Source organism: Emticicia sp. TH156, from assembly GCF_002855535.1.
GTDB classification, from domain to species: Bacteria; Bacteroidota; Bacteroidia; order Cytophagales; family Spirosomataceae; genus Emticicia; species Emticicia fluvialis.
The window spans coordinates 461,372-692,057 of the sequence record NZ_PKRS01000001.1; the positions used below are offsets into that span (position 1 = coordinate 461,372).

General features: G+C 41.9%; 194 protein-coding genes, 1 tRNA gene and 1 riboswitch (2 of these 196 cut by a window edge). Of the genes, 108 read left to right on the top strand and 87 right to left on the bottom strand.

Annotated features, from left to right (window positions below):
* From C0V77_RS02005 to C0V77_RS02025, 5 genes are all read right to left on the bottom strand, one after another.
* Window positions 1-623 carry the 5' portion of an AraC family transcriptional regulator gene (locus tag C0V77_RS02005; RefSeq protein WP_101724631.1) on the bottom strand. The gene continues 301 nt to the left of window position 1, outside the view, so the window shows 623 of its 924 coding nt (coding positions 1-623); its start codon is at window positions 621-623; its stop codon lies off the left edge, out of view.
* A gap of 313 nt (window positions 624-936) precedes the next feature.
* Window positions 937-2,100 (bottom strand): acyl-CoA dehydrogenase, encoded by a 1,164-nt coding sequence (locus C0V77_RS02010; protein ID WP_101724632.1) that lies wholly within the window; start codon window positions 2,098-2,100, stop codon window positions 937-939.
* Window positions 2,101-2,234: 134 nt separating this feature from the next.
* On the bottom strand, window positions 2,235-3,179 hold the full coding sequence (locus tag C0V77_RS02015) for an N-acetylornithine carbamoyltransferase (protein ID WP_101724633.1): 945 nt from the start codon (window positions 3,177-3,179) through the stop codon (window positions 2,235-2,237).
* Between the two features lie 141 nt (window positions 3,180-3,320).
* A complete protein-coding gene (locus C0V77_RS02020; RefSeq protein ID WP_101724634.1) occupies window positions 3,321-4,652 on the bottom strand; it encodes an APC family permease in 1,332 nt (443 codons plus the stop codon).
* A gap of 238 nt (window positions 4,653-4,890) precedes the next feature.
* Window positions 4,891-7,086: a TonB-dependent receptor gene (locus tag C0V77_RS02025; RefSeq protein ID WP_101724635.1), complete on the bottom strand. Its 2,196-nt coding sequence runs from the start codon at window positions 7,084-7,086 to the stop codon at window positions 4,891-4,893.
* Window positions 7,087-7,197: 111 nt separating this feature from the next.
* Window positions 7,198-7,295: riboswitch (TPP riboswitch) on the bottom strand.
* Window positions 7,296-7,444: 149 nt separating this feature from the next.
* Between C0V77_RS02025 and C0V77_RS02030 the strand changes: the two genes are divergently transcribed.
* Genes C0V77_RS02030 through C0V77_RS02040 form a run of 3 tightly spaced genes read left to right on the top strand, consistent with a single transcriptional unit; the run spans window position 7,445 to window position 8,707 of the window.
* Window positions 7,445-7,741 (top strand): muconolactone Delta-isomerase family protein, encoded by a 297-nt coding sequence (locus C0V77_RS02030; protein WP_101724636.1) that lies wholly within the window; start codon window positions 7,445-7,447, stop codon window positions 7,739-7,741.
* Between the two features lie 52 nt (window positions 7,742-7,793).
* Window positions 7,794-8,216, top strand: a complete 423-nt coding sequence (locus C0V77_RS02035; protein WP_101724637.1) for a barstar family protein — start codon at window positions 7,794-7,796, stop codon at window positions 8,214-8,216.
* On the top strand, window positions 8,213-8,707 hold the full coding sequence (locus tag C0V77_RS02040) for a GNAT family N-acetyltransferase (RefSeq protein WP_101724638.1): 495 nt from the start codon (window positions 8,213-8,215) through the stop codon (window positions 8,705-8,707). The genes C0V77_RS02035 and C0V77_RS02040 overlap by 4 nt, the downstream gene beginning before the upstream one ends.
* 2 nt (window positions 8,708-8,709) lie before the next feature.
* Here the strand turns inward: C0V77_RS02040 and C0V77_RS02045 are convergent, their stop codons facing one another.
* On the bottom strand, window positions 8,710-10,185 hold the full coding sequence (locus tag C0V77_RS02045; protein ID WP_101724639.1) for an aldehyde dehydrogenase: 1,476 nt from the start codon (window positions 10,183-10,185) through the stop codon (window positions 8,710-8,712).
* Between the two features lie 9 nt (window positions 10,186-10,194).
* On the bottom strand, window positions 10,195-11,247 hold the full coding sequence (locus C0V77_RS02050; protein ID WP_143705990.1) for an alcohol dehydrogenase catalytic domain-containing protein: 1,053 nt from the start codon (window positions 11,245-11,247) through the stop codon (window positions 10,195-10,197).
* 278 nt (window positions 11,248-11,525) lie between these two features.
* Here C0V77_RS02050 and C0V77_RS02055 point away from each other — a divergent pair, with 278 nt between their 5' ends.
* Genes C0V77_RS02055 through C0V77_RS02065 form a run of 3 tightly spaced genes read left to right on the top strand, consistent with a single transcriptional unit; the run spans window position 11,526 to window position 15,064 of the window.
* Complete coding sequence (locus tag C0V77_RS02055; protein WP_101724641.1) at window positions 11,526-13,184, top strand: amino acid permease; 1,659 nt, start codon at window positions 11,526-11,528, stop codon at window positions 13,182-13,184.
* Between the two features lie 3 nt (window positions 13,185-13,187).
* Entirely contained in the window at window positions 13,188-13,586 is a 399-nt protein-coding gene (locus C0V77_RS02060; RefSeq protein WP_101724642.1) for an NUDIX domain-containing protein, read from the top strand.
* A 35-nt stretch (window positions 13,587-13,621) separates the two neighbouring features.
* Window positions 13,622-15,064: an APC family permease gene (locus C0V77_RS02065; RefSeq protein WP_101724643.1), complete on the top strand. Its 1,443-nt coding sequence runs from the start codon at window positions 13,622-13,624 to the stop codon at window positions 15,062-15,064.
* Between the two features lie 83 nt (window positions 15,065-15,147).
* On the opposite strand, the gene C0V77_RS02070 is transcribed toward C0V77_RS02065, so the two are convergent.
* Window positions 15,148-16,614 carry a tagaturonate reductase gene (locus C0V77_RS02070; protein WP_101724644.1) on the bottom strand — a complete coding sequence of 489 codons (1,467 nt, stop codon included), beginning with the start codon at window positions 16,612-16,614 and terminating at the stop codon, window positions 15,148-15,150.
* Between the two features lie 222 nt (window positions 16,615-16,836).
* Between C0V77_RS02070 and C0V77_RS02075 the strand changes: the two genes are divergently transcribed.
* The 3 genes from C0V77_RS02075 to gatC all read left to right on the top strand — a co-directional run bounded on the left by C0V77_RS02075 (window position 16,837) and on the right by gatC (window position 18,787).
* The gene (locus tag C0V77_RS02075; RefSeq protein ID WP_101724645.1) at window positions 16,837-17,592 is read left to right on the top strand and encodes a TerC family protein; all 756 of its coding nucleotides are present in this window, start codon (window positions 16,837-16,839) and stop codon (window positions 17,590-17,592) included.
* A 66-nt stretch (window positions 17,593-17,658) separates the two neighbouring features.
* Window positions 17,659-18,396, top strand: coding sequence for a 1-acyl-sn-glycerol-3-phosphate acyltransferase (locus tag C0V77_RS02080; protein ID WP_101724646.1), 738 nt, complete (start codon window positions 17,659-17,661; stop codon window positions 18,394-18,396).
* 100 nt (window positions 18,397-18,496) lie between these two features.
* A complete protein-coding gene (gene gatC / locus C0V77_RS02085) occupies window positions 18,497-18,787 on the top strand; it encodes an Asp-tRNA(Asn)/Glu-tRNA(Gln) amidotransferase subunit GatC (RefSeq protein ID WP_101724647.1) in 291 nt (96 codons plus the stop codon).
* Here the strand turns inward: gatC and C0V77_RS02090 are convergent, their stop codons facing one another.
* The 3 genes from C0V77_RS02090 to lipB all read right to left on the bottom strand — a co-directional run bounded on the left by C0V77_RS02090 (window position 18,788) and on the right by lipB (window position 21,256).
* Window positions 18,788-19,384, bottom strand: coding sequence for a 7TM diverse intracellular signaling domain-containing protein (locus tag C0V77_RS02090; RefSeq protein ID WP_101724648.1), 597 nt, complete (start codon window positions 19,382-19,384; stop codon window positions 18,788-18,790).
* 80 nt (window positions 19,385-19,464) lie between these two features.
* Complete coding sequence (locus C0V77_RS02095; protein ID WP_101724649.1) at window positions 19,465-20,373, bottom strand: ROK family protein; 909 nt, start codon at window positions 20,371-20,373, stop codon at window positions 19,465-19,467.
* Window positions 20,374-20,503: 130 nt separating this feature from the next.
* Window positions 20,504-21,256 carry a lipoyl(octanoyl) transferase LipB gene (lipB, locus tag C0V77_RS02100; RefSeq protein WP_101724650.1) on the bottom strand — a complete coding sequence of 251 codons (753 nt, stop codon included), beginning with the start codon at window positions 21,254-21,256 and terminating at the stop codon, window positions 20,504-20,506.
* A gap of 20 nt (window positions 21,257-21,276) precedes the next feature.
* On the opposite strand from lipB, the gene C0V77_RS02105 reads away from it, so the two are divergent.
* Genes C0V77_RS02105 through C0V77_RS02115 form a run of 3 tightly spaced genes read left to right on the top strand, consistent with a single transcriptional unit; the run spans window position 21,277 to window position 23,133 of the window.
* A complete protein-coding gene (locus C0V77_RS02105) occupies window positions 21,277-21,735 on the top strand; it encodes a GNAT family N-acetyltransferase (RefSeq protein ID WP_101724651.1) in 459 nt (152 codons plus the stop codon).
* A 16-nt stretch (window positions 21,736-21,751) separates the two neighbouring features.
* Window positions 21,752-22,327: a peptide deformylase gene (gene def / locus C0V77_RS02110; protein WP_101724652.1), complete on the top strand. Its 576-nt coding sequence runs from the start codon at window positions 21,752-21,754 to the stop codon at window positions 22,325-22,327.
* An 8-nt stretch (window positions 22,328-22,335) separates the two neighbouring features.
* Complete coding sequence (locus C0V77_RS02115) at window positions 22,336-23,133, top strand: amidohydrolase (protein ID WP_101724653.1); 798 nt, start codon at window positions 22,336-22,338, stop codon at window positions 23,131-23,133.
* On the opposite strand, the gene C0V77_RS02120 is transcribed toward C0V77_RS02115, so the two are convergent.
* From C0V77_RS02120 to C0V77_RS02150, 7 genes are all read right to left on the bottom strand, one after another.
* The gene (locus C0V77_RS02120) at window positions 23,134-23,856 is read right to left on the bottom strand and encodes a hypothetical protein (protein ID WP_101724654.1); all 723 of its coding nucleotides are present in this window, start codon (window positions 23,854-23,856) and stop codon (window positions 23,134-23,136) included.
* 45 nt (window positions 23,857-23,901) lie between these two features.
* Window positions 23,902-24,333: a DUF2141 domain-containing protein gene (locus tag C0V77_RS02125; protein WP_101724655.1), complete on the bottom strand. Its 432-nt coding sequence runs from the start codon at window positions 24,331-24,333 to the stop codon at window positions 23,902-23,904.
* A 173-nt stretch (window positions 24,334-24,506) separates the two neighbouring features.
* The gene (locus C0V77_RS02130; RefSeq protein WP_101724656.1) at window positions 24,507-25,358 is read right to left on the bottom strand and encodes a LytTR family DNA-binding domain-containing protein; all 852 of its coding nucleotides are present in this window, start codon (window positions 25,356-25,358) and stop codon (window positions 24,507-24,509) included.
* 2 nt (window positions 25,359-25,360) lie between these two features.
* Window positions 25,361-25,978, bottom strand: coding sequence for a rhomboid family intramembrane serine protease (locus C0V77_RS02135; RefSeq protein ID WP_229236179.1), 618 nt, complete (start codon window positions 25,976-25,978; stop codon window positions 25,361-25,363).
* Window positions 25,979-25,984: 6 nt separating this feature from the next.
* Window positions 25,985-26,959 carry a polyprenyl synthetase family protein gene (locus C0V77_RS02140; RefSeq protein WP_101724657.1) on the bottom strand — a complete coding sequence of 325 codons (975 nt, stop codon included), beginning with the start codon at window positions 26,957-26,959 and terminating at the stop codon, window positions 25,985-25,987.
* 111 nt (window positions 26,960-27,070) lie between these two features.
* Window positions 27,071-29,878, bottom strand: a complete 2,808-nt coding sequence (locus tag C0V77_RS02145) for a response regulator (RefSeq protein WP_101724658.1) — start codon at window positions 29,876-29,878, stop codon at window positions 27,071-27,073.
* Window positions 29,879-30,287: 409 nt separating this feature from the next.
* On the bottom strand, window positions 30,288-30,992 hold the full coding sequence (locus C0V77_RS02150) for a hypothetical protein (protein WP_101724659.1): 705 nt from the start codon (window positions 30,990-30,992) through the stop codon (window positions 30,288-30,290).
* 376 nt (window positions 30,993-31,368) lie between these two features.
* On the opposite strand from C0V77_RS02150, the gene ubiE reads away from it, so the two are divergent.
* The 5 genes from ubiE (at window position 31,369) to serA (ending at window position 35,761) form a co-directional block, all read left to right on the top strand.
* Window positions 31,369-32,097, top strand: coding sequence for a bifunctional demethylmenaquinone methyltransferase/2-methoxy-6-polyprenyl-1,4-benzoquinol methylase UbiE (ubiE, locus tag C0V77_RS02155; RefSeq protein WP_101724660.1), 729 nt, complete (start codon window positions 31,369-31,371; stop codon window positions 32,095-32,097).
* Window positions 32,098-32,260: 163 nt separating this feature from the next.
* Entirely contained in the window at window positions 32,261-32,908 is a 648-nt protein-coding gene (locus C0V77_RS02160; RefSeq protein ID WP_158237868.1) for a porin family protein, read from the top strand.
* 3 nt (window positions 32,909-32,911) lie between these two features.
* Window positions 32,912-33,121 (top strand): membrane protein insertion efficiency factor YidD, encoded by a 210-nt coding sequence (yidD, locus tag C0V77_RS02165; RefSeq protein ID WP_101724662.1) that lies wholly within the window; start codon window positions 32,912-32,914, stop codon window positions 33,119-33,121.
* 163 nt (window positions 33,122-33,284) lie between these two features.
* Window positions 33,285-33,815 carry a DinB family protein gene (locus C0V77_RS02170; RefSeq protein WP_101724663.1) on the top strand — a complete coding sequence of 177 codons (531 nt, stop codon included), beginning with the start codon at window positions 33,285-33,287 and terminating at the stop codon, window positions 33,813-33,815.
* A 56-nt stretch (window positions 33,816-33,871) separates the two neighbouring features.
* The gene (gene serA / locus C0V77_RS02175) at window positions 33,872-35,761 is read left to right on the top strand and encodes a phosphoglycerate dehydrogenase (RefSeq protein WP_101724664.1); all 1,890 of its coding nucleotides are present in this window, start codon (window positions 33,872-33,874) and stop codon (window positions 35,759-35,761) included.
* 110 nt (window positions 35,762-35,871) lie between these two features.
* Here serA and C0V77_RS02180 read toward each other — a convergent pair whose 3' ends face one another.
* The 6 genes from C0V77_RS02180 to gldG form a co-directional block, all read right to left on the bottom strand.
* Window positions 35,872-36,912, bottom strand: coding sequence for a hypothetical protein (locus tag C0V77_RS02180; RefSeq protein ID WP_101724665.1), 1,041 nt, complete (start codon window positions 36,910-36,912; stop codon window positions 35,872-35,874).
* Complete coding sequence (locus C0V77_RS23000; protein ID WP_101724666.1) at window positions 36,893-37,813, bottom strand: hypothetical protein; 921 nt, start codon at window positions 37,811-37,813, stop codon at window positions 36,893-36,895. Before C0V77_RS23000 ends, C0V77_RS02180 begins: the two co-directional genes overlap by 20 nt.
* Window positions 37,814-38,091: 278 nt before the next feature.
* The gene (locus C0V77_RS02190; protein WP_101724667.1) at window positions 38,092-38,727 is read right to left on the bottom strand and encodes a gluconate 2-dehydrogenase subunit 3 family protein; all 636 of its coding nucleotides are present in this window, start codon (window positions 38,725-38,727) and stop codon (window positions 38,092-38,094) included.
* Between the two features lie 15 nt (window positions 38,728-38,742).
* Window positions 38,743-40,491, bottom strand: a complete 1,749-nt coding sequence (locus C0V77_RS02195; protein ID WP_101724668.1) for a GMC oxidoreductase — start codon at window positions 40,489-40,491, stop codon at window positions 38,743-38,745.
* Between the two features lie 164 nt (window positions 40,492-40,655).
* Window positions 40,656-43,166 carry a cation-translocating P-type ATPase gene (locus C0V77_RS02200; protein WP_101724669.1) on the bottom strand — a complete coding sequence of 837 codons (2,511 nt, stop codon included), beginning with the start codon at window positions 43,164-43,166 and terminating at the stop codon, window positions 40,656-40,658.
* 295 nt (window positions 43,167-43,461) lie between these two features.
* Window positions 43,462-45,123 carry a gliding motility-associated ABC transporter substrate-binding protein GldG gene (gldG, locus tag C0V77_RS02205; protein ID WP_101724670.1) on the bottom strand — a complete coding sequence of 554 codons (1,662 nt, stop codon included), beginning with the start codon at window positions 45,121-45,123 and terminating at the stop codon, window positions 43,462-43,464.
* A 79-nt stretch (window positions 45,124-45,202) separates the two neighbouring features.
* On the opposite strand from gldG, the gene C0V77_RS02210 reads away from it, so the two are divergent.
* Both C0V77_RS02210 and C0V77_RS02215 read left to right on the top strand, forming a co-directional pair.
* A complete protein-coding gene (locus tag C0V77_RS02210; RefSeq protein WP_101724671.1) occupies window positions 45,203-45,706 on the top strand; it encodes a cupin domain-containing protein in 504 nt (167 codons plus the stop codon).
* Between the two features lie 86 nt (window positions 45,707-45,792).
* Window positions 45,793-46,263, top strand: coding sequence for a DUF4293 domain-containing protein (locus C0V77_RS02215; RefSeq protein WP_101724672.1), 471 nt, complete (start codon window positions 45,793-45,795; stop codon window positions 46,261-46,263).
* A 72-nt stretch (window positions 46,264-46,335) separates the two neighbouring features.
* On the opposite strand, the gene C0V77_RS02220 is transcribed toward C0V77_RS02215, so the two are convergent.
* A complete protein-coding gene (locus C0V77_RS02220) occupies window positions 46,336-47,397 on the bottom strand; it encodes an NAD-dependent epimerase/dehydratase family protein (protein ID WP_101725025.1) in 1,062 nt (353 codons plus the stop codon).
* 109 nt (window positions 47,398-47,506) lie between these two features.
* Window positions 47,507-47,743: a hypothetical protein gene (locus C0V77_RS02225; RefSeq protein WP_101724673.1), complete on the bottom strand. Its 237-nt coding sequence runs from the start codon at window positions 47,741-47,743 to the stop codon at window positions 47,507-47,509.
* Window positions 47,744-47,864: 121 nt separating this feature from the next.
* Between C0V77_RS02225 and eat the strand changes: the two genes are divergently transcribed.
* The gene (gene eat, locus C0V77_RS02230; RefSeq protein ID WP_101724674.1) at window positions 47,865-49,175 is read left to right on the top strand and encodes an ethanolamine permease; all 1,311 of its coding nucleotides are present in this window, start codon (window positions 47,865-47,867) and stop codon (window positions 49,173-49,175) included.
* 136 nt (window positions 49,176-49,311) lie between these two features.
* Here eat and C0V77_RS02235 read toward each other — a convergent pair whose 3' ends face one another.
* The gene (locus C0V77_RS02235; protein WP_101724675.1) at window positions 49,312-50,421 is read right to left on the bottom strand and encodes an acyltransferase family protein; all 1,110 of its coding nucleotides are present in this window, start codon (window positions 50,419-50,421) and stop codon (window positions 49,312-49,314) included.
* 214 nt (window positions 50,422-50,635) lie between these two features.
* Between C0V77_RS02235 and C0V77_RS02240 the strand changes: the two genes are divergently transcribed.
* A complete protein-coding gene (locus C0V77_RS02240; RefSeq protein WP_158237869.1) occupies window positions 50,636-51,145 on the top strand; it encodes a GNAT family N-acetyltransferase in 510 nt (169 codons plus the stop codon).
* A gap of 43 nt (window positions 51,146-51,188) precedes the next feature.
* On the opposite strand, the gene C0V77_RS02245 is transcribed toward C0V77_RS02240, so the two are convergent.
* Complete coding sequence (locus C0V77_RS02245) at window positions 51,189-52,541, bottom strand: methyltransferase RsmF C-terminal domain-like protein (protein ID WP_101724677.1); 1,353 nt, start codon at window positions 52,539-52,541, stop codon at window positions 51,189-51,191.
* A 235-nt stretch (window positions 52,542-52,776) separates the two neighbouring features.
* Window positions 52,777-53,607 (bottom strand): translation elongation factor Ts, encoded by an 831-nt coding sequence (gene tsf, locus C0V77_RS02250; protein WP_101724678.1) that lies wholly within the window; start codon window positions 53,605-53,607, stop codon window positions 52,777-52,779.
* Between the two features lie 359 nt (window positions 53,608-53,966).
* On the opposite strand from tsf, the gene C0V77_RS02255 reads away from it, so the two are divergent.
* From C0V77_RS02255 to C0V77_RS02275, 5 genes are all read left to right on the top strand, one after another.
* Entirely contained in the window at window positions 53,967-54,611 is a 645-nt protein-coding gene (locus C0V77_RS02255) for a hypothetical protein (RefSeq protein ID WP_101724679.1), read from the top strand.
* Between the two features lie 79 nt (window positions 54,612-54,690).
* Window positions 54,691-55,419, top strand: a complete 729-nt coding sequence (locus C0V77_RS02260; protein WP_101724680.1) for a hypothetical protein — start codon at window positions 54,691-54,693, stop codon at window positions 55,417-55,419.
* Window positions 55,420-55,447: 28 nt separating this feature from the next.
* Complete coding sequence (yidD, locus tag C0V77_RS02265; protein ID WP_229236180.1) at window positions 55,448-55,738, top strand: membrane protein insertion efficiency factor YidD; 291 nt, start codon at window positions 55,448-55,450, stop codon at window positions 55,736-55,738.
* 4 nt (window positions 55,739-55,742) lie between these two features.
* The gene (locus C0V77_RS02270) at window positions 55,743-56,570 is read left to right on the top strand and encodes a lipopolysaccharide assembly protein LapB (protein WP_143705992.1); all 828 of its coding nucleotides are present in this window, start codon (window positions 55,743-55,745) and stop codon (window positions 56,568-56,570) included.
* A 21-nt stretch (window positions 56,571-56,591) separates the two neighbouring features.
* Window positions 56,592-57,458, top strand: a complete 867-nt coding sequence (locus C0V77_RS02275) for a tol-pal system YbgF family protein (protein WP_101724683.1) — start codon at window positions 56,592-56,594, stop codon at window positions 57,456-57,458.
* A gap of 108 nt (window positions 57,459-57,566) precedes the next feature.
* Here C0V77_RS02275 and C0V77_RS02280 read toward each other — a convergent pair whose 3' ends face one another.
* On the bottom strand, window positions 57,567-58,010 hold the full coding sequence (locus C0V77_RS02280) for a PEGA domain-containing protein (protein WP_101724684.1): 444 nt from the start codon (window positions 58,008-58,010) through the stop codon (window positions 57,567-57,569).
* A 521-nt stretch (window positions 58,011-58,531) separates the two neighbouring features.
* Between C0V77_RS02280 and C0V77_RS02285 the strand changes: the two genes are divergently transcribed.
* A complete protein-coding gene (locus C0V77_RS02285; protein WP_101724685.1) occupies window positions 58,532-59,014 on the top strand; it encodes a hypothetical protein in 483 nt (160 codons plus the stop codon).
* Between the two features lie 60 nt (window positions 59,015-59,074).
* On the opposite strand, the gene C0V77_RS02290 is transcribed toward C0V77_RS02285, so the two are convergent.
* Together C0V77_RS02290 and C0V77_RS02295 are read right to left on the bottom strand one after the other, a co-directional pair.
* Window positions 59,075-59,734, bottom strand: a complete 660-nt coding sequence (locus C0V77_RS02290; protein ID WP_101724686.1) for a DUF1080 domain-containing protein — start codon at window positions 59,732-59,734, stop codon at window positions 59,075-59,077.
* A 51-nt stretch (window positions 59,735-59,785) separates the two neighbouring features.
* The gene (locus C0V77_RS02295) at window positions 59,786-61,057 is read right to left on the bottom strand and encodes an acyltransferase family protein (RefSeq protein ID WP_101724687.1); all 1,272 of its coding nucleotides are present in this window, start codon (window positions 61,055-61,057) and stop codon (window positions 59,786-59,788) included.
* A 294-nt stretch (window positions 61,058-61,351) separates the two neighbouring features.
* Here C0V77_RS02295 and gnd point away from each other — a divergent pair, with 294 nt between their 5' ends.
* Together gnd and C0V77_RS02305 are read left to right on the top strand one after the other, a co-directional pair.
* Complete coding sequence (gene gnd, locus C0V77_RS02300; protein ID WP_101725026.1) at window positions 61,352-62,257, top strand: phosphogluconate dehydrogenase (NAD(+)-dependent, decarboxylating); 906 nt, start codon at window positions 61,352-61,354, stop codon at window positions 62,255-62,257.
* Window positions 62,258-62,266: 9 nt separating this feature from the next.
* Entirely contained in the window at window positions 62,267-63,712 is a 1,446-nt protein-coding gene (locus C0V77_RS02305) for a gluconokinase (RefSeq protein ID WP_101724688.1), read from the top strand.
* 109 nt (window positions 63,713-63,821) lie between these two features.
* Here the strand turns inward: C0V77_RS02305 and C0V77_RS02310 are convergent, their stop codons facing one another.
* The 5 genes from C0V77_RS02310 to rlmN all read right to left on the bottom strand — a co-directional run bounded on the left by C0V77_RS02310 (window position 63,822) and on the right by rlmN (window position 68,823).
* Complete coding sequence (locus C0V77_RS02310) at window positions 63,822-64,319, bottom strand: GtrA family protein (protein ID WP_101724689.1); 498 nt, start codon at window positions 64,317-64,319, stop codon at window positions 63,822-63,824.
* Window positions 64,320-64,437: 118 nt separating this feature from the next.
* A complete protein-coding gene (locus tag C0V77_RS02315; protein ID WP_101724690.1) occupies window positions 64,438-66,144 on the bottom strand; it encodes a hypothetical protein in 1,707 nt (568 codons plus the stop codon).
* Window positions 66,145-66,174: 30 nt separating this feature from the next.
* Window positions 66,175-66,936 (bottom strand): hypothetical protein, encoded by a 762-nt coding sequence (locus C0V77_RS02320; RefSeq protein WP_229236181.1) that lies wholly within the window; start codon window positions 66,934-66,936, stop codon window positions 66,175-66,177.
* Between the two features lie 4 nt (window positions 66,937-66,940).
* The gene (locus C0V77_RS02325; protein WP_101724692.1) at window positions 66,941-67,537 is read right to left on the bottom strand and encodes a YdeI family protein; all 597 of its coding nucleotides are present in this window, start codon (window positions 67,535-67,537) and stop codon (window positions 66,941-66,943) included.
* Window positions 67,538-67,773: 236 nt separating this feature from the next.
* The gene (rlmN, locus tag C0V77_RS02330) at window positions 67,774-68,823 is read right to left on the bottom strand and encodes a 23S rRNA (adenine(2503)-C(2))-methyltransferase RlmN (protein ID WP_101725027.1); all 1,050 of its coding nucleotides are present in this window, start codon (window positions 68,821-68,823) and stop codon (window positions 67,774-67,776) included.
* A gap of 140 nt (window positions 68,824-68,963) precedes the next feature.
* Here rlmN and C0V77_RS02335 point away from each other — a divergent pair, with 140 nt between their 5' ends.
* From C0V77_RS02335 to C0V77_RS02370, 8 genes are all read left to right on the top strand, one after another.
* Window positions 68,964-69,761 carry an SDR family oxidoreductase gene (locus C0V77_RS02335; protein ID WP_101724693.1) on the top strand — a complete coding sequence of 266 codons (798 nt, stop codon included), beginning with the start codon at window positions 68,964-68,966 and terminating at the stop codon, window positions 69,759-69,761.
* Between the two features lie 249 nt (window positions 69,762-70,010).
* Window positions 70,011-73,193, top strand: coding sequence for a SusC/RagA family TonB-linked outer membrane protein (locus tag C0V77_RS02340; RefSeq protein ID WP_101724694.1), 3,183 nt, complete (start codon window positions 70,011-70,013; stop codon window positions 73,191-73,193).
* A gap of 22 nt (window positions 73,194-73,215) precedes the next feature.
* Window positions 73,216-74,745 carry a SusD/RagB family nutrient-binding outer membrane lipoprotein gene (locus tag C0V77_RS02345; RefSeq protein WP_101724695.1) on the top strand — a complete coding sequence of 510 codons (1,530 nt, stop codon included), beginning with the start codon at window positions 73,216-73,218 and terminating at the stop codon, window positions 74,743-74,745.
* A 300-nt stretch (window positions 74,746-75,045) separates the two neighbouring features.
* Entirely contained in the window at window positions 75,046-78,234 is a 3,189-nt protein-coding gene (locus C0V77_RS02350) for a SusC/RagA family TonB-linked outer membrane protein (protein ID WP_101724696.1), read from the top strand.
* 54 nt (window positions 78,235-78,288) lie between these two features.
* Window positions 78,289-79,734, top strand: coding sequence for a SusD/RagB family nutrient-binding outer membrane lipoprotein (locus C0V77_RS02355; protein WP_101724697.1), 1,446 nt, complete (start codon window positions 78,289-78,291; stop codon window positions 79,732-79,734).
* A 329-nt stretch (window positions 79,735-80,063) separates the two neighbouring features.
* Window positions 80,064-83,081: a TonB-dependent receptor gene (locus C0V77_RS02360; RefSeq protein ID WP_101724698.1), complete on the top strand. Its 3,018-nt coding sequence runs from the start codon at window positions 80,064-80,066 to the stop codon at window positions 83,079-83,081.
* Window positions 83,082-83,104: 23 nt separating this feature from the next.
* Window positions 83,105-84,502, top strand: a complete 1,398-nt coding sequence (locus tag C0V77_RS02365) for a RagB/SusD family nutrient uptake outer membrane protein (protein WP_101724699.1) — start codon at window positions 83,105-83,107, stop codon at window positions 84,500-84,502.
* A 112-nt stretch (window positions 84,503-84,614) separates the two neighbouring features.
* On the top strand, window positions 84,615-85,268 hold the full coding sequence (locus C0V77_RS02370; RefSeq protein ID WP_101724700.1) for a hypothetical protein: 654 nt from the start codon (window positions 84,615-84,617) through the stop codon (window positions 85,266-85,268).
* A gap of 31 nt (window positions 85,269-85,299) precedes the next feature.
* Here C0V77_RS02370 and C0V77_RS02375 read toward each other — a convergent pair whose 3' ends face one another.
* Window positions 85,300-86,448: a cysteine desulfurase family protein gene (locus C0V77_RS02375; RefSeq protein WP_101724701.1), complete on the bottom strand. Its 1,149-nt coding sequence runs from the start codon at window positions 86,446-86,448 to the stop codon at window positions 85,300-85,302.
* 104 nt (window positions 86,449-86,552) lie between these two features.
* Window positions 86,553-87,011, bottom strand: a complete 459-nt coding sequence (locus tag C0V77_RS02380) for an Lrp/AsnC family transcriptional regulator (RefSeq protein WP_101724702.1) — start codon at window positions 87,009-87,011, stop codon at window positions 86,553-86,555.
* A 160-nt stretch (window positions 87,012-87,171) separates the two neighbouring features.
* Between C0V77_RS02380 and rocD the strand changes: the two genes are divergently transcribed.
* Window positions 87,172-88,407, top strand: coding sequence for an ornithine--oxo-acid transaminase (gene rocD / locus C0V77_RS02385; RefSeq protein WP_101724703.1), 1,236 nt, complete (start codon window positions 87,172-87,174; stop codon window positions 88,405-88,407).
* A gap of 29 nt (window positions 88,408-88,436) precedes the next feature.
* Here the strand turns inward: rocD and C0V77_RS02390 are convergent, their stop codons facing one another.
* The 4 genes from C0V77_RS02390 to C0V77_RS02405 form a co-directional block, all read right to left on the bottom strand.
* Window positions 88,437-88,991 (bottom strand): hypothetical protein, encoded by a 555-nt coding sequence (locus tag C0V77_RS02390; RefSeq protein ID WP_101725028.1) that lies wholly within the window; start codon window positions 88,989-88,991, stop codon window positions 88,437-88,439.
* 89 nt (window positions 88,992-89,080) lie between these two features.
* Window positions 89,081-89,971, bottom strand: a complete 891-nt coding sequence (locus C0V77_RS02395) for an FKBP-type peptidyl-prolyl cis-trans isomerase (protein WP_101724704.1) — start codon at window positions 89,969-89,971, stop codon at window positions 89,081-89,083.
* 14 nt (window positions 89,972-89,985) lie between these two features.
* Window positions 89,986-90,828 carry an FKBP-type peptidyl-prolyl cis-trans isomerase gene (locus C0V77_RS02400; RefSeq protein ID WP_101724705.1) on the bottom strand — a complete coding sequence of 281 codons (843 nt, stop codon included), beginning with the start codon at window positions 90,826-90,828 and terminating at the stop codon, window positions 89,986-89,988.
* A 39-nt stretch (window positions 90,829-90,867) separates the two neighbouring features.
* Window positions 90,868-91,908, bottom strand: a complete 1,041-nt coding sequence (locus C0V77_RS02405; protein ID WP_101724706.1) for a bifunctional oligoribonuclease/PAP phosphatase NrnA — start codon at window positions 91,906-91,908, stop codon at window positions 90,868-90,870.
* 221 nt (window positions 91,909-92,129) lie between these two features.
* On the opposite strand from C0V77_RS02405, the gene C0V77_RS02410 reads away from it, so the two are divergent.
* From C0V77_RS02410 to C0V77_RS02480, 15 genes are all read left to right on the top strand, one after another.
* A complete protein-coding gene (locus C0V77_RS02410) occupies window positions 92,130-93,629 on the top strand; it encodes a glycoside hydrolase family 32 protein (protein ID WP_101724707.1) in 1,500 nt (499 codons plus the stop codon).
* Window positions 93,630-93,713: 84 nt separating this feature from the next.
* Window positions 93,714-95,111, top strand: coding sequence for a Gfo/Idh/MocA family protein (locus C0V77_RS02415; protein WP_101725029.1), 1,398 nt, complete (start codon window positions 93,714-93,716; stop codon window positions 95,109-95,111).
* A 3-nt stretch (window positions 95,112-95,114) separates the two neighbouring features.
* Complete coding sequence (locus C0V77_RS02420; protein WP_229236182.1) at window positions 95,115-95,510, top strand: hypothetical protein; 396 nt, start codon at window positions 95,115-95,117, stop codon at window positions 95,508-95,510.
* A gap of 345 nt (window positions 95,511-95,855) precedes the next feature.
* A complete protein-coding gene (locus tag C0V77_RS02425; protein WP_158237870.1) occupies window positions 95,856-96,209 on the top strand; it encodes a PH domain-containing protein in 354 nt (117 codons plus the stop codon).
* Window positions 96,210-96,214: 5 nt separating this feature from the next.
* Window positions 96,215-97,639 (top strand): anthranilate synthase component I family protein, encoded by a 1,425-nt coding sequence (locus C0V77_RS02430; RefSeq protein WP_101724709.1) that lies wholly within the window; start codon window positions 96,215-96,217, stop codon window positions 97,637-97,639.
* Window positions 97,640-97,740: 101 nt separating this feature from the next.
* The gene (locus C0V77_RS02435; protein ID WP_101724710.1) at window positions 97,741-98,307 is read left to right on the top strand and encodes an aminodeoxychorismate/anthranilate synthase component II; all 567 of its coding nucleotides are present in this window, start codon (window positions 97,741-97,743) and stop codon (window positions 98,305-98,307) included.
* 11 nt (window positions 98,308-98,318) lie between these two features.
* Window positions 98,319-99,305 carry an anthranilate phosphoribosyltransferase gene (trpD, locus tag C0V77_RS02440; RefSeq protein ID WP_101724711.1) on the top strand — a complete coding sequence of 329 codons (987 nt, stop codon included), beginning with the start codon at window positions 98,319-98,321 and terminating at the stop codon, window positions 99,303-99,305.
* Window positions 99,306-99,321: 16 nt separating this feature from the next.
* Window positions 99,322-100,110: an indole-3-glycerol phosphate synthase TrpC gene (gene trpC / locus C0V77_RS02445; protein WP_101724712.1), complete on the top strand. Its 789-nt coding sequence runs from the start codon at window positions 99,322-99,324 to the stop codon at window positions 100,108-100,110.
* 104 nt (window positions 100,111-100,214) lie between these two features.
* Complete coding sequence (locus C0V77_RS02450) at window positions 100,215-100,853, top strand: phosphoribosylanthranilate isomerase (RefSeq protein ID WP_101725031.1); 639 nt, start codon at window positions 100,215-100,217, stop codon at window positions 100,851-100,853.
* Between the two features lie 29 nt (window positions 100,854-100,882).
* Window positions 100,883-102,091 carry a tryptophan synthase subunit beta gene (trpB, locus tag C0V77_RS02455; RefSeq protein WP_409012770.1) on the top strand — a complete coding sequence of 403 codons (1,209 nt, stop codon included), beginning with the start codon at window positions 100,883-100,885 and terminating at the stop codon, window positions 102,089-102,091.
* Between the two features lie 92 nt (window positions 102,092-102,183).
* A complete protein-coding gene (locus C0V77_RS02460) occupies window positions 102,184-102,519 on the top strand; it encodes a Dabb family protein (RefSeq protein WP_390890877.1) in 336 nt (111 codons plus the stop codon).
* A gap of 82 nt (window positions 102,520-102,601) precedes the next feature.
* Window positions 102,602-103,378, top strand: coding sequence for a tryptophan synthase subunit alpha (gene trpA, locus C0V77_RS02465; RefSeq protein WP_101724714.1), 777 nt, complete (start codon window positions 102,602-102,604; stop codon window positions 103,376-103,378).
* Between the two features lie 151 nt (window positions 103,379-103,529).
* Window positions 103,530-104,798: an aspartyl protease family protein gene (locus C0V77_RS02470; RefSeq protein ID WP_101724715.1), complete on the top strand. Its 1,269-nt coding sequence runs from the start codon at window positions 103,530-103,532 to the stop codon at window positions 104,796-104,798.
* Window positions 104,799-104,944: 146 nt separating this feature from the next.
* Entirely contained in the window at window positions 104,945-106,273 is a 1,329-nt protein-coding gene (locus C0V77_RS02475) for a dihydroorotase (protein WP_101724716.1), read from the top strand.
* A 114-nt stretch (window positions 106,274-106,387) separates the two neighbouring features.
* Complete coding sequence (locus C0V77_RS02480) at window positions 106,388-107,101, top strand: SIMPL domain-containing protein (protein WP_101724717.1); 714 nt, start codon at window positions 106,388-106,390, stop codon at window positions 107,099-107,101.
* 77 nt (window positions 107,102-107,178) lie between these two features.
* On the opposite strand, the gene C0V77_RS02485 is transcribed toward C0V77_RS02480, so the two are convergent.
* Entirely contained in the window at window positions 107,179-110,130 is a 2,952-nt protein-coding gene (locus C0V77_RS02485) for a prolyl oligopeptidase family serine peptidase (protein WP_101724718.1), read from the bottom strand.
* A 280-nt stretch (window positions 110,131-110,410) separates the two neighbouring features.
* Between C0V77_RS02485 and C0V77_RS02490 the strand changes: the two genes are divergently transcribed.
* The 11 genes from C0V77_RS02490 to C0V77_RS02540 all read left to right on the top strand — a co-directional run bounded on the left by C0V77_RS02490 (window position 110,411) and on the right by C0V77_RS02540 (window position 123,637).
* Window positions 110,411-112,174: a phospho-sugar mutase gene (locus tag C0V77_RS02490; protein ID WP_101724719.1), complete on the top strand. Its 1,764-nt coding sequence runs from the start codon at window positions 110,411-110,413 to the stop codon at window positions 112,172-112,174.
* 208 nt (window positions 112,175-112,382) lie between these two features.
* A complete protein-coding gene (locus C0V77_RS02495) occupies window positions 112,383-113,561 on the top strand; it encodes a sensor histidine kinase (protein ID WP_101724720.1) in 1,179 nt (392 codons plus the stop codon).
* Between the two features lie 152 nt (window positions 113,562-113,713).
* Window positions 113,714-114,466, top strand: coding sequence for a LytTR family DNA-binding domain-containing protein (locus C0V77_RS02500; protein ID WP_101724721.1), 753 nt, complete (start codon window positions 113,714-113,716; stop codon window positions 114,464-114,466).
* Between the two features lie 341 nt (window positions 114,467-114,807).
* Window positions 114,808-115,278, top strand: coding sequence for a LytTR family DNA-binding domain-containing protein (locus tag C0V77_RS02505; protein ID WP_101724722.1), 471 nt, complete (start codon window positions 114,808-114,810; stop codon window positions 115,276-115,278).
* A 216-nt stretch (window positions 115,279-115,494) separates the two neighbouring features.
* On the top strand, window positions 115,495-117,576 hold the full coding sequence (locus C0V77_RS02510; RefSeq protein WP_101724723.1) for a bifunctional aldolase/short-chain dehydrogenase: 2,082 nt from the start codon (window positions 115,495-115,497) through the stop codon (window positions 117,574-117,576).
* A 48-nt stretch (window positions 117,577-117,624) separates the two neighbouring features.
* Window positions 117,625-118,635, top strand: a complete 1,011-nt coding sequence (locus C0V77_RS02515; RefSeq protein WP_101724724.1) for a GntR family transcriptional regulator — start codon at window positions 117,625-117,627, stop codon at window positions 118,633-118,635.
* A gap of 27 nt (window positions 118,636-118,662) precedes the next feature.
* Window positions 118,663-119,943 carry a TIM barrel protein gene (locus C0V77_RS02520; RefSeq protein ID WP_101724725.1) on the top strand — a complete coding sequence of 427 codons (1,281 nt, stop codon included), beginning with the start codon at window positions 118,663-118,665 and terminating at the stop codon, window positions 119,941-119,943.
* A gap of 115 nt (window positions 119,944-120,058) precedes the next feature.
* The gene (locus C0V77_RS02525) at window positions 120,059-120,925 is read left to right on the top strand and encodes a DUF1080 domain-containing protein (RefSeq protein WP_101724726.1); all 867 of its coding nucleotides are present in this window, start codon (window positions 120,059-120,061) and stop codon (window positions 120,923-120,925) included.
* 20 nt (window positions 120,926-120,945) lie between these two features.
* Window positions 120,946-121,686 carry a (Fe-S)-binding protein gene (locus tag C0V77_RS02530; RefSeq protein ID WP_101724727.1) on the top strand — a complete coding sequence of 247 codons (741 nt, stop codon included), beginning with the start codon at window positions 120,946-120,948 and terminating at the stop codon, window positions 121,684-121,686.
* Window positions 121,683-123,068 (top strand): lactate utilization protein B, encoded by a 1,386-nt coding sequence (locus C0V77_RS02535; protein ID WP_101724728.1) that lies wholly within the window; start codon window positions 121,683-121,685, stop codon window positions 123,066-123,068. The genes C0V77_RS02530 and C0V77_RS02535 overlap by 4 nt, the downstream gene beginning before the upstream one ends.
* A gap of 5 nt (window positions 123,069-123,073) precedes the next feature.
* A complete protein-coding gene (locus C0V77_RS02540) occupies window positions 123,074-123,637 on the top strand; it encodes an LUD domain-containing protein (protein WP_101724729.1) in 564 nt (187 codons plus the stop codon).
* 142 nt (window positions 123,638-123,779) lie between these two features.
* On the opposite strand, the gene C0V77_RS02545 is transcribed toward C0V77_RS02540, so the two are convergent.
* Window positions 123,780-124,682 (bottom strand): DUF4249 domain-containing protein, encoded by a 903-nt coding sequence (locus tag C0V77_RS02545; RefSeq protein WP_101725033.1) that lies wholly within the window; start codon window positions 124,680-124,682, stop codon window positions 123,780-123,782.
* A gap of 29 nt (window positions 124,683-124,711) precedes the next feature.
* Window positions 124,712-127,072 (bottom strand): TonB-dependent receptor, encoded by a 2,361-nt coding sequence (locus C0V77_RS02550; protein ID WP_101724730.1) that lies wholly within the window; start codon window positions 127,070-127,072, stop codon window positions 124,712-124,714.
* 284 nt (window positions 127,073-127,356) lie between these two features.
* Between C0V77_RS02550 and C0V77_RS02555 the strand changes: the two genes are divergently transcribed.
* Both C0V77_RS02555 and C0V77_RS02560 read left to right on the top strand, forming a co-directional pair.
* Window positions 127,357-127,731: a BlaI/MecI/CopY family transcriptional regulator gene (locus tag C0V77_RS02555; RefSeq protein ID WP_101724731.1), complete on the top strand. Its 375-nt coding sequence runs from the start codon at window positions 127,357-127,359 to the stop codon at window positions 127,729-127,731.
* Window positions 127,728-129,095 (top strand): M56 family metallopeptidase, encoded by a 1,368-nt coding sequence (locus C0V77_RS02560; RefSeq protein WP_101724732.1) that lies wholly within the window; start codon window positions 127,728-127,730, stop codon window positions 129,093-129,095. The genes C0V77_RS02555 and C0V77_RS02560 overlap by 4 nt, the downstream gene beginning before the upstream one ends.
* Here the strand turns inward: C0V77_RS02560 and C0V77_RS02565 are convergent.
* Entirely contained in the window at window positions 129,092-129,673 is a 582-nt protein-coding gene (locus C0V77_RS02565; RefSeq protein ID WP_101724733.1) for a TIGR00730 family Rossman fold protein, read from the bottom strand. The genes C0V77_RS02560 and C0V77_RS02565 overlap by 4 nt on opposite strands.
* Before the next feature lie 222 nt (window positions 129,674-129,895).
* Window positions 129,896-130,804 (bottom strand): DUF72 domain-containing protein, encoded by a 909-nt coding sequence (locus C0V77_RS02575; RefSeq protein WP_101724735.1) that lies wholly within the window; start codon window positions 130,802-130,804, stop codon window positions 129,896-129,898.
* A 277-nt stretch (window positions 130,805-131,081) separates the two neighbouring features.
* Here C0V77_RS02575 and C0V77_RS02580 point away from each other — a divergent pair, with 277 nt between their 5' ends.
* Window positions 131,082-131,648 carry an RNA polymerase sigma factor gene (locus C0V77_RS02580; protein WP_101724736.1) on the top strand — a complete coding sequence of 189 codons (567 nt, stop codon included), beginning with the start codon at window positions 131,082-131,084 and terminating at the stop codon, window positions 131,646-131,648.
* A 47-nt stretch (window positions 131,649-131,695) separates the two neighbouring features.
* Window positions 131,696-133,198 carry a hypothetical protein gene (locus C0V77_RS02585; protein WP_101724737.1) on the top strand — a complete coding sequence of 501 codons (1,503 nt, stop codon included), beginning with the start codon at window positions 131,696-131,698 and terminating at the stop codon, window positions 133,196-133,198.
* A gap of 31 nt (window positions 133,199-133,229) precedes the next feature.
* On the opposite strand, the gene C0V77_RS02590 is transcribed toward C0V77_RS02585, so the two are convergent.
* From C0V77_RS02590 to C0V77_RS02615, 6 genes are all read right to left on the bottom strand, one after another.
* Window positions 133,230-134,075 carry a cytochrome c family protein gene (locus C0V77_RS02590; protein ID WP_158237871.1) on the bottom strand — a complete coding sequence of 282 codons (846 nt, stop codon included), beginning with the start codon at window positions 134,073-134,075 and terminating at the stop codon, window positions 133,230-133,232.
* Window positions 134,076-134,241: 166 nt separating this feature from the next.
* Window positions 134,242-135,732, bottom strand: a complete 1,491-nt coding sequence (locus C0V77_RS02595; protein ID WP_101724739.1) for an ATP-binding cassette domain-containing protein — start codon at window positions 135,730-135,732, stop codon at window positions 134,242-134,244.
* A complete protein-coding gene (locus C0V77_RS02600; RefSeq protein ID WP_101724740.1) occupies window positions 135,729-136,574 on the bottom strand; it encodes an AraC family transcriptional regulator in 846 nt (281 codons plus the stop codon). Before C0V77_RS02600 ends, C0V77_RS02595 begins: the two co-directional genes overlap by 4 nt.
* A 251-nt stretch (window positions 136,575-136,825) precedes the next feature.
* Window positions 136,826-137,410 (bottom strand): RdgB/HAM1 family non-canonical purine NTP pyrophosphatase, encoded by a 585-nt coding sequence (gene rdgB, locus C0V77_RS02605; protein WP_101724741.1) that lies wholly within the window; start codon window positions 137,408-137,410, stop codon window positions 136,826-136,828.
* Between the two features lie 110 nt (window positions 137,411-137,520).
* A complete protein-coding gene (prfA, locus tag C0V77_RS02610) occupies window positions 137,521-138,594 on the bottom strand; it encodes a peptide chain release factor 1 (RefSeq protein WP_101724742.1) in 1,074 nt (357 codons plus the stop codon).
* A gap of 56 nt (window positions 138,595-138,650) precedes the next feature.
* Window positions 138,651-139,496: a DUF2911 domain-containing protein gene (locus tag C0V77_RS02615; protein WP_101724743.1), complete on the bottom strand. Its 846-nt coding sequence runs from the start codon at window positions 139,494-139,496 to the stop codon at window positions 138,651-138,653.
* A 218-nt stretch (window positions 139,497-139,714) separates the two neighbouring features.
* On the opposite strand from C0V77_RS02615, the gene C0V77_RS02620 reads away from it, so the two are divergent.
* Window positions 139,715-141,265, top strand: a complete 1,551-nt coding sequence (locus C0V77_RS02620) for a long-chain fatty acid--CoA ligase (protein WP_101724744.1) — start codon at window positions 139,715-139,717, stop codon at window positions 141,263-141,265.
* A 59-nt stretch (window positions 141,266-141,324) separates the two neighbouring features.
* Here C0V77_RS02620 and C0V77_RS02625 read toward each other — a convergent pair whose 3' ends face one another.
* The 8 genes from C0V77_RS02625 to C0V77_RS02660 form a co-directional block, all read right to left on the bottom strand.
* Window positions 141,325-142,659 carry a Gfo/Idh/MocA family protein gene (locus tag C0V77_RS02625; protein ID WP_101724745.1) on the bottom strand — a complete coding sequence of 445 codons (1,335 nt, stop codon included), beginning with the start codon at window positions 142,657-142,659 and terminating at the stop codon, window positions 141,325-141,327.
* Between the two features lie 49 nt (window positions 142,660-142,708).
* The gene (locus C0V77_RS02630; RefSeq protein WP_101724746.1) at window positions 142,709-144,058 is read right to left on the bottom strand and encodes a DUF1080 domain-containing protein; all 1,350 of its coding nucleotides are present in this window, start codon (window positions 144,056-144,058) and stop codon (window positions 142,709-142,711) included.
* 114 nt (window positions 144,059-144,172) lie between these two features.
* A complete protein-coding gene (locus C0V77_RS02635; RefSeq protein ID WP_101724747.1) occupies window positions 144,173-145,057 on the bottom strand; it encodes a sugar phosphate isomerase/epimerase in 885 nt (294 codons plus the stop codon).
* Window positions 145,058-145,377: 320 nt separating this feature from the next.
* The gene (locus C0V77_RS02640; RefSeq protein WP_143705993.1) at window positions 145,378-145,659 is read right to left on the bottom strand and encodes a hypothetical protein; all 282 of its coding nucleotides are present in this window, start codon (window positions 145,657-145,659) and stop codon (window positions 145,378-145,380) included.
* Window positions 145,660-145,761: 102 nt separating this feature from the next.
* A complete protein-coding gene (locus C0V77_RS02645; protein WP_101724749.1) occupies window positions 145,762-147,054 on the bottom strand; it encodes a nucleotide disphospho-sugar-binding domain-containing protein in 1,293 nt (430 codons plus the stop codon).
* Window positions 147,055-147,109: 55 nt separating this feature from the next.
* Entirely contained in the window at window positions 147,110-148,708 is a 1,599-nt protein-coding gene (locus tag C0V77_RS02650; protein WP_101724750.1) for a vitamin K epoxide reductase family protein, read from the bottom strand.
* Window positions 148,709-148,922: 214 nt separating this feature from the next.
* Window positions 148,923-150,620, bottom strand: coding sequence for a RagB/SusD family nutrient uptake outer membrane protein (locus tag C0V77_RS02655; protein WP_101724751.1), 1,698 nt, complete (start codon window positions 150,618-150,620; stop codon window positions 148,923-148,925).
* A 40-nt stretch (window positions 150,621-150,660) separates the two neighbouring features.
* Window positions 150,661-153,720, bottom strand: coding sequence for a TonB-dependent receptor (locus C0V77_RS02660; protein WP_101724752.1), 3,060 nt, complete (start codon window positions 153,718-153,720; stop codon window positions 150,661-150,663).
* 266 nt (window positions 153,721-153,986) lie between these two features.
* On the opposite strand from C0V77_RS02660, the gene C0V77_RS02665 reads away from it, so the two are divergent.
* Entirely contained in the window at window positions 153,987-154,847 is an 861-nt protein-coding gene (locus C0V77_RS02665) for an AraC family transcriptional regulator (RefSeq protein ID WP_101724753.1), read from the top strand.
* 4 nt (window positions 154,848-154,851) lie between these two features.
* On the opposite strand, the gene C0V77_RS02670 is transcribed toward C0V77_RS02665, so the two are convergent.
* Both C0V77_RS02670 and C0V77_RS02675 read right to left on the bottom strand, forming a co-directional pair.
* Window positions 154,852-155,064, bottom strand: coding sequence for a hypothetical protein (locus tag C0V77_RS02670; protein WP_101724754.1), 213 nt, complete (start codon window positions 155,062-155,064; stop codon window positions 154,852-154,854).
* Window positions 155,065-155,107: 43 nt separating this feature from the next.
* On the bottom strand, window positions 155,108-155,401 hold the full coding sequence (locus C0V77_RS02675) for a putative quinol monooxygenase (RefSeq protein WP_101725034.1): 294 nt from the start codon (window positions 155,399-155,401) through the stop codon (window positions 155,108-155,110).
* Window positions 155,402-155,715: 314 nt separating this feature from the next.
* Between C0V77_RS02675 and C0V77_RS02680 the strand changes: the two genes are divergently transcribed.
* Together C0V77_RS02680 and nagB are read left to right on the top strand one after the other, a co-directional pair.
* Complete coding sequence (locus C0V77_RS02680) at window positions 155,716-156,609, top strand: PIG-L family deacetylase (protein WP_101724755.1); 894 nt, start codon at window positions 155,716-155,718, stop codon at window positions 156,607-156,609.
* A gap of 176 nt (window positions 156,610-156,785) precedes the next feature.
* Entirely contained in the window at window positions 156,786-158,708 is a 1,923-nt protein-coding gene (nagB, locus tag C0V77_RS02685; RefSeq protein ID WP_101724756.1) for a glucosamine-6-phosphate deaminase, read from the top strand.
* A gap of 80 nt (window positions 158,709-158,788) precedes the next feature.
* On the opposite strand, the gene C0V77_RS02690 is transcribed toward nagB, so the two are convergent.
* From C0V77_RS02690 to C0V77_RS02700, 3 genes are read right to left on the bottom strand one after another with little or no spacing between them, the layout of a single operon-like run.
* Window positions 158,789-159,250 (bottom strand): protein-disulfide reductase DsbD domain-containing protein, encoded by a 462-nt coding sequence (locus tag C0V77_RS02690; RefSeq protein ID WP_101724757.1) that lies wholly within the window; start codon window positions 159,248-159,250, stop codon window positions 158,789-158,791.
* Window positions 159,251-159,264: 14 nt separating this feature from the next.
* A complete protein-coding gene (locus C0V77_RS02695; RefSeq protein ID WP_101724758.1) occupies window positions 159,265-160,008 on the bottom strand; it encodes a 3'-5' exonuclease in 744 nt (247 codons plus the stop codon).
* A gap of 38 nt (window positions 160,009-160,046) precedes the next feature.
* Window positions 160,047-160,880, bottom strand: coding sequence for a 1-acyl-sn-glycerol-3-phosphate acyltransferase (locus tag C0V77_RS02700; protein WP_101724759.1), 834 nt, complete (start codon window positions 160,878-160,880; stop codon window positions 160,047-160,049).
* Between the two features lie 366 nt (window positions 160,881-161,246).
* On the opposite strand from C0V77_RS02700, the gene C0V77_RS02705 reads away from it, so the two are divergent.
* The 3 genes from C0V77_RS02705 to fabD all read left to right on the top strand — a co-directional run bounded on the left by C0V77_RS02705 (window position 161,247) and on the right by fabD (window position 164,554).
* Window positions 161,247-162,875 (top strand): NADP-dependent glyceraldehyde-3-phosphate dehydrogenase, encoded by a 1,629-nt coding sequence (locus tag C0V77_RS02705; protein WP_101724760.1) that lies wholly within the window; start codon window positions 161,247-161,249, stop codon window positions 162,873-162,875.
* Window positions 162,876-163,071: 196 nt separating this feature from the next.
* Entirely contained in the window at window positions 163,072-163,620 is a 549-nt protein-coding gene (locus C0V77_RS02710) for an SPOR domain-containing protein (RefSeq protein ID WP_143705994.1), read from the top strand.
* Between the two features lie 40 nt (window positions 163,621-163,660).
* A complete protein-coding gene (fabD, locus tag C0V77_RS02715) occupies window positions 163,661-164,554 on the top strand; it encodes an ACP S-malonyltransferase (protein WP_101724762.1) in 894 nt (297 codons plus the stop codon).
* Between the two features lie 76 nt (window positions 164,555-164,630).
* Here fabD and C0V77_RS02720 read toward each other — a convergent pair whose 3' ends face one another.
* Window positions 164,631-165,374: a 1-acyl-sn-glycerol-3-phosphate acyltransferase gene (locus tag C0V77_RS02720; protein WP_101724763.1), complete on the bottom strand. Its 744-nt coding sequence runs from the start codon at window positions 165,372-165,374 to the stop codon at window positions 164,631-164,633.
* A 134-nt stretch (window positions 165,375-165,508) separates the two neighbouring features.
* On the opposite strand from C0V77_RS02720, the gene C0V77_RS02725 reads away from it, so the two are divergent.
* Window positions 165,509-166,489, top strand: a complete 981-nt coding sequence (locus C0V77_RS02725; RefSeq protein WP_173830512.1) for an acyl-ACP desaturase — start codon at window positions 165,509-165,511, stop codon at window positions 166,487-166,489.
* A 59-nt stretch (window positions 166,490-166,548) separates the two neighbouring features.
* Here C0V77_RS02725 and C0V77_RS02730 read toward each other — a convergent pair whose 3' ends face one another.
* The 6 genes from C0V77_RS02730 to C0V77_RS02755 form a co-directional block, all read right to left on the bottom strand.
* A complete protein-coding gene (locus C0V77_RS02730) occupies window positions 166,549-167,586 on the bottom strand; it encodes an energy transducer TonB (RefSeq protein ID WP_101724764.1) in 1,038 nt (345 codons plus the stop codon).
* A gap of 87 nt (window positions 167,587-167,673) precedes the next feature.
* A complete protein-coding gene (locus C0V77_RS02735; protein WP_101724765.1) occupies window positions 167,674-168,417 on the bottom strand; it encodes a DUF1835 domain-containing protein in 744 nt (247 codons plus the stop codon).
* A gap of 7 nt (window positions 168,418-168,424) precedes the next feature.
* Window positions 168,425-169,174, bottom strand: a complete 750-nt coding sequence (locus tag C0V77_RS02740; protein ID WP_101724766.1) for a GNAT family N-acetyltransferase — start codon at window positions 169,172-169,174, stop codon at window positions 168,425-168,427.
* 88 nt (window positions 169,175-169,262) lie between these two features.
* Window positions 169,263-171,752 (bottom strand): tetratricopeptide repeat protein, encoded by a 2,490-nt coding sequence (locus tag C0V77_RS02745; RefSeq protein ID WP_101724767.1) that lies wholly within the window; start codon window positions 171,750-171,752, stop codon window positions 169,263-169,265.
* Window positions 171,752-172,165 (bottom strand): hypothetical protein, encoded by a 414-nt coding sequence (locus C0V77_RS02750; RefSeq protein WP_143705995.1) that lies wholly within the window; start codon window positions 172,163-172,165, stop codon window positions 171,752-171,754. The genes C0V77_RS02745 and C0V77_RS02750 overlap by 1 nt, the downstream gene beginning before the upstream one ends.
* 135 nt (window positions 172,166-172,300) lie before the next feature.
* Window positions 172,301-172,376, bottom strand: a tRNA-His gene (locus C0V77_RS02755).
* 91 nt (window positions 172,377-172,467) lie between these two features.
* Here C0V77_RS02755 and recG point away from each other — a divergent pair.
* The 9 genes from recG (at window position 172,468) to C0V77_RS02800 (ending at window position 189,013) form a co-directional block, all read left to right on the top strand.
* Complete coding sequence (gene recG / locus C0V77_RS02760; RefSeq protein ID WP_101725036.1) at window positions 172,468-174,573, top strand: ATP-dependent DNA helicase RecG; 2,106 nt, start codon at window positions 172,468-172,470, stop codon at window positions 174,571-174,573.
* A 71-nt stretch (window positions 174,574-174,644) separates the two neighbouring features.
* A complete protein-coding gene (locus tag C0V77_RS02765) occupies window positions 174,645-175,346 on the top strand; it encodes a SprT-like domain-containing protein (RefSeq protein WP_101724769.1) in 702 nt (233 codons plus the stop codon).
* A 4-nt stretch (window positions 175,347-175,350) separates the two neighbouring features.
* The gene (porU, locus tag C0V77_RS02770) at window positions 175,351-178,788 is read left to right on the top strand and encodes a type IX secretion system sortase PorU (RefSeq protein WP_101724770.1); all 3,438 of its coding nucleotides are present in this window, start codon (window positions 175,351-175,353) and stop codon (window positions 178,786-178,788) included.
* 103 nt (window positions 178,789-178,891) lie between these two features.
* The gene (porV, locus tag C0V77_RS02775) at window positions 178,892-180,082 is read left to right on the top strand and encodes a type IX secretion system outer membrane channel protein PorV (protein WP_101724771.1); all 1,191 of its coding nucleotides are present in this window, start codon (window positions 178,892-178,894) and stop codon (window positions 180,080-180,082) included.
* 111 nt (window positions 180,083-180,193) lie between these two features.
* Entirely contained in the window at window positions 180,194-182,422 is a 2,229-nt protein-coding gene (locus C0V77_RS02780; RefSeq protein WP_229236184.1) for a DUF5916 domain-containing protein, read from the top strand.
* Between the two features lie 78 nt (window positions 182,423-182,500).
* On the top strand, window positions 182,501-183,382 hold the full coding sequence (locus tag C0V77_RS02785; RefSeq protein ID WP_101724772.1) for a glycerophosphodiester phosphodiesterase family protein: 882 nt from the start codon (window positions 182,501-182,503) through the stop codon (window positions 183,380-183,382).
* Window positions 183,383-183,502: 120 nt separating this feature from the next.
* Window positions 183,503-185,023: a GH3 auxin-responsive promoter family protein gene (locus C0V77_RS02790; RefSeq protein WP_101725038.1), complete on the top strand. Its 1,521-nt coding sequence runs from the start codon at window positions 183,503-183,505 to the stop codon at window positions 185,021-185,023.
* A gap of 109 nt (window positions 185,024-185,132) precedes the next feature.
* Window positions 185,133-186,356: an exonuclease SbcCD subunit D gene (locus C0V77_RS02795; protein WP_101724773.1), complete on the top strand. Its 1,224-nt coding sequence runs from the start codon at window positions 185,133-185,135 to the stop codon at window positions 186,354-186,356.
* Between the two features lie 14 nt (window positions 186,357-186,370).
* Window positions 186,371-189,013 (top strand): AAA family ATPase, encoded by a 2,643-nt coding sequence (locus C0V77_RS02800; RefSeq protein ID WP_101724774.1) that lies wholly within the window; start codon window positions 186,371-186,373, stop codon window positions 189,011-189,013.
* 74 nt (window positions 189,014-189,087) lie between these two features.
* Here the strand turns inward: C0V77_RS02800 and hemC are convergent, their stop codons facing one another.
* The 3 genes from hemC to C0V77_RS02815 are packed head-to-tail and all read right to left on the bottom strand — an operon-like array spanning window position 189,088 to window position 192,357.
* Entirely contained in the window at window positions 189,088-190,032 is a 945-nt protein-coding gene (hemC, locus tag C0V77_RS02805) for a hydroxymethylbilane synthase (protein WP_101724775.1), read from the bottom strand.
* A gap of 13 nt (window positions 190,033-190,045) precedes the next feature.
* Window positions 190,046-191,152 (bottom strand): DNA polymerase III subunit delta, encoded by a 1,107-nt coding sequence (locus tag C0V77_RS02810; RefSeq protein ID WP_101724776.1) that lies wholly within the window; start codon window positions 191,150-191,152, stop codon window positions 190,046-190,048.
* A 23-nt stretch (window positions 191,153-191,175) separates the two neighbouring features.
* Window positions 191,176-192,357, bottom strand: coding sequence for a putative sugar nucleotidyl transferase (locus tag C0V77_RS02815; protein WP_101724777.1), 1,182 nt, complete (start codon window positions 192,355-192,357; stop codon window positions 191,176-191,178).
* 113 nt (window positions 192,358-192,470) lie between these two features.
* Here C0V77_RS02815 and C0V77_RS02820 point away from each other — a divergent pair, with 113 nt between their 5' ends.
* Window positions 192,471-193,346 (top strand): SDR family oxidoreductase, encoded by an 876-nt coding sequence (locus C0V77_RS02820; protein WP_101724778.1) that lies wholly within the window; start codon window positions 192,471-192,473, stop codon window positions 193,344-193,346.
* A gap of 66 nt (window positions 193,347-193,412) precedes the next feature.
* Here the strand turns inward: C0V77_RS02820 and C0V77_RS02825 are convergent, their stop codons facing one another.
* Window positions 193,413-194,609 carry a PQQ-dependent sugar dehydrogenase gene (locus C0V77_RS02825; RefSeq protein WP_101725039.1) on the bottom strand — a complete coding sequence of 399 codons (1,197 nt, stop codon included), beginning with the start codon at window positions 194,607-194,609 and terminating at the stop codon, window positions 193,413-193,415.
* A 453-nt stretch (window positions 194,610-195,062) separates the two neighbouring features.
* Between C0V77_RS02825 and C0V77_RS02830 the strand changes: the two genes are divergently transcribed.
* A complete protein-coding gene (locus tag C0V77_RS02830) occupies window positions 195,063-196,340 on the top strand; it encodes an Hsp70 family protein (RefSeq protein ID WP_101724779.1) in 1,278 nt (425 codons plus the stop codon).
* Window positions 196,341-196,381: 41 nt separating this feature from the next.
* On the opposite strand, the gene C0V77_RS02835 is transcribed toward C0V77_RS02830, so the two are convergent.
* Together C0V77_RS02835 and C0V77_RS02840 are read right to left on the bottom strand one after the other, a co-directional pair.
* Window positions 196,382-197,686, bottom strand: coding sequence for a hypothetical protein (locus tag C0V77_RS02835; protein ID WP_101724780.1), 1,305 nt, complete (start codon window positions 197,684-197,686; stop codon window positions 196,382-196,384).
* A gap of 6 nt (window positions 197,687-197,692) precedes the next feature.
* Window positions 197,693-200,014, bottom strand: a complete 2,322-nt coding sequence (locus tag C0V77_RS02840) for a TonB-dependent receptor (RefSeq protein WP_101724781.1) — start codon at window positions 200,012-200,014, stop codon at window positions 197,693-197,695.
* Window positions 200,015-200,106: 92 nt separating this feature from the next.
* Here C0V77_RS02840 and C0V77_RS02845 point away from each other — a divergent pair, with 92 nt between their 5' ends.
* The 7 genes from C0V77_RS02845 (at window position 200,107) to C0V77_RS02875 (ending at window position 207,813) form a co-directional block, all read left to right on the top strand.
* Window positions 200,107-200,361 carry a hypothetical protein gene (locus C0V77_RS02845; protein ID WP_101724782.1) on the top strand — a complete coding sequence of 85 codons (255 nt, stop codon included), beginning with the start codon at window positions 200,107-200,109 and terminating at the stop codon, window positions 200,359-200,361.
* Window positions 200,362-200,378: 17 nt separating this feature from the next.
* Entirely contained in the window at window positions 200,379-200,666 is a 288-nt protein-coding gene (locus tag C0V77_RS02850; RefSeq protein WP_101724783.1) for a hypothetical protein, read from the top strand.
* Between the two features lie 5 nt (window positions 200,667-200,671).
* Window positions 200,672-202,282, top strand: a complete 1,611-nt coding sequence (locus C0V77_RS02855; RefSeq protein WP_101724784.1) for a PepSY domain-containing protein — start codon at window positions 200,672-200,674, stop codon at window positions 202,280-202,282.
* A 183-nt stretch (window positions 202,283-202,465) separates the two neighbouring features.
* The gene (locus C0V77_RS02860) at window positions 202,466-202,723 is read left to right on the top strand and encodes a SemiSWEET transporter (RefSeq protein ID WP_101724785.1); all 258 of its coding nucleotides are present in this window, start codon (window positions 202,466-202,468) and stop codon (window positions 202,721-202,723) included.
* A 218-nt stretch (window positions 202,724-202,941) separates the two neighbouring features.
* Complete coding sequence (xylA, locus tag C0V77_RS02865) at window positions 202,942-204,282, top strand: xylose isomerase (protein ID WP_101724786.1); 1,341 nt, start codon at window positions 202,942-202,944, stop codon at window positions 204,280-204,282.
* 147 nt (window positions 204,283-204,429) lie between these two features.
* Window positions 204,430-205,896, top strand: a complete 1,467-nt coding sequence (guaB, locus tag C0V77_RS02870; RefSeq protein ID WP_101724787.1) for an IMP dehydrogenase — start codon at window positions 204,430-204,432, stop codon at window positions 205,894-205,896.
* A 126-nt stretch (window positions 205,897-206,022) separates the two neighbouring features.
* Window positions 206,023-207,813 carry a family 43 glycosylhydrolase gene (locus tag C0V77_RS02875; protein ID WP_101724788.1) on the top strand — a complete coding sequence of 597 codons (1,791 nt, stop codon included), beginning with the start codon at window positions 206,023-206,025 and terminating at the stop codon, window positions 207,811-207,813.
* Here the strand turns inward: C0V77_RS02875 and C0V77_RS02880 are convergent, their stop codons facing one another.
* Window positions 207,814-208,902 carry a Gfo/Idh/MocA family protein gene (locus C0V77_RS02880; protein WP_101724789.1) on the bottom strand — a complete coding sequence of 363 codons (1,089 nt, stop codon included), beginning with the start codon at window positions 208,900-208,902 and terminating at the stop codon, window positions 207,814-207,816.
* A gap of 175 nt (window positions 208,903-209,077) precedes the next feature.
* Between C0V77_RS02880 and gldA the strand changes: the two genes are divergently transcribed.
* Together gldA and C0V77_RS02890 are read left to right on the top strand one after the other, a co-directional pair.
* Window positions 209,078-209,785: a gliding motility-associated ABC transporter ATP-binding subunit GldA gene (gldA, locus tag C0V77_RS02885; RefSeq protein ID WP_101724790.1), complete on the top strand. Its 708-nt coding sequence runs from the start codon at window positions 209,078-209,080 to the stop codon at window positions 209,783-209,785.
* Window positions 209,786-209,835: 50 nt separating this feature from the next.
* Complete coding sequence (locus C0V77_RS02890) at window positions 209,836-210,570, top strand: copper homeostasis protein CutC (RefSeq protein ID WP_101724791.1); 735 nt, start codon at window positions 209,836-209,838, stop codon at window positions 210,568-210,570.
* A 164-nt stretch (window positions 210,571-210,734) separates the two neighbouring features.
* Here C0V77_RS02890 and C0V77_RS02895 read toward each other — a convergent pair whose 3' ends face one another.
* Both C0V77_RS02895 and C0V77_RS02900 read right to left on the bottom strand, forming a co-directional pair.
* Window positions 210,735-212,606 carry an asparagine synthase-related protein gene (locus C0V77_RS02895; RefSeq protein ID WP_101724792.1) on the bottom strand — a complete coding sequence of 624 codons (1,872 nt, stop codon included), beginning with the start codon at window positions 212,604-212,606 and terminating at the stop codon, window positions 210,735-210,737.
* Window positions 212,607-212,659: 53 nt separating this feature from the next.
* A complete protein-coding gene (locus C0V77_RS02900; protein WP_101724793.1) occupies window positions 212,660-213,565 on the bottom strand; it encodes a serine kinase in 906 nt (301 codons plus the stop codon).
* A gap of 75 nt (window positions 213,566-213,640) precedes the next feature.
* Between C0V77_RS02900 and C0V77_RS02905 the strand changes: the two genes are divergently transcribed.
* The gene (locus tag C0V77_RS02905; protein WP_158237872.1) at window positions 213,641-213,928 is read left to right on the top strand and encodes a PqqD family peptide modification chaperone; all 288 of its coding nucleotides are present in this window, start codon (window positions 213,641-213,643) and stop codon (window positions 213,926-213,928) included.
* Between the two features lie 83 nt (window positions 213,929-214,011).
* Here the strand turns inward: C0V77_RS02905 and C0V77_RS23005 are convergent, their stop codons facing one another.
* Window positions 214,012-214,155, bottom strand: a complete 144-nt coding sequence (locus C0V77_RS23005) for a hypothetical protein (RefSeq protein ID WP_158237873.1) — start codon at window positions 214,153-214,155, stop codon at window positions 214,012-214,014.
* Window positions 214,156-214,425: 270 nt separating this feature from the next.
* Window positions 214,426-215,622: an argininosuccinate synthase gene (locus C0V77_RS02910; RefSeq protein WP_173830513.1), complete on the bottom strand. Its 1,197-nt coding sequence runs from the start codon at window positions 215,620-215,622 to the stop codon at window positions 214,426-214,428.
* Window positions 215,623-215,761: 139 nt separating this feature from the next.
* Here C0V77_RS02910 and C0V77_RS02915 point away from each other — a divergent pair, with 139 nt between their 5' ends.
* Complete coding sequence (locus C0V77_RS02915) at window positions 215,762-216,463, top strand: SGNH/GDSL hydrolase family protein (protein WP_101724796.1); 702 nt, start codon at window positions 215,762-215,764, stop codon at window positions 216,461-216,463.
* On the opposite strand, the gene C0V77_RS02920 is transcribed toward C0V77_RS02915, so the two are convergent.
* Both C0V77_RS02920 and C0V77_RS02925 read right to left on the bottom strand, forming a co-directional pair.
* Complete coding sequence (locus C0V77_RS02920) at window positions 216,464-217,543, bottom strand: LptF/LptG family permease (protein ID WP_101724797.1); 1,080 nt, start codon at window positions 217,541-217,543, stop codon at window positions 216,464-216,466.
* A gap of 134 nt (window positions 217,544-217,677) precedes the next feature.
* A complete protein-coding gene (locus C0V77_RS02925) occupies window positions 217,678-218,334 on the bottom strand; it encodes a metal-dependent transcriptional regulator (RefSeq protein WP_101724798.1) in 657 nt (218 codons plus the stop codon).
* A 149-nt stretch (window positions 218,335-218,483) separates the two neighbouring features.
* Here C0V77_RS02925 and C0V77_RS02930 point away from each other — a divergent pair, with 149 nt between their 5' ends.
* From C0V77_RS02930 to C0V77_RS02975, 10 genes are all read left to right on the top strand, one after another.
* Window positions 218,484-219,824 carry an Nramp family divalent metal transporter gene (locus C0V77_RS02930; RefSeq protein ID WP_101724799.1) on the top strand — a complete coding sequence of 447 codons (1,341 nt, stop codon included), beginning with the start codon at window positions 218,484-218,486 and terminating at the stop codon, window positions 219,822-219,824.
* A gap of 232 nt (window positions 219,825-220,056) precedes the next feature.
* Window positions 220,057-222,549, top strand: coding sequence for a primosomal protein N' (gene priA / locus C0V77_RS02935; RefSeq protein WP_101724800.1), 2,493 nt, complete (start codon window positions 220,057-220,059; stop codon window positions 222,547-222,549).
* 59 nt (window positions 222,550-222,608) lie between these two features.
* Entirely contained in the window at window positions 222,609-224,375 is a 1,767-nt protein-coding gene (locus C0V77_RS02940) for a long-chain fatty acid--CoA ligase (protein ID WP_101724801.1), read from the top strand.
* Window positions 224,376-224,571: 196 nt separating this feature from the next.
* On the top strand, window positions 224,572-226,116 hold the full coding sequence (bshC, locus tag C0V77_RS02945) for a bacillithiol biosynthesis cysteine-adding enzyme BshC (RefSeq protein WP_101724802.1): 1,545 nt from the start codon (window positions 224,572-224,574) through the stop codon (window positions 226,114-226,116).
* 164 nt (window positions 226,117-226,280) lie between these two features.
* Complete coding sequence (locus C0V77_RS02950) at window positions 226,281-226,898, top strand: TetR/AcrR family transcriptional regulator (protein ID WP_101724803.1); 618 nt, start codon at window positions 226,281-226,283, stop codon at window positions 226,896-226,898.
* Between the two features lie 35 nt (window positions 226,899-226,933).
* Entirely contained in the window at window positions 226,934-227,368 is a 435-nt protein-coding gene (locus C0V77_RS02955; protein ID WP_101724804.1) for a PaaI family thioesterase, read from the top strand.
* Between the two features lie 82 nt (window positions 227,369-227,450).
* Window positions 227,451-228,797, top strand: a complete 1,347-nt coding sequence (locus C0V77_RS02960) for a TolC family protein (protein ID WP_101724805.1) — start codon at window positions 227,451-227,453, stop codon at window positions 228,795-228,797.
* 13 nt (window positions 228,798-228,810) lie between these two features.
* Window positions 228,811-229,389, top strand: a complete 579-nt coding sequence (locus C0V77_RS02965; protein WP_101724806.1) for an NAD(P)H-dependent oxidoreductase — start codon at window positions 228,811-228,813, stop codon at window positions 229,387-229,389.
* A gap of 11 nt (window positions 229,390-229,400) precedes the next feature.
* On the top strand, window positions 229,401-230,450 hold the full coding sequence (locus tag C0V77_RS02970; RefSeq protein ID WP_101724807.1) for an efflux RND transporter periplasmic adaptor subunit: 1,050 nt from the start codon (window positions 229,401-229,403) through the stop codon (window positions 230,448-230,450).
* A 113-nt stretch (window positions 230,451-230,563) separates the two neighbouring features.
* Window positions 230,564-230,686: the 5' portion of an efflux RND transporter permease subunit gene (locus tag C0V77_RS02975; RefSeq protein WP_101724808.1), read on the top strand. It continues 2,916 nt past the right edge of the window; the window shows 123 of its 3,039 coding nt (coding positions 1-123); its start codon is at window positions 230,564-230,566; the stop codon falls past the right edge of the window.

Sequence of the window (230,686 nt, forward strand, 5' to 3'; positions counted from 1 at the left end):
TAAGTAAAGATGTCTATCAGACGAGGGTCTTTGAAATACGTACTGTTGGTTGCCAACTGCTCAACAAACATTCTGTTTTTCAGAATATGGCGCACAATTTCAATAACTATTTCTTCTGTTTTGTTTCTGATAACACGTCCGCGGCCTACTTCATCAGAGAAATCCTCCAGCAGAATATCATGTATCAATGAGCCAAGTTTGCTGTGTTGTTTTATAAAAAACGGCGGAATATCGAGAGATGTAAAGAAGTTTACCGAATCAAACACTTTGGCTTCAAAATTAATCAATCCAAAAGAGTTAGGTACTTTACCAATACTCGAAGAGTCTGTCATGGTCTCGAAATAACTTTCCCGACGTGTCATAAACTCTTCAAAAGAAATATTCTTAGGTTCGCCCACACCATAGCTAATCGTTGCTGCTTTCCCTCCGGGAATAAACAACAAATCACCCGGCTGTACGCGTTCGTCATTCCCGGCCAGTTTCACATCACCATCGTACAGAACCAGAATTGAGTTTTCAACATCATAAACATTCTTAATCTTGATGGTTTGCAAGATTCTGATATGACGCGCTTTGGCGAATTTTACACCAAGAGATTCGATAATCTTATTGTAATCTTCCATGTTGAAGGAGCATTTTCGTGATAGCTTAGAATACTAAACGCAATGTATTAACTAATATTGGACAAAACTAATATATTTTCTCTTTTTTTGTAACAAATAGAAAACAAAAGATGTTCCTTTAATTATATTTTTTTACTTCATTAAGACCTTTTTTCTAAAAAAAGTCTAATTTAACCCCTTTTCAGGACTGCTTTTTTATTATAATTACAAGGTAATATTCCAATATTTTTGATGTTTTATACATAAAAAAAGGCTCTTTTCGAGCCTTTTTTTATCCAACATAATATGTGTTTTGTACTAAAGAAGCCGCTGTTTACTTTAAAATTTCGCGTGCAATTACCAGCTTTTGAATCTCTGAAGTGCCTTCATAAATCTGGGTAATTTTAGCGTCACGCATCAATCGTTCTACATGATACTCCTTTACGTATCCATACCCGCCGTGTATCTGCACGGCCTCGGTAGTGGCCCACATGGCTACTTCTGAGGCAAACAATTTGGCCATGGCTGCCGCCTGAATATAGTCTTTGTCTTCATCTTTTAAACGTGCGGCCTTATATACCAGCATTCGTGCGGCTTCAATTTTGGTGGCCATTTCGGCAAGTTTAAACTGAATAGCCTGATGCTCAGATATGGCTTTGCCGAATGCTTTTCTTTCTTTTGAATACTTCACGGCCAGTTCATAAGCCCCGGCTGCTATTCCCAATGCCTGCGCGGCAATACCTATTCGGCCACCATTAAGGGTTGACATGGCAAATTTAAAACCGAATCCATCTTCACCTATCCTGTTTTCTTTAGGTACCTTTACATCAGTAAACATCAGCGAATGGGTATCAGACGAACGTATCCCCATTTTATCTTCTTTTTTGCCAACAGAAAAGCCTTCCCAGCCCTTTTCAACAATCAGGCAGTTAATACCCTTGTGTTTCAATTCTACGTTGGTCTGGGCAATGACAAGCGATATAGCAGAAGAGTTACCGTTGGTTATCCAGTTTTTAGTGCCGTTCAGCAGGTAGTGGTCGCCTTTGTCAATAGCGGTAGTTTTTTGCGAAGTGGCATCAGATCCGGCCTCCGGTTCTGATAAACAAAACGACCCAATTACTTCGCCAGTGGCCAGTTTGGTAAGATATTTCTGTTTTTGTTCTTCTGACCCGTATTTCTCAAGCCCCCAGCATACCAGTGAGTTGTTCACAGACATAATTACCGAAGCTGAAGCATCTACCTTTGATATTTCTTCCATGGCCAGCACATAAGAAATAGTATCCATACCTCCACCGCCGTATTCAGGCGATACCATCATACCCAAAAAGCCCAGCTCGCCCATCTTCTTCACTTGCTCGGTCGGAAATTTTGAATGTGTATCGCGTTCAATGGCTGTTGGGAGTAATTCAGTCTGGGCAAATTCACGAGCGGCCTGCTGCACAGCCAGGTGCTCTTCTGTTAGATTAAAATTAATACCTTCTATAGTTGTAGCTGCCATGAGATTTTAGTATTGACTTTATAGTTGATGATTGGATTTAACAAAATTACATGGAAATAAAATAGTATGCAAGCATACCATAGTACTTGTAAAGTAAAAAGTCAGCTGGTATGCCGGCTGACTTTCATGATGGTTTATAAGCCTTTGAGGATTGTCTTTAAAACTGCCTGTGCCGACCACTCACGGTTGGCAGCCTGCTGAATAACGACAGACTGATGGTCCAGCACCTCGTCGGTTACTTTCAGATTGCGGCGCACGGGCAGGCAGTGCATAAACAAGCCGTTATTGGTGAGGTCCATTTTTTCTTTGGTAATCATCCACGATGAATCCTGGGTAAGCACTTTACCGTATTCGTTATAGGACGACCAGTTCTTACCATACACAAAATCGGCGCCTTTCAGAGCTTCATTCTGGTCATAAATCACTTGGGCATTCCCTGCAAATTCAGGAGCCAGTTCATACCCATGCGGATGCGTAATCACAAACTCATAGTCTGTCTGGTTTACCCATTCGCAAAAAGAATTGGCCACAGCCTGCGGCAATGGTTTAAAATGCGGCAACCAGGTAAGCACTACCTTCGGCTTTTCTACTTTTTTATGCTCTTCAATGGTAATCAAATCGGCCAGCGACTGGCATGGGTGGCGTGTAGCCGACTCCAGATTCACAATCGGAACCCCTGCATACTGTCTGAATTTTTCCATCACCAGCTCGCGGTAATCTGCCTCTCGGTCTTGCAGGCCTGCAAAAGCTCTTACGGCAATAATATCGCAATAGCTGCCTATAACAGCAGCGGCTTCTTTTACGTGTTCGGCTTTATCGCCATTCATTACTACACCATCTTCCATTTCAAGCTGCCAGCTATCCTGCCCTACATTCATCATCAGCACTTTCATGCCCAGGTTTTCTGCAGCTTTTTGGGTACTCAGGCGGGTTCTTAAACTCTGATTAAAAAAGATTAAACCAATGGTTTTGTTTTTTCCCAGTTCCTGTTCTGCAAAAGGCGCTTTTTTCTGACGCATCCCTTCATTCACTAAATCCCGGATATTCTCTACATCTTTCAGCGAAATAAAATTTCTCATTTTCAACTTGGCAAAAATCGAATAGTATAATTAATAGATAACGATTGTATAGTGGTTTGAATCCGGCTAACCCCGGGCCATCAGGTCTGGGGCAGGCAAATTCGCCACAAATATGGCTATTTGAAAAACAATAACAACAGGCTATTGGTTTAATTTTTTTGTCAGCAAAAACAAAGGATAACTGATAATGAGAAAGATCAGTGCATAACCGCTGCTGCTGATGTCCTGATACACTGCGCCAATCAGAAACAAAATTGATATTACTATCAGTAACCAGGGTATAAAAGGATACCCCGGCACTTTGTAGGGTCTTGGTAAATCAGGCTCTTTTTTGCGTAGCATCATAATGCTGGCAAACCCTGCAATGTAGCACATCACAAAAAAGAAAACCGCAATATCTGATAGCTTCTCGCAGGTATCTTTCCCGCTTAGAATGAGCAATATTGAACAGAGTCCGGTAAGTGGCATGGCAATGGCGGGCGTGCCCCCGCTGTTTACTCTTTGAGCAGCCTTGAAGAAAAGTCCGTCGCGACTCATGGAATAAATCACCCTTGGCGAGAACATAATCTGCGCATTAAGAATACCAAAAATTGAAATAGTAAGAAAGAATGTTACAATACTGGCAGACTTGTTGCCGAAAATCAGCTTTATGGCATCTGAAGCCGCCAATTTAGAACCGGCCAGGGTTTCTATTGGCATAATGTAAAGTATAGCCAGATTTACCAGCAGGTAAATGGCTATGATTACCAGCACGCCGCTGATCATAGACTTGGGCAAATTACGGGCCGGGTCTGTACTTTCTTCTGAAAAATACGCGGCCGTATGCCAGCCATCAAAAGTATAAAACACTGATTGGAGCGAAACTATGAGGCCTGTTAACAGACCCGGGCCTGCCACTTTCTGAGTGGTTTCTACCAATTGCTGGCTTTTTATTTCACCGCCATATACAAAACAAACTATTACAAAAGCAAAAAGGCCAATGGCTTTAAGAAAAGAGATAATTTCCTGAGACCTGCCGGCCGACTTGGTACCCAGCCAGTGGAAACTCATCAATAACAACAGAATGCCAATAGCCACATAGCGGATGATGGGTTCAACATCAGGCAGCATTAAAGCTATAAATTCGCTCATGGTATAGGCGCCAAAACCCAGGGCAGCCACTGTGCCCAACCAGCTGGTGATACCGGTTACAAAACCCACGTAATCGCCAAAGGCACGGCGGGCATAAACATACCAGGCGCCTGCTTTGGGTACCGACACGCCCAGTTCAATAGCGCACAACACACCTAAAAAAGCATAGATGCTTACCAGTATCCAAACAAGCATAATTAATGATGGGTCGCCCAGATTAGCCGCTATAGGGCCTGGTTTACGCAAAATGCCTGTTCCTATCGTTCCGCCAATGGTAACGGCAATACCAAAACCTACGCCTAGAAGTTTGAGAAGTTCACCCTTGTTTTTTTCAGAAGCCATGCTTTTGCGTCATTAATTGGAACGAATATAGCAAATAATGAAACAAATAGAAGAAAAGCAAGAATGGAAAGCGCAGAAGAATAAGAAAAACTGATTAACAGAAACAGATAAACGTCTAATTATAAAACGCTTACATACGCAAACATTAACAGAATGCCTGCTACAAAAATTTATCTATTTTGATATTAACCCCACCCTGGCTTCTCCATTATTGATGCAGGCCAGGGTGGGGCAATAACTACAGCCTTACTCTTACCGCCAGCAGAAAATTGGTTCCTGCCTGCGGATAATAGAAGTTTTCTGTAACTACCTGTTGTTCATAAATATAGCTATAGGTATAGCCATTTGATTCGTACAGATGATTGAGAATGTTATTAACCAAAAGGCTAAAGGTCATTTCTTTCACAATTTTCGGATGCACCGTAAAATTGGCACGCAAATCATTCACAAAAAAGGCGTTCAGTTTACGTTTTTGGTCTGCTGTATTATCCATGTACTGCTTACCTACATACTTAGGCAGCCAGGTGAATTCAAGATTTTTTACCGGGGCAAAAGACAACTGCCCACCAGCTATCACATTAGGCGAAAACGAAATATCTGTTTTTGTGTACTGATTAACTTTATCGGCGCCACCATCGTAATTCACCACGGTTTCGGTAAAATTTTTAATTTTATTCTGGCTGAATGTAGCATTGGCGTTTAGTCTCCATTTTGGGGCAAAATTCCAGTTGGCTACCAGCTCAATACCTGCTCTGTAGCTTTTCGGAACATTCACCCGGATGGCCTCACCGACTCCGTTTACCTGTCCGGTCAGCACCAGTTGGTTGCGGTAGTTCATGTAATAGAAGTTCGCGTCGAAGCTCAGTTTCTGATTTGCCCAGCGATACCCGGCCTCTAAATCTTCCAGATGCTCGGGTTTCGGTGCTTTTATGTTATCCACAAAGTCGGTGCGGTTAGGCTCTTTATTACCTATGGCATAAGAAGCATATACAGATGCCCCGGTGCTTAACTGATAATTCATCCCGACTTTTGGGTTAAAGAAAGAAAAAGAAGTGTTTCGGGTAATATCCTGCAGTTTGTCGGCAATTCCTTTCATATCATACCCAACGGTGCGGTACTGCACGTCGCCGAACAGATTGAACCGGTCTGATAACTGATAATAAACCTTACCGAAAATGTTAAAATCGGTTTTAAGAGACCTGCTGGTGTACCATCGGTAATCGTTAGCAGGTGTCTCGGCCAGCTTTGTCCAGATTACTTCGCCGAAATGATGCCCATCATATTTGTTCCATGCCCCACCTATATTGGCTGAAAGCTTCTTATTACTCTGGTAATCAAAAGAGTACGTAATTCCATAAAAATGATTATCGAGCCACTTACGACGCACCAGGTCGGTAGAGGTAATGGTATCTCCGCCTATTATCACATTGGGTAGTTTATAGCCGGCGAGTGCGTCATCTGACCTGAACTGCTCATAGTAACCTTTACCACGCGTATAATGCAAAGTCGGATTGAACGTCCAGCGCTCGCTTAATTTAAAAGACGAAATCAATTGGTAATTATCCTGCTGATAATTATCAACCTGGTTCGGATACGTGTAAGGGTTGTATGTACGATTGGTTTTCAGAAGTTTCTCGGGTACCCCCTCCCAAGCCTGATAAGTAACTTCTTTCCCTGAGAAGATATTCAATCTGATAAAATTACTTTTGTTGTAGTAGCCCGTTGAAAAATAGAAAGATTTCAGGTCTGAACTGGCTCTGTCGATGTATCCGTCTGAAGATAATTTCGATAACCGGGCATCTACCACAAAATGGTTGTTTAGCAGCCCTGTACTTGCCATTACATTGGCTTTCATAGTGTTAAAAGACCCATAAGACAGGTTAGTCTCGCCAAAGGCCTCACGCTCATATCCTAAAGTGCTGATGTTCAGGCTGGCTCCGAAAGCCCCTGCGCCATTGGTAGAAGTACCTACCCCTCGCTGCACCTGAATACTTTGAACACTGGACGCAAAGTCTGGCATATTTACCCAGAAAGTACCCTGAGACTCTGAGTCATTGTAAGGAACACCGTTAAGGGTAACATTGATACGCGTAGGGTCTGAACCGCGGATACGTATCCCTGTATACCCGACACCCGCCCCGGCATCTGAACTCACTACTACCGACGGCAGTTGGTTGAGTAAAAAGGGCAAATCCTGCCCCAGATTCTGCTTTCTGATATCCCGCTGATATACGTTTGTGAACGCCATACCGGTTTTTTCGTTGGCACGTGTAGACCTCACCACTACTTCGTTCAGCTCTTTGATTTTGGTAGAGTCCTGAGCATTGGCTGAAAAAACTACCATGTTCATCAGCAAGACAACCGAAACGGTTCCCTGAAAAGATTTAGATAGGTTTAAAAGAAAACTGGCAACACTTTTTGTTAATTTTTTCATTGTATCACGAAAATTTTAACAAGGCAAAGGAGTAAAATCTTGTGAACCCATGAGGCTCGTTTGGTTAAACAAAATTTTAAATGGAAAACAATAGTTTTGCAGGTGCGCATCCTACAGTACTATTCTCTGTCCCTTCGGCAGAATTACCTGCATCAGGTTCAATGGGTATAATCTCAGCCCGTTATATTAAGGCACCCCTTTTGAGATAAGTTGTGCAAAGAAAACGTTTTTTTTAGAAATCTTGTTTATATTAGTGATAGAAATTTATGGCACAAATGGAATTGTTGACGTAATCCGAAAGTAAATAACCCTGCGTGATGTAGATTTTGTGCTGTTTTTATTTTAAAGAGAAGATACTATGACTCAGTTTATGGTGGAATTTGATTTGCCAGTGCCTTTCCCAGAAAGTTTCATTGCAAAAATTCCTTATCAAAGAATTGCTGTTAATCAATTGCTGGAAGACGGCAAATTGCACTCTTATGCGTTGTCTTCAGACAGAAGCAGACTATGGTGTATTGTAAACGCCCAGGATGAACTGGAAGTAATGGATATTATTTCTGAATTTCCGTTAATAGATTATATGTCTCATACCATTACCGAATTAATGTTTAATAATTCAGTAGTAATGAAAGTACCTACTTTTTCACTGAACTAACATCTTTTGGTGGCCTGCTTAACAGGCCACTTATATTCTTGTCTAAAACCTCATGCCCAATTTTCTTATCACTAATAATTTAGCTCTTCCAGAGAATTACTCGATTGTTGAACTGGATGGCAATAAAACACAGACACTCAGAGGCTTTTATGAAGAAATTGCCGATGCTTTGGCGTTCCCGGAAGAGTTTGGTTTCACGCTTGATGAACTAGACGAAATGCTAAGCGATTTGTCGTGGCTGGAAGACGAAAAAATTGTACTGTATATTTCTCCTTCCGACGTTTTCATTGAAAAAGAGAGGAACCCTGAGAAAACCGGAACCCTGCTAAATTTGCTGGATGCCATTTGTGAAGACTGGCGTTGGGCAGATGACGAAGAAGACTTGCCCAAAAAAGAACTGATTTTTGCTTTTTCAGAAAGTGCCAGAATAAAAGAGCTATTGACTAAACAGGAAATTACTTTTAGAAGCGAATGAATTTTTTCTTGAGAAAATGGCAGGCAGGAGACGAGCCATCTTTGGCAGAAAACGCAAATAATTACCGTATCTGGAGGAATCTGAAAGATATATTTCCGCACCCTTATACCATTACTGATGCTTTTGAGTGGGTTAAACTTGCCCGAAAAACAGCAGAAAACCTGGCTATAGTAGTAGAAAACAAGGCTGTTGGCGGCATAGGTATTCTGCTAAAAGACGATATTTATTGCCGAAATGCCGAAATTGGTTACTGGCTCGGAGAACCTTACTGGAACAAAGGCATCATGTCTGCAGCCATTGAAGAAGTAACTGGCTTTACCTTTGCCAACTACCCCATTCATCGCATTTACGCCGGTGTTTTCGAATATAATACCGGTTCTATGCGCGCCTTGCAAAAGGCGGGTTACCAAAAAGAGGCAGTTCTCAGGCACGCTCTGTTTAAAGAAGGGCAATTATATGACGAACATATTTTTGCCCGTTACCGACCCTGACATCAAATTGCTTCAACTTTTATGTGCTTGGTTTCAAGGTATTCAAAAACAGCATTTCGCGATAACTCTACCCCATAACCGGAGTCTTTCCAACCTGCATAAGGTGCATAATTAGTATTTACTGCGCCACTGTTAACACAAACGGTTCCGGCTTCAAGCGTGTCGCCCAGGTGCATACTCGTTTTAAAATCCTTTGTAAACGCATAGGCCACCAACCCATAGTTGGTATCATTAGCTTTGTTAACAGCCTCTTCCAGCGTTTCAAAGGTCTCAACCGCCACCACACAGCCAAAGGTTTCTTCCTGCATTACCTTCATGCCCGCATGGCAGTTGTCAAGTATGGTTGGCATAAAATAAAACCCCTTTTCATATTGCCCGCCTTCGGGGGCTCTGCCACCTGTAACTAATGATGCGCCTTTGCCAATGGCGTCTTCAATGTGCTGCTTTGTAGTTGTAATACCGTCAGCAGTAGCCATAGGCCCTAGGTCTGCTGCGCCGTCGGTAACTCCGTCGCCAATGGTCAGTTTCTCTGCATTTTTCTTTAATTCAGCCACCAGACTCTGATGCTTTGATACATGCACATACACCCTGTTAATACTACTGCACGACTGCCCCATGTTCCGGAATCCCTTATAGGCAATAACAGTAGCCGCATTTATAATGTCGGCATCTGCACACACAATGGCGGGACATTGGCCGCCGAGTTCAAGCGATATTTTTTTCAGATAGGGCGCTACCGTCTGCATCAGTTTTTTTCCGGTAGCTGTAGAGCCGGTCATGGCTACTTTCTTTACCAGCGGATGTTTCACAAGTACATCACCTACTACTGACCCCTGCCCCGTTAATACACTGATTACCCTGGCCGGAATGCCCCCCTCTACTAATGCCATGCAAAAAGCCATTGGCGACAAAGGCGTAACTGTTGTGGGCTTAACCACAACCGAACAGCCAACCGCCAATGCCGGCCCGAGTTTCCAGGACAACAAAGAAACCGGGTAGTTCCAGGGAGTAATTAATGCACAAACCCCAACCGGGTAGTATTTTACTATTGAAAAAACACCTGCCTTCTCTGTCTGATTTACATATCCCTCTACGCGTACAGCTTCTGAAGCAAAGTACTCGATGGTATCGCAGGAACCGATAATTTCTGCTTTGGCCTGGTTGAAAGGCTTCCCCTGCTCTAATGCCATCAGCATACCTATGCGGTCGGCCTGTGTGCGTACATAGGCAGCAGCTTTTTTAATGATGCTTTCACGTTGATAAGCCGTCAGTTTTGCCCATTCTTTATAGCCAGCCTGCGCGGTTTCAACCGCTTTGCTGATGTCATTGGCGGTAGCCCGGGCAATGGTGGCAATAGGCTCTCTGTTGGCAGGAGAAAATATAGTGATGGTCGATTCATCTTCGGCCGGAACAGACTGGCCGTCAATAAAAAGACCCCATGCCTGCCCTTTCAGGCTATTTGATAATTCTGTATTCATGGGTTGTTTTTACAAATTCGGATTCATACTCACTTTCAGGGCCTCGCCAGATTCCATCAGGGTAAATGCTTCCGTAATACTGCCCAGTGGCAGCGTATGGGTTACTATCTTATCTGCCGGGAAATCCTTTTTCTGAACCAAGGCCGTTGCGGCCTGAAAATCACTCATTTTCTCTGAATAAGACCCGCTGATGCGTAGTTCTTTGTAATGCAGATGATTGGTATTAAGCGTAGCAAAAGGATTGGTTTTTGGTAAACCGCCAAAAAATTCTACCCTGCCTGCTTTGCCGGCTATCTCAAGGGCATCGGCCTGTGCCTGTGCTACACTCACGGCTACAATTACCACATCATAACCCAATCCGTCGGTTAGTTCTTGTGCCCTTTCCAGATGGCTGCCTTCTTTTTCGGCTTTTACCGTGTGGTCAATATCAAAAGTAGTTGCCTTATCCAGCCTTGCTTGCATTACATCAAACATATCTACCTGCTGCGCTCCCTGATACCGTGACACCAGCGCATGCATCACGCCTATTGGCCCGGCACCAATAATGGCAACTTTGTCTTTCAAGCCTACTTCCAGCCTGCCTCGGCCGTGGGCGTTTATTACACAGCCCAAAGGTTCGGCAAGACTCAGATGCCCTGCGGGTAATTCTTCGCTTACTTTAAACAACTGCCTGCGGCGCACAGCTTTGGCTGGTACTTTCATAAAAGGAGCAAACGCGCCGTCGAGATGATACGACATCGTAGTACGGCTTTGGCAAAGGTTCTCTCTTCCTGCTTTGCAGTAACGGCATTCGCCACAAGACAAAACAATGTACATCAGCACTCTGTCGCCCACCTTTATATCAGTATCCTTACTTCTTGACTCCACCACTCTTCCACAAAATTCATGGCCTAATATACGTGGCGGTATAATTTTCTTATCTCCGTGCCGGTAAGTGCGCAAATCTGTTCCGCACACGTTACATGCTTCAATTTCAAGCAACACTTCGCCATCCTCCAAAGTAGGCATGGCTACCTCTTCTATTATTATGGCTTCTTTCCCTTTGTAAACTGCGGCTTTCACTTTAAAATCTTTAAAAATTGACAATCATTTTTAAACCAACTTGTCTATACAAGTTAACAATTACAAATGTAAGTTTCGATTGAGCCACAAACAAGGTTTTTAGAATAAAAATTCTGAAATACAGGCTTTACAATCATTAATTATTTGAAAAAACGTATATAAAAATAACCTTACTCCGATAAAAATTTTGCTTTTGATAGATTAGTATTATCTTTTTTTCGATAGTTTTGAAAAATATACCATAACAAACTCATAAAAACCTAAATATCTAAACACCCATGAGTAATTCGCTTTTTCGCAGGAAAGATGTCAGTAAAGCAATTCAGGAATCAGAATCGGGCGACAAAAGCCAATCACTGGCACGCATTCTTGGCGTAAGAGACCTTACAGTGCTGGGCATAGCGGCCATAATCGGTGCTGGTATATTCAGTACCATAGGGCTGGCCAGTTTCAACGGTGGCCCTGCCGTATCACTTCTTTTTGTATTTGTGGCCATAGCCTGTGTATTTACAGCGCTTAGCTATGCACAATTTGCCTCAATGGTACCCGTTAGCGGCAGTGCCTATACTTATGCTTATGTTTCGTTTGGAGAAGTACTGGCCTGGATAATCGGCTGGGCGCTAATTCTTGAATACGCCGTATCTAACATGGTAGTGGCCATCTCGTGGTCTAGCTATTTTGTATCTATGCTGGCTGGTTTCGGCATAAAATTTCCTATGTGGCTGGCTATTGACTATACATCTGCCAAAGAAGCCTATGAGGCCGTTAAGGCGGGAAGCGCCGGCATAACCAGTGGTGACCAACTTCTGGCAACGGCCTTTAGCGAAGCGCCAGACCTGGGGTTCATCAAGGTTATATTTAATCTGCCGGCCGGCCTTATCACTGTACTGATTACCTCCCTTTGCTATATTGGTATTAAGGAATCTCGCAATGCCAGTAATATTCTCGTTGCTCTTAAAATGGGAGTTATTCTGCTGGTTATACTGGCAGGCGCCTTTTATATAAAACCGGCAAACTGGTCGCCTTTTGCGCCCAATGGCATAGAGGGCGTTTTAAGTGGAGTGGCATCGGTTTTCTTTGCTTTTATCGGGTTCGATTCTATCTCTACTACTGCCGAAGAAGCCAAGAATCCACAGAAGGACTTACCAAGAGCCATGTTGCTCTGCCTGCTTATCTGTACTGTATTGTATGTGCTGATAACCACCGTACTTACGGGTATGGTTAACTATAAGGAACTGAACGTGGCCGACCCCCTTGCCTATGTTTTCTCAAAAGTAGGCTTCGATTTTGTAGCCGGGGTTATTTCAGTAAGCGCCGTGGTGGCTATTACCAGTGCCTTGCTGGCCTATCAGATTGGCCAACCACGCATCTGGATGGCTATGAGCCGCGATGGATTGATAGGTAAAAAATTCGGCGAAATTCACCCTAAGTTCAAAACACCTGGTTTTGCTACCATTGTTACCGGCTTTTTGGTAGCTGTGCCTTCACTCTTCTTCAAAATGAGTTTCTTTGTCGACCTCACCAGTGTAGGTACTTTCTTTGCTTTTATCCTGGTCTGTGCCGGCGTATTGTATCTCGACACCAAAGGCCTTAGCAAAGATGCCAAATTCAAGATTCCTTACATTAATGCCAAATACCTTACTGCCTTGCTGATGCTGGTTGCATTATACATGACCTATAGAAATGGAAACCTGGTACAACATCTGGAAGCGAGACCCCTGCTGGTTGTATTCTGGCTGGTATGGCTAACCCTCTCTGTGTTTAGCTTTAAGCACAATTTCTCTTTATTACCTGTATTGGGTATCTTAACTAACCTGTATCTGATGACAGAACTGGGCTGGTCTAACTGGCGCATGTTTATTATCTGGATGTTACTGGGTTTGGTTATTTATTTTACTTACGGCTATCAGAACAGTAAGCTGGCCAAGCAACAATAGGCCATGAAAAAGATTGATAAATTGGCCTGGATACGGATTGAAAACGGTAAAATACTGAGCACCAGAAGCAAAGGCAAGGATACCTTGTATTTTCCCGGTGGGAAAAGAGAAGCCAATGAGAGCGATGAAGCGGCATTGCTGCGGGAGATAAAAGAAGAGTTAACTGTTGATTTGTTGCCGGAATCGTTGCAGTTCTTCGGAAAATTTGAGGCACAGGCACATGGTCATGCAGAAGGTATACAAGTGACCATGACCTGCTATAAAGCCGACTACAGAGGCACATTGAAACCCGATGCTGAAATTGAAGAGATAGTCTGGCTCACCTATGCCGATAAAGAAAAAAGTTCTGCTGTTGACCAGCTCATTTTCAGATACCTGAAAGAGCGTAACTTAATAGATTAACCGACATTCTATCAATAAACCTTAACAAGAAAAAATTGGCAAATTTTAAGAAAGAAATCCGCCTTTACGATGCTGTGATGCTCGTGTCGGGGTCTATGATTGGCTCCGGAATATTCATTGTCAGTGCTGACATTGCACGGCAGGTTGGTTCTTCGGGTTGGCTTTTGGCGTCCTGGTTACTGGCAGGTGTACTAACCATGACAGGCGCCTTATGCTATGGCGAACTAACGGCTATGTTTCCGCATGCCGGCGGGCAATATGTATTTCTTCAGAAAGCCTATGGCAAACTAACGGGTTTTCTTTACGGCTGGTCTTTCTTTGCCGTTATCCAGACCGGTACCATTGCAGCAGTTGCGGTGGCTTTTGCCAAGTATTCGGGTGTGCTATTCCCTGATTTTATCAGCGATAAACACGAGATTTTTGTTTTAGGTGATACTTCTTTTAAACTTACAACGCAGCGTCTACTGGCTATTGTAAGTATCATTATTCTTACTTATGCCAATACCAGAGGGGTAAAGGAGGGCAAGATTATTCAGAATATATTCAGCACTACCAAACTCGGAGCCATTGCCCTGCTCATTATTCTGGGCTTTATTCTCGGAGCCAATGCCGACATCATTTCTCAGAATTTCTCTCATATATTTGACGCAACCAGCACCGCAAAAATAGATGACGAGTGGGTAACTACCGCCATAGGCGGATTTACTATTATTCTGGCTCTGGGCGTAACACAGGTAGGAACCTTGTTTTCAAGTGATGCCTGGAACGGACTAACATTTGCCGGAGATGAGGTGGTAGAACCCAGAAAAACTATTCCGAGAGGATTGGCCATTGGCACCATGCTGGTAACTGTTCTGTATCTGTTAATGAACGTGGCATATCTTTGTATTTTGCCCCTGAAAGGAGACCCTAACGGCACCGATGTGCTCAGCAGAGGTATTCAGTTTGCCAGCGAAGACCGTGTGGCTGCGGCCGCGGCCAATCTGATAGGCGGCCAGGGTTTTTCTATTGTAGTGGCCTTGTTAATTATGATTTCTACTTTTGGGTGTAACAATGGCCTTATATTATCGGGGTCAAGGGTTTATTATACAATGGCCAGAGATGGACTATTTTTTAAGAATTTCAGTAGGTTGTCTGATAGAGGCGTACCCAAAAATGCCCTTTGGTGGCAATGTTTCTGGGCTAGCTTCTTGTGCCTGACAGGTAAATATGGCGACTTACTTGATTACCTGATGGGCGTAGTTATTTTGTTTTATGCCTTTACTATTTACGGCATATTTATTTTACGCCGCAAAATGCCCGATGCCGAACGCCCTATCAAAGCGCCGGGGTATCCTGTTATTCCAATGTTATATGTAATTGTGGCTTCGGCCATTGTTCTGATACTAATCAAAGAAAAACCACAGTTTACTTATCCGGGGCTGGGTATAGTTGCGCTAGGCATACCGGTATATTTGTGGTTTAACCGGAAATCGTAAAATGCTTATGTTTATATATTCAAAAAGGCGGGAGAATGAATCTTCCGCCTTTTTGAATATCTGTAATTAAGCTCTTTTTTCTTTTAAGCATATACGTTCAATGCCGATACCACCTCTTTCACACCAATCATTTGCATATTAGAAAGGTGCGTGGTTACATTTTCTGCAAATCCACGTAGTTTGGTCAAATCACTTCCCCACAAAGCCTTGTTCGATAACACCTTATTCACCAACTGTTCTGTTGCGTTCTTCTGCCACAGTTTATAAAAATAGGCAGCCGAATCACACTGAATCAGATATAACTCTCCGTCTTTTTGTCCGTAATATTTGCCGTTTTCTTCTTTTATTGCTTTCATAAACAATAAATAAGCAGCAAAACCACGTGCAAAGTATTGAGGAATAGTATTAAACTCTTTATAATAGTTAAGCAATAGCGGAATATTACGCATACGCATCTTCATGGTATATTGAAGCGTAATGCTAATCCATTGGTGTTCCAGATATGGGTTACGGAAGCGGTCGAGCACCTCTCTGCCGTAGCGTTGGCAAACCTTTGGTTCTATTTTGTAAGGAATCGCCGGCACAATCTCGGTTGTCATCAGAATGGTGATAAACTTCTCCATCAATTCGTCAGCCAGTGCTTCCTTAACTGTTTCAAAGCCAGACAAATACGCCATGCCGCACATCAGGGTATGTGTACCATTCAGCATCCTTAGCTTTAATTCGCGATATTGCTCTATGTTTTTTTCTATCTTCACACCAGGGTCTGCTTCATAGAAAGACAAAACGTCTTTCACTTTGTCATCTCCTTCAATAGCCCACAGGCGGTAAACCTCTGCAATAGTCAGCAGGTCATCTTCATACCCCAGCTTATCAAACAACTCTTTCAGTTTTTCACCTTTGGGTTTACCTGGCACAATTCTGTCAACCAACGAATTACAGAACCTGTTTTCGGTATTGAGCCATTCGATGAAAACTTCAGGTAACTGATTAAATGCACAAAGTTGCAGAACAATCTCTTTTAGCTTGTCTCCATTACCAACTATCAGTTCTGTTGGCACAATAACGGCACCTGGCAAACCGGCCTGAAAGCGTTCATACAGCCAGGCGGTCAGTTTTGCCGGAAAAGAAGCCGGAGGTGTTTGCAAAATGCTTTCTTCTACATATTGCAGGCCAACTTCAGTAGTGTTTGAAATAACAATTTCAATGGCTGGGTCTTTGGCAGTGGCCAGAATATCAGACCACTGGCTTTGCGCCGATAACACACGGCTGATAGCCGAAGAGATGATATTCTCTTCTTTTGGTGCGCCCTTGTCAATACCTCTTACACAAATTGTATACAGGTTATCCTGCTCAGCAAAAGTGTCAGCTCCACCTGAATCCGTTGATTTTACAACAACAATCCGGCCATTAAATATTCCTTCTTTGTTAGCTTTATCAATAAAATAATCGCACAAGCCACGAAGCAAAACACCTGTACCAAATTGTAATACTTTTTCAGGAAGTTGAGTTAAAGCGGGCTCGGTAAGTAAAGATTTATCAATTTTCATTAAGGTCTACGTAAAATAGATTATTAAACAAAAATAGACATTACAGGTTCTTATATCAACTAATATTCAATTTAATTCTAATACTTTTTTGCGGCGACCTTTGTACTCATCAGGTTTTTAGACATTTAATTAGTATTATATTATCCATTTATCAAGTTCAGGCTTGTCATAAAGTATAAAAACCAATAATTTCGCCCACAATTAAACCAATTTAAACCGTTAATGGAACAGATTCTAACGACCGCAGCGTTGACAAGCATTGTTACCCTTACCCTATTAGAAATAGTATTAGGGGTAGATAATATCATTTTTGTATCTATTATTTCATCCAAATTACCCAAGGGCGAACAAAAGAAAGCCAGGCGTATCGGGCTTATTATGGCAATGGCCATTCGTATTGCCCTGCTTTTTGTTTTAGGCTGGATTCTCAGACTCGAAAAAGAGTTATTTAACCTGCAGGATATCGGCCTGCCGTGGAATATCGGCTTTAGTGGCAAAGACCTTATTTTGTTGCTTGGTGGTTTATTTTTGTTGTATAAGTCAACATCAGAGATACACCATAAACTTGAAGGTCAGGAAGAAAACATTTCGGGTAGTAAAACTGCCTCGAAACTATCGAGAGCCGTTATTGACATTGCCGTAATCAATATGGTATTTTCTATTGACTCTATCATTACTGCCATTGGTATGACCAACAACATAATAGTTATGGCCGTTTCGGTGGTGTTATCAACCGTTGCCATGCTTCTGTTTGCCGGAAGCGTAGGAGAATTTGTTGAAAAACACCCGACAGTGAAGATGCTGGCACTGGCGTTTCTGGTAATGATTGGTACACTATTGGTGGCCGAGGCCTTTAAAGTACACGTACCAAAAGGCTATATTTACTTTTCAATGGCTTTCTCATTTTTTGTAGAGATTCTGAACATCAAAATGCGCAAAAACTCAAAGCCTGTTGGCCTGCGGAAGGACATAAAATAAACCGATTTTTTTTCAGGGGAATAGATTAAGCATATATTTGTAGAATCATTCCCCTGAATTTTGCCCATGCACCGTCTTAAAAAACTATTATCTCAACTATATACAGGCTGGTGCCTTTTTTGGTTTGTATTAATCTTTCTGCTGTTATATCCGGTTGTTTACATTAGCCTTCAAAAAGAAAACTGGAAAGTTGTGGCCCATCATTGTAACCGTATCTGGGGGCAATTATTTTTCTTTATGGCGGGCATGCCTGTAAAGATTATTTATGAAGCCGAAATAGATCCTAAAAAGACCTACGTTTTTTGTGCCAACCACTTCAGTTATCTTGACATTGCCCTGATGGGTACCGTACTCAAAAATTACTTTGCATTTGTAGGTAAAAGCTCGGTAAAAAACATACCGTTGTTTGGTTATATGTTTACGCAGCTACATATTCAGGTAGACAGAAGTAGTAAAGGTAGCCGTACTAAAGCCTTAACCCGTTCTATAAAAGCCCTGAAATCTGGTAGAAGTATTATGATTTTTCCGGAGGGCGGCATTCATTCTACCAATTTTCCGCAGATGGTTCAGCCATTTAAAGACGGGGCCTTCTCTATGGCCATTGAAAACCAGGTTCCTCTGGTTCCTGTTTCGCTGGTTGATAACTATAAGGTAATGCCTGAAATACTGATGTGGCCTCACCAGATAAGGGTGGTTTTCCATGCCCCGATAGACACAACAGGTTTAACAAAAAAAGACCTGAACGACCTGAAAACACAAGTTTACGGCGTTATTCAGGGCACATTAGATAAATATAAAGCTTAACTTCTCATCATTTTTAAGTATTAGTCTTACATTTGCACCGCCCGTAAATAAGAGTTTTTCAGCTACTTTATTACGGTTTAAATATTGCAGAAAAAACAGTATGAAAATAGAACAACAAACTGTAAAGAAAATAGCCCATCTGGCACGTTTGGAACTAACCGAACAGGAAGAAGGAAAAATGGTAGAGGATTTATCTAAAATTCTTGACTGGATGGATCAGTTGAAAGAGCTGGATACAACCGAAGTTGCACCATTAACCCACATGAGCGAAGAAGTGAATGTATTCAGAGAAGATGTGGCTAACAACCAGCTTTCGCGCGAAAAAGGTCTTAAAAATGCACCCAAGCAAGATGGCGAATACTTTCTGGTACCTAAAGTAATTGACCAATAATCAGTAAGCCTGATGCTGTGCCGCCCTGCCAAAACAAAACAGGCTTATAGCCAGCAGGTAATGGTAAAGATTGGTACTGTCTACAAAACTGTTTGCCATAAAGTTCTTATTGAAAGTACCGGCAATAAGCACTACTACAGCTAAAAGCAGCCATACAGATGCCTGCTTTGCCGCTCTAAACAACCCCCATAGCCCGGCTAAAAATACAACAGGTATTGAAACTGTCAGAATTGTATTGAGCAGCGCATAATTTTCGGTTAGTCTTACTACGCTAAAAGTTACCAAACCTAAAGCCAGAACCTCGTAAACCTGTAAAGCAGGCATTGGTTTTCTGAGCGCCAGAAACACACTGGCAAACACCAAACCAAATGCCCCAATGGTACCTGCCGAATGCTGAAAAAGTTCGGATATTTTAACCGCAGCAGGCATCACTCCCAAAAAACGAAGTGTACCAAACAAAGCAGCTAAAGTAACAGACAAAACAAAGGAGCCCCAGCTTAAGCAAACTGGCAATGGAAGCCTGAGCAGATAGCGAAAAAACACAAAAATGCCCATTAATGTCAGCACAGCGTCTGATATGGCATGAGATAGTTCCATTGGCTGAGTAAGATAGTTAAAAAATCATAAAAAAAGGAAGTACCCCTTAGAATACTTCCTGCAAAATCTCTATTCAAAAATCAGAAACACAAGCTTGCTGCACCCAGCAGGCCGGCATCATTGCCCAATGTTGCTTTTCTGATACTTAAAGTCTTCAGGTAATAAGGTGTGAGCCAGTATTCCAGCTGTTTATTGATTGACGGCATGATATAGTCAAATGAAGCAGATAAGCCACCACCAATCAGAATGGTAGTAATGTCAAGGATTCTAATCATAGACACCAGACCACTGCCCAGCATTTCTCCTACTTCGTCGAATATCTTTTGTGCCAGCTCATCGCCCTCAGCTGCTGCCGCTACCAATCCGGTTGTTGAGATAGTACCGTCTGCAGGCAATTGGGTTTTACCGTTATAGTTTTTTCTCATGGCATTGGCCAGGTCGAGCAACTCATTTTTACCTATATTACGCTCTAATACTTTGCCGTGTTTTGATGGAATATGACCAGGCTCCATTGCATTTCCGCCACCGCCTTTAAATACCTGCTTGTCTATAATAGCGGCACCGCCAATACCTGTACCCAGCGTAACCATGATATAATCTTCAGGAATATCGCCTTCGCCAAAGTAGTATTCGCCCAAAGCCGCAGCGTTTGCATCATTCTCAAGGAAAAAATCATGATTCGGGAAACGCTCTTTCAAATCCGGAATTATGGTTATACCGTTTATTTCAGGAATGGCAGTAATTTCAATTAATGTAGAACGGTCTCTTGTGATCAGACCCGGAACACCGATTCCAACTTTCTGCACGGTTTTATTTTCTGTTAACTGAATAGCAATAGCATCGCCCAGGCGTTCAATAAAATGTCCTGATTTACGCCAGCTTGCAGTATCATGACTATAAAAATTAGAAAGTTTACCTGTTTCTGCTTCAACAATGCCCATTTTGACATTTGTGCCGCCTATATCAATTCCCAAATATTCAGTTGCCATTTATTATAGTTTTGTTATTTTATTCGGTTTAAGTATCCTAGTTTATAATTTTCAACAGGTGTTTTCATATTTCCCTCAAAATTAAAAATAAATCTTAATCAAGATAATTTGTAGCAAGGAAATATTACAATTATACGTTAATCAGGGCAGTTTTATCCCCGTCAGATACCTCCCATTCCATTTCAAACAAATCAGCCAGATGGCATTTTAGTTTTTCGGCCACTTCGTCTATTTCTACCAGGCGGCCCAGTTCCAGAGCCAATGAGGTTACGGCCTTGTCGTCAATACCACAGGGTACTATATTACTGAAATAATCCAGATCGGTGTTTACATTCAATGCAAAGCCGTGCATGGTTACCCATCGGCTCGACTTCACGCCCATTGCACATATCTTACGTGGATTCTTCTGTTCTTTATAATCAATCCATACGCCTGTCAGGCCGTCAATTCTTCCGGCATCTATACCAAAATCAGCAAGTGTACGTATAATTCCTTCCTCCAGTAACCGCATATATTTGTGTATATCAGTAAAGAAGTTTTCAAGGTCAAGTATCGGATACCCCACCAGCTGGCCCGGCCCATGATACGTAATGTCGCCGCCACGATTGATTTTATAGAATCGGGCTTCTTTCGCTGAAAGTCCCTGCTCGTCCAGCAGCAGGTTTTCCATTTTTCCGCTCTTGCCCAGCGTGTACACGTGCGGATGCTGGCAAAAAAGCAGATAATTGTGTGTAAGTAATTGTTGCTCAGGGCTAAGACTTCTGTTTTTTACTTTCAGGTCTATGATTTCGGCAAAGAGTTTTTCCTGAAAATCCCAGCCATTCTGGTAGTCAATAAGTCCTAAATTAACAAACCTTACTTTTTTATTAATAATATTATTCATCAGTTTTGTAACTTTGTGATATGAATACAGGTGCAAATGTAACGATTCGGGTAGGAACCATTGCCGAATGCATAGCAATTTCTAAGCAAATCCCTGAATTTATGCAGGGAAACTATGAAGAAAAAACCTACGAAGAACGCTTATTTAACACCAGATTCCTGATTTTAGTTGCCATTGCCCACCAAACCCCTGTAGGGTTTAAAATAGGGTATCAGCGAGATAACGACGGCAGTTTTTACACATGGCTGGGAGGTGTTTTACCGGCTTACAGAAAGCTACAAATTGCACAGAAACTGGCCGACCAACAGGAAACATGGGCCAAAGAGCAGGGATTTAATGCTATTGTGCTGAAAACCCGCAACCGGTTCAGACCCATGCTGATATTTGCGCTGAAAAACGGATACTGCATTGAATTGGTTGAACCAAAAGCAGAAATTGAAGATTATAGAATTATTCTTCGAAAGAAATTAGTCACTTAGCATTTTTAAGAATACAATGATTTATCCAATAGTAGCCTATGGCGACCCGGTTCTGAGAAAAGAAGCACGTGATATTGTGCCGGGTGAAATTGATGTAAAAAAACTGGCCGAAGACATGTTTGAGACCATGTATAAGGCATCGGGCGTTGGGTTGGCTGCCCCGCAAATCGGGCTTGACCTGCGCATTTTTGTAGTAGATGGCACCCCTATTAACGAAGGTGCCGAAACTGATGAAGATATTGACGAGTCGCTCATAAATTTTAAAAAAGTGTTTATCAATGCCGAAATCATTGAAGAAGACGGAGATGAATGGGCCTATGAAGAAGGATGCCTGAGCATACCGGGTATCCGTGCTGATGTTTACCGCCCTGAGTTTGTAACCATCAGGTATTTTGATACCGACTGGGTAGAACATACCGAAACCTTTGAAAGCATGGCTGCCAGGATTATCCAGCATGAATATGACCACATTGAAGGTATTTTGTTTACAGACCTGATTACGCCTCTGAAAAAACAAATGCTGAAGAAAAAACTGGCCAATATTACTAAAGGTGATGTGGATGTAGATTATCGCATGAAATTCCCTAAGTAATCAATCAGATGGCTGAAACTACCACTGCCCAACAGGATTTAAGCGTTACGCTTGTGCAAACCCAATTATACTGGGAAGACGCCACAGCCAACCGAGCCATGCTGGAAGAGAAGATTTTTGGTATTACAGCCCCTACCGATTTAATTATATTACCTGAAATGTTTACCACCGGATTCTCGATGAATCCGGCTAAGGTGGCAGAACCCATGAATTTGTACACTACCCGCTGGATGCAGCAGATGGCTGCCCAGACGGGGGCCGTCATAACGGGTAGTGTGGTAATAAAAGAACACCATAAATTTTACAACCGCCTGCTTTGGGTAAGCCCTGATGGCCAGGTTGACACCTACGATAAACGCCACCTTTTCAGGATGGGCAACGAGCATGAGGTGTATAGTGGTGGCTCTCAAAGGCTTATCAAAGAACTGAAAGGCTGGAAAATCTGCCCGCTTATTTGCTACGACCTCCGTTTCCCGGTCTGGAGCCGCAACACCAACCTTGCGTATGATGTTCTCATTTATGTAGCCAACTGGCCTCAGGTCCGCATGTATCCGTGGGACTCCCTGCTGGTAGCACGTGCCATAGAGAACCAGAGCTATGTGGTAGCAGTAAACCGTGTTGGCCTTGATGGAAACGATGCTCCACATGCAGGGCATTCGGCTGTTATTGATTTCGCAGGTAAAGTGTTATTCCGGGAAGTTGACCACGAAATACTACATAAACATACGCTCAATAAAGCAGCTTTAGACCAATTCCGCCGAAACTTCCCTGCGCATCTGGATGCCGACAGTTTCAACATTTACTAATCAGGCTTCCTGTAAAACTGGTTTCGCGGCTTTTACATTAAACTTCAATCTGTACTTTTTCAGTATTCTGGCAGCAACTACCCCTATCGCCACTCCGGGTAAAACCCAAGTCAGTATAAATACAAAGGCGGGTGTGCCGGCAGGCAAATATCTGGGTACAATGTTTACGCAAAAGGCCGTTAGCGCAGCCGAGTAAGCCCCCATCATTTTGCCTCCATGCCCTAAAAACCAGTGCATTTTCTCGGGTTTCTGATACCCGAGGTAAATTTTCAAATCTCCATAGGCATTAAAAAGGCAAACTATACCGAAGATGGCAAAAAGAATGGCCAGTCCATTGAATCCTTCCGGATGCAGAAATCCATAAACAGAATAGCCCAACATTACCACACCGCACAAACCCACGGCCCAGGCAGCAACCCAGTCAATTAATTGCGGAACAATGGCCTTTTTCATACTCAATAACCTTTTGCCAGAGAAATTAGGGTAAAAGCTAATGATGCCTATTGTAAGAAAGAACTGATACTTCAGTTGTGCGGGGTAAATAACAAAGAAAACAATAGTAGTTACAAACACCCCCAACATAGCCCAATAGAATGTCTTACCGCTTAAGTTATGTGTCTTTTTGCCCTTTTCGGCTATCATAGCTACCAAACCGGTAGATAAAGAAAGGAATCCGCAGATAACGTGTATTACCAGAAAGAAATTGAAAATTAGCTTTTCCATAGTTTTGTATTTTTCTGAATTGAAAGAATAATAAAAAAAGGCTTATCAGAATGCCATCAGGCCAATAGCAATTATTTTGTTTTCGTTTACATCAAAGGCGCATTGTTCAAAGTTCGGAGGCCCCATCAGCATAGATACGTTCGAGAACCCAAAAGGCTCTGCCGGCATTTCTCCGTTCATGTCCAGCTGTTTATTATCGTTCAGGTCCTGATACAACACAATGGCATATTTACCTTCCAGTATATTCTCAAACTTTAATGATACCTCACCGGCAGGGGTTACTTCTGCAATGGCCGATTTGATTCCTCCCCTCGGGAAACTACCAGCATCATTGGTGATAGAAGCGTAAACTTTGCCCTGGCGCAATTGAAGGCCCTTTACTACCACAGTAATACTATATTTGTTTTGAGCAAAAGAAATAGTAGAAACAAGACCAAGAATGGTTGAAAAAGCAATGGTTCTGATTAGGTTCTTCATCGGATTGATTGATTTAAATTCGTGTTTTTGATGACACAAATGTATATCAGGCCAATGAATGACACCAAATGAAAGGGCTGGTTATCAATCCTTTGGGATGTTTGACAAAGCAGAGGGGAGATTGACAGGCTTGAGGGAAGAATGACAAAGCCGGTTGTTTTAACCGGCAATGATTATTTAAGCTTATCGACAATTTCAGAATACTTGCGGGCTACAGGAATAGTCAATTCAAACAGTTGCAAATGTAATTTATACCCCTGCGCATTACCGGTTACCTTTTCAACCTTGCTAAGATTAACAATGTAAGATCTGTGGCAACGAACAATAGCGGGCTGGTTTATCTGGTTCTCTAAACGAGTCAGACTACTTCTCAGTAAAACTTTTTGCAGGGTTTGTGCCTGATTATAGACTACAGTAGAATAATTGTCTGATGACTCAATAAAAAGCAAATCGTCAGCTTGCAGCTCTAAAACATCTTTCTCATTTTCGGCTATCAGTTTTAAAGTAATTCCTTTTTCTTCTTCTTTTGTGGTAACATTAACTGCTTGCACTATGATTGTCTGATTGTATTTTTTAAGCTGAATAATGTAGTTAGACATTACCCCGAAAGAAATGGGTATCAGGCCAATTAGCGCTACAATAAAGAACATTACCAGAAAGCCACTAACTGAAAACGGAACATACCTGAAAAAAAAGCTGGAATACAGCATATTGGCGATTGAAATAAGCGCAAGCAGCAGCAGTATATCTGCAATTTCTTTCCAGACAACCCATACTTTTTCATTGTAGACACGCGGAAAAACCGAAGGCAGCACAAACCGATGTATAGCTGTGCAGATACTGACAATAGCCCCAAAGCCTGTCAGTACCCAAATTTTATAGGGATGCTCCCATTCGCTGAGGCCAAAAGGCTGAAAAATGATAAAAAACAGGGCTACGCCGCTTCCCTCTGCCAAACTTTTCCAGAAACGTTTTTTTCCGGACTTATGGTGAAAAGGATACGGCTGCTGTAAGATTTTAAACATTACTAAAAACTATTGGCAATTTTGCTGATGAATAGCGTAATGATAGACGGATATGAAAGCATAACAAATACAATACCCCATAAAGCACCGTAGATGTGCGCCGTATGGCCAATGTTGTCATACTGTTTTTGAGCCATGTATCTTGAATACAATAAATACAAAATACCAAATATCCAGGCCGGAATAATAGGAGGCAAAGGAATAAAGCCCATTTTGGCAGTGGGCTCAAACATAATAAAGGCAAAAACTACCGAGGCTACCCCGCCCGATGCACCAAGCGCATTGTAACCCGAGTTATTTTTCTTACTGAAAGTATCTGGTAAATTGGCGACTATAATGCCCGTCAAATAAAGTAACAAATAAAAGAATCCGGCTTTGGCACCAAATATAGCGCCAAAATATGCCTCTACGCCGTCGCCGAATATGTACAAACTGAACATATTAAAGAACAAATGCCCGAAGTCGCCGTGCAAAAAGCCCGAGGTGAGCAATCGCCACCACTCGTTGCGGCGGTGTACTGTATAAGGATTAAGAATATACTGGTACGTCAATCTACTATTGCTGAATGCAGCAATACTTACTACCGACGTAACAATAATAATAACAATGGTTATAGACATTATGGTTTAGTTTTCGCGTTCAATCAGCATTTGTATCAATTCAAGCAGGGGCTGTTTCTTTTCAGCCGGAGCCTCCAGTTTCTCAAGGTCTTTCAACCCTCTATTAAAGTAATCGTTCATTCTGGCCTCAGCCAGTTGCCTGATACCAAGCGAATCATAAATGGTAGTTATTGCCTTTACTTTTTCATTTTTATCAAAAACCGGGGCTGCAAGCCATTGGTGCAATTCTTTCTCTTCTGCCCTACCCTTGGCCTGTGCAAGTGCTTCTATCAATAAAAACGTTTTTTTGTTTTCAATAATATCTCCGCCTACCTGTTTGCCAAATTTCTCCGGGTCGCCGTACACATCCAGTATGTCATCCTTCAGCTGAAACCCTATACCCAGATTGGTACCTATTTCAAACAATAATTTTGTGGTGGTTTTGTCAGCTTTGGCTATCATTCCACCTAATTCAAGCGCAAACCCCAATAAAACAGAGGTTTTCTGCCTGATCATTTCAATATACTCCTCTTCCGTTACATCGTTACGGGTAGCAAAGTTCATATCCTGCTGCTGGCCTTCGCATACTTCGGCTGCTGTGCGGTTAAATCTTTTAATTACCTGCTTAAATATAAGGTCGTTAACGTCAGTCAGTAATTCATAGGCGCATATCAGCATTACGTCACCAGAAAGAATTGCCACATTCGGGTTCCATTTTTCATGAACAGTTGGTTTTCCACGCCTTAAAGGGGCTGCATCCATGATGTCGTCATGCATCAGGGTGAAATTATGGAATACCTCTACCCCAATGGCCGGGCGAATGGCTTGTTGCCAGTTATCTGAGAATATATGGGTAGCCATAACCGTAAGTAAAGGGCGTATCCGCTTACCGCCGATAGACATCAGATAATCAATGGGTTGATACAACTCCGCCGGGCTCTCGCCATAGTTCAGATGACTGATTTCGCTTTCAATGGCGCTAAAAAAAATATTTGTGGGCATCTTTTTTGTAGAAGTGAGCAACAAAATAAATTAAACTTGGCAACACTACCAAGTTGCAGGCATATATAAAGTGTGAGTGCCTGTAAATTGCAATGGTTTAGCAGATAAACGCTATTCGCCACCCAGGTATTTCTGAATAACCCTAACTACTGTGTCTTTTACAAATGGCTTGGTTATGTAATCATCCATTCCGGCGTCCAGACATTTTTCTTTTTCACCTTTTACTGTTCCGGCGGTTAAGGCTATAATCGGTACCCGTTTTTCAGGGGTTTCCATTTCACGAATCACCTGGGTTGCTTCCAGCCCGTTCATTTCAGGCATTTGCATATCCATAAATACTATATCCGGATTTTCAGCCTTAAAGATGTCTACGGCTAATTTTCCGTTTTCGGCCTCTAAAATTCTGCCATAAGGAAAAACCGACTTAAAGATGGTTCTGGCAAAAAGCATATTTACTTTGTTGTCTTCCACCACTAATATGGTCAGGCTTCGTGAGTCGGTATATTGCAGCGGGTTGGGTGTATCAGACTTTTGAACCTCCTCAATTGATTTCGTTGCTATTTTCGACATTGCCTCAAATACCCTCTGCATAATTACAGGTTTCACCAGCCTTTGCCTGATATGCAATTTCTCAGATTCGGAGTTGATGTATTCATGATTATTTGAGCTGTAAATCAGCATCACAGGTAGCTTTCTGGCATGATACTTTGGCTCGTGCCGCAAAATGCGCACGGTATCGAGGCCATCCAGAAACGGCATGTGGTAATCAATAATGAGCAGGTCAAACTTTTTACCTCTTTCTAGCATCTCTAATACTTCCTGACCGTTCTCTGCTTCTTCATAGCTGATTTCACGTAAATCGAGCATACTTTTCAACAAGGTACGGTTCGTTTTATTGTCGTCCGCAATTAAAACCCTTTTAAACAAATCCAGGTTTTCCCATTCGTCAGCCCCACCTGCTTCTGATTTAAGCTTCAGGTCAAAATAAAAAGTTGTCCCACGGTTCAGCTCGCTTTCTACTTTCAGGCCACTGTGCATCAGAGCAAGTAATTTATTGGAGATAGTGAGCCCCAGACCTGTCCCTCCAAACTTGCGGGTGGTAGAGGAATCTTCCTGCGAGAACGCCTGGAAAATCCGTTCCCGATTCTGTGGTGCAATGCCAATGCCAGTATCTTTTACGGTGAACCTGAATTTTTTCTGGTTAATGAGTAAATCACTTAATAGTTCAACTTTAAGTTCAATTTCGCCAACTTCCGTAAATTTAACCGCATTACTTAGCAAATTTACCAGAATCTGTTTTAAACGAACCACATCTACCCAGATGTATCTGGGTACATTGGCCGGAATATTGAGCAATACTTCCAGGCTTTTCTGGCTGGCCTGAAAAGTAATAATATCTGTAACCTGGGTTAACAGTTCATGAATATCAGCCTTTACTTCCACTATCTCCAGCTTGCCTGCTTCAATTTTAGAGAAGTCCAGAATATCATTAATGATATCAAGCAATGTATTGGCTGACTGAAAAACGGTAGACATATACTGTTGCTGGGTTTTATCCAGCTTGGTTTTCATCAGCAAATCAGTAAAACCGATAACGCCATTGAGAGGTGTCCTGATTTCATGGCTCATATTAGCCAGAAACTCCGACTTGGCCTTGGCGGCTTGTTCAGCCTGCTCTCTAGCTTTTTTGAATGAACTAACAAATCTAAATGCAAGAATGAGTGTCTGGAAAAATATAAACCCGAAATAACCAAAAAACAAATAATACGAAGATGGCTGAATGTATCCGAAATATGCAAAAATATTTAAGGTAATTGCTAAACCCAGGCAAGACATGCTCAAAAGAGAAAAGGTTGACCCTCTTTTCTTTTTTATAAATGCTGCCAGAGCCTTTAATGAAATGTAAAGAACCAAAAAAAGAACTATAACAAAGAAAAACTGAGAAATGTAAGATATAAAATAAATGGGCGATACCACAAGCGAAATAATATAAACACCGCAAATAAATTTCACGGCATCAATAACCAAATCTTTTCCCGGGTACAAGGCTTTTAGGAATGTTGAAAACAGGTAAATACAAATAAAAATTGTAAAATATTCGAGGAAGAAAGTAATTCTGAAATCAATGCCAGGAATAGCCTGATTTATATAATAAATTTTGTCGATACCAATAAGCCTGTATATGTAAAATAAGCAAAAAAGAGCAAAGTAAATAATGATTGGATCTTTCTGCCCAAGAAAATACAAGCCAAAGAAAATCAAAGTAACCATCAGCAGAATGCCTGTCAAAATAAGCACTATCGAAAGCTCGCTTATCCAGAAGTCTTCCAAGTACTGATTACTGCCCAGTATGATTGGCTGCGAAAAACCACCGCGGTAATGGTCAAAATTTGCCACCTGCATTACCAGATTCAGGGTGTCCGACTGCACCATATACATCTTCTTAACCGGCAGCCAGTAAGGTCTGTAGGTTTCTTTAGAAGTACCCACCACCCCGTTTTCAGAAAATTCCTGACAGTTAATCCATATTTTATAGCTTGAATAAGCTGCCGGTATAAAAAAAGATATCTGCGGGTTTTTCTTGTGGTCTATATAAATTTTAAGTGTATAGGTGGCGTAGCCAAATGCCTTGAATGGTTCACCCAGTTGTTTCAGGTTGTTCCAGATAGTAGTTTGCGGTACGTAATAATCAGGCCTGGTATTGGTTGCCTGCCCGGGGGGTAACAGCTTGTTCCAGTAGAAGCCCCATTCGCCTGAAAGGTCTATATGATTATTATTGTGAGAAAAATCTGCTTTACGTAAATCTAATTCACCAGATTTAAAAGGCTGTGCAAATGCAAAAGAAGACAGCGCTAATAAGATAACGCCTGTCAGGGCTAATGCTAAGCATTGGTTGATGTACCGAAAACAACTAATCATCTACCTTATAAATAGTTTCAGGCCTTTTGTCATAACCGGTTTCACAAGTTTTAAGTACTTAATAATTCAAACAACAATCCTGCTGAATTAAATGCTTCCAAGCCGGTATCTGAATACAAGTAAAAAAATCTTATTGAAAAATACGAGTAAAAAAACAAATCATTTTCTACCATATTTCATATTTTTTTATTTACAGCAACAAATGTGCCTAAATAAATATTTATCAAAAAAAACATTATTATACGTACATAAACCAGGCAGCATAAAAAAGCCCGGCAAACGTTTGCCGGGCCTGTGTTTTTTTAATTACCGAAAGACATTTATCGTAAAGTTTTCTAAAAAACAATATCCATAAATGCAAATTACTGAAATCATTAACCAGAGCAGATGCCCTGCCGTGCCAGAATTACTACTTAGATGTTACTTCTTTTAAATCTACTTTAATTTGTGTGTAGTAAAGTGTTGTGGTAGCTTCAAAACCTGAGTCAGTTCCTACAATTACCCAAATGTTACCGTTGGCATCAGACTTACCGGTAAACTCTCCGGTTCTTTTTACCAGCTTGTACTTGCTTTCGGTGGTTCCGTTGGCTACATTGCCAATTACTTTCATGTCGTCTCCGCTGGTAGCCTGTTGCATTTTCTTGATGTTCATCTCATAATTCTTGGTAGTATTATTGGCAACTTTTTTCGGTTCTGTTGAAGTAAGGCCAATACCTACATACACACTTTCAGCCGGCGACCCGCCAACACCTACCGAACCATCTGGTGCATTAGATGCAAATTCAACCTCGAATGTACCTTTGTAAAACTGGTTGGCTTTAGGTACGGTCATTTTCTTGGTTAGAAACATGAAGAGGTCGTCGCTGTGGTTGTTTCCTGAAATCCTGAATCCTTTTTTGAGGGTATCAAGAGGCGCAGGTAATTTAGCATCTTTTTTGGTTGTCAATTCGTAGAACGTTTCCTGGCCAATCGGATAATCTGCAAAGTCGGCGCTCCAGCCTTCAGCAGAAACATTAAACTGGTCGTTTAGCGATAGTTGTGGGGTGGTGGTTTCTTCTTTTGAACAAGCAAATAAAATAGCTACCGAAACAACACTTAAAATGATTTTTTTCATGATTTTTTATTGGATTTGTTTGTTACAGGGATACAGTTTGAAAAACATTAGTTGGAACTGGCAGCTAACAAAAGCGCATAAAAAATTGTATCTTATTGAATGTCAGGCCAATAAAAAACAAAAAAAAATGGCAAAAACTTTTCAGAGTTGCCCATACACCCGGGTACGTATATAGTAAAATTTTAAGCGTTTATATGTAGTTTTTGACGGCTGAAAAGGTATGGCGGACATACCTTTTTGTGGGATATTCCGTTATTTTTTTGTTTGAAATAATTTAGGCCCGCAACGCATTTATCAGCCTAAAATCTATCTAATATGGAATTGTGATTGTACCTTTGTTGTTTGTTATTGTATAAAGATTTCCGGAGATTAGAACATGGTAGTACCTTATAAAGAAAAAGAACAAGGAAAACGCGAGCAAATTGCTGAGATGTTTGACAACATTTCGCCAAAATATGATTTGCTGAATCGTTTATTGAGTGTGGGCATTGATGTTTGGTGGCGAAAAAAAGCCATTTCAATGCTTCGTTCGGCCAAACCACAATTAATTCTGGATATTGCTACCGGCACCGGTGACCTGGCCATTGAAGCCGTAAAACAACTGAAGCCGGAAAAAGTGATAGGTGTAGACATCTCTGAAGGGATGCTGGCTATGGGTCGCGAAAAAATGAAGAAGCTGGGCCTTGACAAGGTAATTGAACTCAGAAGCGGCGACTCAGAGAAATTACTGTTTGAAAACAATACTTTTGATGCCGTTATCGTTTCTTTTGGAGTAAGGAACTTTGAAAACCTTGAAAAAGGGCTTGCCGATATGTATCGTGTTACTAAAGACGGCGGCACCTGTTTAATCATTGAGTTTTCAAAACCAAAAGCACCCATAATCAAGCAGCTATATTGGTTCTATAATTCTACTATTATACCCTTAATCGGGAAAATAATTTCTAAAGACAACGCGGCTTACAGTTATCTGCCTGAGTCGGTCAAAGCATTTCCTGAAGGAGACGATTTCCTTCGTGTTTTTCAGCGGGCCGGCTATTCAGAAACCAGACGTGTGCCTCTTACTTTTGGCATTTGTACGGTCTATATCGGCAAGAAAAAGGCCTGACGGGTGCTTCAGAATTATGGATGATTCCTTTTCTTTTGTTTGAATGAAAAATTACCAAGTATCCTTTTCACTAACCCTGATTACCTCACAAAAAAAAGCCTTTCTGTTTAGAATGGCGTGCCTTCTTATAGCGGTTTGTTTATTTTTGCCTGCCCGGGCGCAAATGAATAAACGCATCTATCAGGCTGACTATGATGCCAAAACCGTTAAATTTGGCTATTTTGTTGGCATTCCTTTTACACACCTGAACATGAAGTTCAACAATTACTTCATGAATTCAGCCAATAACAATTATGCAGTTTCTTCTCCGACTACCATTGGCTTGAAACTGGGAGGAGTGGCCAACATTCAGCTCAACGATTACTTTGATTTCAGGATTTTACCCACAGTAGCCCTGTATAACAGAAAAATTGATATCAGATACATAGACCCGGCTTCTACCCCCCCGTTTGAAGAGAGAAAGGAATCACGCGAGAGCGCCTGGTTCGAACTCCCCCTTATGGTAAAGTATAAGTCTTTAAGACGTGGTAACGTGCGTATGTATGTTTTTGGCGGGGTAAGATATGCCATAGAAACCAACCCCATTAAGAGAAGAAATGCCACGCAGTTTAACTCAAAAGCCAGCGATTTCAGCCTGGAATACGGCACCGGGCTTGAGATTTTCAGAGAGTATTTTAAGTTTGCACCAGAGCTGCATTTTTCTCATGGCCTGGCCAATCTGGTAAATCGATCTTCCGCTGCCGGCACAACCATGGAAGGCATCGACAGGCTCACTACGCATACAGTTACTTTATACTTTTTATTCGAATAGCTCATGAAGCACATCGCCATTTTTCTGGTTCGTCTTTATCAGGCAGGCATTTCTCCCTGGTTTCCGGCCTCATGCCGCTATACACCTACCTGCTCTCAGTATTCGGTAGAAGCATTTCAGAAACATGGTTTTTTTAAAGGCCTTTTACTGACAGTCAAAAGAATAGGCCGTTGTCATCCCTGGGGAGGCCATGGTTATGACCCAGTTCCCTGAAAAATTACTATATTTGCATTCTTCTTCATCAACTATTGATATTTTGCATTATATCAAGAATAATCTTGACATTTCGTTTAATTATTGAAAATCAATAGCTTAGCTCGTTTTTAGGTCTGAAATAGTCTGTAAATTTGAGCTGCAACAAAACCTCCCTAAAGCAATGACTCTCGAAGAGCGCCAGTTCCCGATTGGCAAATGGAAACCCGAAGAGCTATATTCTGAAGAAGAAATGGCCCAGAACGTAAGCATTATAGAGCAATATCCGGCTAAATATACCGAGCTGACTAAAAATCTGTCGGCAGAGCAACTGGCGCAGTCTTATCGCGAAGGCGCCTGGAGTATTCATAAAATAGTGGTGCATATTTCAGATATGCATATCCTTCATTTTGCCCGTTTTAAACAAACGCTTTGTGAAGATAATACACAGGGATACGGCTCAAATATAAATGGCTGGGCGAATAATCCGGAGGTAGAAACCGTACCGCTTGCAGATGCCCTGCTACTACTGGAAGCTACACATAAACGCTGGGTTCACCTGCTGAAATCAATGTCGCCCGCCGACTTCAACAAGAGCTTTTTTCATGTAGGCCGGCAAATGAATGTAACATTAGCGCAGGCCTTACACATGGGAGCCTGGCACAGTAAACACCATCTGGAGCATATCAAGATTGCGTTGCAAAATCCGCAATAAACCTAAATTAATCAGGCTTTAACATCAATACCTATTTTTAAGAGACTTTGTTATCCATGAGCAATCCGTATTTTATAATTGATTTCGACAGTACTTTTACTAAAGTAGAAGGGCTTGACGAATTAGCCAATATAGCCCTGATGGGTAATGCCAATCAGGAAAAAATTGTAGGCGAAATAAGAAAACTAACCGAAATGGGCATGAACGGCGAAATTTCGTTCGGCGAAGCCCTGCACAAAAGAATAGAGTTACTAAGCGCTAACCGCAGCCATATTGATAAACTTGTTGACTTACTGCATACCAAGGTATCTGACTCTTTTCAGAGAAATGAGAAATTCCTGCGTGAGTATGCCGATAATATTCTGATAATTTCAGGCGGATTTAAAGAGTTTATTGTACCTGTGGTAACTGCCATGGGCCTACGAGAAGACAAAGTATATGCCAATAACTTTGTTTTTGATGCAGAAGGCAACATTATTGGCGTTGACAACGACAACGTGCTGGCACATGCCAATGGTAAAGTAAACCTGCTGCGTTCGCTGAATCTGGAGGGCGACGTATATGCCATTGGTGACGGTTACACCGACTATGAGCTGAGAGCTTCTGGCCTTGCCAACCGCTTTTATGCCTTTACCGAAAATGTAGAGCGTGAAAAAGTAGTGGCCATAGCCGACCACGTGGTGCCGTCGCTCGATGAGTTTTTGTATCTGAACAAACTGCCTCGCAGCCAGTCATATCCCAAGAGCCGCATTAAGGTACTTTTGTTAGAAAATGTACACCCGGTAGCCATTGAATCTTTCAAATTTGAAGGGTTTGATGTTGAGTTTCACAAAGGTGCGATGGATGAAGCCGAACTCGCAGAGAAAATAAAAGGGGTGTCTATACTGGGTATCCGCTCAAAAACCAACGTTACTAAAAAAGTACTTGAAAATGCCGATAAACTAATGATTATCGGGGCATTTTGCATTGGCACCAATCAGGTCGACTTAAAGGAATGTACCGACAGAGGTATAGCTGTTTTCAATGCGCCTTACAGCAACACCCGTTCGGTAGTTGAACTGGCTGTGGGTGAAATGATAATGCTTATCCGGAATATTTTTGAGAAAAGCATTGGTATGCATGCCGGTAAATGGGATAAATCGGCCAATAACAGCTTTGAGGTACGTGGTAAAAAACTGGGTCTGATTGGTTATGGCCATATAGGTACTCAATTATCAGTAATTGGTGAGGCACTGGGTATGGAAGTGTATTTCTATGATATAGTAGATAAAATGCCTATTGGAAACGCCAAAAAATGCCGCTCACTGGAAGAGGTACTACGCGTAGCCGATGTGGTTAGTATGCACATAGACGGCCGTAAAGACAACACCAATATTTTTGGCAAGCGCGAGTTTGAACTAATGAAAAAGGGTGTGATATTTCTGAACCTAGCCCGTGGGCATGTGGTAGATGTACCTGCGTTGGTAGAAGCCATTAAAGAAGGCAAAGTAGCCGGTGCTGGCGTAGACGTGTTCCCATACGAGCCAAAAACCAATAATGAAGAGTTTATTAATGAATTAAGAGGCTTGCCGAACGTGATTTTAACCCCACATATCGGCGGCAGTACAGAAGAGGCACAGGAGAGCATAGGGCATTATGTACCTGAGCGTTTGCTGGAATTTATGAACAACGGCAGCACCACGGGCAGTGTCAACTTCCCTGAGCTGCAATTGCCGCTGCTGAAAGACTCGCATCGCTTGTTGCATATTCATAAAAACGTACCGGGTATTCTGGCTAAAATCAATAATATTTTTGCCAAACATGCCATCAATATCAATGGCCAGTACCTGAAAACCAACGAGAAAATTGGTTACGTAATTATGGATATAGACAAAGGCTATACCGATGCCTTTTTACAGGAGATTAAAGATATTGAGGAGACAATACGGTTCAGGATGTTGTATTGATAATCCTTATTATTGATAATAGATAGCATCTGCTTAATTAATAGGCGGATGCTATTTTCGTTCACACAATAATATGTCTCAAGAAATAATAGATAAATCGTCCAAATAATTTAATACCTCCCAGTTATTAATCGATTTAAAATAATCTCAAAAATAGTAGAGTCTTCATTTATTTTAAATATTGGGCTTCTCCCTGTTAATTTATCAATTTCAATTCCATCTTTGTATTTGTTGGTATTAAGTATTTTTTCAAGGTGTATACTTGATGTTTTTTCAATCCCAATAAAAACAATTCTTTTGTTAGTCAGAAGAATTGCGCCCCTATCTATAAATTTAAGATTTTGACTTGAAATTTCATTTTGCATATTAATCTTAGAGTATTTGTAAATCTTTTTTAATGATTCACGTTCCTCGAACCATGAAGAATTCTCAATCAAATAATAGCAGTATTCATTTTTCTGAATTTTGTGAGAAGTAGTAACAATTTGCAATCCAAGATTTTCATAACTCCAATACTCCTTTAGCCTTTTTATAGTCGATTTAACATTGTTTGAAATAGTAATATTTAAACTTTGGGCGACTTGAAGAATTTCATTCTCTTCTTCAGGACTAACTCTATGATCTTTAATGATTTTAGTATAAAGTTTTTCAAAGAAACTCTCAGTTACATTTTTATATATATCATTTACCATTTCCTTAGGCAAATTAAGGGTAACCTCTAGTTCCAATAAAAATTGCTTATCCCTTTCTGATAGTCTACCGTCTTCTATTGCTTCTTCAAAACTCTTCTTATAAATACTTTTACCAAGTAGATGAGAAATGGTTTCAATATTCTTTTCGTCCAATTCCAAAATAAACTTTATATGCTCTAAATCCGCTATTTCATTTTTAGTTAATTTTCTATCTTGTAAATTATAATTAAGTATTACAGCATAAAACTCTTCCATATTTAAGCTAAAATCTCTTAGTATATTTATTTTATACTTGACTGATATTAGTTCAATTTCATTTTTCGTAATTTCACCGACATCTTTATTAGCGAATAAGTTATTTACTTCAATTAAAGCATTTTCTAATGGCTTCTGTTTCAAAAATCTTTGTGCAAAACTTGCCTTTTTCAATGGTTTTTCACTAAAAATTGGATATTTCATATTTTCTTCTTGTTTCGTAAACTGGTGAATTCCAATTACATACACCTCCATGATGTGAACAAGCACCTCTACCCTTTGCATTTGATGGACTAAATGTCCCATCACAACAAAGTGTTCTATAATCAACAACATACTTAATCATAGGATTTAATTTGTTGTATTCCTTATCAGCATTTTCACTCCCTAATTCAGAAGCTCGTTTAAAATTTGCCAGTGCAATTCTAATATTACCAATCTTATTGTTACAAATACCTTTTTTGTAATAAATTTCAGAATTAGTATTAGATAGCTTATCATAATTTTCATTAGCTTTTTTAAAGTTTTTATCTTCAAAATAAGCTTCTGCTAACCCAATATAAATGAGATCAATTTCACTATTTCTAGCAAATTTTTGCGCATTTACTAATTGGTTAATCGCTTTTTTATATTTCTTTTGTTTTTGATATAAATGTGCATAACTAATATAAAATCCAAGGCTATCCTTCCTTAATCTCTCAGTTTTATTAATTGCCTGCTGTTCGGCAATACTTTTCAATTCTACTTTACGATTTCGCTCATTTATTTCAGCTATAGTATCAAAAAATTGGTCTCCAGTAAATATTGTAAATATTGAAATAAATCCTATTACCTTCAGTTTAAGAGAAGTGGTAAAATCAAATCTTACTTTTTTTTCCAAGAAGCTACTACCCCAAGGTAAAATGATGAAACCAATAAGAAAAAGTAATAGACTAAATATAAAATGAATAGCAATAGTTACAAAAGAGAAAAAAAAGAAGATGATGGCTAAAGCGCTTTTAAAAACATCTAATGGATTAGACTTCTTTTCAAGGCTAGATTCCTTAAAATAATCTGGAAGTATCTTGTACTCTTTTGAAATTAGATTTGGAATATACTTTTTCAAGACCCAAATAATTTTAATAATACAACGAGTTTAGGTATTTCAATAATAATAATTTACTGGGCAGAAAACAAATTTTCTTATTTTCCGGTATAGCTTACTAGATTACACATTTATGTTTTGCTTTATAATACAGCACCTTACTTAATGATTCATGGCAGGAAAATACTTAAATTCTTATTAAAGACTATTTACAATACTAGCAAAATCTTACATATAACAGAAAAGCCCTGAAAAGAAATTCTCTCAGGGCTTTTCTGTTAATATATGGCTTATGATTATCAGTCTTGTTTATCATAGAGCGGGTCGTATTTCAGGCCGTATTTGTCTAATACATCCTGTGGTACGCCTTTCCATTCGTTAGGGGTGTTACCCATGTAACCCAAGTCATCAAAGCCCATACGGGTGGTATAGAAGCCGGTTACAGTGAGGTTTCTGATTTGTGAGAAAAACATCGCACCCTGGCTGAACTCCGGTTTTACATCGTCCGGATACGCTATATCTTCTATAATCTCAATGCGTTGTGCAGGCGTAATCAGGGCAAAAGTTTTGCCAAAGCGCTTGCCGCTCTGGTTGTCCAGCCATTTTAAACCACCTCTGATAGGTGTCTGGTATTGCGGCATATCTTTTACGATAAATTCGATAAAAGCAGGTACGCCGGCTTGCGTGGCACTACCTGATTTGCTATCGGCCGGAATAATGATGTCAACCAATATGGCAATAGTGGCTAATTCTGACGCCGTCAGGAATTTATCAGCCATTATTTTCTTATCTCTCTCTATTTCTTCCGGAATACGCGCCGGAGTAGTCTTAAACGGTTTTGGTTCCGGTGGAGCCGCTACGAGGTCGGTGGTTGGTAAAACGGCCATTCCCAACGAGCTCAATGAAAGTGCTTTTAGTGTATCTCTACGTTTCATGTCTTGAAAATGGTTTTAGATGTTCTTTGCTTTTCTCTGTTCAATGATATAATCAGAAGTGCGCCATGAGCTCGCCAGGATGGTCCAGGTAACGTTCTTATCACCTTGCGATACAAACGGAGCAGCATCTACCACAAACAGATTTTTTACATCGTGGGCTTGTTGCCAGCCATTCAGAGCTGATTTCTTAGGGTCGTTACCCATACGAACCGTACCTACTTCGTGGATAATCTCACCCGGCTGAGCCAAACCATAATTATTGCTGGCATCAGGTTTTTTACCCAACGGAATACCACCCATGGCATGGATAATCTGCTCGAAAGTATCCTGCATGTGTTTGGCTTGTTTGATTTCGTTTTCGCTCCATTTGTAGTGGTAACGTAACGTTGGGATACCGTATTTATCAACACCGTTCGGGTCAATTTCACAATAGTTTGATTCTAACGGAATAGGCTCTCCACGGCCTGCCATACCAATATAAGCCCCATAAGTAAGGCGGATATCTTCTTTCAGACGTGAGCCATAGCCGCCCGCTTTTCTTTTGTTACCGTTTTTATCAGGGAAAAGCCCGTTTACACGCTCAATGCCACCACCAAAGCCAAAGCCCGGCATACCCATACCGCCACCGTATTCAATATGGTAACCACGCGGGAAATCCAGTTTGCTGTTATCTTCCCACCAAGGCGTAAATACGTGCATACCACCTACACCGTCTTCGTTGTAGCGTTTACGATCCATCAAAGCAGGAATAAATGCCGAGCGGCTGGCACCTGTTGAGTCGTTCAGGTATTTACCGATGATGCCGCTGTCGTTGGCTATACCTCTCTGGAATCTCGACGATTTAGAGTTAAGCATAATACGTGCGGTTTCGCAGGTACTGGCAGCCAGAATAACTATTTTACCTTTTACTGAATACTCTTTTAAATCAAGTTTATTTACATAAGAAACACCTGTAGAAAGACCAGTGTTAGGGTCTGTCAACACTTCTCTTACCATCGCGTTGTTAATCAGTGTCAGGTTACCTGTTTTAGCGGCAGGAATACATAACACTGACGACGACGAGAAGTCGGCATACGCCTGGCAGGCTCTGCCACATTGTGCACAATAGAAACAGGCACCCCGTGAATCGTTGATAGGCTTGGTAAGCATGGCCATACGCGATGGAATAACCGGAATACCAATACCTGTAGCCGCTTTCTTCAACATCAGCTCGTGCAAACGTGGTTTGGGCGGTGGTAAAAATATACCATCGGGTTCGTTACGGATACCTTCTTTAGTACCAAACAAACCGATTAATCTATCTACTTTATCATAATAGGGTGCATAATCTTCATAGCTGGTAGGCCAGTCGTCACCAATACCTGTCATAGAGCCTCTACGGAAATCGTCCGGACCGAAACGCATAGAGATACGTCCCCAGTGGTTGGTTCTACCACCTAACATTCTTGAGCGGAACCAACGGAATTGAGTGCCGGGCATAGCAGTGTAAGGCTCGCCTTCAATATCCCAACCTCCCCAGGCTGCATCAAAATCACCGAAAGGACGGGTACGTGTGCTGGCACCGCGACGAGGAGACTCCCAAGGATTTTTTAATTGCGTAATGTATTTAGGGTCAGCGGGATCAAAGTATCCACCCGCTTCAAGCAAGCAAACCTTTGCTCCGGCCTTAGTAAGCTGGTATGCCGCCATACCACCACCTGCACCTGAGCCCACAATAACAACATCGTAGACTTTCGGTTGCTCTTTAATTTCAAACAGGTTCATGTTTAATTGGTCGTAAATAGATATTAAGAGATATAATTTCGAGCTTTAAATGTAGTAATTTTTTTGATAAAAAATTCATTAAATAGCAAAGTATCAAACGCTACAGGTTACAAGATATAACCGGGCAGTTTTTACTTATTTTATGATTCCGGGGAATAAATTTTTTACCCTGCGCGGTTCTTGCTCATTCTTTTGAACCACTTAACGATTTCAAACCAGATAACAGAAAGAAAGCCCGTTAGCATGGCGAGCATTAGCTGATAAGCGTTAAGACTCTGAAACCCGAAAAACACTGTAACTGGTTTTAAATATAGCATAAGCATTACCAGAAAAGTTGTAATTGAGACTATAAATAAAACCAGATTATTTTTGTACCTCAGCGTTGTAAGTATAGAGTAATAAAACGAACGGTTGATTAACGTCAGAAAAATATTTGCGGTTATTAAAACCGTAAAAACCATGGTTCGGGTCAGGGCTTCGCTGTATCCGTTCTGAACGGCATATACATAGGTACACAGCGTACCCAGAGTGATAACTAATCCCTGCCCAATACTGGTGGATAACTCTTTCCAGTTAAAAAACGTAACAGACATTGGTTTTGGCCTTTGCATCATTGTGTTTTTTTCCATTGGCTCGTTCTCATATATAATTGAGCAGGTGGGCCCCATGATGATTTCAAGGAAAATAATATGAACCGGCGAAAAAATATTGGGATACACCCACCCCAACGCCAATGGTATAAACACGGTAAGAATTATTGGAATATGAATGGATATGATATACTGGATAGCCTTTTTAAGATTGGCGTAAATCTTTCTGCCCATGGCCACGGCATCTACCATTTTTGACAAATCATCTTCCAGCAAAATCAAAGACGCCGCCTGTTTAGCTATTTCGGTTCCTTTTTTTCCCATTGATATACCGATATGTGCCGCTTTCAGAGCCGGGCCGTCATTTACGCCGTCGCCTGTCATGGCCACTATCTGGTTATTGGCTTTCAAGGCATTGATAATTTTAAGTTTAGCTTCCGGAAACATACGCGTAAATATGGCGTTCTCCATTACACTCTTTTTGAGTTCATCTTCTGTCAAAGCCATTAGTTCGTCGCCGGTAATACTGGTTTCAAATCCTTTCAAGCCAATTTGCCTGGCAATTGATGCCGTAGTTGCCGAGTTGTCTCCGGTAATTACTTTTACATCAATGCCGGCCTTATAAAAACCTTCCAAAACCTCTTTTATGTTAGGTTTTGGTGGGTCATAAAATGCCACAATGCCCTTGAAACTGAATTTAAAGTCTTGCTGCGCAGCAGGGAAAACATCACCGGGGTGTTCGGTTACGGCTACGCCCAGCAAACGGTAACCATCGGCGGCCAAAAGATTTATGGCTTCATTAATCTGTTTCGTTTCAACGTCAGTTAAGCCTGAAATGCTCATCAGGGCTTCGGGGGCACCTTTGGCCGCTATCTTTCTTATACCGGCCTTGTTTTCAAAAATGTGTGTCATCATGGGTGGCTTACCACTCAGAGGGTATTCATGAACCAGCCGATAATCCGGGCGTTCGTCAATGGCCGCCACCTCACCATAGGCATTGTGCAGCGCTATTTCCATAGGGTCGAAAGGAACAGGCTCACTTGCCCACATGGCCGCAGCCATGAGTTCTTTTTCCTGTTCGTTCAAAACATCGCCTGCTTCAAATATTCTGTTTGCCGACAAAAGGTATAATTTTGCCAGGCTCATTCTGTTTTCGGTAAGCGTACCCGTCTTGTCGGTACAGATAACCGTGGCACTACCCAGGGTTTCAACGGTTTTCATTTGTTTTACCACAATACCCTCTTTCATTAATCGCCAGGCGCCCAAAGCCATAAAAGTGGTAAAGGCAACGGGTATTTCTTCAGGCAGAATGCTCATGGCCAGCGTGAGCGACTGCAACAGGCTATGAAGCACCTGTTGCGTATTTATAAAATTAATGGCCCACACAATTACAAAAACTACTGCCCCAAGCATTGCCATTTTTTTTACAAAATTGGCAATCTGGTTTTCTAATGGTGTTTTTTCTTCTTTTATGCCTTCCAGGCTACTGCCAATTTTACCCAGCCTGGTTTCGTTACCAATAGCGGTAACAGTTGCCACAGCCAGACCCCCTGCTACCGTTGTGCCGCTGTAAACAAAGTGATCTTCTGTGGTTTTATCTTTAAGCACTGCCACCGACTCACCCGTCAGTATAGATTCATTGACTGAAAAATCATTTGAATGAACAATAACCCCATCAGCGGTAATCAGTGTGCCTTCTTCTACCACCAGACTATCACCAACTACCAGCGATTCGCTTTTTATCTCAACAATTTCGCCGTTTCTGATAACCTTGCAGTTGGGTTGCGACAACGCCTTCAGTTTCTCAAGTGCATTTTTACTTCTTGAATCCTGATATAAAGAAATGGAAATCTGAAATATAATAGCGCAGGTCATAAAAATCGCATCACCCACGTTACCGCTTATGAGATAAATAGAAGCGGCTACCAGTAAAAGAATGAGCATAGGCTCTTTAAAAATACCCAGCAGATTTTCTAAGAATGTGTTTTCTTTCTTATAGCTTAACTGGTTAATACCATAAGCCTCTCTGGCTTTTAGTACTTGCTCATCAGTTAACCCTTGTATATTAAAATTATTTGCAGGCATATTCAGGTTAGTTTTCAATAGTTGGCAAGGGGCACAGGCTAAAGATTAATCGGATAATTAAAGGAGCCTTTCTGAATCTGCTAAATGAGCTTTGCCAAAAAAATAACGCAAACCATAAATAGACAAGACCGGCCAATTGCATCTGACACCAAATAAAAGCCTAATGTAACTAAAGTTGCTGAAAAATACTTGAAAAGTATCAATTGTTGCAGTAACCGGGCGCACTAAAAAAACCCAAACTTAATTGAAGAGGCTCTACTTTTATAAATACTTGATTTTAAGAATTAACTACCCTTTAAGAAGCAAATTTTCTTTTGCGAAGCACAAATAAAAGAACACCAAACAAGGCTAATAAGGCCAAAGGCAAACCAATATTAATAACCTGCCATTGGGTACGTTCGTCGCGGGTACGTAGTTTATCAAGGGGGCGCAGTTTTACTTCTTTGCCACGTGCCTGAATCACCCCGTTTTCATCAATCAGGTAGTCAATGGCGTTCATTACAAAATCTTTGTTACCAAAAATATGCCGGGTGGTTTTATCAAACCCTAAGGGCAAAGGATTACCGGTTTTAGGATTAATGTCATTTACAATTAAATCGCCATCAGAGCAAACGAGCACTTTAGTAGGTGTGCTTTCGGCCTTAAATGTTTTATAGTTGGGGTCTGACGGCAGCAGTCTGTTCTTGTAGAGCGACTCAAACCTGCCTTCCAGCAAATAGGCTATAACTTTTACGCCGGCGTTATAATCTTCCTGTTGGGTTTCGGTATGTGCTTCGTTGTAGGTAACCAATGCAGGGGCATTGAGTACTTTTGTGTAGGGGGTTGTCATTAGCAAGGGGGTTTTCTGAATACCCGGTGAGCTAACTGTATCAATAGAGGCTACATAGCGACAGAAAATCAAATCAAGATTATTGGTTATGAGGCTTTTGCCAAAATTGTTAATAACCGGAAAATAACGATATGGTATGGGCTGAATATTAGGCTTGTCGCCCATGTTACCTACCACCATCGGAATAGCCGCCGAACTGGCTCCGTCTTTCACAATATTACTATTGATACGCACACCATATTTAAAAAACAGGTCGGTCAGGTTCAATTCCAGTGGCTGGGCGTATGTACTTTCCAGACTTACCGAATCTACTTTAAGGCCATCAACAAAAAACAAGGCGCGCCCGCCACTCATTACAAACTGGTCTATTTTATACTTGGTGCTGTCGTCAATCGGAGAGTCAGGTTTGGGTAAAATCAGCGCATCAAGGCCATCAAAAGTTGGAGATAGCCTGGCATCAACAATGTAAATTTCGTAACGCTCCTGAAGCGAGGTAATCAAATCAGCAAAATTAACGGGCTGTAGTTTGGTAAACTCGGTCAGCAAACCTATTTTCTTCTTCTCCTTAAGTGTCAGTTTTCTGATAGCCGTTGCCAGTTCATATTCAACATTTTCGTACGACTGATTCAGTTTCTCTTGTGCTGTTCTGCCTTCGGTACCTTTTAACAACAAAACCGGCACCTCTTTACCCTCAAAAGTAACTACGGCGTATGGGAAAATGATGTTTTCGACCTGACGCCCGCCTTTGGTATCAACCACGCGTGTGGGTTGCATGCCCCGTTTCATCAGTTCGGCGTAAAACTCTTCACGTTTTTTGGTGTCATTTTCTGCGTTGGGGTCTATGGCCCTGAACTCAATGTTTTTACCGCCATACACCTTGAATTCATCCAAAGTAGTATTTACGGCTCGCTTCAATCTTTCAAATCCTCCGGGCAGCTCGGTTCCTTCCAGATAAACTTTTATCAATACTTCCTTATCCAGGTTTTCAAGCAGGCTTTTAGTGGCGTCAGAAATGGAATATCGTTTTTCTTCGGTGAGGTCTAGACGAAAAAAAACGAACGACGCCAGCACATTTAGTACGATGATTCCGCCGACAATAGAAAGGATTTTTATAAATTTACTTTTCATTAAGATTTTCTGACGACTCCGGTTCTTTTTAATATTTGCCCAAAATTAAGATATTCGTTCATCTAATTCCACATTAATAATGAAAACCGCTCAATATTGGATCGAAAAATATCAGATGCAGGCACACCCTGAAGGCGGTTACTTTGCCGAGAATTACCGTGCAGCCGAAACCATTCGACAAGATGCTCTTCCAAAACGTTTTGAAGGCGACAGAAATTTCAGCACCGGAATTTATTTTTTGCTTGAAGGCCATCAGTTCTCGGCTCTCCATCGCATAAAGTCAGACGAAATCTGGCATTTTTATTATGGCTCACCTCTTTATGTTTTCTATATTGATAATCAGGGATTTGTGCAAACCCTGAAACTGGGTACTAACCCCGAAAACGGCGAGGTATTTCAGGCCGTGGTACCTGCCGGCGTTTGGTTTGGCAGCAAACCTGCACAAACTGACGGTTTTTCGCTGGTTGGCTGTACAGTAGCGCCCGGATTTGATTTTGCTGATTTTGAGCTCGGCACCGGAGAAAAACTGGTATCTGAATACCCCGAGCACGGTGAAATTATCAAGATGCTTACCCATCAATAAAAAAAGACGGAGGAATCGGAAACGATTTGCCTGATTCTTTACCTTTGCAGAAGTTTTAAATTTTGAATTATTAACGTATTGTTGAAATGTTACAACGCCCCCAATCTTTGTTATTGCTTCTTACAGCTATTTGTATGATTTTGTTTATGGCTACCCCGATATGGCATAAGGCAGGTACAGGAGAAGAAGCCATATTAAGCCCTTATTATCTGGCACATATGAAAGGCACCCTGGCAGCCATTGCCAAACCGGTATATTATCTTGCCATATTGGCTGTTGTTTCGGCCGGGGTATCTATATTTACTATTTTTCAGTATAAGAACCGTGTACGGCAGATGCTTTTTGTGGCACTAAATTCGCTGATTGGTGCCGCTTTGCTGGGAGCAACGGTGTATCTTATACAATTTGAAGGCACCAAGTTTTTTGCCCCCGAACAACAAGGTGAGTTTGGAATAGGTTTCTGGGCAGCATTTGCTGCGCTGGTATTCAACTGGATAGCTAACCGTCTGATTCGCCGCGATGAGAAAATAGTAAGAGACGCCGATAGAATGAGGTAATCATCATCTTAGTCTTTATTAACTAAAAAATCCTGACCTTCACAGATCAGGATTTTTTAGTTTGATATCGTCTTAAACACGCTTGCTGATGTTGCCGAACATCTGGGTGAGTGTTTCTTTCAGGTCATACTTCCAGGTCCATTCCGGATAATGCGTCTTGAATTTGGTAAGGTCAGAAATATACCAGATATGGTCGCCGCTGCGGTTATCATCTGCGTAGCTGTAATTCATTTTATTACCTGTTATTTCTTCACACAAGGCTATTCCCTCTGTCATTGAACAGTTGGCAAAACGGCCACCACCGGCATTATAAACCTCACCCGGGCGAGGCGCATTATAAAAATGCCAGAACATATTCACGAGGTCCCAGCTATGAATGTTATCTCTTACCTGCTTGCCTTTGTAACCAAAAATGGTGTAGTGGTTTCCGGTAATGGCACATTTCATAAGATAAGCAAGAAAACCATGCAACTGTGCCCCTGAGTGATTAGGCCCTGTTAGACAACCACCACGAAAAACGGCGGTTTTCATACCGAAATAACGGCCGTATTCCTGCACCATTACATCTGCCGCTACTTTTGACGCCCCAAAAACAGAGTGCTTTGAGTGGTCAATTGACATCAGCTCATCTATACCATTTTTATAATAAGGGTGTGCCTGGTCTATTTCCCAACGGGTTTCAAGCTCTACCAATGGCAGGTAGTTTGGCGTGTCGCCATATACTTTATTGGTAGATGTAAAAATAAACACAGCGTCCGGACAGTGCCTGCGGGTCATTTCCAACATTACAAGTGTGCCGTTGGCATTTACCGTAAAGTCAGTAAATGGTTCACGCGCTGCCCAGTCGTGGCTGGGTTGGGCGGCAGTATGCACAACCAGCTTGATATCATGACCGTACTCGTCGAAAATCTTGCCGATTTGTTCTTCCGAGCGGATATCGGCATTATAATGTTTGTAGTTACTAAACTGCTCTTCCAGCCGGTTACGGTTCCAGTCTGTTGAGGCCTCCGAACCAAAAAAATAAGAACGAAGATTATTATCTATCCCAATTACCAAGTCAAATTTTTCAGCAAAAAAAGCTACAGATTCGCTTCCTATTAAACCCGCCGAGCCGGTTACTAGCGCTATATTCATTTCAGAATTTTTAGTGTGAAGTTCAAAAAACAAAAATAGGCATTTTACAAAAGTACGAATTGCCAGAAGCTCCATACAAATTGTAAATGCCTATACTGTGAGCTAATAATTAAGCTCCGGTTTTCCCGTACAACTTCTCGCGAATCTCGTTGGCACGTTTCTCGAGGTCAGGGTTAGCCGTATATTTATTCTTTAACTGTCTTGCGGCCGAATCGGGGCTTACACCATAAACCCACTCATCACCCTTGCGGACATCCTTTTGCTCAATTCTGTTAGTCTTTTGATAATTGCATGAAGCCAACGAAACAGCAACAATTGCAAATGATAACACGCTCAACTTTCTCATGTTAATAATGATGGTATTTAAATTTGCACAAATTTAAGTTCATCCGGCCAAACTGCCAAAATAAATTGTCTTTTTTAAATGCCTTCGTTTCTTTTATTAGAAGTAATTGATAAATTTACACATGGCACCATCACAAGAAGAAAAACTGCAAAAAAGCCTTACACCTACGCTATTGTGGGGTTTAGGCGTTGGATACGTAATCTCTGGCATGTACTTTGGCTGGAATCTCGGCCTTGAAAAAGGCGGAACATTAGGCATGGCAGTTGCCACCTTCATTGTAATTATATTATATATTACTTTTTCTTTGAGCTATGCTGAGCTGGCTTGTGCCATTCCGAAGGCCGGTGGGGCCTTCGACTACGCCAACAGGGCACTAGGCAAAAAATGGGGGTTCCTGGCCGGGATGTCTCAAAACATTGAATTTCTTTTCGCCCCCCCTGCCATTGCAGTGGGTATAGGTTCTTACTTCCATGTTATATTTCCGCAGTTTTCAGTTACAGGCATTGCCATAACCGCGTATATTCTATTTACGTTATTGAATATACTCGGCACTAAACTGGCATCTGCATTTGAGCTGGTTATTACCATACTGGCCGTATTGGGGCTGATAATATTCTGGGTTGTGGTTTTTCCGGATTTTGAGTTTAAAAACCTGCGGGTAAATGCTTTACCCAACGGCTGGTCGGGCAGTTTTGCGGCCTTGCCGTTTGCTATCTGGTTTTTTCTGGGTATTGAAGGCCTGGCCAATGTAGCAGAAGAATCGGTGAATCCTCAAAAAGATATCACCTGGGGTTTCGGTTCGGCCATGACAACCCTCGTGGTACTGTGCCTGCTTACTTTTCTGGCTGCTGTGGGCGTAAACGGCTGGGAAACTATCGTTTATAATGCTGACGGAAGCGCTTCTGACTCGCCACTGCCAATGGCTATGAGCCAAGTAATTGGTAGCAACAGCGGTGTTTATCAATTAATTGTAGGTATTGGTACCTGCGGACTGATTGCGTCTTTCCATGGCTTGGTTTTGGCTGCCGGGCGCTCAACTTTTGAGTTTGGCCGGGTAGGCAATGCCCCCGGTTTTCTGGGCAGAGTAAATAACCGGTTTAAAACCCCTGCCAATGCATTATTGGTTAATATGGTATTGGGTGTACTGGCACTGCTAACCAACTCTACGGCCGACATCATCATTCTTTCGGCATTTGGGGCTTTAACCATGTATATTTTCTCGGTGGTTTCTCTGCTGGTGCTGCGTAAAAAAGAGCCAGAATTAACCAGACCATTCCGCGTACCATTGTATCCGGTTTCACCTCTCATTGCTTTGGTTATTGCTTCTATTGCCTTAATGGCCATGATTATTTATAACCCGATGCTGGCACTTGTGTTTTTTGCGATTTTGATTGGGAGTTTTGTTTTGGCAGAGATAATTAAGAAGGTATAAAACAGAAATCACTTCCGTTTTTTTTAATGGGTGCAGACAGCGGATTCAAACAATTTCCGTTGGCAATAAACAATAAAAGCGACACAAGTTGAAGGCTTGCAGTCGCTTTTGTTTTAAGGTTCTGCCAGATGCTGAACTATACTCGCAGGAATATTTTGTTACGATACATAAACCAAAGGAAACCCCATTTAACTGCAATAATGCCCCCTGCCAACACTACCTCATAATAATGCTCACCGGCTAAATCGGCCATCCATTGAAAAACCCCTTTTGAGGTATAGTACCAGTCAATGAATTTTCCCGACATATAAATCAGGATAGAGTTTACACCTATTATCATAAAGAAAAAGGCCCATCGGCGATACCCCAACACATCAATTATAAAATAAAACACAGCCAGCAAAAGCAGGCTGCAGCCACCCACATAGAGTACGAAAGAGCTTGTCCATAGATTCTTGTTGATAGGAAAGAATAAATCCCAGAAACCACCCACAATGAGACAAACAACCCCGGCCAACGCCAACGATGGCGCTTTTCTTTTAATATCAAGAGTACTGTTTTTCAAAAAATTGCCTGCAAAAATGCCCAGTAAACCTGTGCCAATGGCCGGGAAGGCCGATACAAGCCCCTCGGGGTCATGAATGCCCCGGTGTAATCGCCCGGGAAGAATGGTTCTATCTACCCAAGAGGCAAAGTTTCCTTCCATTGATAAATCACCCATCGGGAAGCCCGGCGCTGAGGTAAATTTCAGCAACAGCCAGTAGCCTATCAATATACCTACAAACCAGACATACTGAAACCGCTGGCTGGCGTATATGTAAATAATACAGGCAAACATATAGGCTATGCCAATGCGCCCTAAAACGCTCGGGAAACGCACTTCGGCCAGTGGCTTAATATGTAAGCCGTTATTATAGATGATACCCAATACAACCAGAATAAGCCCTCTTTTGATTATCCTTTGAAGGAGTTTAGATTTGTCGGTTCCTTTTTCCAGCTCACGGCCTACAGAGTAAGGTGTGGAAACGCCAGACATGAACAGAAACAGTGGAAAGATGAGGTCATAGAACCGGAAGCCGTTCCACTCTACATGCGAAAGCTGGGTGGCTATCCAGATAGCCGCAGGGTGTTTGGTGGCCACCATTAATTCATGGAAAAAATCTTCTGCACCCATTATCCAGAACATATCAAAACCGCGCAGTGCATCCAGGGAATAAAGTCGTTGTGAAGGCGTACTTTCACTCATTTTTTTAGGGCTTAGGTTTATTGCTTAAAAGTAAACATTTTCTTATATTTTAATACATTAAAAACTATAATTTTGACTACTGATTTCGGGTATTTATCATGGTAGGAAGTAAAGCTAAATCTGAAATATAAACATCTAAACAGGGTTTACATATAAAACCTGATAGCGGAACGTAACACAATACTTTTTCTTCTAATAAATGTTATTCAACTGTATGTTAATAAGACTGGCTACTATTACCGATGCGCCCCGTTTACGCGAACTTTCAGAAACTACTTTCCGCGATACTTATACAGAGTATAATACTGCTGAAAATATGGAAAAGCATGTGGCTAAGAACTTCACCATTGAGCAGATAGAAAAGGAATTAAAAGACCCTGCTAATCAGTATGTGGTTTGCGAGGATGGTGATAATCTAACGGCTTTTGTAAAACTGGTCAGGAATCACTCTGCCAAGGGTTTAGAGAGAGAACATGCCATAGAAATAGAAAGAATATATGTGCGAAAAGTTTTTCATGGGATGCAGCTAGGCCGAAAACTAATTGACTTCTGCACTGACTGGGCAAAAGAAAACGGTTTTAATGTAATTTGGCTGGGTGTTTGGGAACACAATCATAATGCCATGCGCTTCTATGAAAAGATGGGCTATGAACGCTTTGGTGAACACTCATTTGTATTGGGAGATGACAATCAGACTGATTATTTGATGAAGAAGTATATTTGAAATAGAAGACCTAAACGGGGCAATCGCTTAGGTCTTTTATAGCCTACTCAGGTATCTCCATCCTGATACGCCATTCTTTAGGAAGATAATTATTCACTCTGTCACCGATTACCTTCATAAAGCCGAGATTCAAACCCTGATATTGAGCCAAAAGCCAACCCTTGGGCTGGTCAGAGAAGTCGATAGTCAGGTTTTCTTTTTTAAGGAATTTTAGCGCTTCTTCTTTGGGTAACTCAATGGCAGGTAAATTTTTGGCAATGGCTGTGCTAAGGGCTAAATCATGACTCGGGATGAAGTCATTACCCTTAAACTGCCCAATCTCTAAACCGGAAGAGCGTTTCTGCAAAGCCCTGAAAACAATAGCATAATCGCTGGTCAGTGCTCCAGGTATGGCTACTATTTGTCCGTCAGGCTTTTCAAAATACTCGAAGGCTGTCGGTTCCTGAAGCCATTCTTTCAAAACATCTATTTTTTTCTGTGGCACACGGTTCAGCTTTACCTTACCGCTGCCCTCCAATTTTTTCCCTCTGGTTTTTCTGAAAACCGCCAGATAGAATCCTTCTCCTTTTACTTTATGTGGGAAGAACTGATACCCGTATTTCTTTTCTGCAATGCCCCATTCGGCAGGTATGTTTAGCTTAACAGATTCAAAATCGGCTATCTGGGTTAACCAATGGGCATTCTGCTCGTTTTCTTTTTCATTATAGGTGCAGGTTGAATAACACAATATACCCCCCGGTGCTACCAGCATGGCTGCTGCCTGTAGAATCCGTTTTTGGCGGGCACTACAAATCTGCACACTATTCTCCGACCATTCGTTCATAGCCTTGGGGTCTTTTCTGAATAGCCCTTCGCCTGAACATGGCGCATCCGTTAGCACCACATCAAAGAAGCCTTCCAGATCAATCATTTCCTCAGGATCATGGTTGCTTACCACATAATTCGGGAAGCCCCATTTTTCAAGGTTCTCTTTCAAAACCCCTACTCTGCTTTTGATTACCTCATTAGCAACCAACAGACTTTTATCATTGATTAAAGAAGCCAGTAATGTACTTTTACCACCCGGTGCGGCACATAGGTCCATTACACGCAACGAATGGTTTAAATCGGTTGTTTGCTTCACCGCCTCAGCTACAAACATAGACGAGGCCTCCTGCACGTAATAGGCACCGGCATGGAAGGCAGGGTCTAGCGTAAAAACAGGCCTTTCGGGCAAGTAAGCAGCATCAGTAAGCCACTGAACTTTACCAGCAGATGCCACAGGTTCTGCTATTTTCTTTCTATCATTCAACCTGATAGTAACGGGCGTGGGTTCTGAGAGGCTCTTCAAAAATGCCTCATGTTCGTCGCCCAAAATGGTCTGCATTTGCAGCGCAAAAGCTTCAGGTAATTCCATTGTTTATTATTTACTAAAGTCTTGTTTGTTAAATCCCGCGCCTGAATACCAGAAAGACTTTACACTGTTATTTACAAATCTACAAAAACTGTTTATCTAAATCAGCCTGCATTTCAAAACTCCTGATTGGCAGCCGTTCCGCGTTTATATATTCACTTACTCTCATAAAAAATAAAACCCCTATCCGAAGAAAGGGGTCAATTTCAAAAACAACGATTCTGAATCGTGTGACAAATTAGATTTGTACACGTTTGAACGCTGTCACTTTCAAACCTTTTTGTGTATTTTCAAGTAATTGAGCAATGGTAACAGAGCTGTCTTTTACGAACTCCTGGTTCAACAAAGTGTTTTCTTTGTAGAATTTGCCAAGTTTACCCATCGCAATTTTCTCAAGCATTGCTTCTGGTTTACCTTCCTGACGAGCTACTTCCATACCGATTTCAATTTCTTTCTGAACAACAGCCGGATCTACATCATCTTTATCAAGACCTACGGGTTTCATAGCTGCAATCTGCATGGCAATATCTTTACCGACTTCAGTTACGTCAGTTCCCTGAGTATTATCAAAAGCTACCAATACACCCAGTTTACCTGTTGAGTGGTTGTATGAAACCACCTGAGCTGATTCAAGCGTAGCGTAATCGGTAATCACTAATTTTTCTCCGATTTTACCTATCAATTCTGTGATGTTTTCATCTACCGAGCGGCCATCCGCCAAAGTAGTGCTCAATAGCGTTTCTTTGTCTTTAATATTGTTGGTAACACCAGCCTGAAGAATTTCTTCTGCCAATGTACGGAAAGCCTCAACTTTAGAAACAGGCTCGGTTTCGCAGGCAAGCGCCATGATGGTTGCACTTGAACCGTCTGCGCTAACACTTGTTAAAACAATACCTTCTTTAGTTTCGTTGTCAGCGCGTTTAGCTGCTACTTTCTGACCAGCTTTACGAAGAATCTCAACGGCTTTATCGAAATCGCCTTCAGCTTCTGTTAAAGCTTTTTTGCAGTCCATCATACCAGCTCCTGTCATCTGACGGAGTTTATTTACATCTGCTGCTGTAATATTCATGATTTTATATAATATAAAGAGTTTCTAAAAAGATTTATCAACAGTAAGCTATTGATTTTGTAAGAAAAAAGCCTTAGTAGCTACTTTCGGGGTGCAAAATTATAAGTTTTTTCAGTAAAAACCAAAAATGCAAGAAATTAGCAAGGGAATTTATGGTAAGATAATGTGCATGTTTATAAACAGTTTCTTTAATCTTAAAAAACAGACTAAATTTAAAAAGATTCATAAAAAACTTTCGCTAGTCTACTAAGCTAACGTTAAATAGAAAAGTTTCAATAAAATGTACTTTCATTAATCTGAATTAGTATATTGCACTCAGAAAAGTTAATATTTTGTGACCATTTAAATCCCTTAAGTAAATGAAAAGAACATTACCAATTATCTTCGCAGCTGCCCTATCTCTCTTGTTTCTGGCATGTCAAAAAAAGCAATATGCTTATGTTCAACAAGGAAAAGCTGACACTTACACCTACACAAAAACCACTAAAAGTTACACTCCTGCCTTAGAACAGACTTCTGCTTTGCCCGCGGCAAGGGTAGTGGATAACGAAGAAATTATTACTTCTGTTACGAATCCGACAGAAACCTTAGCAGCCTCAAATGAAGTAACTGTTCCTGCCTCGCAATCTATTGCTACTGCTACGGCAGAAGTATTAAATTACAATGACAAGAGCATTGATGCAGAGTTTGAAAAACTAAACAAACTTGAAGCATTTGTAAATGCCAATGAAGGCACAACGTTTGAAGACGTAAAAGAAACTGAATTGGTAAAAGATCTGAATCTTGATACAAAAGCCACAACCAGTCTTGCAGTTGACGACTTGCCATTGAACATTCCGGCATTCTGGTGGGGTTGTGTATTAGGTTTAATTGGTGTTTTGCTTGTTTATATTATAACTGACAAAGATAAGGCTCAAACCAAAATGGCATTATATGGTTGTTTAACCTGGACCGCCCTTTGGATTGTTTACTGGGTAGTTATAGCTGCCGCTGCCGCAAATTAACAAGTATTTTATTTGACAATTTCAATAGTCGAAAGCTCAACAGCTTGTTGAGCTTTCGCTTTTTAATTTCACGTAACTTATGAAAAAACTACTTCTTTTGCTTTTTGCGTTGGGCGTCCGACTCTCTTTTGCTCAGGAGTTTTACCGTCTGAAAGCCGATGTATCAATTAAAGATAAATTGGCCACAGGAGCCTATCGGCTTACAGTAGGTAAAGTTTATTACGACAAACCCTCTTTAAGCCTTACTTACAAACTTCATTTTCCGCAGGAAGAAACAATCATTATCAAAGATACCACCTTATTTAAGCTCAATAAAAAAGATTCGCTGATGGGTACTCAAAATATAACCATCATGAACGAATTCTCTATTTTTCACCTGGCCTTAACCGGCAGACTGGCAGATTATGGTATCAATTCTGGCAAAGTAAATGGCCTTTACAAAGTTGAAAAAGTAGAAAAAGATAAAAGTGGCAAAGTAATTACAACATGGAAAGTAACCGAAAAAAAGCTACAGAAAACTATGGGTAAAATAAAAATGGCAAATATTGATAAAAAATTAGATGCCATTGCATTTTATGATGTGACAGATAAGCTTCTAAGCCAGCAGTTTTTTAAAGATTATGTTAACATTAAAGGTGTGGTTTTCCCGAGGCAGGTTACACAAATTGCATACAATGCCGACGGCACACAGAATATTCAGCAAACTACCTACAAAAATATTTATATAGACGAAAATGGCGAAGACAAACTTTATAATCGTATTATTCCTGTTCCTGCTTTGCCCGGGTCTGGTAAAAGCCCAAAGTAAAGATGAAATAAATCTGCTCAGAGGCGTTATGCAACAACCACCTAAAAAAACCTATAAAGAGGCTACTGGCAATAAAAACGAGGTACAATATCTGTTTTCAGGGCTGTTTTTGTTTTATAAAACCTTTTTTTCTTCTCAGGACATGACTTCTTGCACTTTTACGCCGTCTTGCTCTGAGTACGGAATTTTGTCGGTCAAAAAATATGGTCTGGTAATGGGCGGCGTAAGAACAATGGACAGACTTACCCGTTGCAATGGATTAAGCCCAACCAAGTATGAAGTGGACATGAAGGCAAAGTTATTGATTGATAAACCCTAACCTGATGAAAAGACTATTATTATTATTTTGGCTCTCTCTAAGATTCATACATATTTCTGCACAAGACCTTTACAACTACGATAATTCCAAAAAATTTGCCGAATATCTTTCTAAATCCGGTCAATATGAATTAGCGACAAGAGAGTTTGAACGACTGACTTTTATGCAGCCGCAGAACGACTCGCTCAAAACTTCACTTTTAACTATGTACAGGCGCTCAGGCAAACTTGATGACGCTGTGGCCCGAGGAAGACAATTATACCCTGACCTTTCATTGATGCCAGCACCTTCTGCCATTGAATATAGCAGAATTTTACTACTCAGGAATGACTTTAAAACGGCCGGAAACTTCTGGGCAATTAACAAAAGGCTATCTCAGCCAGATAAACTGATTCTGCAGGCTACGGCTGAGATTTTGAAGGACGATTATAAAGAAGCCAATGAGATACTTGCAACATTGAAAGACAACGACCACCAACTGGCCTATGATTATAAAACACTGGCGGCTCAGGCTGTTAAAGTTAAAACCAAAAGCCCGGCTTTGGCAGGTATCATGTCGGCGGTGGTGCCGGGTACAGGCCGTTTTTATGCCAAAGACTGGAAAGACGGCATCGTTTCTATGTTTTTTGTAGGCACTATGGCTTTTCAGTCCATCCGCGGATTTAATAAAAGCGGTGTAAACAGTACACGCGGTTGGATATATGGCACCGTTGGCCTGGGCTTTTATCTGGGCAATATTCATGGCTCGGTGGTTTCTGCTAAAAATTACAACAAAAAAAGCCGGCAGACCTTCAGAAATCGTATTGACAATTTATTCAACAGTTATTTCTGATTATTCTTTACCTTATTAATTATGCCGGTTCCAAAACCACATCAATTTATAGTCAGGCTTCTGGCAACTGTTTGTCTGACAATCCCAAACCTGCTCTGGGCACAAAATCTGAAAGAGACGTTTGACTTTGCTAATCAGCTCTATGAAAAGAGAGACTTTGACGGCGCAGCCAATACTTATAGAAGAGTTATTTTCTTTGATAAAAAAGAGGAGTTCAGAAAGCAATGTTATAAAAACATTGCCGATTGCCTCTATGCAACCCAAAACTTTGAAGAAGCCGCCGATTACTATGAGCTGGCTTTTTATCAGCAAAAAACTGATAGCCTGAAAGCAGAGATTCTGTTCAGGAAACTTTCTTGTTTTTTACTGACTAATAACTTTCAATATGCCGAGATAGAACTATTCAGCTTACCAGAAAACCTCAGCGAATCACAAAAAAGGCGAAAAACTTTTTATGCGGCTGTTCTTCATTTTTCAACAGACCGATACGAAGAGGCAAAAAAGGAATTTATAAGCCTGATTGATTCAACAGACCTGGAAGCGAAGCAGAAGATACTTGAGTTGTTTGCAAAAAATGAGAAAATCAGTCGGCTCAACCCTAAAACTGCTCAGACTCTGAGTATGATTCTACCCGGATTAGGGCAGTTTTATGCCGGAGATGTAAAAAACGGCTTTAATTCTTTTTTGCTCACCGGAGGCATTATCACCTGGGGAGTACTTACGGCGATTAATAGCGCTGCACGGTTTGATGTTTTCATTACCATGGTTCCGTGGTTTCAGCGATACTACATGGGTGGTTACAATAAAGCTGCCATTATTGCAGAAAATCAGAAGAAAAAACGAAGAGCAAAAGTTTACAATCAGCTGCTCGATGTAGTTTCAAAGTAAATCTGTTTACATATAAAAGATTTTACTGCATAAAAAAGCCCCTGAAAAGCCTTTATCAGCTGTTTCAGGGGTGTTTATAACAATACCGGCAGCGGGCATTGCATCAAATTACTTGCTTACAACATACAACTCAACCACATTTTTCTTCGAGTCGATATCAATTCTTGTTGGATTCAACATGGCAGTTTTGTTGTTTTTAGATAATGTAATGTCATACACCTTTCTGTCATATTTCAATACAGACCCAGACAACGCATCGATACCCCAACCCAATAAATTGCCAAGATTCAAGACACTTACCACATTAAATTCTTTGTCAAGCGTAATCAATCTGGTTTCGTAGCCATCAAGTTTGTATTCAACATCTGTATCGTTCAGGCTTCTTTTCATATTAACTGTACATGGCGTTTTACATAGTTCAATGCCATCTTTGTAGATTGTTGCACCAGACGGTGTACTGTTAAAGGTAATTCTGTCTTTTGTGCCTGTAAAGATAGTTGCGCAGCTTGTCATCATCAGGCCAGTAATGGCCAGTAAAAAAAATCTTTTCATAGTAATACTTAATAATTAAAATTTGGCTCCTACTCATCAGGCTTTTCGGAAAACGCCCCGTTTTTTATGATGGTTTCTGGTCTCCATCTTTTTATGTTTATGTTATATGAGGCTTGGGCTTCCTCTTGATACATAATATATACCATTTACATTTTATGGCTCATTATGGTTTATATCTCTAAACCGTTACCAATAATCAGCATGCAAGGAAGTTTCAATCTGGCCTCTGCTTCCAGACAACCAAGAATAGCATTACCCCTACAAAAATTGAATAATTATTTTAAGCAAGGTATCTTTCAGATATTATCTATTGATTAAGAATCCATTTTACCGAGAAGCCTGAAACAACCTGTAAACAAATTGTAGGCTTTATGCAGGCAGCAAAGGTCGTATTATGCAGAGGCTACTTAAACCTCATAAATTTATGCAAGCATGCAAAAAACAAAACAAATTGGCAAGCCGTTACCTGTAAAAATGATAACAATTACCAGCCGTTATGAGCCACTTTAAAATCTGAGATTATGAAAAAAATAATTACCACAGCTATGCTGTGTTTTCTTTCCTTTTTATCAATACGCAGTTTACAGGCACAGGGATTTTACAACGGGCCGAAAACCCTTAATGCCGGATTGTTTTTCGGATATGGAACAGGCGTGGGAGCATCTTTTGATGCCAGAGTGCACGAATATCTGAGTGTGGGAGCCATGGGGGCTTTTACGTCACAGAATTACATTGGAGGCACCAGAAGTTCTGTAAGTTTAAGTGCCCGCGGTGCGTTTCATGCTGGCAAGCTCATTAATCAGACTATGCAAACAAATAATGAAGATTTTGACCCTTATGCCGGAATACTGGTTGGTTTAAGAGCTGAAAGCTATTTACAAAACCAGACAAAGGGCCTTGTAGGAATATTTGTGGGGGGCAGGTATTATTTTCAGAGCAAGCTGGGCATATATATGGAACTGGGCGCCCCTTATTCGTCAGTAGGTATAACTTATAAATTCTGAATCAGCAAAAACCGCTGTATAACAGAAGAGGCGGGCTTTTACCCACCTCTTCTGTTATTTTTATAGCTCTCTGATACGTATCGATTTAAATGAAATCATATCGCCATGGTCTTGCAGGGCAATTTTGCCTTTTGCATGGGGCTTGGCGTATTCTGCGTCAGCAAATTTACTTTTGGCCACCATTGCTATCCAGTCTGTACTGCCATACTCATACTCTACCAATTTTTTGCCATTCAGCCAGTGCTCAACGTGGTTATCTTTCACAATAATCTTACCGGTGTTCCACTCGCCGGCAGGTTTTACTACCGTAAAATCGTTGGCTGGCTGCATATCATAATTGGCAGCTGTTTTCTGGGTATCTTTCAACTTGGCCGGATACCCGCTGTCATCAATTATCTGATACTCGGGGCCAGACATATATGAGGCACTTGATTCAGGTTTTTCAATTACTTTATAAATAATACCGCTGTTACCCTTAGGAGCCACTTTGTATTCAAATTCTAACTCAAAGTTTTCATATTCTTTGTCAGTCACCAGATCTCCGCTTTTGCCGTGGGTCATCAGTGTGCCGTTCATTACATGCCAGCCTTTAACGCCGGTGCCATGCCAGTTATGCCAGCCGGTGGTTGTCTTGCCATCAAATAGTTTTACCCATTTGCCTTTCTGTGCAGATGCATTCATTACACACAGTGCGAAGGCCGCAATCAGTATTTTTTTCATGTTCAATAATTAGGTTGATTAATAGATAAATTTACTCACTAAAAAACAAATTTAAACTTTAAAAATTAATTTTCTTCTGTAAAAATAAAGCAGCATAACATACCATATCAGCAGATAAATCAGCGCACCTGCCAGCGAGGCATTTTTGGGCTCGCTAAATAAAGATGCAATGTTGTAATCATAAAGCCATGATATTAAACCAGGGTAGTCATTAGCAGCCTTACCGTTTAGCGGAATCTTGATGGCATCAAACGCCCTTGGAACTATACCAGAAAAGAAGAAAACAACCATTGGGTTTACACCAAAAATCACAAAGGGCTTTGTCCAGAAATTCACAGCCAGAACATCAACTATATAATATAGTATGGCCAGTGTTATTAAAGCCCAACCACTTGTATAAAAAACAAAAGAGCTTGTCCACAAAGCCTTGTTGATAGGAAAAACCATATTCCACAATAAGCCTATGCCCACACCGGACAATCCGGCTAATAACAAATACAATGCTTTTTTCTCGCTCGTAAAGCGCACTGTTGTTAGCATTTTTCCGGTTAAAACACCTGCTATCCCGGTTGCAATGGCTGGTATGGTACTCAAAATCCCTTCCGGGTCCCAGGTTTTGGAAACACTCCATAAGTGCCCCGGCAGCAAGACGTTATCCAGCCAGGCAGCCAGATTAGTTCCTTTTTCAAAATTGGCTTCACCTATACCCGGCACAGGCACCAAACTCATTAATGCCCAGTAACCCAACAAACACACCAAAGCAACGGCTATATGCACGGGGGTTTCGGTGGTAGCATAGAAAACCGATACTATCAGGTACACCAGAGCTATGCGCTGCAATACACCTGGTATGCGAACGGTGCTGAAATCTTCTGCCACAAAAGCCAGTATAATCATCAGTAAGAATAAAGCAGTGGCTACCACAAATTGCCTTTGCCTGTTATACTCGCCCAAAAGCGCTATGGTAATAATGGCGGTTAAGCCTAAACGAACCAGCATAAGCGATACGCCGGCCAGCTCACCAATATGTATTTTAGAATAGAAGTTAAGGAACAAACCTAAAAGAAATATCCTGAGCGTGCGGGTAATTATCCGCCCGAAAACAACGCCATCAAAGCGCTTGACCGGCATTGACAAAACCGTAGACACCCCCACTATAAACAGGAAAAACGGAAACACCAGGTCGGTAGGTGTGCATCCGTGCCATTCGGCATGTTCCAGAGGTGGATAGATGTGCCCCCAGTCGCCCGGGTTGTTCACAATAGTCATCAGCATAATAGTCATGCCCCTGAAAACGTCTAGCGACGTCAAGCGTTGTTTCATCTGTATATTAGTAGGTTATCTTTAGCAATTTAGCGATTAAACAATACATACACCAATGTATTATTACATAAAACATTACACTATTAATTACACTACTGACATACAGCCTTTAAATACTACTATGTTTTCCAATTACGCTATTTCCGTTTAACTAACTATGTATCTCAAACATAAAATTTCGTAGCTTTGGGCATTATCATGGTCATCTGCCCTGATAATGCCTTTTCTCTGCAAAGCATTAATAAATCTGAAATTATTTTATCATTTAAACCAACCTGCAAGGGTAATAAATATATGCAAATCGGAATTGTCGGCCTGGGTAAAATGGGCTATAACCTGGCTCTTAACTTACGAAATCATAACTACGACGTAGTTGCGCAGGATGTAAACACAGAATCGGTTAAAAAAATAGGAGAAGAAGGCGGCATAACCATTGCCTATACGCTTAAAGAGGTATGTGAGAAGCTGACAGGCCGAAGAGTGATATGGCTAATGGTACCGGCAGGAGACATAGTAGACAGCGTTATTGAAGAGTTACTGAATTACCTGTCTCCTGACGACATCGTGATTGACGGCGGTAACTCTCACTTCAAAGAGTCGGTTCGTCGATATAATTATTTAAAATCAAAAAGCATAGAGTACCTCGATTGCGGCACCAGCGGTGGCACCAGCGGTGCCTTAAATGGCGCCTGCACCATGATTGGTGGCGACAAACAAACTTTTGAATACGTTGAAGCCGTGTTTAAAGATATTTCACTGGAAAACGGATACCTCTACACAGGTGCTTCCGGTAGCGGGCATTTTGTAAAAATGGTACATAATGGTATTGAATACGGTATGATGCAGGCCATTGCCGAAGGCTTTGAGGTTTTTGAGCGGTCGGAATACGATATTAATTTTGAAGCTGTTGCCAAGTTGTTCAACCACGGCTCAGTAGTACGAAGCTGGTTGATGGAGCTTACTGAAAACGCGTTCAGAAAAGACCCGCACCTGGATGCGATCAAGGGAATTATGCACTCGTCAGGTGAAGGCAAATGGACACTTGAAACCGCGCTTGATTTAGGTGTGCCGACACCTGTTATTGCTTTGTCGTTACTGATGCGTTATCGTTCACAAATTGAAGATACCTTCTCGGGTAAAGTGGTTGCAGCTCTTAGAAATGAATTTGGCGGACATGCCGTAGAAAAAGCGAACGGGTAAGTACAGGACATGACAAACACTGTAACAGAATATTTTATTGGTATTGATGTAGGCACTACCACTACTAAAGCCGTTGTATTTGACAGAGCCGGCAATGTACTGAACCAATACAGCAGTGGCTATGGAATGACCCACCCAAAAGCTAACTGGAGCGAGCAAAACCCTGACGAAATCTATGAGGCATTCAAGGAGGCACTCAATGTAGTTGTAACGCCTGCTATTGCCGAAAAATGCATCATTTCTTTTTCGTCGGCCATGCACGGGTTGATTGCTGTTGACGAATCGGGTAAGCCACTCACCAATCTGATTCTGTGGGCTGATAACCGCGCCACCGATTTGGCTGCGCAATTAAAACCTACTGAAACCGGGCAAGAAATTTATCATAGAACGGGCATCCCCATACACCCGTTCTCGGTTTTCAGCAAGATATTGTGGCTGAAAGAAAACGAGCCGGATGTTTACAGGCGTACGCATCAGTTCATCGGTATTAAAGAATACCTGTGGTTCCGGCTGTTCGGCGATTACACCATTGATTATTCGCTGGCATCAGGCAGTGGATTATTCAATTGTAAAGAAATGGCCTGGGACAGCATGGCTTTGTCGATACTGGGTATTTCTGAGACACAACTTCCTGCATTGGTCGCTACTACTCATATCAGAAGAAACGAGAGCAATCCATCGCTGCCATTAGTCAATTACGTGATTGGTGCAGGAGATGGCCCATTGGCCAATCTGGGTTCTGGCGCTATGAAACCCGGCCAGATGGCATTTACAATGGGTACCAGCGGTGCCGTAAGAATGTGCGTGCCACTGCCTTACACCGACCCCCAAATGCGTACTTTTAATTTTTACCTTTCAGAAAACCAGTATATCATAGGCGGCGCAACCAACAACGGGGGCATTGTGCTCCAATGGCTGGAAGAACAGATACTGATATCAAAAAATACCAAAGCCCAGTTAATAGCAGAAGCGCAAAAGCTGGAAACGGGCAGCGCAGACCTGTTGTTTTTGCCATATATTTTAGGAGAAAGAGCGCCGGTATGGAATGCCGAAGCTAAGGGCGTTTTCTTCGGCCTGAGCATTACGCATAAACAGGCACATCTGGTAAGAGCCGTAATGGAAGGCCTGATACTGAATGTGTATTCTATTGGTAAAATACTGATGGAGCAGCAGCCTGTTAATGAAATATTTGCCAGCGGCGGATTTGCTAAAAGCGACTTCTGGCTTCAGCTGGTGGCTGATATTTTTCAGAAAAAAGTAGTTGTATGCGAGACCGTGGAGGGGTCGGCCTGGGGAGCTGCTTTACTGGCCATGCAGGCTTTGGGAATTACAGAAGAAGCGGGGGGAACGGCTGAAGGAAAGGTGTTTTTGCCTGATACCGGGGCGGGCGAAAAATACCAACGTATTCATGAGAAGTTTGAACGCCTGTATGATAAACTGAAAGATGAATTTTAACGTATTGCGAAGCGATGCTTCGCATTAGTTCCGCGGAGTGATACTCCGCGAGTCATTGAAGAGCAATTTGAAACTAGAATAATAAAAACTAACCCAATCAGAAATCTACTTAATTTCCTTTAAAAAACAGCTTGAAATTGTGGTACAATCCGGTTGTTCTGAAAGTAAAGTGCTTATGCGATACGAAGTTGACCACGAAGCTCATACCCATACCAAAGAAGTGAGAAATAAGCGCTCCAAAATCTATACTTTTACCAAAAACAAGCTGTTCTTTTTCAAAAATGGTATATTCTCTTAAAATGTGCAGGCAATAGTAAGCTCCTTTAACTGTTATAATACCCGAAATAAGAGAGACTAACAGAAATTTGATGCCCTCGCGAAAAGAGTTTTTTGAATGCCTTTGATTAAAAGCAAAAATTTTGGTGAGAAAAAAACCGATGATAAAAGCGATAACATAACCAAGGGCAATTGATAGCTGAAACGAAAACCCAAAGAAGTTCTGTGTAATAGAACTTACAATTAATTGTACCATTACACCAGAGCATGCGATAAAAAAATACGAAATCAGCTCTTTATATTTTGCCAGTTTGCCTTCTAACTTTATCACCTGTAATTCTTTTACTATTCGATTAAATTATTGTAATAATAATAGAACGCCAAAAGTAATAAAAATTTATGAGGAAGGCATATTAAATATTGTGGGCGGTTGACCCACAATATGAATATTAGTATCTCCAGCTTTTTAAGTCTACACCTTTAGGCGCTGTTTTCTTTACTTCTTCTGCCCACTTGGGTATAAACATACGGTGGTAACGTAATCTTGAAATATAATTGGGCTGTGTGTGGTCGCCATTCCAGCAATGCTCGGCTCTGTCGCCGTAATCCACTTCTCCGTCATAGGCGGGGTTAGATACCCCCTTCAACATTTCTTCGGCCAGATACACGGCATTGTTGAGATAGTAATTATCCATATCGCCACAATAAATATGGATTCTGCCCTTCCATTTTTCACCGTTTTTTGCCCAGTCACGCTTCATAATATAGGCAAGGTCATAGTTTTCTTTCCAGTAATTGGCTACCTCTTTATCTATCACGCCGGTTTGTTTATCCCATATTCTTTTGGGGTAACCATCTTTGCCAATGGGAGAATACACTGCTTCCCAGATATCAAACTGCTGGCCGCTTCTGGTTTTAGTGCCTAACGCCAGCTCCCGCATGTTCATTTCAGCTACTGTGGCTGATATTTGCCCCAGATAATCACGGTGGCCGGGCCTGGGCAGTTTTTTAAACTGACTGTCGTACCAATATGCATTCTTATCTTCATAAATATTTACGGTTGTAAAAGCTCTGAAATCAATCGGGTCCGGGCATGCCGCATAACAGCCATTGTACTGGTCAGGATACTTGACCTGTACTGCCAGGGCCTCCCAGCCACCCGTTGAGCCACCATAGGTGAATCTTGCCCAACCCTCACCAATACCTCTGAACCGTTTTTCAATTTCCGGAATCAACTCATAGGTAATAGCATCGCCATAAGGCCCGATGTTTTCTGAATTAACTGCGTACGAATCATCGTAAAACGGACAAGCGTGTTGTATCTCGATAGCTATTACCCGCGGGAAATCCTTTCCTGTCCACATTTTATAGAAATCGTAAGCTTCCTGCTGTACTATTTTATTGTAGCCGTATATCTTGAAACGGACGTTATAATCATTCGGAAGATTGGTATCGGGAGGAGTGGTGCGGAATCCATCAAAATCTTGAGGAAAATGCCCATGAAAAATAGCCAGCGGATACTTCACGTCAGGGTGTTCATCAAAGCCTTCAGGCAACAAAATATGCGCGCCCAAATACATAGGCCTACCCCAGAACTCGGTGAGCATTTTACTCTGTATCTTAATGTGTTTGATATACTTAGTATCTTTAGGCTCTTCAACCGGAGGTATTATCTGGTCCAGATTTAACTTCACAATGGCTGCTCCTTTAGGGTCAAATCTTACTTTAACGGGTTTTGAGTACAGGTTACCCGGTGCCAGATTCCATTGCTGGCCTTCGCCCCTATCCATTGGCATTTTTACTGTATGGCCATCTTTCCGATGAAAGGTCTCGTACTTATGTAACAAAACCTGCACATAATATTCACCTGCCGGCACCTCTTTCAGGTATCTTTTCGGATACCCGAAGCTGTTATTGTTGTTTACTATTCTCACCTGAGAGCCATTCCAGTTTTCAACATCAATGCCAAATACCAGTTGCGTATTCAGGGCATCGGTAATATCAAAACGGGGTTCCCGGTTCGGGTTTGTTGAGAGCATTACCAACAGTCTTCCGTCTAGCAGGCCTTGCTGGCCGGAGGCTGTTACAGAAAACTGCGTTTGCGCAAACCCTGCTGCCGACAAAAGCAGAAGGGCGAACAATAGAATTTTTTTCATGAATGTTTAGTTTAGTAGTTTATGGGTTTATCAATGATGTTGCTTACCATATTTCTTCAGGGCTGTTTCTACATCCAGCTTTGCAGCTCTTATTAATCCATTGCCTGCTTTTTCTCCGGCGGCTATGTCAATATTATGAATATCGTAGGCTTTGCCACCCAGGTCAACCATTATTACATCAAAAGTAAAAGCAGTTTCAGTATTGGCTATAAACCAGTGAATGTTGTTCTTCTCGTCTGAAACAGACGAACTGCTGCCCACGCCGGCCGTTTTTTCAATGGTGGGTTTTATAAGCAGGTATTTATCTTCTTCTGCTACTTTGTCATAGTGTTTCAGTGCAAATTCACCTTTTAAAACCAAATGTGCCGACGACATATTTGAATGCCCATGCGGAATAATAGCACGGCCTTTTTTCATACCAAAAATCTTCCTGATAAAAACTGTTTTTTCAGGCAGCCCATCCAGTTTCGGAAACTTAACCATTCTGGTATTTACACCCAGGTCGGGGTAATCAAACCCACGCGTCAGGGTTTCAAAATCAATAAACTTTAACAGCTCGGGTAATTCTATCTGATTAAAGAGCTTTTCAACCTGCTGCTGCCACAAAACCGGTGGAATCTTTTGCAACTTCAGGTCATTACAAATTTCTGTCAATTGTTTTGCCCAGTGGGTGGCAACAGGCCTGACCGAACTTGCAAAAGCCTGAGAAGTAAATAAACTCTCTAATAAAAAATAATTAAGAGTTGTACCCAGCATTTTTTTTCCGAACTCCCGTCGGTTTTGCAATTCCATACAATTATTTAGGTTTTGGGGTATATTGATTGGCCCGTTCGTTTCTTTCGGCCAGTGTTACGGTTTCCAGAATCCTCTTCTTTCTGGTTTCTTCCTGTTTTGCATTCAGCAGCCATTCAAGTATGCCTCTTTTTACCGACCGGGGAAAAGCCTCAAAATAGGCCTTCGCCGTAGGATTATTATCTAATGCCTGTTGCAAATCTGGCGGATTAATCAGGTTTTCCACCTCATCAAGGGCTGTCCAGTAACCATTTTCTTTGGCGAAATCAATTATTTTTGTGCCCGGTGCTGTCATTAACCCATCGGCTATCAGTTTTTCAACCTTTGCCTTGTTTACTCTGCTCCAATTGCTTTTAGGATTTCGCCTGGCAAAAAACTGATAATAAAAATCATCATTACCACTTTTTATTGAACTATCTACCCACCCAAAGCACAGCGCTTCATCTACGGCTTCATCATAAATGACACTTGGCACGCCGCTTAGCTTTTTGTATAGCTTTAGCCAGATGCTCGTGTGCTTATCGTGGTTATCTGAAAGCCATTGTCTCCAGGCCTTTCTGTTCTCAAATGCCATTGCATTAGCCAAATCATTAGCAGCCATAATAAATTCAATACAATAATTAAAAACCGTAATTTAAGAGATTGCAGGCAGCATGAGCGCGTTTCAAGCAAGAGCAAAACCACAGCCTGCACGCATTTAACAAATATAATAGCAGGCCATGAAAATAGAAAGTATTGTACAGGTAATTTAAACGGTAGTTTTTAAGGGGGCGAGTGTGCAAAATTAATAAATGCCTGTAAAAAATCAGAGGCACCTTTTCTGGTACCTCTGGTAGTTTAAGCTGCTACGGTTGGCTCTTTTATGGCCAGTTGGCCACAGGCGGCGTCAATATCTTTCCCGCGGCTTCGGCGTACATTTACTATTACGCCTTTATCTTCCAGAAATCTGGCAAATTTGCCGAGTTTATCTTCTGTGGTATTCACAAAGTCTGCTTCTGCTATGGGGTTATATTCTATGATATTCACTTTTGCAGGTACTTTCTTGGTAAACTCCCACAATTCTTTAGCATCCTGCAGGCTATCGTTAAAATCATTAAAAACTATGTACTCGAACGTTATCCGGTTACCTGTCTTTTTATAGAAATAATTCAAGGCAGTAGCCAGGTTTTTCAACGAATTGGTTTCGTTAATGGGCATAATCTCGTTACGCTTTACATCATTGGCGGCGTGCAACGACAAAGCCAGATTAAACTTCACGCCATCATCACCCAGTTTCTGAATCATCTTGGCTATACCTGCTGTACTGACAGTAATACGTTTCGGCGACCACCCCAAGCCATCAGGAGATGTAATTCTGTCTATCGATTCAATCATACTGGCATAATTCAACAAAGGTTCACCCATACCCATATATACTATATTGGTAAGCGGAGCCTGATAGTGTTCTTCTGCCTGTTGTTTTATTAAAACTACCTGGTCATAAATCTCGGCGGCATCCAGGTTACGCTTGCGGGGCATATAACCGGTTGCACAAAACTTACAGGTAAGCGAACACCCAACCTGCGACGACACACAGGCGGTCATACGGTCATCAGCCGGAATCAAGACCCCTTCAACCAAATTACCATCAAACAATCTGAAGCCCGACTTAATGGTTTTATCGTTCGAAACCTGTTTTCTTAAAACCGATACCGGTCTTATTTCAAAATTCTCTTTCAGTAAATTGCGGATTTTTAATGAAAGGTTTGTCATTTCATCAAAACTTCTCGCCGATTTTTTCCAGAGCCATTCTAATATCTGCTTGGCCCGAAACCCCTGCTCTCCATGGCCCGAAAGCCAGGTTTTCAGTTGGTCGGCAGAAAGCTTTCTTATATCTTGTTTTTCCATATTTTCTTCAACTATTTTGCAAAGTTCTGAAATTATCGGGGGTTTTACCAAAATATGCTGAATTATCATAATTCATACCCCGATTGAGGTAAACAATAATGTGCTAACAGAAGTTTGGTAATTGTAAGAATTAAACAAAAATGAAAAGATTTTCAAACAAGGTTGTCTGGATTACGGGGGCTTCTTCCGGCATCGGCGAAGCCACCGCTTATGAATTTGCCAAAGAAGGCGCAAGACTGGTTCTATCGGCAAGGCGGCTGGATGAGCTACTGAGGGTTAAACAAAACACAGGCCTGCCTTACGCCGATGTGCTGGTTTTACCAATTGATGTGGAGCGCCAGGATGAGTTTCCGGAAAAAGTACAGGCGGTTATCAGGCATTTCGGCAGGATTGATGTATTGTTCAACAATGCCGGGATATCACAACGAAGTTCAGTAGCTGAAAGCAGCATGGAGGTGTACCGCAAAATTATGGATATCAATTTCTTTGGTGTGGTAGCGCTAACGAAAGCGGTTTTGCCTGTAATGGTAGAACAGAAATCGGGCCATATTGCCGTAACAAGCAGTATATCTGGCAAGTTGGGTACGCCTATGCGCTCAGGCTATTGCGCTACCAAGCACGCCCTGCATGGATTTTTTGATTCTTTGCGTGCCGAGGTCTGGAAAGAGAAAATAAATGTAACCATTATCTGCCCGGGTTATATACATACAGATATATCAATCAATGCCATCGCAGGTGATGGTGGGAAACATGGTAAAATGGATAAAAATCAGGAAACGGGAATATCGCCGGAAGCATGTGCAAGCGAGATTGTAAACGCCATTGCCAAAGGCAAAGAAGAAGTGTACATCGGGCGTAAAGAAGTAATGGGTGTGTACCTGAAAAGGTTCTTCCCGGGTATTCTTTCAAAAATTGTCAGAAACCAAATGCCCAAATAATATTCGGCAAAAATTACAATTGATAAAATATTAAATAAAGGCTCCAAAATTGGAGCCTTTGTCTTTTCCAGGAATAATACAACAGTATTTGGCCTTTTGTCCATTTCTTTGTAAAAAAAATTAAAAATTTACTTTTTTTTAATTTCACTTGACATTTTAACAAAAAAACTTACTAATTTAACGCCTCAATAGATGGCCTAACCCATGTATTGCATTTACTAAACTAAAAAAACAAACTAAACAAACTGTATGAGGAAACTTCTACTTGCCAGCATAATGCTGGTATTGGGTAGCTATGCTTATGCCCAAAATGTCAATGTAACTGGAAAAGTTACAGCTGATGATGGCTCCGTTCTACCGGGAGTGAGTGTCGTAGTAAAAGGCACAAACGTAGGTGTACAAACGGATGCAAACGGTATCTACAAAATTTCTGCAAAGAAAGGTGCTTCACTTTTATTCAGTTTTATTGGCTTCGAATCGCAAACAGTTCCTGTAGGCAATTCATCCACTATTGATATCACTTTAAAAAGTGATGCGGCTCAGCTTAACGAAGTAGTTGTAACAGCTCAGGGTATTCGTAAAAACCTGAGAGAGGTTGGTTATGCTTATTCAAAAGTTAGCACAGAAGACGTAACGGTGGGTCGTTCTCCGCAGTTAGCTCAGGCACTTTCTGGTAAAGTAACCGGTTTGGCTGTCTACAACGTTAACAATAGCGTTGACCCGCAGGTGAAAGTGGTATTACGTGGTTTCCGCTCATTGACGGGTAACAACGAAGCCCTTATTGTTCTTGATGGTATTCAGACCACCTCTACTGTGCTTGCGCTAATTAACCCTAATGATATCGAAAACATCTCGATTCTGAAAGGTGGCCAGGCAGCAACTCTTTATGGTTCTGCCGGTATTAACGGGGCTTTGGTAATTACCACTAAAAAAGGTTCTAAAGGCAAGTTGAAAGTAAATTACTCTAATAGTACGAATGTTGAGCAAATCAGCTTTTTACCTGAGTTTCAGGATAAATATGGTTCTGGTTCGCACTACTACCCTTCTTATGGCTCTGCAGGTTACAGCAGCGACCCCCTTGTGCGTATGAAAGGCAACTGGCGTTCTTATGAAAACCAACAATTCGGCGACCCTTTTGATGGTTCGCTTCGTCAGTTAGGCCGTTCGGCATCAGATGGTACCACAAACATTGTACCATACGCAGCTGTTAAAAATGCACGTTACAAAGCATTTGACACAGGCGTATCAATGAACAACCAGATTGGTTTTACCGGTGGTGACGAAAACGGCACCTACTACATGTCGTTAGAAAATCAGAAAATTCAGGGCATTGTACCTGGCGATAAAAGTGAAAGAACAGGCGCCAGGGTTGCTTCTTCAAGAGACTACAACAAACTAAATGTTGGTTTCAATGCAAGTTATACGCAGGCAAAATATGACAGAACCTCGTCTGACTTCTATAATGACGTAATCAACCAGCCTGCCAACCTTCCTCTGCAAGATTATCGTGACTGGCAAAACAACAAATTTGCTAATCCGAATGCATTTTTTAACGACTACTACAATAACCCGTATTTTAACGCAGACAATAACCGTCGTGTTTATAAGGATGCAAACATTTCAGGAACGCTTAGCTTAACTTACAAAGTTACCCCTTGGGCAACTATCAGCAACCGCCTGGGTGCTATGAATAACTCACGTACACAGAAAAGTACTACAGGTAAGTTCTTGTATTCAGACTACGCCAAAACAAAGGCATTTATTGCTGAACCTTTCTATCGTGATGGTGACGGCACAGGTGTTTATCGTGCCATTACAGATATCTTAGGTGGGGTTACAGACTACACCAAAACTGAAAACGTAATCAATAATGAATTCCAGTTATTGTTAGAAAAAGACTTCGGCCCGTTTGCTAACAAATTGATATTTGGTAATAGCGTTTACCAGAGATATATTAAAGAAGTACAGGTTGGTTCAAGCTCAATTGTGGTGCCGGATGTTTACAACGTTTCGAACCGCCAGGGTGAGTTAACCGGTTATGAAAACACTTACATGAACCGCCGTGTGGGTTACTATGCAGACTTAACCAGCAACTTTAAAAACTGGTTGATTCTGAACGGTACATTCCGTTATGACCAGACATCATTGTTCTACAAACCTACACGTGCTACCAACCTTTGGTCATACCCTTATTATGGTGTAGCGCTTTCGTTTATTCCTACAGATGCCTTTCCTTCAATTAAGAGCAGTGTATTGAATTACGCCAAATTGCGGGTTAACTATAACAAAAACGCAAACGATAATATTGATTTCTACGGACTTGACCTGACTTATCCAAACGGCGCTAACTTCCCTTATGGTAACACAGTTGGTTTAACTGTAGGTAATACATTGCCTGATGCAAACCTTAAACCTGAATCAGTAACGTCAGGAGAGATTGGCGGTGAATTCCAGTTGTTCGACAACCGCGTTAACATTGACGTTTCGGCCTATACTCAAAAATCGGTTGGACAAGTAATCACTGTAAAAGTACCTAACTCCACTGGCTTCCCTAATTTGTTGATTAACGTGGGTGAAACTAAAAACTTTGGTTATGAAGGTGAGTTTAAATACCTTATCTCAAGAGGCACAAAGTTCTCATGGGATGCCAGTGTAAGATACTCTTACAATGATAACAAGGTATTGGAACTGTATCCAGGTATCAATGAATTCGTTCTACCTGATGGATATTCTTATGCTAATACCAATGTAATAAAAGGCTCACGCTTTCCGATGTTGAAAACTGATGGTTATCAGTATGCCCCGGATGGATCTGGCTATCGTTTGGTTAGTGCAACTACCGGGTATCCGTTGCGTCAGACAACTCTTACGCCAAGAGGCGGAACATTGCCTCGTCACATTGTAGGTCTTGGCTCAAGAATGAATTATGGCAATTTTACTTTTACATTTAACTTTGAATATCGCGGTGGTAACTATATGTATAGTGACCTTGGACGTCAGATGACCTTTACAGGTTCTGGTAAATGGACAGAAAACAGAACTGACCAGATTTTCCCTAATTCGGCTTACTTAGATGCTGATGGCAAGGTAGTACCTAACACAACCGTTAAAGTACGTGAACCTGAGTACGCACTTTGGGTTGACCAATATCGTAACATATCTGAGAATTTTGTTACTAAAGCATGGTTTATCAAACTGCGTGATATTAACCTTTCTTACAATGTTCCACAAAGTGTACTCAGCAAAGTGAAGATTTTCTCAGGTGCAAGCATTGCCCTTTACGGACGTAACCTGATTACTATCGTAGACAAAATGAACTACTACACTGACCCTGAGTACAGCAGAACTACAGGAAATGGTCTAGGTCTAAACAGTACCGGCCAGACTCCTCCTGTGCGTCAGTATGGTGTAAACCTGAATCTTACATTTTAATCAACATTACAATTGACTAAACATGAAATTAAAATCAATATTTATATCAGCTCTGATTGTTCTGGTTGGTAGTAGCTGTCAGGAGTCATTCTTTGACATCAACACAAACCCGAACTCTCTTCCTACAGCATCTCCAAGTTACGTGTTTTCAAATGCTGTAAACGTTACATCAAATAACCTGTTGAATTATAATGAAATAGGTTCTTACTGGTCTGGACAATGGACACAGGGTAATGGTTATATCATTAATACAGCGCAGTTTGCCTATAACTTCACCAACGGTGATTTTAACTACTGGGATGGTATTTATGATAACCTTCAGGATTATGAGTATGTAATTAAAAATGCAGATGCCAACTCGCAAAGCTATTTCAAAGGCCCTGCCAAAGTAATGAAAGCAATGGTGTTCCAACATCTGGTAGATATGTACGGTAACGTGCCTTTTACAGACGCGCTAAAAGGAACTTCTTCTCTGGCTCCTAAATTTGATGACCAGAAAGCGATTTATGATTCTTTGATTTCACTTCTGACAGAGGCTATTGCTGACATGAAAGCCAATCCATTTGCAAGTGCTTTCAATGGTTCAGACCTTGTTTTCAGAGGTAACCTGACAAAATGGGCACAATTTGCTAACTCATTGAAGTTAAGAATCCTTATCCGCCAATCAAAAGTAAGTGGTAAAGACTCATACATTAAAACTGAACTTGGCAAAATTTTAAGCGAAGGTAGTGGTTTTATTACCGGTGAAGAAGTAGGTATAGGTGGTTCTTTCTTCTATCTGGCTACTGCGGGTAAGTTAAACCCTTTATATGACCGTTGGGGTTATGATGCGAACGGTGCCAAAAGAGCATTAAACAATTACCCGCGTATTACTGAGTTCCTGATTAATGGTCTGAAAGCAGCAGGAGATACCCTGCGTATGAAAAGAATTGCTTACGCCAACGGTGGTGAAAATGGTAGCGTGCCAGGTACAAGTACACAGAAAGAGATTTCTGCCAACTACAGAGGCACTCCATTTGGTGTGAGCTCTGGCTACCTGCCTGCCAACACTGTACCACTAGGGCCAAGCTTGCTAGTAAAAGGTGAATACAACCGCCCTTATGTTATCATGACTGCCGCCGAAGTACAGTTCTCGTTAGCAGAGGCAAAAACAAGATACGCTGACGTAGCGCTTCCAAAAACAGCACAGGAATATTTTGAAGAAGGTATTAAACAGTCGTTCCGCGTTTTAGGAGCAAACACTGCTGGTGCTGAAGCGTACAAAGGAAGCGGCATTGTTAACTATGACTGGAACGCATCTCCGAATAAACTGACCGCTATTGCCATTCAAAAATGGATTGCCTTGAACAACTTCTCTGGGTTTGAAGCATGGGCTGAATACAGAAGAACCAATCTTCCTGTTACGCCTCAGAGTATACAGTTAGTGGGTGAAACCAAACGTCCTTTACGCTTATTCTATCCTGGTACTGAGTTAGGTTCTAATGGAGCCAACGTAAATGCACAAGGTACGATAGATGTATTCACAACCAGAATTTTCTGGGATGTAGACTAAAGGTTCGGTACCGATAAAAAAAGACAACAGGCAGGCCTGTTGTCTTTTTTTTTGCCTCAAAAAATACAAATTATTTGGCAAACCGGTTTATCATAGCAAAATGTATATGTTTCTCTGTTAAGTTTCAAGTTGCTCTTCGTCGAAAAATAAATCAGAAAAATCGTTACAATAAATTAATTCATTTAAAAAGATATTTAAATTTTTTTAAAAAGTATCTCAAATTTCAAAAAAACACTATACCTTAGTACCAAAGTACAAACGTATTGTATAATTAATTAGCTAAACAAACTAACGAACTGTATGAAGAAACTTCTACTGGCCTGCTTTATGCTGGCTTGGGCGAGTTTTACATTTGCCCAAGATGTGACTGTAACCGGAAAGGTTACCGCTGATGACGGCTCCGCACTGCCCGGGGTGAGCGTTATTCTGAAAGGAACAACAAAAGGTACACAAACCAATGCCGACGGTAATTATTCAATTGCTGCAACAAAAGGCTCCTCTCTCCTATTTAGTTTTATAGGCTTTGAATCACAAACAGTTGCAGTTGGCAATATGTCTGTTATCAATGTTACATTGAAGAGCGACGCCGCACAATTGAATGAAGTTGTGGTAACTGCATTGGGTATCTCTCGTGAAAAAAAATCACTTACCTACACGGCTCAAAGCATTAGTTCAGACAAACTAACGGTTTCTCGTGATGCCAACGTGGGCAATGCCCTTGCCGGTAAAATTGCCGGTGTGCAGGTATTGGGCCAGTCGGGCGCCAAATTTGGTTCACCAAATATCCGTATCCGTGGTGTAAACTCTCTTACAGGCGGAGACCCCCTTTATGTGGTAGATGGTACGCCGGTAGGTAGCATTGCCGATGTAAACATGGACGATGTTGAAAACCTGACTGTATTGAAAGGGCCATCGGCTACTGCCCTGTATGGTAACCGTGCATCTGGCGGGGTAATTGTAATTACAACCAAACGTGCCAAATCAGGTGAGACAACCTTTACTATCAACCATAGTACTACTATGGATCGCGTAGGTCTGCTACCAAAATATCAGAACGAATACGGTGGTGGTTACTCTCAGGAATGGGAAACATTTAACTATAACCCTGCTATTCACCCTGCTGCCTGGGCTTCTTTCAACGGACAAAAAATCCTCGACTACTCGGCTGATGAAAGCTGGGGGCCACGCCTTGACGGCTCACCTCACCGCTCAGCGTTTTCTTGGCAGCCTGGCCCTGAATTTGGCCAGCTGACACCATTTGAGGCTTCACCAAACAACGTAAGAGATTTCTTTGAGAAACCTTTCAGCCACAATACAAACCTTGCGTTTGCTAAAGGTGGCGATAATTTCCAAAGCCGCGTTTCATATACTCATCTTGACAACAACGGTATTATACCTAACAGCAAGCAGTTGAGAGATTATATCAGTGCCAAGAACACTTTTAATATTACAAAGAAATTTTCAGCAACGCTTGATATTACCTACTCAGCCACACGTGCCAAAAACGTACCTGCAGATAACTACGGTTCGTCAGGTGGTACAACAGGAAGCATGGGTTTGCCTACTGGTGTGCCGGTAGCGGCGGTTGGCTATAACCAGACTGTGGGTTCATTTAACCAGTGGTTCCAACGCCAGTTGAAAATAGAAGACCTCAGAAATTACAAAAATCCTGACGGAACTTACAGAAGCTGGAATATTGGTGGCCCACTTGACCCAAAACCAAAATACTGGGACAGCCCTTATACACAGATGTATGAAAGTACTAACCTGAACAATAACGACCGTATTTATGGTAGCTTTGGGTTGAGTTATAAAATCTTCGATTTCCTTACTGCTTCTGTAACTACTCGCAGAGACTGGAGAAATTATTACGGAGAAGGCCGTATTGCAACAGGAACCCTGAACGCAGGTGGACTAGGTGCCTATGCTAACTATACAACTACCGGCTATGAAAACAACCATGAAGCCTTGTTGGCACTTGACAAAACACTAGGCAAGATATCATTGGTTGGAACTGCCGGTGGCAACATCAGATATTCAAGAACAACTGTGCTTTCGCAAGCTACCTCAGGTGGCCTGACGTCTCCGGGCTTCTATAACATAGCGGCTTCAAAAGACCGTCCTTCTGTAGGCAACAGTTTAATTGAAAGGCAAGTAAACAGTTTATTTGGGAGTGCAAGTATCGGTTATGACAACACCTACTTCTTAGAAGGAACTGTTCGTAACGACTGGTCGTCAACATTGCCAGTGGCTCATAATTCATACATCTATCCATCGGTAGGTGCCAGTGTTGTAGTTTCAGAGCTGATTCCGAAAAACAGCATTTTGTCATTTGCTAAAATCAGAGGTAGCTATGCTCAAGTAGGTACAGACGTTGACCCGTACAGAATTTATCAGACCTATTCAATTGGTAATGCGTTCGGCTCAAACCCGACTTTGTATCTGCCAACGCAGTTACCTAATGCCGACCTTAAACCAGGTCTTTCTTCGGCGTATGAAGGAGGTATCGATTTAAAGTTCCTTAATAATCGTATCAGCGTAGAGTTTACTGCATATAAAAACCAGAATAAAAATCAGATTCTTGCATTGTCGGTACCACCAGCCAGTGGTTACAGTTCAACACTTATCAATGCAGGTATGATTGAAACCAAAGGTTTTGAATTACACATTGGCGCTACGCCTATCAGAACTACCAGCGGATTTACCTGGGATGTGGATATTAACTTAGACCGCAATACATCAAAAGTTGTTGAATTGCAGGAAGGTCTTACTAACTATCAGTTAGGTGGCCCAACCTGGAGAACCTTAACTGTAAACGCCCGCGTAGGTGAACAATGGGGTATCTTACAAGGTAAAGGATATGTAACTAATGACAAAGGCGAAAAAGTAGTAGGAGCCGATGGCCATTACTTAGTGCAGGACAACAAATTGCTTGGCTCGGTACTGCCTAAGTTCAAAGGTGGTTTGTTGAACGTGTTTACGTACAAAAACTTTTCGCTAAGAGCTAATATTGACTTCATTGTGGGAGGTAAATTCTTCTCTACAACCCGTATGTTTAACGCTTATGCTGGTCTTGCTGCCGAAACAGCCGGCCTGAACGAATTGGGTAAACCAAAACGTGACCCGGTTTCAGCAGGTGGTGGTATTTTGTTGCCCGGCGTTACTGCTGACGGCAAACCAAACACTGTTCGTGTTGAAACGCAGGAGTTTTATGAAGACAAAATGTTTGGATTTAACGAAGCTTGGATTTATGATCAGACTTATGTGAAACTAAGAGAGGTTTCGCTGGGATACAACATTCCTAAAGGATTTTTGAATGGTAAAGCATTTAAATCAGCCAGAGTTTCATTGATTGTTCGCAACCCTGTGTTGATTTACAGCGCCGCTGGTGGTGGTATTGATATCTCGGAAGCTGAAGTTTACTGGACAGAAGGTGGACAGTTACCTCCGGTACGTTCATACGGTATCAACCTTAATTTAGGATTCTAATCTCAGAAAACCAGTATAAAAGTCATATTTCATACTGTTTAAAAATATTGACACATGAAAAAAACATTTGCATATAAATCATTAGCTGTTGCAGTTGCATTGTCAATTGCCACTACTTCCTGCGATCCGGGTGATTTTGGCGATATGAATGTCAGCCCGAATAACCCTTCAACTCCTAATACTGCCGGTTTTTTTACTTCGGCATTACGCAATTTTGGTGCCATGACTACCGAAATGGTTCCTTCATTGTACACCCAACATTTTGGTGATGTTACTTACATTGAGGATTCTCGTTATAAAACCATTAATTTTAACTTCAGCGGTTATTATACCGGCCCACTAATTGCATATCAGACCATTATTGATTTGAACACCAACGCAGATACCAAAACTACGGCAGCTGCTAACGGCTCAAATAATAACCAGATTGCCATTGCGCGTATCGCAAAAGCATACACATACATGTGGATGACCGACCGTTGGGGAGATATTCCTTACTCACAGGCATTAAAGGGTAAATCAAACTTCAGCCCTGCTTATGATACACAGCAGTCAATCTACACTGATTTGTTTAACGAATTAAAACAAGCACAGGCACAGTTTGATGGCGGAGCAACCGTAAAAGGAGATATTATCCTGAATGGAAACGCAACCCGTTGGAAAAAATTTGCCAACACCTTGCGTATGATTATGGCATTGCGTCTTTCGAAAGTTGACCCAACTAAAGGGAAGGCCGAATTTGCCGCAGCCATGGCAGATGGCCCACTGGCATCAAATGCTGACAACGTGAAGTACGGGTATCTTTCAGAGGCAAACAATGAGCACCCATTGTATAATAACTATATCACAACAAACCGTAAAGATTTTGCTGTGAGCAATACTTTTATCAATTATCTGGTAAAAACCAAAGACCCGCGTATAACTGCTATGGCAGACCCCAACATTGAGCAAAAATACGTTGGTGTGCCTTATGGTGTGTTTCCTCCTACCTGGAAAGCACAGGATGTATCACTTGCTGCCAGTGCCATTCGTCAGCAAAATTCAACTGCAAACATAGTAACTTATGCCCAGGTATTGTTCTCTCAGGCAGAAGCTGCCAAATTAGGATGGATACCTGGTGATGCTAAAACGTATTATGAAAGTGCCATCAAGGCTTCAATGGAACAATGGTTAGGCGCTGCTGCTACTGCGGCGGCTGTTAGTGATTTCTTGCAACAACCAGATGTTGCCTATGATGATGCCAAAGCTTTGCAACAGATAGCTACGCAAAAATGGGTTGCCTTGTTTTATCAGGGCAATGAGGCCTGGGCAGAATGGCGCCGCACAGGATACCCGGCACTGACACCACCGGCAAATGCTCTGAACCCAAGCAAACAGATACCTCACAGAATGGCATACCCTGTAACAGAACAGACACTTAACAAGGTTAATTACGACAAGGCCATTGCCAATCAGGGTGCTGACACACAGGATACCCGAGTATGGTGGGACAAAAAATAAGCATAATTACCGAAACACATATATCGCAAAGAGGCAGTCAATCGGCTGCCTTTTTTGTTTTTTTGGTGGGGATAATTTAGACAAAATTAACAACCAAAATACCTTTGCCTGTAACTAAAAAAAATACCAAAATGATTTACATAAAACATTAATATTGAGACGCTTACAAAAGTATCATTTTAAGTTTTATTAAAATTATTCAACAGATCTTCCCGTATTTTTTACTATAAACAGTTGTTTTTTGAATCTTATCTACATTATTTTTGTAAAGAGAATAATCTAACAATTACTTTTCTCAAGTAAACAAACTAAAAACCAAACAAACTATTATGAGGAAATCTCTTCTTTCAAGCCTTCTTTTGGTGTTGTTTTGGAGCGTGCAGGTCTTTGCACAAGACAAAACAGTTACTGGTAAGGTCACTTCATCTGACGATGGTTCTCCACTTCCTGGTGTAAGTGTAACATTAAAAGGCTCAACCAAAGGTACGACCACAAATGCTGATGGAGTTTACAGCATTTCAGCACCAGGCAACGCTACCCTTACGTTTAGTTTTATTGGCTTTGTTACGCAACAAGTGCCCGTAAACAATCGCGCAGTTATTAATTTACAACTGGTATCTGATGCCACAGAACTGGCAGAAGCCATTGTAGTGGGTTATGGAACAACCTCTAGCATTAAAAAAACCGGAGCAGTAGGTGTAGTTACATCTGACAAAATTGAGAATACTCCGTTTTCATCGGTTGACAAGGCTATTCAGGGTCGTGTGGCCGGTTTACAATCAGCTGGTGGTTCTGGTCAGCCGGGTTCAATCCAGAATATTCGTATCCGCGGTATTGGGTCAATGACAGCTGGCTCTGATCCTCTTTATGTAGTTGATGGTATACCAATCAACTCTGGTGACCTAACAAGAAATACAACTACAGCTAATGCTTTGGCGGGAATTAATCCTAACGACATTGAGAGCGTTACCGTATTGAAAGATGCAGCATCAGCCTCTATTTATGGTTCACGTGCGGCTAACGGAGTTATCCTGATTAACACCAAAAAAGGTAAAGCCGGAAAAACCAAAATTCGCTTTGATACTGAAGTTGGTGTAGTAGGTATTGCTTACTTAAGTGATGCCAACCGTCCATTAACAAGTTCTGAGTGGCGCGAATTAACATCTGAAGGACTTGTAAATTCAGGGCAAGCGCCTGATCTTGCTGCTGCTCAGGCTTTGGTTGACAAAAATTTTAGAACTGATAACGGTATCAACACCAACTGGCTTGATGAAGTTACCCGCCAGGGGACTCAACAGCAATATAACTTATCTGCTTCAGGTGGTAACGAAAAAACACAGTTCTATTTTTCAGGTGGTTATTTCAAACAGGAGGGTAACGTAATAGAGTCGAAGTTTAACCGTTATACAGGTAACTTGAACCTTACTAACAAGATAACTGACAAATTGACCCTGAAAGCAAACATCATGCTTTCTGCAACCGGTCAGAGGGGCCCGGGCACTGGCGGTTTATTTGCAAACCCTGTTTTGAATGCCTATTTCTTGTTGCCCTCTTACAATCCGAGAAATACAGATGGCACACCAAATATCTCTGGTCCTGATTTTCCTGCAGGTGCACTTTACAATCCACTTGCTATTGCCACAATGGACAAAAGAAATACCACTGGATTAAAAGGCATTACCACCACTTCGCTTGAATATCAGGTTTTAAAAGATTTGAAACTTTCAAGTAAAATAGGTATTGACTACAATAACTATGAGGAAGATGTTTATAACAACCCGTTCTATGGAGATGGAAGAAATGATGCTGGTCGTTCTTACAGATATTACACCCGATATTTCAACTGGGTTTGGACTAACCTTGCCGACTATACCTGGGATATAACAAAGAATGATGATTATGTTCTGAATGTAATTGCTGGATATGAGGCACAGAAATCTATGCAATATACATCTAACGTAGCTACGTTTGGTCTCCCAGGTAACCTGAATATCACCGTTCCTTCAGCAGGTTCTGTTTATAATTCAGCGATTGGTTCAAATAGTGACTACTCATTCTCTTCGGCTTTGGCTATGGCCAACTTCTCTGTTCAAAACAAATATGTATTGTCAGGTAGTTTCCGTAGAGATGGCTCTTCAAGATTCGGTAGTAATAACAGATACGGTAACTTCTGGTCAGTTGGTGGTGCCTGGAATATCCATAAAGAAAGTTTCATGGCCGATTTGAAATGGATTGACCAGTTGAAATTAAGAGCATCTTATGGTTTGAATGGTAACGCTGCTATTGGCAACTATGACTGGAGACCTACTTATGCTTACGGTTCTGGTTATAACTATTTAGGTGCAACAGGTAGTGGCCCAAGTGCTGTAGGCAATGTAAACCTGACATGGGAGGTAAACCGTCCTTTAGATATAGGTTTTGATGCCACGTTGCTAAAAAAACGCTTAAATGTTACTTTTGAATGGTATACCAGAAAAACAACAAGCCTCTTGTTGGATGAGCAACTTTCGAGAACTTCAGGCTTTACAAGCTTTAAAAACAATATAGGTTCATTGCAAAACCAGGGTATTGAGCTAGCTCTTTCAGGTACCCCATTGATTATCGGAGAGTTCACTTGGGATGCAAGCTTTAATATCTCAATGAACAAGAATAAAATCCTTGCTCTTGCAACTCAGGACCAGGTAGATGGCGCCTTCATTAGAAAAGTTGGTCAAGACTATCAATCATTCTATGTAAGAGATTGGGCAGGCGTTGACCCTGCTAATGGTGCACCATTATGGTATATTGACGATACCCGTACTGAGAAGACAAGTACTTATAACACAGCTAAACAACAGATAGTAGGATCTGCAACACCAAAAACATTTGGTAGCTTTAGTTCTACGTTCTCGTATAAAGGTTTGAGTCTTGACTTCATGTTCTATTATAACTTTGGTAACCTTGTACGCGACAGCTGGGCAAACTACACACAAAGTGATGGTTATAATGCCACTTTCAATAGAGTAGCAATACAAATGACAAGATGGCAAAAACCCGGTGATGTTACAAATGTGCCCAAATATGTATATGGTGGTTCGCTTGCATCAAACTCGCTTTCCAGCCGATACCTTTATGGTGGTGATTATATCAGGGTAAGAGATATTACACTTGGTTATACATTACCTGCATCATTGATTTCAAAAGCAAAATTGAGCAATGTTAAATTGTATGTAAGAGGTAGCAACATCTGGACATGGGTAAAAGATAAAAACCTTCCTTATGACCCTGAAACATATATCAACAGTTCTACCAACTTAGATATTTATATTCCAAAAACGTTTACAGGTGGTTTACAAGTCGCGTTTTAATACTCAATTTTTAAAAAATCATCATGAAAAGATTTAATCATAAAATAGTAGTTTTAGGAATCCTGATTACAAGTTTTTTATCCTCTTGTAAGGATTCCTTCCTTGAACTATCTCCTTACACTCAAATACCTAACGAAGCCGCTGTAGCCACAGAGGCCGATATGTTGGTAGCTCTGAGAGGAGCATATTCTCAGATAAGAAGTGCAAACTTATATGGCCGTACTATCCCTGTTATAGGTGACCTTGGTGCGGATAACGTTTTTCTTTCTTCAAGAAACTCAGGCAGATATTTTGCTTTTGACCAATACATAATTACTACCAACAATGCAGATTATGAAGGTTTCTGGAATAACGCTTACACTGGCATTCTAAGAGCAAATAACATCATCAATTCTAAATTGGCAGACAATGCCAATGTTCTTCAGTTGAAAGGAGAAGCTTATGCGTTAAGAGCCCTTTTATATTTCAATTTGCTACGTAGTTTCTCTCAATCAACAGATGGTAGTAAAGAAGGTGTACCTTTGGTTTTATCTTATAACCCAACTTTGAAACCGTCTCGTAATACTGTTCAAGAGGTTTACGCCCAGATTCAGGCTGATTTAGACAAGGCATATACCTCAATGACAGTAAATAATGGCTCAGCCAGATTTTCTAAATATGCTGCGCGTGCTTTAGCTGCTAAAGTAGCATTGTACCAGGCTGATTACGAAAAGGCATTAACTTATGCTACTGATGTTATAACTAATGGTGGGTTTACACTCTTGACAGCTAGTGGTGTAGCTTCTTATTGGGCTAATCCTGCTTCAAATGCATCAACCGTAAAAACTGAAACGCTGTTTGAAGTATCAGCGGATGCAGTTTTGAACGTAGGTACTGACGAACTGGGTTATATTTACAACCAGGCTGGTTATGGTGATTTACTTGCTAACGAAGAATTATACAAATTGTATGCTGATACTGATGTTAGAAAAAAGTTAATTGTAATTGGCTCAAGGGCACAAGCAGAAAATCCGGCTTACATTGTAAACAAATACCAAAACGTAGCAGGAGACAGAGACGATAAAAAAGTACTTCGTATGTCTGAGGTATATTTAATTGCAGCAGAAGCCGCAGCTCGTACTAACAAAGAAGCAGATGCATTAAAATATCTCAATACCTTAGTTGCTCAAAGAGATTCAGCTCTTGTTTACTCTTCAAGTGGCGCTACATTAATTGAAAATATCATTACAGAACGCAGAAAAGAATTAGCATTTGAAGGAGACCGATTCTATGATTTGAACCGTCTGAAAAGAGACATCGTTCGTGTAGGTGGGAGATACTCAGTTAGATCTATTCCGTTCTCAAGCAACTTCAGAATCGGGCCAATCCCACAATCTGAAAGAAATGCGAACCCGAATATTTCTCAAAATGCAGGATATTAATCTTAAATAGTTTTAAATGCCCGGCTTTACTATTAAGTCGGGCATTTTTTATACCAATAGTATTTCCGAATACGTTATTTCATCAAATTTATTTTAAATTATTCTGTTTCTTATGAAAAAAGCCCTTTTAAACCTTTCTATGCTTTTTTGCTGTATAACTGCACAGGCGCAATACATGCAAGATGTTAGTGGAAAACCCTTATTGGCAGGAAAATACGTAGACGTAGTTGGTACTCCCTATCTATTTGAAAACTGGACAAAAGGTGAGGTTATTCTGGCCGATGGGAAAGCCTATAAAGAACTTGATTTGAAATATGACCAAGTAGAAGGCCTGGTTTTTTTTAAGGGTAAGAAAGGAGAAGACCTCGGTTTTACAACAGTAGTAAAATCATTTAAATTATTTCCCGGTAGTATTCCAATGGTTTTTATTCAGGTACCTCAAATAAAAGATGGCGAAAAAGACCCCTACTTTGAAGTACTACATGAAGGTAAAAATGTGAAGTTTTTGAAAAAAACAGTCAAAACGATACGGGAAGGGAATAGCTATGGGTCAGCAAGCTCAACCAAAAAATTCACTGAAAATATACAATACTATCTACTCAAATCAGACGGCACCTACGCTAAAATCAAGAAAGACAAAAAGTCTATTCTAAACACACTAGGCGACAAATCTGAAGCTTTGGAGAAATTTATAAAAGATAACAAGACGAACTTCAAAGAAGATGCTTCTGTATCTGCATTGATTGAATACTACAATACTTTGTAACAAAAAAGGGCATTAAAGCCCTTTTTTGTTTTTAAGCCAATATTTGCTTGGCATATATATCTGTTAGTACTTCTACAACTTTATCTATTTCTTCAGGGGTATTATATTTACCAAACGAAAACCGTACGTTCCCTCTATCGGGGTGTACATTTAATGCCCCCAGCACATGAGAGCCGACGTCTGTTCCGCTTGAACAGGCACTCCCGCCTGAACATGAAATCTGGGCGATGTCCAGATTAAATAAAAGCATATCGTTATCCTCACTCGGCGGGAAACTCACATTCAGAACCGTATAAAGGCTGTTTTCAACATCGGCAGAATTTCCATTAAATGTAACGCCTGGAATATTTGCTTTTAATTTATCAATCATACGGGCTTTAAGTACTTTCAGATAGGTCTGGTGCTCTTCCATGTCACGGTATGCAATCTCTAATGCTTTAGCCATGCCCACAATGCCATAAACGTTTTCGGTTCCTCCTCTCATGTTACGCTCCTGAGACCCCCCATGAATAAACGGGTGTATCTTATTATTGGCATTGATATACAAAAAGCCTACCCCTTTAGGACCATGAAACTTGTGTGCTGCGCCTACAATAAAATCTACTGGCAGGTCTTTCAGGTCATGCTTATAATGGCCCATGGTCTGAACAGTATCTGAATGAAAGACCGCTTCATATTGTTTACAGATTTCACCAACCTTTTTCAAATCTATCAGGTTACCGATTTCATTATTACCGTGCATTAACGAAACCAGCGACCGTGGTTTGGTTTGTAACAATTCTTGCAGATGCCCCAAATCAACCCTGCCTATGTCGTCTAGTTTTACAAAGCTAAGCTCTATAACACCTTGCTTGGCCAGATACTCTAATGTATGTAAAACAGCATGATGCTCAGTTCTTGATGTAATTGCGTGCTTTAACTGATACGTATCTATGCTGCAGGTAATGGCTGTATTGTCAGCTTCTGTGCCGCCAGAGGTAAAGAATATCTCAGATGGCGAAGCGTTTAACAACGAGGCAATAGTTTTACGTGCTTTTTCAATGGCCGAGCGCACCTGCCTGCCATGTGCATGTATAGATGAAGGATTACCGAAGTTTTCGGTCATTAACGGAAGCATGGCTTGCAGAACGTCGTCATCAAGACGGGTGGTTGCTGCATTATCGAGATAGATACGAGGCATAAATTATTTGGTTTCCGCAAAATTAATACTTGTTTTTATATTGTACAACCCACAGATATTATAGACTAAGCAAATTTTATTTGGCAAAGCCGGTTATCCGGCTACTATAACTCTACGCTGGCATTCCTTTTAAAGGCAGCTCCGAAGTCAATCATCGATTCCGTTTTTAATACACCGTCAATATTATCTATTTTATCATATAAAACAAGGCGCATGTGCTCGCTAGACTTAGCCACTATACGAATGTATAAAGTATACTGCCCGGTAATATAATAACACTCCGTAACTTCAGGTATCTTCCGTAACTCTTCAATAATTTGTTTAGAGTCTGAGTCTTCTTTCAGAATAATGCCTGTAAAGGCGCTCCACTCATATCCTAACTTGCGCTCGTCTAAAATAATTCCGGCGCCTTTCAGAATACCAGCCTTTTTCATACGGGCAACGCGCTGATGCACCATTGTGTTAGAAATATTCAAATTTTTGGCTATTTCAGAATAGGGTTTCCTTCCATCTTTTTCAAGATGAATAAGAATCTGCTTATCAAAATCATCTAAAAAGTTCATATATTTAACAAGTCATATTTACTTAATATTTGCATTATTTAATACTTATCACTTTTTTATTAGGCATATTTAGTAAATATAACTTATATATTGATAAAACAAAGTCATTTTAACATTTTTATGCGAGAATCCATAAAAAGATCTTAAATATATTACTAAGATGACAGATACTTTCTTAAGCGACCAACTGATTGAACTGGAAGAGCGTTATGGCGCACATAATTACCACCCCCTACCGGTAGTGCTGGAAAAAGGTGAAGGAGTGTACTTGTGGGACGTAGAAGGAAAACGTTACTATGATTTCCTGTCGGCCTATTCGGCGGTTAACCAGGGGCATTGTCATCCGCGCATCATAAATGCATTAATTGAGCAATCGCAGAAACTGACGCTTACGTCTCGCGCATTTTATAACTCAATATTGGGCCGTTTTGAAGAATACATAACCAATTATTTTGGTTATGATCGGGTACTACCTATGAATACCGGTGTAGAAGCTGTTGAAACAGCCATGAAGTTGTGTAGAAAATGGGGGTATCAGGTAAAGGGTATTCCAGAAAACAAAGCTAAAATAATATTTGCGGGTGGCAATTTTCATGGAAGAACGTTATCAGTAATTTCAGCATCTACCGACCCGACAGCGCGTAAAGATTTCGGCCCCTATATGAGCGGCATTGAAATAGTGCCTTACAACAATATTGAAGCATTAGAGGAAGCGCTGATAAACGACCCTTACATAGCCGGGTTTATTGTAGAACCCATGCAGGGTGAGGCTGGCGTAGTAGTACCCGATGACCAATATCTGCCGGAGGCCTTCAGGCTTTGCAAAGCAAGCCGGGTACTCTTTATTGCCGACGAAATTCAGACTGGTATTGCACGAACAGGCCAAATGCTGGCCACAGACCATTATCATATCAGGCCTGATATGGTAATTCTGGGTAAAGCGCTCTCTGGTGGCGTGCTGCCTGTTTCGGCTGTATTGGCTGATGATGAAATTATGCTGACATTGAAACCCGGAGAACATGGCTCTACCTATGGAGGGAATCCTCTGGCATGCGCTGTGGCCATGGAAGCGTTAAAGGTAGTGAAAGAAGAAAACCTGGCAGGTAATGCCGATTATTTGGGACGGATTTTTCGGCATGAAATGCAAAAACTGGTTGAAGAAACCGATATTGTAACAGAAGTACGAGGAAAGGGTTTGCTGAATGCCATTCTGATAGACACCACTGAGGAGTCTGACCTTGCTTGGGACATATGTCTTGAGCTGAAAAACAACGGATTGCTAGCCAAACCTACGCATGGTAATAAGATAAGGCTTGCACCGCCCTTGATAATGACTGAATCTCAGTTATGGGATTGCATAGAAATTATCTCAGACACCATCAGAAGGTTTGACTGACACCAGGTGATACAGGTGTCATACAATTATTAGTATTCCCACTTTTGAGGTATGCCCATTTGCCTCGCGTAGTAGGCCGGAGCATAAGTATTCACCCTTTGTAAAAGTTTATTTATTTCCTGCTCAAACTCTACGTAGTAATCTTCGTGAAGTTTGGGCATTTTTTTTAGTATAAAATCAGTACGCCTGGCTATGTACAGCGCCAGGGTATCTGTTTTGGTACTGTATTTCTCAAGCATTTTAAACTGATTCTCAAAAAAGGTATTCAGGAGATAAAGCGTAAGTTCTATTTCGCCATATTTATCTTTGGTAACCTTTACATGGGTTGTAATCTTACTGTTGAGCTCTCTTATGTCTTTCAGCATCCAGCTTGCAATACTATGACTCATTATTGAGACCAGCTGAATAGCCTTTTTTATTTCGTCGCGCCGGTCATCCAGAAACGATTCGTTTTCCAGTAATTGATACTGTAATTGCTGAGCCAGTAAGTTGTTTTTGCCAATGAGCCTTAAAAGCATCTTATCTTTTTCTTTGGCGGGCAAGTCTAAAATAGCTTTTTCAAGCTCCTTATGTAATTTAGCCATAGAATAACAAACCGTATTACTGATATAAAACTTAAAGGCCCCTGAAAAGTTCAGAGGCCTTTGGTAAAGCAAGGTATTCAATAAGAATATTATCTTGTGCTTTTTATTTCAACCACAAAAATCAGCGGTGAGTATGGTGGTATTTTGTAACCACCGTTGGTATTGTCCGGAACACCCTGGGTTCCGTATCCTAGTGCAGATGGGAAAACCAACACGGCTTTTTCACCAACTTTTAATTTTAGCAAACCTTCTTCAAAGCCTTTAACCACACTGTTACTACCTAAATACACGTCTATCTGGCCTTTGTCAAATTCTTTTATACTGCTTGCCAGATAGCCATTATAAACAACACCGGCTGTCTGGCCTGAAGCTAACTGTGTCCCCGTTGTCTGAGATAACTTTAATACACGCAGGCCTGATTCTGTTTTCTCTCTAGAAACTACCGTAACATTTCCCATACCGGTTGCTATGTAGTCTTCAATCTGTTTGTCTTCAGAGCGATTTTTTACAATCTCCAGATCTACTACAAGAACAGACTTACCAGGAATTTTCTCATAATTCTGTGAACCATAAGCAAGATAAGAAGGTATCAGGAAAGTACCTCTTTCTCCTGATTTAAGTTTGCTGATAGCATCCGAAATTCCCTGCAATCCGATTGTACCCCCAAAAATGACAGTAGCGGGTTTATTTGTTGAGCGTAAAGAACTGTCAATCTTGGTACCATCTAACAAAGACATTACGTAATGAAGTACCACTTCATCGCCTACCTTAATAGAATCACCAGAAGCATTAGTCTTGGTAATCTGATAATACATTCCATTATCTGCCTTTTTCATATTCAGATTTTTGGAATTGATATACGTCAACATTTCCTGTTCATTCTTCTTGACGGTTTCTTCCAAATCGTTCTTCAAAAAGTCTGAACAAGAGCTCACAAGAGCGGTACAACCAACAAGTAATCCGAGTACTATCTTTCTCATTACATTTAATTTATTTATTTCACATCGATAATTTCCATTTCAAAAATTAACGGACTGTACGGAGGAATAACACCCCCTGCACCCTGCTCGCCATAAGCCAGATTAGATGGGATAAAGAAAATGCTTTTTTCGCCTTTTTTCATCATCATCAGTGCTTGTTCCCAGCCTGGTATTACCATACCCTGGCCTACAGTCAGTTCAAGAGGATCCTTACCCACAGAAGAATCGAACACTTTACCGGTAATGAGTTTACCTGTGTATTCTACCTTGACGGATTTACCTGCCGTAATGGTTGCACCAGTGCCCTCTTTCACAACGACCCTGTACATACCATATTGTGTTTTGGTGGCATTAGGAAAATTCTTTTTAGCGTATTCGTCCATGATTTTCACTTCATCATTCTTTTTGGCCTGTTGCGCTTTCTCAAAATCTTCCATGGTTTGTACCTTTTTCACCTTCACCAGAAACTGCATATCCGAACCTTTTGCTACACCGGCAGGCATAGGTTGTTGCGCTCTTATAAACAAGGAGTCTGAACTGACGAAAATGGTTGCACTGTCTCCCTCAGAAATATGAAAAAGACTGTTTTCGAACGATCCCTTAAAGGCGCCTTTCTGCAAACGCATCATTATAGGCTCGCCACGTTTGTATGTATTGGTAAATACTGTATCATTGGGAGCTTTTACTATCAGGTCAAAAGTAACGATATCGCCCTCTTTGGCTTTTTTACCGTTGCCTAGTTCGTGTATCTGGTATTTAGAGCCGTCGGCATCCTGAGTTACTTTAAACTGGTCACAAGAAAAAAGCAAACTTGCCGCTAAAACCAGGCCAGAAGAAGTTTTCAAAAATTTTGTCATGAAATTTATTTGTTAGTAAGATATTACAATTGTATAAGGCTAGCTATTGTTAAGCAGCTGGGTTTTATGTAAGGGCAACAAAAGCAGAAATTTTTCAAGCGTTTTTGAAAGGCTTTCATGAGAACGGCCACCAGCTGCATTTTTATGCCCGCCACCACTGAAATAATTCCTGGCAAACTCGCTCACCGAAAAATCTTTCACCGACCGGAACGAAATACGAATCATGTCGTCGCGCTCTACAAACATGGCTGTCATCTGAACGTCTTTTATAGATAGACCGTAATTAACAATACCCTCAGTGTCGCCGTTTTTTGAACCAAATCTGGCAAGTTCTTCTTTAGAAATACTCATATATGAAACCCGGTATTCTGGCAGATGCACCAGCTTTTCGCTCAGCGCAAAGCCAAGAAACTGAATCCGTTCTAATGAGTTATTATCAAATATCTTCCGGTGGATATCATTGGTACGTACACCAATTTCAATTAGTTCTCCGGCTACCCTGTGCAAATCTTTTGTGGTACTGTCAAACCTGAAAGACCCCGTATCTGTCACCAGCCCGGCATATAAGCATTCAGCAGCAGGAATATCAATCAGGGCTTTATCGCCCAGCAACTCAATCAACAAATAAATTAACTGGCAGGTAGCTGCGGCTTTTTCGCTCCAGAATATAAAATCGGCAAAGTTTTCAGGCTGTTGATGGTGGTCTATCAAAACCTTTTTGGCAGAGGCGCTTCTCACATACTCTTCCATAGCCTTGATACGCCCCATAGCCGAAAAATCAAGACAGAAAATAACCTCTGCAGCAGCAATTAATGCCTTGGCGGTTTCCTGTTTTTCACTCTCAAAGTTAATAACTCCTTTCTCGCCCGGCATCCATTGTAAAAACTCGGGGTAATCGGTAGGGGTAATTACATTTACTGAATGATTTTTTTTCTTTAAATAGGAAGCCAAGCCCAACGATGACCCGAGTGCATCGGCATCGGGGTTCTGGTGAGTAGTAATAACGATTCTTTTGGGCGAAGCCAATAAAAGGTTAAAGTCCTGTAATTTCTGAACTGAATCTGTGAAAAACTCTTGCATAACGCAACAAAGGTACAAAGTAAAGCCGGGAAAACAAACACGCCTAAAACGAATACAAAACCCCTGTTAAATATATGTAAAGCCATAAATTTACAGTTTTTTAACATTTTAAAGGTTAAAAGTAACACGGGTTTGCCAATTGATATAAAAAAATGAAATAAACCCGGCAGGATTCATATTTTCTCTTATGTTTGCAGCTAGTTTATTTTAACCTGTTATATATGAAAAACCTACTGTTAATCCTGTGCCTGTCAGTATCTTATCTGTCTTTTAGCCAACAGGAATCTACTGAACAATGGCGCCCTGCTTTTCATTTTTCTCCGGCCAGAAACTGGACCAACGACCCTAATGGACTGTTATATCACGACGGCGAATGGCATATATTTTATCAGCATAACCCTTTTGAAAACAAATGGGGGCACATGAGCTGGGGGCACGCCGTAAGCAAAGACCTGATGCACTGGCAGCACCTGCCTGTGGCAATACCGGAAGATTCGGTCTGGATTTTTTCGGGCGGAGCCGTAGTAGACCCAAACAACACCAGTGGTTTTGGCGCCAATAGCATGGTAGCTATCTATACTGCCGACTATCACGGCAAAAAAGAGAATCAACACCTGGCCTACTCTACCGACAGAGGCAGAACCTGGACCAAGTATCAGAAAAACCCCATTATACCCGTACCGCTACCGAACGGAAAGGTAATGAAGGATTTCCGCGACCCGAATATGTTCTGGCACGAGCCATCCAAACAATGGATACTGGTAGTTGTATTACCTACCGAGTTCAAGGCTCATATTTATGGCTCAAAAAACCTGACCGACTGGACTTTTCTGAGCGAATTTGGCGGACAGGGAGATGTTAGAAAAATATGGGAATGCCCCTCATTAATTGAACTGCCCATTGAAGGAGAAAAAGCATCGCGATGGGTTCTAATGCTATCGTCAAGCAGCCCGCATCAGGATTTTGTGGGAATGCAGTATTTTGTGGGAAGTTTTGACGGCAAAAAATTCACTAATGATAACCCTGCAGATACAAAGCTGTATGTTGAGTACGGAAAAGACTTTTACGCGGCTATTCCGTTTACTCAGGCGCCTAAAAAAAGTATGCTGGGCTGGATGGCCAGTTGGCAATATACCGATGCCCTGCCTACTTTTCCGTGGAAAGGGCAAATGAGTTTGCCCAGAGAGATTTCACTGAAAAGAACCAAAGATGGGTTAAGGTTATTGCAAAAACCGACAGAGGAGGTGTTAAAAGCTAAAAACTGGAAAGGCACTGTACAAATGGAAGACTTAATTGTAGACGGTGACAAAAGCCAGATAAGAAAAAACATGACAGATTCTTATATGATTGAGGTAGATTTTGAACTGAACGGGGCCCGTGAAGTTGGTGTAAAAGTATTGAAAAAACAAAGTACCAGCCAGGAAACATTGGTGGGGTATCAGGCAGATACCGAACAGCTTTATATTAACCGCATTAATTCGGGTAAAATCATTAGCCCGAACTTTGCTTCTCTTGATGCCAGCCCTATGAAAACCGAAAGAGGCATGGTGAAACTTCAGATATTTGTAGATAAAATGTCGGTAGAGGTATTTGGTAATGATGGCGAGGCGGCTGTAACAAGCCTGGTTTTTCCGGAGACACAAAGCTTAGAGTGGCAGTTATTCAGTAATGGCGGCAAGGCAAAAGTAACTAAACTAAAGGTTTGGGAATGGCAAAAATAACTACTGCCAATAGCCTTAGTTTAATTGATGCCGGAGGTTTATATTTGCAAATCCAGATACCAACCTAACGACACTAACCTGATTATGGACAGTTTTTCGCGACGAGACATTCTTAAAACCTTTGGCCTTACTGCCGGTGGTTTATCATTTTTAAATGCTGAATCATTTGCCGGAACAATTGAGGACGAACCCATCGTTATTCCTATTGACGACAGGTATATAACGCTCGACAAACCTGTAACAGCTATTGTATTGGGCGCCGGCAACCGTGGGAATGTTTATGGCCGGTTTGCGCTGGCTTTCCCGAACGAACTGGATATGGTTGGCGTGGCAGAACCGATACTGTTTCGGAATGATAAATTTGCTAAGGCTCATAATATAGAAGATAAATATCGCTTTAATACCTGGGAAGATGTTTTTAAGGTGCCCAAGTTTGCCGATGCCATTATTATTTCAACACCCGACGACCTCCATTATGGCCCGGCCATGAAAGCACTGGAAATGGGCTACGATGTGTTGTTGGAGAAACCTATTTCGCCATCATATCAGGAATGTCTGGACATATTGGCGTTGGCACAGAAAACTAAACGAATAATAGCCGTTTGCCATGTATTGCGATATACACCGTATTTCAGAAAACTGAAAGAAATAGCGCAAAGCGGGCAGTTTGGTAAACTGATTAGCGTTAATCACTTAGAAGGTATTGAATACCAGCACATGGCGCACTCTTATGTACGGGGAAACTGGCACGTAGCTAAAGACACCAACCCGATTGTTCTGGCCAAGTCATGCCACGACCTTGACATATTGAGATGGGTAATAGGCAAGCCATGCAAGAGCATTTCAGCACATGGTTCATTAAGCTGGTTTAAAAAAGAAAATGCACCTGAAGGAAGCACCGAACGTTGCACAGATGGTTGTAAGGTTGAAAAGGAATGTCCTTTTTCGGCCATTAATATTTATCATAAACAACGCCTGCGTATCAGGGTTCTGGATGTAACCGATGATTTGACCAAGCAGGGTGATGAGATTATGGAAAAACTGAAAACGTCTCCTTATGGCCGTTGTGTCTACAGAATGAATAACGACCAACCCGACCACTACACTACCACCATGGAGTTTGAGGGAGGCACCACCGTTAGTTTTGCTATGGAGGCCTTTACTTCCTTTGAAGCACGTAAAACAAGGTTGATGTTCTCGCATGGAGAAGTGTGGGGAGATATGGACGAGATTCAGACTTATGATTTCAGAACGAAACAGAACACAAAATGGCGGGCAAGTGAATTGCCCGAATATAAAAGCCAGGCCTCAGGCCATGCAGGTGGAGACTATGGCCTGGCTCGGAACTTTGTGCAGGCAGTGGCTCAGAAAAAACCTGAGTTGCTGACCTCAACCATTGAGGCATCTATTGAAAGCCATGTGATGGGCTTTATGGCCGAGAAAAGCAGATTAAGTAAACAGATGGTAGATGTAAAAATTTAATTTATGATGCGTAAACTATTGATTATTGCTCTTTTGGCACTGGGTGCCTGCAAAAATAAAAAGGCAGATTTAGGGGATTTTGATTTACAGAGTTTCAAAACCGACCGCGGGGGTTGTGAAGACAAAAGAGTAAAACTGATTGAGCCTCTGAAAGACCTGCGGCCTAAAATACTGGGTCTGACCGAAAACCAGATTGTTGATAATTTCGGGAGATATGATTACCAGATTTTAAGTCGCCGGAACGAGAAAGTATTTGTATATTTTCTGGAAAAAGGCCCACAGTGCGAACAAATCCAGAACCCGACCAACTCGCGCTCAATGCTCTTGTATTTCAATGCAGCCAGTCTGGTAAAAGAGGTGTCGTTTCAGAATGGGGGGGTTATTGATACGTATAAGTGAAGTACATGAAGGCTGTTTTCTAAGGATACAGGGCCGCGTTAAGTGTTCTCATATTTTTTTTTGAAAACACTTTGTTTTTAAAAAATACTCAATACTTTTGTACCCAGAATTTAGACACGAACAATGACTCAAGGTAATATTATAGCTAACATTTGGTGGTGGCGTTCTTCCGACAAAGGATGAACAGTGTAGCTATGTATTGACTCAACGATATAATACCCGGCGGCTTACAGTTCATCCTGTAAGCCGTTTTTTTTGTGCCATTTATCACCGATATTGTTCAAAAACATGTACCAAAGATATAATTCAAAAATAAGTTACTGGCTTTTTGTACCGATACTGTGTTTGTTCATAGCACTGATAACCACGGCTATTATTGATAAAGCCTGGCCGATGCTGATTATTATGTTGTTCGTAACCGGGCTCATTGTTAACCTTTTGGCTCGTACCTGTTACGTAATAGAAAACCGTAAGCTGACTATTATCTGCGGATTTCTTTTTAAGCAGGAAATTGACATAGAGAATATCCGGAAAATTGAAAAAACCAATAGCCCGATTAGCTCTCCTGCCTTATCAGTCAAACACCGGATCGAGATTACTTACGGCAAATACAATTCGGTTATTATTTCACCTGAACGACGCGCCGAATTTATTGAAGCATTGACATTGATTAATAAAAATATTAGCACAAACCTCTGACACTCATGCAAAAGTTTGGTATTACTACCCGATACAAACGCCTACTGGCCGATATGCTGACCCCGGTTGGGATTTTCCAAAGAATCCGTAATCACTTTCCGCATTCGGTTATTCTTGAAAGTGCCGACTACCACGCCATGCACAACAGTTTCAGCTACATAGCCTGCGACGAGGTAGCGAGTTTTCAACTGGATAATGACATTGTAACACAGAAATTCCCTGATGGAACAACGGCTCAGTTTCCACTTCAGAACAGAAAAAAGGCCGTTGGCGTATTGCAAGCCTTTGCTGCTCAGTTCGAAATGCCCAAAACCGATTTCTCATTTATCACCAACGGTTTATTCGGCCACATTACCTACGACTCGGTTGAATATTTTGAAGATATAGAAATACAGGCCAAAAGCCCTGAAAATGCCATTCCGCAGATTCTATATAGAGTTTACCGATATGTAATTGCCATCAACCATTTCAAAGATGAACTCTACATATTTGAGCATACTTATACTCCTGAAGGACAAGAGCCCAACCCGGTTGCTGAAGGATTGGAGACTTTGGAGTTTTTTGTAAAGAACCCTAAGGTAACTACTTCAAAATTCAAGGCGGATACAAATGAAGAAACCAATATTAATGATGATGACATGCGCGAAATTATCAATAAATGTATTGGTCACTGTTTAAGAGGTGATGTTTTTCAGATTGTACCTTCCAGGCGTTTTTCGAGAAAATTTGAGGGCGATGATTTCAACGTTTACAGGGCGCTTCGTTCCATTAATCCTTCTCCTTACCTATTCTATTTTGATGGTGGAGATTATCATATTTTTGGCAGCTCACCGGAGAAACAGATATTTATTAAGGACGGACAAGCCGAAATACACCCGATTGCAGGCACTTTCAGAAGAACAGGTGATGATGAAAGTGATGCCGAACTGGCCCGCCAATTGCACGCTGACCCCAAAGAATCAGCTGAACACGTGATGCTGGTTGATTTGGCTCGCAATGATTTATCGCGCAGTTCTGACTCTGTAAAAGTTGATATTTTTAAAGAAGTGCAGTTCTACAGCCATGTAATACACCTGGTATCTAAAGTAACCGGAAAAATGCACACAGGCACCAACCCGCTGCAGTTAGTAGCCGATACTTTCCCGGCCGGAACCTTGTCTGGTGCGCCCAAACACAACGCCATGACCATCATCAACCGTTTTGAGCCTACCAACCGCAGCATTTATGGAGGGGCCATTGGCTTCATGGACTTCAAAGGCAATTTCAACCATGCCATAGCCATCCGGACTTTCCTCAGCAAAAACAATACGCTTTTCTATCAGGCAGGTATGGGTGTAGTGGCTAAGTCAGACGTAGAACTGGAAATGAAAGAAATTCACCTGAAACTGGCTGCTTTAAGAAAAGCCATTGAAATGGCAGGAGAGATATGATTTTTTGAAAATTGGAGAAAGAATAGATTTGTTGAAAGTGAATTAAAAATTCATTCACTCAATCACACAATCACTAAATCACTCATTAAAAATAGGATAAAATGAAAATTCTGGTTCTTGATAATTACGATTCGTTTGTGTACAATCTGGTCTATATCCTGAAAGATTTAGGCGGAAATGTAGACGTTTTCAGAAACGACAAAATTGCATTGGAAGAAGTAGCTCAATATGACAAGATTCTGCTTTCGCCAGGCCCCGGCATTCCGGAAGAAGCCGGAATCATGATTGACCTCATTAAAGAATATGCGCCCAAGAAAAGTATTTTCGGGGTTTGCCTGGGGCATCAGGCAATTGGTGAGGCTTTTGGTGCCAAGCTACATAACATGGGCGATGTATTGCACGGAGTAACTACTCCTTGCCTGATAACCGACAAAGATGAACTGCTCTTTAGGGGTGTGCCTGAAAAAATAGAAGTTTGCCGTTATCACTCCTGGACAGTGGTACCCGAAACCATGCCTGCAGAACTGAAAGTAACTGCTATTGATGAAAAAGGATTTGTAATGGCCGAAGCCCATACAAAGTATGATGTGAGAGGGGTGCAGTTCCATCCGGAGGCATACCTGACACAACACGGAGTGAAAATGGTTGAAAACTGGTTAAAAAATTAATTTGCCTAAGCATGAAACAATATTTACAGGTTTTGCTTCAAAACCATACACTTTCAAGCGAAGAAGCTAAAGAAGCACTATTGAGAATCGGTCGCGGCGAAAGCAATCAGTCGCAAATTGCCGCTTTTCTGATGGGTATCCAGATGCGTGGGGTGACCGTAGAAGAACTGGAAGGCTTTCAGCAAGCCATGCTGGAACTGGCTGTACCCATTGACCTGACAGACTTTGACCCGATGGATGTTTGCGGCACCGGCGGTGACGGAAAAGACACTTTCAATATTTCTACTACCTCGGCTTTTGTAGTAGCCGGGGCAGGGCAGCCCATTGCCAAACATGGAAATCATGGAGTTTCATCGGCCGTTGGTTCAAGCACCGTGCTGGAATATCTGGGGGTAAAATTTACTAACGACGAAAGTTTCCTGAAACGCAAGCTGGAAACCGCAGGTATCTGCTATATGCACGCACCGTTGTTCCATCCGGCTATGAAATACGTAGCGCCCATCCGTAAAGAGTTAGGCCTGAAAACCTTCTTCAATATGCTGGGGCCATTGCTAAACCCCGCCAAAGTACAAAAGCAGCTGACGGGTGTATATGACATGAAAGTATTTGACCTATATACGCAATTGTTTAACCGTTCAGCAGCCCGGTTTGGTATTATTTATGACCTGGGGGGATATGATGAGATTTCTTTCACGAACGATTTCAACATTGGCACCAGGCATGGGGTGGTGGTGTATTCTCCTACCCATTTCAGTTTTGACCTGACCGAGCAATCTGCTTTGCATGGTGGTAATACACTGGAAGAATCAGCCGGTATTCTCATCAATATTCTTGAAAACAAGGGTACCACGGCACAAACCAATGTGGTGCTTGCCAATGCCGGGGTGGCTTTGAGTGTAGCCAGAGGAATATCTATTGCCGAAGGGATAGAGCAGGCCAAAGAGTCGCTGGCCAGTAAAAAAGCCTTGAACGCCCTACGAAAACTAATAGAAGACTAACCAACAAAACCACAAGATGACCATCTTAGACAAAATAGTTGCACGCAAAGCCATTGAGGTAGCAGAAGCCAAAGCCCGTATTTCAATAGAAGCATTAAGCAAAGAGACTTTATTCTCTCGTAAAACCAATTCTTTAAAAGCCGCACTTCTGGCCGATGGCTCATCTGGCATTATTGCCGAGCATAAACGAAAATCTCCTTCCAAAGGCATTATTAACGACCAGCTTTCGGTTGCTTTTGTTACGCAGGGCTACGCAGCGGCCGGAGCCGCGGGACTGTCAGTACTTACCGACGCCGACTTTTTTGGTGGTGCAAAAGAAGATTTATTACAGGCACGAGAGGCTAATCTGTCTACCTCTATTCTAAGAAAGGATTTTATGATAGATACCTACCAGTTATACGAAGCCAAGGCCTGGGGAGCAGACGTAATTCTGCTGATTGCTGCCTGCCTGAGCCCTGAACAGATTCAATTGCTGAGCGCTACGGCACATGAACTGGGGCTGGAAGTATTGCTGGAAATACACGATGAAGAAGAACTGAACAGAAGCCCGCTTGGCAACGTTGATATTATAGGAGTTAATAACCGAAACCTGAAAAACTTTGCTGAAAACAATGTAAACGCTTCTTTGGGGCTGACAGATAAAATACCAGACGGAATTGTGAAAATTTCAGAAAGTTGTATTAGCCAGCCGGATACAATCCGTTTGCTACGGTCGGCCGGATTCAAGGGATTTCTGATTGGTGAAACCTTCATGAAGGATGAAAATCCGGGAGCAAAACTCGCTGATTTTATTGCTGAAATCTAATAAAATGTGTTAATTTTGACATCTTTTACAGGTTTTACTGAGTTCATGCTTTTGTCCTGAGTATGAGTAAAATTAATTTTCCTTTAGGGCATGGAAATATCTTTATGAAACTGAAAGTATGTGGCATGCGCGATGCCGGAAATATCAAAGCGCTTGTAGAACTGAAACCTGATTTCATCGGCTTTATCCTGTACGATAAGTCACCCAGATTTGCCGGAAGTCAACTGGATGTTGATGCTGCACAATTAATACCAAGAGAAATAAAGAAAGTTGGTGTTTTTGTTAACGCATCAGTTGACTACATTTTGCAGAATGTCAGAAAGTACGGGTTAAACTATGCGCAGTTGCATGGTAACGAAACGCCTGACTTTTGTAAGAGCCTGCGCACAAAGGGCGTCAATATCATTAAGGCATTCCGTTTAGATGAGTCCTTTATTTTTACGCAGCTAAACAATTACAAGCCCCACGTTGATTTTTTTCTGTTTGATGCCAAAGGAGACAGTTATGGCGGAAACGGTGTTACTTTCGACTGGAGCATTCTGAAGAAATACAACAACGAAAAACCCTATTTTCTGGCCGGGGGTATCAGCCTTGAAAACCTCAATGATTTAGACCAGATTACACCAAAGCCCTATGCCATTGATATTAACAGTAAATTTGAAACAGAACCCGCTGTGAAAGATATTGAGAAAATAGGTGAATTATTTGCAAAATTGCGGGAAAAGAAAGGATTACAAGTATGAATGTATCTTTACGATAGACAAATAAGAGTATGACAAATATTGAACAACCTAAAGAGAAGGAAACAGCATTTGGTGTGAACGAAAAGGGCTACTATGGCCAGTTTGGAGGCGCCTATATTCCTGAAATGCTCTTCCCGAATGTAGAAGAGCTACAACAGAATTACCTGGAAATTATCTACCGCCCTGATTTTCAGGAAGAGTTTCATGGTCTGTTGAAAAACTATGTAGGCCGCCCTACACCTTTATATTTGGCCAATCGTCTTTCAGAAAAATACAATACCAATATCTATCTGAAACGAGAAGACCTGTGCCATACAGGCGCACACAAGGTAAACAATACCATAGGGCAGATATTGCTGGCCAAACGCCTGGGGAAAAATAAAATTGTAGCCGAAACCGGCGCCGGCCAGCACGGCGTAGCTACTGCTACCGTTTGTGCATTAATGGGGCTTGAATGTATTGTTTACATGGGTGAAATCGACATTCAGCGGCAGGCGCCCAACGTGGCCCGTATGAAAATGCTAGGTGCGGAAGTTCGCCCTGCCACCAGCGGGTCTAAAACCCTGAAAGATGCAACCAACGAAGCACTGAGGCACTGGATTAATAATCCGGTTGATACGCACTACATTATAGGTAGTGTGGTTGGCCCACACCCTTACCCTGATATGGTTGCTCGTTTCCAGTCGGTTATTTCTGAAGAAATGCGTTCACAATTACTGGAACAAACCGGGAAAGAAAACCCAGACTACGTAATTGCCTGTGTGGGTGGAGGCTCAAATGCCGCCGGGGCTTTCTATCATTTTCTTGACGAGCCGGAGGTGCAGTTAATTGCAGCCGAGGCCGGCGGACACGGCATTTATTCAGGCTTATCTGCCGCCACCACTTTTCTGGGTAAACCGGGGGTTTTGCATGGCAGCAAGAGTATTCTGATGCAAACTGAAGACGGGCAGGTGGTAGAACCCCACAGTATTTCTGCAGGGCTTGATTATCCCGGTATAGGCCCCTTGCATGCACATTTGTGGGAGTCCGGGCGGGCTAAGTTCTTTGCTATCACTGATGATGAATCTATACAGGCAGGTTTTGAATTAACCAAGCTGGAAGGGATCATACCGGCTATTGAGTCAGCTCATGCACTGGCAGCTTTACAATACCTGAAAGCAGGTTCAGATGAAACCGTAGTTATAAATCTATCGGGCCGTGGAGACAAAGACCTGGCTACTTACATGAAATATCTGTAAACCAGCCGCCCTGTAGTAACATCAGCCAATCAAAATTCAAAATAACAATGAGAACCCTTCTATTAGCAATCGCTTTACTATCATTCAGTTACATGGCAAATGCACAAAAAAAAGAGCCTGCGAAACTACTTCGCCACGCTGTTTTATTCAAATTCAAAGATTCGAGCAGTCCTGAAGACATCAAAAAAGTAGAAGATGCTTTCAGAGCGCTACCCAAACAGATTAAAGAAATTGCGGATTTCGAGTGGGGAACCAACAACAGCCCAGAAAATCTGAATCAGGGTTTCACACACCTGTTTTTTGTAAGTTTCAAAACAGAAAAAGACCGTGAAGTGTACCTGCCTCATCCTGCTCATAAGGCATTTGTAGGCGTACTGGGACCCCATTTAGACAAAGTACTGGTGCTTGATTACTGGGCTGCCAAATAATTTACCGCTTCCGGGCGAATGACTGGTTTGTAAGCATTCGCCTGCATTTTCTTCTTCGCTTTATTTTTTCCCAGACATTGATATGAATCGCATAACCAGGCTTTTTCAAACTAAGCTTAATAGTGTATTGAATCTCTATTTTACGGCCGGCTACCCGACATTAAACGATACCCTGCCTATTCTGGAAGCATTGCAGGAAGCCGGAGCCGACCTGGCTGAAATTGGCATGCCCTACTCAGACCCTGTGGCTGACGGCGAAACCATTCAGCAGTCGAACCAGATTGCACTGGATAATGGCATGAGCCTGAAAGTGCTTTTTGAGCAACTGCAAAACATGCGCCAGAAGGTACAGATACCCGTTATCCTGATGGGCTATATCAATCCGGTTTTACAATTTGGTATAGAAAACTTCTGCCGTAAGTGCCAGGAGGTTGGTGTTGATGGTCTGATTCTGCCAGACCTGCCCACTGAAGAGTATTATGAAGAGTATAAACCTGTATTTGACAAATACGGCCTGTTAAACATTTTCCTGATTACGCCACAAACCACCGAAGCCCGTATACGCCGTATCGATGAAATATCAGACGGGTTTATTTACATGGTTAGCAGCGCCAGCGTAACTGGTAAAACATCTGGTATTTCAGAAGTAATGGAAGAGTACTTTAACCGGGTAAATGCCATGAACCTGAAAAACCCACGCTTAATTGGGTTCGGTATAAAAGACCACGAAACCTTTACAAAAGCCTCAGAATATGCTGCCGGCGCTATTATCGGCAGCCAGTTTATACGTGTACTTCAGGCTTCTTCCGACATCCGCCGCGATGTGGTAAAGTATGTGCAATCTGTTAAAGCGGGTTAATAATAAGGAAATTTAGAATAAGGCTTTAATTTTTCTGAAAAATGGGCTAAAACTTAAAACTCTTTTTGAAAAACTTTTGTTTTTTATCAGAATTATTCTAAATTTCCTTAGAATTTTAATACCGAAACAGATTTACAGAAAGGCTATAGCTATGGAAAAGTTGTACAAGCTCTGCATCATAGCCCTCTTATTGATAACAAGCCCATTGGCTTTTGCTCAAAAAGACAGGAAGAAAGATACCCGATACGGGTATCATTTTAAAGGAAAGAATCAAAAATTTGCCCGGTTTCCGTTTGACCTGCACGCGAATCTCATAGTTTTAAAAGCTACCCTCGATGATTCTGACACCCTGCGTTTTATATTAGACACAGGTGTTACGTCTACCATCATTACAGACCCCCAGCGTGCCAAATCTCTTGACCTGAAGTATATAAGACGTGTAAAACTAACCGGTGCAGGCGAAGGCGGAGATTTATCGGCCAGTGTATCAGTTGGCCACCGCATTCAGATTGGCGATATCGTAGCGTCTCAGCAAAACATTGTTGTGCTGGACGAAGACGTACTTAAGCTCTCTGAGTTTCTGGGTGTACCTATACATGGTATTTTCGGGCACGATATTTTCAGCAATTTTGTGGTAACCATCAATTTTGAAGAAAAGATGCTCTACCTGACCGACCCTAACAAGTTCAGATACAAAAAGTCTTTAGGTACCATCTACCCTATAGTACTCACGCAGTCAAAGCCATACACTGATGCCATTGCCATGGTAAGCAACAATAAAGAGATACCTATGCGCCTGGTTATAGATACAGGTGCCGGGCATGCCTTACTGCTAAGCGCCAGCGAAAAAGAGCCCATACAACTGCCTCAAAAAGTAATGCGTGCCAATCTGGGCCGCGGGCTAAACGGAGAAATTAATGGCCACATAGGCCGGGTTGATAAGATACGTATGGGCACCCTGGAAATGCAGGATATACTGGCTTCTTTCCCCGACAGTCTTTCATTCAGTATGAAATTCCCCCCTTCTAACGAAGGCAGGCAAGGAAGCATTGGTTGCGAGCTGTTAAGACGCTTTACAGTAACGCTTAACTACAGAGACGGCTACATGATTATGAAGCCAATTAAAAACCGGATGAAAGAAAGTTTTGAGCATGACATGAGCGGCCTTGATGTGCGTGCCAGAGGCGACCACTTCAATGAATACTACATCAGCAGGGTTCTTGAGCAGTCGCCGGCTTATGAAGCCGGGCTGAGAGAAGGCGACGAACTGATTTTTGTCAACAATCAGAATGTTAAAAACCTGGCTATCAGTGAGATTTACAAGATTTTGTCGCGCAAGGAGGGCAAAGATGTTGAATTGTTTATCAGGCGGAAAGGGGAACTCAAATTTACCAGTTTCAAACTTAAAAGAATGATCTAACCTGAACTTATAACCATATTACACGGGGGTAATTGCAAATCAATTATCCCTTTTTCTTTATAGCGGTAACGCCTTTATCTTTAATTATTTCAATCAGGCACATCTAATTTTTATTAATTTCGTGCCAAACTTTACACTTAGCACAAATGACTATTCTTATACTAAATGCCCTGCTGGTAAATGAAGGAAAGATTGAACCACGCGATGTGTTCATTAAAGACGGTATTATTGAACAGATAGGCAGCGACTTATCGGGCCATAAAGCCAACCGTATTATTGATGCAACAGGTAAATACCTGCTTCCGGGCGTAATTGACGACCAGGTGCATTTTCGTGAACCCGGGCTTACCCATAAAGCGAACATATACACTGAGGCAAAAGCCGCAGTTGCAGGCGGCACTACCAGCTTTATGGAAATGCCTAATACCGTGCCGAATGCCCTTACCCAGGACCTGCTGGCCGATAAATACCAGATAGCAGCCGAAACCTCGCTGGCTAATTACTCATTTTATATGGGCACATCGAACGATAATTATGATGAGGTAATGCGTACGGATATTCAGAACGTATGCGGGCTGAAGATTTTTATGGGTAGCTCAACCGGTAATATGCTGGTAGATGATGAACACGTGTTATCAAAAGTGTTTGCTAACTTTCCGGCCTTAATTGCTACCCATTGCGAAGACGAAGCCACCGTAAAAGCAAACCTTGAAAAATATAAAACCTTATATGGCGACAACCCGCCGTATGATGCCCATGCTATTATCAGAAACGAAGAGGCTTGCTTTAAATCTTCATCAATGGCAGTAGAATTGGCTAAAAAACACAAAACCAGGTTGCACATTCTGCATATTTCAAGCAGCGAAGAAATACCACTATTTGAGAAAGGTCCTATAGCCGGCAAACACATTACCTCTGAAGTATGTGTACACCATCTTTGGTTTGACGCCGAAGATTATAAACAACTGGGCAACCAGATAAAATGTAATCCTGCCATTAAACATGGGCACAAAGACAAGCTGTTACAGGCATTGCTTGACGACCACTTTGATGTAATAGCAACCGACCACGCCCCTCATACCTGGGACGAGAAACAGCAATCGTACTGGCAGGCTCCGTCTGGCTTACCGCTGATACAGCACTCGCTTAATGTTATGCTTGAGTTTTATAAACAAGGAAAAATTTCTTTGGAGCGTATCGTAGAGAAAATGTCGCACGCAGTGGCCGACTGTTTCCAGATAGAGCGGCGGGGATATATCAGAGAAGGCTATTGGGCAGATTTAACACTGATTGATTTGAATGCGACTACACTGGTAGACAAAAACAGCTTGTATAGTAAATGTGGCTGGTCGCCGTTTGAAGGCACCGAATTTCAATCAAAAGTAACGCATACCATAGTTTCGGGCAATATTGTATTTGCCAACGGCCAGTTTAATGAACACATAAAAGGACAAAGAATGAAATTTACCAGATAGGTATTAACGAATGATTAACAGTTGTATGAAGAGAAGTTTGTAACAATCGTACAGGTTTGAGCGTTATGCTTGCCAGACACAACGTTTTAATTCTCAACATAAAAATCGCAGACTATGAAACGATTATTTTTTGCTTTCCTGATTTCAGGCCTGGCTCTTACCGCAAACGCACAAGACAGAACCGACAAAGAACCGGTTAAGAAAATTGAAGTGACGGGTTCGTCTGAAATGGAAATTACGCCCGACGAAATTTATTTCGCTATCTCTTTAAAAGAGTATTTTAAAGACGAGAAAAATCAGAAAAACAAGGTGACCATTGATGTGCTGGAAAAACAACTGATAGCATCCATAACCAAGGCAGGTATTCCTAAAGAGAACCTGACTATTGGTGAGGTATCGGGTTATAGAAACTGGACTGGAAAGAAAAAGCCACTGTATTTTCTGGAAGGTAAAAGATATATTCTGAAACTGACTAACCTGTACAAGTCTGATGTGATTCTGGATGGAGTTGATGACCGAGGCATTGAGTATGTGTCCATTGACCATGTTGACCACTCGAAGATTAAAGAATACAGAAAAGAGATAAAAATCAAAGCCTTACAGGCTGCTAAAGAAAAGGCTACCTATCTGCTGGAATCTATCAATGAAAAAGTTGGCGATGTGCTGACCATTCAAGAACTGGACGACCAGTATTATGCGCCTCAACCTATGATGGCTAATGTACGCATGATGAAAGCCGATGAAGCCTCACCGATGGAAGACAGCAGCATTGAGTATCAGAAAATAAAGCTCAGCTATAAAATGAAGGCGGCTTTTAGGATAAAGTGAGAAACTCCGTAATATAAAAAAGCCTGTTTTAAGTCAGTAAATGCTTAAAACAGGCTTTTGCGTTTAACTCATTTCTCTTATTCCTCGCTCATGGCTCGCTTTTCAAGGTGATCGTCCAACCTTAGGCGGTCGATACCTTTTTCTAACCAATCCGGGGCAGGTTTACCTTTCAGGTGGTAGTCGAAGAACTCCATCATACGCACAGCGTAGTCTTTGCGGTTAGGTAACTTAGCCAATCCGTGGTTTTCGCCTTTGTATTGTATCAATACCACAGGTTTTTTCAAACGACGCAACGCGTTGTAATATTCAATACCCTGTGTAAAGTCAACGGCTCCGTCGGCATCGTTATGTAATAACAACAATGGCGTATTTACTTTCTTTACATGATACAATGGCGAGTTGCGGTTGTAGGCCTCCCAGTTTTCCCAGGGTGGTAGCAAGCGGCCTTGTGAGGCCTCAAAAATAGCGCCGTTAGAAGAACCTGAGTTTTTATAAATCAGGTTATACATCGAAATCATATCCGTCAAAGGCGCTCCTGCGGCAGCGGCTTTGAACATATTGGTCTGGGTAATTAAGAAACTGGTTTGGTAACCGCCCCAGCTATGCCCGTGAATACCCATTTTGGTTTCATCGATTATTCCGGTTTTGATAGCTGCTTTTACACCAGGTAACACACACCATACGGCCGACATACCAGGGTCGTTTAGTTTATAAACAATATCCGGAATAAATACAGCATAGCCGTTTGAAGTATATACACTTGGGTTCCAGCCCCCACCCGGATATGACGGATTAGCAAAGCTGTTAAGGGTTTGAGATAACTTTTCGTAATAATAAATAATGGTCGGGTATTTTTTACCTGCTTCATAGCCTGCCGGTAAGAATAACGCGCCTTGCAGTTTATCGCCCTTATCGCTTTTGTAATCAATCAGCTTTACGGAAGGAGACCACGCATAATTGTTTAGCAATGGGGTGTTCTGGCTAACCTGTTGTGGATTTTCTAAACCAGCCGAGGTAGAAAGGTAGTATTCAGGCGAGGCCTTGAAGGTCTGGCGTGTAAACACATAAGCGTTTGCTTTTTTTGCTTTGGTCAGGCTACCTAAAGAGGTATCTTCCCACAAAAGGGTTTTTAATTGTCCGTTTTCAAGCGCAGCAAATCCGCTTTTCTTGGTCCATTCTCCGTATGTTCTGATGTACTGCGTTTTTGCAAGATCAATACCTTTTTCTTCAGGGTCAAGTACATATCGGTTCTGATAACGAATCTGCTCTGCTTTACCATTTTTGGTCAGATTTTGTGGAGTTGCTGAGCCATCGACAGATAATTTCCAGATATCCCAACCATCACCCACGAGTACAAAGCGGCTGTCGTTAGTCCAGCCAAAAACATCATAAGGCGGTTTCCGTACGTTATGGTCGTCTTCAACATCTACAAAAGAAGTGCCTGCCTTGCTTGATATATTGAGAGAAGCCTGGGATTCCATATTATAAACCATCCAGCTGCCGTCTTTCCAGTACAAGAACTTTTTACCATCGGGCGATGCTATCGGGCTGGCATAAAAGTTGGGTATATAGTGTTTTTCTATCACCTTTATGCGCTTACCGCTGCTCAGATCTACCACATATATATCAGCATAATTCTGCCCGTCCAGATTGTTGTCTAATTCGTAGTTTGTAATGTCACTTCCTATACCATACAATTGCTTGGGCGCCACATTCAGGCTCTTAAGGCTGCTGTCGGTCAGTCTTAAAAACTTTTTGGCGGCTATATCATAATTGGCAATAAAGTTGAAGTTTTTATCCTGATTCTCAAGCACCTGCTGGCGAGACTGCAAGCGTTTATCCTGCCAGTGCCAGATGGTCATATCAGGCTTTTCTTTATTGGCATCAGCAGGTGCAGCGGCAACTTTTCTGGTAGTATCTGCTTTTACTTTGCTGATGGCCTTGGCCAAATCTTCAATGGTCTTAATGCTTGTATCGGCTTTTATTTTAGCCAGTTTTTCAGCATCACTCTCTTTTTTTAGCGTGTCTTTTTTATTTTCGGCTTTAGGCGTTTCTTTCTTGGCGGGCTCGGTTTTGGCAATACCAAAGTATAATCTGCCCAGATCTTCCGACCAATACGGCGTTCTGTTACCACTGATAGTCATACCTTTCGGAAAAGCCACCGTATCTTTTTTAGGCTCGTAAATTACCAGTTCAGGCACTCCGCTAAAGTTTTTCACGCCTAATACGCTGTACAGGTCGTTTTTATATTTTTCATCTTTTATGCCTTTCAGAAGTGCCAGCCCGTCTCCTTTCTCTGTCCAGCTCAGCGATTTATAGCTGGCCTTGTCATTGTCAAGAATCATTACTACGTTGCTGGTCATATTGCGTAGCCAAAGGCCATTGCCTGCTTTTTCAGCGGCATCTACTGTCAGCGCCAGCCAGTCTCCTTTTTTATTAAATGCGTAATCGGCAATATTACCGATGTTCTGGGTTTTGCCGGAAACCAGGTCATAAAGCAACAAATCTGACCCTTTGGCGGCATCAGCACCCGGAGGGCCCGGAGGCGTGGCGGGCGTCAGATGCAAAGCCAGTACTGACGACTGCTCACCATTAAAGTCAAAACTACGTACTCTGTCAAACTCTGTTTTCTTCTTACTGGCCAGATTTATCAGGAATACTTTATCAGGTAAAGGCTTGGCTGCCGGAGCCTTGGCTGCAGCTTTTTTGTCTTTGTCTTTTGGGTACACCTTAAAGGCAAGCCATTTTGAGTCGTCAGAGAAACTCATGTTAAAAAAGGTACCTGCCCCAAGCGGGTACTTGATTTTAGTGGTGTCGCCCGTTTTTCTGACTACCAGTTCGGCATCGCCCTCGTTGGGGTTCAACACATAGGCAAACCAGCTGCCATCAGGCGATAATTGGGTCCCTCCAAATGCAGGGATAGCTTTCCATGAGCCTACGTCTTTCCAGGTAAGTGGTGGTTTAGGTTTGTCTTGAGCCAGCCCAACCAATGAGCATAGCAACAAGCTAAAGATAAAGTACTTTTTCATTGTTTTTATGGTATGTATGAAGATTTTGCTAAAAATAGATAAAAGAATTGAGAATCAGAAAAACCGGTAGTTTAACCGTTATTATAGATGGATTTCAACTTTCATTGAGCATTTCAAGTAGCTCTGTTTTCCTGCTAAAGTGCCATAAAAACAGGCTTTTATGCCTTTTTTTATTTACATTTAAATAATTATTGGCAAAAACTGAATCATTTTTGAAAAACATAAAAATCTTGTTTTAATTTGCCCAAAACTTTTACATTTAAAATCATCCGGACTAGTCATGCTAAAAAATCTTACATTAGATACAACAGCTGAGAAGAATATCAATACCTGGCTTAAAGGCAGGTATGATGAAGAAACCAAAACTGCAATTCAGAAACTTATTGACGACAACAACGCAAACCAACTGACCGACTCTTTTTACAAGAATCTGGAGTTTGGAACAGGTGGAATGCGCGGTGAAATTGGTGTTGGCTCTAACCGCATGAACAAATACACTGTTGGAGCTGCCACGCAGGGATTGGCTAATTATCTTAACAAGACTTTTCCGGATCAGGAAATAAAAGTGGCTATTGCGCATGACAGCCGCAACTTCTCGCCTGAGTTTGCGCGTGTGGCTGCCGATATTCTGTCTGCCAACGGTATTACGGTTTATTTATATAAAGAATTACGCCCTACGCCACAGTTATCGTTTACGGTACGGCATCTGGGTTGCCAGAGTGGCATTGTAATTACGGCCTCACATAACCCAAGAGAATACAACGGTTATAAAGTGTACTGGGTTGATGGCTCGCAGGTGGTGTCGCCGCATGATAAAAACATTGTAGCCGAAGTAAACGCCATTACCAACATAAAAGACATCAAATTTAAAGGTGTAAAGAAACGTATAAAAATGATTGGCGAAGCGGTTGACAAAGCCTATCTGAAAGCCGTAAAAAGCATCTGCGTGAATCCGCGCATGATTAAGCGCCAGTCAGACCTGAACATCGTTTTCTCTTCTATCCACGGTACAGGTATCACTATGGTACCTAAAGCGCTGGCTCAACTGGGTTTCACGAACGTTAACATTGTTGAAGAGCAGGCTACCCCAGACGGGAACTTTCCGACGGTGGTGTATCCGAACCCCGAAGAGCATGAAGCCATGAACCTGGCGCTGCAAAAAGCAAAAGCGTTGAATGCCGACCTTGTAATTGCAACCGACCCTGACGCCGACCGCGTTGGCATGGCCGTGAAAGACCCGAAAGGCGAATGGCAACTGTTAAACGGTAATCAGGCAGCCAGCTTAATTATTTATTATTTGCTGAAGGCCTGGAAAAAAGCTAAAAAATTAACCGGTAAAGAGTTTGTTGCCAAAACCATTGTTACTACTGATTTGATAGACGAAATGGCAGCTAAAGCAGGTGTAAACTGCTACAATACCCTTACTGGTTTTAAATATATTGCACAGGTTATACGTGAGCTGGAAGGTGAGCAGACCTTCATTGGTGGTGGTGAAGAAAGCTACGGCTACCTGATTGGCGACAAAGTACGCGACAAAGATGCCATAGCCAGTTGCGCGATGATTGCCGAGCTGACAGCATTTGCCAAAGACCAGGGCATTAGCTTGTTCGACTTCCTGGCTGAAATGTATCAGAAAAACGGTTTCTATTATGAAGGACTGATTTCTCTTACCAAAAAAGGTAAAACCGGTGCTGAAGAAATTCAGCAAATGATGGTTGATTTCAGAACCAACCCACCTAAGAGCATTGCGGGCTCAAAGGTTATACGGATGGACGACTACAAAGCCCTTACATCAACAGACCTGAAAACCGGCGAAACCACCGCTATCGCGGCTGGCAAGCTGGGCATTGAGGCGTCTAATGTATTACAGTTCTTTACTGTTGACGGCACCAAGTTTACCTGCCGCCCGTCGGGTACTGAACCGAAAATCAAGTTCTACATTGGTGTAAGAGCAAATCTTAAGAAAAAAGATGAGTTTGATGCCACCCTGGTTGCACTTAAAGAAAAAGTAAAATCAATTCAGACAGAACTGAACCTTGTATAGTTAATAGGTGTGTCTGGCCTTGCTATAAAGCCAGACACACTTTTTTTGCATATTGCCTCTTTTTTTCTTCATAAATCTGCTGCAACTGCTCTTCTGGCACCACATTTGCATTGTTTTTAACAAAAAACGGCTCCTGTTTTTAGATTAACTTTATAAGCCGTATTTTTACATCATCAGGTTACTTTGTTCCAAAACACCTATTTTTACAATGCTAAAGCTCCCCTTAAAAATAGTTTTTTTATGTTTTTTTGTGAGTTATTCAGTTTACAGTCAACAAGCAGGGGCGTCGAAAAATAATAATAATTTTAAAGCAAAAATTACACGGGTTGAAATAGCAGGCAGGGATGTTTCGTTAAAGAAGAGTTATGTTGTTGATTACGACCACAATGTGCTGCAGTTTACTTTTGCTGTAACGCCTGCACGTGATTCGTTAATTTTTAAATATCGTATTGTTGAAGACAGCTTTGAAGGGCCCAAGTCTTCTGATTGGTCAATAGCCAAAGGTAATTCAGCAAAAGTTGACAGCCTGAAACCGGCTGCCTATCATTTTGAGGTAAAAGCCATTGACACCAACAAGGTAGAAAGCCTGCCAGCCGTAATAGAATTTAAGATTGAGTATCCGTGGTGGCGTTCCTGGTGGTTCTGGGGTGTTTGCTTTATTACACTTTTTGGTCTTTTTTATGGCCGGGAGCGCTTCCTGAAGTTCTGGTCTGACGAAGAGCAGCGGCATCACCGGCAGGTAACTGAGTTAGAGCTCAGAACGCTTCAGTTGCAGATGAACCCGCATTTTGTATTTAATGCCCTGAATGCTGTGCAAAGCTTCATATTAAATCGTGATACCATCTCGGCCAACAATTATTTATCGAAATTTGCAAATCTTATCAGGCTTTTCCTCGACTCGTCACGTAGTAAGTACATTACACTTGCCGATGAAATAAAGCTTTTGAGCCTGTATGTTGAAATTGAAATGATGCGATTTGAAAACAAGTTTGAGTTTCATTTACACGTGGCGCCTGATATAGACAGATTTGTTGAAATACCAACCATGATACTGCAGCCATTTATTGAAAACGCTATTAATCATGGGCTTCGGTATAAAGAGGGCAAAGGTAATCTGTATATGAGCTTTTATAACCAGGGCAAATACCTGGTTTGCAGAATAGAAGATGATGGCGTAGGGCGTGATAAAGCCAAACAGATTCAGTCGAAATCAAGGAAAGGTTATAAATCGCAGGGCCTAAAAATAACCGAAGAACGTTTGCATACTTTTAACTTAATTGCTGATGCCGATATTCATTTTATGGTTGAAGACCGTCTGAAGCCCCCCTATGAACCCGGGGTAGACATTGGCACGACTATTGAGATTAAATTCCCTGAATTCCACTAGATTCGGTTAATTTATCTTAACGGCCCTGATAAGTAATCGGTAGCCAATGCTTTAAAACTTAGTATCTTTAATTATTTTTGTGGCTTTCAGAATGAGTCCACATACTTTGCTGGTTTATCTGGCAGAAAGCAAATTAAAAAACATATCTTTTTATGTATAAGGCTATCATTGTTGATGACGAAAACCGAAGTGTTGAAACCCTGAGCAGTATCATTTATCTTTTCTGTTCTACAGAAGTTGAAGTGATAGGTACTGCCAACTCAATACAAGAGGCGTATCAGCTTATTCAGGAAAAATCACCCGATATAGTTTTTCTAGATGTGGAGATGCCGCATGGCAGTGGTTTTGATTTGCTTGAAAAATTCAGTAATCCCAAGTTTGAAGTGATTTTTACAACCGGGTTTGACCACTACGCTGTTACCGCCATTAAATTCAGCGCCTTAGACTATTTACTGAAACCTATTAATATTGAAGAACTAAAGCAGGCCATAGCCAAAGCAAAAGAACGGATAGAGAAAAGAAACAGCCAGCAGAACTTTAATCATCTGATCCAGAATCTTAGAAACCCCCGCGACAAAACCAATAAAATTCCTTTACCAATACTGAATGGCTTCCAGTTCGTGCCTGTTAATAGTATTATTTACTGCGAAGCCGACGAAGACTATACACATATATACCTGAACGATAATCAGAAAATTACGGTCTCAAAAAGTATTAAAGATTTTGAAGATTTGCTGGCAAATTATGATTTCTTCCGTATCCATCATTCTTTCCTAGTTAACCGCGATTACATCAAACGTTATACTAAAGGAGAAGGCGGCACCATTACTACTGATCAGGGAACCGAACTGCCGGTATCGCGCAGGCGTAAGGCTGAGTTCCTGGAGTGGCTGAGCAATATATAATCAAGCTGACACCGAAACTGCCCTGTATTATATTTTTTTATCCGAAAAACCACCAAACGGCTTGCTAAGCAATTGCCTGAACCGATATTACGAGTTTGGTATTTGATTAAGTGGATATAAATTTGCGAGAAACCTCAACTTTTATATAAAAATATCTTAATCAGAGCTGTTTTTTTGTGTCGCCAGATACCCCCAAAAACACAAAATTGTATAAAAACAAGACACAATATCATTCACGCCACTTATCTATTCTTTTCTGCCATTTACCGAATCGTTGTTGTACCAGTTTCAGCCCCGGTTTAAATTGCCTTATATTTTTAATTTTAAGCTTTCCGTGAAGAATGAGTAAGCTGATTTACAAGACACCGTTCAATACTGAAGGGTTTAAGGTAGTCCAACAGATGGAAAGCCAAACTGCCGGAGAAAATTTATCCATGAGAGTTGCAGGAAAACGCAACATGGTTAATCTCAGCGATATTTTGTATCTGAAAAGTGCTAAGAATTATACGATATTCAAACTGGCTGATGGTAGAGAAATCATAAGTTCAAAAACTCTGCGAATTTTTGAGGAAGAATTGAATGAGATTGTCAACTTTGTCAGATTACACCGTTCCTACATTATTAACCTGGAACACGTTAAAGACCTTTACTTTAATTGTCGTGGTGGGGAAGTATTGATTCAGGACGAAAAAATTGTTATTTCAAGAAGAAAAGCTGCTGATTTCCGGCGAAAATACCGGAAATATCTGAGAACAACAGGGCAAAATGTTTCTTCAACCATCAAATTAAAGACGACTATCAGGATGTCATAGTGAGACATCATAAAGAATATTTTTTACTTTTTGGGTTACGATAATAGGGTGCTGGCTAATCTGGCGCCTTATTTTTTTGTACTATAGGTAACCCCGTTGTAAAACTTTTCTTTAAAAAACAGGCTTGCAGGAGAGTACATGAAGATATCTTCAAAAAATTACCGAAGTTTGCCGGTAAATTATAAGATTTACTGCAACAAAATTTGAAATAAAAGCATGGAAAATACCCTGACATTCAACCATGTTAGCTACCTGTGGGACCACAACAAAGCCGCCGAATTAGCCAATAATGAAGTTGACCTCTTCATCTATCGTTCAAACCTGCTCGGAGCCGACCTACGCCTGACCAATTATGCCGGTGGCAACACTTCATGCAAAATAACCGAAGCTGACCCGCTTTCAGGTGAGCCCGTAGAAGTAATGTGGGTGAAAGGTTCGGGCGGAGACATAGGCACCCTTACCAGAAAAGGCTGTGCCAATTTGTATGTAGACCGCCTGCACACGCTGAAAAAACGTTACAGAGGCCTGGCGTTTGAAGACGAAATGGTAGGCTTGTTTGACCACTGCCTTTTTGACCCCAAATGTGCTGCCCCCTCTATAGATACCCCTCTGCACGGCCTACTGCCATTTAAACATATAGACCACCTGCACCCCGATGCCCTGATAGCCATTGCAGCCAGCAAAGATGGTGAGCAGATTATGAAAGAAATATGGGGCGATACCATAGCCTGGCTGCCCTGGCAACGCCCTGGCTTTGATTTAGGCCTTCAGCTTGAAGAAACAGTTAAAAGCAATCCGAACCTGAGAGGTGTCATTCTTGGTGGGCATGGCTTGTTTACCTGGGGTAACACGTCTTACGAGTCGTACCTGAACACGCTTGAGGTTATTGAAATGGCGTCAGTGTATCTTGAGCAGAATTACGGCAAAAAACGCCCTGTATTTGGTGGCTCCAAAATAGAGTCAAAAGCAGCAGAAGACAGAAAAACTGCAGCGGCAGAAATTATGCCAGTGCTAAGAGGGCTGGCATCAAGCTACAGACGAATGGTGGGTCATTTTACTGACGATGCCCGTGTGCTAGAATTTGTGAACTCAAACGACCTCGAAAGGCTGGCACAAAAAGGCACAAGCTGCCCCGACCACTTCTTGCGTACCAAAATACGTCCGCTAGTACTAAGCGGCACTACAAAAGAGGCAATAGAAGCCCAGTTTGAGGCCTATAGAGCCGACTATACTGCTTATTATGAACGTTGCAAACATGCCGACAGCCCCGCTATAAGAGATACCAACCCGGTAGTAATTTTGTATCCGGGGGTTGGTATGTTTTCTTTTGCTAAAGATAAGCAAACCGCACGCGTAGCTGCTGAATTTTATACCAACGCCATAAATGTAATGAAAGGCGCCGAGGCGATATCAGAATACGTGGGCCTTAGCGAACAGGAAGCATTTAACATTGAATACTGGCTGCTGGAAGAAGCAAAATTACAGCGGATGCCCAAGCCAAAATCATTATCTGGCAAAATCGCCTTTGTAACAGGCGGTACCGGGGGTATTGGCAAAGCTATTTGTGAAGAACTACTGAAAGAAGGCGCCTGTATTATTGCTGCCGACCGTGATTTGCTGGAAGAAACTCAAACCGAACTGCGCAAAAAGTATGGCAAAGACGTGGTATTGGCAGTTAAAATTGATGTTACGCAGCCAGAACCTATTGCCGAAGCCCTTAAACAGGGTGTATTACAATTTGGCGGGGTAGACATTGTGGTTAACTGCGCCGGTTTGTCTATCTCTAAGCCGTTGGAAGATCATACATTGGCCGACTGGAATATATTGCAGGATGTGCTGGTGAAAGGCCAGTTCCTTGTATCGCAGGAGTCTGTGAAGATAATGCGCAAACAAGCATTAGATGGAGACATTGTTAATATTGCCAGCAAAAATGCCTTATTTGCCGGGCCAAACAACGTAGGTTATGGCACAGCCAAAGCCGCGCAGGCGCACATGAGCCGCTTATTGGCTGCAGAACTGGGCAAAGATAAAATACGTGTAAACACCGTTAACCCCGATGCCGTGCTACGCGGCAGCAAAATATGGGAAGGTGACTGGGCCGAAGGCCGTGCCAAGGCTTATGGTATTAAAGTAGAAGACCTGCCTAAAATGTATGCAGCACGCACGCTTCTGAACGAAGAGATATTGACAGAAGACATAGCCAAAGCCGTACGCGTATTTGTAGATGGCAGCCTGGCTAAATCGACCGGAAATATTCTGAATGTAGATGGTGGGGTGGCTGTTGCTTTTGTGAGATGATACTAACGCGGGGGTTCGCTCCCGCATGCTTTAAAATTATTCGGAAAAATGTATAAACTACAACTCAACCCCAATGATAAAACCCCCAAGTACAAACAGATTGTACGGTCGGTCATTGCGGATATTGAGCGAACCGTTTTAAAGAAAAATGAGCAGTTGCCCTCTATCAGCGAACTAAGTGAAGAATACTACCTGGCACGTGACACCGTAGAAAAAGCCTATCGCGAGCTAAAAGAACTTGGCTATATAACAGCCGTGCAGGGCAAAGGTTTTTATGTAAACGGCAAAGAGCACAGCAAGATGCGTATTCTGCTGATATTCAACAAGCTGAGCTCCTACAAAAAACTGATTTACTATGCTTTTCTGAGAGCATTAGGTAATAAAGCCACCGTTGACCTGCAGATACATCATTACAACACCCGCATTTTTGAAGAAATTATAGAAAAGAACCTGGGCAAATACAACTATTACGTGGTAATGCCGCATTTCTTTCCGGAGGCCGACAAAGCGCTGGCTTTAAAAACCCTTGAAAAAATACCTGCCGATGAACTCGTATTTTTAGACAAAGACCTGCCGGAATACCCACACCCGATATTAAGTGTGTATCAGGACTTCGAAAACGATGTTTTTGATGCGCTAGATTCTGCCAACGATTTGCTTGCCAAATATGAGCGTCTGGTTCTGGTTTTCCCGAGTGACGGTAATTACCCCAGAGAAATTGTCAAGGGCTTTCGTTTCTTCTGTATCAACTCCGGGAAAGAATTCAGCATTAAAGAAAATGCCATAGACGAAATTCCCAAGCCTAAAACAGCTTATGTGGTGGTTGAGGAAACCGACCTGGCCGACTTAATCAAGAAAACCAGGCAGACCAATTATCAACTAGGCCAGGACATCGGCCTAGTTTCATTCAACGATACCACACTGAAAGAGTTGTTGGAAATAACCGTAATAACTACCGATTTTGAAACCATGGGGCGTACGGCCGCAGCCCTGCTCCTTGATAAAAAACAGATTAAAGTAAAAAATCCGTTTTATATTATCAGACGCCAAAGCCTTTAATCAGATTCAACCTAAAATCTATAAAAAATGCTTACTACAGATATTATTCAAAAACATAATGAAACCCTAGCAGCAGACCACCAGTTTAAACTGGCCTACATCTCAGAGCTGCTAAGCAGAAAAGGCATTGACCCACAAGAGATAATTGATAAAATCAAGGCTTTTCAGGTAGCTATACCCAGCTGGGCTTTAGGTACAGGCGGAACGCGCTTCGGGCGCTTTCCGAATGGTGGAGAACCCCGGAATTTGGAAGAAAAAATTGAAGATGTTGGGCTTATTCATCAACTGAACGGCTCATCAGATTCTATATCATTACATATACCCTGGGATATCCCCTCTGACGCTCAGGCTATCAAACAACTACTAAAGGCGCATCACCTGACCATCGACTCTGTTAATTCCAATACTTTTCAAGACCAGAAAGACCAGCCTTATTCTTATAAATTCGGTTCTTTGTCGCACACCAAAAAAGACAGCCAAAACCTGGCCATAGAACATAACATTGCCTGCATTGAGTATGGTAAACAACTGGACTCAAAGGTACTTACGGTCTGGCTGGCCGATGGTTCAAATTTCCCTGGACAACAACATTTCCGCAAAGCATACCAACGTACGGCAGACTCCCTTGCTACTATTTATGAAGCTATGCCGTCTGACTGGACCATGCTGATTGAATACAAGCCTTATGAGCCGTTTTTCTACTCAATGGTTATACCAGACTGGGGCACCTCCTACTCGCTTTGCCAGCAGATTGGCAAGAACGCGCAGGTACTGGTTGATTTAGGTCATCATCTACCCAACACAAATATTGAGCAGATTGTAGGCCGATTGATGCATTTTGGCCGTTTAGGTGGTTTTCATTTCAATGGGTCCATGTATGGCGATGACGACCTTACCACCGGCAGCATTAAGCCGTATCAGTTCTTCCTGATTTTCAACGAACTGGTAGATGGTATGCAGGATGAAGCCGTAAAAAACCCACCCCTGGCCTGGATGATTGATGCCAGCCATAATACCAAAGACCCCATTGAAGACCTTCTGCAATCAGTCAATGCCATTCTGGCTACTTATGCCAAAGCCTTGCTGGTAGACAGAGAGGCACTGGCAGACGCCCAGGAAAACAATGATGTGCTACATGCAGAAGAAATACTGAGAGATACCTTCTTTACAGATGTAAGGGCTTTGGTTTCTGAAGCAAGCCGCCAGTTGGGTGGTGCGCTCGACCCGGTTGGCGCTTTCAGAAATGGTAAGATTCGCGAAGGTCTAATCTCAAAAAGAGGCAAATTCAGCGTAGCTACCGGTTTGTAAAATTTCTCATTTAACATTTTAATAGAAAATACTCACCAAGTCTTGTCTTTCTTTACAAAACTTGGTGTTATTTTGCATGGTATCATTATTCATTAATTGCACCCGACTATTTAGAATGAAAAAAATCCTGACATTAACTTTACTTTGTTTGTTTTCTTTTGCGGCTTCAGCTCAGCAAATTGACCCCAAAGAATGGAAGCAACTCTTTAACGGAAAAAACCTTGACGGCTGGCATATAAAAATCCGTAACTACGACCTGGATGACAACTTTGCCAAAACATTCAGAGTGGAAGACGGGCTTTTGAAGGTTCGTTATGACGGCTACGATTCTTTTGCCGAGAAGTTTGGCCATATCTTTTATAAAGACAAATACGCTTATTACAGAATAGGTGTTGAGTATCGTTTCGTTGGCGACCAGGCAAAAGACGGCCCTGGCTGGGCAACCCGTAACAGTGGTATTATGATACATGGGCAGGCTCCTGAAACCATGGGCAAAGACCAGGACTTCCCGATTTCTATTGAAGTTCAGTTATTAGGCGGATTAGGGAAAGGCAACCGCACCACTTGTAACCTTTGCACACCGGGCACCAATGTTTTTTATCAGGATAAACTCGATAAACGCCATTGCATCAACTCCACTTCGAAAACTTATGATGGCGACCAATGGGTACGTGCAGAAGTTCTGGTACTGGGCGATTCGTTGATTCGTCATTTTATCAACGGAGAGCAGGTGTTGGAATATACCAAAACCCAAACAGGCGGCGGCAATGTGAGTGGCCATAACCCGGGCCTTCTGGTGGAAGGCAAACCACTGGCAGAAGGCACCATATCTCTACAAAGCGAGAGCCACCCGGTTGACTTCCGCAAGGTAGAAATACTAAATCTTTGTGGTTGTACAGACCCCAAGGCCAGCAATTATAAATCTTATTATGTAAAGTCTGATAACAAATCTTGTGTATATAAGAAAAAACGCAAGAAATAAGGTGCATCAGTGAGGAAGCAATGAAAGTAGCCCTTTTTATTCCGTGTTATGTCGACCAGTTCTATCCGAATGTAGGTATCAATACTCTGCAATTATTAGAAAAACTGGGCGTAAATGTGCATTACCCTATGCAGCAAACCTGTTGTGGCCAACCCATGGCCAATAGTGGATGCGAGCAGGACTCTAAAGAAGTTTATCATCATTTTGTAAACACCTTTGCAGACTACGACTACGTAGTTACGCCCTCAGGCAGTTGCACGTATCATGTAAGGAAACATTATGACATTATAGACCAGACTAACTCGGTACAGAAAGTAAGAAAAAGTGTATTTGAACTGGTAGATTTTCTGGAAAACATATTGAAAGTAGACGAAATACCGGTTGATTTTCCGCATAAGGTTGGTTTGCACCTCAGTTGCCACGGCCAAAGAGGTTTACGGCAAGCCAATGCTTCTGAAATTACCGGAAACCGGGACGGACAAATTCTTACCCTGCTTAAGAAACTACGTGGTATTGAAATTACCCAACTGGAACGTAACGACGAATGCTGTGGTTTCGGGGGTGCTTTCTGTGTGTCGGAAGAGGCCGTGTCAGCCCGTATGGGACACGACAGAATTGCTGACCACGTACGACACGGAACGCAGGTACTGACCGGTGGAGATATGTCTTGCCTGATGCATCTGGAAGGCATAGTGAAACGCCAGCAAATACCCATAAAAGTAATGCATATTGCGGAAATACTGAACGGAAGCCAACCATGAACCACCCTGCATTAGCTGAAAAATTCAATAAAGATTTTAATAGAACCTCCTGGCATGACGAGACCCTCTGGTTTGTGCGTCAGAAAAGAGACAAGGCGGTCTATCCTATTCCTGAATTTCAGGAGTTACGACAACTGGCGTCGCAAATCAAAGACCATACACTGGGGAATCTGGATAAATATCTGGTTGAGTTTGAAGAAAACGCACTCAAAAATGGTGTGCATGTACATTGGGCAGCCGATGCCCATGAACATAACGAAATCGTGCTTGGCATCATAAAGAATGCGCCCGCAGTAAAAGAAAAGACAGGCCCGGTAAAGATGGTAAAAAGTAAGTCGATGCTTACGGAAGAATGCCACTTGAATCCTTTCCTGCAAAAAAATGGAATTGAGGTAGTAGATACTGACCTGGGCGAACGCATTGTGCAGTTTAGAAATGAGCCTCCCAGCCATATAGTTATGCCTGCTATACACCTGAAGAAAGAAGATGTAGGTGAGACTTTCCACGAACATTTGGGAACCCCCAAAGGTGAAAAAGACCCACAGGCATTGACAGAAGCTGCCCGCCAGCACCTACGCCAGAAATTTGTGGAGGCAGATATTGCCCTTACTGGTGTTAACTTTGCTATTGCCGAAACCGGCAGCGTGGTTGTTTGTACAAACGAAGGCAATGCCGATTTAGGTGTAAATCTTGCTAAAGTACATATTGCCTGTATGGGTATGGAAAAACTGATTCCTAAAGTAGAGCATCTATCGGTATTTACCCGTTTACTGGCGCGCAGTGCCACCGGCCAGCCAGTTACCACCTATACATCGCATTTTACGGCGCCGCCGGAGGGCAAAGAGATGCACATTGTAATAGTAGACAACGGCCGTACCCAGCAATTAGGTCGCGCTGATTTCCGTAACTCCCTGAAATGTATCCGCTGTGGTGCCTGCATGAACACCTGCCCGGTTTACCGTCGTAGTGGAGGACATAGTTATGACTTTACTGTGCCGGGGCCAATCGGAGCCATTTTATCACCGAATATTGACCTACATAAATACAGCACCCTGCCTTTTGCCAGCACGCTTTGCGGCTCTTGTTCTGATGTGTGCCCTGTGAAGATAGACATCCACGTGCAGTTGTATAAATGGCGCCAGGTAGTGGCTAAAGAAAATGAGCTGCCCGCTGCTAAAAAATGGGGAATGAAAGGCCTGGCAAAAATGCTGGCCATGCCAAAGGTTTATGACCTGGGCGGTAAGCTGGCCAGAGGCGCTTTGCGTGTATTGCCACATGGGCTGACACACGCCGAAAGCCTTAACCCCTGGGCTAAGGCACGCGAGCTGCCAGAAGCCCCCAAACATAGCTTTAAGGAGTGGTATAGCAAAAACAAGAAGTAAAGACCATGAGTAGCCGAGATAAAATTTTAGCCAGTGTAAAAGCCAACAAGCCAGCGTTTACGGATGCCCCGGTAATACCTGCCTTTGAGGCCGATGGAAGCATAGAGCGCTTTAAAACTGTTTTGGCAGGCATTGGCGGCCTTGCCATAGAAGCAGGCCATCAGACAGACTGCCAGGAGATAATAAATACGCATTATTCAGACCTTAAAAACGTGGCTTCAAGGCTTGTAAGCAGCTCTGTAACGATTGATACCAATACCCCTAAAGAGGTTTTGGAGCGTGTTGACCTGGCTGTTATCGAAGGCGAAGTTGGCGTGGCAGAAAACGGGGCCATCTGGGTGCCTGAGGTGAATATGATTAACCGGGCCTTGCCATTCATTACCCAGCATCTGGTGCTTGTGCTTAATAAGCAAAACGTAGTGGCTAATATGCATGAGGCCTACAAAAAACTAAACTCTATTGGCAGGTATGGGGCTTTTATTGCAGGCCCTTCTAAAACGGCTGATATTGAGCAGGCGTTGGTGATTGGTGCGCACGGCGCCAGAAGTATGATGGTAATTTTATATTAAAGCCGAATATTTTAGATATGATAAGAGAGAGACTTTTGGCGAGTCTCTCTCTTTTAGTATCATTTATTTTAGACAACCCACCCGTTATTCTAACAATAGTTTTGTTAGGCAGACTGACATCCCCCCAGTATCGTATAAACCATTAATCTTTCGGTTTAGCTTTGGTTTTATCAATTATTGCTTGAGCCGAACTTACCGCCGATATACCAAAGAAACCCACTGCCTTTTTTGATGAGTTTGAACGATAGTTAATAATATTGGTTGGCAGATTAGATAATGGCGTAGCAAAAAGCCCACCGTTAGACGAAACCTGCTGAACAGTCTGCAGATAATAAAACTGCTCCTGAGTAATTGAATAAATATCAACCGTCAGAGTGTCTTTATCAGAATACAACTCCCCCCCCAACGACTGCCGCACTGGTAAAATAAACAGCAATCCGTCCGTTTTGGAACCAGGGCTAAAGCCACCATCGTACGACACACTAATTTGTGTAGACTTAGAAAAGTACTTATGGTTTTTAGCCGATTTTATCCAATAGCAATCCCCTTCGCCGTCAAAATCTTTGGCATAAAACTGAGGCTGAAACCCATCCTGCGGGCCGTTGTCAGGTTTAATCGGGAGACGCTCTACCTTATAGTTTATCGAATCTATTTTAGGCACACGGTTCAGTTTAGATAACGAAACGTATTCTTCTCCCTGATATTTAATATATAACGCATATTGCTTGCCAATTTTATTCAGGGGTTTTTGTGAAGCATCGTAAACATAATTACCATTGTTTTTTATGTCAATAAACTCATGGGCAACACTATCCTGGTCATAAACAATTACCGTTGCCCCAAGTGCAGGCTTTACTGGTGAGTTATCAAAATATGCCTGCGACAACGTCAGTTTTATGGTCTGCATACTGGCTTTATTAGTAACCAGGGCATCAACTGCCAGCTGCGATACGCCTTCCTGTACTTCAAGATTTACTACGTCTTCGCAAGAAAAAAGCGAGAACGATGCAAAGGCAAAAGAAACAATTACAAATATCTTCTTCATTGGTTTTTTCATTTTCAGTGTCGGATTTATCAGAATTTAAAATTGTAAGTTACCGCCGGAATCACCGTTCCGAAAACGGCATAACGTACAGCTTCTGTCTGGGTCTGGTTGTTTTCGTTCTGACGAACAAACACCGAGAACGGATTTCGACGATTATAAACATTATAAACAGAGAACACCCACTCGCTTGTGCCTTTCTTAAAGAAAGCGTGTTTGTTTTGGCGGGTAGCCGAAATATCAAGCCGGTGAGAGGCCGGAATCCGGTACGAATTGCGGCTGTCGTAATAGTTATGCGGCAGTGCTATGTCTTGCCAAACAAACTTGTTGGTCGGGAAACTGGCCGGCGTACCGGTACTGAAGGTAAAATTGGTTGAAAACGACCATCTACTGTTCAGGTCATAAATACCCACAATGGCCAGATTATGCAATTTATCAATTCTGCTCGGGAACCACGCATCCTGATTTAAACCCGGAATCTTCCTTTCTGTTCTTGCCAGTGTATAGCTAATCCATCCGTTTAATTTGCCTCTGGTTTTTTTAGCATAAAACTCGGCACCATAGGCTCTTCCATCGCCAAATAACAAATCTGCCTCTACACTGGGGTTCAGCAATAAGTCGGCATTGCGCACATAATCTATCTGGTTATATAGTTTTTTGTAATATACCTCTACCGACGCTTCATACATATTGTCGGCCAGGTTCTGAAAATAACCCAATGCCACCTGATCAGCAATTTGCGGTTTAATATTGTTGCTGCTCGGTGTCCAAACATCCAGCGGCGAAGAAGCTGTTGTGTTTGACAGCAAGTGCAGATACTGCACCAGACGGTTATAACTCAGTTTAATTGAATTGTTTTCTCCTAAACTGAAGTTAGCGGCAAAACGGGGCTCAAAGTTGCCGTATTTCTGTATAGATTCGCCGCGGCTATAGGTTTTGCTGCTTACCACCGGGCGGCGTTCGCCGGGGGCAGGCGCCTGCCCCAGTTCAACAGCTGTGCCTTTACCTATGTAATTATATAACGAATACCTGAGCCCGTACTGGAATGAAATTTTTGAATTGGCTTTTTGTTCATTACCCACATACAAGGCCGATTCGGTGGCAAATTTATCGTCCAGACCAATAGCCCTTTCAACACCTCCTGAAATGGCTACTGCCTGCCCAGGATTGAATGAATAATAAGTCAGCTGCCCACCGAAAGTAATGGTATTGTTGGCATTGGGGTAATAAGTAAAATCAGGCTTGATACTGTAGGTAATAATATTGGATTTCCAGCGGAAAGCATCCTGAGTATTTTTCTTTTTCAAGTCAGACTGCAGCGAGTAGTCGTAGTTACTGTAAAAAACAGTATTGTTCAGGAACAACTTATTATTGAATACGTGATTCCACCTGAAACTGGTGGTGGCATTGCCCCAGTTGAAGCCAAAGTCGGCCCCGAAAGTATCTCTGCCAAAATAGCCAGATAGAAAAATGGTGTTCTTGTCGTTCAGCCGCACATTACCTTTAGCCGTGAAGTCGTAGAAATAGAAGCGGGAACCCTTCAAATCATCTTTCAGAAAAGGCTTGGCCAGAATATCAATATAAGAGCGGCGAAGAGCCACTATAAATGACCCTTTATCCTTAAAAAGGGGCCGCTCATAGGTGAATCTTGAAAATATACTGCCTATCCCGCCTGAAAACTGTGGTTTTTTGGCATTTCCTTCTTTCATTCTAACATCAAGAATTGATGAAACCCTGCCTCCGTATTGTGCAGGTATCCCTCCCTTAATTAATTTAACATCTTTTACTGCATCAGGGTTAAATACAGAAAAGAATCCAAACAAGTGCGATGAGTTATATACGGGAGCTTCATCAAGCAAAACCAGATTCTGGTCAATACCCCCGCCACGAACATTAAACCCGGAGGTGCCTTCGCCCACAGAAGTTACACCGGGCAGATACTGAATACTTTTAATGATGTCTACCTCGCCCAGTAAAGCCGGCATTTTCTGGATAGTCTTGATATCCACTTTATTAACCGACATCTCAAGACTTTTAACGTTTTCGTCGGCTTTTTTGGTGGTAACAACCACCTCTTGCAGCACTTTCGAATCATCTTTCATTTCAATATCCAGTTTCAGATCCTGAGTTTCCATATCAATGGCTCTGGTTATTTTTTCATAACCCACATAGGTAAGTATTATGTTATACTTCCCTTTGGGCAGTGTTAAAGAATAAAAACCATAGGCATTGGTTTGGGTACCAGATTTTATTTCCTGAACATATACTGAAACACCAATAAGGCCTTCGCCGTTTGAGGCATCTTTTATATAGCCGCTAATAGTGAATTTCTCCTGGGCATGTAGGTTGGCAAAATAAAACAAACTCAAAACAAATAAGAGTATTTTTTTCATAAATTGGATTTTTTCAAGCAATTACCGTTAGTAGTAAATGATTTACGCAAAAATTATAAAACAAAACTAAGTTGGCTGCAAAGCTATTAACGATAGCACCCTATAGAAAGTTTTAATTGATAAACCAGAAGTTTTCAATGATGAACGTATAATCTTTTGTCGTAGAAGCGCTTAGCAGCCAAAATCAGGCTAACCAAAAACATAACTAATAAAATAGTTATAAAAATTTGTTGTTTTCATTTTTTAATTCTACATTTGTAGAACATTCTCTAATAATGTAGAACATGAAGCTATCGCCAGCCGAAGAAACACTGATGCACCATTTATGGACGGCCCAAAAAGCCTTTATGAAAGATTTGCTTGAGGCTTATCCGGAGCCTAAACCTGCTGCCACCACTATCGCAACCCTCTTGAAACGGATGACAGAAAAAGGCTTTGTTGCGTACAAAGAATATGGAAATTCGAGAGAATATTATCCGTTAATTGATAAAAATCAATATTTCACCCAGCATGTAAATGGGTTAATCAAGACATTCTTTAATAACTCTGCTTCTCAGTTTGCTTCGTTTTTTACAACAGAAACCAATCTATCAGGCAAAGAATTAGACGAACTGAAAGCCATTATCGAAAAAGAAATTCAAAAAAAGAAAGAACAATGATACTCTATCTTTTTAAATCTACCATGTGCCTGGCCATACTGTGGGGCATTTACAAATTACTATTAGAGGCCGAGAAAATTCACCGTTTTAACCGGTTTTATTTGCTGGCCAGTCTGGTTTTTGCAATTATTGCGCCTCTGGTAAACATCGAGATTGCCCCTTCAGCTGAAAGTAAAATAGCAGCAATATCCAGAACCTTAGATGCCCGGCCATCTATTTTAAATACTATCAAACCAGTGCAGGAAATCTCAGCCCATCAGGATACTTCATGGACAAAATACGGCATTTTACTAAGCTGCCTGATTTCTGTCATACTATTTACCCGGTTTATTTACAATTTATTTTGTATTTACAAAAAGGTACAGAAAAACGAAAGCATCAGTTACCAGGGTGCAACATTAATACTACTGGAAAAAGCCATCCTCCCCTATACGTTTCTTAATTTTATATTTCTCAGTAAAGTAGATTATGTAAATGGTAATATCGAACCCGAATTACTCAGCCACGAACTGGCGCATGTGCGGCAGAAGCATTCTTTTGATGTACTAGTTTTAGAAATGCTCCGCGTTGTTTGCTGGTTTAACCCTATGCTATCTCTTTTTAAGCAGGCCATTCAATTAAACCATGAGTTTCTGGCAGACGAGGCCGTTAATACCCATCACAAAAATATCACATCTTATCAGTACTTATTGCTCAGCAAAGCCACTCAGGCCACAGGCATATCTTTAACAAGCAACTTAAACTTTCAAATAACTAAAAAACGTTTTATTATGATGACCAAAATCACATCAGATGCAACTGCTTTTATTAAAAAAGCTATCTGCGCTCCACTATTCATTGCATTGGCTATTTGTCTCGCCAACATTCAATTGACAGCCCAAAAACCAGTAAATTTAAAGCTTAACCCACCACCAATTGAAATTAGCCTGAAACCCCACGTGCTTACCAAAGATGATGTCAATTATCAGAACGCAACTATTTTAATTCTCCAGAAAAATACATTTCCGATACGCAAAAAACCCAGTGAACTAACAGAAGAAGAGAAAAAAATGCCAATGAAAGTTCTGTATTTTGAAAAAGAAGTACCAACTACAGCGCAAATGAAAAAATGGGAAGATTCTAAAATGTATGGCGTCTGGCTAAACAATAAAAGAATTGCCAATAGCCAACTATCAAAATATAAAGCCAGCGACATAGCTAATTACTTTACTAGTAAACTAGCCAAAAATGCAATTAACTATGGCAAGCATTATTACCAGATAGATCTGATGACAAACGATTACTATGAGAACGTTTACCTGAAACATGTAAAAGACTCACCTATGCTAATTATAGATTTACCTGAGAAAAAGGCAGGCAATTAAGTATCGCCTCTCTTAAGCCACTTTTTGGTTGGCAAAGGCTTAAAGTTTTCCATTTGTTGCAGTAAATCGTCGATATCGTCAGACACCAGCAGCAAGCTTCGGTTTTCCGGTTTCAGGAATCCTTCTTCTACCATTACATCAATCTGCTTCAGCAGGTAATCATAAAACCCATTGACATTTAAAATGCCGATGGGTTTTTCATGCAAACCCAGTTGCGCCCAGGTTAATATCTCAAATAGTTCGTCAAAAGTACCAAAACCGCCGGGTATGGCCATAATCCCATCGGTCAGCTTTTCCATCAGCGCTTTGCGCTCATGCATTGATTCAACCGTGTGCAATTCCGTTAAACCCTTATGCCCTACCTCCATTCTTATCAGAAAATCAGGAATGACACCACTTACATACCCACCTGCTTCCAGCATGGTGTCAGCCACAACACCCATCAGGCCTACACTACCACCACCATATATCAACCTGATATTTTTTTTAACTAAAATATTACCCAAAGCACGGGCCTTTTCTTTGTATATGGGTTTATTTCCCTCGTTTGCGCCGCAATAAACTAAAATGCTTTTCATTGATTTTGAAGAAATACTTTTACGATGCGTAAAGCTAATAAAAAATAAAACCCAACAAGTTGTTGGGCTTATTTGTTCGCTAAATTTGTCAGGAAAAAAAATCTTTGATTTTCAATGGCTTTTCTTGCTTGTATCATGTACGTATATACATAAATTCAGATTACAATTTTAGCGAAACTTTGTGCAATATATAGATTTAATAGTAATAATGCAAGATTTTTTTCAGAATAGGCTCCCCTGAACACTCTGTGGCCTCAGTGTGGGTTCCTGTATACGTAAATTACCCGAATCATTGAGTTTTTTTATCCAGTAAAGCGCCAGTTCGGGTGCAAAAGAGTTATTGTGGCAGTGTATGAAAACATAAATGTTTTTCAACCCCAGGTTAATCCAGCCAACTATTCTATCGCACCATGCATCTGCTCTTGTATAATCGGTGGGGTGTAAATCATTTCCCATAAAACGAAGCATCAGATGGTTAGAAGTAAGGGTCATGTGTAGTACGTCTCTTCTGCCTGCCACATCTGAAATGACCGTTCCTACACCCAATGAATGTAGCATCGAGCAGGTTTCTTGCCAGATACCCGCATCGGCAAACCATTGCTCATGCCGTAACTCTACCGAAACAGGCAATTCAGGAGGTAAAGACTTAAGATATTTTTCCAGATTTTTTAGCTGACCCGGTTGGTATGCCGGTGAGAGCTGCAGGAATACCCTCCCCAATGAATTGCCCAGAGACAGCACGGCCTCACAAAACTGTGCTGTGGGTTCGGCAGCACCTATAAGTTTTCTTTCATGACTGATACTCTGATGAAACTTCGGAAAAAATTTAAATCCGTCTGGACAACTGTCTTTCCATTCACGCATGGTTTTTACATCTGGCATTTTGTAGAGCGACTGATTCAATTCTATACAATTAAATTGCCGGGCATAATAATACAGAAACTCACTATCTTTTACGTTTTGTGGATACAACTTGCCTTTCCAGGTCTTGTCTGCCCAAATGGGCAGGCCAATACAAACCTGTAATGGCATTGCGTTGTCTCTTGCCGATATCACATTTGTTGTTAACGGATTATCGTCAGGCAGCGTAAAATCAACGTCTGACAAATCCTCTAGCTTTCCGAAAGTCATCTTAAAACTGCTTGTTTTAATGTAATAAAATGTGTGCCCCCAAAATATACAATAACCGGTGGCAATTATCCTTAAAATTCAATTACAAAATTACCATTCATCATTTAGTTGGCATGTTCAATCATTTAAACATTATTTTTTGAAACTTTTAAGGCCTAATTTTGTAAATACATCAGTAAATAAATTCAGGATATTCCAACCAATTGGTACAAAAAGTAATCTTATAATTAAAAACCCTTTTCTGTCCAGACTGTTTGGATAAAAACTTACCCTTTTCATGCACCGCGAATATGATTTAGTGCAGGCTTGTATTCGGCAAGAACGAGTGGCGCAGCGACAACTCTATGAGATGTTTGCGTCTAAGTTACTTGTCACGGCCATGCGGTACATGAAAAATAAGCCCGATGCCGAAGATGTACTGCAGGATTCGTTCATGAAAATTTATCAGAAGCTGCCTACTTTTCGGTTCGATTGCCCGCTTGAGGCCTGGTTAAGAAAAATTGTGGTTAATACTGCTCTGAAAGAATTGCAGAATCAACCCAACTGGATGCAGCATACAGACAGTGAACTGGTGAGTGACAAAATTGAAGACAGCGATTTTACGCTTTCGAACTTTCAGTTTTCTCAGCTGATGGAAATGGTAAACAGCCTGCCTGACGGTTGCAGAACCATCTTTAACCTGTATGCTATTGAAGGGTATCAGCATAATGAAATAGCCGCTCTGCTGGGTATATCAGAGGGGACCTCTAAGTCTCAATATTCAAGAGCCAGGAGTTTATTACAACTGAAACTTGGAGCAGGCACCAAAAAGACAGATAGTAAAGCTCCTGTCAGTAAAATTTAACTGTAAACACTTACAACACGGACACGATAGTTACGTGATATAAAAAAATGAAAGTTGAAGAACAAAACAATTTTGAAGAAGAATGGAGAAAAGCGTTTGAAAACGCCACAATGACTCCTTCTGAGGAATTGTGGGGACGCATTGAGTCAGAGCTGGATAAGAAGAAGAAGCGTCCGTTTTTATTTTTCCTTAAACCGTCACTATTGGCTACAGGGCTGGCAGCCGCAGTAGCTTTAGTGTTGGGAGGTATTCTATTCTTTAATGAGACCCCCAAAGCTGATATTGCCCAAACTAACGATAGAATTGTAAAAGACCAAAATGCGTCTGAAACCATGCCGGAAAAACCACTTGGTGGATCACCTACCGGCAAAGCCACCACAAATAGCCCATCATTAATAGCAACAAAAGAAAGTAAAACAAGCGGAACCGGGACTCCTGATTTAAAAAATTCCAGAATTACCATTGCTGCTAGTAATAATATTCCTGCAAGTAAACTACCTGAGACTTCTCTTGCAGTTAATTTACGTCCAACGGCCGGAGCTGGCAAATCGGGCGTTGCAGGATTAGCCCTTAACACTAACGGAAACTCAGAAGCAGTTACCTCAGAACCAATACTGGCCAGCGCCCATAATTTGGGTATCCTTGAAAAGCTGGACAGCAAAAAGTATAGTTATTTTGGCAGCAGATACACCATGAAGAGGAATAAACTGGCTTTTGATGCCGAAATCGATGAAGAATCATCTAATACTGCTCTGGCTGCCAATGAATCAAAGTTCTGGGTTGGGCTGCAATCAGGGGTTGCGCCTTTTGACCCAAACATGAAACTGGGTAATTTGAATTCAATGGCTTACAGTGCAGCAAGCGACTATGCCCAGTTGACCAACGCCAACAATTCTCCGAACGATAAAGGTTCTTTGTCTGTTTCAAGACCCCGGAATGACGTAAAAACCGGCGTTGCCATTAACAGTGGTATAGCCTTTGGCGTCAGGGTTTCTAAAAAATGGCATATAGAAAGCGGTGTTAGGTATTTAAGAGGAAACTCAACCCTTGAAACCAATACTTATGCGTTTCAGAATAACGGATATGTAAATACTTTTCTGGGCAATTATTTGTTGCAAAATTCGGCGCAGAGCTACTCTCAGGTTAAAAACAGCAATACAGTTGTGGCCGATGCCTCTCAGTTTGGCAACAGATATGAGTACCTGATGATACCCATGCAAATGGCCTATGAAGTTGGGCTTACCAAAAAGATGAGCCTTAACCTGCTTGCCGGGTTTTCAACAGACATCTTCTTGCAGAACAGTATTTTTACAGACAAAGGGCTGGTAAGGGGAAAAAACACTATTAATAGCGAAAATAACATTTATAAACCTGTTAATTTCAGCGGGCTGGGTGGTGTAAGAGCCAGCTATATGCTTAACAGACACTGGCAGGCTAATATTGGTACGTCGTATCAGAGAGCGCTGTTTTCTGGCATGACAAGCGCCGTTAATATCAATATGCAAATGCAGATGTTTGGCATCAACTATGGCTTTAATTACAGATTTTAAAAAAAGCCTGAACGCCCCTTGCGTTTCAGCCTTAGTTGATTTTATTCTTACGCATGTACTCCAGGTATCTGATAATTTCTTCTGCTTCTTTCGGTTTTATTCCTAAATTAGGCATTTTAACATCATTGCGATAGGCCTCCGGATTCTGAATAAAAGCTTTCAGGTCTTCGATTTTCCAGTATTCAGTCACATTTTTCGGAAAATTCAGCTCAGGCCCCATTTTACCGCCTATTTTGTTAATGCTGTGGCACGTCTGGCAACGGTTCTTGAACAGCACATACCCGGCCATAGCTGATTCTGACCTGGGTACAAGAACGGCATCGTTTTCATGCAATGGCGCCAGATGAATCTTTACCAGATTATAGGGCCATTTGTAATTTACGTCATCACCCGCTACGCCCTCATAGATCACATAAAAAGGGGCTATTTTTATTTCTCTTCCTTTTTCTTCCAGCGGCTCCCATTCTTTGTCTTCAGGCGCGTCTGCATCGCTCACTGCCAGATACGCCTTTGACGCCAATAGCTTTTCAAGAGACATTTCAGGTTTGTATCCGTCTTCGCATTCAAAAACAACCTTTGTTTCTGCTGCATTTTGTTTTTTTGCCGACGAATACTTCTCTAATATATCTTTGAGCGCTATTGCGTTATACTTTTTTTTCTTCCTATAAACCGGGTCTTTACTAAGCGTAATCAGCCGGGTATTTTCAAGAAGGCCTTTTTCTTTAAGCTCTACCAAATCAACAGAAATCGAGTCTGTTGAGCTCAACAAAACCGGTTCAGGCTTAGCTACCTGCAGGGAGTCTGCACCGGAAGAGGGAGAATGATTGCAGGAAAGATAAATTACAGGTATTGACAGAAACAGTAGAATCTTTTTCATTGGCCGCATAATGGTTGGTATTGTGGTTTAAAATTACCCCAAATTAATGGGGGCTTAAAATCTAATCCGACTTTTTTTTGAACGATTTCACGTTAATGAATCGTTCACGGTATCCCACAAAAATCAACTATTAACACTGGGCAGGTAATCTTTATAGAAAATGCCTTTAGAATTTTACGGCGCCTATTTCTACGGCTTTTCCGTTGTCAAGTCTGATCACCTTATCTACACAGGCCGGAACCTCGTCTGTATAATGTGTTACATAAATAAGGGTTTTATCAAGCTCCTGTACCAGTTCATTCACCATGTCGCGGAAACCCACCATGTGATTATAATCAAGGCCCTGGCAGGGTTCGTCCAGCAATAATAACGACGGGTTTTTAACCAGGGCTCTGGCCAGAAATACCTGACGCTGCTCGCCTGATGAAAGCTGCGTTATCTTCCTGTGTGCCAGATGTTGAATTTGAAGCAACACCATGTATTCTTCTACCAAGGTTTGTTCTTCAGGGCTTAACTTTTTAAACAGGCCTGCCGAATCAAACAACCCGGAAGCTACTGCTTTCCAGACCTCGGCATGGCGATTAAAATACAGATGCAGCTCTGGCGAAACGTAGCCTATTCGTTTCTTGATATCCCAGATACTCTCTCCTGACCCGCGTTTTATGTCGAACAAATCATAATCGTTCTGGTATCCTTGCGGATTATCAGCCGTAATCAGGCTAAGCAAAGTGCTTTTACCAGAGCCGTTATGGCCCATTAAAGCCCATTTATCGCCCTTTTTTACTTTCCAGCTTACATTATCTACAACGCACTTTTCTTTATAGACAACTGTAATGTTGCGCATATTCACTGCGTATTCAAAGTTACTTTCGGGCGGGTGCTGTTTGAGCTTTTCCAACATGGCCGGGTACAATAGCTGACCAGAGCCTTTACCCGCAGCCTGAAAAACGAAAGGCCTTTTTTGCGAACGCACTATTGTGCCTTCGTTCAATTCAAGCAGATGGGTTATGCAATCGGGTATTTCTTTGGCAGAACTAACCAGAATTAGCTGAATACCCGTTTGCGCTATCTGGTTCAGTACCTCATGTAGTATTTTACGGCTTTCAATATCCAGCCCTACAAATGGGTTATCTAAAACCAGGTACTGCGGTTTTTTTAATAAGGCTAATACAATAAGCGTTCTGCGGGTTTCACCATTTGACAACGTAGCAATGCTACGGTTGAGCAGATGGTTGATATTTAAAAGGCCAGCCGTATGAGTGATTTCTTCATAAGTAAACTCTGGCGGGGGTAACTGTACCGACGCCTCGTTGACGGTTCCTACCGGCTTGATTCTGTTCTGGAGAATCTCGATTACCGTTGGGGCAATTTCAGCATCAATTGAGTTAAATCTTTGCTGATAATAAAGTGTAGCCGACTGCACAATACGGTTAAAGCTGTAATCTCTGGCCACAAAGGCAATGTTAGAATAATGTGGTATAACTGCATGGCCTTTGAAGGGGAAAACCTTTCCGGCCAGCACTTCCAGCAGGGTGCTTTTACCGGCACCGTTTCCGCCTGCAATTACCCAGTTTTCATTTGCTGCCACCCGCCAGCTGATATCATGCAATACCATCCGGTCTCCCTTCTGTATAAATACTTTATCTAGTTGAATCATTTTGCGAGTGTCAGTCTGTATTCACGAGGGCTTTTACCCTTCAGCTGTTTAAACGTTTTATTGAAATGAGAAATATTATTGAAGCCGACTTCAAAGCAGATATCAGCAATAGAATAATTCAGAATCAGCAACCTGCAGGCCTGATTAACCCTGTATTCGTTTACGAAATCAGTATAGGTAATATGCGTAATTTTCTTAAAATACCTGCAAAATGAAGGCACAGTAAGGCTGATTAAATCGGCAACGGCTTGTATATCAATGGGCTGTTGGTAGTTATGCGCTACAAATTCATATACCTTGTTAATCCGGTCTTCATCTTTATGGCTGAAGTCGAACGAGAGATCAGATGAATTAAGCAAAGAATACTCGGTAGTAGTGGCCAATACCTGAAAAATGTTCAATAGCTCAACCAGCCTGTCAAAATGAGATAAATGGAGCATTCGTTGTAGTTTGGCAGCTACCTGTTTCTGGGCTTTGCCATGAAACGAAAGTCCCTGGCGGGCTCTCTCAAACAAAACCTTTATCTGTTGCATTTCGGGGGTTTCCATAAATCGTTCACCCAGAAAGTCAGCCCTTAGTTGCACCACAATTTCTTCATGCTGCCCTATTACACCATAGCCAAAGCCGGTATGGGGTAAGTTAGGCCCTATGAATACGAGTTCTCCCTCCTTGTAGTTGGTAAGGTGGTTCCCGATATGCAGTTTTCCTGAACCCTTACGAACAAACACTATTTCATATTCGGGATGATAATGCCAGAAAAAGCGATCATTTTGTGATTTCCAATGAATGAAACGGAAAGAGCTGCCCGTATCAGGAGAGATTTTCTCGTATTCAACTTTCATACTTTATTATCATTATAAGTAAAACAAAATTATATAATATGTTAATAAAGTACAAGTATTTGATAATGATGGAATAGTTTATTGCAGAAAAATAGCCCAATTTTGTACCTGTAATGCCTCAGGGCATTTGCCTTTCTACAGACAAATATACTTTACCTATGATAATTAAATCAGCGAAGCCTATGCTTCGCTTTTTTTGTTTTAGGGTACACCTTGCATAATCAATGCCCTCTAAAACTCAATTTATAGCTCTAAAGTACTGGTAATGCCTCTAAAAATTCTATCAGCTTTGCCACAGCCAAACCGCGATGACTGATTGGATTCTTTTGTTCGGGTGTCATTTCTGCAAAACTCTGATTGTAGCCTTCCGGAATAAACAGAGGGTCGTATCCAAACCCCTTGATGCCTTTAGGCTCCTGAGCAATGGTGCCGCGAATAATGCCATCAAACTGGTGGAAGTCATCGCCCAGAATGAGGGTAATTACACATCTGAACTGAGCAGCCCGATTGGTTATGCCCTCCAGATTTTTCAGAAGAAGCTCATTATTTCTGGCATGATTGCCGTGTTCTCCGGCATAGCGGGCCGAAAACACACCCGGTTCTCCGTTTAAAGCCTCAACTTCCAGTCCGGAGTCATCGGCGATACAGTTAACACCAAACCTTTCTCTGATAAATAATGCTTTCTGACGCGAATTACCCTGAAAAGTATTTTCTGTTTCAGGAATCTCATCGGAGCAGCCGATATCAGCCAGCGTCTTCAGCTCATACCTGCTACCTAGCATGGCCTGTAATTCTTCTACTTTATGCTGATTGTTAGTTGCGAGACAAAGTATCATAGTTATAAAGAAAGGAAAATGTATCAATTGGATGAATACCAAAACGGAGAGCGGAACAAAGCAGATGCAATACTTTGATATCATTAACTTTGTTCCGCTCCTGGTTTTCTTTAAGCGTAGCCTTCTTTCATTTTTTCTGCGTTGTCTGCAATCCGGAGTTGTTCAATAAAACCGTCTATCTCGCCGTCCATCACACTGGGCAGGTTATAGACTGTATAACCGATTCTATGATCTGTAACACGGCTTTGCGGATAATTATAGGTACGTATCTTATCTGAACGGTCGCCGGTACCTACTAAAGACTTGCGGGCATCTGCTATGGCGGCGTTGTGCTTGGCCAGTTCCATTTCGTAAAGTCTGGAACGTAACACCGAAAGCGCCTTTTCGCGGTTCTTTATCTGTGATCGCTCGTCCTGACAAGACACCACAATGCCCGAAGGAATGTGGGTCATCCGCACGGCAGAATAAGTGGTATTTACCGACTGCCCGCCAGCGCCTGAAGAGTTAAAGGTATCGATTCGTATATCATTCATGTTCAGCTGTATATCAACTTCGTCGGCCTCTGGCATAGCCGCAACAGAAGCCGCAGACGTGTGCACACGCCCCTGCGACTCAGTGGCAGGCACACGCTGTACCCGATGTACTCCTGACTCAAATTTCAGTTTACCGTATACGTCTTCGCCTTCAACCTGTAATATAATCTCTTTATACCCTCCTGCCGTGCCCTCATTATGGTCTAGCAGAGTCATCGTCCAGCCTTCCTGGCGTTCAATATAGCGTTGATACATTCTGAATAGGTCGCCGGCAAAAATAGAGGCTTCATCGCCACCGGTACCCGCACGTATTTCAAGAATCACGTTCTTGCTGTCGTTCGGGTCTTTGGGTATCAGCATTTCTTTCAGAATAGCCTCTGCCTCTTCTCTTTGTGGCAATAGAATATCCAGTTCCTCTTTTGCCATATCGCGCATTTCTTCGTCTTTTTCGTTGGCAATAATGTCTTTTGCGCCGTCAATATTAGACAAGATATTCTTATAGGCATTAAACTGACTGACAATCTTCTCCAGGTCTTTATACTCTTTGCTCAGACGCTTAAATTTTGCCATGTCGGACACCACCTCGGGCATCGTAATCTGTTGAGATACCTCTTCAAACCTTTCTTTTATGGCCTCTAACTGTTCTAACATACGTTTATTACACTATTATAAAACTCTATTGCTGAGCATTGCCTTTCGGCCTGAAATTATTTTTTGCATTGTGCAAAAACAGCCTGATTCAACTTAATGTAAGCGTCATCCCCGGCTTTCTTTGCCAACTCCATCGATTTCTCGGCATTTGGCAGTGCTACTGCACAATTACCTTGTTTTGCAGCTACACGAGCCACCAGCTGATACGCCCAGTATTCTTTATTTTGTTCAATTACTTTATTGGCCCAAACCAAAGCCTTATCTAAATAAACACCTTTCTGATAGTAATAGTCTGCGGCTGCAAAATAGGTATCAATGCTTACGTCTGGTTTTGATGTCTTTTCTGCTATTTCAGCCATAATTCTGGCATCAACCTCTTGCTCAACTTTAAATCTGGCCTCGGTGTTTTCCCATTTAATTACAATATGGGCAGTAGTAGGGTTTTTGCCCTCTATTTCAATGGCCATCTGCTCTACAAAAAACTTAGTCTTTGCCGGTTTTACTTTAAAACGATACACGTCTTTTTTTTCATCGTAGCCATAAGAGCCCCACTGCTTGTCGTCAGTATTCAGAATGACAGTCCATTCTGTGGCGTTTGGTATGGTATACAATCCATAACTACCCGCCTTGATAGGGCTTCCGTTTACTATTACCTCATCATCAAACTTAATAGAAGTAATTTTGTTTGCACCGGTTCTCCAGACTTTACCAAATGGCACTAAATCGCCAAATATTTTACGTCCCTTTACCGACGGGCGGCTGTAATCTATCGTTACTTTGGTAAGACCCACCCCCTGCGTAATGGTTGCCGAAGGGCTGGCTGGTGGTGTATTGATTTGTGCAAAGCCTGAAATAGAAACAGCTATGAAAATAATGAATAGCTTTAAGTTAAAATGTTTCATTGTCTTTTGTATCTGATATTAGAGTGCGAAGTTAAGATTTATCTTCCTTTGCAATGTGCTTTTTGAATAGTTTTTTAGTACTACTACCAAATAATGAGGGTACAACACTCATATTATCAAAATAAATTATCTATAAATGGTTCAATTTATAGCCAAACAATTCTTTTCAGAGTACTATATAATCTATAAATTGCACAATCAATAAACCCTGTTACACTATGTTTAACCTATCAACCATTCTTGAACATCATGCCCGCTCAACACCCAACAAAGAAGCCCTTATTTTTGCCGATAAACGGATAACTTTTGCTCAATTTGATGCAGCCAGCAACCAAATTGCCAATGGTTTGGCTGCATTGGGAGTGGGGCATGGCGATAAAGTAGCTCTTACTTGCCCAAACCTCCCTTATTTTCCGATGATATACTTCGGCATTCTGAAAACAGGGGCGACTGTAGTGCCGCTGAGCGTGTTGCTCAAGCGTCAGGAAATTGCTTTTCACTTGCAGGACTCAGACGCCAAAGCCTACTTTTGCTTTACAGGAACACCCGAAATGCCCATGGCGCAGGAAGGCTTTGCCGGTTTTGAAATGACAGAAAGCTGTAAAGATTTTTTTATGATTACCCCGGCTTTTACTGATGCTTCTCCTATTGCCGGGACCCAAACCCTGGGTACGCTCATGGCCGGACAATCGCCGGTGTTTCAAAGTTATTTTACCTCGCCAGACGATACGGCTGTAATCATCTATACATCGGGTACCACAGGCAGGCCGAAAGGTGCTGAACTGACTCATTCTAATTTGCTGCTCAATGCCATACTGAGCAAAGACCTTCAGGACTTAGGCGCTGACGATAAATCGATGCTGGTGTTACCATTGTTCCATATTTTTGGCCAGACAGTCTGCATGCTGGCAAGTATATATAAAGGAACCACCGCTGTGCTGGTACCCCGTTTTGACGCCGAAATGGTACTTACCCTTATGCAAAATGAGAAAATAACGCATTTTGCCGGCGTGCCTACCATGTATTGGGGGTTACTAAGCTACCCCGACACCCATAAGTTTGATATGGCCGCTATCAAGAATAATCTGAAAATCTGCATGTCGGGTGGAGCGGCTTTACCGGTACAGGTTTTACATGATTTTGAGCAAAAGTTTGATGTGCCGATTCTGGAAGGATATGGTATGTCTGAAGGGTCGCCGGTTGTTACATTTAATCAGAAAGGGAGGCCACGCAAACCCGGTTCAATAGGCTGGCCGGTATGGGGCGTTGAAGTTTGTATAATGGATGAAAACGGGAATCAGCTGGGTGCAAATGAAAAAGGCGAAGTTTGCTACCGGGGCCATAATGTAATGAAAGGTTATTATAAACGCCCTGACGCCACTGCAGAATCAATAATAAATGGCTGGTTACACTCTGGCGATGTAGGTTACCGGGACGAAGATGGCTATTACTACATTGTAGACCGTACCAAAGACATGATTATCAGAGGGGGGTATAATGTGTATCCGCGTGAGGTAGAAGAACTGATGATGCAACATACGGCTATATCAATGGTAGCAGTAATTGGTGTACCTGATTATGAATATGGCGAAGAGATAAAAGCTTGTGTGGTGTTGAAACCCGGCGCAGAGGTAACAGACAAGGAACTGATAACCTGGACCAAAGACCGCATTGCTTCCTACAAATATCCGCGCATTATAGAGTTTATGAGCAGCCTGCCCATGGGGGCCTCGGGTAAGATATTGAAGCGGGAGCTGAGAGCCAGATGAAAACAACGGGGCTTCCCTCATATTGAGAGGAGCCCCGTTTTATTATGCGCTATAAACTATCAATATTTAAATGGTTTGCCGCCGGCCAATACTTCCTGCGTTTTTTCGTCGAAAGTAACTTTCAAACCAGTACGGTATGCTGCGTTCGACATGATAGTAGCAATTGAGTGTGAATAACCTGCTTCAATTGGGGCATGAGGGGTTTTACGGCTGCGTACACACTCCATCCAGTTTTTAATGTGTGCGAATGTAAGTGAGTCTCCACCTGTGTTGGCACCTGCTTCAACCTTTGTGCCTTCAAGCTTAACTGTTGGTAAAAGATTGGCTTTTAAGCCCATTGCAGCGGCTTCACGCTCGCGAAGCCCTCCGGTTGGAGTAATTTCGTTGGTATCAAGGTTAATCATACCACCGTTAGAGTAGTATAATTCTTTGGTATCACCGGCTGAATTTGAGAAACGAGAAGTAAACTGCACCTGGAAGCCAGATGATTTATCGTTCAATGGGCCGTAATCAAACACTACAGTAAGTGTATCGGCGTTGGTTCTGCCGTCTTTCCATTGGTAGATACCACCGTTGGCAACTACCGAACGAGGATGCGGCAAGCCAGAGAACCAGTGTACGGTATCAATCTGGTGGCTCATCCATTGGCCTGGAATACCTGATGAATAAGGCCAGAATAAACGATACTCAAGATATTTACGAGGGTCAAACGGAACCATCGGACGGTTCATCAGATACCGTTTCCAGTCAACGTCAGACTCTTTCAAATCTTTTGTCAGTTCAGGTCTTCTCCAACGGCCAGGCTGGTTTACATTCCACATCAGTTCAACCATTACAATCGGGCCGAACTTGCCAGATTTGATGAAGTCTTCTGCTGCAAAATAGTTTTCACCGCTACGGCGTTGCGAGCCAATCTGTACAATTTTACCTGAGGCTTTCACGGCTTTCAATACGGCGCGGTTGTCTTCCATGGTTTCGGCCAATGGTTTCTCGGTATAGGTGTCGCAACCTGCTTTTACGGCCTCAATGGTATGTAAAGCGTGCTGGAAATCAGCAGTAGAGATAAACACCGCGTCTACCATTTTAGAAGCATAAAGCTCATCATTGTTACGGAAAACTTTTACGTCGCTTCCCAATTGCTTATCTAAATACGCTTTTCCTTCTTCACGGCGGCGGTTCCAGATGTCAGAAAGAGCCACCATTTCAAAATTCATCTGTTTTTGTAAAGCTTTGAAGGGGCCAACATGAGAAGAACGGTGGCGGTCAGAGAACCCCACACAAGCTACGCGTACGCGGTCGTTTGCTCCTATGATTTTGCCATAACTCTTTGCCGAAAAACCAGTGGCTGCTGTAGCCAGAACTGATTTAATAATAAAATCTCTGCGGGTTGTCATAGTTTTATTTGGATTGAATATAAGTAACAGATGTTAGTGTTTATACTACTTATTTTAATTCTCTAATCTTCAGATTCTTAAACGACACATTATTGCCGTGGTCCTGCAACAGAATGTTGCCTTTGTCACCTGCTCCAAAGTTATTATACTTCGCATATTTACTTCGGGCTACTAGCGCGTTGAAAATATTGCTTTTTCTTTCGTACTCCAATACTTTGAAGCCATTCAGCCAGTGCTGCACCACGTTGTTTGGATACACAACCAGACGTGCCTGATTCCAGTCGCCGATTTTACGCTGGAAACGTCTGTCTAACTTATAAGATGGTATCAAATCATACAAACTTGCCAATGTGCGGTTACCTACTACCCCCATTTTGGCATCCGGGTGGCGTTCATCATCTAATACCTGATACTCAAGGCCAATGCCCGATTTACCGCCTGAATCAAAGGCTTCATTTACAAAGTATTTCAAGCCGGAGTTTGCCCCTTCTGTCAGTTTAAACTCAAAGGTCAGTTCAAAAGCGCCAAACTGTTCGTCTGTTACAATATCATTGCCGGTTTCTGAGCCGTCAGATGGGCTTACGTTAATGGTGCCATCTATTACAGCCCAATGCTTATCGGGCATTTTGGTTTGGTGAACCCCTCTCCAACCGGTAAAGTCTTTGCCGTTGAAAAGCAACTTGAATCCCTGGGCTTTTTCTTGTGGCGACAGGTTATTTAACAACAGATTTACTACCGGCGTATTGTCTGTCGGGCTGGGTTTCAGGTTTTCAGTCTGGATTCTGATATTTCTCCAGCGAATCTGCTTGCCCGGTTTATCATCTTTGCCAATAGCGTGTACTTGCAGCGCGATAAAGCCTTTAGGGGTTACATCATCTACCAGATAAGCCACAGGCACACCATTTACCCAGGTACGAATAATGTTTCCGATAGCCTCTATGCGGTATTTGTTCCACTCGCCTTTTTTAAATGCTTTTTTGCTTTCAGGGTTTGCATTGGGGATGTAGAGCCAGTCGCGGCGGGCTTCATCGTATATACCACCAGACCATGCACGGTCTGAAGGGTCAACTTCCATCTGATAGCCATGCACACGGCCATCTTTGTAGTCGGGTTTTGATAAACTACGGAACTGTATGCCCGAGTTCATAGAGTTATCTACCTTCAATTCTAATTCCAGAATGAAATCGCCGTAGTCTTGCTCAGTTGCCAGAAAAGAATTGGGGGTGTCTGCCACTGTAGTACCAACAATTTCGCCGTTTTCTATGGTATATCTGGCCTTGCCATTGAGTTGTTTCCAGCCCTTCAGATCTTTGCCGTTAAACAGGCTTGTCCATTTCTGTGCAGTTGCTGAAAACAGAAACGAATGCACAAGTAAGAATCCAATAATTACTTTTTTCATTTAATAAAATAGAGTTGAATAATTTCTATCAAAATTAAGTGCTAAGTATCAATCTGTCTAATATCTATTTAGCGAAAAATTCATAAAATTTGACAAACATTCAACCTTTATGGGTCAAAATTTCACATTTATTGTCTCCAGATACTTTTTGCTGGTTTGCCCGCTTTCTAAAGCAGTGCGGCCTTTCACAGGTACAGAGTCTAATTCAATTATATTCCAGCCTTTAAATTTAATCTTCTCTAAGGCTTTAAAGATAGCCGGAAAATCAACACGCCCCTGCCCTAATTCTACAAATTGGTAGCCCGATTTGCTCTCTACAGGTTTGGTGTCTTTTATGTGTGTGGCATGCAAAATGTTTTTATACTTAATTACCGCCTCGGCTGGATTTCCTCCTCCTTGTGTATAATGAGCCACATCCAGTTCCAGCTTAATAAATTTAGTATCCATTTTTGTAGCTATTATTTCTACTTCTTCCGGTGTTTCGCCCAATTGATTCATGTGGTTATGCCAGGCTGGCTGTACGCCCGTTTCCTGCAATACCACTTTGGCTACCTCCGACATATTATTGGCATATTTATTCAACTCTTCTGTTGTAGGCATTCTGTCTTTCGGACGAGAATTGTTGGTTATCTGTAGCGACTTCCCGCCTAATGCTTTTACAAAGCGGGCATGGTTAAGATGGGTCTCTATATCTTTCGAAATATCATCCTGTATACCGACATTTCCGCTAGAGAACATGGCCAGTGTTAGGCCATTCTGGTCTAGCAGGTCTTTAAGGTCTTGGGGTTTGTCTTTAAACGGGGCGTAGCTGTTGGCTCTCAGTTGTATACCCTTAAAACCTAAAGCGGCAATATCTTTGATAGCTACGAGGTCGTTGCCGTTCCAGGTAATAGCCGAATAGGCCATTTTATGTTTGCTTTTGGCCGCCAGGCTGTCAAATGAAATAAATGAAGATGCTGTGAGTAATGATGCCTGAGTCAGGAAATCTCTACGGTTCATGGTTTATAGGGTTAAATATGTAAAACTTTAATTTATAAAAATAGCAATAAAAAGTCAATCAGGAACCTATCGGCCACCATAATTTTGCAACTGCTTTATAATGTATGCGATTCAAACACCACAAAATCATTTAAAAGAACAAAGTCGCCACATTTGTTTATGCTTGGTTATGCACATAAAAATAAAAAAAGGCACCCTATGCTTCGGCAAAAGCTCAGGGTGCCTTTAGATAAAACCGATTCTACTCATAGCTTACTTGTCTGAACCATGACAAGCCGGGTACCGCCAAGCAAAACAGGGTTTTAGATTTATGGGCATTATCAGTGATAGCCCGGTGTGCCACAAGGGGCCCAGTCGTAGTATTCGGTATAGTAGGTAGAGCCCGTAGCTGGGTCGGTATAGCTTTTAGTAGTTATTTTTGTGCAGCCACCGCCTGGGTGCCCTGGGTTAGCCGGTGTGGGAGGCGTTGACGACCCGCCAGAACAATCGTGGCAACCATAGGTAATGGCATTGTAATCTTCCCACCAGTCTCCACCAACTACACCTTTCATTTGCTCTTTTGAAAGCAAATTGTCTGCAAATTTTAACATCAATTTTTTCATTTTTGTACTGTTTAAACGGTTGAAAATTAATTTATGTGATCTGATCAAATCCTTTAAAAAAGAAACTTACTTAAACACAGCCGGGTCATGGGGCTCAGGTGCTTAACTGAAAATATCAACCTCCACATCAGTAGAACTTATGATGGGTTTATACTTCATTTCAAATACTTTTTTGAGTTTCAGCTCAATTACCGGCATGGTATCTTTTGATATATTGCCTGCTAAGCCCAGGCCTTTAGCCTGCACACGGGCGCCATTGCCGGGCTGGTCCATTTTTTTGTCTAACGGATACACCAACATTGGCACACCCGACTGAACACACTCTTTAATGCTGCCCATTCCTCCATGGGTTATCATGGCATCGGCATATTTTAAAAAATCCAGCTGCGGCACAAAAGGCAATATTTTTACATTTTCAAGTGCTGGCGGATTAGTTCTGATACCTACCAGAGAAATCATAAAAAACCATTGCGGGTACTTTAGGGCTATCCTGAATAAACTGTTTAAAAATGTTGCAATGTGTTTAATCTCACTTTGCCCGATTGTGCCAAATGAGACATAAATTACTCTGGTACTACTCTGTTTTTTTAAATCAATAACCTGCTGGCGTAATGCCACATAGTGGTCTGAAATAGCCATTGATTCATCTCTTTTAACTGGCAGATTTACGTAGTATTCATTACTGAAAGTGCGTTTGTGCGCAAATTCTAAATGCTGCAGACCCAGTATCACTCTTGGAATTTCGCTGACACTGTTAAACAGGCCATTCTTTTTATCTATTAATTTCAGGGTGCCTGTTTCTCTGGCCCAGTTGCATAAAAACCTGTTCCGGTCTTTTCTCAGGTATGCTACTGCTTTTATAACCGCCTGTGTTCTTCTTCTGAACAAGTGGCTGGCCCACAACACTTCACAATAACATCTTGAAAACACAGACCCGGATGGTATAAATGATGAGTTCAGCGGAGGAATACCGGCCGACTTCTGAGTAGATAGTTTTGTGTTGAGTATGGCAATATTTGGGGTAATAGGCGACAGGTAAAAATAAAGATACGTAAGATGGGCATCTATAAATGTAGCATAAGGCTGGTACTTTTCTATAAAGTTTAATGCTGATTTTATACTTGATTGCCAGGCATTAAAGCGAATTTCTAGATTTTCTTTAGAGAAGATTGACTTCAGTAAAATTCCCGCAAAGGCTCTGACAGTTTTAACCGGATGTTCTACAGAATAGCTTATTTCCTGAAACTGAAAGCCCTGCTTTTGTACCAGGTCTTTCTGGGGCGCCAATCCGGCGTAAACCACATTATACCCCTTGTTTTGCCAGGCTTGAGCATAACTAAAGCTGTTGGTATAATGGCTGGGATAAGGCAACATTATAAAAACTACGTTTCTCATTCAGTCACAACATTAAGTCTAAAAATAAAGTATTGAAATCTGTCGCTGTCGCCAGCTAGGCAGGTTTATTTTGCATTTCTGCAGTCAAAAGTTTCAGGTCTTTCAGGGTGTACATTTCAGGCACCAGGTAGTTATCAAAAAAAAGCGTTGGTGTTGTTTTTACCCGGTTTATTTCGCACCACACATTTTGTCTTTCCAGATACATACGTGCCTTTTCAGTTTTTGATGCTGATAGAGACCGTCCGAAGTCAACGGGGTCGGTATTATCTTTTTCATACCAGCTTTTAATAGCTGCCATTTGCCCGTTAGCTGGTAAGTGCAAAACATAAAGCGCTAAATGCTGTTGTTCTGGGCTTTGAAAAGAGGTTAAAAATATAATTCTGAAATTAACGTCTGCTGAGCTGCGAGCTATTTTTTCTAACTCAAGAAACTTACTACCGCAGGCTTTACAGAAAAGATTTGCTACAAGCGTAACCGTATGCCCGGCATCCGGATTGCCCAAATGAATGGCTCCGATATCTTCCGGCAATTCTGCTATTCTGGGTTGCTGGTAAAGTAAAACCCTGAAAACTTCAGAGTTTCTTTTAAAAATATTTAATTCAGCTGCCGATTTACCGCCGCGCGTGGCATTTACTAATGTAGGCTTCACAACTAACCATACAAGCAAAACAGACCCAAAACCAGAAAAAATGGCCGACAACCCTTTTACACTTAAATGAATTACTGCCTGGTGATTTATTGATAAAACCAGCAGAAACTCTATGATAAGCAAAGCCTGAGTTACCAGGCAAAGAGTACACCACTGCCTGATGACCCGCCATTGGGTATAGATTGACCAGAAGGTAAAAGGAAAGGCTATTAAGGTGAGCATCTGGAGATAAGGCAAACTTTCTGCAATATGCTTTGCAATGGCTATTGTAAAAAGCCCCCCTGCAAAATAGAGCAGGCCAACCTCAGACCAGGTGAAAACCCTGAAGATTGTGGCAGAGGGAGAAAAAATAACTGAAGCGCAATCTGACTTTTGGTTAATATGGCAAATTTTATTCAGAAACGCACTTATCTTTCCATATTGATTAATGACTAGCAAAACACTTACGAATGTTCCTGCTGTTTTAGTAATGGTGTATGCATAAAAAAGCCAGGGCAGGCTACCTTCAAAGCTGGCAATTCCTGTTAGGAGTACCAAAAGCGCAAGAATAACTACGGTGGGTATACGTAAGCTATTGAGAAAAGACACCCTGCGTTTTAATCTGTAATCTTTCTCGCCTGAATTCTCATCAGGCTCGGCAATCAGCACATAGCCAGACCAGACTCTGTAAAACTCTTCAGGCGTCTGGTTATAGAATCCCTTGACCGGGTTATAAAGAGATATGGTATTACTATTCTGGGAAACAACCAGAACAAAATACCCGTTATTGACGGTGGTGTGAGCAATAAACGGATTTTCAATTTCAGCCAATTGCTGCCTGCTTAGCCTGAAAACGCCATTTTCAACATTAAATTCGCTAAGGGCATCGCTTAAACTTCCGATTCCAGGATACCCCGGATGGCTCCTTAGTGTTTCGGTCAGGGTAGCATTTGTCACAGAAACATTTATCACTCTTAGCAATTCAGACAGTACTGCAATTGTATTGTCTTGGGAGGTACCAAACATTGGTCTCTTAATCACGGCAAAAATTTAGTGAATTATAAAAAAGTACAGTTTACAATTGGATATGTACAAATATAACAATTGTTGATATATAATTTTAAGAAGTTACAGGTTTTATTTTGCAGGATAAAACCTGTAACATTTGTCTTAAAATTTAAATAAAAAGCTCTCCAAGAGAAGAGCTTTTTGATATTCTACTATGATGAAACAAAACTAATTAATATCCCGGGTTTTGCGCAAAAGCTCCTTTGGTTGACCTGTCTATCTGGGTCTGAGGAATTGGGCGCAAATAGTGTTTGTCTGCAACATTTGGAGCAGCCTGAGGGTTATATTTTTTCACTCTGTCTACCAATAATCCCCAACGCTTCAGGTCTAGCCAGCGCATTTGTTCTCCGGCCAGCTCTCTTGCTCTTTCCTCTATAATCAATTCAAAGTTCATTTGGGCCTCGGTAATCAACATGGCGTCTTTTTTGCCCGGCCATCCGGCTCTGTAACGCACCGCATTAATAGCTTTAGTAGCTTCAGATATATTACCAGACTGCAACTGAGCCTCGGCCAGCATCAGGTAAACATCAGCCAGACGAAACACGAAGAAATCGCGGCTACCTGCTTCATAAGTCAAATCAGGGCGTTTGGTATCAAAGAATTTCATCAGAGTCGGAAACAAGGCTTCGTTATAAGCGCTTGGTACCAATACCTGATATTTCTTCTTGGCGCGGTCTGCCTTACTCATTTCATAGCCCGGAATAAAGATGGCGGTGTCGCCGGCTGCAAATGTCAATTTTGATTTAGAGTCGTCAAAAGATGCATTCAGGTTAGTACCCGGGTTATTGCTCAACCAGGTATCTCTGAAAGTCTTCTTATAACGAGAATCATTGGTTCTGTCTGCAAAAACGGTATTTAAGAAATACGAAGTCGGACGTAGACGCTTGAACGGCCGGCCGTAGAAAACGTCACGTTTCATACCCGGCTGTACGTCATACTGCATACCAAACAAAAGGTGCAGGTTATTGCCGCCATTTACGGCACCGGTGTTGTTGGTAAGGTTTGTCAATGGGTCTGATGTGTACTGCACTGCAAATACAACTTCAGAGTTAACCTGGTTGTTTTCGTCATGCACCTGAGCAAAATCATCCAACAATTTAAAGGTGTAATTGTTAATAACACCGCTACACAACTGTGCTGCTTTAGTGAAATCATCGGCAGCCTTCTGGGCTGAGTAAGCCTTAACCAGATATACTTTAGCCAGAAGCGTTTCAGCGGCAGGCTTAGTGGCACGGCCATAGTCGGTTGACTGCGACTTTGCTTCAAGATTTGGTATCGCCTCGGTTAAGTCTTTGATAATGGCATTAAACATTTCTGCATCCGTAGCTCTTTTGGTATCCTTAGTAGGTACAAGTGTCTCGGTCAGGCGTAAATCTACCCCACCAAATTGCTGATGCAACAAATAGTAGTAGTGGGCTCTCAGAAATTTTGCTTCTGCCACTCTTTGCTTAAGAACGGCCTCCGAAAGCGTAACTTTGGGTGCTCTTTCTATAATGGCATTACAGGTGTTAACTCCTCTGTATAGCTCGTCCCAAAGTGCCGCAAGCAAGTCGCCGGATGCCGAGCCAACCCCACCCTGCAACTGGGTATCATAAAAATGGAAACCCTTAAAGCTACCATCAGCGCCGGTGGCATAGATATCAGTACCGTATTCGGTAATGGTAAGGCCGGGTTGCGTACCATAGTAGTTTCTCAATGAAGAATAAGCAGATTTAACAGCATCTTCAAAGCCTTTGGGGGTATTCATATAGTCGTTACCAATACCAGAAACTACCTTTTCAACCAGTAAATCTTCACAAGACTGAGAGGCAAGCATTACAGACATCATGCCTAATATCTTGATTGGTTTTAATATATTTCTTAATTTCATTTTATTTAAATTTTAAAATTCCTGAATAATTGTTTTCGACTTAGAATCTGACATTCAGACCAAAAGTTGTAACCGTAGTGGCAGGTGTAACACCAGAGCCCACATTAGTAGTACCGTTACCAGATGATGTAATGGTGGCTTCAGGATCTATGCCATTATATTTGGTACGGTATTTTGACCAGATTTTAGGTTGCTGAATACTTGAGAATAATCTAAGTGACTCCATACCCAGTTTTTTGGCAATTTTAGGTGAAAAAGTATATCCGAAATTAATATTTCTTAGTTTCACGAAGGTGCCATCAAAGTAAATAAGGGTGGTGTTATTAACCGGAAACTCTTGTGTGCTCTTTGGTCTCGGAAATTCATTGGTAGGGTTGTTAGGTGTCCAGTAATCTACTTTAATCTGCTGGTAGCGACCTGCCAATGCGTTGTTATTCTGATGGAAACCACTCACAATCATATTGCCGAAACGACCAAACAAGAACGCCGACAAGTCAAAACCTTTAAATTCGAAACGGGTAGTGAACCCGGCACTGAAATCTGGAATATCAGAACCCAAAAGCACGCGGTCGTCAGCATTGATTTTACCATCATTATTGGTATCCTGTACTTTAATTTGACCCACTTCACTGCCATAAGATTTGGCAAGGCTTTCTTCACCTGTTTGCCAGATGCCAATTTTCTTTAGGTCGAAGTATGAATTTAGTGGCTGGCCAATAAACCAGCGGTTACCGAGGTCATCTACTTTTCCGTTATAAAGAGATACGATTTCCTCTTTATTTTTGGTAAACGTAAAGTCGGTAGTCCACTTAAATCCGTTTGAAGAATTGACGTTTACAGTAGTGAAACCCAGCTCAATACCTTTGTTACGTGTATGGCCTACGTTTCTTGTTACTGCACCAAAGCCTATTGAGCCTGGAAGCTGGTCAGACAATAACAAATCAGTAGTGTTAGTTTCATACAATTCTAATGAACCTTGTACTCTGCCACGAAGCAAGCTGAAGTCCAAGCCAATGTTAGCAGTAGAAGATGACTCCCATTTCAAGTCAGGATTACCGATAGTGCTTGGTCTATACCCGAAGGCTGCCACAGACCCCCAAGCATAGGCCGTTCTTGACAACAAACCTTGGGTTTGATACGGAGCTACCCCCTGGTTACCTACTACACCATAACCGGCTCTCAATTTTAATAGGTCTAACCACGATATTTGTTTCATAAATGGCTCGTTGCTGATGTTCCAGCCAAGCGCAATACCTGGGAAATTACCATATTTGGTGTTGGCACCGAAACGGCTTGAACCGTCACGGCGTAAAGTAGCAGTTAATAAATATTTATCATTGAAGTCGTAATTAATACGAGCCATATATGAGTTAATGGTCCATTGTGTTAAACCACTACCAACTGCCAATACAGAACTGGCATTGCCCAGGTTATAAAACTGTTGAGACTCAGCCGGAACCCCTTGTACTTCCGTTCTGTAAACCTGATAATCGTCTTTCTGGATTGAGTGAACCAAAGTAGCGCCCAGGTTATGTTTACCTTTAAAAGTTTTGTTATAGCTCAGGATATTTTCGAGTGTCCAGTTGAACCCGATATTGCTTTGAGTTGAGGCCTGCGGGTCGCCTAATTTACGGGCATTAGTTGCAGAGCCAATAAATCTACCCCATCTTGAAATTGTAAAGTCTGGGCCAAAGTTAACACGATATTTTAAACCTTCAAGGATTTTTACCTCAGCATAAATACTATTAAATATTCTGTATTTTTTGGTTTGGTCAACCTGGGCACCCGGAACAACTTCTGCCAGAGGGTTGGTTAACAAGGCATCGTTGGTTGGCGAAAAAATGATATTTCCTTTGTCGTCATAAGGTGACGCCAATGGGTTCTGCTGAATTGTAAAGCCATAAGGGTTCAGGTTTTCTCCGTTACGAATGCTATACATAGTATAAGAAGAGATACCCACTTTCAGACGGTCGTTAATGCTATGGTCAAGATTTACCCTCAGAGACATACGGGTGTAATCAAGCCCGTCCGAAATTCCTTTATCCTGAAAGTAGCCACCTGAAATATAAAACTGGGTTTTATCATTTCCTCCCTGTATACCCAGAGAGTGATTTTGCATTACTCCGTTATGCAGTATCAAATCCTGCCAGTCTGTATTGGTTCCGTTAGCAATACCTTTGGCAACGGCAGGGTCTCCACCCAATACAGCAACTTTAGCATCTGCGGCGGCGTCGCCCACACCGGTTGGTACAGGGTTGCCGTTAGCATCTTTATACAGGTTGGTGGCACGATACGCCTCACGGACATATTCAAGAAACTCAGGGCCACTAAACAGCTTAATTTTGTCTAAAGGAGTAGATACGCCGCCGTAAGTATCAAAACTTACAGTGGTTTTTCCTTTTACTGCGCCTCTTTTGGTAGTAACCAATACCACACCGTTCGCACCACGCGCTCCGTAGATGGCGGTAGCAGTAGCGTCTTTCAGCACTTCCATAGACTGAACATCGCTTGGGTTCAGGTCTTCATAACCGGCAGAAAGCGGAATACCATCTACTACATAAAGAGGGTCGTTACCGGCATTGAACGAACGACGGCCACGGATAAGAATTTTTGGCACTGAACCGGGTTTAGAACCAGACTGCGAAACATCAACCCCTGCCACACGGCCCTGCATGGCCTGGCCTAAACTGGTGATGGGCATTTCCTGAATCTGCTTGGCACTTACTTGCGAGATAGCCCCCGTGGTCTGGCTTTTTTTCTGAGAACCATAACCAACCACAATTACCTCGCTCAAGGCTGCGGCATCTTCTTCTAAAGTAACATTTAATGTGGTTTTGCCACTTACATTGATTTCTAATGCTTTGTAACCAATGTAGCTAAATACCAGAACGGCATTGTTGGCAGCCTGCACCGAAAATTTACCATCAGAATCAGTAATTGAGCCTTGCGTAGTACCTTTTACAGTAACGCTAACACCCGGTAGAGCCATACCGCCTGCATCAGATACCTTTCCTGACACACTCCGGCCTTGGGCATGTACATACTGTATGCAAAGACATAAAGTAAATACCAGCAACATTTTTTGTAGTAATTGTTTCATACAAAATAAATAAGGTTAATATAAAATTAGGCTTCCGCTAAAAATATGAAAATTTATTATTGGAATAGTTACAAAACTACAAATCGGTATAGGCTTTTACCACTAAAATTTAGTCATTTTCTAATATTTTTTTGACCTTTAATGCAAACATTTAAGCAATGGAACATCTGGTTAACAGATTTTGATACTATATTTACATGTTTTTTAAAAATTGCTATAAAAAGACTTAGAGCGTAGACTGACCAGGCATTAATAGCGACCAAATAATGAAGCCCCAATTACTGAAAATATCTAATCCTGCTGACTATTCTTTTAACCTGTATGTGCAGGAGTGTCCGTTCTTTCCAACCCCCTGGCACTATCATCCCGAATACGAAATTGTATTGATTCTTGAAAGCACCGGCAAGAAATTTATAGGCAGCAGTATCACTGACTACGGCCCCGGAGACCTGTGCATGATTGGCTCGTACCTGCCGCACTATTACAGAAATGATGATGAATTTTATGCCAAAAACTCCGGCCTGAAGGCGAGGTCGCTGGTGATTCATTTTCTGGAGGATTTTCTTGGCGAAAAGTTTCTGGAGATACCTGAAAGCCAGGCCATAAAGGCATTGCTTGAGCGCTCTAAAAGAGGGCTAACATTTGGGGCTAAAACTGTGCAAAAGGTAGAACCCAGGTTTAAGAATCTGCCGAATCTGAGTGGTATGAGCCGCCTGCTGGAAATGATTGCCATACTGATTATTCTGAGCGAGAGTGAAGACAAACAGGATTTAACAACAAACCCGATATCGCTTAGAAATGAAGTAGATTCGGCCAGAATGAACAAGGTATTTGAATATGTAATGCTGAAATATCAGGAAGAGATTCAATTGAGTGATGTAGCTGAACTGGCCAACATGAGCGAGTCTGCCTTCAGCAGATATTTTAAGAAAAGAACCAGACGTACGTTCTCTCAGTTTCTTGCCGAAATACGCATTGAACATGCCTGCAAATTATTGATGGCCGACAAAATGAGTGTGGCCGAAATATCTTTTGAAAGCGGGTTTAACAATTTGTCTAACTTTAACAGGCAGTTTAAAGCTATAAAGAAGATAACACCGCTCAACTACCGCACCAAGTTTCTGTAGTAGCCTAGTGCCTGGGGCAGTCGCATTGGTTTTTACTTTTAAACAAGCCCCACATAAAACCCTTTTTCTTTTTGTAGCGTCCACTTTTTTTTCTGCGGCCTTTGCCGAGTTCTTCTTTTACGTTCACTGTGCTTGGGGTGGCTGCACTTGTGGCTTGCGAAAACTCAGGAATTACGGTTAAAACCCCGGCAATAAATAGTATTATCAGTTTTTTCATTGATTGAGTCTGTTTCAGTTGGAACGAACCGATTCCGGCAAAATTACACTACCATTACACTTTCAACAGAAAAAGCCAGCGGGCTATCGGCAAAAAGTGCTTTTGTATGGGCCCATACGGTTTTAAAGAGCGCCGTCTGTCTGTAATTATTCAGGGCTTCTTCACACTCCCAATGGCTGTGGGTCATAAAAATATTAGGCTGGTTCAGGTCTTGCATCAGTTCAAGATAACTACACCCGGGCATTGCTCTAATCTGCTCTTTTGAGCCATTGAAAATATGCAGGAACTCCGGCACTTTTTCTTCCTTGAAAGTCATTCTTACGTATCTGACAAGCATAGGGTAGTTTTTTACAAAAATATAAAAATTTAACATTTCTGTTTATCAATCAGCCTATATTCTGTAATAATAAGCGCCAGTGATAGTACTTTTTTACTTAGCAGAGTAATGTTTATAGCAGGTACGTGAAGCAGGTCATAAATTTTTAAAATGTTTTGCGATTTTCTGATATTATTGGGTTAAAATTAACTGTTTTTGCAATTTGCACGGTTCGTTTACGCATTGGTATAAAATAGCCGAAAGAATATTTTTACTCTACATACGTTTTCTGAATAGCAATACCGCCAAAAGTTTAAACCTGATTTTATTAACCTATGAAAAACGCCATTCAGACCCAGTTCATTTTCTTTGTGCTTGCTTTTTTAACCTTGAACGCTTTCAGCCAGGGGCCAAAAGTGTTGATAGTAACGGCACATCCGGACGACGAAACCATGTTTCCGGTTACGGTTTTCAAAATAACTCATGAAATGAAAGGCACCGCCGACCTGGCATTGATAACCGATGGCTCAGGTGGTTATAACGGGCTGGTGGCATCGAGCTATTATGGCAAAAACATGACCGACTCGGCAACCGGACGCACCTACCTGCCGCTCATCCGGAAAAAAGAACTTATGTGTTCAGGCGAGGTGATGGGCATCAGGAATTTTTATTTCTTCGACCAGATTGATGATTTTTATCAACTAAACCCCGAACCGTTTTTATCGGGCGAGCGCTGGGAGATAGCATTTATTGAAAGAAAACTGGATAAAATTCTGGCACAGGGCCAGTACGATTACATTTTTTGTCTGGTTCCTGATGCTGGCCAGCATGCACACCATAAATCGGCCACAATTATGGCATTGCGTGCAGCCCAACGCATGAAAGGCGGCCAAAAACCGATTGTTCTGGGTGGCCTGGCAACCACGCGTGACTACACGTTTAAGTTCAGCGGCTTAGACAATTATCCCGAAACAAAGATTCTGGAATCGGCGCCTGTGTTTTATTTTGACAGGGCATACGGCTTTGGTGAAAACAACAAACACAGCTACATGATAGTGGCCGATTGGGTGAAAGCCTGCCATAAGTCGCAAAGCGGAGACATGAACTCGGCCATGCATAAGGGCGAACTGGAAACTTTCTGGTATTTTGCCATTAATAGTGAGCAGCATTTAGAGAAGACCCGCCTGTTTTTTGACCAGCTGAAGAGCAGTGGTTTCCCTACTAAATAAACCTGCGCCATGTTCAGAAAATCAGATTCCTAAATTAAGTGTGTGTGTTACATTTTTAAAAAAATTTAAAAATTAGTTTTTTTGAACAACAAAAAAATACTTTGGTAATAAGAAAAGCCTTAAATTTGCCGAATCTTACTACATGCTATTGCCTCTAATAACAAAACTACATTATAATGGAACAGCAGATTATAACGAATGAACCTATTGCTTACGAGAAGATTCCTACCAAGATTTTTAAAGACTCAAAAGATGCCTCCAAAGCAGTTGCTCAGGAAATTGCTGATTTGATTCGCGAAAAACAAAAACAAGGGAAACCATGTGTACTCGGCCTGGCTACGGGTTCATCGCCCAAATCAGTTTACGCAGAGCTGGTACGTATGCACAATGAAGAAGGCCTCAGTTTTAAAAACGTGGTTTCTTTCAACCTTGATGAGTATTACCCAATGGAGCCTGACTCGCTGCAAAGTTATGTTTTGTTTATGAAGGAGCAGCTTTTTGACAGGGTAGATATGCCAAAGGAAAACTATTTTATTCCGGATGGCACCATTCCTGCCAACAGGATAAAAGAATTCTGCGAAGAGTATGAAAGAAAAATAGATGCCATGGGCGGCCTTGACTTTCAGTTGCTGGGTATTGGCGCCAATGGACATATTGGTTTCAACGAGCCTGGCTCGCTGGTTAATTCAAGGACCCGCCTGATGATGCTTGACCACTCTACACGCGTAGCGGCAGCTTCTGACTTCGGTGGCAGTCTGGTGAATGTTCCTAAAAAAGCCATTACGCTGGGTGTTTCAAAAATACTAAATGCCAAAAGAGTAGTTTTGCTGGCATGGGGCGAAAGAAAAGCTCCGGTAATTGCCGAGGCGGTAGAAGGACGCGTAACGGAGTCGGTTCCGGCTTCATATTTACAAACGCATGCCAACACGCTTTTTGTCATTGACGAAAGAGCGGCTTCTGACCTTACCCGCATGAAAACCCCTTGGTTGGTTGAAGATGTGGAGTGGACCAGCAAAATGGTAAAAAAGGCGGTTACTACGCTTTCACTTTCTTTGAGCAAGCCTATCCTGAAGCTAACCAATAAAGACTATAACGACAACGGTTTGAGCGACCTGTTGGCGCGTCACGGGCAGGCTTATGAGATTAACATTGACGTCTTCAATCAATTACAACATACTATTTCCGGCTGGCCGGGTGGCAAACCTAATGCCGACGATACCAACCGCCCAGAAAGAGCATTGCCTGCAAAAAAACGTGTAATTATTTTCAGCCCTCACCCGGATGACGATATTATTTCAATGGGTGGTACTTTCCAACGTCTGGTTGACCAGGGGCACGATGTTCACGTGGGGTATCAGACATCGGGCAACATTGCGGTAGCAGATGATGAAGCCATTCGTTTCATTGATTTCGTGGTAGATTTCAACCACAAATTCGGTATCGAAAACAAAGAGACCCGGGCTCTTTTCAGTGACGCCAAAGAGTTTTTGAAAAACAAAAAAGGCAGCGATATCGACAGCCCGGCTGTAAGATACGTAAAAGGGCTGATTCGCCGCGGAGAAGCCAAAGCTACCTGCCGATTTGTAGGTATACCTGAAGAAAACGTTCATTTTCTTGATATGCCTTTCTATGAAACCGGCCGTATAGAGAAAAAACCATTAGGGCCGGACGATGTAAAGGTGGTGGCCGATTTGATAGAAGAAATTAAACCGCATCAGATATATGCCGCCGGCGATCTGGCCGACCCACATGGCACACACAAAGTTTGTCTGGATGCTATCTTTGCTGCCATTGAAAGCATTAAGCATAAAAACTTTATGAAAGACTGCTGGCTGTGGCTGTATCGTGGTGCATGGGCAGAGTGGGATATCCACGAAATTGAAATGGCCGTACCTATGTCGCCAGACCAGGTGTTGCAGAAACGTATGGGTATCTTTAAGCACCAGTCTCAGAAAGACGGCGTGGTGTTTCAGGGAAGCGATGCGCGCGAGTTCTGGCAACGTGCTGAAGAGCGTAACAGAGGTACTGCAGGTTTGTATAACAAGCTTGGCCTGGCAGAATATGAGGCTATGGAAGCTTTTGTACGTTGGAAGTTCTGATAAATTCAACCAGTTCTATAAACAAAAAAGCGGTCTGATAACTCAGACCGCTTTTTTGTTGCTGTATGTTCAACAAACCCTTAAATAGTTTTTACCTCAAACTTGAATTTATCTTTGCCGGGTATGCACTTACCATCTTTGTTGGTGCAGGTCTGGCTTTCTATTTTGCCTTCAATTACCGGATTCGCCTTCGTGATTTTCACTTTCTGAATAAATTTGGCTTCATGCTCAAAGTAATGTACTTTGCCCCCCCATATATCGTCATACTTTTCTTTTGGTTTTACTGGCACCAGCTTGCCTACTAATGCGTAAGTATCATTTTTGGTAAAATTGGCAGTGGTGGGCAGTGGGCCTTCTACTTTCAGTTCAGACGAATACATATACCAGTTGTCATCAATTTTAGCTGTAAAAACCAGATCAATGGTTTCACCTACCTTAGCTGAAGTTTTAGACGGAGTAAACGTCCACTTGGCTGGTTTAAGAATCTGGGCAGATGCTGCCAGAGAAGAAGCAAATAATACGATAAAAAGGATTTTTCTCATGTTGCTATTGATTACTACTTTAATAATACTTCTATATTGTTTTCATTGATTAACGCCCAATCATTCATTTTCATATAAAGCTGGGTTAAAAGAATAACGTCATCGGCACAATATCTGGCAATCTTCAATAAATTTTTTTCTTTGTAATAAAGCTCGTTTATCTGGTCGCCGCTTACTTCTGTTTCACCATCCGGAATACCAAAAATTGTGATAAGCAACTCTAATGAAACATAGTGTTTATGGTCTCCGAATTTCCAGAGATCCAGCGTGTCAATATGCTTTATTTCCCAGGGCTTTTTGCCGGAAATCTGCAATATTGTCGGCAGCGAAATACCATTTACAAGCATCCGGCGACAGATATATGGAAAATCGAACTCCTTTCCGTTATGCGCACATAGCAGTAGGTTTTTACCGGCCTTATGTTTTTCAACAATACGCTTAAACTGCTTAAGTATTTCGGCTTCCGACTCCCCGCTTATCATCTTAACGCGAAGCGAAGGCTCAAGGTTCTCATCAAACACAATACCACCTACACCAATGCAGATTATTTTGCCAAATTCTGAATAAATAGATGCGCGGTTTAAATAGAAGAGATGGTCTGGCAATACTTCCTTTTCTTTGCTTTGCAGATACCCGGCCTTTTTTAACCAAAGGCTTTTGAGCGGTTCATTTAGCAAATCGAAGTCAGGCTCCTGAGAAACCGTTTCAATATCAATAAAAAGAATGTTCTTAAGACTCTTTACATCATTTTCAGTCATCAGCCTTGATTAAATAGTTAATAACAAAGTTAGGCAAATCAGACGAGAAAATAAACCAACAGTGCCAGTAAAAGCCAGTAAACGGGCATCAGAATAATGAAAATCCCCAATGCAATGGAGTCAAAAAACACACTGCCCCTGGTAATTTTTCTTGACAACGTAAGGCTTAGCCAGTTGACAGGAAAATTAACCAGCGCCCCGATATAATAAAACGGATTTTTAAAGAACCCGGTAGCAGGCAACCCCCTGCTCAGCAGGTCTTTCAGTTTGTCGGTTAAAGAGCGGTTAAATTCTTTCAGAAACAAGCCTTCTGAGGTATCCTGAGGCAGGTCGTTGCGGTAAGTAGGTTCACCAATCTGTATATTCACTACTTTGCCGAATTTATCAAAATTATTATAGCTGATACCCACCGGCACTATAATTACCTCAATGCCATCGTTCCAGGCTTTTTGCGCCAGGCGACCAGTACCCTTCTTTAAAGGAAGTAACTCCTTCTGGTGTATGCAAAGGCCCTCTGAGAAAATCAAGACTATTTCCCCTTCTCTGAAAAGCTCAATACATTTTCTGAAAGTTTCATCATTTTCGCCCAGATACTCTTTACCTTCAGATAAGCGGTACATGGGCATCATAAAAAGGTTGCTTAATGCTTTTTTGGCGAGGGGTTTCTTGAACACATCACCCCGTGCCAGCGACCATATCCGGCGATCTAAATGCGTGCATAATAATACGGCATCAAGAAAAGAATTGGAATGATTTGACGCCAGCAACACAGCACCCGTTTTAGGGATGTTTTCTAGGCCACTAATATAAATGCGCCTGGTAAAAAATTTTAATAGAAACCATACGAAAGGTCTTAAAACGTAATATAGCAAAGTATGATATGTTTAGGTAGTACAAAAATAACCATGCCCCCGGATTCAGCTAATAATTTTTGATTGATGATTTCAAAAAAGGCTTAAATAGACCAAAAACAATGCTAAATACGGCGGTTTAACCCTCAAAATTCAGAAGAAATACGTTTATCTGCAAACAATTGGGTCAATTAGTATTTGTTTAACATTTTGTTGTAGTTTTTTGCTCAATATTTCATAAAATCTCAATTCTCTTTGGTTTTCATACAGGTGTAAGTAATTTGGCACCGTATTTACAACAAAACGCCACCGGAGCTGGTTTAAACAGCGTTTTTCTTATGCTGTAAGATACGGCTCCATGAATCGTCCTAAGCCAAAGAAACAATTATGAGCAATTTAAAAGAGAAAATCACGGCCATTTTTCCAGGTGCCGACCAAATTCCCGAAGCTTATCAGATTCCGCCCCTGCATCAGCGTGAATACCTGGTAGGAGGAGAAATGCGCCAGTGGAGCGGCGCCACGCAGGATGTCTACTCGCCGGTTTATGTAAAAGATGAAAACGGCAAGTTTGTCAGCAAGCACATAGGCAGTTTCCCGATTACTGATGTGCCACAAGCCATGGAGGCGCTTGATGCCGCCCTGAAAGCCTTTGACAACGGCCGCGGCGAATGGCCCACCATGAGTGTGAGCGAGCGCATTGCGTGCATGGAGAACTTCATTAAGAAGATGCTGGAAAAGAAAACAGAGATTGTAAATCTGCTGATGTTTGAGATTGGCAAGTCTCTGGCTGATTCAATTAAAGAATTTGACCGTACTGTAGAATACATATATGATACCATTGACTGCCTGAAAGACATTGACCGTGCGTCGTCGCGCTTTAAAATTGAGCAGGGTATTATCGGGCAAATCCGCCGTTCGCCCTTTGGTGTGGTACTTTGTATGGGGCCATTTAATTATCCCCTTAACGAAACCTATACCACATTGATACCGGCCATTCTAATGGGTAATACTATTCTTTTCAAGCCACCTAAGCATGGCACGCTTTTGCATTACCCCATGCTTGAGGCCTTTAAGGAGTGTTTCCCTAAAGGGGTTGTCAATACCATATATGGTCGGGGCGCCAATGTGATACCGCCTATTATGCAAAGCGGCAAAATCAATATTCTCACCCTGATTGGGTCTAGTAAAGTAGCCAACGACCTGAAAAAAATGCACCCCAAGCTTAACCGCCTGAGAGCAGTTTTGGGGCTTGATGCCAAAAATGCTGGTATTGTGTTGAAAAATGCTGATGTTGAACTATCAGTAAAAGAGTGTATTCTGGGCTCGTTATCTTTTAACGGGCAACGCTGCACCGCCATCAAGATTATTTGGGTACACCGTTCTATTGCCAAGAAATTCCTGAACAGATTTACCGAAGAACTTGAAAAGCTGAAATACGGCATGCCATGGGAGGCCGGCGTTAATCTTACTCCGCTGCCGGAGCCTAACAAACCAGCCTACCTGACTGAGTGTATTGAAGATGCCAAAGCACACGGCGCCGAGGTAATGAACGAAGGCGGTGGCACAACGGTGCATTCTTTCTTTTACCCGGCCGTGTTGTATCCGGTAAATGAAAAAATGAAAGTGTACTCAGAAGAGCAGTTCGGGCCGCTGATTCCGATTGTTCCATTTGACGACGTAGAAGAGCCTATACAATATCTGCTCAACTCGTCGCATGGGCAGCAGGTAAGTATCTTTGGTACTAACCCTGACCAGATAGCCAATCTGATTGACCCGCTTGTGAACCAGGTAAGCCGGGTTAACATCAACGCCCAATGCCAGAGAGGCCCGGATACCTTCCCGTTCACAGGTAGAAAGGATTCGGCAGAAGGGACACTTTCGGTTGAAGATGCACTGAGAGCTTTCTCAATCAGAACCGTGGTAGCTACCAAAGAAACCCCCGAAAACAAGAAGATTTTCAATGAAATTGTGGAAGAACACAGTTCACATTTTCTTTCAACCAAGTATATTTTCTAAAGAAATGCCCCGTTACGGCGGGGTATTCTTCTCTTTTTATTTCCTGCCTTTGTTTGCCTTAAGCCCCCTGATAAAATATAATCTCTTGAACGCCGTTTCTTCTGTAATCCAAATAAGTTTAACCGGGTTTTAGAATATTTTTATAATTTTGACAAAAATTTCATTAGAAGAAATCCCCAGCAATAACAAAAAACCTATGAAGATTTTAACCAAAATAGTATTTTGTCTTCTTCTGACGGGAGTTTTTTATTCGTGCAAACGATCTTCCATACCTTCAAAGGGTTCGGTAATTGGTGACTACGACGAAGATTTGTCTTCTGTGCGGCTAAAGTATGAAAAAAGGCCTGATTTTGACAGCCGCGACAACAAGACCGTGCGAGACAACCCCACTACTGCAACCAAAGATGAGGTTCCGCTGAATGTAAACAATCAGGTAGATAAGGCTCTTGATGCCATGTCAGACCTGAACAAGAACATCCGTTATTCGGCAGGGTACCGGATACAGGTATATGTAGGCAACGAGCGCAGAGAAGTAGACGAGGCCAAATCGTTTATATATTCGAATTTTCCTGACTTAAATACTTATCTTTCATTCAGCCAGCCTACGTATCGGCTTAAAGCTGGTGATTTTCTGAGCCGCATGGAGGCCGAAAAATACTATAACACCATTCGCCAGCGCTATTCGGCAGCCATGATTGTGCCTGAAAGAATAGATGTACGTAAAAGCATGCAGCAAAACCGATAGGCAAGCCTGATTATATAACAACAAACCATTTTCATTATTTATGACAGCTTACGTTTTCCCCGGGCAGGGGGCTCAGTTCAGCGGAATGGGCAAAGACCTGTACGAGAATTTTCCCCAGGCCAAAACACTTTTTGACAAAGCCAATGAAATTCTGGGTTTCGATATCACCAAAATTATGTTTGAGGGCACAGATGAAGACCTGAAACAAACCAATGTTACCCAACCTGCTGTCTTTCTTCACTCGGTAATTCTGGCATTAAATATTCCTGATTTTAAACCTGATATGGTAGCCGGACACTCGCTGGGTGAGTTCTCGGCACTGGTTGCTGCCGGAGCCTTGTCTTTTGAAGACGGCCTGAGACTGGTGGCCCAAAGAGCCACAGCCATGCAACGTGCCTGCGAGCTGAACCCCTCAACTATGGCCGCCATTCTGAATCTGGACGATAAAAAAGTTGAAGATATATGTGCTGATATATCGGCACGCAACCCGGGAAACATCGTGGTAGCAGCCAATTATAACTGCCCCGGCCAGCTGGTTATTTCTGGTAGCATCGAGGGCATCAACATAGCCTGCGAAGAACTGAAAGCTGCCGGAGCCAAAAGAGCACTGGTGCTGCAGGTAGGCGGTGCGTTCCACTCGCCACTGATGGAACCCGCACGCGAAGAGCTGGCTAAGGCTATTGAAAATACGACTTTCTCAACGCCAAGCTGCCCGATTTACCAGAACGTAAATGCCCAACCATCAACCGACATTGAAACAATCAAGGCCAATCTGATTGCACAATTAACGGCACCTGTACGCTGGACGCAGTCTGTACAGAATATGGTAGCCGGTGGCGCTACTAAATTTATTGAATGTGGCCCGGGTAAAGTGTTGCAAGGCCTGGTGAAGAAAATATCACCCGAGGCTGAAACTGCCGGTGCCAGTTTGTAATGAAACTTAAACCCAATTAACGAAGAAGAGACGCGGGCCTTGGCCTGCGTCTCTTCTTCGTTTTATACAATTATTTTTACTTGCCTGCATTTAAAACCTGTGCTATGGCTTCTCTGGCTTGTTCGGCAACTTCGGTGGTGGTTTTGCCTTTGGGTTCTATGGCTTTCAGGGCTGTCCATGATAGCTTTGAAAAAGAGGTGAGCGGAAACATACCATTGGTGGGGTTGAACCTTCTTGTACCCTGTATGGCTATTGGCACTACCAATGCATTGGGCGCTCTTTTAAGAAGAGCTGATATACCACCTTCGGCAAAGGGTTTCATTTCATCTGTTTTAGAGCGGGTGCCTTCCGGAAATATAACAGCAGAAAAATTGTTTTCGTGGATATATTTACTCAATTTCAGAATTTCAGACACCGCCTGCTTGCCATCTTTGCGGTCTATGAGCGCGGCACCGCTTTTTCTGAGGTTATATGATATGCTGGGTATGCCCTTTGCGAGTTCTATTTTTGAAACAAAAATGGGTTGGTGTTTTCTTAAAAACCAGATAATTGCCGGGATATCAAAAGTACTCTGGTGATTGGCTATAAAAACAATGGGGCGGTCGGTTGGATATGCTTCCTGTTGTTCAAAATGCACCGTAGTGCCGGTAATATAATAACTGGTTGTAAGCATCAGATTGAAGAAATCAACCGACTTCTTGTGCGCCTTTTTGCCGAAAACATTAAAAGCCACAACCTGTACTACATGAAAAATAACTAATAATAGTCCAAAATAGAGTAAATAAATAATACTGAGTACGTAATCAAGAACTTTTTTCATGAAGTTTTTTTTTGTACAAAACTAGTCAGAAAATGGGCTTTTTCATAAATTAAGCCAATATTTTACTGTTTTCAGATAAAATAAACGTACCTTGCGGCGTTTTATAAAATAAAAGAGCTTTAAAAGACATTATCATGGAATTATCCAATTTAAGACTAGAGGTGATGAAATTTGTAGGACAAAAAATTGACTTTTTTGTTGAAGAATTTTTGAAACCCATCGAAACAAATTGGCAACCATCAGACTTTCTCCCAGACGCTACAAAAGAAGATTTTTTTCAGGAAGTAAAGCTTCTGCAAGAGAATGCCAGAGAATTGCCTTACGACTATATAGCTGTATTAATTGGTGACACCATTACAGAAGAGGCCTTGCCCACGTATGAGTCCTGGCTGATTGATGTAGTAGGTGTTGACCAGGTAAACGAACCCAACGGATGGGCCAAATGGGTACGCCACTGGACAGCCGAAGAGAACCGCCACGGAGACCTGCTCAATAAGTTTCTGTATTTGTCGGGTCGTGTAAATATGCGTGCGATGGAAACATCAACGCAATTTCTGATTGCGGATGGTTTTGATATAGGCACAGGCCGTGACCCTTACCGTAACTTTGTGTACACATCGTTTCAGGAGCTGGCCACCAATATTTCGCACCGCCGCACAGCCACACTGGCCAAGAAGTATAACAACAACACGCTATCTAAAATGTGTGGAGTGATTGCCTCTGACGAAATGCGCCATGCCAAGGCTTACAAAACCTTTATCAGCAATATTTTTGAAGTGGACCCGTCTGAAATGATGCTGGCCTTTGAAGATATGATGAAGAAGAAAATTGTAATGCCTGCTCATTTTTTAAGAGAAACAGGTGTTAAAATCGGCCAGACTTTCTCGCATTTTTCAGATGCAGCGCAACGCATGGGGGTATATACTACCGTAGACTACATTGAGATTATGGAATCTTTGCTTGATGAATGGAAAATTGCCGGCATAACCAATCTGAATGATGCAGGTGAACGCGCCCGCGACTACCTGATGGCATTACCTGCCAGATTACGCCGCGTTGCCGAGCGCACCAAAATACCGAATCTGGAATACGAATTTAGCTGGATTGCTTCTTAAAAGCCATTTGCATGGCAATAACCTGATGAATCCTGTTCCTTTACATAAAGGAGCAGGATTTATTTTTTATCGCCACTACTATTTGTGCAGAACTTCTCCCATAGCTGCGTGCCTCTGGCTTGTTGCAGGTTTTTTAGTTGCAGCAGGTCTTCGCACATTCTTTTGGTGTCTTTTTTAATTGCATAAGCGCTGGCTCTGCCATAGTACGCATCTACGTTTAAAGGGTTTTTCTCAAGGCTCCAGGTAAAGTTTCTGATGGCCTCGTTATAATTTCTTAAAGAGAGATTGTATTTTCCTTCAGACAGAAACTCGTTCGACTCCGCCAAATCTGCCTCTGCTGCATCCGGGTCTGCTGATGAATTTTTCATTGCCTCGCGTTCTGACCAACCTATATCAAAGCCCATTTTTACTTCTACGTTTACGGGTTTGCCTTCCCAAATGGCGGGTTTCCATTTGCCCTCTGTTTTTTTTATGGCAGCAATCAGTTTATTATTAAACCTTTCGCTGGTACTTCTCAAAATTTCAATGCCTTTTACCTCGCCTTTACTGGTTATAATAAACCGCGTATAAAAATCTGCAGCCCTGTACTCCGGGAAATCAAAATTATCTGAAATATAGGCACTCGCCGACATCTCAGCGTCCATAAAGAATGGCTCCAGGTAGTTGGGCTTCAGCACATAAATGGTATCGCCACCACGGGTACGGTACTTTTCGGGAATATAGCCAATGTTATATAAATGCGCCGGGGTAAAGATAATTTTCAAAGCATTGGCAGACGAGTCGGCAGTAATTTGCTGCAACACCAGTTTGATATCGCTCAGCTGTTCAATTTTATAGAAAGTATCACCCCCGATAATCAGCGTATCATTTTTAATCTTATAGGACCTGTCGCCAGACCTCCCCTCATAAACCGCCCTTACCGTGCCGTCTGTATTAAAAATATAACGTAACTGTAAATTATTGATAGTTTTATCCAAAATAGGGCTGCCATCTTTTAACCGGATATCTTCTTTTATCCAGTCGCCCACTACACTGCTCATTAATTGCTGAGCCAATGCCCCTGTTGAAACACAAATCAAAAACAACGTCTTAAACATATTCCTATTCAATATTTGTGTACGAAGTTAATAAAAACCCTCACATTGCCCCATGAGGCATCACATATTTTTGAGTGGTTTTGGGTCTTACCTGGCCATCAGTTTATCATAAACCGGTTTCAGTTGCGCGTCTCCAAAGCCATAAACACCTTGTTGCTCAGTAAATAGCCTGAACACGTTATGGAAATCGGTTTCTCCGTTTTCTATAATTTCAGCCAGTACGCGCTCATGCCTGGGCGGCTGTCCTTCCACCGGAAAACGGTCTATATGCGCCTGAATTACCTGCTGCAAATACGGAAAACAGGCCGATTGACACTGCGATAATTGCGCCAAAGCCGGGAGGTCATGCCTGCGATATGCCTGCCAAAGGTCTTTCGCCAGTTGAATATCTTCTGGCTCCAGTTTGATGCGGGTTGCAAGGCTTGCCTCCAAATCGTCTACCCCGGCATGGCCGAACTCCTGCCAGATATCGGCCTCAGCCAGAAAAGTCGGGTACACCACATACGTTTTTCTGTTATTGGGTTGGTTATGAATTAACGAAATAACAAACCACATATTGACCTGACAAAACAAGTCATACCCAAACCACAGATGGAAAGTGGCATTGTGCGGGGCATTCATTATCTGGTCAAACTCAGAAACCGAATAGGCCTGATATTCATCCAGACTAATACCATGACAATCCGCGCGGGTCTGCCAGAAATCGGGCAGGTTATCTCCGGCCAGGCTGCCGTCAATCAGTGCCTCACGGGCAATCATAACATCTCCCTCAATTGTGGTCTCTTTAAAAATCAAGGCCAGGGAGTCTCCATTCAGAACATGGTAAATCATTGCTTTTTCATTTTTTCACTTCTCCAATCAACATTAGGCCTACTACTTGCAGGCCGCCTTTCAGTAAAGTTGCCTTCGATGCTTTATTTTCTATATTACAGCGGGCAGCGGGTATTTTACCTGCCGCATGGCACACCCGTTTCAGTTCCTGTATCAGATACGCCCCCAGCCCTTGCTGGCGGTGGCTCTCTTTTACTTCCATATACAAATCTGCAAAAGGTTTGTTATAGTGCAATAAAAAATCTCCATTGCCTATTTCTTCACCGGCTTTCTCAAGCACATAACCGCTGTCGCTTTCTTTTTGTTTGCCGTAAAGGGCTTCAAATGATTGTCTGGTCTGAAAAGTTACCCCTGCGGGTGGAGGCAGATTGGTATGTGGGCCGTCTTCAAACAGAATAACAGGGGCATGTATATTAACGGCAAACTCATACAACATAGTGGTAAGTAACAGTGCATTGCTTTGGGTTTCTATATATTGAACACCCGAAGCCGACAATAAGTATGGGAAAACCCTACTTGCCAGATGCTGGTACAGAGGCAGCAGATAAAACTCAAAGAGGGTGTCGCGGTCGGGTATCTCCTGACCATTTACTGAGCCGTAGCCGATAACGGTATCGTCGGCATATAGCAGATACGAATCTGACCAGCGGCGTTCATGAGTAGCATTGTATCTCACCTGCCGGTTTATTTCCTGCAGAAACAAATGGCGATACGGCAAAATATCACCCAGTGTTACCTTTTCAACCTTGAATGGCATGATATTTTTGAGTTAGATATCATACTTGTTATATTTTCTTGTAGCAATTTATTGAAAATTTGTGGGAATATAGAAATGAATTTACTTATCAGGTAGTTTCAGTACTCTGATTTTCAGTTAGGTACTTTATTAAATCTTCTCCCCATGCTTCCCAGATTTGAATAGACATCTGGCAAAGATTCAAAGCCCTAGGTACTTGCTCATGGTAGGGATAGGCATTTACAAAGCCATTATATGATAAGCCTAATGATTTATCTTTTTCAGGTTCACTATATAAATAAAAAATTGCAAAGTTATTAAGCGTTTGAGCTAGAGAAATTTGGTAGGCTCCCGGATTTTGTAGTGCTAAATGATGCCTTATTTGAAGAGCTTCCAAATACTCCTCTTTGGCCTTCCCTAATTCATTTTTATCCCTATGTAAATTCCCCAGATTATTCAAAGTCATCGCCACAGATGGTAAATACACCTCCGGATTGATGGATGCTAATCCTCTATAAATCCCTAACGATTCCATATACTCCTCTTCTGCCTTCCCTAATTCATTTTTATCCCTATGTAAATTCCCCAGATTATTCAAAGTCATCGCCACAGATGGTAAATACACCTCCGGATTGATGGATGCTAATCCTCTATAAATCCCTAACGATTCCATATACTCCTCTTCTGCCTTCCCTAATTCATTTTTATCGCTATGTAAATTCCCCAGATTATTCAGCGTAGCAGCCACATCAGGTAAATACACCTCCGGATTGATGGATGCTAATCCTCTTCTTATCCCTAACGATTCCATATACTCCTCTTCTGCCTTCCCTAATTCATTTTTAGCTCTATGTAAAACAGCCAGATTATTCAAAGTCATCGCCACAGATGGCAAATACACCTCCGGATTGATGGATGCTAATCCTCTCCTTATCCCTAACGATTCCATATACTCCTCTTCTGCCTTCCCTAATTCATTTTTATCGCTATGTAAATTCCCCAGATTATTCAAAGTCATCGCCACAGATGGTAAATACACCTCCGGATTGATGGATGCTAATCCTCTTCTTATCCCTAACGATTCCATATACTCCTCTTCTGCCTTCCCTAATTCATTTTTATCCCTATGTAAATTCCCCAGATTATTCAAAGTCATCGCCACAGATGGTAAATACACCTCCGGATTGATGGATGCTAATCCTCTTCTTATCCCTAACGATTCCATATACTCCTCTTCTGCCTTCCCTAATTCATTTTTATCCGTATGTAAATTCCCCAGATTATTCAGCGTAGCAGCCACATCAGGTAAATACACCTCCGGATTCATGGATGCTAATCCTCTTCTTATCCCTAACGATTCCATATACTCCTCTTCTGCCTTCCCTAATTCATTTTTATCGCTATGTAAATTCCCCAGATTATTCAGCGTAGCAGCCACATCAGGTAAATACACCTCCGGATTGATGGATGCTAATCCTCTTCTTATCCCTAACGATTCCATATACTCCTCTTCTGCCTTCCCTAATTCATTTTTAGCTCTATGTAAAACAGCCAGATTATTCAAAGTCATCGCCACAGATGGCAAATACACCTCCGGATTCATGGATGCTAATCCTCTTCTTATCCCTAACGATTCCATATATTCCTCTTCTGCCTTCCCTAATTCATTTTTATCGCTATGTAAATTCCCCAGATTATTCAAAGTCATCGCCACAGATGGTAAATACACCTCCGGATTGATGGATGCTAATCCTCTATAAATCCCTAACGATTCCATATACTCCTCTTCTGCCTTCCCTAATTCATTTTTATCGCTATGTAAATTCCCCAGATTATTCAAAGTCATCGCCACAGATGGTAAATACACCTCCGGATTAGTGACAGTCTGTGTCTTGTAAATCTCTAGTGCTTCGCTGTAAATTTCTATTGCTTCATCAAAAAAATTGTTTTCCTGCAAAAAATAGGCATAAGCAAATAAATTATCTGTATTCTTATTAGCGCTTATTGATTTTTCGAAGTATTCTTTTGTTAATAGTATTCTGTCAGATAATTTAAAATCTATAGATGTTAAACGCGCTAACAACAAATATTCATTAGCGTTATTCAACAATGCTTTTTCATTTGCTTCTACTTCTTTTTCTAATCTATCCTTTTTTTCTAATAAGGCGTTTTGCTCCTTACTCATGAACTCTTTCTCTGATTCTAGAAAAGCCCTTGCTTCACTTTGCTTTCCATCTAAAAAGTAAGCTCTTGCCTTTTCTAGCCTTTCAGTATTAATTGGTATTTTAGTTAAATCATTGGCTAAAGAAATTATTTCTTTTTCAAATAAATCTATCTCCTTTTGAATAAGTTCTATCTCTTTATTAATTGAAGAAATTGATTCTGCTAAAAAGGGAATAGGCGTTTCTTTATATGCTTTTTGTGTTTTATCTAATTTTTCTAAATTATTTTGTAAGGTTTCCTTTAGCTTTTTATAATCATCAAATTTGTAAATGTTAACAGCAATTGTGTTGTTATCACCTACAATAACATTGCCTTTGGCATCAATTGAGCCATTTACATAGTTTTTGATATTTTCCAGGATTTGGCCTTGTTCCATTATTTCCCTATCGTATTACTATCACCAACAATAAAATTTCCTTGTACAGAACTATCGCCTATTACTACATTCTTACTATTAATGATTCTTATTGCTTCACCCCCAGACTCCTTTTCTTTAATTACTCGATACATTTCCTCTAAATACTCTTTTGCATCAGGATTTTCTTCCAATTCAGTTTCTAAGCTGGCTTGAATCATTTTTTGTCTGGGTTCACTTTCAGGATTAGCTGCCAGTTTTTCTAAAGCTTCTTTGGGTGTTTCATCATCTTTCAAAAAAAGAGGTCTTATCCAGTTAATCGTGGCACCGGTAAAATCCTTAGTAAAGTCCTGAAAGGATTTATTTTCTTTCAGGGTCTTGGCTAAATAGCCTACAATGGTGGCAATAAAGGCGGTAGTTGTAACAGGTTCCATCAGGTTTTTTACTTTTTTAATCAACCAAAAATAGCACAAAAACGGAGACCAGAAAATAAAAGCAGAAGAATTATAATAGCAGAGGAAGCCGTAAAAACAAAAACTCCCTCGAAACCAAGTTTCAAGGGAGTTGAAGGGAGGAATATGGGGCTCGAACCCACGACCTTCGGAACCACAATCCGACGCTCTAACCGACTGAGCTAAGACCTCCATACCTGTTTAAGGATTGCAAATGTAGAGAGATTTTGCAAAAAATCAAAAAAAATTTGTTCAATTTTGCCCTTACTGCTAAATTCGATACCATGAGCGAGCGAAGAACATCCTTTTTTGATACAAAAATTGAAAACCTGAGAGTAATAGGCCCTACGAAAGTGGAGATGCTCAACAAGGAACTCAATATCTTCACTTATGGCGATTTGATTGAATATTACCCCTTCCGGCACGAAGACCGCACCCAGTTTCACCGCATCAGTGAGCTGAACGAGGCCATGAATGCGGCGCAAATTAAAGGCAGGTTGCGGTCGTGGGACAGAATGGGCGAAGGCAATAAAGAACGGCTGGTGGCGCAGTTTACGGATGGCACCGGCATGATGGAGCTTACCTGGTTTCAGGGGCTTACTTTTTTAGAAAAAACCCTGCGCCTGCAAGGGGAATATATTGTGTTCGGCAAGCCTACTGTTTTTGGCAACAAATGGCAGATAAGTCATCCAGAAATGGACCTGCTCACACCGGAAAACGAACGCGGAGGGTATTTTCAGCCGGTGTATTCCTTGACTGAAAAACTACGGAGACGCTACATAGACAGCAAGCAGATAAGCCGCTGGATGAAAGTGCTGTTGGGCTCTGCCAGACCACATATCCGGGAGACTCTGCCCGGTTCGCTGATTCAGAAGTTCAGGCTTATTTCAAAACAGGATGCGCTTTATCATATTCATCTGCCATTGAATGCCGAGACGCTCAGGCAGGCTACCCGCCGTTTAAAATTTGAGGAGCTGTTTTATAACCAGTTCAGGCTTATCAAGCAGAAGCTTATCCGTAAACAGGATTTTGCCGGACAGGTATTTACCAAAACGCAGTTGCTCACCGAGTTTTATCAGCATCACCTGCCTTTCGACCTTACCAATGCGCAGAAGAAGGTAATCCGTGAAATTTTTGAAGATTTACGCTCGGGCAAGCAGATGAACAGGCTATTGCAGGGTGATGTAGGCAGTGGTAAAACCATTGTGGCGTTTATTACCATGCTATTGGCCATAGACAACGGCGCGCAGGCTTGTTTGATGGCTCCAACCGAGATATTGTCTGACCAGCACTATACCAACCTGAAAAGGTTTGCCGATTTGATAGGCATCAAAATAGCCGAGCTCACGGGTTCGGTCAATAAAAAAGGCCGTAAAATTATTGATGACGGCATTCTTGATGGTAGCATTCAGATTCTGGTGGGTACTCATGCTTTGCTGGAAGACCACGTGCAGTTTAAAAATCTTGGACTCTGTATTATTGACGAGCAACACCGTTTCGGGGTAGCGCAAAGAGCCAAGCTGTGGGACAAAAACCGTGATTTCAGACCGCATATACTGGTAATGACCGCCACACCGATTCCAAGAACGCTGGCTATGACTCTGTATGGCGACCTGGACGTATCGGTGATAGACGAACTGCCGATGGGGCGCAAGCCTATCAAGACCATCCACCGGTATGATTCTGACCGCCTGCGGGTTTTTGAGTTTATGCGTAGCGAAATCAGGAAAGGCAGGCAGGTATATGTAGTGTATCCACTGATTGAAGAGTCTGAAACACTGTCATTTAAAAACCTGATGGATGGCTATGAAAGCGTGGCAAGGGCGTTTCCGGAATATGCGCTCAGCATTGTACACGGCAAAATGGGCTGGAAAGAAAAAGACTATGAAATGCAGCGTTTCAAAAATCAGGAAACGCAGATATTGGTGGCAACAACGGTAATAGAAGTAGGGGTTGACGTACCCAACGCATCGGTAATGGTGATTGAAAGTGCTAATCGCTTCGGTTTGTCGCAGTTGCACCAGCTAAGAGGTCGAGTGGGGCGTGGGGCTGAGCAGTCGTACTGTATTCTGATGACCGATTATAAGCTGGCCAAAGAAACCCGCACCCGTATTGAAACTATGGTAAGAACCAATAACGGTTTTGAGATATCGGAGGTTGACTTGTCGCTCCGTGGGCCGGGTGATATGGCAGGTACCCAGCAAAGTGGTATGCTTGACCTGAAAGTGGCCGACCTGGCCAAAGACGGCGAGATACTGAAATATGCCCGTGAAGCCGCCATTGAGATTCTGGATAATGACCCTGAGATTGAAAAGCCTGAAAATGCCCCCGTAAGGCATCACCTGCTGAATCTGCGCAATAACGAAACCAACTGGAGCCGCATTAGTTAGCAGTATCAATTTCTACTTTTTTGAAATATTTGCTGCTACAATTTTGTTAGATAAAAAATACAGTGTCTTCCATGTCTATTACAAGATTGTTTAAATCAGTAACCAAGGCTCTGCAGGAAAAACCTATACCGCCCTTACCGGTTTCTTACACACCTGAAGTTGCCCAGAAAATGCTTGAAATGCTAAGCAGGCATGTGCCTGCACAGGCAGTTGATTATTGTCTGGCACTCTGGAAAGAGCAACCCTTCTCGTTTAAAATTACACGCACGCGCAGTTCATGCTTTGGCAATTATACATTTAAAGACGGGCTGCATAAAATAACCGTTAATAACGACCTGAACGCCTACGCTTTTGTAATTACGTATATACATGAAATTGCGCATCAGCGGGCCTGGCTTAACAAAACACGAAAGAAAATAGAGCCGCATGGGGCAGAATGGAAGAAAAGCTTTCAGCAGTTAATGGCCCCCATTCTGAATCTGAGTGTTTTTCCGGAAACCGTTTTTGTACCCTTAAGCAAATATATGAGTAATCCTGCTGCTTCGTCGGTGAGTTATGCCCCGCTGGCAAAAGCACTACAAATGCACGAGCTGACACCCCCCAGCGGCGTTTTGTTATCAGACGTGGCCGATAACCGATGGTTTACTTTCCGCAATACTGTTTTTCAAAGGCTGGAAAAAAGACGCACCCGCGTTTTGTGCATGGAACGAAATTCAAGACGCAGATATACTATCCTGGCCACTGCCAGAGTTGATTTAATAGAAGAACAATAAATGGATGTTGCTTTCCTCCATCAATAACATATCGGCCAGGTTTCTTAACTTTTCTTACTTACAGAAAAGCCGGTTTTTTATTGCCTGTATCGGTGTTTGGTCGAGTATTGGGCTTCAGGCACAGTCTTCTGTTTTAAGTAGAGGAGACTGGTACAAAATTGCAACTACGCAAACGGGTGTTTATAAAATCAATGCAGGGATACTAAGAAAGGCCGGGGTTGACATCAGCAAAGTTAATCCGCAAAACATCAGGCTTTATGGCAATGGAGGCGCTATGTTACCGCAGGCCAACAATACAGCAAGACCAACAGACCTAAAAGAAAATGCCATTGAGGTAGCAGGCGAAAACGACGGCAAATTTGATGAAGCAGACTACATTCTTTTTTATGCCGAAAGCCCCCATACCATTACTTTTGATGCCGCTAAGCAGCAGTTCAGCCATCAGCAAAACTATTATTCCGATACCACTTTTTACTTCCTGACCATAGCCGATACCAAAGGCCAGCGTGTGGGCAATGCAAAAACCATAGAAGCATCAACCACCATCACTACTTTTGATGATTTCCGTTTTCATGAATCAGACCAGAAAAACCTCATCAGCTCCGGCATCAGAGAACTGGGCGGCTCCGGTCGCGAATGGTACGGCGAGCCCCTCGGAAACCTAACTGAAGTACATTTTGATGAAACCATAGAAGGGCTGGTGCCTAACTCTACAATCAAAATCAAGTCTGCCGGGGTTGGTGCAGCCTATATATCCACGCAACTGGGTCTGAAACTCAACGGAAACATCCTGGGAGATATCACTTTTGCACCCCTTAGAGCCGGCCAGTATGATGCCAAAGGAATTTATGACCTGAAAGGCACCGAAAGTGCGGCTACTTTCACAACCGCTGCTGGTAATAGTAACACTCTAAAACTTACTTATGCTTATAATAAGGCGGGGCAATCAACCGCTAACGCTTATCTGAATTACTACGAAATCCAGTCGAAACGAAACCTGCAGATTTATGAATCGCAGACACTTGTGCGGTCTTTGGAAAGTATGTCGAATCCCACAAGTCGTTTCAGAGTAGCTCAAGCCTCGGCGCAGTCAAAAATATGGGATGTTACTAATCCGCAGGCTCCTGAAAATATACCTTACACACTCAGTGGTTCAGAGGCTAGTTTTGGTGTGGCAACGGGTGGTATCTTAAAAACATTGGCGCTGTTTACAGACAAAAACTTACTGGAACCCAATACCATTGAAAAAACAGGCAATCAGAATCTACATGAGGCCGAAGTACCCGATTTGCTGATTATCACATTACCTGAATGGAAAAATCAAGCCCAGCGACTGGCAGATTTCAGAACCGAGAATGACGGGCTTTCTGTCTTGGTAGCTACTGCCGGTGAGGTATATAATGAATTTGCATCGGGCAGGCCCGATGTAAGCGCCATCAGGGATTTTGCCCGTTTTTTATGGCTTAAAAAGCCCGGGAAACTGAAGTACCTGCTCTTATTTGGCGATGCCACCTACGACTACAAAAATAATAACGGGTTTAACTACGTCAATCCCAATCTTTACATACCTACTTATGAAAGCCGGGAATCGCTGAACCCGGTTTTTAGTTTTTCCTCAGACGATTACTTTGGTTTTCTGGAAACCCATGAAGGCGACTGGGCAGAGGATAACCAGGGGAATCATACGCTTGATATAGGTGTAGGCAGGCTACCGGCTAAAACCCCTGATGAAGCCGGAAACATCATAGATAAACTGATATACTATGCCCAAAACAATAAAACCATCGGTAAATGGCGAGGAAAAATTAGTTTTGTAGCCGATGACGGCGACGGGAACATCCACCAGTCAGACGCCGACAGGATTGCTGCATTGCTTGAAACCCAGGATAAAAATGTAGTTCTCAACAAAATATATCTTGATAACTACAAACAGGTGGGTAATTCGACCGGAACCATAGCACCTGATGCCAACAAAGCATTAAATAAGGCAGTAAATGAGGGTAGCCTGATTGTCAATTACAGTGGCCATGGCGGCCCGGATGGCTGGACCGAAGAAAAAATACTAACCATTGACCAGATTGATACCTGGAAGAACCTGGCCAATATGCCACTGTTTCTGACTGCCACCTGCTCTTTCGGTCGGTTTGATGACCCTTCTGTAGTTTCGGGTGCCGAGCTTGCCTTGCTAAGCCCGAGAGGTGCTGCCATAGGTTTGCTTACCACCACCAGGCCTGTTTATTCTTACACTAATTTTTTGTTGAACAACGCTTTTTACTCGGCTTTCGTCTTAAGTAAACAAAACCCTGGTACAAAGCTGGGAGATGTGTTCAGGATAACTAAAAACAATTCGCTAAGCCATGTCAATAACCGTAACTTTTCTCTACTGGGCGACCCGTCTATGAAGCTGGCCTACCCTGCAGATAAAGTTGTTATAACAAAAATTAATAACCAGAACCCTGAAACCCAAACACTAAAAGCACTGGCAAAGGTGAAACTTGAGGGCGAAGTCAGAAACCCAGAAACAGACCAGTTGATAGCTGACTACAACGGTTATGCCCAGATATCTGTTTTTGATAAGCCCTCAATCCTGAGCACGCTGGGGCAAAAAACTGATAAATTCAGGTATCAGGCTTATCAGAACAAAATCTATGAGGGCAGGGTTGCTATTAAAAACGGCGTTTTTTCAGCAGACTTCATTGTTCCTAAAGACATAAATTATCAGCTCGGGCAGGGCAAAATCATTTGTTATGCCTTTCGTGCCGACAGCAGCAGCGACGCCATCGGCAGCTTTATTAATCTTTGGGTAGGCGGCAGCGCGCCGGTAAACAGCACAGATACCAAAGGCCCTGAAATTGAACTTTTTGTAGATAAAAATAATATACTTACTGCTAGCATTTTTGATGAAAACGGTATTAATTTGTCGCAGGCCGGCATTGGGCATGAAATGTTACTTACCCTGAACGACACATTACAAACAATTGTAAATCAGTATTTTACAAACACAGCAGACTATACGAAAGGCGAACTGAAATATGCACTGGGAAAACTACCCACAGGTAAACACACCATTAAATTAAAAATATGGGATACTTATAATAATTCTACGGAGGCAACGTTAGCTTTTTTAGTAGATAATGACTCATTCAGACTACTAAGCACCTATAATTATCCAAATCCTTTTCAGGAAACAACCAGTTTTGTAATACAACATAACGCCGACGGCGAAGACCTTAACTTTTATATTGAGGTATTTGAAAAAACAGGCAAAAAGATTTACGAAAAACAGGAACAGTGCTATGCCTGCCTGGGTAAACTTAACATAGAGATGACGCTCAGGTCGTCCGATTTAATCAGCGGAACTTATTTTTATAGAATTACTGCCGGATTTCTGAATAAAAGTGGAAAAACTTCTGCTTCGGGCAAATTACTATTTTGGAAGTAAATAAGAAAAACTGTTATATTTGATGCCTTGAAACAGTGGAATCCGATACATCATATAATTTTTTAAAGTACCCGCTTAAAGGGTGGAATGAAAAACAGCTCTCATGAAAAGCAAATTATTGGCCACGTTGGCAAGTTTAGTCCTGATAAATTCTCTTTCAGCTCAAGCACAGGTAAAGCCCCTGAATGAGAAAAGAGTGGTCTCAACTGCTGTTCCGTTTCTCACGTTCTCACCAGACTCACGAGGTGCTGCGTTGGGCGATGCCGGAGTGGCATCAACCCCTGACGCGAACTCATTATTTTGGAACAGCGCCAAATTACCTTTCATTGACCGTGATTTGGGCTCAACCGTTTCATACACACCCTGGTTGAGAGACATTGTAGACGACATGGGGCTTTTACATGCTGCCATTTTTAAGAAGCTCGAGAAAAACCAGGTTATTGCTTTTTCAATGACCTATTTTGATCAGGGTAGAATTGACTTTATGAATCAATATGGCGAAAACACCGGAACGTTTGATTCAAGAGACATGAATATCACGGCAGGGTACTCCAGAAAACTGAGCAGAGACTTTGCCATGGGTATTAACCTTAAGTACATTCATTCTAATCTGGTTGGGTCTCAATCTATTAATCAGGTAGCCAGCAAACCTGCCAATACCGCTGCCGGCGACATCTCGTTCTTTTATATGAACGATTCGCCAACAGTAAAAAACCGTGAAAAGGGAGCCGCTTTTTCAGGTGGGGCCATGATTCAGAATATCGGCAGTAAAATCAGCTATGGCCGCGACAGATATTTTATTCCTACAAATCTGAAGGTAGGTGGCGCCATGAACTACCGTGTAAACAGCTACAACCAGTTTAACTTTATGGTTGATGTCAACAAACTACTGGTACCAACGCCTCCTTTAAGAGACAACAACGGAAATATAGTAAAAGGAAAAGACCCCAACGAAACAGGCCCTATACAGGCAATATTCTCATCATTTACTGATGCGCCTGATGGCTTAAAAGAAGAATTAAGAGAGGTTACCGGCTCTTTTGGTGTTGAATACCTGTATAATAACATGTTTGCCGTTCGTGGCGGATACTTTCTGCAAAGCGCCTTAAAAGGTGGCGAAAGATATGTTACCACAGGCTTGGGTCTGAAACTTAAAAACAGTTATGGCATTGATTTCGCGTACCTTATACCGGTTTCGCAGGGTAATGCACTTGCCAATACCTGGCGTATTTCTTTGATATTTGATATGCAATCGAAGAAAAACAAAGACGCTTCTGACGGAGTTTCAGAATAAGCTTAAATAAAGTAAGTAAAACAAAAACCTCACAGATTTACGAAATCTGTGAGGTTTTTGTTTTTAGCTTTGTAAATTTACTGTTTCAACCTTATAACCTCTTTTAATACTTTGAAACCTAGCTTTACAAAACCTTTTTACTTTATCTTTTACCTATGCAGCTTTGTTTTTCTCTCCCATGCCTTCGCCCAAAAGAAAAACGATAAAATAGAATACCGTATTCATCGTGCCACATCACCCGTCAGGATAGACGGCATACCAGATGAAAGAGCCTGGGCAGAAGCACAACTGGCCTCTGATTTTCATCAGGTGCTACCTATGGATACCAGCAAAGCCTTTGTACGAACAGAGGTGAAGATGACCTATGACGATAAAAACCTTTATGTGCTGTTTATAAACTACGAAAAAGTACCGGGGCCTTATATGGTTGAATCGCTGAAGCGGGATTTTAATTTCGGAAAAAATGACAACGACCTGCTCTTTATTGATACTTTTGACGACCAGACCAACGGCTTTACATTTGGCGCCAACGCACATGGTGCGCAATGGGACGGCCTCTTGTATAATGGTAGCTCGGCCAACCTGAGCTGGGAGAACAAGTGGACTTCTGAAGTAAAATATGACGACGACAAATGGGTTTGGGAGGCCGCAATACCGTTTAAAACTCTGCGCTATAAAAAAGGAATTACCCGCTGGGGCGTTAATTTCAGCCGGCTAGACTTAAAAACTACTGAGAAATCTGCCTGGGCGCCTGTTCCACGGCAGTTCCCTACTGCATCGTTGGCATACACCGCCTCTTTGGTGTGGGACGAAGCCCCACCACAGGTGGGTTCAAACATTTCTATTATTCCGTATGCACTTGGGGGGGTAAGGGCAAATCAGGAGACCAACTCGCCCACGAAATTCAGAAGAGACATAGGTTTTGATGCCAAAATAGGGCTTACTTCCTCATTAAATCTTGACCTGACTGTCAACCCCGACTTCTCGCAGGTTGAAGTTGACCAGCAGCAAACCAATCTCGACCGTTTTGAGCTATTATTCCCTGAAAGAAGACAGTTTTTTCTTGAAAACGGCGATTTATTCTCCAATTTCGGCTACCAGAACATCCGTCCGTTTTTTTCGCGGCGAATAGGTTTAAATGCCCCTATTAACTTTGGAGTCCGTTTGAGCGGCAAGCTCAATAAAGACTGGCGGATTGGCTTTATGGATATGCAAACCGGAAAAAATGACGTAGGAGTACCTGCTCAGAATTTCGGTGTCATAGCCCTGCAACGCCGAATGTTTGCCCGCTCAAATATCGCCATCATGATGGTAAACAAAGAAACCCTCAACTACAGCAACACTTCAGACTCTCTTGTTAAACTTAACGGACTTACACAGTTTAACCGCAACCTGGGTATTGAATACAATCTGGCCTCAAAAAAAAATGACTGGACGGGTAAACTACTCTATTTAACTTCTTTTACCCCCAATACTAAAAATAACGACGATGTTTTTGCCGGTAATATTCTTTATACCTCTAAAAAATGGGTAACGGGTATACAGGCAGAACGCGTAGGATACAGTTATTCGGCTGAGGTTGGGTATGTTCCTCGCATTAACTATGGCAAACTGAACCCCCAGATTGCCTATCTGATGTTTCCGAAGGCTGGAGGAACCATTCTAAGCCACGGGCCAACTGTTATGCTTACCCATTACTTTACAAAAGATTTTACGCAGGAAACAGAAAACGAAAAACTGATTGGCTATAAAATCAATTTCAGAAAGACCAACACCTTGTTTATCTGGGGTGCGCATAATTATGTAAAACTGTTAAGCGCTTTTGACCCCACCAATTATGCCCGGGTGTTTTTACCAGCGGGAAGTGAACACAAATGGGATTCTTTCGGTTTTGATTATACATCCAAACCCCAAGCATTGCTTACCTATCTGGTTTCAACGCGTTATGGAGGCTACTATGCTAACGGAACTCGCCTGCGCTTAAACGGAGAGGTGGGTTATCGGTTCCAGCCTTTTGTGGCCATTACCATGAGCGCCAATTATAACCGCCTGGCGTTTGAGCAAGACCCCGTTCTGCCTAAAGAATTAATAAATAAACAATATAATCTGTGGCTGTTGGGTCCGAAAATCGATGTTACCTTTACAAATAAATTGTTCCTGACTAACTTTGTACAGTTTAACAACCAGAATAACAATTTCAATATTAATACCCGTCTGCAATGGCGTTACAGCCCGGCATCAGACCTGTTTCTGGTTTATACCGACAATTATTTTTCTGATACTTTTCAGGTCAGAAACCGCAGCCTGGTTGTTAAATTTACTTACTGGTGGAACATCTGATTTTAAGTGGTCATAATGAACCGCTATCACCTGTCTGCCAAACCAGATTTGCTTATTACTATTCAATCATAACAACTCATGAAAGCCTTATTATTCTTATTGTTTCCGGTTTTAGCAATGGCACAAACTACCCCATTTGAAATTGAAGGCCACCGTGGTGCACGGGGTCTTCTGCCCGAAAATACCATTCCTTCGTTCAAAAAAGCAATTGACCTGGGTGCCCATGTCATTGAACTGGACGTTGTCATCTCTAAAGACAAAAAAGTGGTGGTTTCGCACGACACCTATTTTAATCCTGACATTACCACCGACCCCGACGGCATATATATAACTAAAGAAACCCAGGGGAATCTGTACCAGATGGACTACAAGCAAATAAAAAAATATGATGTGGGGGTACGTGGCAACAAAGGATTTCCTGAGCAGGAAAAAATGAAAGCGCACAAACCCCTGCTGACAGAAATGATAAGAGAAATAGAAAAATATACCAGGCAAAAAGGCTTGCCCCCGGTAAAATATAATATAGAAATAAAAAGCAGCGAAAAAGAAATAGGCAAAACCCAGCCAGAGGTAGCTGAGTTCTCAGATCTGGTTTATAAAATAATTGTGAAAGAATTGCCTTTAGAAAGAGTAAACATGCAGAGCTTTGACTACAACGTTCTGAAACACTGGAATGCCCAGACACTGGCCGGTAAATACAAAAAAATTGCCGTTGCTGTGCTCATTGAGCCCCGCGCCAATAACGATGTACAGGTGAATCTGGATAAGCTGGGCTTTAAGCCCGACATCTGGAGCCCCTATTTTACACAAGTAACTACTGAAAGAGTAAAACAACTGCACGATTTGGGCATAAGGGTGATTCCATGGACGGTTAACAAAAGAGAAGACATGGAAAAAATAAAGGCGCTGGGCTGTGATGGCGTAATAACCGACTACCCTGACAGGGCAAAAAGCTTGTAATGGTGTTATTGCAAACAATTGCTCCGGCATTGTGTTGATTTAAAAAACAAGATTTTTGAAATTACGTACAAGCAAAGAAATTTACATAATTTACACAGTAATCCAGAATTTATAAATGTTGTGAGCATTTTAAACGATATACTTGGTTTTTTTATCAAGAGAAGAATAGAGCGTATTGAAGAGTTTTTGCAATATCCTATTGAAACCCAACAACGTATCTTTCATGAACTGATAGAAAGCGCCCGTTTTACCGAATGGGGTCTTAAATATGGCTATGGCAGTATTGAAACCATAAAGGATTTTCAGGAAAGGGTTCCTGTTTCGACCTACGAAGAGTTGTACCCTTACATTGAAAGGGTACTGAAAGGTGAGCAGAACGTTCTGTGGTCATCTGATATCAAATGGTTCTCCAAATCGTCAGGTACAACTAACAGCAGGAGCAAATTCCTGCCGGTTTCTGAAGAGTCGCTGGAAGACTGCCACTACAGAGGCGGTAAAGACGTAATGACACTGTACCTGAACAACCGCCCCGAAACAAAGCTTTTTGAGGGTAAAGGATTGTCTATCGGTGGTGCACTCCATAAAAATCCGTTTAATCCTAATACACAGGCAGGCGACATATCGGCAGTGATTATGAAAAACCTGCCCACCTGGGCCGATTTCATACGTACTCCTCCTATTGATGTTGCGCTGATGGAAAACTGGGAAGAAAAAATGGAGCAGATGATAGAAATTTGCTCGCAGGAAAACGTAACCAGTATACTTGGCGTACCCACCTGGACAGTAGTGTTGCTTGAAAATATTATGGAACGCGCCGGAAAGAAAAACATGCTTGAGGTTTGGGAAAACTTTGAAGTATTTGTGCATGGCGCGGTGGCGTTTCAGCCTTACAGAGAGTTGTTCAGAAAAAAATTCTTCCCTTCTGACCAGGTGGCTTATATGGAAACCTACAATGCATCAGAAGGCTTTTTTGCCATTCAGGATGAACTAAGCCGGGTAGGCGAAATGCTTTTGATGCTTGATTACGGCGTTTTCTATGAGTTTATACCCATGGAAGAATGGGACAAAGACCACCCGAAAACAATTTTACTGGACGAGGTTGAACTGGATAAAAACTATGCACTGGTGATATCGACCAATGCTGGCCTGTGGAGATATAAAATTGGCGATACCGTTAAGTTTACTTCAAAATATCCGTTCAGAATAAAGGTAAGCGGCCGTACGAAACATTTTATTAATGCTTTTGGCGAAGAAGTGGTAATTGAAAATGCAGACATAGCCATAACAGAAGCCTGCCAGGCCACCGGCACCACAATGGTTGATTATACCGCCGGCCCGGTTTACATGGGCGAAGGCAACAAAGGCTGCCATGAATGGGTGATAGAATTTGCTAAAAAACCGGTTGATGAACACCTGTTTGTGCAAATATTGGACGAAACCCTGCGAAAGGTAAATTCTGATTACGATGCCAAACGCTATAAAGACATGGCACTGCATGCGCCGAAGGTACATTTTGTAGAAAACGGCACTTTTTATCAGTGGATGTCGAAGCGTGGTAAGCTTGGCGGGCAAAACAAAGTGCCGCGCCTGAGTAATTCGCGCGAGTACATAGATGATATACTTGATATGGTAAAAAGTTGATGGCAGTAATTACTGTAATGCTTACTGAAGCCACTAATTTTGTAATTGAGTGGCTTTTTTTAATTCTTATAAAAAACTACCTGTGCTTGCGCTGTAACCATAACAACCCATGAAAATCTTACATACTGCCGACTGGCACCTAGGGAAAAGGCTCGATAATTACCATCGGCTTGACGAACAACGGGAAGTGTTGCAGGAAATCTGTGAGATTGCCGAGCGTGAAGCCGTTGATGCCGTTGTGGTAGCGGGAGATTTGTTCGATAACTTCAACCCGTCGTCTGAGGCGATGGAATTACTCTATTCTACGCTTCACCGGTTGTCAGACAACGGTAGCCGTGCTGTAATAGCCATTGCAGGCAACCATGACTCGCCCGAACGAATTGAGGTGCCAGATGCCCTGGCCCGTGCCTGTGGTATTCTGTTTGCGGGCTTTCCTAACATGAAGGTAAAACCCTTTAAGACCAAAGCCGGGCTTGAGCTAACGAAGGTCGATAATGGTTTTGTAGAACTTAAAATACCCGATAATGATTTCCCCCTTCGTATTTTATTGACGCCTTACGCCAATGAACAACGCCTGAAAACATTTTTGGGCTTAACAGACACAGACGGGGCCCTTCGTGCACATCTGCAAAACCATTGGCAGACACTGGCCGACGAATATCTCGACAACAACGGCTTTAATATGCTGGCCACTCACCTTTTCTTTATGAAAAAAGACGGGGTAATGCCCGAAGAGCCGGAAGACGAAAGACCGATTCTGCATATTGGTGGCGCTTCGGTTATTTATTCAGAAAACGTACCGGCACAAGTACATTATGTGGCACTGGGGCATTTGCACCGGTATCAGGTAATAGATACAGTACCTGCGCCGGTAATTTACGCGAGCAGTCCGCTGGCCTATAGTTTTTCAGAAGCCAACCAAACCAAATATGTAGTTTTAATTGAGGCCGAGGCAGGCAGGTTAAGCAGCTATCAGCCCATTGCACTCACCAAAGGCAAACAATTACTGAGCAAGAGATTCGAAAGCATTGATGATGCACTGGTTTGGCTGGAAGAAAACCCGCATGCCCTGGTGCAGCTCACGATAGTGTCTGACAAGTATCTGGAAGCCACAGAAAAAAAACGTTTGCTGGATACCCACGATGGCCTGATTCAGATAATACCTGAAATCAGAAGCCTGAACGACGGCACTTCAGAGGCTTCAAAAATTAACCTTTCCATGAGCGTCGAAAAGCTGTTTGAAGAATATTTTAAAAGCAAAAAAGGACAGGAGGTTTCAGAAGAACTGATGTTGCTGCTGAAAGAAGTACTTGCCGAAGGAGAAGAACAGTAAACCCGATTGAAAGTATGATTCCGCAATATCTTAAAATTAAAGGGCTTTACTCTTACAAAAGCCTGCAGGAGATTGATTTCTACAACCTTACAGATGCCACGCTTTTTGGTATCTTCGGTTCTGTTGGCAGTGGTAAGTCGTCCATACTGGAAGCCATTGTTTTTGCACTTTATGGCGATACAGAACGCCTGAATAAATCGGGCGATGAGCGCTATTATAATATGACCAATCTCAGTTCCAGCGAACTGTTCATTGAGTTTACCTGCCTCGCCGGAAAAGACGACACTAAGTATCGCTTTGTGGTGCAAGGTAAACGAAGCAACAAAAACTTTAAAGAAGTAAAAGTAGAACGGAAGGCCTATCAGTGGCTTAATGAGACATGGATGCCGGTATCGCTGGAGGATGTAACAGAAAACGCCATTGGTTTAAGCTATGAAAATTTCCGTCGGACAGTCATAATTCCACAGGGCAATTTTCAGGAATTTATAGAATTGAAAGGCCGGGACCGCTCAGAAATGATGAAAGTGCTTTTTGGCCTTGAACGTTTTGACCTGGCCGAAAAAAACAAGCGCCTGACCGAACGGAATCTGCAGGAATTACAAAGAATAGAAGGCCAGCTATTAAGTTTAGGCGAAGATACTCCCGAAAGCATTGCTCAGCAAGAGCAGGAGCTACAGTTAAAAAAAGAGCTGAGCAAAAGTCTGGAGGCAGAACTTTTGCTAAAACGCAATGAAGAAAAGCAGCAGGACGAACTGCTCAAGTTGTTTTCCAACCTGAATGCCACTACCCGCAGGCATGAGCTGCTGAAAGAAAAAGAGAAATGGTTTAAAATGCGGGAAGAAAAACTGAAACTTTATGAAAAATGTGTTTTGAATTTCAAATCGTTATTTGACCAGAAAACGATAAAAGAAAAAGAATATAATCGTGAAAAAAACGAGATAAACGCTAATCGGGCCACATTGGCTGACAAGCAATCGCGCTTTCAGTCCATTCTTATAGAACTGGATAAAATTAAGCCTTTTTATGAAAAACGAGAAGAATACATCGAGAAAGCCAAAGAATTAAACACTATCAAAAGTCTGAAGACAATTGAAAAAGATAAAAACACCCTACAAGAAAGAATAACCAAAGGCAAAGAATTAATAAAAAACAAAGAAGTGATCATACAAGGCCTTTTGCAGGATAAACATATACTGGAGCAAAACCTGGAAAAAAGAAAAGCCGAACTGAAAGAACAAAAAACCGAGTTAAAGCTGGATGAGGAACTGCTGCATCTTAGGGTTCAGAAATCGTTACAGAAATTTGCTGACGCGCTGAAAGACAACGAGCCTTGTCCGCTTTGCGGTTCAGTACATCACCCTGAAATTCTTAGCTCTCATGAAGACTTTGATGTAAAAATCAGCCTGGTTGTTAGCCAGAAAGAAAGCCTGAAAACCGAAATAGAACAGGCAGAAGCCAGAATTAAAAATACCCTTGCGCAAATTGAAAAAGAAAATGCTGATAGAACCTCGTATGAAAAGGCGCTATCTAAACTCACCGAACAGCTTGCCGGGTTTGAAGCACAGAAAGAAGTATTTTCAGGTCAGTTAAAATTTCTGAACTGGTCTGATTATGATTCCCTTGGCATTGCAGACATAGAAACCCAACAAATACAAGCAGAAAGCGAGCATAAAAGAATTATTGAAAGCTTTACCCGTCTGGATATAGAACACCGCTCGATAGAAGGGCTGATAAAAACAACTGAGGGGGTTCTGACAACGCTGCTGGCCAATCTTGATAAACAGACAAAGGCTTTGCAAACCATACAGCATAGCATTAACCTGCAATTGAAACAGGATGGTTTTTTGACTGAGGCAGAAGTGCAGGAAATACTGAAACAAAACCTGATGATTGAAAAAGAACGACAGGAGATTCAGGCGTTTCAGACAGATTTACAGGCTACCGAACAAACCCTGGAGCAATTGCTGAAAGATACCGAAGGCCGTAAATATGATGCAGAAGCACACACCCAGATAAAAGAAACCATTAAGATAAGTGAAACCCGGTTTAATGATCTGAAGAAAGAAGAAGGCAGGCTTGAAAAAGAGATTCAGAGCGCTATTGAAAACCTGAAAACCAGGCAACTGCTTACCGCAGAAAAGAAAAGACTTGAAATAAGAAAAGACAACCTTGACACCCTGCAAAAGCTATTCAAAGCCAATGGGTTTGTTGATTTTGTGTCGAGCATTTACCTGAAAAACCTAGCCAATGCAGCTAATGAGCGTTTCCACCGTATGACACGCCACCAATTGCACCTGGAAATAAATGCCGATAATGATTTTGAGGTGAGAGACCTGCTGAACGGCGGCAAAACCCGATTGCTAAAGACCCTCTCCGGAGGGCAGAAATTTCAGGCTGCCTTATCGCTGGCCCTGGCACTTGCAGATAATATTCATAACCGGGTGCAGTCGCGCCATAATTTCTTCTTTCTGGACGAAGGGTTCGGCTCTCTTGACAAAGAATCCTTACAGATTGTTTTTGAAACCCTTAAGTCTTTGCGCAAAGAAAACCGTATTGTAGGTATTATATCGCACGTAGAAGAATTACAACAGGAGATTCAGACATACCTGAAAATTGAAAATACCGAAGACGGCAGCAAGGTTTCAAAAAGCTGGTAAAAACTCCAAATCAAGCGAAATTTATCTTGAATATATTAAAACGAGGGTCTATCCGCAAAGAATAGGCCCTCGTTTTAATTCTGTAGTTTCTTTCTTATCTCTCTCAGTATTTCATTGCCGCCATCTGCCAAAACGCGTTCAGCTACTTTTATACCCAGTGCTTCGGGGTCGTCCACAGTTGATTCTTCTACTACTTTAATGAGTCTATTACCGTCAAGACTTATCAGCCCGGCTGTCATTTTCAAATGCAAGCCTCCTTTTTCGTTAGGTTCTAAAGATGCTTTACCGAAAGACGGAATAGAACAGCCCCCCTGTAATTTTTTCAGATAGGCCCTTTCTGCCAAAAGGCATTTCTGGGTTTGGGCATCGTTAATTAACATTCCAATCATCAGGCGTTTTTCTTCTGCCAGCGTCTTTGATGCCTCAATGGCGACACACCCCTGCCCTACCGGCGGTACAAACTCTGCAAGTGGCAGGTGTTCAGCTATCAGGTCATCATAATGCATCCGGTGTACACCTGCATAAGCCAGCAGCAAGGCATCACATTGCTTTTCTTCCAGTTTGCGCAGGCGTGTTTGTAAATTTCCGCGCATATCTACCACCTGTATATGCGGATAGTAATACTTCAGCATTGCCACCCTGCGGGTTGACGACGTACCTACTACAAATGGCTCACCACTTTGTAAAGACAGATTCTTATTGAAGCTCACCAGCACATCATTTACCAGCTCTCGTTCTGTAAAGGCAATAATCTCAAGGTCTGCTGGCAACTCAGACTGCAAATCTTTGGCAGAATGAACGGCAATGTCTATTTCACCACTCCGTAGCTGGTCTTCCAGTTCTTCCGTAAAAACGCCTTTGCTACCAATTTTAGACAAAGAGCGGTCTAATATTTTATCACCTTTGGTTTCTATAATTACAATCTCGGTCTCTACGCCTTTGGCTTTTAGCTTATCTTCTACATAATACGCCTGCCATAGCGCCAGTTTGCTTCCGCGGGTGCCAATTTTTATTTTCATGTACGTTTACTTTTTATGCTTTTGCCATTAAGCGGGCAATCATTAACGAAATATCTAAAAAAAGTATTTTTGCCCGGGCATTGCGCTCTATATGGTAATGTGCTTCGCTGAATAGCTCGGTTATCTGCTCCAGGTTACTGAGGTTAATAGCGGCAGAGAATCGCTGCACAAAAACCAGCTCTTCATTCTCAAGCCTTACCAGGCTTTCACCACCGTTGGTATATAAAAATATTTCTCTGAACAAGCTCAGGCCATATTCAAGCATTGCTTTTTGCTGCTCTTTGCTTTTGGTATCAAACTCATCGGCCATTGGTACCAGTTTCGACACATTAGTCGCGTAGCACATCCGCATCCAGTTTGCAAACCAGGCATGATCATTATCTTCGGCCTTGTCTATCATCTCAAGCACACTGTGCATATCGCCTTCCGAAAGAAAAGCAATCTGCTTTGCCCTTTCATGGGGCATGTCGCGGTATTTCAACAAGTAGCTGATAATTTCCTGCTCTGTAAATTTTCTGACAGCCACCCTCTGAGTGCGAGATATAATGGTTGTCAGTAATCGCTCCATGCTGTTTACTACCAGCAAAAACAAGGTTTGCTCTGGTGGTTCTTCCAGAATCTTCAACAAAGCATTGGCCGTAGTGTTGTGGAGATATTCAGCCTGCCATATAATTACAATCTTGTAGCCTCCTTCGTACGATTTCAACGAAAGCTTCTGGATAAGCTGTCGGGCTTCCTCAGCAGGTATATTTCCTTGTTTTACCCCAATTTTCTCCAGCCAGTCGGGTAAGTTACCGTAAGGCGTTTCATTAACAAATGAACGCCATTGAGACATGAAGTTTTCTGATAGTACGCTTTTGCCACCGGCAGTGGGGAAAATGTAGTTGACATCCGGATGTGCCAGTTTACTCATTTTTAAACAACTGGCACAACGGCCACAGGCATCGTCAGACTGTTTGTCTTCACAATTAATGTACGTAGCATAGGCCAGCGACAGCGCCAGGTTGGCGGTTCCTTCATTGCCATGAAATAACTGAGCATGCGCCACATGGTTATTGGCAACAGTACCAATAAGCGACTGTTTAATATCTTCAAGACCTGTGATTTCGCGAAAAAGCATGATGCAAAGTTAAGACATTATCATCAAATAGACGATTCTGTCTCATGAATGTATTGCAGGATTTGCAGGTCGGCGGCAGAAAGTTGGGTTTCACGCCTTTTCATGGTCTCGTTTATCACCTGAGTGGCTTTGTCGAAACGATACGGCACATAGCCGGAGTCGGCGCCACCCCACCTGAAAGAAGGAACGTGCTTGTTCTGAAAACCTGCTCCGAAAATGTTAGAACATACCCCTGCTACCGTACCCGTGTTAAACATGGTGCTGATACCCGCTTTGGTGTAGTCGCCCATGAACAAGCCACAGAACAACTCTCCGCTTTTTTCCAGCTGACGGCTTACGTAACTATATAACTTTACGTCGGTGTAATCATTTTTCAGGTTTGAGTTATTCGTATTGGCTCCCAGGTTACACCACTCACCAATTACTGAATTACCCAGAAAACCATCATGCGCCTTATTACTATAGGCAGTTAATATAGAGTTACCTACCTCACCCCCTGCCCTGCAAAACGGCCCCAGCGTGGTATTGGCTCGCATCTTGCTCCCCCAGGCTACTATACTGCCCTCATCGGCAGAAAAAGGACCAATGATAATGGCACCTTCCTGTACTGTAGCATTTTTACCAATGTATACCGGACCATTTTCGGCATTAATTATGGCTGCTTTAATACTGGCGCCTTCTTCAACAAATACGTTTTCTGGCGCATAAATACGGGTAAAGGGGTCTGTAACCGGCTGTGTGTATCGGCCTTGCGTTACAAATAGGTAATCAGCCTTAATCTGGTTTCCGTTATTAAGGTAGATATCGGGCAGGTTTTTTAGAATAGTCAGTTGCGTTGCGGTAAATCCTTTTACCCCATATCGCGAGTAATCTATCGGGAAATTAAGCTTTTCTTTGGTTTTTATAGCAAGCGTTGTGTCTCCTGCAACAAGTGCTTCTCCATCATTCAACTGGCTGATTTCTGATAGTAACCGGGCATCTGGGCAAACGGCCCCATTAATGTAAAGATTGTTATCGGTAGCAATATCTTCAAATTTTGTTTGAAGATAGTTTTCTGTCAGAAAAGAAACCTTTGTATGCAGCACCTTTTCCCACTTTTCAGCAATGGTGAGTATCCCGCATCTGATACCGGCTACCGGTTTGGTAAATGTAAACGGCTTTAGCTGATTTCTTATCTGTATGTCGTCAAAAACAATGTAGTTCATCTGATTCCCTTGAGTTTTTCAAGCGGTAAAGATAACTAAAATTTGCCTCTGCAGAAATTTGGCCTGGGTTATCAAATGCTATACCTTTATAATTACTTAAATGAAACCACCTGATGAAAAAAATAGTTGTTTTTGGCTCTACGGGTATGTTAGGCACGCCTGTTACCAAAGCATTGACAGAAGCAGGCTTTGAAGTAACCGTTCTGGTTAGAAATGAGCAACTGGCCGCCAGACTTTTTCCGGAGGCAAGAATCATTAAAGGAAATATAAAGAATGAAGCTGATGTTGAAAAAGTCATGCTGGGACAGGACGCTGTTTTTATGAGTCTGTCTGTTCTTCAAACCGAAAAGGAATCTGACTGGCATACCGAGCAACAGGGTATAGACACTATGCTTGCAGTAGCTAAGCGCGAAGGCATTAAGCGGATAGGATACCTGTCTTCTCTGGTGCATCTTTATCAGGGCATGGACGGTTTTGACTGGTGGGTATTCCGGGTTAAACAAGAGGCCTTACGGAAGATAAAGACCGCTGGTATCCCTTATACTATCTTTTATCCTTCTACTTTTATGGAGAGTATATTTTACCAGTCGAAGCAAGGGAATATGATTGCATTGGGAGGAACATCAGATTATCCTCTCTATTACATAGCTGCTGATGACTATGCGCGACAAGTAGCCAATTCATTCAAGATACTTGCGGATGAAAACAAAGAGTATGTAGTGCAAGGCCCAGAGGCCTTTACACAAGACGAAGCCGCCAGGCTTTTTGTAAACCATTATACCAAAGAAAAACTACGCATCATTTGGGCCCCTATGTTTATGATGAAACTGATGGGGGTTATCAGCCGGAAGTTTGATTATGGCTACCATATTGTAACCGCGCTGAATAAATACCCTGAAAAATTTGAAGCGGCCAACACCTGGGAAGAGCTGGGCAAGCCAGCCATTACGCTAAAGGCTTTTGCCCGGCAATTAAGTTTAAAACCATAAGCAAAAAAATATCCCCTGCCAATGAGGGGATATCTGATTGTTTTTATAACTGTCGTAGTATTGTACTTATTTTTTAGCAATTCTGTATAATCTTCCCTGGTCGGTAACGGCATACAATGCGCCATCTTTACCCTGGGTTACATCGCGGAAACGTTGGTATTCTTCAGAAAGCAGACGTTCTTCGCCCACTACTTTATCATTTTCAATTACCAACCGTGCAATATGCATACCGCTGAGACAGCCAATAAACAAGTTGTTTTTCCATTCAGGAATCATATTACTGCTGTAGAAGGTCATTCCGCTTGGCGATACTGACGGGTCCCAGTAGTATACCGGTTGTTCCATGCCTTCTTTTTGCTGAATTACATCACCAATGCTTTTACCGCTGTATTCAATACCATAGGTAATGGTTGGCCAGCCATAGTTTTTACCTGCGCGAACGTGATTCACCTCGTCACCACCTCTCGGGCCAAACTCATTAGAGTAAAGCTCGCCCGTAACCGGATGAAATGCCAGACCTTGTACGTTACGGTGGCCATAAGAATATAATTCAGGTTTTGCGCCTTCCTGCCCTTCAAACGGATTACCCTTTACAGGCTTACCGTCAGTAGTTATATGAATAACTTTACCCAGGCTTGAATTGAGTGCCTGTGCCTGCGGACGGGTAACGAGGTCTGAACGCTCGCCGGTACTTACAAAAAGGTTGCCGCTTTTATCGAAAAGAATACGGCCACCATAGTGTAGCGTTCCTTTATGTGCTGGTGTAGCGCGGTAGATTACTGTTGCCCCTTCAATTTTAGACTCGTCGGCCGACAATTTACCTTTCGCTACTGATGTATGTGTACCACCTTCTACGTTCTCAGAGAATGTCCAGTAAACCATGCGGTTTTTAGCAAATGCCGGGTCAATTGTAATACCCAGAAGCCCGCCTTGCCCGTTTGAGTTCACTTCAGGCAGGCCGTTAATGGGCTTGCTCAATTCGCCGCTTATTTTAGCAATGCGCAGATTCCCGCGTTTTTCAGTAATCAACAATCGGCCGTCCGGAAGGCTGGTAACACCCCAGGGAGAGGTCAGCCCTTCGGTAAGTACTTTAAACCCATAAGGTGTTTTTGTTTTTATGCCCGCTGTTCTGGTTTGGCCTTCAAAAGCAGGTTTATAGTTTGAATTAGGAGCCTTGGTTTCAACAGGCGGCAAAGTTCCCTGTGCAAAAGAGGCATAACTAACCAAAATAAACGCTAAAGAAAGTAGTGTCGTTTTTTTCATATACATTTTAAAATTAAAGTATCAATTCAGGTTGAATGTTATAGAAGAGGTTTATGTGCCTGGCAATTTGTTTGCAATATAAGCATCTTATTGCTTATATGCTGCTATATAGGCCCTGGTATCCGATTTTTTAACAATGGTCTGGCTTTAAATAATTCCAATGACCTCAAAAAAAACACCCAAAATTACTAACAGATTTTCATTCTGGTTATGCTATCGGCCTCCATTTAGAGCAAGCAGTTGTTCTCACCTACTAATATTGCTGATAGTCAGACCAAAGCCACAGTGCTGATAAGATTTTGGCCGATTTACGGCCTCAAATCAATCATTATCATTGGCATAATAAATGGCTATAACCGTATTACCACGAAATTTATTCTGTAATACGAAACTTTTTAAGTCAGAATAGCTGTTGTGTCTTTCCCCACTTACATTTTCACTGAAATTTTACACATGAGTCAGTTTATTTACGGAATTGATTTTGGCACTACTAATTCTGCCCTGGTTGTTCTTGATACTACCACCAATAACATTGTTAAGTTATTTACTACGCCTTCATTATTATTTTTTCCGGATACCGGCAGGCCTGAAGATGCGCTGGCATTCTCGATTGGCCACGAAGCGGTAGAACGTTATGTAGAAAGCCGCCGGAAAGGACGCTTCATGAAATCAATCAAGAAGGTTTTACCAAATAAGAGCTTTGTTGATACGCGTATTGGTACCAAACGTTATACGATTGAGGATCTGGTCTCGCTGATTCTGATTCACCTGAAAAAACAGGCGGATGAATTTGTTGGAGAGAATGTAACAACAGCAGTTATCGGGCGACCGGTGGTATTTGACGAAAACCCCGAGAAAGACGCACTGGCTCAGGAACGCCTCTCCAGAGCAGCCAGAATTGCCGGTTTTACTGAGTTTTATTTTCAGATGGAGCCCATTGGTGCAGCTTTTACCTACGAGCGCCAGCTGGCCAAAAAAGAACTGGTTCTGGTAGCCGACTTTGGTGGTGGTACGTCTGATTTTTCATTGATGCATCTGAATCCTGATGCGGTGCATCAGGCCGACAGAAAAGCCGATATGATTGCCAAAGGCGGGGTTTATATTGGTGGCGACAGCTTTGATTCTGACATTATGTGGCACAAAGGCACGCCTCATTTTGGCCGTGGGGTAAAAGAAGAACTGACACCGGGCAAATCTCTGGATTTACCGCTGTCTTACTTTCAGAATATCTGTTCGTGGGAAAAAATGAACTTTCTGGATACCCTGCGCATGAGAACCAACATTGGTAAATCTTATGTGTTTTCGGGCAAAAATCCGTTGGTGAAAAACCTGCTGACTCTGATAGAAGACAACCTGGGTTATGTGCTTTTTAAACAAATAGAAAAAACTAAAATAGACCTTACGCATGAAGAAGAGGCTGTGTTTGAGTTCAGCCAACATGAGATTGATTTCAGGGAAAATATTTCAATGAATGAATTTGAACACCAGATAATTAATAAAAACCTGGAAAAGATTGAAGATTATCTGATGGATTTTCTGAAAAAATACAAAATTGAGTCGAAAGATATTGACGCCATCTTTATGACCGGAGGTACATCAATGGTGCGCCCGTTGAAGAATATTTTTGTGGAGAGGTTCGGAGATGACAAGGTCAAATCGGGCGATAACTTTAACAGTGTGGCCATGGGATTAGCCTATAGTTTTAAGGTATTGCAACAGGAGCTTAAGTAAGACAAAACCCCGCCAGAGTAGACGGGGTTTTGTTTTGAACCTTATTTAGTAAGTTTAATGAAACCGACGGCCATACCACCGGCTGTTAAATCAAATACTTTTTTGCTGGTTCCGGTAGTTGGGTCATGCTCATAAAAACCGTTCATTTTCAGGTCTTCATTGTATGTCTGAAGATATACCTTGCCATTTACAATGCTGTTGTTTGGATAGGCGAATCCGGCAGTTAAAGGAATATCCTGAATAATAGTAGCTGTTTGGGCATTCAAATCAAGTTTTGCCCAACGCTGGTTGGCACCATAAAAAGCCAGGCTTCTGAGCCGATTATATTCTGTTTCGGTTATGGTTTTGTTGGCTAGTTTGGCTATGAGAGCCAAAAGCTCCGGTGGGTCCTGCTGCCCGGATATACAGGCATACGCAATACCATTGGCGTAGTATATGCCCCCTAATAAGAGCTGGAACATAAGATTGGTTTGGCCAACCTTGTCTACCGGATTAAATGCGTAATTGGGGTCAAATTCCGTGGTTCCGGCCGGAATCTTCAATATTTTTGGCCTTGATGCTTTGCTTGAGTTAGGACCCAGCTGTCCGTCGAGGCCATATTGCCCCTGAGTGATAACATAAATATTACCCTGCTCGTCTACTAGGGGATGCTCGAAACCTCTGGCAATAGGGTAAGTAGCATTGGGAAATGTAAGGGTTTTTTCCCATTGATTGCTATTGAGATTTACAACTTCGGCATGTATATCGGTAATGTCATAAAACTGCCCGGTTGTTGTTTTATCGGCCAATAAAAACAGAAACAATCTGTTATCCTGTTTTCTGTAAACAAGGTGAGAATAGTTTTCTCGGTCTACTCCGGTCGACTTCGCTTTAGACATATCAACATCTGTAATTTTCTGCATGGTTGCCGGATTAAAAAGGGTGACCCCTTTTTTGTCCCAGGTAGTATAAACACCCAGTGTTTCAGAAATAATCAATACCTGATTCAGAGAGCCAAGTAAAGGCAGACTGGCAACTTCTACCAGATTACCGGTTTCTTTAGACACCGCAATTTTAGACAGTACGTTTTCGCCTTTCAGGTTGTTACTGAAAATAAAGTTTTTCCATACGGCTCTCGTATACAAAAAATTATAGCTGGTTTTGGTGGTAATATCAATATTACCTGTTGGCATTGACGAATAGTAACCGGCATAATAGTTATTGCCGGCGGTGGTTTGAGATACCGAAGATATTACGAAGCCATCTTCATAATACTTCGATTGTTCTTCTTTAGTTTCAGGTTCTGTGGTTTCGCAGGCAAACAAGGCAGCAGCCAGGAGCCCCAAAAAAAGTAGTCTGGTTTTCATTATCTATTAAAATTTAGTGATTTCGTAAATCAGTTTGGCATTGAAACTGGTACCAGCGCGTGGCACCAGAAAGTTGTCGAACAACGCTGCATTGAGTACATTCAGTACATTAATTGAGGCCGTAAGATTTTGCACCGGAAACTTGTAAGAACAGCCTACGTCTACCCTGTGTTGTACCGGCACAAAGGCATCGGGTGTGGTTTTGTAACTATTGTTTTTACCAATCATGATGTGGTTAAACGGCGCTACATAATTGTAAAAAGCGTAAGCTCTGAAAAACGAGTTTCTGATGCCCAGCCCATTCTTTTGCCAGGCAAGCTCGAGGTTACCGAAGAAATTAGGATTGTTAGGAAATGCCGACCCAACCAGATATTGATTTTTAGGGTCTTTTACCTGTGTAAAATTTTTGCTTAAAAAGGTGATGTTTGCGCTTAAACTCCAGGTATTGTTATATTTCAGTGTAGCTTCGCCTTCTGTGCCGAGGGTTCTTGCCTGATCGGCGTTTTCATAGATTCTGGTAATGTTTGAGCCTAGAAAGATGATGTCGTTCTGCCTGCGATAAAAGCCATTGACAGCACCGGATATGGCAAGCACCTGGTCTGATTTATTCAGATAAGCAATACCGGCATTCAGATTGTTGCTGCTTTCGGGCAATAGATTGGTGTTCCGAAGAATATCAGCCCCGTTACCAACAAACTGATAAAATTGGGGAATGAGAAATCCTTTTTCGTAAGATACCCGTGCAAAAAGGCTTTCTGAAAGGTCATATTTCAGCCCGGCATTCCACCCCCAGAATCCATCCTTCTTTCTAATCATCATAAAGGTATTGTTTTCGGCTCCGTTCAGCACAAAATCATACCGTTTTACTGCCACCGACAACGTAAGATGCGACAACAGAAGCCCTTCGTATTGTACGCCTGAGATATTTTTCATTAGGGTCTGAGGAATACGCAGGTAATCTTTTGCGTGGTCGGACTCCAGATAATCAATACCTTTTAGTCTTTGGCTGGCAAATAAATTAGAGGCCAGTAGTTTATGATTCGGCGCCAGTTGTATCACCACGCTGCTGCGGTTTATCCAGCTACGGCTATAATTATCTGTTAATCTTTCAGCAACATATTCGCCGGGTGTGTTACGCCCTACTATTTTACCGCTCCAGCTATATACATTTGCGGTGGTATCTTTATAGTTTAAAAGCTGGTCGCTCCAGTTGCCGATGGTTTTAAATATTATTTTTTCATCCAGAAAAGACTTGTCATACTTAATGGTAGCTGCCAGGTTTTCAGCATGATAATCTGCTTCACCAAACGGAATATGCGATATTCTGGCACCATTCTGCAACTCTTTATATCCTTTCGAGTAATTCATGGTCAGTCTCAGCTCATCTGCCCAGGGTTTACTATGGACCCCGGCCGTAAGACCTCCGTAAAAAAACCGGAATTTGTCATGAAAACGCCTCACTTTTTCAACGCGGTTGGTTTCATACACCAGGGCTTTCATGGTATAATCGTTATCTGATTGATTATAAGCAGCCGAAAAATTGAGAAAGTAATTCTTCTTATTGGTCAGGCTCAGATTTACGTCAGCCAGATGCGTATTAAATGACCCAACATTGTATGAGGCACGAAAGGTATTATGCGATTTCTGTTCAGTAATAATATTTATACCTCCGCCCAGTGCATCGGTGCCCACATCAACCGGTAAAACGCCTTTGTAAATATCCAGACGCTTCACATTGCCTAAAGGCAAAGTTGAAATATCGAAATTAGGATACAGCAATTCCATCGGAATGCCGTCAATATATACTCTGATTGCATCACCTCTGATACCATTAATAGATATATCCGAACGGTCGCCCATTGAACTTGAACGCCGGATTCGCACACCAGAAACCCGGTCGATGACGTCAGTCAGCAATACATTCTGTGTAATTACATTCTTAATTTCAATACTTTTAATGGCTATAGGCTTGGTTTCCTGCAATCGGCTTTGTTTTTCCTGCTTTACTGTTACTTCCTGCAGCTGGGTATCGGAGTTTTTCAGTATTATCGCTTCAAAAACAGAGGCATTTTTGCTGACTCTTACTTTTTTCTCAAAGCCTTCGAAACCAATTGAGCTGGCCATGAGCACATACTCACCTGCAGAAACCCCCTTGATTTCAAATTTTCCGCTGCTATCGGTCAGAGTGGCTATGTTTGTATTTTTTAAAGAAACACTTGCAAAAGGCACGGCTTCGCCTGTAGTGGTTTTTATCTGGCCTTTAATAACGTTGCTTTGGGCAAGCAACAGATAAGGAGTAAATAATAGCAATAATAATTGTGCTTTCATTCGAGATTTAGTTTGAAAGCACAAAGTTATTATATTATTTGGAATTAGTCTAAATAAATATAATATTTGCAAAAATAAAATTCACCAAGTTTATGATTGGCATCTTACTGATAACAGCCGGAACCTTTTTGCATTATTCAAAGTCGAAGTATTTTCCAAAAAGTGTTAAACCAGTTAAAAGCAATGTCTGGTTAAACCTGCTTGTCATAATTGCCGGATTGGGGCTTTTAATTGGCAGGTGGGGCTGGGCAAGTGGGTTATTATATGGCCTATGTGCTTACATGCTTGCTACTGTGGTTTTACAAATAGCCCTGATTACCATTGATGAACTCTCAAATAAATCCTGAATTAACTAATATAATCCATGCCAGCTAAAAAAGAGTATTTATCAAGCCCCGGCCAAAGAGCGCTAAAAATAGCTACGGCTATTCTGGGCGGTTATTTTCTTTCCATTACGTTTCATTTATGCCTTGGGGCGCTGATGCCTGCTGAGGGACGGAACGTAGTAATGCTTACATCCACATTTACCCTCTTTTTTATTTGGGGAGTGTTGATGATTCTGCCGTTTCTGGCTAAAAACGCCTGGAAGGTACTTGGGCTTTACTTCCTGCTTATTCTTTTATTTTCTGTTACCGTATTCTTTATCCGTTAATACACATGAAATTAAGTGGCTTACCTAACAGGGCTTTTAATATTCTTTTTCATACCCACACCGTTTCAGGCATTACAATCAGCTTTGTGCTATATGTCATTTTTTTTGCAGGTGCCTTTACGCTCTTCAGAGAAGAATTTTATCAGTGGGAAAACCCCGAAGCGCGGCATCCGATTACCAAACCTGTAGACTACGATGCCCTACTGGCAAATATTAAAACAAAGCAGCCGGGTTTTGATGTTAATGATGATGTTTTCATTTATCTTCCTACCAGCCATAAGCCGGTGGTGGGTTTTTTTGGCCACCAGGTACCTAAAAACAAAATGGAAGAAGACCACTTTCATGCACAGTATTATCCTGAGAATAACCAATTACATATCGGAGAAGAACCCTCTACCATTGGAGAAACACTATACCGCTTACATTTTCTGGATCAGATTCCTTTTTATATCGGCCGATACATAGCTGGTTTTGTGGCGCTCTTTTTTCTTTTTGCTGTTTTTACCGGAGTTCTGATTCACTGGCGGAACATTGTAACGAAGTTCTACGGGTTTTCATTCAAGGGAACATTAAAACAAATCTGGACCAGCTCGCACACTACTCTTGGTATGTTGGGTTTGCCTTTTCAGTTAATGTATGCCATTACAGGCGCTTATTATATGTTGTCTATCCTGATACTTTTGCCGGTGGTGATGGTTTTCTTTAACGGAGACCAGAAGAAAGTATTTGCCTTGATACGCCCAGCAGATGCCATAGTACTGAACGAGAAGTCGCCACTGGCCCGAAACCATGTCAGCATTAACCGCTCACTGGATGAAATAAGGGCAAAATACCCCGATTTTATGCTTAAAAGAGTAAACCTGAAGCACTATGGCAGGGAAGATGCACTGATGACTGTGTACGGAAAAGACCCGAATTACTTTTCAGGCGATGGTATGCTTGCCATACAATTAAAAGACGGCAAAAAAGTGGTAGACATGATGCCCGGCAACAAAACCTATGTGCAGTCGGTGTTATTTGGTATAGCGCGGGTACACTTTGCCACTTTTGGAGGGGTGTTACTTAAATTCATCTATTTTTTTCTGGCACTAATAACCTGCTTTGTAATTATCAGCGGAGTTTTGTTATGGAAAGAAGCCCGCAATAAAAAAAACTATACCGCCAGGCAAAAGCGCTTTCATCACCAGGTTACTATGGTGTATCTGGCTATCTGTTTCGGGCTGTTTCCTGCTATTGCCCTATTGTTTATAGCAGAAAGGGTTATTCCGGCAGGCCTCATTAATCATGTTCAACTAGTCAATACCACTTTCTTCCTTTCCTGGCTGGTTTTAACCCTGGCCGGACTATTCTGGAAAACCGAAGCAAGGCTTACCCGCGGTTATCTGGTTTCTGGCGGAGTGCTGTCATTGTTCGTGCCGGTAGCCAACGGCTTCTGTACGGATGACTGGCTCTGGAAGACCCTGAGCAACGGGCATTACAATTTAGCCGCGGTAGATTTCTTCTGGCTGGCAACAGGTATAATATGCCTCACGCTGGTTGCCCGATTCTGGAAAAAGCCCGATGCGAAACCCCAAACCCCGGTTACCCAAAACTATAAAGCCATGCTAAAAAGCTAAAGCCTACGTATAAATACCGGGGTGGCTAAACTTTAAATAAAAATTGTACTTTATGAAGTATTACCTGTGATTATCAGGTAATTTGAACTAATCAGTATAATTTTTCCATTATTTTTACAGAAAAGATTCACTAACAGCAAAAGTGTTAAGTTATTGAATCATAAGCTTTTATTGTAAAGATTTATGGAAACCTTAGGATATATAGCAGGCATATTAACCACGGTTGCGTTTGTGCCTCAAGTACTTCAAATCTACAAAACCAAATCGGCCAAAGATGTATCGCTGGCCATGTTTCTTATTTTTACTACTGGTGTTGTTATGTGGCTGGTTTATGGTATAAAAGTTAATGCTTTTCCGGTTATTGCTGCCAATGGTGTAACACTCATTTTGTCTTTGGTAATTCTCTTCTTCAAGTTTAAGTATAAAAACCATTCGCTTTAGTAAGTTGAAAGGGTTTAAGGCGTTGCACTTTTAATTATCAGAATTTTCTTACAATTTTGAACAGGCATATTCATGTCTGGTTTTTTTGTTTTTATGCCTGCCTAAACCTGTTTTGCAAATACTTTGAATAAAAATCAAAAAATAATTGTAAGTTTGACACTTAATAATTTACTTGCATCAAATTTTAAAATTATTCATAGCTCAACCGACCAGCAATCATGGCAAATTTAAAAGTTACCATAGGCGAAAAAGAGTATTTTCCTTTTATTAAGGAGCCTATTTCCTATGAAGGTAAAGAATCAAATAATTATTTGGCGTTTAAATATTACGATGCCAATCGTGTAGTAGCAGGCAAAACCATGGCAGAACACCTGCGCTTTGCAACTGCCTACTGGCATACTTTCTGTGGCACAGGCGGCGACCCGTTTGGCCCCGGCACAAAAGATTTTCCTTGGGACCAGGCCGGCGACCCCATGCAGGCAGCCAAAGACAAGCTGGATGCAGCGTTTGAGTTCATGACCAAACTGGGCACCCCTTACTATTGTTTCCACGATATTGATATCGCCCCTGAAGGCAATTCACAAAGCGAATTCGAACAAAACCTAAAAACCATTGTTGCGCTTGCCAAGAAAAAACAAGATGAAAGCGGCGTAAAATTGTTGTGGGGTACAGCCAACCTGTTTTCGCACAAACGTTACATGAATGGTGCGTCTACCAATCCTGATTTTGCGGTTGTGGCACATGGAGGCTTACAGGTAAAGAACGCCATTGACGCAACCATTGCTTTAGGTGGCGAAGGTTACGTATTCTGGGGAGGTCGCGAAGGTTATATGTCGCTGCTGAACACCAATACCAAACGTGAAATTGACCACCTGGCGCAATTCCTGACTATCGCCCGTGATTATGCACGCAGCCAGGGATTCACCGGTAAATTCTATATCGAGCCAAAACCTTGTGAGCCATCTAAACATCAATATGATTACGATGCACAAACGGTTATTGGCTTCTTGCGTAATTATGGTTTAGATAAAGACTTCCAGATTAATGCTGAGGTAAACCACGCCACATTGGCAGGCCATACATTTGCCCATGAATTGCAAATGGCAGCTGACGCCGGTATGCTGGGCAGTATTGATGCCAACCGCGGCGACTACCAGAACGGTTGGGATACAGACCAGTTCCCTATCGATTTGTTTGAACTGACCGAGGCTATGCTGGTTATTTTGGAAGCAGGTGGTTTCCAGACAGGTGGTATTAACTTTGACGCCAAAACCCGCAGAAACTCAACCGACCTTGAAGATATCTTTATTGCACACATTGCAGGTATGGACGCATTTGCCAGAGCCTTGTTGATTGCCAACGATATACTTGAGAAATCGGAATACAAAAAACTACGTGCCAACCGCTATGCTTCGTTCGACAGTGGCGACGGTGCCGCATTTGAGGCAGGTAAACTAACGCTAACCGACTTAAGAGACATTGCCTTGAGAGATGGAGAACCGAAAGTTATCAGCGGCAAACAGGAATTGTTTGAGATGATTATCAATCAGTATATCTAATTACTGATACATTATACCAAAGCCCTGTAAAATAGAAATTACAGGGCTTTTTATATGAATTTTCAATTAATTTTATTGCTGCTGATTGCCAATTAAAATATTTTCCGTAATTTTGCTTGGCAAATAAGAAAACGTAAATTATTTGCTATGTTAGATTCTTCAAAGTTGCTTTACGAAGCACTCACCTACGACGACGTTCTCCTCGTTCCGGCTTATTCAGAAGTTCTTCCCCGCGATACGCAAACGAAAACTTACCTGACGCAAAATATACAATTGAATATTCCTCTCATTTCGGCGGCTATGGATACCGTTACCGAATATGAAATGGCTATTGCTATGGCACAGGAAGGGGGTATCGGTATTATCCACAAAAACATGACCATTGAACAACAAGCCGAGCAGGTACGTAAGGTGAAACGTTCTGAAAGCGGCATGATTATAGACCCCATTACACTGAGCGAAGGCGCTGTTATAGGCGATGCCTTACGTTTAATGGCTGAGTTCAGGGTAGGTGGTATACCGGTTATTGACGAAAACAACAAACTGAAGGGTATTGTAACCAACAGAGATTTGCGTTTCCAGACGGAAATGACAAAGCCCATTGTGGATATAATGACCAAAGATAACCTGATAGTTGGATATGAAGGAGCAGGCCTGGCAGAAGCAGAAGAGATTCTGAAAAACTATAAGATTGAAAAATTACCGATAGTTGACAGAGAGTATCGTCTGATAGGTTTAATTACCTACCGTGATATTCTGAAAAAGAAAGACCGCCCCAACGCAGCTAAAGACCGCCTGGGTCGTCTGATTGCCGGAGCCGCAGTTGGTGTTACACCAGATATTGAAAAACGCGTAGAAAGCCTGATAAAAGCCGGCGTGGATGTTGTAAGTATTGATACTGCACACGGACACTCAAAGGGTGTTATTGAAACCCTTAAACGTATCAAGCTGGCGTTTCCGAAACTGGATGTAATTGTTGGAAACATTGCCACAGCCGAAGCAGCCGAAGCGCTGGCCAAAGCAGGTGCAGATGCCATTAAGGTTGGCGTAGGGCCGGGCAGTATTTGTACCACGCGTATTATAGCAGGTATAGGTATGCCGCAGTTATCGGCCGTTGCCGATTCGGCTGTTGCCGCAGCTAAATACGGCGTTCCGGTTATTGCTGATGGTGGTATCCGTTTCTCAGGTGATATTACTAAAGCCATTGCCGCAGGTGCAAACACGGTAATGATGGGTTCATTGTTAGCCGGAACCGAAGAAGCCCCTGGCGAAATGGTAATTTACGAAGGACGTAAATTTAAAACGTACCGTGGTATGGGTTCAGTAGAAGCCATGGAAGATGGCTCGAAAGACCGTTATTTCCAGGATGCCGAAGATGATATCAAAAAGCTGGTTCCTGAGGGCATTGTAGGTCGTGTACCCTACAAAGGCCGCGCTGCTGAGATTCTCTACCAAATGGTGGGCGGATTAAAAGCCGGTATGGGCTATTGTGGTGCAGGTGATATAGAAACCTTGCAACAGGCAAAATTTGTGAAAATCACTTCGGCTGGTATCAAAGAAAGCCACCCGCACGATATTCAGATTATGCGTGAGGCACCAAATTATTCAAGGTAAGAATAAGATCTTCCAGATAAATACTCTTGAGAGGCTCCGCGTGAGCCTCTTTTGTTTTTTCTATCCTGCTCAATGGTCATGGTTTTCTGCTGACTTATTTTATATTTGTAGTTTAAACTACAACCTATGAAACGCTTTCAACTATTATTCAGCCTGTTATTCATTACTTCTTTTAGCCTGGCGCAAAGCCCTCAGCTGAACATTGCCAAACCAAAGCCATTTAAGCAGAAGACCTTCTGCAACCCGATGGATATTAACTACCAGTATAACTGGGAACAGACCAACGAAAAAATATCGTATCGCTCAGGTGCCGACCCTGTGATTATCACCCATAAAAATGAGTATTACCTGTTTCATACCATTCAGGGTGGATACTGGAAATCGAAAGACCTGCTGAACTGGCATTACATCATCCCCAGCCGCTGGCCGATGGAAGATATGTGCGCACCTGCGGCCATTTCGGTGAGAGATACACTCTACCTTTTCCAATCAACCTTTCAGCAAAGACCTATTTTTTATACTACCACACCTGAAAACGGCAAACTGCATTTTTATAACCGCTGGTTGCCGCAATTACCTAAAGATATAGGCCCGTGGGACCCGGCGCTATTTCATGACGAAGACTCAGACCGCTGGTTTATGTACTGGGGGTCTTCAAACGTGTATCCGATTTTCGGAGCCGAACTCGACAAAAACAAAAACCTGACTTATAAAGAGAAAAACAATTATAAAGGGCTGATATACCTGCACCCGGAAAAACACGGTTGGGAGCGTTTTGGCCGCGACCACCGCGACACCATCAAGCCATTTACCGAAGGCGCATGGATGACCAAACATAACGGCAAATACTACCTGCAATATGGCGCACCGGGTACAGAATATAACGTGTATGCCAACGGCACTTATGTAGGCGATGACCCACTGGGTCCATTTACCTATGCGCCTTACAATCCGGTTTCATACAAACCGGGCGGATTCATGACGGGTATGGGCCATGGCAATACTTTCAAGGATTTATATGGCAATTACTGGAATACAGGCACCCCCTGGATTGCAGTTAACTGGAATTTTGAGCGACGGATTGAGATGGTTCCGACAGGATTTGATAAAGACGGACAAATGTATGCCAATACCCGCTTTGCGGATTTCCCTCAACTGTTGCCTACCAAAAAATGGACTGATAAAAATGAATTGTTTGCCGGATGGATGCTGCTTTCTTACAAAAAACCGGTTACGTCTTCATCAGTGCAGGATGATAAATTCCCGGCCAATCTGGTAACGGATGAAAACCCCCGTACCTTCTGGGTAGCTAAAACCAACAAAAGCGGCGAAACCCTGACTGTTGATTTAGAACAACCACAGGAGGTACATTCGCTGCAAATTAACTACACCGACTATAAGTCGGACATTTACGACAGCGCTTTACCAAAGGTGTATATCCAGTACAGAGTTTATGCCTCTATTGACGGCAAAACATGGACAAAGATTGTAGACAATACAAACGAGAAACGAGACCGCCCCAATGCGTATGAAGAACTAGCCAAACCTGTAAGAGCACGCTTCATTAAATTTGAAAATGTACATGTGCCAATGCCTAACCTGGCCATAAGCGATATCAGGATTTTTGGAAAAGGAACTGGCAAGGCTCCGGCCACACCAGAAGGACTAACCGCAAGCCGACAAACCGACGAACGCAATGCAGACATCAGCTGGCAGAAAGTGCCTGACGCAGTGGGCTATAATATTTTATGGGGCATCACCCCTGATAAGCTGTATCAGACTTACCAGATATGGGGAGATGCCCCATCCAATCTTGAATTAAGGGCTTTAACAGTAGGTCAGAAATATTACTTTGCTATTGAGGCCTTTAATGAAAACGGCGTTTCTGCCGTAAGCCGGGTAATTGGCCCTAAATAACTATTTTAGTTCAATGGTTTTTTTGGCTTTGGCCGATTTCACGGCCGCATCCAGAATTTCCATGGCAACCATATTGATTTTCAATGACCCTAAATCATCTTCAGATTTTACTTTGCCTCGTACCACCGCGGCAAAGTAACTGAATGGGTCGTTCAGCGGATACGCCAATGGTTTAATCTCTACTTTTTCTTCCGGTGGTGCGTTTCTGTCGCCTTTTCTTACCCGCATCTGCAGGGTTCTATCTGCAATGATATATCCGTTTTTGCCGTAAAACTCCGCATCTTTTCTGTCAAACGGCCAATTCCATGAAGCCTGAAAAATACCCTGCGCTTTGGGGTAAGTTACAATAATGGTAGCCTCATCATCCACTTTCGGGTAAGTTTCGGGTTTGATAGTCTGCGTAACAGCTGTTACCGATAGAGGTCTTTCGCCTTTCATAATCCAGGCCATAATATCAGTACCGTAACAACCAAAGTCAACAATTGCTCCGCCGCCGTTTTTTACGGGGTCAGCCAGCCAGTCGAGAAACGTTTTACTAACCCCTATTTCTTTAGGGCCAGAGTGACCGTCATGTATCACCACCTTTCTGATTTCACCAATTTCATTGCGCTCATTAATCATTTTGTAGGCTTCATAGTTACTGGCATACCAGGTGGTTTCATAATTGGTCAATAACTGAATCTTATGCTTTTTGGCCAGTGCCTCCATTTGTTTGGCAGTTTCAAAATTAACCGCTAATGGTTTTTCAACCATTACGTGTACTCCTTTGGGGGCACATTTCTGGACAGTTTCCAGATGCTCAATAATACTTCTGAAATCGCAGACGGCTTCCGGTTTTGCTTTCTCAATCATTTCGTCAAGACTGCCATACCACAGGCTTTCGGGCAATTTGTATTCTGCCAGGTATTTCATGGCCAATGCCTTATCCGGTTCGGCAAAGCCCACAATCTCAACACCTTCGTGCTTAATAGTATGCAGAATTTGCCGAACGTGGTCGTGTGTCATACCCACAATACCCATACGTACCGGTTTATCTTGTGCAAAAGTTACCTGGATGGTAACCAACAGGAGAAGAAGAATTTTTTTCATAGGTTTAAATCAGGTTGAATAAAAACAAATTTAATTAAAAAGCGCAGCAAAGACTTTTTTTAAGGAATCTTTTCACGATAAAACCTATTTTTGCGTTAAGAACCTGTAAAACCATTATATGTATCGATAACCCAGGGGATTAATATCGGTACTGATATCATAGAACAGCCAGACCATGTCTATTAAAGTTCAGCACCTCAGCAAAGTTTACGGCACACAAAAAGCTGTTGATAATATATCTTTTGAAGTAAAAAAAGGAGAAATTCTAGGGTTTCTGGGTCCAAATGGTGCCGGGAAATCAACGACCATGAAAATCCTGACGGGGTATATTCCGGCTACCGAAGGCACTGCCGAGGTAAGTGGCTTTGATGTAAAAACGGCGCCTATTCAGGTTAAAAAGAATGTAGGATACCTGCCTGAACATAATCCGCTGTATCTGGATATGTACGTAAGGGAATTTCTGGCCTTTGCAGGCTCACTTTATGGCTTGAAAGGACGAGACCTGGAAATAAAAATAGATAACACGATAGAGCGCGTTGGGCTTGGGCTTGAAAAACACAAAAAAATAGGCCAGCTATCAAAAGGCTACCGCCAGCGTGTCGGCCTTGCCCAAGCGTTGATACATAACCCGGATGTGTTGATTTTAGACGAACCAACCACCGGCCTTGACCCTAACCAACTGGTTGAAATACGAGACCTGATTAAGCAAATAGGCAAAGACAAAACCGTTATTTTCAGTACACACATCATGCAGGAAGTAGAGGCCATCTGCGACCGCGTGGTAATCATTAACCGTGGGAAAATTGTAGCCGACAGCACCCTATCTGAACTGAAAAAAGATGGCAAGGCAATGGAAGAGGTTTTTCGGGAATTGACGGTGTAGTATTGAGTATTATATGAACATTAGACATTTATTATTTCATTTTCTTAAATATGCTTGAAATCTGTTGCTTTTCTTTAGAATCATGCCTGACAGCCCAGAAGGCCGGGGCGTATCGGGTTGAGTTATGTGGAGGTATGTTTGAGGGCGGAACCACCCCTTCAGCCGGATTAATAAAATTGGCTCGCCAGCATCTTTCAATCAAATTGTATGTCATGATTCGTCCGCGCGGAGGAGATTTCTATTATTCAGATACTGAATTTGAGGTAATGAAAGCCGATATACAAACAGCCAAAGAATTGGGAGCAGACGGTGTAGTGTTTGGTATCCTGAATCCGGACGGTACGGTTGATGCCATACGTACAAAAGAATTAGTTGAACTGGCTCAGCCCATGAAAGTAACTTTTCACAGAGCATTTGATGTAAGCGTAGAGCCTTTTGAGGCGTTGGAAGCGGTTATTGAAACAGGTTGCGAAAGAATACTTACCTCAGGGCAAAAGAATACAGCCATTGACGGCATAGGCCTGCTGAAACAATTAGCTGAAAAGGCAGCCAATAGAATAGAAATTATGGCAGGCAGTGGTGTAAGCGCCCAGAACGCAGCGCTATTGTTAGAGGCGGGTGTCCATGCCCTGCACATGACAGGCAAGGGAATTGTAAACAGCAGAATGGAATACCGCAAGGCGGATGTGAGCATGGCAAGCGCAGCACTAACTAACGAATTTGAAATTTATGAAGCCGATTTTGATAAATGCACGGCAGTAGCAGAGATTATCGATAATGCCTGATATCACTTACCCAAAACTTTAAGTTTCATGCAATTCTTCTATTATTGAAACTGGCGTATTGGTTAAAATGGAATTGCGATTTTCATTACATGTTGTCTGATAAGGTGATTGATTACTAAATTATTGACGAATACTTTTAGTGTTATGTTAATCGGTATTCTGCGTCAGACAAATTTAAAATGATAGTTTTCTTCTTTTAACCTGCTGATTACAACGGCTGCGTTGACGGCCTGCATTAATCTTATCCCAACTATGTTTTCAGCGGGGGTAAATCCTTCTTCGGGTTTAATGTTAATAAAATTATTGATGATTTTATGTTTGTCAAGGTACTTATCAAAAATAAATTCATATTTATTAAGACTTGAGATTGTCTGAAGCAAAGACTTTTGACTCTTTATTTTGTTTTGGTATCCGGGCGAGTATGGAAGTTTATCCATTCGTCTGGTAATCTCATCAGGCACATTTCCTTTCATAATGTTTCTAATAAGACTTCTTGGGATTCCTCCTTTCACAAAAAAAGGCAGAGGAATATCCATCAAAAACTCCAGAATGGACTTATCTAAGTAAGGAACGGCCGATTCTATGCCGAAAGCAGCGTTTCTTGTATGAAACATAGCAGTTATTTTTCCGAAACGGCCTTCATTTATCTGATACCCAGCATTCGAATGAAAATCTTTCAAAGGGGTATATTCGATTACCCTGTGGCTGTATTTTTTTACAAAATCATTTTTCAGCGTAGTTTCATTTTGCCAGTTTATCCTCCCCATTTTTAACAAAGGTCGAAGATGCCTGTACAACTCTGTATGGGGAATAAATTTCTTAACAAACACTTGTAACATTGATAGGTTTTCCCGCTTTCCAAACTCCTTTACTAGCTGTAACGCCTCTTTAAATTGCCTTAGATAGATTAATTGATAAACAACCGAATCACCTTTCCATGAAACCCCAAAGTCTCCTCCGTACCCGGTAAATAAAGTATGTACTTTTTTTTCTCTGGCTAAGGAGAGTATTGCTTTATCCAGATAATGAAATGGATTTGGAATACTTTCGTCCAATAAAAAACTTTCGTTTAAACTATCAATAGATCCGATTTCGGAAGAATCAACAAAATTTTGTATAATATTTGGATATCGCCTCCCAATGGATTCGATGTATTTACGCTCATCTCTGGCAATGCCCTCATAGCCAACAGGCAATACCGAGGAAAAAGTATAAAGAGGTTTATTTCTTTTTTGCAGCAGGTCTGAAAGTACAAAAGCCAGGCAAGAAGAATCAAGCCCGCCACTTAGAGTAAGACCCACCGGGCGTTCATAGTCCAGCCTTTTTTCAACGGCGTTATAGACTAAATGAAGCAGACAGTCGTACCAATCCTGTTCTTTTTTAAAAGAATATTTTCCACTTGCTTGCAGCCGCCAGTATTTTTTTATGCCAACTTTTCCATGTTTAAGTGTTAGTATGTTACCGCCACAGAGCGAAAACACCTCCTGATTGTAAGTGTGCCCGGGTAGTCCCTTTTTAAAAAAGTAATCAATCAGGGCATCCTCATTGAAAATATCAGGTGTTTGTTTAACGGCCGTAACCCCTTTTATTTCATTACAAAAGATAAATTCATCCCCAGAATCATAATAATATAATGGTCTATGACCTACCGGGTCGGCTGCCGCAAAGAGTTCATGGCTTGCCTTGTTCCATATCACAAAGGCAAATTCTCCTTCCAGAAATTGTACGCATTTTTCGCCCCACTTGTAAAATGTCATCAATATGAGTTGGGCATCATTTAGTAAATTTACGTTATTGCCCAACATAGAAGCTAATACAGGCCTGTTATCTATACGGGCATCAGCCGTAATAATTAGGTGCGCCAGGTAAGGGTATGCATCTTCAATAAGGTGGGTATTTCCCAAGACTATATCCGTATCTGTCCATGACGAGCCTTCATCCGGCGTAATGCGAGAAACAGACTGAAAAACCTTTTCCAGAATCGTCTCATCTACCTTTTTCCCGGTTTTATTGATACGTCCGAATATTAAACCCATTGTTTGATTAATCTTTTTATATAGGATTTTTTGAAGAAGATTCTTTCATCAGTCTACTGAAGGATAGAAGCTTCAATATGGTTTATCAGGTCTGCGGGGTTGCAGACAAGTGGCCTCGATACTTCAAGAATAACTGCAGACTTTGAAAGTTCTGTTAGAATCGTAAAGCTACGGGATAGCATAGTATTACTTTGTAATAGAATGGGCCGGTAAATATGACTTCTTAACGCCTCAAAGGCGTTAATTCCGCTTAGAGTTTTAATACTTACATCAGGGATATCCTTTTTTTTGATAATATAAATTTTCTTTATAGGATATTGATCTTTGTTAAATTGCTTATGAAAAAAGATGCCGAATTTTTCCAAATCATATTTGATTCTGAACGAGCGGTCACGGAAAGCATCATCATTAAGTTTTTCGATTGTGTCATCCCAGAGTTTAATCATCGGATATGAAGCACTGACCAGTACCATTTGGTCTTCATCTTTTTTTAGTACCAATACATCATCCCCAAATATATTAAACCCTCTTTTAATTAAACCTGCCAGAGTAGTCGATTTCCCGGCCTGAGATTCGCCCGCAATCAGAATCAAAGCTTCATTGCGAATAATGGCAGAAGCATGGAAAGGCAATAATTTTCTTTGAGTGAGGATTCCGGCCATCACAGTTGCCAGAATATAAAGCCTGATGGTTCGCATTTCCTGTTCAGCGCAGGGTTCAACTACCACGGTGTGTCCACCAAAAGCATAATAATTAGCAACGTTGGTAACTTTAAACAACAATGCCTGCTCGTCAATTTTGTAGAAGAATCCTTTTTTTGTTAACTGAATACCACTGATAGTTTCTGGTGTTATGCCATATTTAATTACTACATCTGGTACAGAAAATTCGCAAGACAGTAATTCCGGAAATTCAATTTCCGATAAAATACGCAAACCAAACCCCCAATAATTAAACATTAAATCTAAATATATTTATAAATTTGCCTGATAATTGTGCCAAGTATCGGCAATGGTTATCAAAAAATGATAGAAATGAAAAAGTTATTACACCTTGAAAGTTTTGTTGCCCGCAAAACAAATGATTTGCAATTCGTTGAATTTGATAATGAAACAGTCATAATGGATTTGAAAAGTGGCAACTATATTAACCTGAATCATACTGGAGCTATAATCTGGCTATACTTGGAACAGCCCATTCTTGTAAAAGATTTGATTCAGAAGCTCATGCAGAAATTCAAAGTAGAAGAATCTCAGTGTACAATTGATACCCTGGAATGCCTCAATTTAATGTATTCAGGAAATATTGTAGTGGTGAACTGAAATGTAAGGCTTAAAAATACTCACATCTGCAAACACTCCTGTATTTATTCTCATGTTACAGATGTGAGTAATTTATGCTAGCATTAGCTTATTTCAGATGCATAATCTTCTCCTGCATCGCTCGAACCCATAGTTACTTCCATTATAGAAAGTATTTCTACTGAGGGTTTTGTCCATTCTTCAAGGGTAAATGTGTCTTGAGCACTTTCAGTTTTCTCTGTTTTCATAATTTAATGTATTTAAAAAATGGTATAATAGCAAGATGCTATTTCACAAAGCTAATGAAACTAAGCGAATAATAAAAAAATGGTTTTTTGAATACAAGTTTACTTTTTAAATGGTAGCAAACATTGAATCTGTACGGGTTCAATTTATACTATTGGGCATTGATTGCAAACAAAAAGTGAAACCCCGAAAATACTGAAAGCATCGTATTTTCGGGGTCTCACTTATAGTAATCAATTAAAAGCCAATAACTTTTTATTAATGTTATTACCTTACTTCTTCGCAGCCAGTTCGGCAATTTTTTCATGAATCATTACCTGATTTGACATGATTTTAGAGAAACCTCTTACATCATCGCCAGACCACGCATTGTTCATTTCTCCGTAGCTGCCAAATACCGGCGACATCATATCGTAGTCTGACTTGATACCCAATAACTGGAAATGATACGGTGCCAGTTGCACACGCACCTCACCAGTTACATTGGTTTGGGTACTTTCAAGAAACGTTTCAATATTACGCATCAGTGGCTCAAGGAACTGGCCTTCGTGCAAAAGCATACCATACCATTCGGCAAGGTTCTGCTTCCAGTATTGCTGCCATTTGGTAAGCACGTGTTTCTCTAACAAATGGTGTGCCTTGATGATAATCAACGGAGCAGCGGCCTCGAATCCTACACGGCCTTTAATACCGATAATGGTATCGCCCACGTGGATGTCACGGCCAATCCCATACGGAGAGGCTAGCTCTGACAAACGACGGATGGCATCTACCGGATTTTTAAACCGGCGGCCGTTTACACCTTTGAGTTCACCTTTGATGAATTGTAGCGTTATCTCGCTTCCCTTTTTCCTGGTTACCTGTGTCGGGAATGCGCTTTCAGGTAAGAATCCATCAGAAGTGAGGGTTTCTTTACCTCCTACTGAGGTTCCCCATAAACCCTTATTAATTGAGTAGGCTGCTTTATGCCATTCGCGCACTACGCCTTTCGACTTCAGAAAATCTATTTCAGCCTCACGCGACAACCGCAGGTCACGGATAGGTGTAATAATTTGCGCATTAGGAAGAACGATTCTGAAAACCATATCAAAACGAACCTGGTCGTTTCCGGCACCTGTGCTTCCGTGTGCAACAGCTTCGGCGCCAATTTCTTTGGCGTAGTCAGCCACTGCTACTGCCTGAAACATACGCTCGGCACTTACTGAAAGCGGATACGTATTGTTTTTCAGGATATTGCCATACACCAGATACCTGATACATTTCTGATAATATTCGCCTACCATGCGTGCGGTATGATGGTTTTTAACGCCCAGTTCATACGCCTTTGTTTCAATATCCTTGATTTCTTCTTCTGTGAACCCACCCGTATCAACCAATACGGAATGCACTTCATGACCCAGCTCTTCGGTCAGGTACTTTACGCAAAACGAGGTGTCTAATCCTCCACTATAGGCTAAAACAACTTTCATAATTATATCAGCCGCCGAAACGGAATATAGGTTTTAATAAAATTTTGCAAAAATAGGACTTCTACCGTTAAATTCCCGTTTATAATCTAAATATAATTACAGAATAGTACATAAACGTTTAAATCAGGTTATATCAGTTATGTATAAATTTTTTGCTCAATTATCGCTGGCGACTTTTCTGTTTTCATGTGTTGGCGGCTCGCCATCAACTGTTGAATTATCCCCCCAAAAAGAGGAGAAAATTCCTGAGAGAAACTTTCTGGCTTTGGGAGACTCTTACACAATAGGCGAAAGTATACTGGAAAAAGACCGCTGGGCTAACCAGCTGATTGAATTGCTGAAAAGTGATTTTACAATAAATAGGTTTGACGTAGTAGCAGGAACCGGCTGGACCACCCGTAACCTTGCCGATGCCGTGGCCCGCACCAAACCTGCAGGCCCTTACGATATGGTGTCGCTTATGATTGGCGTTAACAACCAGTTTAACGGCCAAAGCATTGATACTTATAAAAAAGAATTTACCGAACTCTTGGAAACAAGCGCTACCCTTGCCCATGCTGATACCAGGCGTATATTTGTTTTATCGATACCTGACTACAGTATTACGCCCTACGCACAGGCCTATAACAGAGAAAAAATCGCAAGGGATATTGACGCCTTCAATAAAGTAGCAAAAGATGCCTGCGACAAAATGGGAATTTCTTATATTGATATAACTACTCTGACGCGCGAACACCCTGAGGCAGCCTACATTGCCAACGACCAGTTGCATTTTTCAGCAAAAATGCATGAGCTATGGGCAACCAGGGTTGTTAGTACAGCAAAAATAATACTTAGATAATTACCGCGGCACGGTAAAGTACATGACGGTACCAATCATACCAAATACAATATTGGGCAGCCAGACGGCCAGTATAGGAGGCATATTGCCAGACTCGGCAATACCTTTAGACATGATATAAAACAGAATATAAACAAACGCCAGCACGAACCCCACGGCTATCTGGAAACCTACCCCACCCCTGGCCTTGCGCGCAGACACAATAAGACCCATTAAAGAAAGTATGATAACCGCAAAGGGCGTGGCAAAACGCTGATAAAGTTCAATTTCATAAGATTCTATCCCTTCAGCACCGCGGGTCTTGATGAGAGAGATTTTTTCTCGCAGTTCAGGAATCGTAAATGATTCATGTATCTGGTGCTCGTTCTCAAAATCTTTGGGCGACAGATTAATGGTGGTATCTTTTGGTGTGTCACCATAAACCATTTTGTCTTTCATTACCCCCAGCGTTCTGATTTTATAGTTGTGTATCCGCCATTTTTTTGTGCTGTCGTTCCAGTCAATCCGTTTGGCGCTTAGCTTTTCTACCAGTTTATTATTAACAATTTTCTCAAGCGTAAAATCATACCCCGTCTTGGCGTCATTATTATAGCTCGACATATACGCATAGGTATTGGGCGCTACTGCAGTGTGGAAGTCACGGGTTGAAAAGTAAAACTTGTCGTTCACATATACATTCTCAAATGCCAGCCGTTCGGTATTGGCTTTGGGGAGTATCCAGCCTACCATTACAAATGAAAAAACAGCAATAACTGAAGAGCCTAAAAAGTAAGGCAGCATCAGACGCGGAAAACTTACACCGCTGCTCAGAATGGCTACAATCTCGGTATGCGCAGCCATCTGGGCTGTAAAGAATACTGTTGATATGAAAATCATGAGCGGGCTGATATAATTGGCCCAGTATGGAGCAAGATTGGCATAATATTGTAGCAGAATAGCTCGCATAGGTGCCTGTTTCTGGATAAAATCATCGTTTTTCTCCACAAAATCAATCACCATGATAATCAAAACAATAACCAGAACCGCAAATATATAAGTTGTGAGAAATCGTTTGATTAAGTATTTATCAAGTATATTCATGCAAGGTTTAACAATATAGGTTACCTCAAAAAAGAAGAGATTGGGCTCTAATCTCTGACAGGGCTATATATTTAACACACAAAATTATGAAAAGAAGCGCATAATCAGCTTAAATTATAAAACTTTAACAGCTTTTACTGCACAAGCAGGTTTTTGGCAACTTCGTTACTTACAAAAACAATATGCGCGTTATCTATTAAAACCGTATAAGACTTATCGAAATCACTTACTTCCTGAATTTTAATATGACAGCCAAGCGTGATATGGTTTTTGTCAAGGTGCTGCAAAAAAGCAGGTGAATGTACTGACACCCCAACCATTGCTACTGTGTGGGCTACAGGTATTTCAGATAACTTATATGACCTGAGCATCGGCATTTTACCCTTGGCATCCGGAATGGGGTCACCGTGTGGGTCAAATTGCGGATTACCTAAGAAGTCGTCCAGCTTTTCAGTCAGTTCTTTAGAATCTATATGCTCAAGCTGCTCGGCAATGTCATGTATTTCGTCCCAACCGAAGCCCAGTTTTTCTACCAGAAAAACCTCCCACAGCCGGTGCTTACGGATAATACTTAATGCTATGTGCTGCCCTTCTTTGGTTAAGGTTACCCCCTGATATTTGCGATAATTAATAAAATTCTTCTCGGCCAGTTTGCGTAGCATATCAGAAACCGAGGCTGCCTTGGTTTGCGTATGTTCGGCCAACTCGTTGGTACTAACTTCATTTCCGCCATTCTGCTCGCTCAGCATGTAAATAATTTTCAGATAGTTTTCCTCTGTAAATGAAGTCATATACCTTAAAAAAGATGGTGATACAAGCACAAAAGTAAAAGTTATACCTGATTAATCAAATTTTTAGACATACCTAAAATTTTATTTTGATAACCACATTTTTGTTTTTATTATTGCATAAAATTTAGATTTAGCGTAGCTGAACTACCATGGAGAAGACATTACCAACAGACCAAAATAAAGGTTGGAAAACCAAAACCAATAGTGTTTCGCTGCCGGAAGTACACGGCAGCATTGCTGTTCATACATCCGGAGGCTTCTGGAAAAAACTCTCGGCCTTTATCGGGCCGGGGCTGATGGTGGCAGTAGGATACATGGACCCTGGCAACTGGGCTACCGATATTGCCGGCGGTGCCAAATTTGGCTACACCCTGCTTTCGGTTATTTTAATATCTAATTTGTTTGCCATGCTGCTGCAGCACCTCTCGCTGAAACTGGGCATTGCCACCGGGCGAGACCTGGCGCAGGCCTGCCGTGATGCTTATTCAAGACCCGTTTCATTTGTGTTGTGGATTCTGGCAGAAGTAGCCATTGCTGCCTGCGACCTGGCCGAAGTAATAGGTGCAGCCGTGGCCCTAAACCTGCTCTTTAATATTCCGCTTACGTATGGTATCATCATTACAGCCGTTGACGTAATCTTTATTCTGTTTTTACAAAACAAGGGTTTCAGACTCATTGAAGTAATAGTGGGCGCACTGATACTGATTATTCTGCTTTGCTTCGGGTATGAAATCATTGTTTCAAACCCCGACTGGTTTGGCGTGGCCAAAGGTCTGGTACCAAGCACCCAGATTGTGGTAAACCCTGAAATGCTTTACATTGCCATTGGTATTCTGGGGGCAACGGTTATGCCACATAACCTTTACCTGCACTCAAGCATTGTGCAAACCCGTAAAATTGAAGATACCGTGCCAGCCAAGAGACAAGCCATAAAATATGCTACCATAGACTCTACGGTATCATTATTCCTTGCCTTTTTTATCAATGCTGCCATACTTATCATGGCTGCGGCTACCTTCCACTTTTCAAACAACCAGCACGTGGCCGATATTACAGATGCCTACCATCTTTTAGACCCCATTCTGGGTGTAAAACTGGCCGGTTTGTTTTTTGCAGTGGCTCTTCTGGCAGCAGGGCAAAACTCTACCCTGACCGGTACACTTGCCGGGCAGATTGTAATGGAGGGTTTTCTGAACATTAAACTGAAGCCCTGGCTACGTAGATTAATTACCCGCTTAATTGCCATTGTGCCGGCACTGATTGTTGCTATTATTTATGGCGAAAGAGGCACTTCAGATTTGCTGGTGCTTAGCCAGGTAATTCTGTCTTTGCAATTAAGCTTTGCAGTGGTGCCGTTAGTAGCCTTTACGTCTGACAAACTGAAAATGGGCGCATTTGCAAACCCAAACTGGGTAAAATACACAGCCTGGGTTGTAGCGTTTATTATCATCAGCCTGAATGGCTATCTGCTTATTGATACAATTTTTTAAAGTTGTACAGAAAGCCGGGTGATTATCATTACCCGGCTTTACTCTCTCTCTCAAAGGCGCTTTAATATCTATCTGTTTTTGAATCAAGTCGGCTCAATCATTGTTTATTCAATAAGCATTCAGGCATAAATTGATACTCAATACCTGAATAACTTAAAAAACGTTTATATTTAGCGGGCTTAGGTCTGCTTTCATTTAAACTGTTTTTTTAGAATACCTTAGTTTGCCAAAAATGACCGAAGAGCTTTTTTCTGTTGAAACCACCTACTTTGCCGACGTTATTCTGCCGGTGCCTATTCCGCGTATGTTTACTTACCGCGTACCCCGCCACTTTGTGAACGACATCAAGACAGGAGCACGCGTAATTGTAGAATTCGGAAAAAACAGGGTTGTAACAGCCGTGGTAGGAAAAATACACACTAAACCGCCGGAAAAATACCAGGCCAAATACATACTTGAACTCCTGGACATTGACCCCCTGGTTACGTCGTCACAATTATGGCTTTTTGAGTGGATTGCCGAATACTACATGTGCAGCATTGGTGAGGTAATGAATGTGGCTGTGCCCTCCGGACTGAAAGTGAGCAGCCAGTCAAGAATACAACTGAACCCGGATTTTGATTATCCCGAGCTGCTTGATGACAAAGAGAAAGCGTTTCTGGAAATACTGAATACCCAAACCTCTCTTACTTATGACGATGCCCTGAAGTTTGTTGGTGAAAAGAACATCAACGCGATGATAAAATCGCTTATCAGCAAGCACGCCATCATTATGTATGAAGAGGTGAAGGAAAAATATAAGCCGAAAATTGCCAAAAAAGTACGTTTGAAACGCGTTTATGAAGGAAGTGAAGAAGTATTGAATCTGGTTGATTCGCTCAGTAAATCATCAAAACAGCAAATGGTAATTATGGAATACCTCAAACATATTCCTATTCATGATTTGCCAGCCAAAAACACTGATGGTATAGATAAGTCGGTTTTTATAGAAGGCGAAACCTCCGATTCTGCCTTAAACACCCTGATTAATAAGGGAATACTAGAGCCATTTGAAGTAACCGTTTCACGCTTTGGTGATGATTTCCCGACAGAACCTCTTAAAATTGAATTGACCGTTGCACAGCAGGCGGCAAGTGATGCAATACTTCAGAATTTTCAGGAAAAAGACATTGTATTATTGCATGGAATTACCGGGAGCGGTAAAACCGAAATCTATATCGATTTAATTCAGAAGGTACTGGAAGGCGGCTCGCAGGTGCTGTATCTATTACCTGAAATTGCCCTTACTACGCAGATAGTCGTTCGGCTGAAACGTGTGTTTGGCGATAAAATGGGTGTGTACCATTCCAAGTTCTCAGATAATGAAAGGGTTGAGGTCTGGCGAGGTATTATTGACGGCCGCTATCAGTTTGTGGTAGGAGTACGCTCAGCTATATTTTTACCAATGGATAATCTGGGTCTTGTAATAATTGATGAAGAACACGAGACCTCTTACAAACAGTTTGACCCCGCCCCGCGGTATCATGCACGCGACGTAGGCATCATGCTGGGGCTGAAACAGGGAGCCAAAATCCTGTTAGGCTCTGCAACACCCTCCGTTGAAAGCTACTATCAGGCACAAACAGGCAGGTATGGTTTTGTTGAGCTGAATCAACGTTTTGGCGAGGCTCAATTGCCTGAAATTATGCTGGTGGATTTGAAAAAAGAACGGAAATCGAAAAATATGAAAAACGATTTTTCGAGCGTGCTTCATGAAGGCATTCAGAATAATCTTTCCAATCGTGAGCAGACCATCATTTTTCAGAACCGGCGCGGCTATTCTCCTTACCTGAACTGCCAGGAGTGCGGTTGGGTGTCTGAGTGTGAGCAATGTGCGGTAAGCCTTACTTTCCATATGCACTCGAAAGAATTACGCTGCCACTATTGCGGGCACAAGGAAGAGGTGCCAAGGGCTTGTCCGGTTTGCGGTTCAGGCAAGATAAGAACCGTTGGTTTTGGTACAGAAAAACTGGAAGACGATCTGAAAATCATGTTCCCGGAGGCACGGGTTCAGCGCATGGACCTGGATACCACCCGCACAAAAAACGCGTATCAGAATATCATAGCAGCGTTTGAGCAAGGCGGCACAGACATACTGGTGGGCACACAAATGATTAGCAAGGGGCTGGATTTTGACCAGGTGAGCCTGGTAGGTATATTTGATGCCGACCGCATGATTCATTTCCCTGATTTCCGGGCGTCAGAAAGAGCCTTTCAGATGCTCACGCAGGTGAGTGGCCGGGCGGGCAGGCGTGCCAAAAGAGGCAGGGTGTTGATACAGACCAATAATACAGACCAGTCTATCTTACAAAAAGTAATAATAAACGATTACCCCGGGTTTTATCAGGAAGAGATATCAGAAAGAGAAAGCTATCTGTACCCACCGTTTTCTAGGCTTATTTCAATTACCATCAAGCACGAAGAGGCCGAAAAGGCAGAAAAAGCCGCCCACTGGCTGGCTGACAAACTATTAGATAAACTCGGTAAAGCGCGCGTGCTGGGGCCTGAAAAGGCACTAATTGAGCGTATCAGAAACAAGTTTTTATTTGATATTATGCTGAAACTTGAAAAAGACAAGCTGAATATAAAGGCTGCCAAAGCGTTTTTAAGAGAAACCATAACAGAAATGCAACAAATCAGAGCGCATAAAGAAGTTGATGTGGTAGTTGATGTTGACCCCGTTTAACATTTTATGGCTGCCGTTGTTTTTTTCTTAAATTTGCGCCCAACCAAACCCCTGTTAACATGAGTCAATCTATTAACCGTGTATTTGAATTACTAACCGAATCTATTGCCCTTCATAATAAACCCGATGTTTTTGCATCAAAAATAAATGGAGAATGGGTAAAAGTTCCGGCTACTGACTTTATTGAAAGTGTTAACAGTTTCAGCTACGGTTTGTTGAAACTGGGGGTAAAAAAAGGCGATAAAATTGCTGTTATTTCAGAGAGCCGCCCGGAATGGAACATCATAGATTTTGGCATGCAACAGGTAGGCGCTGTTAATGTGCCTCTCTACCCAAATATTACTGTAGAAGATTACAGGTACATTTTTCAGGATGCAGGCGTCTCTTATGTTTTTACCGGAGACCAGACCCTATTCGAAAGGGCAAAAGAGGCAGCCAGAGAAGTAGCCTCGGTGAAAACTATTTTCACTTTTGATAAAATTAGTGGAGCCAGCCACTGGAAGGAGGTAACAGAGAACGAAACGGCTGAAAACAAATCAGCAATAGAGGAAATAAAAAAATCAATCAGAACAGATGATTTACTGACCCTCATTTATACATCAGGCACAACCGGCAGGCCCAAAGGCGTAATGCTGTCGCACCAAAACCTGATCAGTAACTTTGAAGCCTGCAAAAACTATTTCCCGATTGACCCATCCTGCAAAGCTTTAAGTTTTCTGCCATTAAACCACGTGTATGAGCGCATGGTGCTGTATCTGTACATGCGTACGGGTACTTCTATTTATTACGCCCAGAACATGAACACCATTGCCGAAGACCTGAGAGATGTGCAACCACAGATTTTTACTACAGTACCCCGCCTCCTTGAAAAAGTTTACGATAAAATAGTGGCCAAAGGTTATGAATTAAGTGGTTTAAAACGCCGTATTTTCTTCCGGGCACTTGAACTGGGCCTGCAATATGACCCCAACGTAAATGCCGGCTGGTGGTATAACGTACAGCTAAAACTGATGCAGAAACTCGTATTCAGCAAATGGCAAGAGGCGCTGGGTGGTAACATCAGGCTGGTATGCTCAGGAGCAGCCGCTTTGCAGCCACGTCTGGCAAGGGTTTTCTGGGCAGCGGGTATTCCCGTTTCTGAAGGATATGGCATGACAGAGGCATCGCCGGTAATAGCTACCAACAGAACCCAACCACTTGACTTGCGGATTGGAACCGTTGGGCCGATTATTGATGGCGGAACAGTGAAGATAGCAGAGGACGGAGAAATTCTATTTAAAGGCCCCAACGTTATGCTGGGGTACTACAACCTACCTGAACTAACCCGTGAAGCCATAGATGCTGACGGCTGGTTGCACACCGGCGATATTGGCAAACTGGAAGAAGGTCGTTACCTGAAAATAACAGACCGCAAGAAAGAGATTTTCAAGACATCGGGTGGTAAATATGTAGCTCCGCAGGTTTTAGAAAACAAAATAAAGGAGTCTGTTTATGTTGAGCAAATTATAGTGGTGGGCGAAGGAGAGAAGTTTCCTTCTGCATTGATAGTACCTGAATTTACCGCCCTGAAAGAGTGGTGCGCAGCTCATGGCATATCGTACACTACTGATGCCGAAATGGCCAAAAAACCTGAAGTACATAAACTGATTCTGGATGAGGTGCATCGTTTCAACAAAGAATTTGCCCCTTACGAGCAAATAAAGAAAATTGAGCTTTTACCCAAAGCATGGACCATAGAGGACGGTGAAATAACCCCTACCCTTAAGCCGAAACGAAAAGTGATTACCCAGAAATACAAAGATTTAATCGAGGGCATGTACCTGTAAGAACCCTCCAAGCCCGGAGGTAAAAAATGAGGTCCGGTTATAAATATATGGTTGGGTTTTCGTTGTACAATTATAAATAGACCTTTTCGTCATTAATCTACCGGAATGGGGTAAATAGTTTTACCCACTCAGATAATTTGAAACCTGTCTAATCATTTTCTTGTTATCAGAAAAATAAAGAAATCGAGCCTTATTTATGCCTTTGCAGACCTTAGATTTGAAAGCCGTTGGCGCTTTCCCGAAATTGTTTTTAGATTATATCACAAAAAACGAGACGCTTACTTCTTTCTATAATCAATATCCTGACATTGAAGGATTCAGAAAAGCTATTCAATCAAGGGCTTTCACGCAGGAAAAACGCCAGACCCTGGTATCGGTTCTGGAAAAACAATATGCCAATCTTGATTCAAAACCCGATTTCTCTTTATTATTAGATGATAAAACCTTTACTGTAACCACCGGCCACCAGCTGAATATCTTTACAGGCCCGCTTTATGTTATTTACAAGATTGTAACCATCATTAACCTGGCTAAACAATTAAAAGACGCATTTCCAGACTATAATTTTGTACCTGTCTACTGGATGGCCAGTGAAGACCACGATTTCGACGAGATTTCGGTTTTTAACCTTTTCGGTAAAAACTATAAGTGGGAAACCACCCAGAAAGGAGCCGTAGGACGCATGAATCCTAAGGAGCTGCGCGCCATCTGTGACCAGATACCCGAACGGGTAGAGTTTTTTCAGAATGCCTATCTGAACCATGACACACTGGCCAATGCGGTACGATGTTATATGAGCCATCTGTTTCAAGACCAGGGTCTGATATGCCTTGATGCCGACTCGGCAGATTTGAAAGCCCTCTTCGCCCCGGTTATGAAAGACGACATTCTTCAGCATTCAGCCAGCCATATTGTAAAAAGCACTTCTGATCAACTACAGGCACTTGGCTACCACACACAAATTACCCCTCGCGAAATTAACTTCTTTTATCTGGAAGACAGCACCAGAGAACGCATTGTAAAAGAAGACAACCAATATAAAGTACTACATACAGACATTCGTTTTTCAGAAGCGGAGATACTTCAGTTAATTGGCACTAATCCGGAGAGATTCAGCCCGAATGTAGTGCTTCGGCCTCTCTATCAGGAGACCATCCTGCCTAATCTTGCTTACATTGGCGGGCCATCAGAAGTACCTTACTGGCTACAACTGAAAGGCGTGTTTGACCATTATCAGGAATCGTTTCCGTTGCTGATGCCCCGTAACTTTGCTTTAGTAGTGAACGAGGCCAGCCGAAAAAAAATAGACAAACTGGGTATTACCACCGAAGAACTGTTTGCTGATGAAGTTACACTCAGAAAAAGTTTTGTAGAAAAAAACTCGAGGAAATCGCTGAGTCTGGCTTTTGAAATTGATGAAATAAATGACATTTTCGAAAGGATTCTGAAAAAGGCCACAATCATTGAAGCAACCATGAAAGGCCCTGTTGAAGGCGTTAAGGCCAAGAGCATCAATGCGCTGGAACACCTGGAAAAACGTATTAAACGCGCCGAAGAACGTAACCAGGAAAGCTCGGTTAGCCAGTTGTTGGCTCTGAAAGAAAGGCTCTTCCCGGGTGGAGGGCTACAGGAAAGAAAAGAGAATTTCCTGAATTTTTACCTGAACGACCACCAGTTTATTCAAAAACTGCTTGATTCGCTGGCTCCGCTGGATTATAAATTTAATATTATTGAAATTTGATTGAACTGTAGATAATTACCTAAAGGCTGTTTCTGTTGAGGCAGCCTTTTGTATTGAAGCCGAATAAATTTTATATCTTCCGTTTATGTAAAAAATTGATTAGAATTTGTTTTACTGAACACCGTTCATTTTATTTGCATTGTTAATTAAAATACCTGAGCCAGATGGGGATAGCCGAAAGAAAAGAAAGAGAGAAACATGAAATGAAGCGCCTGATTATGGATGCCGCTCGGAGGTTGTTTATTGAGCAGGGTTTTGAAAAAACAAGTATCCGGAATATTGCAGATGCCATTGAATACAGCCCCGGAACTATTTATCTGTATTACAAAGACAAAAGTGAATTGCTGTTTGATTTACATCATGAGTCGTTCCAGAAACTAATTGAACAGTTTCAAAGAGTACTAAATATACGAGACCCGTTTGAAAGATTAATCAACATGGGCAGGTACTATCTGGAATATGGCTTCGAGAATCCGGAACTATACGAGCTGATGTTTCTGATGGTGTCGCCGATTGAAACCATTGAGTGCCGGGAAGAAATATGGGTAGAAGGCAGAGCTGCCTTTGAAATGCTTCGGCAAATAGTAAAAGAATGCATTGAAGCCGGGTATTTTGAAGTAGATGACGTAGAAGGGACCTCATTAATGATCTGGGCAACCGTGCATGGGCTGGTAACTATTCACCTGAAAAAACGGTCGACCATGTTTGAAGAAACAGAGCGTATTCCACGCCTGCAACATGCCTATGAGCGATTCGTTGAATTACTGAAACGTAAAATATAAACTGTTCTATCAATTTATTTAAACTTGCATCGCCGATGAGTCAGGTTCTTGAGTATTTCAAATCACATATTGGCAAACATGCCTCTGAACTAAGCCCCTCAGCACTGGGCAGATGGCTCAATGGGAAATTAATATCAATAGAAGAAGGGTCGGTAACGGTTGAATTTGTAGTAAGAGACGACATGACAAACCCGGCTAAAATTCTGCACGGCGGCACGGCTGCCGCCATGATGGACGAAATAATGGGCATGACCGTTTTTATGCTGGGCCGGGAAAACTTTTACACAACCGTAAACCTGAATGCCGACTACCTTTTACCTGCCAAAATAGGAGACACTTTGCTGGTTAAGTCAAAGATTATCAGAGCAGGTAAAACTGTTATTAACATTGAATGCCAGATATTGAACACCGACCACAAAATAGTAGCCAAATGTAGCTCTAACATGGTGGTAACAAGCGTAAAAATCTAAAAATAAGGCCCGTCTTACACGACGGGTTTATTTGAGCCTATAACTTAACACTGTTCATTAATTGAAAAAGCGTCAGTGAGATATGAAAAAATTCATTTTGATTGCCATTCTATGCCCTTTTGTGGCCACAGGGCAAATTACTTCTCCGGTTTTGGAATCCTACATTCAGGAAGGACTGAAAAATAATCTGGCTTTAAGACAGGAAACCCTTGAAATTGAGAAAGCACAGGAGAACGTAAAACAGGCCAAGGCTAATTTTTCGCCAAAAATTACTTTTGCGCCTAATTATACCCTGGCAGCAGGAGGCCGACGTTTAGCGTTTCCCGTTGGCGATTTGCTAAACCCCGTTTACTCTACACTGAACAGACTGACCAACTCTAACAGTTTTCCGCAAATAGAAAATGTGAATGAGCAATTGGCTCCGAACAATTTTCATGATACCAAATTTACTTTTCAGTATCCGGTTTACAATACCGACATCCGTTATAATTTGCTCATTCAGCACGACTTGCTGACAGCCCAGGAGGCCCGAAAGCGGATTGTTGAAAATGAAGTACGTTACAATATCACTATCGCTTATCTGCAGTATCTTCAAACACTAGAGGCGCAGAAGATATTTGAGGTGTCGCGCAAGGTGCTGAACGATTTTGTAAAACTGAATGAAAAACTGGTGAGTAATAATGTAGCTACCAAAGATGTAATTTATTCAGCAGAATACGAGGTAAGCAAAATTGACCAACAGGTAGCCGCTATGGACAAAAACCGGAATACAGCAAAAGCCTACCTTAATTTTCTGATGAACCGGGATTTCGGCACTGAAATTCAGGTTGACAGCATTTTTCTTGACGCCGACACCCGGACAGACATTGAGGCCGCCCGCGAACAATCAATAATGAACCGTCAGGAAATCAATCAGTTAAAAGCCAACATTCAGGCCACTGAATCTGCCATTAAACTGCAACAAATGAACGCATTTCGGCCACAGGTTTTTGTGGGTGGCAGTACCGGCTTTCAGGGCAGGGGTTACACCTTTAAAGACCAGGCCTACGCCATAGGGCAAATTGGGCTAAACTGGGATGTTTTTCATGGTTACGAGAAAAAATCCAAAATTCAACAGGCTAAAATTCAGAAGAATTTATTGGAAACCAAACTTGACGAAGTGCAGAAGCAGATTCAATTACAGGTGTCGCAGGCTTATTTTGAGTGGGAAGCCGCCCGGAAAACCCTGCCAACCGCTAAAGACGGCACTATAAAAGCCGACAAATACTTTAAGGTGGTAGACAGCCGGTATCGCAATGGTCAGGCTATTTTGATAGAATACCTACGGGCACAAAACGAGGTAATTACGGCGCGGTTACAAGAATCTCTTGCCAAATATGACATACTACTAAAAAAAGCCATGCTTGATAAAGTTGGGGCTGTCAGATAATCTCTTAACAAAGATGAAAAAAGTACTACTGATACAAGGGCATCCTGATAGCGAGAGTTTCAATTTCGCTTTGTTTGATGCTTACAAGAAGGGCCTGACCTCATCTGGCGCCGAAATAAAAGAAATAATTATAGCCGATTTGAAATTTGACCCTATTCTGCGCTATGGGTACCGAAAACGAATGGAACTGGAGCCGGATTTACTGGAGTCTGTCGAAAAAATAAAATGGGCCGACCACCTGGTGTTTTTCTATCCGGTATGGTGGGGGTCATTTCCTGCCCTATTAAAAGGTTTTCTCGACAGGGTTTTTCTGCCGGGCATTGTGTTTGCCAAACGCGATAATTCACTGTGGTGGGATAAACTGCTGGTAGGTAAAACCGCACACATCATCAGTACACTCGACCAGCCGGCTTGGTATTACTGGCTTGTAAACGGCCGACCCACCTATTACGCTATGAAACGCATGACATTAGAATTCTGCGGCATAAAACCAGTACGTACCACCACCATCGGACCTTTAAGATTGTCAAGTGATGAGTACAGGAAAAAGTGGCTCAAAAAAATAGAAAAATCAGGCTTTAATCAGAAATAAACAGACCTTATATGAAAAAGAAATTTTTTCCGCTCATTTATGCATTCTTATTCCTTGTACTGGTAAGCTGCAGCAAGAAAAAAGAAACTGCCCGGCAGGAAGCCGAAGAGGTATTGCCGGTTGAAGTACAGAATGCTAGTATTAAAACACTTAGCGAACCTATTGTTGCCAGCGGTGTATTAGTGTCTAAATCAGAAATGAAACTGGCCTTTAAAACCGGAGGCATGATAAAAAAAGTGTATGTAAACGAAGGTCAATACGTGAAAGAAGGCCAGTTGCTGGCCGAACTTGACCTATCGGAAATAGATGCACAAGTAAAACAGGCAAGGCTGGGTCTTGAAAAATCTGAACGTGATCTGGAACGCGCAAAGAAACTCTATGCAGACGAAGCCACCACCCTTACCAATGTGCAGGATGCTACTACAGGCTATGATTTTGCCAGACAAAGCGTACAGGTAGCAGAATTTAACCAGAGGCTATCAAAGATTTATGCACCTGCCAGCGGCCGCATTTTAAGAAAAATAGCTGAGCAGGGCGAATTAATTACACCGTTTGCTCCGGTATTTATACTTGGAACGGGCGAGTCTGCTTATACCGTTAACGTGGGTCTGGCAGACAAAGATGTGATAAAAGTAAAAACAGGTGATGCGGCCACTGTGTATCTGGATGCCTACCCGAACGAACCTTTCAGCGCCCGCATTACCCAACTGGCGCAGGCCGTTAACCCGGCCACCGGTACATTTGAAGCAGAACTGCAGATACAACCCAACGGTAAAAAACTGATATCAGGTTTTGTGGCAAAAGCGGAGATATCGACAGGAAAAGGGCTGGTATCAGTAGCCATACCCGTAGAGGCACTTGTTGAAGCCGACAAAACCAAAGCCTTTGTTTACGTGCTGAATGCCGATAACAAAAGTGTTAGCAAAAATGCGGTTAGCATTGGCGGTATCTTTGGCAGGTATGTGGCTATAACAGCCGGGTTGCCGGAAGGAACACCCGTAGTTACCAAAGGCACCAATTTTCTGAGCGATAAAAGTAAAGTAAAACTGGTGCAGAAGTAGGTTATTCTGCCATTATCTGTCTACAGTAAATGGCCATTACGCACAAGCATATCAACTGAATAGATTAGCCGCCGATATCTGTGGCTGTTTGTTACACCTAATACATTATTCAAATGCGTCTAGCAGAATTTTCCGTAAAAAATTACCAGTTCACTATCATTATTTTCATAATGATACTGGCCATTGGTGTCAACTCGTTGTTGAATATGCCCAAAGCCGAAGACCCCGACCTGAAG

Bases quoted from the DNA above. Each gene is read 5' to 3' on its own strand.
- C0V77_RS02800 (WP_101724774.1), top strand. From the start codon at position 186,371: ATGATTCCGCAATATCTTAAAATTAAAGGGCTTTACTCTTACAAAAGC.
- C0V77_RS02115 (WP_101724653.1), top strand. From the start codon at position 22,336: ATGGCTGAAACTACCACTGCCCAACAGGATTTAAGCGTTACGCTTGTG.
- gatC (WP_101724647.1), top strand. From the start codon at position 18,497: ATGAAAATAGAACAACAAACTGTAAAGAAAATAGCCCATCTGGCACGT.
- C0V77_RS02660 (WP_101724752.1), bottom strand. From the start codon at position 153,720: ATGAAACAATTACTACAAAAAATGTTGCTGGTATTTACTTTATGTCTT.
- C0V77_RS02095 (WP_101724649.1), bottom strand. From the start codon at position 20,373: ATGGCAACTGAATATTTGGGAATTGATATAGGCGGCACAAATGTCAAA.
- C0V77_RS02845 (WP_101724782.1), top strand. From the start codon at position 200,107: ATGATTGGCATCTTACTGATAACAGCCGGAACCTTTTTGCATTATTCA.
- C0V77_RS02450 (WP_101725031.1), top strand. From the start codon at position 100,215: ATGAAACTGAAAGTATGTGGCATGCGCGATGCCGGAAATATCAAAGCG.
- C0V77_RS02635 (WP_101724747.1), bottom strand. From the start codon at position 145,057: ATGAACCGTAGAGATTTCCTGACTCAGGCATCATTACTCACAGCATCT.
- C0V77_RS02745 (WP_101724767.1), bottom strand. From the start codon at position 171,752: ATGGAACAAGGCCAAATCCTGGAAAATATCAAAAACTATGTAAATGGC.
- priA (WP_101724800.1), top strand. From the start codon at position 220,057: ATGACCGAAGAGCTTTTTTCTGTTGAAACCACCTACTTTGCCGACGTT.
- C0V77_RS02055 (WP_101724641.1), top strand. From the start codon at position 11,526: ATGAGTAATTCGCTTTTTCGCAGGAAAGATGTCAGTAAAGCAATTCAG.
- C0V77_RS02650 (WP_101724750.1), bottom strand. From the start codon at position 148,708: ATGTTTGGTACCTCCCAAGACAATACAATTGCAGTACTGTCTGAATTG.
- porU (WP_101724770.1), top strand. From the start codon at position 175,351: ATGTTGCTTTCCTCCATCAATAACATATCGGCCAGGTTTCTTAACTTT.
- xylA (WP_101724786.1), top strand. From the start codon at position 202,942: ATGGCAAATTTAAAAGTTACCATAGGCGAAAAAGAGTATTTTCCTTTT.
- C0V77_RS02940 (WP_101724801.1), top strand. From the start codon at position 222,609: ATGAGTCAATCTATTAACCGTGTATTTGAATTACTAACCGAATCTATT.
- C0V77_RS02075 (WP_101724645.1), top strand. From the start codon at position 16,837: ATGGAACAGATTCTAACGACCGCAGCGTTGACAAGCATTGTTACCCTT.
- C0V77_RS02680 (WP_101724755.1), top strand. From the start codon at position 155,716: ATGAAAAACGCCATTCAGACCCAGTTCATTTTCTTTGTGCTTGCTTTT.
- C0V77_RS02355 (WP_101724697.1), top strand. From the start codon at position 78,289: ATGAAAAAAACATTTGCATATAAATCATTAGCTGTTGCAGTTGCATTG.
- hemC (WP_101724775.1), bottom strand. From the start codon at position 190,032: ATGAAAATAAAAATTGGCACCCGCGGAAGCAAACTGGCGCTATGGCAG.
- C0V77_RS02950 (WP_101724803.1), top strand. From the start codon at position 226,281: ATGGGGATAGCCGAAAGAAAAGAAAGAGAGAAACATGAAATGAAGCGC.
- C0V77_RS02380 (WP_101724702.1), bottom strand. From the start codon at position 87,011: ATGAACTTTTTAGATGATTTTGATAAGCAGATTCTTATTCATCTTGAA.
- C0V77_RS02125 (WP_101724655.1), bottom strand. From the start codon at position 24,333: ATGAAGAACCTAATCAGAACCATTGCTTTTTCAACCATTCTTGGTCTT.
- gldG (WP_101724670.1), bottom strand. From the start codon at position 45,123: ATGAAAAGTAAATTTATAAAAATCCTTTCTATTGTCGGCGGAATCATC.
- C0V77_RS02305 (WP_101724688.1), top strand. From the start codon at position 62,267: ATGACAAACACTGTAACAGAATATTTTATTGGTATTGATGTAGGCACT.
- C0V77_RS02090 (WP_101724648.1), bottom strand. From the start codon at position 19,384: ATGGAACTATCTCATGCCATATCAGACGCTGTGCTGACATTAATGGGC.
- C0V77_RS02020 (WP_101724634.1), bottom strand. From the start codon at position 4,652: ATGGCTTCTGAAAAAAACAAGGGTGAACTTCTCAAACTTCTAGGCGTA.
- C0V77_RS02200 (WP_101724669.1), bottom strand. From the start codon at position 43,166: ATGCCTGCAAATAATTTTAATATACAAGGGTTAACTGATGAGCAAGTA.
- trpA (WP_101724714.1), top strand. From the start codon at position 102,602: ATGAATCGCATAACCAGGCTTTTTCAAACTAAGCTTAATAGTGTATTG.
- C0V77_RS02375 (WP_101724701.1), bottom strand. From the start codon at position 86,448: ATGCCTCGTATCTATCTCGATAATGCAGCAACCACCCGTCTTGATGAC.
- C0V77_RS02750 (WP_143705995.1), bottom strand. From the start codon at position 172,165: ATGGAACCTGTTACAACTACCGCCTTTATTGCCACCATTGTAGGCTAT.
- C0V77_RS02550 (WP_101724730.1), bottom strand. From the start codon at position 127,072: ATGAAAAAAATACTCTTATTTGTTTTGAGTTTGTTTTATTTTGCCAAC.
- C0V77_RS02695 (WP_101724758.1), bottom strand. From the start codon at position 160,008: ATGACTGAAAATGATGTAAAGAGTCTTAAGAACATTCTTTTTATTGAT.
- C0V77_RS02045 (WP_101724639.1), bottom strand. From the start codon at position 10,185: ATGAATACAGAATTATCAAATAGCCTGAAAGGGCAGGCATGGGGTCTT.
- fabD (WP_101724762.1), top strand. From the start codon at position 163,661: ATGACAGCTTACGTTTTCCCCGGGCAGGGGGCTCAGTTCAGCGGAATG.
- recG (WP_101725036.1), top strand. From the start codon at position 172,468: ATGAGCGAGCGAAGAACATCCTTTTTTGATACAAAAATTGAAAACCTG.
- C0V77_RS02120 (WP_101724654.1), bottom strand. From the start codon at position 23,856: ATGGAAAAGCTAATTTTCAATTTCTTTCTGGTAATACACGTTATCTGC.
- C0V77_RS02040 (WP_101724638.1), top strand. From the start codon at position 8,213: ATGAATTTTTTCTTGAGAAAATGGCAGGCAGGAGACGAGCCATCTTTG.
- C0V77_RS02795 (WP_101724773.1), top strand. From the start codon at position 185,133: ATGAAAATCTTACATACTGCCGACTGGCACCTAGGGAAAAGGCTCGAT.
- nagB (WP_101724756.1), top strand. From the start codon at position 156,786: ATGGAACAGCAGATTATAACGAATGAACCTATTGCTTACGAGAAGATT.
- C0V77_RS02655 (WP_101724751.1), bottom strand. From the start codon at position 150,620: ATGAAATTAAGAAATATATTAAAACCAATCAAGATATTAGGCATGATG.
- C0V77_RS02325 (WP_101724692.1), bottom strand. From the start codon at position 67,537: ATGGCTGCTAATGATTTGGCTAATGCAATGGCATTTGAGAACAGAAAG.
- C0V77_RS02430 (WP_101724709.1), top strand. From the start codon at position 96,215: ATGCAAAAGTTTGGTATTACTACCCGATACAAACGCCTACTGGCCGAT.
- C0V77_RS02630 (WP_101724746.1), bottom strand. From the start codon at position 144,058: ATGAAAAAAGTAATTATTGGATTCTTACTTGTGCATTCGTTTCTGTTT.
- C0V77_RS02855 (WP_101724784.1), top strand. From the start codon at position 200,672: ATGAAATTAAGTGGCTTACCTAACAGGGCTTTTAATATTCTTTTTCAT.
- C0V77_RS02490 (WP_101724719.1), top strand. From the start codon at position 110,411: ATGCTAAAAAATCTTACATTAGATACAACAGCTGAGAAGAATATCAAT.
- ubiE (WP_101724660.1), top strand. From the start codon at position 31,369: ATGGTAGTACCTTATAAAGAAAAAGAACAAGGAAAACGCGAGCAAATT.
- C0V77_RS02275 (WP_101724683.1), top strand. From the start codon at position 56,592: ATGCCGGTTCCAAAACCACATCAATTTATAGTCAGGCTTCTGGCAACT.
- C0V77_RS02560 (WP_101724732.1), top strand. From the start codon at position 127,728: ATGATACTCTATCTTTTTAAATCTACCATGTGCCTGGCCATACTGTGG.
- C0V77_RS02495 (WP_101724720.1), top strand. From the start codon at position 112,383: ATGCTAAAGCTCCCCTTAAAAATAGTTTTTTTATGTTTTTTTGTGAGT.
- C0V77_RS02395 (WP_101724704.1), bottom strand. From the start codon at position 89,971: ATGAGAAAGATAGTACTCGGATTACTTGTTGGTTGTACCGCTCTTGTG.
- def (WP_101724652.1), top strand. From the start codon at position 21,752: ATGATTTATCCAATAGTAGCCTATGGCGACCCGGTTCTGAGAAAAGAA.
- C0V77_RS02170 (WP_101724663.1), top strand. From the start codon at position 33,285: ATGACTCTCGAAGAGCGCCAGTTCCCGATTGGCAAATGGAAACCCGAA.
- C0V77_RS02705 (WP_101724760.1), top strand. From the start codon at position 161,247: ATGAGCAATTTAAAAGAGAAAATCACGGCCATTTTTCCAGGTGCCGAC.
- C0V77_RS02520 (WP_101724725.1), top strand. From the start codon at position 118,663: ATGCTTACTACAGATATTATTCAAAAACATAATGAAACCCTAGCAGCA.
- C0V77_RS02070 (WP_101724644.1), bottom strand. From the start codon at position 16,614: ATGAAAATTGATAAATCTTTACTTACCGAGCCCGCTTTAACTCAACTT.
- C0V77_RS02475 (WP_101724716.1), top strand. From the start codon at position 104,945: ATGACTATTCTTATACTAAATGCCCTGCTGGTAAATGAAGGAAAGATT.
- C0V77_RS02335 (WP_101724693.1), top strand. From the start codon at position 68,964: ATGAAAAGATTTTCAAACAAGGTTGTCTGGATTACGGGGGCTTCTTCC.
- C0V77_RS02670 (WP_101724754.1), bottom strand. From the start codon at position 155,064: ATGAAAAAACTGATAATACTATTTATTGCCGGGGTTTTAACCGTAATT.
- C0V77_RS02410 (WP_101724707.1), top strand. From the start codon at position 92,130: ATGAAAAACCTACTGTTAATCCTGTGCCTGTCAGTATCTTATCTGTCT.
- C0V77_RS02210 (WP_101724671.1), top strand. From the start codon at position 45,203: ATGAAAACCGCTCAATATTGGATCGAAAAATATCAGATGCAGGCACAC.
- C0V77_RS02260 (WP_101724680.1), top strand. From the start codon at position 54,691: ATGAAAAAACTACTTCTTTTGCTTTTTGCGTTGGGCGTCCGACTCTCT.
- C0V77_RS02195 (WP_101724668.1), bottom strand. From the start codon at position 40,491: ATGAACCTGTTTGAAATTAAAGAGCAACCGAAAGTCTACGATGTTGTT.
- C0V77_RS02905 (WP_158237872.1), top strand. From the start codon at position 213,641: ATGAAAAAGTTATTACACCTTGAAAGTTTTGTTGCCCGCAAAACAAAT.
- C0V77_RS02350 (WP_101724696.1), top strand. From the start codon at position 75,046: ATGAAGAAACTTCTACTGGCCTGCTTTATGCTGGCTTGGGCGAGTTTT.
- C0V77_RS02880 (WP_101724789.1), bottom strand. From the start codon at position 208,902: ATGAAAAAAATTCTTCTTCTCCTGTTGGTTACCATCCAGGTAACTTTT.
- guaB (WP_101724787.1), top strand. From the start codon at position 204,430: ATGTTAGATTCTTCAAAGTTGCTTTACGAAGCACTCACCTACGACGAC.
- C0V77_RS02225 (WP_101724673.1), bottom strand. From the start codon at position 47,743: ATGAGAAAGTTGAGCGTGTTATCATTTGCAATTGTTGCTGTTTCGTTG.
- C0V77_RS02665 (WP_101724753.1), top strand. From the start codon at position 153,987: ATGAAGCCCCAATTACTGAAAATATCTAATCCTGCTGACTATTCTTTT.
- C0V77_RS02320 (WP_229236181.1), bottom strand. From the start codon at position 66,936: ATGGAATTGCAAAACCGACGGGAGTTCGGAAAAAAAATGCTGGGTACA.
- C0V77_RS02030 (WP_101724636.1), top strand. From the start codon at position 7,445: ATGACTCAGTTTATGGTGGAATTTGATTTGCCAGTGCCTTTCCCAGAA.
- C0V77_RS02615 (WP_101724743.1), bottom strand. From the start codon at position 139,496: ATGAAACATTTTAACTTAAAGCTATTCATTATTTTCATAGCTGTTTCT.
- C0V77_RS02840 (WP_101724781.1), bottom strand. From the start codon at position 200,014: ATGAAAGCACAATTATTATTGCTATTATTTACTCCTTATCTGTTGCTT.
- C0V77_RS02435 (WP_101724710.1), top strand. From the start codon at position 97,741: ATGAAAATTCTGGTTCTTGATAATTACGATTCGTTTGTGTACAATCTG.
- C0V77_RS02035 (WP_101724637.1), top strand. From the start codon at position 7,794: ATGCCCAATTTTCTTATCACTAATAATTTAGCTCTTCCAGAGAATTAC.
- C0V77_RS02080 (WP_101724646.1), top strand. From the start codon at position 17,659: ATGCACCGTCTTAAAAAACTATTATCTCAACTATATACAGGCTGGTGC.
- C0V77_RS02360 (WP_101724698.1), top strand. From the start codon at position 80,064: ATGAGGAAATCTCTTCTTTCAAGCCTTCTTTTGGTGTTGTTTTGGAGC.
- C0V77_RS02565 (WP_101724733.1), bottom strand. From the start codon at position 129,673: ATGAAAAGCATTTTAGTTTATTGCGGCGCAAACGAGGGAAATAAACCC.
- C0V77_RS02595 (WP_101724739.1), bottom strand. From the start codon at position 135,732: ATGATTCAACTAGATAAAGTATTTATACAGAAGGGAGACCGGATGGTA.
- bshC (WP_101724802.1), top strand. From the start codon at position 224,572: ATGCCTTTGCAGACCTTAGATTTGAAAGCCGTTGGCGCTTTCCCGAAA.
- C0V77_RS02160 (WP_158237868.1), top strand. From the start codon at position 32,261: ATGAATAAACGCATCTATCAGGCTGACTATGATGCCAAAACCGTTAAA.
- C0V77_RS02025 (WP_101724635.1), bottom strand. From the start codon at position 7,086: ATGAAAAAATTAACAAAAAGTGTTGCCAGTTTTCTTTTAAACCTATCT.
- C0V77_RS02575 (WP_101724735.1), bottom strand. From the start codon at position 130,804: ATGACTTTCGGAAAGCTAGAGGATTTGTCAGACGTTGATTTTACGCTG.
- prfA (WP_101724742.1), bottom strand. From the start codon at position 138,594: ATGTTAGAACAGTTAGAGGCCATAAAAGAAAGGTTTGAAGAGGTATCT.
- C0V77_RS02960 (WP_101724805.1), top strand. From the start codon at position 227,451: ATGAAAAAATTCATTTTGATTGCCATTCTATGCCCTTTTGTGGCCACA.
- C0V77_RS02810 (WP_101724776.1), bottom strand. From the start codon at position 191,152: ATGCTTTTTCGCGAAATCACAGGTCTTGAAGATATTAAACAGTCGCTT.
- C0V77_RS02585 (WP_101724737.1), top strand. From the start codon at position 131,696: ATGAAAGTTGAAGAACAAAACAATTTTGAAGAAGAATGGAGAAAAGCG.
- C0V77_RS02920 (WP_101724797.1), bottom strand. From the start codon at position 217,543: ATGAATATACTTGATAAATACTTAATCAAACGATTTCTCACAACTTAT.
- C0V77_RS02510 (WP_101724723.1), top strand. From the start codon at position 115,495: ATGGAAAATACCCTGACATTCAACCATGTTAGCTACCTGTGGGACCAC.
- C0V77_RS02280 (WP_101724684.1), bottom strand. From the start codon at position 58,010: ATGAAAAGATTTTTTTTACTGGCCATTACTGGCCTGATGATGACAAGC.
- C0V77_RS02060 (WP_101724642.1), top strand. From the start codon at position 13,188: ATGAAAAAGATTGATAAATTGGCCTGGATACGGATTGAAAACGGTAAA.
- C0V77_RS02730 (WP_101724764.1), bottom strand. From the start codon at position 167,586: ATGTTTAAGACGTTGTTTTTGATTTGTGTTTCAACAGGGGCATTGGCT.
- C0V77_RS02620 (WP_101724744.1), top strand. From the start codon at position 139,715: ATGTTTAACCTATCAACCATTCTTGAACATCATGCCCGCTCAACACCC.
- C0V77_RS02365 (WP_101724699.1), top strand. From the start codon at position 83,105: ATGAAAAGATTTAATCATAAAATAGTAGTTTTAGGAATCCTGATTACA.
- C0V77_RS02815 (WP_101724777.1), bottom strand. From the start codon at position 192,357: ATGAACTACATTGTTTTTGACGACATACAGATAAGAAATCAGCTAAAG.
- C0V77_RS02910 (WP_173830513.1), bottom strand. From the start codon at position 215,622: ATGAAAGTTGTTTTAGCCTATAGTGGAGGATTAGACACCTCGTTTTGC.
- C0V77_RS02390 (WP_101725028.1), bottom strand. From the start codon at position 88,991: ATGGCTAAATTACATAAGGAGCTTGAAAAAGCTATTTTAGACTTGCCC.
- C0V77_RS02965 (WP_101724806.1), top strand. From the start codon at position 228,811: ATGAAAAAAGTACTACTGATACAAGGGCATCCTGATAGCGAGAGTTTC.
- gnd (WP_101725026.1), top strand. From the start codon at position 61,352: ATGCAAATCGGAATTGTCGGCCTGGGTAAAATGGGCTATAACCTGGCT.
- yidD (WP_101724662.1), top strand. From the start codon at position 32,912: ATGAAGCACATCGCCATTTTTCTGGTTCGTCTTTATCAGGCAGGCATT.
- C0V77_RS02850 (WP_101724783.1), top strand. From the start codon at position 200,379: ATGCCAGCTAAAAAAGAGTATTTATCAAGCCCCGGCCAAAGAGCGCTA.
- C0V77_RS02150 (WP_101724659.1), bottom strand. From the start codon at position 30,992: ATGAAAAAAATCATTTTAAGTGTTGTTTCGGTAGCTATTTTATTTGCT.
- C0V77_RS02010 (WP_101724632.1), bottom strand. From the start codon at position 2,100: ATGGCAGCTACAACTATAGAAGGTATTAATTTTAATCTAACAGAAGAG.
- rocD (WP_101724703.1), top strand. From the start codon at position 87,172: ATGACAGATACTTTCTTAAGCGACCAACTGATTGAACTGGAAGAGCGT.
- C0V77_RS02625 (WP_101724745.1), bottom strand. From the start codon at position 142,659: ATGACAACCCGCAGAGATTTTATTATTAAATCAGTTCTGGCTACAGCA.
- C0V77_RS02785 (WP_101724772.1), top strand. From the start codon at position 182,501: ATGAAAGCCTTATTATTCTTATTGTTTCCGGTTTTAGCAATGGCACAA.
- C0V77_RS02295 (WP_101724687.1), bottom strand. From the start codon at position 61,057: ATGAAACAACGCTTGACGTCGCTAGACGTTTTCAGGGGCATGACTATT.
- C0V77_RS02515 (WP_101724724.1), top strand. From the start codon at position 117,625: ATGTATAAACTACAACTCAACCCCAATGATAAAACCCCCAAGTACAAA.
- C0V77_RS02890 (WP_101724791.1), top strand. From the start codon at position 209,836: ATGCTTGAAATCTGTTGCTTTTCTTTAGAATCATGCCTGACAGCCCAG.
- C0V77_RS02135 (WP_229236179.1), bottom strand. From the start codon at position 25,978: ATGTCTATAACCATTGTTATTATTATTGTTACGTCGGTAGTAAGTATT.
- C0V77_RS02190 (WP_101724667.1), bottom strand. From the start codon at position 38,727: ATGAAACGTAGAGATACACTAAAAGCACTTTCATTGAGCTCGTTGGGA.
- C0V77_RS02470 (WP_101724715.1), top strand. From the start codon at position 103,530: ATGGAAAAGTTGTACAAGCTCTGCATCATAGCCCTCTTATTGATAACA.
- C0V77_RS02535 (WP_101724728.1), top strand. From the start codon at position 121,683: ATGAACCACCCTGCATTAGCTGAAAAATTCAATAAAGATTTTAATAGA.
- C0V77_RS02640 (WP_143705993.1), bottom strand. From the start codon at position 145,659: ATGAAAAAATTGATGTTAAAATTTGCAGACAATTTGCTTTCAAAAGAG.
- C0V77_RS02370 (WP_101724700.1), top strand. From the start codon at position 84,615: ATGAAAAAAGCCCTTTTAAACCTTTCTATGCTTTTTTGCTGTATAACT.
- C0V77_RS02015 (WP_101724633.1), bottom strand. From the start codon at position 3,179: ATGAGAAATTTTATTTCGCTGAAAGATGTAGAGAATATCCGGGATTTA.
- eat (WP_101724674.1), top strand. From the start codon at position 47,865: ATGGCACCATCACAAGAAGAAAAACTGCAAAAAAGCCTTACACCTACG.
- C0V77_RS02420 (WP_229236182.1), top strand. From the start codon at position 95,115: ATGATGCGTAAACTATTGATTATTGCTCTTTTGGCACTGGGTGCCTGC.
- C0V77_RS02930 (WP_101724799.1), top strand. From the start codon at position 218,484: ATGGAGAAGACATTACCAACAGACCAAAATAAAGGTTGGAAAACCAAA.
- C0V77_RS02285 (WP_101724685.1), top strand. From the start codon at position 58,532: ATGAAAAAAATAATTACCACAGCTATGCTGTGTTTTCTTTCCTTTTTA.
- C0V77_RS23005 (WP_158237873.1), bottom strand. From the start codon at position 214,155: ATGAAAACAGAGAAAACTGAAAGTGCTCAAGACACATTTACCCTTGAA.
- rlmN (WP_101725027.1), bottom strand. From the start codon at position 68,823: ATGGAAAAACAAGATATAAGAAAGCTTTCTGCCGACCAACTGAAAACC.
- C0V77_RS02345 (WP_101724695.1), top strand. From the start codon at position 73,216: ATGAAATTAAAATCAATATTTATATCAGCTCTGATTGTTCTGGTTGGT.
- C0V77_RS02270 (WP_143705992.1), top strand. From the start codon at position 55,743: ATGAAAAGACTATTATTATTATTTTGGCTCTCTCTAAGATTCATACAT.
- C0V77_RS02725 (WP_173830512.1), top strand. From the start codon at position 165,509: ATGGAATTATCCAATTTAAGACTAGAGGTGATGAAATTTGTAGGACAA.
- C0V77_RS02400 (WP_101724705.1), bottom strand. From the start codon at position 90,828: ATGACAAAATTTTTGAAAACTTCTTCTGGCCTGGTTTTAGCGGCAAGT.
- C0V77_RS02735 (WP_101724765.1), bottom strand. From the start codon at position 168,417: ATGATTTACCATGTTCTGAATGGAGACTCCCTGGCCTTGATTTTTAAA.
- C0V77_RS02415 (WP_101725029.1), top strand. From the start codon at position 93,714: ATGGACAGTTTTTCGCGACGAGACATTCTTAAAACCTTTGGCCTTACT.
- C0V77_RS02590 (WP_158237871.1), bottom strand. From the start codon at position 134,075: ATGAAAAAGATTCTACTGTTTCTGTCAATACCTGTAATTTATCTTTCC.
- C0V77_RS02860 (WP_101724785.1), top strand. From the start codon at position 202,466: ATGGAAACCTTAGGATATATAGCAGGCATATTAACCACGGTTGCGTTT.
- C0V77_RS02235 (WP_101724675.1), bottom strand. From the start codon at position 50,421: ATGAGTGAAAGTACGCCTTCACAACGACTTTATTCCCTGGATGCACTG.
- C0V77_RS02820 (WP_101724778.1), top strand. From the start codon at position 192,471: ATGAAAAAAATAGTTGTTTTTGGCTCTACGGGTATGTTAGGCACGCCT.
- C0V77_RS02485 (WP_101724718.1), bottom strand. From the start codon at position 110,130: ATGAAAAAGTACTTTATCTTTAGCTTGTTGCTATGCTCATTGGTTGGG.
- C0V77_RS02830 (WP_101724779.1), top strand. From the start codon at position 195,063: ATGAGTCAGTTTATTTACGGAATTGATTTTGGCACTACTAATTCTGCC.
- C0V77_RS02340 (WP_101724694.1), top strand. From the start codon at position 70,011: ATGAGGAAACTTCTACTTGCCAGCATAATGCTGGTATTGGGTAGCTAT.
- C0V77_RS02315 (WP_101724690.1), bottom strand. From the start codon at position 66,144: ATGAAAAAAATTCTATTGTTCGCCCTTCTGCTTTTGTCGGCAGCAGGG.
- C0V77_RS02255 (WP_101724679.1), top strand. From the start codon at position 53,967: ATGAAAAGAACATTACCAATTATCTTCGCAGCTGCCCTATCTCTCTTG.
- C0V77_RS02645 (WP_101724749.1), bottom strand. From the start codon at position 147,054: ATGAGAAACGTAGTTTTTATAATGTTGCCTTATCCCAGCCATTATACC.
- lipB (WP_101724650.1), bottom strand. From the start codon at position 21,256: ATGAATAATATTATTAATAAAAAAGTAAGGTTTGTTAATTTAGGACTT.
- C0V77_RS02530 (WP_101724727.1), top strand. From the start codon at position 120,946: ATGAAAGTAGCCCTTTTTATTCCGTGTTATGTCGACCAGTTCTATCCG.
- C0V77_RS02460 (WP_390890877.1), top strand. From the start codon at position 102,184: ATGGCAAATGCACAAAAAAAAGAGCCTGCGAAACTACTTCGCCACGCT.
- C0V77_RS02970 (WP_101724807.1), top strand. From the start codon at position 229,401: ATGAAAAAGAAATTTTTTCCGCTCATTTATGCATTCTTATTCCTTGTA.
- C0V77_RS02675 (WP_101725034.1), bottom strand. From the start codon at position 155,401: ATGCTTGTCAGATACGTAAGAATGACTTTCAAGGAAGAAAAAGTGCCG.
- C0V77_RS02825 (WP_101725039.1), bottom strand. From the start codon at position 194,609: ATGAAAAAAACGACACTACTTTCTTTAGCGTTTATTTTGGTTAGTTAT.
- C0V77_RS02140 (WP_101724657.1), bottom strand. From the start codon at position 26,959: ATGCCCACAAATATTTTTTTTAGCGCCATTGAAAGCGAAATCAGTCAT.
- C0V77_RS02220 (WP_101725025.1), bottom strand. From the start codon at position 47,397: ATGAATATAGCGCTAGTAACCGGCTCGGCGGGTTTAATAGGAAGCGAA.
- C0V77_RS02895 (WP_101724792.1), bottom strand. From the start codon at position 212,606: ATGGGTTTAATATTCGGACGTATCAATAAAACCGGGAAAAAGGTAGAT.
- C0V77_RS02500 (WP_101724721.1), top strand. From the start codon at position 113,714: ATGTATAAGGCTATCATTGTTGATGACGAAAACCGAAGTGTTGAAACC.
- C0V77_RS02215 (WP_101724672.1), top strand. From the start codon at position 45,793: ATGTTACAACGCCCCCAATCTTTGTTATTGCTTCTTACAGCTATTTGT.
- C0V77_RS02835 (WP_101724780.1), bottom strand. From the start codon at position 197,686: ATGAAAACCAGACTACTTTTTTTGGGGCTCCTGGCTGCTGCCTTGTTT.
- yidD (WP_229236180.1), top strand. From the start codon at position 55,448: ATGCAACAACCACCTAAAAAAACCTATAAAGAGGCTACTGGCAATAAA.
- tsf (WP_101724678.1), bottom strand. From the start codon at position 53,607: ATGAATATTACAGCAGCAGATGTAAATAAACTCCGTCAGATGACAGGA.
- C0V77_RS02240 (WP_158237869.1), top strand. From the start codon at position 50,636: ATGTTAATAAGACTGGCTACTATTACCGATGCGCCCCGTTTACGCGAA.
- C0V77_RS02180 (WP_101724665.1), bottom strand. From the start codon at position 36,912: ATGAAATATCCAATTTTTAGTGAAAAACCATTGAAAAAGGCAAGTTTT.
- rdgB (WP_101724741.1), bottom strand. From the start codon at position 137,410: ATGATACTTTGTCTCGCAACTAACAATCAGCATAAAGTAGAAGAATTA.
- gldA (WP_101724790.1), top strand. From the start codon at position 209,078: ATGTCTATTAAAGTTCAGCACCTCAGCAAAGTTTACGGCACACAAAAA.
- trpC (WP_101724712.1), top strand. From the start codon at position 99,322: ATGACCATCTTAGACAAAATAGTTGCACGCAAAGCCATTGAGGTAGCA.
- C0V77_RS02900 (WP_101724793.1), bottom strand. From the start codon at position 213,565: ATGTTTAATTATTGGGGGTTTGGTTTGCGTATTTTATCGGAAATTGAA.
- C0V77_RS02405 (WP_101724706.1), bottom strand. From the start codon at position 91,908: ATGCAAGAGTTTTTCACAGATTCAGTTCAGAAATTACAGGACTTTAAC.
- C0V77_RS02765 (WP_101724769.1), top strand. From the start codon at position 174,645: ATGTCTATTACAAGATTGTTTAAATCAGTAACCAAGGCTCTGCAGGAA.
- C0V77_RS02505 (WP_101724722.1), top strand. From the start codon at position 114,808: ATGAGTAAGCTGATTTACAAGACACCGTTCAATACTGAAGGGTTTAAG.
- C0V77_RS02245 (WP_101724677.1), bottom strand. From the start codon at position 52,541: ATGGAATTACCTGAAGCTTTTGCGCTGCAAATGCAGACCATTTTGGGC.
- porV (WP_101724771.1), top strand. From the start codon at position 178,892: ATGAAAAGCAAATTATTGGCCACGTTGGCAAGTTTAGTCCTGATAAAT.
- C0V77_RS02545 (WP_101725033.1), bottom strand. From the start codon at position 124,682: ATGAAGAAGATATTTGTAATTGTTTCTTTTGCCTTTGCATCGTTCTCG.
- C0V77_RS02720 (WP_101724763.1), bottom strand. From the start codon at position 165,374: ATGAAAAAAGTTCTTGATTACGTACTCAGTATTATTTATTTACTCTAT.
- trpB (WP_409012770.1), top strand. From the start codon at position 100,883: ATGACAAATATTGAACAACCTAAAGAGAAGGAAACAGCATTTGGTGTG.
- C0V77_RS02710 (WP_143705994.1), top strand. From the start codon at position 163,072: ATGAAGATTTTAACCAAAATAGTATTTTGTCTTCTTCTGACGGGAGTT.
- C0V77_RS02130 (WP_101724656.1), bottom strand. From the start codon at position 25,358: ATGTTTAAAATCTTACAGCAGCCGTATCCTTTTCACCATAAGTCCGGA.
- C0V77_RS02925 (WP_101724798.1), bottom strand. From the start codon at position 218,334: ATGACTTCATTTACAGAGGAAAACTATCTGAAAATTATTTACATGCTG.
- C0V77_RS02145 (WP_101724658.1), bottom strand. From the start codon at position 29,878: ATGATTAGTTGTTTTCGGTACATCAACCAATGCTTAGCATTAGCCCTG.
- C0V77_RS02915 (WP_101724796.1), top strand. From the start codon at position 215,762: ATGTATAAATTTTTTGCTCAATTATCGCTGGCGACTTTTCTGTTTTCA.
- C0V77_RS02555 (WP_101724731.1), top strand. From the start codon at position 127,357: ATGAAGCTATCGCCAGCCGAAGAAACACTGATGCACCATTTATGGACG.
- serA (WP_101724664.1), top strand. From the start codon at position 33,872: ATGAGCAATCCGTATTTTATAATTGATTTCGACAGTACTTTTACTAAA.
- trpD (WP_101724711.1), top strand. From the start codon at position 98,319: ATGAAACAATATTTACAGGTTTTGCTTCAAAACCATACACTTTCAAGC.
- C0V77_RS02600 (WP_101724740.1), bottom strand. From the start codon at position 136,574: ATGAAAGTTGAATACGAGAAAATCTCTCCTGATACGGGCAGCTCTTTC.
- C0V77_RS02740 (WP_101724766.1), bottom strand. From the start codon at position 169,174: ATGCCATTCAAGGTTGAAAAGGTAACACTGGGTGATATTTTGCCGTAT.
- C0V77_RS02690 (WP_101724757.1), bottom strand. From the start codon at position 159,250: ATGAGAAAAATCCTTTTTATCGTATTATTTGCTTCTTCTCTGGCAGCA.
- C0V77_RS02580 (WP_101724736.1), top strand. From the start codon at position 131,082: ATGCACCGCGAATATGATTTAGTGCAGGCTTGTATTCGGCAAGAACGA.
- C0V77_RS02105 (WP_101724651.1), top strand. From the start codon at position 21,277: ATGAATACAGGTGCAAATGTAACGATTCGGGTAGGAACCATTGCCGAA.
- C0V77_RS02875 (WP_101724788.1), top strand. From the start codon at position 206,023: ATGAAACGCTTTCAACTATTATTCAGCCTGTTATTCATTACTTCTTTT.
- C0V77_RS02290 (WP_101724686.1), bottom strand. From the start codon at position 59,734: ATGAAAAAAATACTGATTGCGGCCTTCGCACTGTGTGTAATGAATGCA.
- C0V77_RS02480 (WP_101724717.1), top strand. From the start codon at position 106,388: ATGAAACGATTATTTTTTGCTTTCCTGATTTCAGGCCTGGCTCTTACC.
- C0V77_RS02540 (WP_101724729.1), top strand. From the start codon at position 123,074: ATGAGTAGCCGAGATAAAATTTTAGCCAGTGTAAAAGCCAACAAGCCA.
- C0V77_RS02955 (WP_101724804.1), top strand. From the start codon at position 226,934: ATGAGTCAGGTTCTTGAGTATTTCAAATCACATATTGGCAAACATGCC.
- C0V77_RS02525 (WP_101724726.1), top strand. From the start codon at position 120,059: ATGAAAAAAATCCTGACATTAACTTTACTTTGTTTGTTTTCTTTTGCG.